The 230,686-nt window shown below is 44.2% G+C and carries 221 protein-coding genes, 2 pseudogenes and 1 riboswitch (2 of these 224 running past the window's edge); of the genes and pseudogenes, 111 read left to right on the forward strand and 112 right to left on the reverse strand.

All coding sequences use genetic code 11. The annotated features are described in order from the left end of the window. Window positions 1–596: the beginning of a peptidoglycan DD-metalloendopeptidase family protein gene (locus L1D31_RS05920; protein ID WP_239836122.1), read on the reverse strand. It extends 658 nt beyond the left edge of the window; the window shows 596 of its 1,254 coding nt (coding positions 1–596); it begins with the start codon at window positions 594–596; its stop codon lies off the left edge, out of view. Between the two features lie 85 nt (window positions 597–681). Continuing rightward, window positions 682–1,575: an AraC family transcriptional regulator gene (locus L1D31_RS05925; RefSeq protein WP_239836123.1), complete on the reverse strand. Its 894-nt coding sequence runs from the start codon at window positions 1,573–1,575 to the stop codon at window positions 682–684. 191 nt (window positions 1,576–1,766) lie between these two features. Between L1D31_RS05925 and L1D31_RS05930 the strand changes: the two genes are divergently transcribed. Beyond that, window positions 1,767–2,972 (forward strand): sugar efflux transporter, encoded by a 1,206-nt coding sequence (locus L1D31_RS05930; protein ID WP_239836124.1) that lies wholly within the window; start codon window positions 1,767–1,769, stop codon window positions 2,970–2,972. 33 nt (window positions 2,973–3,005) lie between these two features. Here the strand turns inward: L1D31_RS05930 and L1D31_RS05935 are convergent, their stop codons facing one another. From L1D31_RS05935 to L1D31_RS05960, 6 genes are read right to left on the reverse strand one after another with little or no spacing between them, the layout of a single operon-like run. Then, window positions 3,006–3,788, reverse strand: a complete 783-nt coding sequence (locus L1D31_RS05935; protein ID WP_239836125.1) for a heme ABC transporter ATP-binding protein — start codon at window positions 3,786–3,788, stop codon at window positions 3,006–3,008. After that, window positions 3,788–4,825 (reverse strand): iron ABC transporter permease, encoded by a 1,038-nt coding sequence (locus L1D31_RS05940; protein WP_239836126.1) that lies wholly within the window; start codon window positions 4,823–4,825, stop codon window positions 3,788–3,790. The genes L1D31_RS05935 and L1D31_RS05940 overlap by 1 nt, the downstream gene beginning before the upstream one ends. A gap of 9 nt (window positions 4,826–4,834) precedes the next feature. After that, on the reverse strand, window positions 4,835–5,689 hold the full coding sequence (locus L1D31_RS05945; protein ID WP_239836127.1) for a hemin ABC transporter substrate-binding protein: 855 nt from the start codon (window positions 5,687–5,689) through the stop codon (window positions 4,835–4,837). A gap of 8 nt (window positions 5,690–5,697) precedes the next feature. Further along, a complete protein-coding gene (locus L1D31_RS05950) occupies window positions 5,698–6,114 on the reverse strand; it encodes a biopolymer transporter ExbD (protein ID WP_239836128.1) in 417 nt (138 codons plus the stop codon). Next, the gene (locus L1D31_RS05955) at window positions 6,111–6,800 is read right to left on the reverse strand and encodes a MotA/TolQ/ExbB proton channel family protein (RefSeq protein WP_239836129.1); all 690 of its coding nucleotides are present in this window, start codon (window positions 6,798–6,800) and stop codon (window positions 6,111–6,113) included. The genes L1D31_RS05950 and L1D31_RS05955 overlap by 4 nt, the downstream gene beginning before the upstream one ends. 2 nt (window positions 6,801–6,802) lie before the next feature. After that, on the reverse strand, window positions 6,803–7,546 hold the full coding sequence (locus tag L1D31_RS05960; RefSeq protein ID WP_239836130.1) for an energy transducer TonB: 744 nt from the start codon (window positions 7,544–7,546) through the stop codon (window positions 6,803–6,805). A gap of 169 nt (window positions 7,547–7,715) precedes the next feature. Here L1D31_RS05960 and hutW point away from each other — a divergent pair, with 169 nt between their 5' ends. The 4 genes from hutW (at window position 7,716) to L1D31_RS05980 (ending at window position 10,826) form a co-directional block, all read left to right on the forward strand. Next, the gene (gene hutW, locus L1D31_RS05965) at window positions 7,716–9,089 is read left to right on the forward strand and encodes a heme anaerobic degradation radical SAM methyltransferase ChuW/HutW (RefSeq protein ID WP_239836131.1); all 1,374 of its coding nucleotides are present in this window, start codon (window positions 7,716–7,718) and stop codon (window positions 9,087–9,089) included. Between the two features lie 11 nt (window positions 9,090–9,100). Then, entirely contained in the window at window positions 9,101–9,604 is a 504-nt protein-coding gene (gene hutX, locus L1D31_RS05970) for a heme utilization cystosolic carrier protein HutX (protein WP_239836132.1), read from the forward strand. 80 nt (window positions 9,605–9,684) lie between these two features. Beyond that, complete coding sequence (hutZ, locus tag L1D31_RS05975; RefSeq protein ID WP_239836133.1) at window positions 9,685–10,215, forward strand: heme utilization protein HutZ; 531 nt, start codon at window positions 9,685–9,687, stop codon at window positions 10,213–10,215. A 77-nt stretch (window positions 10,216–10,292) separates the two neighbouring features. Beyond that, window positions 10,293–10,826 carry an ATP:cob(I)alamin adenosyltransferase gene (locus tag L1D31_RS05980; RefSeq protein ID WP_239836134.1) on the forward strand — a complete coding sequence of 178 codons (534 nt, stop codon included), beginning with the start codon at window positions 10,293–10,295 and terminating at the stop codon, window positions 10,824–10,826. Between the two features lie 63 nt (window positions 10,827–10,889). Here the strand turns inward: L1D31_RS05980 and malK are convergent, their stop codons facing one another. Then, on the reverse strand, window positions 10,890–12,011 hold the full coding sequence (gene malK, locus L1D31_RS05985; protein WP_239836135.1) for a maltose/maltodextrin ABC transporter ATP-binding protein MalK: 1,122 nt from the start codon (window positions 12,009–12,011) through the stop codon (window positions 10,890–10,892). Between the two features lie 679 nt (window positions 12,012–12,690). Between malK and malE the strand changes: the two genes are divergently transcribed. The 5 genes from malE to L1D31_RS06010 all read left to right on the forward strand — a co-directional run bounded on the left by malE (window position 12,691) and on the right by L1D31_RS06010 (window position 19,267). Further along, on the forward strand, window positions 12,691–13,872 hold the full coding sequence (malE, locus tag L1D31_RS05990) for a maltose/maltodextrin ABC transporter substrate-binding protein MalE (protein ID WP_239836136.1): 1,182 nt from the start codon (window positions 12,691–12,693) through the stop codon (window positions 13,870–13,872). Between the two features lie 72 nt (window positions 13,873–13,944). Next, a complete protein-coding gene (gene malF / locus L1D31_RS05995) occupies window positions 13,945–15,516 on the forward strand; it encodes a maltose ABC transporter permease MalF (protein ID WP_239836137.1) in 1,572 nt (523 codons plus the stop codon). Between the two features lie 11 nt (window positions 15,517–15,527). Beyond that, window positions 15,528–16,418 (forward strand): maltose ABC transporter permease MalG, encoded by an 891-nt coding sequence (gene malG, locus L1D31_RS06000; RefSeq protein WP_239836138.1) that lies wholly within the window; start codon window positions 15,528–15,530, stop codon window positions 16,416–16,418. Window positions 16,419–16,948: 530 nt separating this feature from the next. Further along, complete coding sequence (locus L1D31_RS06005) at window positions 16,949–17,539, forward strand: outer membrane beta-barrel protein (protein WP_239836139.1); 591 nt, start codon at window positions 16,949–16,951, stop codon at window positions 17,537–17,539. 75 nt (window positions 17,540–17,614) lie between these two features. After that, the gene (locus L1D31_RS06010) at window positions 17,615–19,267 is read left to right on the forward strand and encodes an ABC transporter substrate-binding protein (protein ID WP_239836140.1); all 1,653 of its coding nucleotides are present in this window, start codon (window positions 17,615–17,617) and stop codon (window positions 19,265–19,267) included. 15 nt (window positions 19,268–19,282) lie between these two features. On the opposite strand, the gene L1D31_RS06015 is transcribed toward L1D31_RS06010, so the two are convergent. The 7 genes from L1D31_RS06015 to L1D31_RS06045 form a co-directional block, all read right to left on the reverse strand. Then, window positions 19,283–19,528: a hypothetical protein gene (locus L1D31_RS06015; protein ID WP_239836141.1), complete on the reverse strand. Its 246-nt coding sequence runs from the start codon at window positions 19,526–19,528 to the stop codon at window positions 19,283–19,285. Window positions 19,529–19,671: 143 nt separating this feature from the next. Then, on the reverse strand, window positions 19,672–20,157 hold the full coding sequence (locus L1D31_RS06020; protein WP_239836142.1) for an acyl-CoA thioesterase: 486 nt from the start codon (window positions 20,155–20,157) through the stop codon (window positions 19,672–19,674). A gap of 146 nt (window positions 20,158–20,303) precedes the next feature. Continuing rightward, complete coding sequence (locus tag L1D31_RS06025) at window positions 20,304–21,521, reverse strand: alpha/beta fold hydrolase (protein ID WP_239836143.1); 1,218 nt, start codon at window positions 21,519–21,521, stop codon at window positions 20,304–20,306. Continuing rightward, window positions 21,496–21,708, reverse strand: a complete 213-nt coding sequence (locus L1D31_RS06030; protein ID WP_239836144.1) for a hypothetical protein — start codon at window positions 21,706–21,708, stop codon at window positions 21,496–21,498. Before L1D31_RS06030 ends, L1D31_RS06025 begins: the two co-directional genes overlap by 26 nt. 174 nt (window positions 21,709–21,882) lie before the next feature. Continuing rightward, window positions 21,883–23,319, reverse strand: coding sequence for a glyceraldehyde-3-phosphate dehydrogenase (locus L1D31_RS06035; protein WP_239836145.1), 1,437 nt, complete (start codon window positions 23,317–23,319; stop codon window positions 21,883–21,885). A 322-nt stretch (window positions 23,320–23,641) separates the two neighbouring features. Further along, window positions 23,642–24,691: a porin gene (locus L1D31_RS06040; protein WP_239836146.1), complete on the reverse strand. Its 1,050-nt coding sequence runs from the start codon at window positions 24,689–24,691 to the stop codon at window positions 23,642–23,644. A 4-nt stretch (window positions 24,692–24,695) separates the two neighbouring features. Continuing rightward, window positions 24,696–25,124, reverse strand: coding sequence for a hypothetical protein (locus L1D31_RS06045; protein ID WP_239836147.1), 429 nt, complete (start codon window positions 25,122–25,124; stop codon window positions 24,696–24,698). A gap of 121 nt (window positions 25,125–25,245) precedes the next feature. On the opposite strand from L1D31_RS06045, the gene L1D31_RS06050 reads away from it, so the two are divergent. Further along, window positions 25,246–27,894, forward strand: coding sequence for an ATP-binding protein (locus L1D31_RS06050; protein ID WP_239836148.1), 2,649 nt, complete (start codon window positions 25,246–25,248; stop codon window positions 27,892–27,894). On the opposite strand, the gene L1D31_RS06055 is transcribed toward L1D31_RS06050, so the two are convergent. After that, window positions 27,877–28,329 (reverse strand): cytidine/deoxycytidylate deaminase family protein, encoded by a 453-nt coding sequence (locus L1D31_RS06055; protein WP_239836149.1) that lies wholly within the window; start codon window positions 28,327–28,329, stop codon window positions 27,877–27,879. The genes L1D31_RS06050 and L1D31_RS06055 overlap by 18 nt on opposite strands. 945 nt (window positions 28,330–29,274) lie before the next feature. On the opposite strand from L1D31_RS06055, the gene L1D31_RS06060 reads away from it, so the two are divergent. After that, a complete protein-coding gene (locus tag L1D31_RS06060) occupies window positions 29,275–30,039 on the forward strand; it encodes a TerC family protein (RefSeq protein ID WP_239836150.1) in 765 nt (254 codons plus the stop codon). Window positions 30,040–30,082: 43 nt separating this feature from the next. Here the strand turns inward: L1D31_RS06060 and L1D31_RS06065 are convergent, their stop codons facing one another. The 4 genes from L1D31_RS06065 to L1D31_RS06080 form a co-directional block, all read right to left on the reverse strand. Next, entirely contained in the window at window positions 30,083–31,360 is a 1,278-nt protein-coding gene (locus L1D31_RS06065) for a cytosine deaminase (protein ID WP_239836151.1), read from the reverse strand. 9 nt (window positions 31,361–31,369) lie between these two features. Continuing rightward, the gene (codB, locus tag L1D31_RS06070; protein WP_239836152.1) at window positions 31,370–32,608 is read right to left on the reverse strand and encodes a cytosine permease; all 1,239 of its coding nucleotides are present in this window, start codon (window positions 32,606–32,608) and stop codon (window positions 31,370–31,372) included. A 1,123-nt stretch (window positions 32,609–33,731) separates the two neighbouring features. Further along, on the reverse strand, window positions 33,732–34,955 hold the full coding sequence (locus L1D31_RS06075) for a biotin/lipoyl-binding protein (protein WP_239836153.1): 1,224 nt from the start codon (window positions 34,953–34,955) through the stop codon (window positions 33,732–33,734). Continuing rightward, entirely contained in the window at window positions 34,955–35,278 is a 324-nt protein-coding gene (locus L1D31_RS06080) for an MFS transporter (protein ID WP_095571503.1), read from the reverse strand. Before L1D31_RS06080 ends, L1D31_RS06075 begins: the two co-directional genes overlap by 1 nt. 108 nt (window positions 35,279–35,386) lie before the next feature. Here L1D31_RS06080 and L1D31_RS06085 point away from each other — a divergent pair, with 108 nt between their 5' ends. Further along, on the forward strand, window positions 35,387–36,388 hold the full coding sequence (locus tag L1D31_RS06085) for an AraC family transcriptional regulator (protein ID WP_239836154.1): 1,002 nt from the start codon (window positions 35,387–35,389) through the stop codon (window positions 36,386–36,388). 59 nt (window positions 36,389–36,447) lie between these two features. Here the strand turns inward: L1D31_RS06085 and L1D31_RS06090 are convergent, their stop codons facing one another. Next, window positions 36,448–37,104: a pyridoxamine 5'-phosphate oxidase family protein gene (locus L1D31_RS06090; RefSeq protein ID WP_239836155.1), complete on the reverse strand. Its 657-nt coding sequence runs from the start codon at window positions 37,102–37,104 to the stop codon at window positions 36,448–36,450. A 96-nt stretch (window positions 37,105–37,200) separates the two neighbouring features. On the opposite strand from L1D31_RS06090, the gene L1D31_RS06095 reads away from it, so the two are divergent. Together L1D31_RS06095 and L1D31_RS06100 are read left to right on the forward strand one after the other, a co-directional pair. After that, a complete protein-coding gene (locus L1D31_RS06095) occupies window positions 37,201–38,622 on the forward strand; it encodes a PLP-dependent aminotransferase family protein (RefSeq protein WP_239836156.1) in 1,422 nt (473 codons plus the stop codon). 37 nt (window positions 38,623–38,659) lie between these two features. Continuing rightward, window positions 38,660–39,418, forward strand: a complete 759-nt coding sequence (locus L1D31_RS06100) for a class II glutamine amidotransferase (protein ID WP_239836157.1) — start codon at window positions 38,660–38,662, stop codon at window positions 39,416–39,418. Here L1D31_RS06100 and yjeH read toward each other — a convergent pair. Further along, on the reverse strand, window positions 39,411–40,670 hold the full coding sequence (yjeH, locus tag L1D31_RS06105; protein WP_239836158.1) for an L-methionine/branched-chain amino acid transporter: 1,260 nt from the start codon (window positions 40,668–40,670) through the stop codon (window positions 39,411–39,413). The genes L1D31_RS06100 and yjeH overlap by 8 nt on opposite strands. A 196-nt stretch (window positions 40,671–40,866) precedes the next feature. Here yjeH and L1D31_RS06110 point away from each other — a divergent pair, with 196 nt between their 5' ends. From L1D31_RS06110 to yddG, 7 genes are all read left to right on the forward strand, one after another. Further along, entirely contained in the window at window positions 40,867–41,313 is a 447-nt protein-coding gene (locus L1D31_RS06110; protein ID WP_239836159.1) for an Lrp/AsnC family transcriptional regulator, read from the forward strand. After that, window positions 41,303–42,226 carry a LysR family transcriptional regulator gene (locus L1D31_RS06115; RefSeq protein ID WP_239836160.1) on the forward strand — a complete coding sequence of 308 codons (924 nt, stop codon included), beginning with the start codon at window positions 41,303–41,305 and terminating at the stop codon, window positions 42,224–42,226. The genes L1D31_RS06110 and L1D31_RS06115 overlap by 11 nt, the downstream gene beginning before the upstream one ends. An 88-nt stretch (window positions 42,227–42,314) precedes the next feature. Beyond that, a complete protein-coding gene (locus tag L1D31_RS06120) occupies window positions 42,315–42,929 on the forward strand; it encodes a LysE family translocator (RefSeq protein ID WP_239836161.1) in 615 nt (204 codons plus the stop codon). Window positions 42,930–43,001: 72 nt separating this feature from the next. After that, window positions 43,002–43,979, forward strand: a complete 978-nt coding sequence (locus L1D31_RS06125) for a Gfo/Idh/MocA family oxidoreductase (protein WP_239836162.1) — start codon at window positions 43,002–43,004, stop codon at window positions 43,977–43,979. An 11-nt stretch (window positions 43,980–43,990) separates the two neighbouring features. Further along, the gene (locus L1D31_RS06130; RefSeq protein WP_239836163.1) at window positions 43,991–44,389 is read left to right on the forward strand and encodes an OsmC family protein; all 399 of its coding nucleotides are present in this window, start codon (window positions 43,991–43,993) and stop codon (window positions 44,387–44,389) included. A 144-nt stretch (window positions 44,390–44,533) separates the two neighbouring features. Then, complete coding sequence (locus L1D31_RS06135; RefSeq protein ID WP_239836164.1) at window positions 44,534–45,094, forward strand: sugar O-acetyltransferase; 561 nt, start codon at window positions 44,534–44,536, stop codon at window positions 45,092–45,094. 41 nt (window positions 45,095–45,135) lie between these two features. Beyond that, the gene (gene yddG, locus L1D31_RS06140; protein WP_345772825.1) at window positions 45,136–46,053 is read left to right on the forward strand and encodes an aromatic amino acid DMT transporter YddG; all 918 of its coding nucleotides are present in this window, start codon (window positions 45,136–45,138) and stop codon (window positions 46,051–46,053) included. A gap of 3 nt (window positions 46,054–46,056) precedes the next feature. Here yddG and L1D31_RS06145 read toward each other — a convergent pair whose 3' ends face one another. The 8 genes from L1D31_RS06145 to L1D31_RS06180 form a co-directional block, all read right to left on the reverse strand. Continuing rightward, entirely contained in the window at window positions 46,057–46,548 is a 492-nt protein-coding gene (locus L1D31_RS06145) for a L,D-transpeptidase family protein (RefSeq protein WP_239836165.1), read from the reverse strand. A gap of 67 nt (window positions 46,549–46,615) precedes the next feature. Further along, on the reverse strand, window positions 46,616–46,783 hold the full coding sequence (locus tag L1D31_RS06150) for a hypothetical protein (protein WP_239836166.1): 168 nt from the start codon (window positions 46,781–46,783) through the stop codon (window positions 46,616–46,618). A gap of 57 nt (window positions 46,784–46,840) precedes the next feature. Continuing rightward, window positions 46,841–48,478 (reverse strand): BatD family protein, encoded by a 1,638-nt coding sequence (locus tag L1D31_RS06155; protein ID WP_239836167.1) that lies wholly within the window; start codon window positions 48,476–48,478, stop codon window positions 46,841–46,843. A gap of 2 nt (window positions 48,479–48,480) precedes the next feature. Then, a complete protein-coding gene (locus tag L1D31_RS06160; protein WP_239836168.1) occupies window positions 48,481–50,358 on the reverse strand; it encodes a VWA domain-containing protein in 1,878 nt (625 codons plus the stop codon). Further along, window positions 50,351–51,319 carry a VWA domain-containing protein gene (locus L1D31_RS06165; protein ID WP_239836169.1) on the reverse strand — a complete coding sequence of 323 codons (969 nt, stop codon included), beginning with the start codon at window positions 51,317–51,319 and terminating at the stop codon, window positions 50,351–50,353. The genes L1D31_RS06160 and L1D31_RS06165 overlap by 8 nt, the downstream gene beginning before the upstream one ends. Beyond that, window positions 51,312–51,785: a DUF4381 domain-containing protein gene (locus tag L1D31_RS06170; RefSeq protein ID WP_239836170.1), complete on the reverse strand. Its 474-nt coding sequence runs from the start codon at window positions 51,783–51,785 to the stop codon at window positions 51,312–51,314. Before L1D31_RS06170 ends, L1D31_RS06165 begins: the two co-directional genes overlap by 8 nt. Further along, window positions 51,782–52,708 (reverse strand): DUF58 domain-containing protein, encoded by a 927-nt coding sequence (locus L1D31_RS06175; protein ID WP_239836171.1) that lies wholly within the window; start codon window positions 52,706–52,708, stop codon window positions 51,782–51,784. The genes L1D31_RS06170 and L1D31_RS06175 overlap by 4 nt, the downstream gene beginning before the upstream one ends. 9 nt (window positions 52,709–52,717) lie before the next feature. Beyond that, window positions 52,718–53,674, reverse strand: a complete 957-nt coding sequence (locus L1D31_RS06180) for a MoxR family ATPase (protein ID WP_239836172.1) — start codon at window positions 53,672–53,674, stop codon at window positions 52,718–52,720. Window positions 53,675–54,030: 356 nt separating this feature from the next. Here L1D31_RS06180 and L1D31_RS06185 point away from each other — a divergent pair, with 356 nt between their 5' ends. Continuing rightward, window positions 54,031–55,947 (forward strand): methyl-accepting chemotaxis protein, encoded by a 1,917-nt coding sequence (locus L1D31_RS06185; protein ID WP_239836173.1) that lies wholly within the window; start codon window positions 54,031–54,033, stop codon window positions 55,945–55,947. Window positions 55,948–56,028: 81 nt separating this feature from the next. Continuing rightward, window positions 56,029–56,229 (forward strand): chromosome segregation ATPase, encoded by a 201-nt coding sequence (locus L1D31_RS06190; RefSeq protein WP_006960686.1) that lies wholly within the window; start codon window positions 56,029–56,031, stop codon window positions 56,227–56,229. 63 nt (window positions 56,230–56,292) lie between these two features. Here the strand turns inward: L1D31_RS06190 and L1D31_RS06195 are convergent, their stop codons facing one another. Continuing rightward, a complete protein-coding gene (locus tag L1D31_RS06195) occupies window positions 56,293–57,258 on the reverse strand; it encodes a LysR family transcriptional regulator (protein WP_239836174.1) in 966 nt (321 codons plus the stop codon). 58 nt (window positions 57,259–57,316) lie between these two features. Here L1D31_RS06195 and L1D31_RS06200 point away from each other — a divergent pair, with 58 nt between their 5' ends. Then, entirely contained in the window at window positions 57,317–58,303 is a 987-nt protein-coding gene (locus tag L1D31_RS06200) for an aldo/keto reductase (RefSeq protein WP_239836175.1), read from the forward strand. A gap of 53 nt (window positions 58,304–58,356) precedes the next feature. On the opposite strand, the gene L1D31_RS06205 is transcribed toward L1D31_RS06200, so the two are convergent. From L1D31_RS06205 to L1D31_RS06215, 3 genes are all read right to left on the reverse strand, one after another. Next, a complete protein-coding gene (locus tag L1D31_RS06205) occupies window positions 58,357–59,637 on the reverse strand; it encodes a HAMP domain-containing sensor histidine kinase (RefSeq protein WP_239836176.1) in 1,281 nt (426 codons plus the stop codon). Next, on the reverse strand, window positions 59,634–60,317 hold the full coding sequence (locus L1D31_RS06210; protein ID WP_239836177.1) for a response regulator transcription factor: 684 nt from the start codon (window positions 60,315–60,317) through the stop codon (window positions 59,634–59,636). Before L1D31_RS06210 ends, L1D31_RS06205 begins: the two co-directional genes overlap by 4 nt. Before the next feature lie 83 nt (window positions 60,318–60,400). After that, the gene (locus L1D31_RS06215) at window positions 60,401–62,635 is read right to left on the reverse strand and encodes a cytochrome c peroxidase (protein ID WP_239836178.1); all 2,235 of its coding nucleotides are present in this window, start codon (window positions 62,633–62,635) and stop codon (window positions 60,401–60,403) included. A gap of 465 nt (window positions 62,636–63,100) precedes the next feature. Between L1D31_RS06215 and L1D31_RS06220 the strand changes: the two genes are divergently transcribed. From L1D31_RS06220 to creD, 3 genes are all read left to right on the forward strand, one after another. Next, on the forward strand, window positions 63,101–63,784 hold the full coding sequence (locus L1D31_RS06220; protein WP_239836179.1) for a response regulator: 684 nt from the start codon (window positions 63,101–63,103) through the stop codon (window positions 63,782–63,784). A 2-nt stretch (window positions 63,785–63,786) separates the two neighbouring features. Continuing rightward, entirely contained in the window at window positions 63,787–65,226 is a 1,440-nt protein-coding gene (gene creC, locus L1D31_RS06225) for a two-component system sensor histidine kinase CreC (RefSeq protein WP_239836180.1), read from the forward strand. Window positions 65,227–65,299: 73 nt separating this feature from the next. Beyond that, window positions 65,300–66,646, forward strand: a complete 1,347-nt coding sequence (gene creD / locus L1D31_RS06230; RefSeq protein WP_239836181.1) for a cell envelope integrity protein CreD — start codon at window positions 65,300–65,302, stop codon at window positions 66,644–66,646. A gap of 113 nt (window positions 66,647–66,759) precedes the next feature. On the opposite strand, the gene L1D31_RS06235 is transcribed toward creD, so the two are convergent. Both L1D31_RS06235 and L1D31_RS06240 read right to left on the reverse strand, forming a co-directional pair. Next, on the reverse strand, window positions 66,760–67,146 hold the full coding sequence (locus L1D31_RS06235; protein ID WP_239836182.1) for a VOC family protein: 387 nt from the start codon (window positions 67,144–67,146) through the stop codon (window positions 66,760–66,762). Window positions 67,147–67,157: 11 nt separating this feature from the next. Then, complete coding sequence (locus L1D31_RS06240; RefSeq protein WP_239836183.1) at window positions 67,158–68,084, reverse strand: LysR family transcriptional regulator; 927 nt, start codon at window positions 68,082–68,084, stop codon at window positions 67,158–67,160. Window positions 68,085–68,668: 584 nt separating this feature from the next. Between L1D31_RS06240 and L1D31_RS06245 the strand changes: the two genes are divergently transcribed. From L1D31_RS06245 to L1D31_RS06255, 3 genes are all read left to right on the forward strand, one after another. After that, window positions 68,669–69,865, forward strand: a complete 1,197-nt coding sequence (locus L1D31_RS06245; RefSeq protein ID WP_239836184.1) for a glycine C-acetyltransferase — start codon at window positions 68,669–68,671, stop codon at window positions 69,863–69,865. After that, window positions 69,865–70,896, forward strand: coding sequence for an L-threonine 3-dehydrogenase (gene tdh / locus L1D31_RS06250; protein WP_239836185.1), 1,032 nt, complete (start codon window positions 69,865–69,867; stop codon window positions 70,894–70,896). The genes L1D31_RS06245 and tdh overlap by 1 nt, the downstream gene beginning before the upstream one ends. 250 nt (window positions 70,897–71,146) lie before the next feature. After that, complete coding sequence (locus L1D31_RS06255; protein ID WP_239836186.1) at window positions 71,147–71,869, forward strand: carbonic anhydrase family protein; 723 nt, start codon at window positions 71,147–71,149, stop codon at window positions 71,867–71,869. Between the two features lie 155 nt (window positions 71,870–72,024). Here L1D31_RS06255 and L1D31_RS06260 read toward each other — a convergent pair whose 3' ends face one another. Then, on the reverse strand, window positions 72,025–72,471 hold the full coding sequence (locus L1D31_RS06260) for an exoribonuclease R (protein WP_239836187.1): 447 nt from the start codon (window positions 72,469–72,471) through the stop codon (window positions 72,025–72,027). Window positions 72,472–73,046: 575 nt separating this feature from the next. Between L1D31_RS06260 and L1D31_RS06265 the strand changes: the two genes are divergently transcribed. From L1D31_RS06265 to L1D31_RS06285, 5 genes are all read left to right on the forward strand, one after another. Further along, window positions 73,047–74,255, forward strand: coding sequence for a NupC/NupG family nucleoside CNT transporter (locus L1D31_RS06265; protein ID WP_239836188.1), 1,209 nt, complete (start codon window positions 73,047–73,049; stop codon window positions 74,253–74,255). Between the two features lie 173 nt (window positions 74,256–74,428). Then, window positions 74,429–75,658: a peptidase T gene (gene pepT / locus L1D31_RS06270; protein WP_239836189.1), complete on the forward strand. Its 1,230-nt coding sequence runs from the start codon at window positions 74,429–74,431 to the stop codon at window positions 75,656–75,658. A 79-nt stretch (window positions 75,659–75,737) separates the two neighbouring features. Beyond that, complete coding sequence (locus L1D31_RS06275; protein WP_239836190.1) at window positions 75,738–76,205, forward strand: DM13 domain-containing protein; 468 nt, start codon at window positions 75,738–75,740, stop codon at window positions 76,203–76,205. A gap of 141 nt (window positions 76,206–76,346) precedes the next feature. After that, the gene (locus tag L1D31_RS06280) at window positions 76,347–77,207 is read left to right on the forward strand and encodes a mechanosensitive ion channel family protein (protein ID WP_239836191.1); all 861 of its coding nucleotides are present in this window, start codon (window positions 76,347–76,349) and stop codon (window positions 77,205–77,207) included. Window positions 77,208–77,286: 79 nt separating this feature from the next. Then, window positions 77,287–77,472: a DUF1289 domain-containing protein gene (locus L1D31_RS06285; protein ID WP_239836192.1), complete on the forward strand. Its 186-nt coding sequence runs from the start codon at window positions 77,287–77,289 to the stop codon at window positions 77,470–77,472. A 65-nt stretch (window positions 77,473–77,537) separates the two neighbouring features. Here the strand turns inward: L1D31_RS06285 and L1D31_RS06290 are convergent, their stop codons facing one another. From L1D31_RS06290 to L1D31_RS06315, 6 genes are all read right to left on the reverse strand, one after another. After that, entirely contained in the window at window positions 77,538–77,879 is a 342-nt protein-coding gene (locus L1D31_RS06290; protein WP_239836193.1) for a winged helix-turn-helix domain-containing protein, read from the reverse strand. A gap of 122 nt (window positions 77,880–78,001) precedes the next feature. Further along, complete coding sequence (locus tag L1D31_RS06295; RefSeq protein WP_239836194.1) at window positions 78,002–78,703, reverse strand: response regulator; 702 nt, start codon at window positions 78,701–78,703, stop codon at window positions 78,002–78,004. 227 nt (window positions 78,704–78,930) lie between these two features. Beyond that, a complete protein-coding gene (locus L1D31_RS06300) occupies window positions 78,931–79,638 on the reverse strand; it encodes a response regulator (protein ID WP_239836195.1) in 708 nt (235 codons plus the stop codon). Continuing rightward, entirely contained in the window at window positions 79,631–82,942 is a 3,312-nt protein-coding gene (locus L1D31_RS06305) for an ATP-binding protein (RefSeq protein WP_239836196.1), read from the reverse strand. Before L1D31_RS06305 ends, L1D31_RS06300 begins: the two co-directional genes overlap by 8 nt. A gap of 168 nt (window positions 82,943–83,110) precedes the next feature. Further along, window positions 83,111–84,004 carry a cation diffusion facilitator family transporter gene (locus L1D31_RS06310; protein WP_239836197.1) on the reverse strand — a complete coding sequence of 298 codons (894 nt, stop codon included), beginning with the start codon at window positions 84,002–84,004 and terminating at the stop codon, window positions 83,111–83,113. A gap of 228 nt (window positions 84,005–84,232) precedes the next feature. Continuing rightward, window positions 84,233–85,111, reverse strand: a complete 879-nt coding sequence (locus L1D31_RS06315; protein ID WP_239836198.1) for a LysR family transcriptional regulator — start codon at window positions 85,109–85,111, stop codon at window positions 84,233–84,235. A gap of 150 nt (window positions 85,112–85,261) precedes the next feature. On the opposite strand from L1D31_RS06315, the gene L1D31_RS06320 reads away from it, so the two are divergent. Further along, a complete protein-coding gene (locus tag L1D31_RS06320; RefSeq protein ID WP_239836394.1) occupies window positions 85,262–85,840 on the forward strand; it encodes a methyltransferase domain-containing protein in 579 nt (192 codons plus the stop codon). Window positions 85,841–85,892: 52 nt separating this feature from the next. On the opposite strand, the gene L1D31_RS06325 is transcribed toward L1D31_RS06320, so the two are convergent. Continuing rightward, entirely contained in the window at window positions 85,893–87,893 is a 2,001-nt protein-coding gene (locus L1D31_RS06325) for an acetoacetate--CoA ligase (RefSeq protein ID WP_239836199.1), read from the reverse strand. A gap of 226 nt (window positions 87,894–88,119) precedes the next feature. Here L1D31_RS06325 and phhA point away from each other — a divergent pair, with 226 nt between their 5' ends. The 5 genes from phhA to L1D31_RS06350 all read left to right on the forward strand — a co-directional run bounded on the left by phhA (window position 88,120) and on the right by L1D31_RS06350 (window position 92,114). Then, entirely contained in the window at window positions 88,120–88,911 is a 792-nt protein-coding gene (gene phhA, locus L1D31_RS06330) for a phenylalanine 4-monooxygenase (RefSeq protein WP_239836200.1), read from the forward strand. Continuing rightward, window positions 88,904–89,236 (forward strand): 4a-hydroxytetrahydrobiopterin dehydratase, encoded by a 333-nt coding sequence (locus L1D31_RS06335; protein ID WP_239836201.1) that lies wholly within the window; start codon window positions 88,904–88,906, stop codon window positions 89,234–89,236. Before phhA ends, L1D31_RS06335 begins: the two co-directional genes overlap by 8 nt. Before the next feature lie 436 nt (window positions 89,237–89,672). After that, the gene (locus L1D31_RS06340) at window positions 89,673–90,131 is read left to right on the forward strand and encodes a cupin domain-containing protein (protein WP_239836202.1); all 459 of its coding nucleotides are present in this window, start codon (window positions 89,673–89,675) and stop codon (window positions 90,129–90,131) included. Window positions 90,132–90,257: 126 nt separating this feature from the next. Beyond that, a riboswitch (Fluoride riboswitch) is annotated at window positions 90,258–90,322 on the forward strand. A 112-nt stretch (window positions 90,323–90,434) separates the two neighbouring features. Further along, window positions 90,435–91,127 (forward strand): iron-sulfur cluster assembly scaffold protein, encoded by a 693-nt coding sequence (locus L1D31_RS06345; RefSeq protein ID WP_239836203.1) that lies wholly within the window; start codon window positions 90,435–90,437, stop codon window positions 91,125–91,127. A 12-nt stretch (window positions 91,128–91,139) separates the two neighbouring features. Next, entirely contained in the window at window positions 91,140–92,114 is a 975-nt protein-coding gene (locus L1D31_RS06350) for a GGGtGRT protein (protein ID WP_239836204.1), read from the forward strand. A 20-nt stretch (window positions 92,115–92,134) separates the two neighbouring features. Here the strand turns inward: L1D31_RS06350 and L1D31_RS06355 are convergent, their stop codons facing one another. After that, window positions 92,135–92,707, reverse strand: coding sequence for a hypothetical protein (locus tag L1D31_RS06355; RefSeq protein ID WP_239836205.1), 573 nt, complete (start codon window positions 92,705–92,707; stop codon window positions 92,135–92,137). 38 nt (window positions 92,708–92,745) lie between these two features. On the opposite strand from L1D31_RS06355, the gene L1D31_RS06360 reads away from it, so the two are divergent. The 4 genes from L1D31_RS06360 (at window position 92,746) to secF (ending at window position 96,967) form a co-directional block, all read left to right on the forward strand. After that, window positions 92,746–93,414 (forward strand): hypothetical protein, encoded by a 669-nt coding sequence (locus tag L1D31_RS06360; protein WP_239836206.1) that lies wholly within the window; start codon window positions 92,746–92,748, stop codon window positions 93,412–93,414. Between the two features lie 142 nt (window positions 93,415–93,556). Continuing rightward, window positions 93,557–94,033 carry a hypothetical protein gene (locus tag L1D31_RS06365; protein ID WP_239836207.1) on the forward strand — a complete coding sequence of 159 codons (477 nt, stop codon included), beginning with the start codon at window positions 93,557–93,559 and terminating at the stop codon, window positions 94,031–94,033. 190 nt (window positions 94,034–94,223) lie between these two features. Continuing rightward, entirely contained in the window at window positions 94,224–96,062 is a 1,839-nt protein-coding gene (secD, locus tag L1D31_RS06370; protein ID WP_239836208.1) for a protein translocase subunit SecD, read from the forward strand. Between the two features lie 2 nt (window positions 96,063–96,064). After that, window positions 96,065–96,967 (forward strand): protein translocase subunit SecF, encoded by a 903-nt coding sequence (gene secF, locus L1D31_RS06375; protein ID WP_239836209.1) that lies wholly within the window; start codon window positions 96,065–96,067, stop codon window positions 96,965–96,967. A gap of 96 nt (window positions 96,968–97,063) precedes the next feature. On the opposite strand, the pseudogene L1D31_RS22655 reads toward secF, so the two are convergent. The 6 genes and pseudogenes from L1D31_RS22655 to L1D31_RS06410 all read right to left on the reverse strand — a co-directional run. Further along, a pseudogene (locus L1D31_RS22655) lies at window positions 97,064–98,064 on the reverse strand (type I restriction endonuclease); the annotation flags it as partial. A gap of 5 nt (window positions 98,065–98,069) precedes the next feature. Then, on the reverse strand, window positions 98,070–98,327 hold the full coding sequence (locus L1D31_RS06390) for a hypothetical protein (RefSeq protein ID WP_239836402.1): 258 nt from the start codon (window positions 98,325–98,327) through the stop codon (window positions 98,070–98,072). A gap of 109 nt (window positions 98,328–98,436) precedes the next feature. Then, a complete protein-coding gene (gene yiaY / locus L1D31_RS06395; RefSeq protein WP_239836212.1) occupies window positions 98,437–99,585 on the reverse strand; it encodes an L-threonine dehydrogenase in 1,149 nt (382 codons plus the stop codon). A 313-nt stretch (window positions 99,586–99,898) separates the two neighbouring features. After that, entirely contained in the window at window positions 99,899–100,549 is a 651-nt protein-coding gene (gene elbB, locus L1D31_RS06400; protein WP_239836213.1) for an isoprenoid biosynthesis glyoxalase ElbB, read from the reverse strand. A gap of 53 nt (window positions 100,550–100,602) precedes the next feature. Further along, window positions 100,603–100,758, reverse strand: a complete 156-nt coding sequence (locus tag L1D31_RS06405; protein ID WP_239836214.1) for a hypothetical protein — start codon at window positions 100,756–100,758, stop codon at window positions 100,603–100,605. A 154-nt stretch (window positions 100,759–100,912) separates the two neighbouring features. Beyond that, window positions 100,913–101,821: a LysR family transcriptional regulator gene (locus L1D31_RS06410; protein WP_239836395.1), complete on the reverse strand. Its 909-nt coding sequence runs from the start codon at window positions 101,819–101,821 to the stop codon at window positions 100,913–100,915. Between the two features lie 95 nt (window positions 101,822–101,916). On the opposite strand from L1D31_RS06410, the gene yjjG reads away from it, so the two are divergent. Beyond that, window positions 101,917–102,591 (forward strand): pyrimidine 5'-nucleotidase, encoded by a 675-nt coding sequence (gene yjjG / locus L1D31_RS06415; protein WP_239836215.1) that lies wholly within the window; start codon window positions 101,917–101,919, stop codon window positions 102,589–102,591. A gap of 276 nt (window positions 102,592–102,867) precedes the next feature. Here the strand turns inward: yjjG and L1D31_RS06420 are convergent, their stop codons facing one another. Together L1D31_RS06420 and L1D31_RS06425 are read right to left on the reverse strand one after the other, a co-directional pair. Continuing rightward, complete coding sequence (locus tag L1D31_RS06420) at window positions 102,868–103,554, reverse strand: YafY family protein (RefSeq protein ID WP_239836216.1); 687 nt, start codon at window positions 103,552–103,554, stop codon at window positions 102,868–102,870. Window positions 103,555–103,619: 65 nt separating this feature from the next. Beyond that, window positions 103,620–103,940 (reverse strand): hypothetical protein, encoded by a 321-nt coding sequence (locus L1D31_RS06425; RefSeq protein ID WP_239836217.1) that lies wholly within the window; start codon window positions 103,938–103,940, stop codon window positions 103,620–103,622. Between the two features lie 233 nt (window positions 103,941–104,173). Between L1D31_RS06425 and L1D31_RS06430 the strand changes: the two genes are divergently transcribed. Further along, window positions 104,174–104,776 carry a DUF1294 domain-containing protein gene (locus L1D31_RS06430; RefSeq protein WP_239836218.1) on the forward strand — a complete coding sequence of 201 codons (603 nt, stop codon included), beginning with the start codon at window positions 104,174–104,176 and terminating at the stop codon, window positions 104,774–104,776. A 55-nt stretch (window positions 104,777–104,831) separates the two neighbouring features. On the opposite strand, the gene phnX is transcribed toward L1D31_RS06430, so the two are convergent. Genes phnX through phnW form a run of 3 tightly spaced genes read right to left on the reverse strand, consistent with a single transcriptional unit; the run spans window position 104,832 to window position 108,157 of the window. Further along, window positions 104,832–105,647, reverse strand: coding sequence for a phosphonoacetaldehyde hydrolase (phnX, locus tag L1D31_RS06435; protein ID WP_239836219.1), 816 nt, complete (start codon window positions 105,645–105,647; stop codon window positions 104,832–104,834). 16 nt (window positions 105,648–105,663) lie between these two features. Then, complete coding sequence (locus L1D31_RS06440) at window positions 105,664–107,037, reverse strand: aspartate aminotransferase family protein (protein ID WP_239836220.1); 1,374 nt, start codon at window positions 107,035–107,037, stop codon at window positions 105,664–105,666. A 4-nt stretch (window positions 107,038–107,041) separates the two neighbouring features. Then, window positions 107,042–108,157: a 2-aminoethylphosphonate--pyruvate transaminase gene (phnW, locus tag L1D31_RS06445; protein WP_239836221.1), complete on the reverse strand. Its 1,116-nt coding sequence runs from the start codon at window positions 108,155–108,157 to the stop codon at window positions 107,042–107,044. Window positions 108,158–108,448: 291 nt separating this feature from the next. Between phnW and L1D31_RS06450 the strand changes: the two genes are divergently transcribed. The 5 genes from L1D31_RS06450 (at window position 108,449) to L1D31_RS06470 (ending at window position 114,241) form a co-directional block, all read left to right on the forward strand. Continuing rightward, window positions 108,449–109,459: a putative 2-aminoethylphosphonate ABC transporter substrate-binding protein gene (locus tag L1D31_RS06450; protein ID WP_239836222.1), complete on the forward strand. Its 1,011-nt coding sequence runs from the start codon at window positions 108,449–108,451 to the stop codon at window positions 109,457–109,459. Between the two features lie 257 nt (window positions 109,460–109,716). Further along, window positions 109,717–110,829 (forward strand): putative 2-aminoethylphosphonate ABC transporter ATP-binding protein, encoded by a 1,113-nt coding sequence (locus L1D31_RS06455; protein WP_239836223.1) that lies wholly within the window; start codon window positions 109,717–109,719, stop codon window positions 110,827–110,829. A 10-nt stretch (window positions 110,830–110,839) separates the two neighbouring features. Further along, entirely contained in the window at window positions 110,840–112,567 is a 1,728-nt protein-coding gene (locus L1D31_RS06460; protein WP_239836224.1) for a putative 2-aminoethylphosphonate ABC transporter permease subunit, read from the forward strand. Window positions 112,568–112,576: 9 nt separating this feature from the next. Further along, window positions 112,577–113,281 (forward strand): phosphonate utilization transcriptional regulator PhnR, encoded by a 705-nt coding sequence (gene phnR / locus L1D31_RS06465; RefSeq protein ID WP_239836225.1) that lies wholly within the window; start codon window positions 112,577–112,579, stop codon window positions 113,279–113,281. A gap of 57 nt (window positions 113,282–113,338) precedes the next feature. Continuing rightward, on the forward strand, window positions 113,339–114,241 hold the full coding sequence (locus tag L1D31_RS06470) for an EamA family transporter (RefSeq protein WP_239836226.1): 903 nt from the start codon (window positions 113,339–113,341) through the stop codon (window positions 114,239–114,241). Window positions 114,242–114,372: 131 nt separating this feature from the next. On the opposite strand, the gene L1D31_RS06475 is transcribed toward L1D31_RS06470, so the two are convergent. Continuing rightward, the gene (locus L1D31_RS06475) at window positions 114,373–115,848 is read right to left on the reverse strand and encodes a peptide MFS transporter (RefSeq protein WP_239836227.1); all 1,476 of its coding nucleotides are present in this window, start codon (window positions 115,846–115,848) and stop codon (window positions 114,373–114,375) included. A gap of 279 nt (window positions 115,849–116,127) precedes the next feature. Here L1D31_RS06475 and L1D31_RS06480 point away from each other — a divergent pair, with 279 nt between their 5' ends. The 3 genes from L1D31_RS06480 to L1D31_RS06490 all read left to right on the forward strand — a co-directional run bounded on the left by L1D31_RS06480 (window position 116,128) and on the right by L1D31_RS06490 (window position 119,756). After that, entirely contained in the window at window positions 116,128–117,252 is a 1,125-nt protein-coding gene (locus L1D31_RS06480; protein ID WP_239836228.1) for a M14-type cytosolic carboxypeptidase, read from the forward strand. Between the two features lie 150 nt (window positions 117,253–117,402). Next, window positions 117,403–118,806, forward strand: coding sequence for an FAD-dependent oxidoreductase (locus tag L1D31_RS06485; RefSeq protein ID WP_239836229.1), 1,404 nt, complete (start codon window positions 117,403–117,405; stop codon window positions 118,804–118,806). A gap of 23 nt (window positions 118,807–118,829) precedes the next feature. Then, complete coding sequence (locus L1D31_RS06490; RefSeq protein WP_239836230.1) at window positions 118,830–119,756, forward strand: LysR substrate-binding domain-containing protein; 927 nt, start codon at window positions 118,830–118,832, stop codon at window positions 119,754–119,756. Here L1D31_RS06490 and L1D31_RS06495 read toward each other — a convergent pair. Further along, entirely contained in the window at window positions 119,732–121,102 is a 1,371-nt protein-coding gene (locus L1D31_RS06495; protein WP_239836231.1) for an L-serine ammonia-lyase, read from the reverse strand. The genes L1D31_RS06490 and L1D31_RS06495 overlap by 25 nt on opposite strands. Before the next feature lie 147 nt (window positions 121,103–121,249). Between L1D31_RS06495 and L1D31_RS06500 the strand changes: the two genes are divergently transcribed. Then, entirely contained in the window at window positions 121,250–122,086 is an 837-nt protein-coding gene (locus L1D31_RS06500; RefSeq protein ID WP_239836232.1) for a YdcF family protein, read from the forward strand. Window positions 122,087–122,090: 4 nt separating this feature from the next. Here the strand turns inward: L1D31_RS06500 and L1D31_RS06505 are convergent, their stop codons facing one another. Then, window positions 122,091–122,348 (reverse strand): DUF333 domain-containing protein, encoded by a 258-nt coding sequence (locus tag L1D31_RS06505; RefSeq protein ID WP_239836233.1) that lies wholly within the window; start codon window positions 122,346–122,348, stop codon window positions 122,091–122,093. A gap of 203 nt (window positions 122,349–122,551) precedes the next feature. Between L1D31_RS06505 and L1D31_RS06510 the strand changes: the two genes are divergently transcribed. Next, window positions 122,552–123,484, forward strand: coding sequence for an exopolyphosphatase (locus tag L1D31_RS06510; protein WP_239836396.1), 933 nt, complete (start codon window positions 122,552–122,554; stop codon window positions 123,482–123,484). Between the two features lie 64 nt (window positions 123,485–123,548). On the opposite strand, the gene L1D31_RS06515 is transcribed toward L1D31_RS06510, so the two are convergent. Beyond that, window positions 123,549–124,562: a GGDEF domain-containing protein gene (locus L1D31_RS06515; RefSeq protein ID WP_239836234.1), complete on the reverse strand. Its 1,014-nt coding sequence runs from the start codon at window positions 124,560–124,562 to the stop codon at window positions 123,549–123,551. A gap of 153 nt (window positions 124,563–124,715) precedes the next feature. Further along, window positions 124,716–125,651, reverse strand: a complete 936-nt coding sequence (locus tag L1D31_RS06520) for a chemotaxis protein (RefSeq protein WP_239836235.1) — start codon at window positions 125,649–125,651, stop codon at window positions 124,716–124,718. 192 nt (window positions 125,652–125,843) lie between these two features. Between L1D31_RS06520 and ppiC the strand changes: the two genes are divergently transcribed. Beyond that, on the forward strand, window positions 125,844–126,122 hold the full coding sequence (gene ppiC, locus L1D31_RS06525; RefSeq protein ID WP_239836236.1) for a peptidylprolyl isomerase PpiC: 279 nt from the start codon (window positions 125,844–125,846) through the stop codon (window positions 126,120–126,122). Between the two features lie 27 nt (window positions 126,123–126,149). Here the strand turns inward: ppiC and L1D31_RS06530 are convergent. From L1D31_RS06530 to L1D31_RS06540, 3 genes and pseudogenes are all read right to left on the reverse strand, one after another. Further along, window positions 126,150–126,703: pseudogene (locus L1D31_RS06530) on the reverse strand (hypothetical protein). A 110-nt stretch (window positions 126,704–126,813) separates the two neighbouring features. Continuing rightward, window positions 126,814–127,059: a YgjV family protein gene (locus tag L1D31_RS06535; RefSeq protein WP_239836237.1), complete on the reverse strand. Its 246-nt coding sequence runs from the start codon at window positions 127,057–127,059 to the stop codon at window positions 126,814–126,816. A gap of 295 nt (window positions 127,060–127,354) precedes the next feature. After that, window positions 127,355–127,690, reverse strand: coding sequence for a DUF496 family protein (locus L1D31_RS06540; protein WP_286037073.1), 336 nt, complete (start codon window positions 127,688–127,690; stop codon window positions 127,355–127,357). A 178-nt stretch (window positions 127,691–127,868) separates the two neighbouring features. Between L1D31_RS06540 and L1D31_RS06545 the strand changes: the two genes are divergently transcribed. From L1D31_RS06545 to luxQ, 6 genes are all read left to right on the forward strand, one after another. Further along, window positions 127,869–128,063, forward strand: a complete 195-nt coding sequence (locus L1D31_RS06545) for a hypothetical protein (RefSeq protein WP_239836238.1) — start codon at window positions 127,869–127,871, stop codon at window positions 128,061–128,063. 29 nt (window positions 128,064–128,092) lie between these two features. Beyond that, window positions 128,093–128,749, forward strand: coding sequence for a YceH family protein (locus tag L1D31_RS06550; protein ID WP_239836239.1), 657 nt, complete (start codon window positions 128,093–128,095; stop codon window positions 128,747–128,749). Then, a complete protein-coding gene (locus tag L1D31_RS06555; RefSeq protein ID WP_239836240.1) occupies window positions 128,749–129,066 on the forward strand; it encodes a GIY-YIG nuclease family protein in 318 nt (105 codons plus the stop codon). Before L1D31_RS06550 ends, L1D31_RS06555 begins: the two co-directional genes overlap by 1 nt. A gap of 66 nt (window positions 129,067–129,132) precedes the next feature. Next, the gene (locus tag L1D31_RS06560) at window positions 129,133–130,272 is read left to right on the forward strand and encodes a conjugal transfer protein TraF (protein WP_239836241.1); all 1,140 of its coding nucleotides are present in this window, start codon (window positions 129,133–129,135) and stop codon (window positions 130,270–130,272) included. A 149-nt stretch (window positions 130,273–130,421) separates the two neighbouring features. Next, window positions 130,422–131,519, forward strand: a complete 1,098-nt coding sequence (locus L1D31_RS06565) for an autoinducer 2-binding periplasmic protein LuxP (RefSeq protein WP_239836242.1) — start codon at window positions 130,422–130,424, stop codon at window positions 131,517–131,519. After that, window positions 131,519–134,089: a quorum-sensing autoinducer 2 sensor kinase/phosphatase LuxQ gene (gene luxQ, locus L1D31_RS06570; protein ID WP_239836243.1), complete on the forward strand. Its 2,571-nt coding sequence runs from the start codon at window positions 131,519–131,521 to the stop codon at window positions 134,087–134,089. Before L1D31_RS06565 ends, luxQ begins: the two co-directional genes overlap by 1 nt. Here luxQ and L1D31_RS06575 read toward each other — a convergent pair. From L1D31_RS06575 to yccS, 6 genes are all read right to left on the reverse strand, one after another. Then, complete coding sequence (locus L1D31_RS06575) at window positions 134,075–134,740, reverse strand: PilZ domain-containing protein (protein WP_239836244.1); 666 nt, start codon at window positions 134,738–134,740, stop codon at window positions 134,075–134,077. The two genes, luxQ and L1D31_RS06575, sit on opposite strands and share 15 nt — an antisense overlap. A 106-nt stretch (window positions 134,741–134,846) precedes the next feature. Beyond that, a complete protein-coding gene (gene glpD / locus L1D31_RS06580; protein ID WP_239836245.1) occupies window positions 134,847–136,379 on the reverse strand; it encodes a glycerol-3-phosphate dehydrogenase in 1,533 nt (510 codons plus the stop codon). 211 nt (window positions 136,380–136,590) lie between these two features. Further along, window positions 136,591–137,850: a hydroxymethylglutaryl-CoA reductase gene (locus L1D31_RS06585; protein WP_239836246.1), complete on the reverse strand. Its 1,260-nt coding sequence runs from the start codon at window positions 137,848–137,850 to the stop codon at window positions 136,591–136,593. Between the two features lie 78 nt (window positions 137,851–137,928). Continuing rightward, window positions 137,929–138,207, reverse strand: a complete 279-nt coding sequence (locus L1D31_RS06590; RefSeq protein WP_239836247.1) for a hypothetical protein — start codon at window positions 138,205–138,207, stop codon at window positions 137,929–137,931. A gap of 55 nt (window positions 138,208–138,262) precedes the next feature. Continuing rightward, window positions 138,263–138,424 (reverse strand): hypothetical protein, encoded by a 162-nt coding sequence (locus L1D31_RS06595; protein ID WP_239836248.1) that lies wholly within the window; start codon window positions 138,422–138,424, stop codon window positions 138,263–138,265. Between the two features lie 183 nt (window positions 138,425–138,607). After that, window positions 138,608–140,788: a YccS family putative transporter gene (gene yccS, locus L1D31_RS06600; protein ID WP_239836249.1), complete on the reverse strand. Its 2,181-nt coding sequence runs from the start codon at window positions 140,786–140,788 to the stop codon at window positions 138,608–138,610. A gap of 199 nt (window positions 140,789–140,987) precedes the next feature. On the opposite strand from yccS, the gene helD reads away from it, so the two are divergent. Together helD and cutA are read left to right on the forward strand one after the other, a co-directional pair. Continuing rightward, window positions 140,988–143,054 (forward strand): DNA helicase IV, encoded by a 2,067-nt coding sequence (gene helD, locus L1D31_RS06605; protein ID WP_239836250.1) that lies wholly within the window; start codon window positions 140,988–140,990, stop codon window positions 143,052–143,054. A 13-nt stretch (window positions 143,055–143,067) separates the two neighbouring features. After that, complete coding sequence (cutA, locus tag L1D31_RS06610) at window positions 143,068–143,388, forward strand: divalent-cation tolerance protein CutA (RefSeq protein WP_239836251.1); 321 nt, start codon at window positions 143,068–143,070, stop codon at window positions 143,386–143,388. Here cutA and L1D31_RS06615 read toward each other — a convergent pair. Further along, window positions 143,352–143,969, reverse strand: a complete 618-nt coding sequence (locus tag L1D31_RS06615) for a DUF2238 domain-containing protein (protein WP_239836252.1) — start codon at window positions 143,967–143,969, stop codon at window positions 143,352–143,354. The genes cutA and L1D31_RS06615 overlap by 37 nt on opposite strands. A gap of 232 nt (window positions 143,970–144,201) precedes the next feature. Here L1D31_RS06615 and L1D31_RS06620 point away from each other — a divergent pair, with 232 nt between their 5' ends. Then, window positions 144,202–145,041, forward strand: a complete 840-nt coding sequence (locus tag L1D31_RS06620) for a 2OG-Fe(II) oxygenase family protein (RefSeq protein WP_239836253.1) — start codon at window positions 144,202–144,204, stop codon at window positions 145,039–145,041. Between the two features lie 131 nt (window positions 145,042–145,172). Continuing rightward, window positions 145,173–145,787, forward strand: coding sequence for a DNA-J related domain-containing protein (locus tag L1D31_RS06625; protein WP_239836254.1), 615 nt, complete (start codon window positions 145,173–145,175; stop codon window positions 145,785–145,787). Between the two features lie 53 nt (window positions 145,788–145,840). Here L1D31_RS06625 and L1D31_RS06630 read toward each other — a convergent pair whose 3' ends face one another. The 4 genes from L1D31_RS06630 to tesA all read right to left on the reverse strand — a co-directional run bounded on the left by L1D31_RS06630 (window position 145,841) and on the right by tesA (window position 151,575). Then, window positions 145,841–147,496: an ABC-ATPase domain-containing protein gene (locus L1D31_RS06630; protein ID WP_239836255.1), complete on the reverse strand. Its 1,656-nt coding sequence runs from the start codon at window positions 147,494–147,496 to the stop codon at window positions 145,841–145,843. 72 nt (window positions 147,497–147,568) lie between these two features. Beyond that, window positions 147,569–149,482 carry an EAL domain-containing protein gene (locus L1D31_RS06635; RefSeq protein WP_239836256.1) on the reverse strand — a complete coding sequence of 638 codons (1,914 nt, stop codon included), beginning with the start codon at window positions 149,480–149,482 and terminating at the stop codon, window positions 147,569–147,571. A gap of 229 nt (window positions 149,483–149,711) precedes the next feature. Then, window positions 149,712–150,902, reverse strand: coding sequence for an enoyl-ACP reductase FabV (gene fabV / locus L1D31_RS06640; RefSeq protein ID WP_239836257.1), 1,191 nt, complete (start codon window positions 150,900–150,902; stop codon window positions 149,712–149,714). 73 nt (window positions 150,903–150,975) lie between these two features. Continuing rightward, a complete protein-coding gene (gene tesA, locus L1D31_RS06645; protein ID WP_239836258.1) occupies window positions 150,976–151,575 on the reverse strand; it encodes a multifunctional acyl-CoA thioesterase I/protease I/lysophospholipase L1 in 600 nt (199 codons plus the stop codon). Here tesA and L1D31_RS06650 point away from each other — a divergent pair. From L1D31_RS06650 to L1D31_RS06660, 3 genes are all read left to right on the forward strand, one after another. Then, a complete protein-coding gene (locus tag L1D31_RS06650; RefSeq protein WP_239836259.1) occupies window positions 151,574–152,248 on the forward strand; it encodes an ABC transporter ATP-binding protein in 675 nt (224 codons plus the stop codon). The two genes, tesA and L1D31_RS06650, sit on opposite strands and share 2 nt — an antisense overlap. Then, window positions 152,248–154,689, forward strand: coding sequence for an ABC transporter permease (locus L1D31_RS06655; RefSeq protein ID WP_239836260.1), 2,442 nt, complete (start codon window positions 152,248–152,250; stop codon window positions 154,687–154,689). Before L1D31_RS06650 ends, L1D31_RS06655 begins: the two co-directional genes overlap by 1 nt. A gap of 289 nt (window positions 154,690–154,978) precedes the next feature. Beyond that, complete coding sequence (locus L1D31_RS06660) at window positions 154,979–156,418, forward strand: FAD-dependent oxidoreductase (protein WP_239836261.1); 1,440 nt, start codon at window positions 154,979–154,981, stop codon at window positions 156,416–156,418. A 48-nt stretch (window positions 156,419–156,466) separates the two neighbouring features. Here L1D31_RS06660 and L1D31_RS06665 read toward each other — a convergent pair whose 3' ends face one another. Genes L1D31_RS06665 through L1D31_RS06675 form a run of 3 tightly spaced genes read right to left on the reverse strand, consistent with a single transcriptional unit; the run spans window position 156,467 to window position 158,855 of the window. Further along, window positions 156,467–157,399: a biotin-dependent carboxyltransferase family protein gene (locus tag L1D31_RS06665; RefSeq protein ID WP_239836262.1), complete on the reverse strand. Its 933-nt coding sequence runs from the start codon at window positions 157,397–157,399 to the stop codon at window positions 156,467–156,469. Next, complete coding sequence (locus tag L1D31_RS06670) at window positions 157,396–158,103, reverse strand: carboxyltransferase domain-containing protein (RefSeq protein ID WP_239836263.1); 708 nt, start codon at window positions 158,101–158,103, stop codon at window positions 157,396–157,398. Before L1D31_RS06670 ends, L1D31_RS06665 begins: the two co-directional genes overlap by 4 nt. A gap of 17 nt (window positions 158,104–158,120) precedes the next feature. Continuing rightward, window positions 158,121–158,855 (reverse strand): 5-oxoprolinase subunit PxpA, encoded by a 735-nt coding sequence (locus L1D31_RS06675; protein ID WP_239836398.1) that lies wholly within the window; start codon window positions 158,853–158,855, stop codon window positions 158,121–158,123. A gap of 241 nt (window positions 158,856–159,096) precedes the next feature. Between L1D31_RS06675 and galE the strand changes: the two genes are divergently transcribed. Beyond that, window positions 159,097–160,113: a UDP-glucose 4-epimerase GalE gene (gene galE / locus L1D31_RS06680; RefSeq protein WP_239836264.1), complete on the forward strand. Its 1,017-nt coding sequence runs from the start codon at window positions 159,097–159,099 to the stop codon at window positions 160,111–160,113. 90 nt (window positions 160,114–160,203) lie between these two features. On the opposite strand, the gene L1D31_RS06685 is transcribed toward galE, so the two are convergent. The 6 genes from L1D31_RS06685 to napF form a co-directional block, all read right to left on the reverse strand. Then, on the reverse strand, window positions 160,204–160,341 hold the full coding sequence (locus L1D31_RS06685; RefSeq protein WP_005473113.1) for a TIGR02808 family protein: 138 nt from the start codon (window positions 160,339–160,341) through the stop codon (window positions 160,204–160,206). 12 nt (window positions 160,342–160,353) lie between these two features. Beyond that, window positions 160,354–160,932: a NapC/NirT family cytochrome c gene (locus L1D31_RS06690; RefSeq protein WP_239836265.1), complete on the reverse strand. Its 579-nt coding sequence runs from the start codon at window positions 160,930–160,932 to the stop codon at window positions 160,354–160,356. A 29-nt stretch (window positions 160,933–160,961) separates the two neighbouring features. Further along, window positions 160,962–161,417, reverse strand: coding sequence for a nitrate reductase cytochrome c-type subunit (locus L1D31_RS06695; RefSeq protein ID WP_239836266.1), 456 nt, complete (start codon window positions 161,415–161,417; stop codon window positions 160,962–160,964). 69 nt (window positions 161,418–161,486) lie between these two features. Beyond that, window positions 161,487–163,976 (reverse strand): periplasmic nitrate reductase subunit alpha, encoded by a 2,490-nt coding sequence (gene napA, locus L1D31_RS06700; RefSeq protein ID WP_239836267.1) that lies wholly within the window; start codon window positions 163,974–163,976, stop codon window positions 161,487–161,489. Then, window positions 163,973–164,287 carry a chaperone NapD gene (locus L1D31_RS06705; RefSeq protein ID WP_239836268.1) on the reverse strand — a complete coding sequence of 105 codons (315 nt, stop codon included), beginning with the start codon at window positions 164,285–164,287 and terminating at the stop codon, window positions 163,973–163,975. The genes napA and L1D31_RS06705 overlap by 4 nt, the downstream gene beginning before the upstream one ends. Window positions 164,288–164,305: 18 nt before the next feature. Then, the gene (napF, locus tag L1D31_RS06710; protein ID WP_239836269.1) at window positions 164,306–164,785 is read right to left on the reverse strand and encodes a ferredoxin-type protein NapF; all 480 of its coding nucleotides are present in this window, start codon (window positions 164,783–164,785) and stop codon (window positions 164,306–164,308) included. Between the two features lie 246 nt (window positions 164,786–165,031). On the opposite strand from napF, the gene narQ reads away from it, so the two are divergent. Both narQ and L1D31_RS06720 read left to right on the forward strand, forming a co-directional pair. Next, window positions 165,032–166,765: a nitrate/nitrite two-component system sensor histidine kinase NarQ gene (narQ, locus tag L1D31_RS06715; protein WP_239836270.1), complete on the forward strand. Its 1,734-nt coding sequence runs from the start codon at window positions 165,032–165,034 to the stop codon at window positions 166,763–166,765. Next, on the forward strand, window positions 166,752–167,384 hold the full coding sequence (locus L1D31_RS06720) for a response regulator (RefSeq protein ID WP_239836271.1): 633 nt from the start codon (window positions 166,752–166,754) through the stop codon (window positions 167,382–167,384). Before narQ ends, L1D31_RS06720 begins: the two co-directional genes overlap by 14 nt. Window positions 167,385–167,442: 58 nt before the next feature. Here L1D31_RS06720 and dcuC read toward each other — a convergent pair whose 3' ends face one another. From dcuC to L1D31_RS06735, 3 genes are all read right to left on the reverse strand, one after another. Next, window positions 167,443–168,810 (reverse strand): anaerobic C4-dicarboxylate transporter DcuC, encoded by a 1,368-nt coding sequence (dcuC, locus tag L1D31_RS06725; protein WP_239836272.1) that lies wholly within the window; start codon window positions 168,808–168,810, stop codon window positions 167,443–167,445. A gap of 394 nt (window positions 168,811–169,204) precedes the next feature. Continuing rightward, window positions 169,205–169,993 carry a lipase gene (locus tag L1D31_RS06730; protein ID WP_239836273.1) on the reverse strand — a complete coding sequence of 263 codons (789 nt, stop codon included), beginning with the start codon at window positions 169,991–169,993 and terminating at the stop codon, window positions 169,205–169,207. Window positions 169,994–170,075: 82 nt separating this feature from the next. Further along, window positions 170,076–170,711 (reverse strand): hypothetical protein, encoded by a 636-nt coding sequence (locus L1D31_RS06735; RefSeq protein ID WP_239836274.1) that lies wholly within the window; start codon window positions 170,709–170,711, stop codon window positions 170,076–170,078. A 102-nt stretch (window positions 170,712–170,813) separates the two neighbouring features. Here L1D31_RS06735 and L1D31_RS06740 point away from each other — a divergent pair, with 102 nt between their 5' ends. From L1D31_RS06740 to L1D31_RS06750, 3 genes are all read left to right on the forward strand, one after another. Next, window positions 170,814–171,062, forward strand: coding sequence for a DUF2164 domain-containing protein (locus L1D31_RS06740; RefSeq protein WP_239836275.1), 249 nt, complete (start codon window positions 170,814–170,816; stop codon window positions 171,060–171,062). A gap of 160 nt (window positions 171,063–171,222) precedes the next feature. Next, window positions 171,223–171,762: a cytochrome b gene (locus L1D31_RS06745; protein ID WP_239836276.1), complete on the forward strand. Its 540-nt coding sequence runs from the start codon at window positions 171,223–171,225 to the stop codon at window positions 171,760–171,762. After that, on the forward strand, window positions 171,759–172,328 hold the full coding sequence (locus L1D31_RS06750) for a YceI family protein (protein WP_239836277.1): 570 nt from the start codon (window positions 171,759–171,761) through the stop codon (window positions 172,326–172,328). The genes L1D31_RS06745 and L1D31_RS06750 overlap by 4 nt, the downstream gene beginning before the upstream one ends. A 78-nt stretch (window positions 172,329–172,406) precedes the next feature. Here L1D31_RS06750 and focA read toward each other — a convergent pair whose 3' ends face one another. Further along, window positions 172,407–173,858 (reverse strand): formate transporter FocA, encoded by a 1,452-nt coding sequence (gene focA, locus L1D31_RS06755; RefSeq protein WP_239836278.1) that lies wholly within the window; start codon window positions 173,856–173,858, stop codon window positions 172,407–172,409. A 223-nt stretch (window positions 173,859–174,081) separates the two neighbouring features. Between focA and L1D31_RS06760 the strand changes: the two genes are divergently transcribed. After that, a complete protein-coding gene (locus L1D31_RS06760; protein WP_239836279.1) occupies window positions 174,082–174,987 on the forward strand; it encodes a LysR substrate-binding domain-containing protein in 906 nt (301 codons plus the stop codon). Between the two features lie 163 nt (window positions 174,988–175,150). Next, window positions 175,151–175,636, forward strand: a complete 486-nt coding sequence (locus L1D31_RS06765) for a DUF1097 domain-containing protein (protein WP_239836280.1) — start codon at window positions 175,151–175,153, stop codon at window positions 175,634–175,636. Window positions 175,637–175,714: 78 nt separating this feature from the next. On the opposite strand, the gene L1D31_RS06770 is transcribed toward L1D31_RS06765, so the two are convergent. Then, the gene (locus tag L1D31_RS06770; RefSeq protein WP_239836281.1) at window positions 175,715–177,346 is read right to left on the reverse strand and encodes an ATP-dependent endonuclease; all 1,632 of its coding nucleotides are present in this window, start codon (window positions 177,344–177,346) and stop codon (window positions 175,715–175,717) included. A 233-nt stretch (window positions 177,347–177,579) separates the two neighbouring features. On the opposite strand from L1D31_RS06770, the gene L1D31_RS06775 reads away from it, so the two are divergent. The 5 genes from L1D31_RS06775 (at window position 177,580) to L1D31_RS06795 (ending at window position 182,907) form a co-directional block, all read left to right on the forward strand. After that, window positions 177,580–179,325, forward strand: a complete 1,746-nt coding sequence (locus L1D31_RS06775; RefSeq protein ID WP_239836282.1) for a bifunctional UDP-sugar hydrolase/5'-nucleotidase — start codon at window positions 177,580–177,582, stop codon at window positions 179,323–179,325. Window positions 179,326–179,777: 452 nt separating this feature from the next. Next, window positions 179,778–180,728 carry a TerC/Alx family metal homeostasis membrane protein gene (locus L1D31_RS06780; RefSeq protein WP_239836283.1) on the forward strand — a complete coding sequence of 317 codons (951 nt, stop codon included), beginning with the start codon at window positions 179,778–179,780 and terminating at the stop codon, window positions 180,726–180,728. Between the two features lie 292 nt (window positions 180,729–181,020). After that, window positions 181,021–181,209: a hypothetical protein gene (locus L1D31_RS06785; protein WP_239836284.1), complete on the forward strand. Its 189-nt coding sequence runs from the start codon at window positions 181,021–181,023 to the stop codon at window positions 181,207–181,209. A gap of 123 nt (window positions 181,210–181,332) precedes the next feature. Next, on the forward strand, window positions 181,333–182,031 hold the full coding sequence (locus tag L1D31_RS06790) for a DUF1223 domain-containing protein (protein ID WP_239836285.1): 699 nt from the start codon (window positions 181,333–181,335) through the stop codon (window positions 182,029–182,031). Between the two features lie 90 nt (window positions 182,032–182,121). Further along, on the forward strand, window positions 182,122–182,907 hold the full coding sequence (locus L1D31_RS06795; protein ID WP_239836286.1) for a transporter substrate-binding domain-containing protein: 786 nt from the start codon (window positions 182,122–182,124) through the stop codon (window positions 182,905–182,907). A gap of 93 nt (window positions 182,908–183,000) precedes the next feature. Here the strand turns inward: L1D31_RS06795 and L1D31_RS06800 are convergent, their stop codons facing one another. Next, the gene (locus tag L1D31_RS06800) at window positions 183,001–183,558 is read right to left on the reverse strand and encodes a PhnA domain-containing protein (RefSeq protein ID WP_239836287.1); all 558 of its coding nucleotides are present in this window, start codon (window positions 183,556–183,558) and stop codon (window positions 183,001–183,003) included. A gap of 234 nt (window positions 183,559–183,792) precedes the next feature. Between L1D31_RS06800 and L1D31_RS06805 the strand changes: the two genes are divergently transcribed. Beyond that, on the forward strand, window positions 183,793–184,875 hold the full coding sequence (locus L1D31_RS06805) for a site-2 protease family protein (RefSeq protein WP_239836288.1): 1,083 nt from the start codon (window positions 183,793–183,795) through the stop codon (window positions 184,873–184,875). Between the two features lie 28 nt (window positions 184,876–184,903). Here the strand turns inward: L1D31_RS06805 and L1D31_RS06810 are convergent, their stop codons facing one another. Continuing rightward, entirely contained in the window at window positions 184,904–185,692 is a 789-nt protein-coding gene (locus L1D31_RS06810) for a M48 family metallopeptidase (protein WP_239836289.1), read from the reverse strand. Between the two features lie 84 nt (window positions 185,693–185,776). Between L1D31_RS06810 and L1D31_RS06815 the strand changes: the two genes are divergently transcribed. From L1D31_RS06815 to L1D31_RS06830, 4 genes are all read left to right on the forward strand, one after another. Next, window positions 185,777–186,229 carry a hotdog fold thioesterase gene (locus L1D31_RS06815; protein ID WP_239836290.1) on the forward strand — a complete coding sequence of 151 codons (453 nt, stop codon included), beginning with the start codon at window positions 185,777–185,779 and terminating at the stop codon, window positions 186,227–186,229. Then, a complete protein-coding gene (locus L1D31_RS06820; protein ID WP_239836291.1) occupies window positions 186,229–186,462 on the forward strand; it encodes a DUF3389 family protein in 234 nt (77 codons plus the stop codon). The genes L1D31_RS06815 and L1D31_RS06820 overlap by 1 nt, the downstream gene beginning before the upstream one ends. A 75-nt stretch (window positions 186,463–186,537) precedes the next feature. After that, the gene (locus L1D31_RS06825) at window positions 186,538–188,265 is read left to right on the forward strand and encodes an SgrR family transcriptional regulator (protein WP_239836292.1); all 1,728 of its coding nucleotides are present in this window, start codon (window positions 186,538–186,540) and stop codon (window positions 188,263–188,265) included. Then, entirely contained in the window at window positions 188,249–188,500 is a 252-nt protein-coding gene (locus tag L1D31_RS06830) for a hypothetical protein (protein WP_239836293.1), read from the forward strand. The genes L1D31_RS06825 and L1D31_RS06830 overlap by 17 nt, the downstream gene beginning before the upstream one ends. Before the next feature lie 452 nt (window positions 188,501–188,952). Here L1D31_RS06830 and L1D31_RS06835 read toward each other — a convergent pair whose 3' ends face one another. The 4 genes from L1D31_RS06835 to L1D31_RS06850 form a co-directional block, all read right to left on the reverse strand. Further along, entirely contained in the window at window positions 188,953–189,672 is a 720-nt protein-coding gene (locus L1D31_RS06835; RefSeq protein ID WP_239836399.1) for a 3'-5' exonuclease, read from the reverse strand. A 7-nt stretch (window positions 189,673–189,679) separates the two neighbouring features. Next, a complete protein-coding gene (locus L1D31_RS06840) occupies window positions 189,680–191,569 on the reverse strand; it encodes a DUF294 nucleotidyltransferase-like domain-containing protein (RefSeq protein WP_239836294.1) in 1,890 nt (629 codons plus the stop codon). A gap of 97 nt (window positions 191,570–191,666) precedes the next feature. Beyond that, on the reverse strand, window positions 191,667–192,053 hold the full coding sequence (cueR, locus tag L1D31_RS06845; protein ID WP_239836295.1) for a Cu(I)-responsive transcriptional regulator: 387 nt from the start codon (window positions 192,051–192,053) through the stop codon (window positions 191,667–191,669). Window positions 192,054–192,217: 164 nt separating this feature from the next. Beyond that, a complete protein-coding gene (locus L1D31_RS06850) occupies window positions 192,218–193,825 on the reverse strand; it encodes an EAL domain-containing protein (RefSeq protein WP_239836296.1) in 1,608 nt (535 codons plus the stop codon). 269 nt (window positions 193,826–194,094) lie between these two features. Between L1D31_RS06850 and L1D31_RS06855 the strand changes: the two genes are divergently transcribed. From L1D31_RS06855 to L1D31_RS06865, 3 genes are all read left to right on the forward strand, one after another. Next, the gene (locus tag L1D31_RS06855; RefSeq protein ID WP_239836297.1) at window positions 194,095–195,288 is read left to right on the forward strand and encodes an acetate/propionate family kinase; all 1,194 of its coding nucleotides are present in this window, start codon (window positions 194,095–194,097) and stop codon (window positions 195,286–195,288) included. 712 nt (window positions 195,289–196,000) lie between these two features. Beyond that, complete coding sequence (locus L1D31_RS06860; protein ID WP_239836298.1) at window positions 196,001–196,627, forward strand: hypothetical protein; 627 nt, start codon at window positions 196,001–196,003, stop codon at window positions 196,625–196,627. A 376-nt stretch (window positions 196,628–197,003) separates the two neighbouring features. After that, on the forward strand, window positions 197,004–197,765 hold the full coding sequence (locus tag L1D31_RS06865) for an EndoU domain-containing protein (RefSeq protein ID WP_239836299.1): 762 nt from the start codon (window positions 197,004–197,006) through the stop codon (window positions 197,763–197,765). Between the two features lie 162 nt (window positions 197,766–197,927). Here L1D31_RS06865 and L1D31_RS06870 read toward each other — a convergent pair whose 3' ends face one another. The 5 genes from L1D31_RS06870 to L1D31_RS06890 all read right to left on the reverse strand — a co-directional run bounded on the left by L1D31_RS06870 (window position 197,928) and on the right by L1D31_RS06890 (window position 201,903). Next, the gene (locus L1D31_RS06870) at window positions 197,928–198,266 is read right to left on the reverse strand and encodes a cytosolic protein (protein ID WP_239836300.1); all 339 of its coding nucleotides are present in this window, start codon (window positions 198,264–198,266) and stop codon (window positions 197,928–197,930) included. An 85-nt stretch (window positions 198,267–198,351) separates the two neighbouring features. Beyond that, window positions 198,352–198,573, reverse strand: a complete 222-nt coding sequence (locus L1D31_RS06875) for a hypothetical protein (protein WP_239836301.1) — start codon at window positions 198,571–198,573, stop codon at window positions 198,352–198,354. A 166-nt stretch (window positions 198,574–198,739) separates the two neighbouring features. After that, window positions 198,740–199,225 carry a hypothetical protein gene (locus L1D31_RS06880; protein ID WP_239836302.1) on the reverse strand — a complete coding sequence of 162 codons (486 nt, stop codon included), beginning with the start codon at window positions 199,223–199,225 and terminating at the stop codon, window positions 198,740–198,742. Further along, window positions 199,222–200,340: a cytochrome c peroxidase gene (locus tag L1D31_RS06885; protein ID WP_239836303.1), complete on the reverse strand. Its 1,119-nt coding sequence runs from the start codon at window positions 200,338–200,340 to the stop codon at window positions 199,222–199,224. Before L1D31_RS06885 ends, L1D31_RS06880 begins: the two co-directional genes overlap by 4 nt. 51 nt (window positions 200,341–200,391) lie before the next feature. Next, window positions 200,392–201,903, reverse strand: coding sequence for a lytic polysaccharide monooxygenase (locus tag L1D31_RS06890; protein ID WP_239836304.1), 1,512 nt, complete (start codon window positions 201,901–201,903; stop codon window positions 200,392–200,394). Window positions 201,904–202,664: 761 nt separating this feature from the next. Here L1D31_RS06890 and L1D31_RS06895 point away from each other — a divergent pair. Then, window positions 202,665–203,366: a transporter substrate-binding domain-containing protein gene (locus L1D31_RS06895; RefSeq protein WP_239836305.1), complete on the forward strand. Its 702-nt coding sequence runs from the start codon at window positions 202,665–202,667 to the stop codon at window positions 203,364–203,366. 86 nt (window positions 203,367–203,452) lie between these two features. On the opposite strand, the gene L1D31_RS06900 is transcribed toward L1D31_RS06895, so the two are convergent. Further along, complete coding sequence (locus tag L1D31_RS06900) at window positions 203,453–204,091, reverse strand: NAD(P)-dependent oxidoreductase (protein WP_239836306.1); 639 nt, start codon at window positions 204,089–204,091, stop codon at window positions 203,453–203,455. A 125-nt stretch (window positions 204,092–204,216) separates the two neighbouring features. Between L1D31_RS06900 and L1D31_RS06905 the strand changes: the two genes are divergently transcribed. Next, window positions 204,217–205,107 (forward strand): LysR family transcriptional regulator, encoded by an 891-nt coding sequence (locus tag L1D31_RS06905; protein WP_239836307.1) that lies wholly within the window; start codon window positions 204,217–204,219, stop codon window positions 205,105–205,107. A gap of 49 nt (window positions 205,108–205,156) precedes the next feature. Here L1D31_RS06905 and L1D31_RS06910 read toward each other — a convergent pair whose 3' ends face one another. After that, entirely contained in the window at window positions 205,157–206,707 is a 1,551-nt protein-coding gene (locus L1D31_RS06910; protein ID WP_239836308.1) for an alanine/glycine:cation symporter family protein, read from the reverse strand. A gap of 482 nt (window positions 206,708–207,189) precedes the next feature. Here L1D31_RS06910 and L1D31_RS06915 point away from each other — a divergent pair, with 482 nt between their 5' ends. Next, window positions 207,190–207,441, forward strand: coding sequence for a DUF6482 family protein (locus tag L1D31_RS06915; RefSeq protein ID WP_239836309.1), 252 nt, complete (start codon window positions 207,190–207,192; stop codon window positions 207,439–207,441). 165 nt (window positions 207,442–207,606) lie between these two features. Beyond that, entirely contained in the window at window positions 207,607–207,858 is a 252-nt protein-coding gene (locus L1D31_RS06920; RefSeq protein ID WP_006960822.1) for a hypothetical protein, read from the forward strand. A gap of 63 nt (window positions 207,859–207,921) precedes the next feature. Here the strand turns inward: L1D31_RS06920 and L1D31_RS06925 are convergent, their stop codons facing one another. Together L1D31_RS06925 and L1D31_RS06930 are read right to left on the reverse strand one after the other, a co-directional pair. Beyond that, the gene (locus tag L1D31_RS06925) at window positions 207,922–208,617 is read right to left on the reverse strand and encodes a pirin family protein (RefSeq protein ID WP_239836310.1); all 696 of its coding nucleotides are present in this window, start codon (window positions 208,615–208,617) and stop codon (window positions 207,922–207,924) included. 24 nt (window positions 208,618–208,641) lie between these two features. Continuing rightward, window positions 208,642–209,085 carry a DoxX family protein gene (locus tag L1D31_RS06930; protein ID WP_082314607.1) on the reverse strand — a complete coding sequence of 148 codons (444 nt, stop codon included), beginning with the start codon at window positions 209,083–209,085 and terminating at the stop codon, window positions 208,642–208,644. A 335-nt stretch (window positions 209,086–209,420) separates the two neighbouring features. Here L1D31_RS06930 and L1D31_RS06935 point away from each other — a divergent pair, with 335 nt between their 5' ends. The 4 genes from L1D31_RS06935 (at window position 209,421) to L1D31_RS06950 (ending at window position 212,613) form a co-directional block, all read left to right on the forward strand. Then, window positions 209,421–210,014: a LysE family translocator gene (locus L1D31_RS06935; RefSeq protein WP_239836311.1), complete on the forward strand. Its 594-nt coding sequence runs from the start codon at window positions 209,421–209,423 to the stop codon at window positions 210,012–210,014. A 16-nt stretch (window positions 210,015–210,030) separates the two neighbouring features. After that, window positions 210,031–210,843: an AraC family transcriptional regulator gene (locus L1D31_RS06940; RefSeq protein ID WP_239836312.1), complete on the forward strand. Its 813-nt coding sequence runs from the start codon at window positions 210,031–210,033 to the stop codon at window positions 210,841–210,843. Between the two features lie 10 nt (window positions 210,844–210,853). Next, window positions 210,854–211,564: an AraC family transcriptional regulator gene (locus tag L1D31_RS06945; RefSeq protein WP_239836313.1), complete on the forward strand. Its 711-nt coding sequence runs from the start codon at window positions 210,854–210,856 to the stop codon at window positions 211,562–211,564. A gap of 107 nt (window positions 211,565–211,671) precedes the next feature. Beyond that, complete coding sequence (locus L1D31_RS06950) at window positions 211,672–212,613, forward strand: EamA family transporter (protein ID WP_239836314.1); 942 nt, start codon at window positions 211,672–211,674, stop codon at window positions 212,611–212,613. Here L1D31_RS06950 and L1D31_RS06955 read toward each other — a convergent pair. The 5 genes from L1D31_RS06955 to L1D31_RS06975 form a co-directional block, all read right to left on the reverse strand. Beyond that, on the reverse strand, window positions 212,593–213,498 hold the full coding sequence (locus L1D31_RS06955) for a hydroxymethylglutaryl-CoA lyase (protein WP_239836315.1): 906 nt from the start codon (window positions 213,496–213,498) through the stop codon (window positions 212,593–212,595). The genes L1D31_RS06950 and L1D31_RS06955 overlap by 21 nt on opposite strands. Continuing rightward, the gene (locus tag L1D31_RS06960; protein ID WP_239836316.1) at window positions 213,495–214,307 is read right to left on the reverse strand and encodes an enoyl-CoA hydratase/isomerase family protein; all 813 of its coding nucleotides are present in this window, start codon (window positions 214,305–214,307) and stop codon (window positions 213,495–213,497) included. Before L1D31_RS06960 ends, L1D31_RS06955 begins: the two co-directional genes overlap by 4 nt. Window positions 214,308–214,316: 9 nt before the next feature. Further along, window positions 214,317–215,921 carry a carboxyl transferase domain-containing protein gene (locus L1D31_RS06965; protein ID WP_239836317.1) on the reverse strand — a complete coding sequence of 535 codons (1,605 nt, stop codon included), beginning with the start codon at window positions 215,919–215,921 and terminating at the stop codon, window positions 214,317–214,319. 10 nt (window positions 215,922–215,931) lie between these two features. After that, a complete protein-coding gene (locus tag L1D31_RS06970; protein ID WP_239836318.1) occupies window positions 215,932–217,101 on the reverse strand; it encodes an isovaleryl-CoA dehydrogenase in 1,170 nt (389 codons plus the stop codon). Window positions 217,102–217,170: 69 nt separating this feature from the next. Next, entirely contained in the window at window positions 217,171–217,548 is a 378-nt protein-coding gene (locus L1D31_RS06975; RefSeq protein WP_345772826.1) for a MerR family DNA-binding transcriptional regulator, read from the reverse strand. Between the two features lie 253 nt (window positions 217,549–217,801). Between L1D31_RS06975 and L1D31_RS06980 the strand changes: the two genes are divergently transcribed. From L1D31_RS06980 to L1D31_RS07010, 7 genes are read left to right on the forward strand one after another with little or no spacing between them, the layout of a single operon-like run. Continuing rightward, complete coding sequence (locus L1D31_RS06980; protein ID WP_239836319.1) at window positions 217,802–219,013, forward strand: acetyl-CoA C-acyltransferase; 1,212 nt, start codon at window positions 217,802–217,804, stop codon at window positions 219,011–219,013. 17 nt (window positions 219,014–219,030) lie between these two features. After that, entirely contained in the window at window positions 219,031–220,524 is a 1,494-nt protein-coding gene (locus L1D31_RS06985; RefSeq protein ID WP_239836320.1) for a CoA-acylating methylmalonate-semialdehyde dehydrogenase, read from the forward strand. A gap of 11 nt (window positions 220,525–220,535) precedes the next feature. Further along, complete coding sequence (locus tag L1D31_RS06990; protein ID WP_239836321.1) at window positions 220,536–221,690, forward strand: acyl-CoA dehydrogenase family protein; 1,155 nt, start codon at window positions 220,536–220,538, stop codon at window positions 221,688–221,690. A gap of 18 nt (window positions 221,691–221,708) precedes the next feature. Beyond that, entirely contained in the window at window positions 221,709–222,497 is a 789-nt protein-coding gene (locus L1D31_RS06995) for an enoyl-CoA hydratase (protein WP_021455857.1), read from the forward strand. An 8-nt stretch (window positions 222,498–222,505) separates the two neighbouring features. Further along, on the forward strand, window positions 222,506–223,636 hold the full coding sequence (locus L1D31_RS07000; protein WP_239836322.1) for an enoyl-CoA hydratase/isomerase family protein: 1,131 nt from the start codon (window positions 222,506–222,508) through the stop codon (window positions 223,634–223,636). A 32-nt stretch (window positions 223,637–223,668) separates the two neighbouring features. After that, window positions 223,669–224,571, forward strand: coding sequence for a 3-hydroxyisobutyrate dehydrogenase (gene mmsB, locus L1D31_RS07005; RefSeq protein WP_239836323.1), 903 nt, complete (start codon window positions 223,669–223,671; stop codon window positions 224,569–224,571). 12 nt (window positions 224,572–224,583) lie between these two features. Then, the gene (locus L1D31_RS07010; RefSeq protein ID WP_239836324.1) at window positions 224,584–225,342 is read left to right on the forward strand and encodes an SDR family oxidoreductase; all 759 of its coding nucleotides are present in this window, start codon (window positions 224,584–224,586) and stop codon (window positions 225,340–225,342) included. A gap of 64 nt (window positions 225,343–225,406) precedes the next feature. Here the strand turns inward: L1D31_RS07010 and azu are convergent, their stop codons facing one another. Both azu and L1D31_RS07020 read right to left on the reverse strand, forming a co-directional pair. Beyond that, entirely contained in the window at window positions 225,407–225,862 is a 456-nt protein-coding gene (gene azu / locus L1D31_RS07015) for an azurin (protein ID WP_239836325.1), read from the reverse strand. Between the two features lie 101 nt (window positions 225,863–225,963). Continuing rightward, window positions 225,964–227,631 (reverse strand): electron transfer flavoprotein-ubiquinone oxidoreductase, encoded by a 1,668-nt coding sequence (locus L1D31_RS07020; protein ID WP_239836326.1) that lies wholly within the window; start codon window positions 227,629–227,631, stop codon window positions 225,964–225,966. Between the two features lie 214 nt (window positions 227,632–227,845). On the opposite strand from L1D31_RS07020, the gene L1D31_RS07025 reads away from it, so the two are divergent. The 3 genes from L1D31_RS07025 to L1D31_RS07035 form a co-directional block, all read left to right on the forward strand. After that, a complete protein-coding gene (locus L1D31_RS07025) occupies window positions 227,846–228,595 on the forward strand; it encodes an electron transfer flavoprotein subunit beta/FixA family protein (RefSeq protein ID WP_239836327.1) in 750 nt (249 codons plus the stop codon). An 11-nt stretch (window positions 228,596–228,606) separates the two neighbouring features. After that, window positions 228,607–229,545 carry an FAD-binding protein gene (locus L1D31_RS07030; protein ID WP_239836328.1) on the forward strand — a complete coding sequence of 313 codons (939 nt, stop codon included), beginning with the start codon at window positions 228,607–228,609 and terminating at the stop codon, window positions 229,543–229,545. A gap of 94 nt (window positions 229,546–229,639) precedes the next feature. After that, on the forward strand, window positions 229,640–230,686 hold the 5' portion of the coding sequence (locus tag L1D31_RS07035; protein WP_239836329.1) for a GGDEF domain-containing protein. Its footprint extends 117 nt past the window's final position; 1,047 of the gene's 1,164 nt are visible here — the first part of the coding sequence; its start codon is at window positions 229,640–229,642; the stop codon falls past the right edge of the window.

Below are 230,686 nucleotides of genomic sequence, written 5' to 3' on the forward strand. Positions count from 1 at the left end.
AAACTATCGCCGGTACGTAAATCCCGGGTGAAGTTGACTTTATCTCTCAATATACGCGTGATATTTGCAATCTGTGTGGTTGTTAAACCGAGTTGATGCGCTGCGATAGAGAAGCTGCCGTTGATTTCGCCGGAATAAAGCGTTGATCGCCATTGGCTGGGTTGTTCATCGAAGCGATAGGTGAACTGGCCACTGCTGTCTTGTTCATAAATGGCTTGCTCTACTAGACTCTCGTGAAAAATCAGAGATAGCAATTTCCGCTTATCCCTATCAATCACGAATTCTAAGTGGTCACCTGGTTTTATCGTATCTAGCTTAAGTGAAGTTAAATCCGCTTCCAGTACCTCCTGTAATGTGTGATAAGGCAACTCCCATTCAGAGAAGATGGAGCTTAATGTATCCCCAACTTTTACGATGTAATGTTCTTTCATTGGCTGGATATCTGGAGTGATTGCACCTGGAAGTGACTGATACATGACTTTCGTTATTTGTTGAGTGGTGGAGGGCATTGTTTCGGTGTGTTCAATTTGGATGAGTGCGGCGGTGGTAAAGCAGGAGATAGCAATCAGGATCAGGGCTAGACGATTAACTGGCATGGCAAATTCAGCTGTGATTTAAATGGATATGTTATAACATAACATTTTTGTGTTTTGTAGTGTTCATCTTAAGGAGGAGGCGGGCTTAGACTGGCTTAAATTGCCTACGAAACGCAGAAGGCGTTGTGCTTTTCATTGCCTTAAATTGGCGGTTAAAGTTTGAAAGATTTTGAAAACCTGTTAGTTCGGCAACCAGTGAAACTGGTTTGGTCGAGCTTGCCAATAACTCGCATGCTTTGCCGATGCGATATTGCTTTAAGTGTTCTGAAAAGCTGACGCCATAGTGTTTTTCGTACATACGGTAAATAGAACTTTCGCTCATGTGAAGAAGCTGACACAAGTCAGACACTTTGATGGGCTGATGGTAATGGGTCTCGATGTACTTACGAGCTTCTTCTATTCTCAGGTAAGACTCTTTGTCATCTTTAAATTGGTGTAAATAATAAGGAGACGCCGACAACCTACGCTTGTTGTCATCTTCAAGTAACAGCATGATTATATCTATTACCTTTAATACTTGGCGCTGTGGAGGTAAATCATCAAAGTGATCCACAAGCACACTGACTTTCTCAGCCACTTCCTTACTGAATTCGATCCCGTAGGCTGAGTCGTTTAACAATCGCTTTAACTCACGAGCTTCTGGGATCAGCTCTTGTATCTTTTCAAGCCACTGATGCTTAAGCCATATTACTATGGTGTGGTGCGCGCTTTCCTCTACTCCTGATAAACGCCCAGCGAGCATGTGAGGTAGCCCGGGGCCATACAAAAACATTGATTGATGGTTGATTTTACCAATGCTGTCACCTGCGAAATAATTGCCCTCGAATACCCGTTGTGGATCAAGGTATAACACCAGTTCGTACTCTGCATGATAGTGCCAAGCACAGGCGTATTCGAGCTTAGGCACTGGGCTACGAAAGTGTTTTACCAGCCAATTGAAATTGGATGTATGACGAATATTTTCGATAAATGGCTTCAAGGGAAAAGTCCTTACTAAAGTAATCCTAAACTCAGAAAACTAGCTAAAAGCTGTCAGTGAAAATGTCATTATTGATGGAAAAGTATCAGAGTTAGGTCGAATACCATTAATTTAGCCGCAATTGATTGATTAGACTAGAGCGGATCTCACAGATGAGCACAATTCGTCCATTAGGTATAAAGAGTAGATAAATGTATAAAGATCAAACTGCGATATTATTTATTATTACTGCCTTTGTTTCAGGCTTATGCGGTGCCTTTTTTTATCCACTTTCAAGTTTGTTTATTGTTGAAGCATTAGGCGCCTCACCTATGATGTTATCAGCTTACATGGTGACAGCCGTGACAAGTTCAGTGATTGTGTCACAGATCATCGCTCGATATTCTGACCAAGGCTGGCAAAGAAAAAGAATTCTGGTGACCTCACTGAGCTGCTATTTCATTACGGTCGTCAGTTTTATTTTTATCAGAGAGTACTGGTTGGCCATCCTTGTTGTCACCTTGTTTGGTAGCGTGAGCGGTGCTGCATTTGGTCAACTGTTTGCCCTTGGAAGAGAATACGGTGATAGTAAACTCGAAGATAGCACTAGCTTTCTTTCTATCATGAGAGCCGGGATTGCTATCGCATGGGTATTCGGGCCTCCTATTGCTTTTGTTCTTAAAGCTCAGTTTGGATTTAGTGCTTCATTTGCTGTGTCCGCGCTCATAGTGAGCGTTGCGATTGTTGTCATTATACGCTACCTGCCTAGTGGTGTTACAAAGGCTTCTGGGAATGAAAGAAATAGCAGATTACTCGGCTCGTCAGTGAATGTTCTGACGGTGTTATACGCTTTTGTCGTGGTGTTTGCTTTTACAGCCAACAACCTATACATCGTTAGTATGCCTTTGTACTTATCTCAAGAGGTCAAGGTCGAAGCGAACTGGTTGGGCGTACTATTTGGAGTTGCTGCCTTATGCGAAATACCAGTCATGTTCTATGCCGGAAGGTTGGCCGCCAGATATAGCGCGGTACGTATCATGTGTGTAGGGCTTTTTAGTGGATGTGTGTTTTTTCTGACGATGTTGATGGCGGTGGATAAAACCACGTTGATCTTAGCTCAGATATTCAATGGTATCTTTATTGGTAGTTGCGCGACATTAGGTATGGTCGTCTTACAAGATATGATGCGCGATAGATTGGGGACGGCATCGACGCTTTTTTCCAATTTGCTCAATATGAGCATGTTAGTGGCTAGCTTAGCGGTTGGACTGGTTGGTGAAATGTATAGTTATTACAGTGCGTTCTATGTCTGTTTATCGGCTGTGGTGTCTGCTTTATTACTGCTTGTGTTGTTTTCGTATAGTACTAAAAGAATGCAAGATCGTCGGCTCGTTGCGGATAACACGTTGGGTGGGTAATGAGCAAGGAGCGCTGGTTGCGCTCCTTTTCGGCTATGCCGCTGGGTAAACCATGGGGAAATCCAGAGATGGATGTTTGTCTACCAAAGACTTATAGCCGTAGACGGATTCAATCATTTCAGATGTCAGAGCTTCCCAAGGTGTGGCGTCACACACCAGCCTTCCATCATGCAGTACAACAAGGCGATCGGAATATTGAGCAGCCAAATTGAGGTCATGCAAGACCACAACTACGGCGGTGTTTTGCTCGTCTGCAAGTTGGCGGGCAATCTTCAACGTATTGTGTTGATGCGCAAGATCGAGTGCGGATGTCGGCTCATCGAGCATCAAAATCTTATTATCACCTGAGTGAGACAATTGAACTAACACGCGCGCGAGGTGCAGTCGCTGTTTTTCACCACCGGATAGAGAAGGGTAGAGGCGCTCGGCAAGGTGTGTAACATCCGTCATCTCCATGTATTGTTTTGCTAACGTTTGAGTCTGTTTGTTGGGCAAGTTAAGTGGAATCGCACCAAGCTCAACAACTTCATGCGCCAAAAACGGGAAGTTCAAAGTGCTGTGTTGAGGCAGCATTCCAATATGCTTGGCCAGTGTGCCTGCTTGCCAATCTTTTCGATGCTTACCAAAGTACTGAATGTTATTGTTGGATGGGATTTCACCACATAGCAATTTAAGTAATGTGCTCTTGCCTGCGCCGTTAGGCCCAAGTAGGGCGGTCACTTCCCCTGACTTTATTTCGATGTCGATCTTGTCCAGAACCTTGCGCTCGCCAAAGTCCATTGAGATGTTCTTTCCGGATAGTACAACGTTACCCATTACAGAATCTTCCCTTTTTGTTTGAACAGCAAATAGATAAAGAATGGCGCGCCAATAATAGCAGTGACGATACCTACAGGGAGCTCTGCTGGAGCGAAAGCGACTCGAGAGAACATGTCAGCAATGGTGAGGAGCAGAGCACCCATCAATGCTGACATCGGCAGCAGGCTACGATGATCAGGTCCAGACAGCATTCTCCCCAAATGAGGAATAATCAAACCAATGAAGCCTATCATGCCTGATACACTAACAGTCACACCAACACCAACTGCGGTTAGGAGGATGAGCTGGCGCTTAAGTTTCTGAACGGGAATCCCAAGATGGTTTGCTTCGGCTTCTCCGAGTAACAATGCGTTGAGAGGCATAGCCTTACGCATAAAAATAATCATTAGAAGGAGTAAAGTCACAGCACATAGGGTAATACTGGTCCAGTTGGCACCAGCTAGGGAGCCCATTTGCCATAATGATAAATCACGAAGCATTTGGTCATTGGCGATGAAACTCATAAAACCGATGCCTGCGACAGATAAAGCACTGAACGCGACACCTGCCAGTAGCATGATGGTGACTGACGTGCCCATTTTACTAGTACCGAGTTTGTAGACCATCACGGTTGTCAATGCCCCGCCGAAAAAGGCGAATAAAGGCACGGCGGCGAAATTCATCAACTGTGGGTAGTCGATGCTGAATGTTGCAAACATCACCATCGCAAAAGCAGCACCCAAAGAGGCACCGGCAGAAACACCAATAATACCGGGTTCGGCCAGTGGGTTGCGAAACAAGCCTTGCATAACGGTGCCACACATCGCCAAGATGGCACCAACTAGCATAGATAAGACTGTGCGAGGAAAGCGGATCTCATGGATAACCATATTGATGTGAGGTGCCAGCTCATTTGAGCGGATAACGAGACTATAAAAGCTGTCCATAAAACTGATGTTCATTGGACCTACGGTCACTGATGCTAACGCAGTCAGCGCTAAAACGGAGCTAAACAGCATTAGAGCAGCAGATAAAGGGATACGACGTAACAACATGAGCGAAATTTATTCCATGGTAGTCAGTAGTAAGCTCAAACGTTCAGCTTCAGAGAGACTTTTTAGGCCCAAGCCGCCGACAAGAGCATGTCCATCCACTGTGATGATGTTTTTTGACTGACCTGCAGGCGTTGCGGCCAGCAGTGGCATTTTTGCTAAAATGGCATCGGCTCCTCCCATTTTTTCATAACTACGGCCGCTTACCAGAATGACATCAGGTTGCATCTCGAGCATAGCTTCGGTGGATAATGGCTTGTATGAATCCAGCTTACTTGCTGCGGGATTGATGCCTCCCGCTAACTCAATGATTGCGTTAGGTGTTGTGTTAGCGCCAGCAACGTTAGCAGGTCGTCCTTCATGAATCAGCAGAAACAGGACTTTTTGGGCTTCTTTGGTTTTCGCTTTGTTTTTCTCAAGGCTCGAAATCTGTTGGTTTACTTCCGCTTTGAGCACTTCAGCATTTTTCTGGCTATCGGTTAGCGCTGCGATTTCATCAATACGTTCCAGCAAGCCTTCAGGAGTAGGTAAGGTATTGACGATATTGACCTCAACACCAGCAGTTTTGAGTTGACTCAGGCTCGTTTCTGGCCCCATTTCATCGGAACCAATCAATCGTGTTGGGTTAAGTGCCATCAAGCCTTCAGAGGATAAATTACGATGGTAACCGATCTTCGGGAGGGTTAAGTTTTGCGGCAGTTCGCTGGTGACATCGACGGCAACTAGCTGATTTTGCTGCTCTAAGGCGAGGATAAGTTCGGTCACCGCGCTACCCGCACTGATGATACGTTCATTTGCTATCGCTGTTGCAGCAACCGCAGAAAGGGATAGGGCGGCAATTCCTTTGATCAATGTTTTCTTAAGCATAATAGACTCTATTGTTTTAATTCTTCCGTAAGCAGTTGTGTCGCCTGAATACCGTTTTCTTGTAAGAAGGCGAGTAGCTTGACGAGGTACTGCACGTCGGCGGTTTTTTCTGCACCAATCACTATCGGATGATGGTTTGATTTATGCTCTTCCAGAAGAGCAAGTTTGAAGTTTTCCCAATCAATATATTCTTTGCCATTGATTGCCCAATAAGGCTCATTTGTAAGAAGGTTGACGGTAATAGACTTAGCATCCACTTCCGCGACTGCTTGTGAGTCAGTCGTTGGGAGATCGACTTCCAGCGAATCGAGCTTGACGGCTGCGGTGAGCATCAGGAACACCATGACAATAAAAATAATATCCAGTAGAGGGGTAAGATCAGGCGTTAGACCGAAGTGACTCTTCTCTTGTGATACTTTAATCATGATGATGCCTCGGCCACTGGTATTGGGGCTTTCGTTGATACTTGAGGCGAAACGTGTTGGAGACTGATACCTTCCAACCATAAGTTAACGTAGTTGAGTGTGTGTTCTAGTTTTGCCATGACTTTATCGGCCCATAGGCCAAGCAATTGAGCACCAGCAATGGCAGGGAGTGCGATCAGCAGACCAGCAGCGGTTGTGCGCATCGCTAAACCAAGGCCATCTGCAAGATCGTTGGGTGTAATACTGCCCGTTGATGCGGCAACACCTTTGAACATTTCAATAAGGCCAAGTACGGTCCCCAAGAGACCGATAAGAGGGCTGATCACACCGATGAGAGTCAGCAAGCGAAGGCCAGAATTAAGTTGATGACGCTTTTCTTGAAGCCACATACCCGCAGCATCTTCACGCAAAACTTTGGAAAACGAATGGTGAGCTAGTAGCATAGCCACACCCTTATATAGCAGCGGGCGGCGCGGAGAGAGTTTCTCAGCCAGTGCTTCTAGTTGCTGTTTGTCTGAAGGGGAGATTTGGTTGAGCTCGTTACGGATAGCGCGCTTACCCACTCCCAGACTGATCATTACTTGAAATAAACGTTCGGTGATGATCATTACAGTTAATGCTGAACAAATGATCAATGGCCATGTCATCAGGCCAAGCTGTTCTTGTAATTGATGTAGTTGTTCCATTGTTAATCCAATTTAAAGCGAACGGGTAATCTGACGCGGTGGGCCATTTTTTGTCCGTTAACGATGTGCGGGGAAAATTTCCACTTTTTGATGGCTTTCAGAGCAGAGTTATCCAAGATGGTTGCTCCGGAAGAAGAAATTAAGATTTGTCTGACCTGATCACCGTTCTCATCCAGCCAGACTTCATACATAGCTACGCCTTCAAGTTTTCTTTTCTGTGCGAGTCTTGGATAGACAGGTCGAGTCGGTTTAGATAAGAAGCTCGGTCTGTTTACCAGTACCGGTTCTTGGCTAACGCCTTGGTTTACCTCAGCAGGTTGAGGTTTCGTTTGTTCGACAACCTCTTTTTTCTTTTCTGGCTTTTCTACAGGTTTTTTAGCAACAGGCTGTTCTTGTGGTTTCTTCTGCGTTGTTTTCTTAACGGGTTTGTCAGCCTTTTTCTGTTGTTTAGGTGCCTCTTTCTTTACTATCGGCTTCTCTTTCACCACCGGCTTTTTCACTGGCGGTTCGACTTTCGCCGGCTCAACTGGTTTAGGAGGCTCAGGTGCTTCTACGGGTTGTTCAGCAACAGGCTCCGGTTCCGCTGGTGGTTGTGGAGTGGCTACGGCTTTGAAATTGATAGAGACCGTGGAAGATTGCGCACCAGCAGGCATCGCATGAAGCTTTGGTTCATCAGCGACAAAGAGAATTGCGGTATGAAGAGCAAGGGAAACGCCTCCTGCTATCGCATATCTTTTTAGGTTCACTACCAGCCTCACGAATGAATCATTTTTTACAACATGGAATGAGATTATTACTTACAATCGAAATAAGATCAATTATCAATTGCATTATCATTTGCGCCATTTTATGATCGTTCGCAGTTTTGAAAGATTTAGCGCTAGCCCTTGTGGAATAAGCGTTAAGAGATGTTATGTGATGTTAGATATTGATAAATTTGATGAATCGATTTTGGGAGAGGATACGCCTGATCCGTTGCGATTTGCGTTCCCCAAAAAGCATTCTGCTCATGCGGGAAGTATGGCCTCTTCCATCATGCCTGAGCAAAAAGTGCCACTTCTCAACACCTTGTATGAACAACAAGGTCAACGTAACAAAAAGCGTTGCCTATACATTCATATTCCTTTCTGCCGGGTCCGATGTACTTTCTGCAATTTCTTCCAAAATGCTGCGAGCCGAAAACTGGTCGATGACTATTTCGAAGCACTGATTAATGAAATCAAACAGAAGAGCGTTTTACCTTGGACGCAGACGGGCGTTTTTCATGCGGTTTATATTGGTGGTGGGACGCCTACCGACCTCTCGGCGGAGCAGGTTGAGCGTTTGGGCAAAGCCATCCGTTATCATTTCCCGCTGTCTACAGATTGTGAGATCACCTTAGAAGGGCGAATTAATCGATTCAGCGACGAAATGTTTGAAAGGGCTATGGAAGGCGGCTTTAACCGTTTCTCCTTTGGTATTCAGAGTTTCGATACCAAAGTCCGCCGTAGTGCAAAACGTCTGGACGATCGTGAAGTTGTACTGGAGCGTGTCGCGAAGCTCGCTGCCACCGAAGAGGCGCCAATCATTCTTGACCTTCTATACGGTCTTCCGTATCAGACGCTAGATGTATTTGAGCAGGACTTGAATGATTTCATGTCGACAGGCGCTCACGGGTTAGATCTCTATCAGCTTGTGGTCGGTGGAACCGCGCCGATGCTGAATTTGGTTGAAAAAGGCAAGATACCACCCCCAGCAACGACACCAGATAAAGCATCAATGTATGAACTTGGCGTCGCGTTTATGGACAAACATCATATGCGTCAGCTAAGTGTTAATCACTGGGCAAGAGACAATCGAGAGCGCAGCCAGTACAACAGCCTAGCAAAAACATACGCTGAAGTATTACCTATTGGTTGTGGCGCGGGTGGCAACATCGGTGGTTATGGAATGATGAATCACCGCACATTAGAAACTTACATGAACGCGATGAAGTCTGGTGGTTCAGTCGTCGCGATGATGACCAAGCAACATGCGCTGGAGCCTTTGTTTGCTGCGATTAAGTCTGGCTTCGACAAAGGTGTCGTTAGCCGTCATCAACTACCTTTACTAGCAGGTGAAGATACGTTTGAGTTCTTTATGCCGCTGTTTGAAGTATGGCAGAACAAAGGCTTAGCCCGTATTGAAGGGGATTATCTAGTGCTGACTTTAGCTGGCAGCTTCTGGGCTGTCAGTCTGGCACAAGCCTGCATTCAAGTATTGCAAAAAACACATTGTGAAGTAACCGCGTCACACAAAGTGGCACTCTAAGTGGAATTATTATGGAAGCACTAAAACAACAAGTCGCTCAACTGATAGAGCAAGAACCGACACTTCTACCTGCTGCAATTGCAGAGCGTTTAGAGGTGTCTGAATTCGAAGCAGTAGCGGCTCTACCAGAAGAGATGATTGCTTTGGCTCCGGGAGAGCAGGCTCAGCCTGTCTTGGAAAACTTGGTCGGTTTTGGCCCAGTGACAACCATTGTTCATTCGTTCGGTTCAATCTTTGAAGTGAAGGCTCCATTCCCGAAAGGCAAAGTGGCTAGAGGCTACTACAACCTGATGGGTAAAGAAGGCGAGCTTCATGGTCACCTTAAGTTAGACAACGTGAAAAATATCGCGTTAGTTAGCAAACCGTTCATGGGACGTGAGAGTCACTACTTTGGCTTCTTCTGTGAACAAGGGAATAACATTTTTAAAATCTATCTAGGACGCAACGAAAAGCGTGAGCTGATCGCTGAACAGGTAGAAACATTCAAGCAGTGGCAGCAAGAGCTACGTAAATAAATAGCAGCTCCGGCATGACAGGTTATGCCGGAAGCCAGGATTATTAGAAATAAAAAGTATTGAAAAGTCAGGAGTTCAAAATGGATCCACAAGTAAAACAAGAGCGTCTTCAAGGTCGTCTTGGTCCGGAAATCAAAGAGTTTCGCCAAGAGCGTCGCACGCTTCAACTAGCCACCGTTGATGCTGATGGTCAACCGAATGTGAGCTATGCGCCATTTGTTCAAAACCAGGAAGGTTATTTCATCCTGATCTCAGAAATTGCGCGTCACGCTCGTAACCTTCAGGTTAACCCAAATGTTTCCATCATGATGATCGAAGACGAAGATACGTCAAAGCAGCTGTTTGCGCGTAAGCGTCTGACATTTGATGCAGTAGCAAGTGTCGTTGATCGTGAGTCTGACCAATGGCAACAAATTGTGGGTCAGATGAAAGAACGCTTCGGTGAAATCATTGATGGTCTGAGCCAACTGCAAGACTTTGTTCTATTCAACCTGAAAGCTGAGAAAGGTCTGTTCGTAAAAGGCTTTGGTCAGGCTTATCAGGTATCGGGTGATGATCTGGTTGATTTTGTCCACCTTGAAGAAGGGCATAAGCAGGTAGAAAGCGCTTAAGTTGCCCAATTAAGGTCGAAAACTGTCTGATAAGGGAGCTATACTGGCTCCCTTTGTTGTATCTGAAAGGGAAAAGCGTGAAACCTGTAAGCAAGGATCATGGGGAAATTTGTTATCCCTTTATTTATGAAGATAGTCCTGTGTGTGACTTTGAGATAGCAGCAGATGAGTTATGTACACGGATCGGTCTTGTTCTGACGATGGCTCTGGATGATTATAGTCGGGATGTTCTGCAACGAATCCAGCCTTATGTTTATCATTTGAATGGTTCGGTACGAGGGAAGCTGGCAATCTTTGAGGAAAACCTGCAAGAACTCTATAGCGATTATAATACGCTGCGTGAAAAGCTAGATGGAGGCTTTAAAGGCTTTGTACTGCCCGGAGGGCATCCTATTTCGGCTGAATTGCATCTGTGTCGCACGCAAGCAAAGAAAGTTGTACGTGCACTCGTGGCCGTTGAACATGCAGGTAAAAAATCACCGGATCCAATTTTGTTTCGATATGCTAATTTGTTAGCGAACGTCATGTATACACTGGCTTCTTATACTAACCAGATTCACAAGGTCGTTGAAACTGAGTTCGTCAGTAAAAGCTATCCAATGCCAAAATAGTATCAGTTAATGGCAATGAAAACGCCCGGCATTGAGCCGGGCGCTGTTTTAATCGATTGTCGATTACTCTTCGAAATCGACGCCTGCTTCTTTGTATAGGCGGCGACAAGCTTTACCGTCACTATGGAATAAGTGACAGCGGTGCGCTGGAATACCTACCATCAGTTTGTCGCCGGCTTCGACCGCTAGCGTGTCTGGCTGGCGGTAGATCATATCCGCGTCAGCCGCGTCAATGTGCATGTATACCTGCGTTTCGTTACCCAACTTCTCTACGATGTTGATTTCACCTTCAATAGCAGCGTCACCTTGATCGGCAGGAAGCAAGTGCTCTGGGCGCACACCCAGCGACATACGCTCGCCACGGGTTACAGTACGGCCATCAACCGGAATCCAGAAAGTTGTGCCATTTGCTAGCTGTACCATGACACGGTCGTCTTCTACAGCTTCAATGAAGACACTCATAAAGTTCATCTTAGGTGAGCCGATGAAACCAGCCACAAAGCGGTTTTGAGGGTAATGGTATAGCTCAAGTGGTTTACCTACCTGAGCAACATAGCCTGCGTCCAATACCACGATCTTATCAGCCATAGTCATAGCTTCTACCTGATCGTGAGTCACGTAAATCATGGTACAACCTAGTTTACGCTGAAGCTTAGTGATCTCAGAACGCATCTGAACACGTAACGCTGCGTCTAGGTTTGATAGAGGTTCATCAAGAAGGAAAACATTAGGTTGAGAAACCAGAGTACGACCAATCGCCACACGCTGACGTTGACCACCAGATAGGGCTTTGGGTTGGCGATCCAGCAAGTGACTAAGTTGGAGAATATCAGCTGCGTGCTCAACGCGTTTATCGATTTCACCTTTATCGGCTTTTGCTAACTTGAGACCAAATGACATGTTGTCATAGAGATTTAAGTGTGGGTATAGCGCGTAAGATTGGAAGACCATACCTACACCGCGCTGAGAAGGTTCCACTTCGTTCATGCGTTCTTCACCAATGTAAAGATCACCGGAAGTAATATCTTCTAAACCAGCAATACAACGTAGCAGAGTTGATTTACCACAGCCTGACGGACCAACGAAGACGACAAACTCGCCTTCTTGAATGTCCAGATCAACGTTCTTTGAAATTAAAACGTCGCCATAAGCTTTACATACATTTTTTAACGTGACACTCGCCATCTAGCTCGTCCTCGATCAATATTTTTGTTTTACTGCCCATCATTATATGAATTATCGCGCGAGCAGTAAGTGTAGGAATTCGGTAAGGTGAATCGAAGTGTAAGAAAATAAGGGTGATGGATTCAATCGCATCACCCGTCAAAGCCAAATGAAAGTTCGCTTCCCCCGTATGAAAGTAACTGTCTCCCCCGTTGAATCCAAACTGGTAATGACACCAGAATTACTACGAACATTTACTTCATTACAGCGAACCTTGCGGCATTGCAAACCAGCTTTTCGTTCGATTGCCAAGCAATTCAAAACGTACTGGAAAGGGTTCTTACCATCCACTCTTGGATGACTGTAGTTTGGCTTTATTGCACTGTTGCTACATCCTCCCGATGAACTTTTTTAAAGGGGTAGTAGGCAGGGAGTAGGGAGAGTAGGGCTGATTGCACGGAGTTAGATCGAGTTCAAAGAAATATGGGGTTTGATGGTGAACTTGGTCACGTTAAGGGTCAATTTTGTGATTATGGTCGCCTAGCCGACGGATGATGATCACGAAAATAGTCCATAATACCGAGGGCGTAGGGAGTAGGAGGATGAGCTAATTGACAGTTTAGCTAAAAATGTATGTCGAAATACGGTGAAACCTCTGAACGGTGGAGCCCTACAACACAAATATAAAAAGGATATGAACATGAAAAACGCCCTAAGCACAGTGGCACTAGGTACTCTAGTTGCTCTTGGCTCATTTGGTGCAAATGCTGCTATCGAAGAAGGTCAATTAACTATCTGGATCAACGGCGATAAAGGTTACAACGGACTTGCTGAAGTAGGTAAACAGTTTGAAGAAGATACGGGTATCAAAGTCACCGTTGCTCACCCTGATGCACTTCAAGATAAGTTCCCTCAAACTGCAGCGACCGGTGATGGTCCTGATATTGTGTTCTGGGCTCACGACCGTTTTGGTGGTTACGCTGAAGCAGGTCTTCTAAGTGAAATCAAACCGTCTAAAGAAATCAAAGAAGGTATCGTAGACTTTGCATGGGATGCGGTTAAATACAACGGCAAAATCATCGGTTACCCAGTCGCTGTTGAATCTCTGTCTCTTATCTACAACAAAGACCTAGTGCCAAACCCACCTAAGAGTTGGGAAGAAGTTGAAGCACTCGACACTAAGCTGAAGAAAGAAGGCAAGTCTGCCATCATGTGGAACCTGAAAGAACCGTACTTCACATGGCCTCTAATGGCGGCTGATGGTGGTTACGCGTTCAAATACGGCGCTGAAGGCTACGACATCAAAGACGCGGGTATCGCGAACGATGGCGTAAAAGATGCTATGAGTTTCGTAAAAGGTCTGGTAGACAAAGGTGTGATCTCTTCTGATATGGATTACTCTGTTTCTGAATCTTCGTTCAACCAAGGCAAAACAGCGATGACCATCAACGGCCCATGGGCTTGGGGCAACATCGAGAAATCTGGTATCAACTACGGTGTAACCACCCTGCCTAAATTTAATGGCCAATCTTCTAAACCATTCGTTGGTGTTTTGACTGCTGGTATCAGCACTGCGTCGCCAAACAAAGACCTAGCGGTTGAATTCATTGAAAACTACCTGCTGACAAACGATGGTCTGCGTAAAGTGAACAATGACAAGCCGCTTGGTGCTGTTGCTCTAAACTCTTTCCAGCGTGAGCTAGACGCAGACAAGCGTATTGCAGCGACAATGGACAACGCGATGAATGGCGAAATCATGCCAAATATCCCACAAATGAACGCGTTCTGGGGCAGTGCTAAGAACGCTATCATCAACATCGTTGATGGCCGTCAGTCTGTAGATGCAGCACTGGCTGACGCAGAAAAACAAATGACAAAATAATTGTCGACCTTTTTAAGGAGGGGGTAACCCCTCCTTCATTTCTTTGTTTTATTATCGCTAGCAGGTTCTTTTATGCAGTCAGTTCAAGGTACAGATGCTATGACATCACCAACAACGAGCTTGCCTTCAAGTAAAAATGTATTCATAAAGTGGGCGCTTCTTGGCTCAGTCGGTATTCTTAATGGCTACGCGACGATTCTAATGTATTCACGCGGTGAGATTGCGTTCGCACTTCTTACCCTTATCGTAACCGCACTCGCTCTTTATATTTTTGGTAGTAAAAAGACTTACGCGCATCGCTATATCTATCCAGGTATCGCAGGCATGATCTTATTCATTCTGTTCCCATTGGCGTATACGGTTGGTCTTGCTTTCACGAACTACAGTGCGAAAAATCAGCTTTCTTTTGAACGTGCTCAGTCTGTTTTGCTTGATCGTACTTATCAAAGTGGTGATAGCTACCCGTTTTCTCTGTTCAAGACAGAGAATGGCCACCGCATCTCTGTGAAGAAAGGCGACCAACTGCTGGCAACGGAAGAATTTAACCTCGCTACTTTATCGGGTGATATGTCGTTGTCTCCTGTTGAGCAGGTAGAGGGTGAAAAAGAGAAAATTAAAGCCATCATCAAGAACAAATCTGTTCTTGGCGCTGTAGACCTACACATGCCCTCAGGCGAAGACATCCGCATGAGCGGTCTGCGCAAGTTTGCGGCAGTTGTCCCGCTCTACACAATGCAGGAAGATGGAGAAACGCTCTACAACAATGAAACGCAAGAGAACCTGCGCCCTAACAATGAAGTCGGCTTTTACCAACCCGTTGATGAAAATGGTCAATTTGTAGGCTCAACTGTCTCACCAGGTTTTATTGTAACGATTGGTACTGATAACTTTGAGCGTGTCTGGAAAGACGATGGCATTAAAGAGCCTTTCATTAGCATCTTTATCTGGACGATTGTGTTTTCAGCGGTCAGTGTTGCTCTAACGGTTCTGATTGGTTTGGTTCTGGCAAGCGTAGTTCAATGGGAAGAGCTGAAAGGGCGTGCTATTTATCGTGTACTGTTGATTCTGCCTTACGCCGTTCCTGCCTTTATCTCTATTCTTATTTTCAAAGGTTTGTTTAACCAAAGCTTTGGTGAAGTGAACATGGTCTTGGAGGCGATGTTTGGCATCAGCCCAACGTGGTTCTCTGACCCGTTCTTGGCAAAACTGATGATTATCATCGTTAACACTTGGCTTGGCTTCCCTTACATGATGATTCTGTGCATGGGGCTACTTAAAGCGATTCCAGAAGATTTGTATGAAGCATCGGCGATTGACGGAGCGAACTTTATCGACAACTTCCGTCGTATCACGCTACCACTGATGATTAAACCATTGACGCCACTACTTATTGCTAGCTTTGCGTTTAACTTCAATAACTTTGTATTGATTCAGCTTCTGACTCAAGGCGGGCCGAACATGATTGGTACGTCGGAGCCTGCTGGCTATACCGATCTATTGGTTAACTACACTTACCGCATCGCATTTGAAGGCGCAGGCGGTCAGGACTTTGGCTTAGCGAGTGCAATCGCAACGCTTATCTTCTTGTTGGTTGGCGCACTAGCGCTATTGAACCTACGTGTAACAAAAGTGGCTCAGGATTAAGGAGAAATATAATGGCAATGGTACAAGGCAAGTCATTAAAATACCGTGTTTGGGCTACTCATATTGCAATGTGGGCGTTTCTAGCACTGATCATCTTCCCATTGTTGATGATCATCGCGATTTCCTTCCGTGAAGGTAACTTCGCAACCGGCAGTATTATTCCTGAGAATCCATCGCTGGAGCACTGGAAGTTAGCATTAGGTTTCTCTGTGACGAATGCGGATGGTTCGGTGACCCCGCCTCCATTCCCGGTTCTGACATGGTTATGGAACTCAGTTAAAGTGGCTGGCATCAGCTCGATTCTTATCGTGTCGCTTTCGACAACTTCTGCTTATGCGTTTGCACGTATGAAGTTCAAGGGTAAAAACACCATCCTTAAAGCGATGATGATTTTTCAGATGTTCCCAGCCGTACTAGCCCTAGTAGCGATTTATGCTCTATTCGACAAGCTAGGTCAGTATATTCCATTCTTAGGACTCAATACGCACGGCGGCTTAATTTTCTCTTACTTAGGTGGTATCGCACTGCACGTATGGACGATAAAAGGTTACTTCGAAACCATTGATAACTCTCTAGAAGAAGCGGCAGCATTGGATGGTGCAACCCCATGGCAAGCGTTCCGATTGGTACTATTACCCTTGTCGGTGCCGATTCTTGCAGTAGTGTTTATTTTGTCATTCATTATGGTAGTGGGTGAAGTTCCAGTGGCATCTTTGCTACTTTCTGATGTAGACTCATACACATTAGCGGTTGGTATGCAGCAGTATCTGTACCCTCAGAACTATTTGTGGGGAGATTTCGCAGCAGCAGCAGTATTATCTGCACTACCAATTACTGTCGTATTCTTACTTGCGCAGCGCTGGTTGGTCGGAGGATTAACCGCCGGTGGTGTGAAAGGCTAATAAGAACGATAAGGGCGACTGCGAGGTCGCCCATTTTGTTTCTCGACTTAACACTTTTGGTTTGGCCGCCGATCAGTTAAGAAGGGAGCAAAACTGGCGTTACGCATAGCTGGCTGTTAGCTTAGATTCCTTACTATTTCACTACTAACAGTTTTTGTAACCAAGACCCGAGTTTACTCGGGTTTTTTTATATCTTTTCACTACGTATTCATTCGGCAACAGTCTTACTTATCGTTTAATTTCAATGAAATGTAGTTACTTACAGAAATAGTATGTCAGTGGCGTGCCACTGGTTCTTAAAGGGAAAACGGAGCCTATTCTTTGCTGAATTACATACAGAAATGAAAGAAAAGTGACCTTTATTTTGAGTAGTGAATAAAAAAGTAGAAAATTTACGAAAATATTCTGCGTGTTTTATTGATAAGCAAAGCTCTATTATCAGTTCTGTTTCGAAACCCAATGGTAAGGAAAACATTGGCTACATAGGGAAGTGTCAATCTGAAAGTTCAATAAGATAGGCAGTAGATACAATGTTAAAAAAATCAATTTTCGTGATCGCACTTGCGGGAATATGTTCGGTTGCAAACGCAAACCCTTATCTTGGTGTGGCAGTAGGTCAAGCTAAGTTTAAAGACACTTACTCTTCTTACAACACCACTCTATTTGGAAACGGCTCATACAAGTTAGACTTGGAAGATGATGACAGCACGGCAGCGAAGCTATTTGTTGGTTATCAGTTCAATGATTATTTCGCGATAGAAGGCTCACTTGGTGGCTATGATGCTATCGATGGCTCTTATGTGTCTATTGGTGATATGGCGTTTTTGGCAACACAAGCTAAAGGTATTCTGCCAATTGGTGATCGATTCAATCTATTTGTGAAAGGGGGGCTCGCTTACTTTGGTGCTGAGTTCAAAACGAGCTATGCTACAGTTTCTGATGAGGCTATCACAGGAATGTATGGTGCAGGCGCTGAGTTTGCAATCTCTAAAAATATCAAGCTGAGTGCTGAGCTTGATTACATTAGGCCTGAGCTTGAGGTAGTTAAAATTGGTAACGAAACCTTGAGTGTAGAGTCAGATATTACCACTCTGTCACTAGGTTTAAGTTATCACTTCTAGCCATGAAACGAAGGAGCTCTATTTTTAGAGCTCCTTATGTCTTCTTAAACAGGGGTGATGAATTCTGGAGTATTCGTGAACGATGTGAATATAAGATACCTTGAGTTGCTACTTAAAAAGTACCAGCTTAATCAGGTTTACTCAGTTGGTCTTGGTGAACTTGAGACTGTGCTTTGCACCTCAAGACGCAATGTTTCAACCGTAATGGGTAAGTTAGCGAATATTGGCTGGGTGTATTGGCAGCCTGCAGTAGGGCGTGGCAAGAGCAGTAAACTTAAGGTAAAAAAATCTCTCCAACAAGTTCTCTCCATTGTTTTTCTTTATGAACTCGAACAAGCGCAGTCTAAAGTCATTACGAAATTGCTTGAAAGTTATGGATTAGTTGCGATTCGAGCACTCAGTGTCGCTGCTGAAGAGTTTAACGAGAGAAACGAGCAAGTTAACTCAGTATTTATTTCCTCCTATCCTTGGGTCAATACCATTGACCCTGCCCAAACTTATCGCGCCTCAGAGTTGCAAGTCATAAAAAGTGTTTACGATGTTTTGATAAGACAAGACCAAGACGGCAGCCTACTGCCTGGGTTAGCCCATCATTGGGAACAGAATGACAATGTGATCAGTTTGTGGCTTAGACCATTGATTTACCGACATGATGGTGAGTTGCTTGCAATAGAGGATGTGGTTTGGAGCTTGGAGCGTTTACGCGATTATTCTGGCCCGGTTCGAGATCTGGTGAGTGGTATTGAAACAATAGATATTACTGCCTCCGATAAAGTCGAGATTACACTGAACTTTCCCAATAAATTATTTATTTACGCTTTGGCAATGCCTTACGCGTCTATTATTTGTCGAGATCAGCTATGTTTTGGTAATGGTTATACCTGCCATGTCGGAACCGGTCCGTATAAGGTTGATAGATGGAATGAAGAAAGCCTTTCTCTCAAAGCTCACAATGATTATTACGCTGCACGGGCTTTGATAGAAAAGGTGACGCTGTCTCACAACACTGAGATCATTGAAAATGCGCTTAGCTTTAATCAGGAAGTGGGCGAAGTTGAAGTAGAATCAATCAATGCCTTCTCTTATCTCACCTATCATGAGCGTGCCGACAGTGAGCTAAGCCTAGCTACTTGGGATGCTTTAGCCAACTACATTGCCCAAAGTAAATACGATTATGATGAAGATAACGCTGTTGAGGGGGTAGATCTCCAACAATTATCGGAAAATATGTTGCCGGTTGAACCTCCAAAACTTAAAGGTCGAGTGGTGATTGCAGAGCCTATTTGGACCATTCCCAGTTTAATTCGTAATGCAAAATGGTTACATAGACTGATCCGTTCAACGGGGCTAGAACTTGACGTTCATATTGTCGAAGACATTAGTCACCCTGAGGCAGCCACTGCACATGCTGATCTGATGTTGATCGAAGAGATAGTCGAGGCGCCTCTTGAATACGGTCTGTTTGAATGGCTATCTATCTCGACGGGACTACGTTTTGCATTAAATGAACGGGACATGGAAGATCATCAACAGAGAATTCGTCAAGCAGTGAGTGCACACGTGCCTCTTGTCGAGTTACAGAAAATAGAGCAAGAGCTATATGAGAGTAAACGTTGTGTAGCGCTTTTTTGTGGGAAAGAGGAAGTAACGAAAGTGCAGCAAGTTCGTGGTGTGCAAATTAGGCCAACAGGGTATAGCGATTTTTACAAACTCTGGATTTCTAAATAGTCAGTGTCGTTTGGGTTAAAATTCGCGATTAGAAGGCGCGCAGCCTAAATACTGGAGTAGAACGTAAATACTTTCCTGAGAAAGAGCAACCCTACGAAATAGATCAGCGAAGGTATCGTCACCGCCAAAACAGGTTTGGATGTAATGATTAATCTCATCATCGGCATAGCCCTCCACATACATCGTACGAACCCATTGGTACTCTACGGCTTTGGGGTTGGCCAGTGTGGTTTCGCTGAGAGTGGTGTGGCTAAGGTTCAAACCGTGTCCTTCCTTCTAACTAATCGATTGCGGATTTAATCAAATTAAGATGAAGGAAAAATGACAGAGAGGTTGCGTTTGCTCAAAACTGACTAATAAAGTTGAAAAAAGAGGCTTTTCAGCCTCTTTGCAGGACAGAGTGACTATTTCAAATACTTTACATGTGCTTCCATTTCTTCGCCTATTTGTTTACGCATGTTCATCAAACGAATCGCAGAGTCTCTTAACTCAATATCTTCTTTGGTTTCTGGAATCCATTCAGGGACTGGAGAAGGCTTACCTTCTCCATCTACCGCAACCATAATGACAATACAATGCGTTGTTAGGCGGTTTTTTAGCTCTTTCGGGTCACTGGCTTGAACGTCAATGGCAATGTGCATGGACGTTTTTCCCGTGTATATCACTTTTGCACTTACCTCAACGAGGTTACCAACGTGTATCGGCGCTACAAATCGGATGCCACCAGCGTAAGCTGTGATACAGTATTGGCCACTCCATGCAGCAGCATTGGCATACGCTGCTAAGTCAATCCATTTCATGACAGCGCCACCATGGACTTTGCCACCAAAATTGACATCTCCGGGCTCAGCTAGAAAGCGTAGTGTTATATCGCGTTGGCCATTACTCATCTGTCAATCCTTCGTTTTTATGTGTTTGTTAAAACTATTAACAAACACTTCAATAAACTGCAATCAATAATTCCAGCTTAGTCGAAAAATGGCTTTAGCCCCAGAAACAGAAGCAGCCAGAACAGAGGCGGAAGAAGCAGATAGGATCAGGTACGTGGCGTCATGACCGAGTCCATGATTTTCATGCTTTGCTCAAAATAGGGGTTGTACGTTAAACGAGCGTGAATCTTACCGGGTTCGGTATAGCCCCATGCGGAGAACCATACTTCTTCACCCTCAGCGCATTTTGCTGCATCTGTTTCCTCTTGACCATTGGAGCAGATAAGATGAGCGCCATTGACTCCGTAGTTGGGATTATCCGGAGAGAAGAGTAATCCCATATGAGAGCCATTTGAAATTCGCTGTTCTGGCAATATCATACTAAAACGTGTCGATCGAGAGTCATTCAGATCGTGTTCCCCTTGCCAAACTAAACGATTGTTAGGGTTTGTCATTCGGTGCGAGAACATATCGATAGAATACTGGGTATTGATAACACTATCCCCCTCACTCATGAGCATGAATACGGGCTTGTCATAGTTTGCTGACGCGAGTTTTTCTCTGACATCGGAAGAAGTCTGATAGTAGATCGCTGCTGCGTTCATCGGCAAAGAATTGTAACGTAGGGGGTTATCTTCAGGATCCTGATCTGCCCAGGTAATGAAGTAGCTTGCTAATTCAGCAAATTTGACAGCGGAAGAGCCCGGTTCAAATGCTGGAGAGAAAAGAAGTACACCATTGATGCTTTTGTCGCTTAACGCTTCAGACGTGACTAAATTAGCACCGGTCGAGTAGCCCCCAACCCAAATAGAATCCGTGTATTTCTTAAGCAGTTCGATATGGTGTTTTACAACGCCTTGCCAATCAGCAAGAGTGGATAACTGCAGATCGCCCACTTTGCTGGCATGGCCAGGAAGTAGGACCGTTCTTACCAAATAGCCTTGTTCAGCGAGGTGGGTGGCGACATCAATGAAAGAGTAGGGAGAGTCACCCAAACCATGAACTAAGAGTACTCCCTGCCCGTTTGGCTGATTTGGAATATATTCATGCGGCAGGACTTGGTCCAACTCCTGTTGTAGGTCATCGGCCATGAACAAACGGTTGTCCGCTAACCAAGCTTTGGTCTCTTCTAGGTAGCTTTCAAAACTACTTTGTTGATAGTTTGGTAGTGTGTCAGCTTTGTCATAGGCGGGGTCTTTAGAAGGAGTACTGCAGCCAACTAGACCTGCCGTCACAGCGGCTGCAAAATAAAAGACCAAAGCTGTTTTTTTACGCATCATATATTCAAGTTTTTCTCTTTTACTTTGATTTTGACACGTCTTCATACTCTCCCTCCAACACAGAGCCTTTTGATGGTTGTTGATACGCATTAGCGTTTTTCTTTATCGCTTTCTCAATTTTTTTGCCGGTAATCAGAGCCACGATTGTTAGGGGAATCGCGAGGAGCAGGCCAAAAATAATGGTAAAGAATCCAATAAACAACGCAAGTACGCTCGAAATCATTCTATTCATAACTCATACCTCTCTTTTAATACGAATATTAAACGAAAGGAAATGAATCAAAGATGAATAAAACCTGTATCAATAAAAAAGCCGCTTTCGAATGAAAACGGCAAGTACGGGGGTGTATCTTTATAGTTGTGTTGTGGAGGTTTGCCCCTGAGCGTTTTCAGGGGCGATATTTGGTTACTTTGACGGGTAAGTTTTGTAACGAACACCCATCATTTGTTCCATACAGTGGACGACTTGGCAGCTGTAGCCGAATTCGTTGTCATACCAAATGTATAAAACACAGCGGTTATCTTGAGCGATGGTTGCGGCCCCATCGACTACACCAGCAAAACGTGAACCGACTAGGTCCGTAGAAACCACTTCTGTTGACTCTGTATAGTCAATTTGTGCCGATAGTTCAGACGCCAACGCCATTTCGCGTAAGTAAGCGTTTAGTTCATCTTTGTCTGTCCCTTTTTCTAGGTTGAGGTTAGCAATCGCCATTGAGACATTTGGAGTAGGAACTCGGATTGCGTTACCTGTAAGCTTACCAGCAAGTTCAGGAAGCGCTTTTGCAACCGCTTTCGCTGCACCCGTTTCAGTGAGAACCATGTTGAGGGAAGCGCTACGACCACGGCGTTCACCAGAGTGGAAGTTATCGATCAGATTTTGGTCATTAGTAAACGAATGCACGGTCTCAATATGGCCAGAAACAACGCCATACTTGTCGTTCATTGCTTTCAGAATTGGCGTTATGGCATTAGTTGTACAACTTGCCGCAGAAATAATGGTGTCTCCTGCATCAATCACATTGTCATTGACACCAAATACAACGTTCTTGATATCGCCTTTGCCCGGAGCGGTTAGGAGGACTTTTTCGGCACCGCTACATTCTAAGTGCTGGCTCAGCCCTTCAGCATCACGCCATACACCGGTATTATCGACAACAAGCGCGTTGTTAATACCGTAGCTAGTGTAATCCACTTCTTCAGGTTTATTAGCGTAGATAAACTGAATGTAATTACCGTTTGCAATGATAGCCTTACGTTCTTCATCGACGATGATGCTTCCATTGAACTGGCCGTGTACTGAGTCACGACGAAGTAAGCTAGCACGTTTTTCTAGGTCACCTTTTTTACCACCACGTACTACAACAGCCCGAAGGCGCAGTGGGTAGCCTGGGCCACTTTTCTCGACTAATAAGCGAGTGAGCAAGCGGCCAATTCGGCCAAAACCGTAAAGTACGACATCACGAGGTTCAGTGACCGTTTCACCATTCATTGCGCCCATGAGAGAAGAATGCAGGAAGTCTTTCACACCGTGATCGTCATCGCGACCTTTCCAGAATTGGTGCGCTAATTGGCCTACATCAATACGGCATGGCGATAGCTCCATTTCAGACAGCGCTTTGATGAGTGGTAATGTTTGTTCCGCTGAAAGAGGTGTTCCAGTGTAGCGGCGAGCAAGACGGTGAGTCTTTATGATATCAATGGTCGCTGCATTAACCAGAGTTTTACCGAACAGTAGAACCTCTACGCCTTTTTCGCGATAAAGTTGACCTAGTAGGGGAGAGATAGTTTCCGCAATCGTTTGGCTAGTTTGCCAGTCAAGAAGGTGTTTCTCTGGACTCATTGTTTGTTTGGACCTTTCACGTTTTGAGGACTGACTCTACTTCACTGTGTAGGGGGAGCGAGTAGAGATAATAAAGTGTTTTAATTATGTAATTTTTATGCGGCAGGATTGTAATGCTTAATATCTTATTCTGCTAGAAAAAATAATTGCAGAGTAACTCGCTGATATGGCCCACCAAAATGGGAAATATTCTGTCAATATGACCTATTGACATTTTTTATTTGCCTAACTTAATTTTCGACAAAAAATACTCACAACACAAAACCAGTGTAATTAATGTTGATGTTTTGCTTTGTAATGTAATTTTCATCACTATTACTACTTAAAAAGTAAACGATAAACCTATGGATATCAGGTCGACCTTAGAAGCAAACGTTTCACTCGAGTTTTGTAGTTGAGTGAATTGTCCACTGATCACGTTTTTTTGACCCTCTATCCTTTGCCATTCCAAAGATGTATTAATTTGGGTCGTGAAATAATATCTAACACCGAATAGATAGCTGTTGCTCATTTTGGATTTTCGGGACTGTCCGTATTGGACATAGGGTGTCCACTTTGAGAGGCGGTAATCGACTCCTGCATACCAGTTTGAATAGAGCTCATTAGACAGCAGGGTTTCAGCCTGAAAATGCCAAGCATTGATTGTATAGCTAACCCCTAAACTAAGGAGGTGTATGTTGAAGAAAATTTCATGTTGGTTAGTAAATGTTTGTTGTGCTTCGACATCGGTATAGGACAGATGAAGTTGGCTGTCTTCAAAGTAGAAGTCGGCACCAAGGCCATAAGCACTTTTAACATCCAAGGTGAAAGACTGCCCATATAGTTCATATTCCTCCTCGTTAGCTAATGCATAGAATGGTGTCAGGCTGAGATAAAATTGATTAAGAAACTCGTAATTTAGTTCAACAGACGTGCCTTCAAAATGGGTAATGCCAAGCTGCCCACCATACACATCTACGGGAAGACGTAACCAAGGGTAAGTGCTTGAAACATAGTAATACTCAGACATGATAAACATGGGGGAACGGAGTCGACCTACCTTGATTCGATGATCTGCCGCGGAGTACTCGAGAAAGGCCCTTTCGAGTGTTGGCGAAGAGAAAGCATCTTGGGGACGTTTGAGGCCTTGTAGTACGGATCGTAGGTTTGGAAGCAGTTGCCAATCTAACTGTAAACCTAGTGTGCTATCGCAGTCAAAACACCAGTCATGCGTAATATCTCGGCCATAAAACACGGGAGTATTGTTGTCACTCTTGGCTGCAGAAAAGGTACCAAAGCCGCTCAGGCTTAACTCATTAGTGAGTTGCACTTGGGCTATGGTAGGGGGGCTTATCAGTGCGATTATCAGTAAGGATCTTTGTTGAATCTCCATAATCCTAGCCTTTATTACAGAGTTTAAAGAGGACATGAGCTTGTTCTGGAATTAAGTTGATCGGAACATAAGCTATGCCATTTGGGTGATTATCTAGCCACCAAGTAATATCTTTTATTGATACTTGAGTAATTTCACTCGGTGCAGGCGCTTTTCCTGAGAAGGTTTGACGTGCCCAGATTGCGTTCATTTGAGTTGGGCTTTTGTTCAATAGGGAATGATAAAAGTCTTGGCGATATTCTGAGTGTTTTGGCAGGTCCATTAACCTGATTGGGTACCCTTCGATACTCGATATTCGGCCTCGATAGAGCATTTTTACTTGGTTTGATCGCAGTGCTTGAATATCTGTATTTAGGGTCACGATAGCAAAGTTGCATGCCAGCGACTGAAAACAGAAAAGTTGCAATGTTAAGGTTGTCAGATGCTTAAGCAAGAATACCCCTTGAAGCCCAAAAAATTACCTTAATTTTAGCCTTGTTAATAAGAAGCAAAGTTAATATGAACTAATATTATAGGTCTAGTGGTTAAAAAATGATTCGAAGGAACGAGTCTCAATGCTACTCACTAATATATCTATAAAAAGTCGGTTGCTGATTTTATGCCTTATACCTACATTAGTCATAATTCTGTTTAGCGCCAATGCGGTCACTCGCATTCAGGACAGACTTCACAGCTACGCTGTCATTAGCGAAAAAAACCAAACACTCAGGCATTTGTCTGCATTTTCTAAGTATGTATATCAAGCGCTTAACCATCGCATGGAAGGACAGAATGCGGCTTTGGTACTGGGTATGGCCCAGCAATCATTGAATTTAGCTGCCGAGGTAGCGCATACCGAAGAGCATGTACATCACGGCATTAGAGATTCTAATCATACATTAAGCTACATTGAGGAGCTTAATGAGCTTATCCCCGAGCTCGCTACAGTCAGTTCCGATGGAAGCTTAGAATTAGGTCGTCTTATCTACACAGTCTTGTACGATCTCTATAGTGACGTTCAATCGATAGAGAGTCATAGTGCAGAGCTAAAAGTACATAAACTGGATCTTGTATTAAGTGATTTGAGTTGGTTGTATTTTTGGATGGAACAAGAAGCTTGGATTGCGCAGGAAATCAAAGCTATGGGCCTCTCATATGCGGAATACGCCAGTGAGTACTTTAAGATCAGTGAAAGGCAGCAGTTCTACCTAGACCAATTTGTCAATTTAGGAGCGGATTCCGAGCAAGTCACTACGTTACTGAATGTTTTTGCTAGTCGAGATTTTCAACGCGGGAGCTACTACAAGCAACACATGCTGTTTAGTGACAGTCAGCGAGAGAAATTAGAAGGCTTTGCCTCTGCTATTGAGCAACGTAATGTTCTAGTAGAAAAACAGCTAGGTGTGTTTTCAGACAAACTTCATGAAGAACTTCAAATAAGTATTAAGAGAAGTGAACATACATTATTGGCGATAGCCATCGGGGGGTTCATGCTCTTTGCGGGAATGTTTTTTTGGGGGACCAGTACCTTATACAGAATCAATTCTAAATTGGCGCACATACTTTCTGTGATGGGGAGTATGCGAAATAGTGGCAGTGTAGAACTGATCCCCGTAGATGGTAAAGATGAATTTTCTAAGTTTGCTCACAGTGTGAATTACGTGATTAAGACGCAAAAACAGTATGAGCAAGAGCTCGTCATTGCTAAAGAAAATGCAGAAGCGGCGAATCAGGCAAAAAGCTTATTCTTAGCCAATATGTCTCATGAAATCCGCACGCCATTAAACGGTATCATAGGTATGACGGAGATCTTGTCCGACAGCCATCTAACTTCTTCGCAAAAAGATATTCTTAGCGATATCGATGTGTCTTCACATGCACTGCTTATTCTTATCAACGATATTCTCGATTTATCGAAGATTGAATCTGGAAATCTAACCCTATCGCCAAGTCATTCTGATATTCGTGAATCCGCTTTTGAAGCAATGAATATGGTCAGCACTAAAGCACTTAAACAGCAGGTAGAACTTATAGCAACGCTTTCTGACAATATTCCAGATAGTTTGTATATTGATGAGTTTCGATTTAAACAAATTTTGATGAATTTACTCAGCAATGCGGTGAAATTTACTCAAGATGGCACAGTCTCGGTCACGATCACCATGCTCAATGAAGGACAGCAAGCATATTTAGATTGCTGTGTCACGGATACCGGCGTGGGCATTAATGAAGAAAAACTGGAGGAGATTTTCCAGCCATTTACTCAGGAAGATGGCAGTATTACTCGAAGATATGGTGGGACTGGGTTAGGACTAGCAATTTGTCGTCAGATTACAGAATTGATGGGAGGGCGTATCACGGCCAACTCTACTCTGGGGTTAGGAAGTTGTTTTCGCGTTTCTATTCCTGCGAACTCTGTCGTTGAGTCAAGCAGGGACAAAGTAAAAGGCAAAGCGTTGCTTATCACCAATAACAGCCGATACACCTCGTTGATCGAGAGCGAATCACAACGCTTTGGTTTGATGGTAACGACTTTAGAAAATGCCAATGAAGGTATAAAACTAGATGAGCAATTCGATTTGATTTTTTATTGTTATCATGCGCATCACAGTTCGCGTAGAGATCTGGCCTCACTTAGAGCACGGTTTAATTTCTCGGAAATCATTGGTTTACAGCACCATCTGTTTATGCTGCCAGATTCTGAAGCACTGGTATCATCTAATTTGACGCTTCCCTTCCTCGGCAGCAGATTTGAAACTGCGGTTACGAAAGCTCTCAACTCTATTCAACTGAATAGCAATCATGCTGAACCAATACAAAATCAAGCGCTTCGCTCAAATGAAAGCCGTTGTGTGTTGATCGTAGAAGATAATTTGATGAACCAAAAAATTGCGAGTTTCTTCCTTAGTAAGATTGGAATGAACTACCAGATTGCCAGTAATGGTGCAGAGGCAGTCAATATGTTTCAGTCTGGGCAGCAGTACACCGCAATATTGATGGATTGCATGATGCCAGTTATGGATGGACTGACAGCAACACGGAATATTCGTGCGTGGGAGATAGAGCAGGGAAGAAGCAGAACACCGATCATTGCTTTAACGGCCAGTGTCCTACCTGAAGAAATAGATAGCTGCTTTGCCGCCGGGATGGATGCTTACTTACCTAAACCTTATAAGTCTCAGCAGCTATTCGATACGTTTGAACGGCTACAGGTTGTCCTTTAAGTCTTCCAGCGGTAACCAGTTTACTTTCACACCGGCTTGGAGAAACATTTCTTGGCTGATTTTGATCTTGTCACCCCAGCGAGATAGGAAGTCATCTGTTTGCTCTGGGCAATGAACCGCGGAGATGCCAGTCTGGATAATTTTGGCAGCGCAATTAGGGCAAGGGAAGTGTGTCACCCAAATTTCACAGCCGTCTAAGTCGCGTTTAGCGAATAGGATCGCATTTTCTTCTGCGTGTAGCGTTTTGAGGTATTTCATCTCTCTGTCATCGGTCATGGCACTATCAGAAATGCCATGTGGATAGCCATTAAATCCAACAGAAACGATACGATTTTGTTTTGTAATGACAGCACCGACCTGAGTGGAAGGATCTTTACTCCATGAGCCGACAAGAACAGCCATTTGGTAAAAGCGTTGTGCCCATTTAGAAATCATTCAGTCATTCCTCTAGGAAGCAAACCCTGTATAGGGGAAAAAAGTAGTGTGATAGAGATCAGGTAATAATATCCTAATTTCGGTATAGATAGTCCAGTAAAATTCTGAGCGTTAGCCTCGGTAGGTGTGTCCTTTGGCTTTTTATAGTGATTCGTATCACATATTATCAGTCGAATTAGGGGTGGATTTGGTACTAATGGCTCGGGGTTCTGTGCGAGATCTCTTACAAATGCGTAAGTTTAATGACTATAAGTGGTGCGATAATTGTAGGTTCTTTATTTTAAGTGACTGTATCTTAAATATTTTGTTGGATTTTGCCCGTCAGCTTCGCTTTCAATGTGAGAAATTCGTCATTGTTAAAATACCTGAGGGGCATAATCTTAAGTGGTCAGCAGGATGCGGACACGGAACAGGAAAGACCCATGGACAGGTCATCTTCAGGACGAAGATTCGATTGCTCAGGATGAACAGTCGGCAAGGAAAGCGAAGGACATTAGCTGGACGCTAGTAACTAGGATGGTTACATCAAGGAAGGTTAATGGACGCTTAAAGGACTAAGGCAATTTCTATCAGGATGATAGATTCAGGGACACCGCTTAAGGATAAAGTGATGAGAGTTAGCGAGGATAGCTAACGGGCTGGATTGCCGAGGACACCGCTAGGAAGGCGATGATAAGGACAGAGCTGAAGGAATCAGCGAACTATCATGGAATAGATGCAGGGAGCACCTATAGTAGCCGGATTGCTGCGAGTAAGAATAAACCCCACTAAGTGAGAGCTTGGTGGGGTTTTCTTTTACTAATTGTTACAAATAGAGCTTTGCGCATGATTTCATTGAATGATTAACTGGCCGCTTCTAAGTAACAGAGGTAAATAACTTAAAATGGACGACCCCTTTAGTCGACTGATTCATTCTCCGGCTTCTTCATCCGAGGAGGCTTTTTTATGTTAGAACTTTTCATGCAACCCGAAACCTGGGTTATCTTCGCAACGTTATTCGCACTAGAGGTGGTACTCGGCGTCGATAATGTTGTGTTTATTTCCGTTCTTTGTGAACGACTTCCTGCACATCAGAGAAAACTAGCCCGTAACTTGGGTATTTCGTTGGCTGTTATTGCCCGAATTGTCCTAGTCTTCTCGATTTCATGGGTAATGTCGCTCACACAACCTGTATTGGAAATCATGTCATCGAGCTTTACCGGACGTGACTTGATAATGATCGCAGGTGGCGCCTTTTTATTGCTGAAAAGTCTCAAGGAGCTTTGGGCCTGGCTAGCGCACCAAGAAGCGGGACATTCAACTCATGTTCGAACTGGATTGGCTGTGGTTTTGCTACAGATAGTGGCTGTGGACGCCGTTTTCTCGATGGATTCTGTGATTACTGCGGTTGGATTAACGAGTGAAGTGCCCATTATGGTTGCTGCCATTCTCTCTTCAGCGGTGGTTATGGTTCTAACCGCGGAAAAGATTAATAACCTAGTGAGCCGATACCCTGGGTTTAAAACATTGGCATTATTATTTTTAGTGCTGCTTGGCGGATTGTTGATGGCAGAAGGTTTTGCTATCCACGTGAATAAGGGTTACGTCTATTTTGCAATGGCGTTTGGCTTAGTATTAGAACTGTGTCATATCCGACTCAAGAAAAAGCAATCGGTTCGAATAAAACGGATCCGGCCATTTAAGCTCAAAGCAGGAACCGTTAGGTCATAAATAGAAAGGGAAGCAGTGCTTCCCTTTATTCATTCAGTTGATGCTAACGACGGAAAGTTATGCTTTCTTCACTCTCCAAATGGATCGACGTAACCGCAGGTTGAGTTTGTGCGATGACTTTTCCGTGACGTACTGAGTAACGGACTGGAACTTGACGGCGAACGGCATCAAAGCCGTTTTCAGCGGGTAGAATTAATAAGTTTCCTGGCTTACCTTCTTCGACACCGTATCTATCTTGGATATTCAAAGTACGAGCCGAGTTGGTACTGATCAAATCAAGGGAGTTGTTGATTTGATCATAGCCCATTACTTGGCATACGTGCAGTCCCATATGAAGCACTTGAAGCATATTTGCGGTGCCTAATGGATACCAAGGATCAAACACATCATCATGGCCGAAACACACGTTGATATTAGCGTTGAGCATTTCTTTAACTCGAGTGACTCCACGCCGTTTTGGATACTCATCGAAGCGTCCTTGTAAGTGGATATTGACGAGTGGGTTAGCGACGAAGTTAATGCCTGACATTCTTAGCAAGCGGAAAAGCCTCGACGCATAAGCGCCGTTGTAGGACCCCATCGCTGTTGTGTGACTAGCTGTTACTTTATCTCCCATTTCATATTTATGCGCGAGGGCGGCGAGGGTCTCGACAAAGCGAGATTGTTCGTCGTCAATTTCGTCACAGTGCACATCAATCAAGCGGTTATACTTTCTTGCCAGTTCGAAAACATAGTGTAGAGATTCAACACCATATTCTCGTGTAAATTCGAAATGTGGAATCGCACCAATAACATCAGCGCCAAGCCTTACCGCTTCTTCGAGTAATTCTTTACCATTAGGGTAGGAGAGAATACCTTCCTGTGGGAACGCGACGATCTGAATCTCGACCCATTCCTTCATCTCTTCACGCACTTCAACCATCGCCTTCAAAGCGACAAGCGTCGGGTCCGATACGTCAATGTGAGTACGAACGTGTTGAACACCGTTGGCTATTTGCCATTTTAGAGTCTGTTTTGCACGAGCTTTAACATCTTCTATAGAAAGTATTTCTTTACGTTCAGCCCAACGTTCTATTCCTTCGAACAGTGTCCCGGAAATATTCCAGCTCGGCTCTCCCGCTGTCTGAGTTGTGTCCAAGTGGATGTGAGGCTCGCAAAATGGCGCAACGGCGAGTCCGCCTTCTGCATCTAAAATGTCACCAGAGTGATTAACAGCAATGTCGTTATCTAGGATCTGTTGAAATTGACCATTTTCAATCAGGATCTGTTTCAATCCTTCTTGATCTTGTAGTTTTGCATTTTTGATCAATATCTTAGTCATTATGCGTCCTTACGCGGATTGCGTGTCGAGTGTTTTCTTGTTTAAAAGTGGGTTGAGCACGACGTAACACAATGCGCCTCCCAATACGGCATTGATTGGTACAACTCCAGGGATAAACTTACCTGCTGCAACACCTACTGCCACTGCTACAATACCAGCCCAATTCACGTCTTTGAATTCTGTCGTAGTGAAATTTTGGTAGCGTTTTCTATTCATCAAGAAATCCGCAATGATGACGCCACCAATCGGCGGAATGGCAGTTGATAGGAACGTTAGCCAGCCAACAAAGTTGTTATACAGCCACAATGCGAAGATGGTGCCCACGATACCGTTGATAATAGACATCATAGTACTTGAGCGTCCGGTTATGTTAGAAAAGCCTAACCCTGAAGCGTATAAAGCATTTTCATTGGTGGTCCAGATATTGAGCCCAAGTACGATGATGGCAGGTAGTAGTAGGCCTTGAGCAATCATGACGTCCGAAATATCTGCCATACCCGTCGCTGCTGCCCCTGAGGCGCCGAAGACAAACATTAGTGAGTTACCGATAAAGAAGGCGATCATAGTGACCAGCACGGCGCCAGCTGGTTTTTTACCAAAGCGAACAAAATCTGCGGTGAGTGTACCTGCGCTGACAAATGAGCCTACGACCATTGCTAGTGCGACAGAGAAATCCATAGGCGTTTCTGGCTGAATAAGCTTGAGTTGTTCAAATCCACCCACGCTATCGACGGCCATGGATACTGAATAGCTGCCTAGTATCGCAATAGCAGGAACAGCAATCGCTGAAAGCACCATCAGCGCTTTAATGCCAAAGTAAACCGTCGCTGTCATTAGAAGACCGGACACAATGATCAATGTATTGGTATCAATGCCTGTCGCTTTTTGAACGGGTATAGCGAACATCGCAACACCTACACCAAACCAACCGACCTGTGTGCCACCAAGTAAAGCTGAAGGAAGCCATGAGCCTTTAGTTCCAAATGAGAATCGAGCGAGAAGGTGAGTGGAGAGACCAGTAGAAGACCCGATGTAGCCGAGGAAAGAAGTGTAAATACCGAGGATAAGATTGCCAATTAGGACTGCGAGAATAAAGTCATTAAATGAAAGGCCGGTACCGAGTGAGCCTCCTGTCCACATGCTTGCGGAGAAAAAGGTTAAGCCTAACATCACCATCGTGAGTGAGATGACGCCTTTTCTGGCTGTTGTTGGAACGGGTCCCAGGCTGTAGTTGTTATCTTCGGACATCTATCACCTCCACAAATAGATAAACAAACTTAAGTGAGTAAATTCTAGATAAACGGCCGTTATTATGGTGATAAATATCACTTGGTCAATCTAAATCCATAAGGTTTAACGTTTGCTTGGTATTGGTTGTAATTAATTTTTTATAAAACAAAAAGATAGTTTTATTATGAATTTAATAAAAAAAATATTAAAGATGATGTTATCGGTTTCTAAATGATACTTTTAGAGGTAAGTCCAATAGATTTAAACAAGTTTGTTATGAATGCGTGTCTGTAAGAATGGCTTTATACGTTGGCTTCACCAAGTTTCTGTTTCAAACGTCTGTTGACGTGATTTTGAGTATTTTTGGTGTGGAAGCATCAACTAATGTCTGATTTTGAGGCGTTGGCAATGAAGAAAGTCTATAGTGGTTATTTATCACATTAAATCGTAAGAAATTTAATAGACAAGATAAAAGAGAAAGCGTGCAATTATTGAGCGTATAAGTGCCATGTGATGATCATTGAACTGACACACCATTGTAGCAATGACGAACCATGATAGATGTGTTGGCAGTAGACAGAAAAAAAGCCAACCTCAATAAGTAAGATTGGCTTAAATCAGTGTGAACAAATTTGGTTCACTAACAACGTCAGTTGGCTAGGTGACCCTCGGCTTAAGAAGGGTCACCTTAATAAATGCAGTATATGTGCCAACTTTTATAGAGCGTAATTGCCTAGCATTTGGGCGCAATATAGCATTTTTTCGACTTTCAATTGCAATGTGCATTTGCATTTTGCGAATTAAAACGTTATTGCTAATGGTATTTCACACACTTTAAGACTTTCATTACATCACTTTCCTATCATTCTTGTTTAGAAAACCTTGCCAAGCTCAGAGTACCACTGTGTTTGAGATTGAGTTTCTGTTTCATTCGTACTGGAGATAACAAAGAAATGAAAAGTGCTAGCACGATGAGAATGTTGGCTTTTTTATGTTTTACTATTTCAATATATTGGCTGAAATAGCTGTGCTGAGTGACATGTATGGTAAAGCTATAGAAATTGACAGCTAATGCGATCGTTTTATGGTTATGTTAGTGAAAAGCAAAAGCCCGGATTCACCGGGCTGTAGGTAGTATGGGCTAAATAGAATAGAAGTAGTAGAGCTGGGACTTCATACGAATGATGATGCCACGGATAACATCGAGGAAGGCCATAAAGCCGATTGGTTTGTCTCCGCTAACCCAAGCGAGCCCAACAGAACCGACGGGAATGTCATAGCCCTCGGCTTCTTCTATTTTCAAGCGCACGAAGTGATGCTTATTTTGTACATTTTTTCCTGTCGTCACTCTTACCGATTCGTCCAAGCCCAATAAGTTGCTTTGTGATTCTCCCGTGGCTTCAACTATCCCCTCAACTTGAGCAGAAAAGATCTTACCTGGGTAGACTGAAGAAGAAAATTCAGCACTGTGTCCTAGTTTAACATTGCGAATCGCCTGATGATTGACTCGCATTAGCACGTATTTCTCATCTGTGTACATTTGCAGCCTAGGTAACATTGAGACACGCTGCCCCTCGCGCAAGATGAAGTTGGTAACAAAGCCATCAGCAGGTGCATGAACTTTGGTGCTGTCCAGCTCCCACTTTGCTTTTGCGAGTTTCTCTTGTGACTTTTTCCAATCAGCATGTTTAGATTTTACCGCTAATTCCGATTTCGTGATCGCGAGTTTGGCTTTTTCAGTGTCCACCTGTTTTGTTTTTAGCTTTGATTCTATGGTTGAGACGTTGTGTCGTGCCTTAGTGACGGCTGTTTCCTGCTTATCAATATCGCTCGCAGTGATGGTGTTATTCACGACACGGTTTTGCTCTCTGTAACGCTTTAACATTTTGTTCTGCAAACTGTAATCGGCTTTGGCAGCAGCAAGTTGGCTTTCTGTAGTCTCCAAATCCTGAGCCATTGACTCGTACGTTGCTTGTGAAATTGAAACATCCTCAAATGCCACTTCAAGCTCCACCATCGCGGACTCTTCTTCTACTTTTGCTTGGTTATAGGCGATTTGGTATTGAGTCGGGTCGATCTCGTAAATCAGTTGGCCTTTCTTTACCTTTTGGTTGGGCTCAATGTAAATCTTGTCGACTTTACCTGTTACGTTAGGAGAATCGGGGCGTAACTGGATATGAGGGGATTGCACCACCGAACCGCCAGATAGATCCATTGGCGTATAATTGATTAATCCGACCCAAACAAACATCAGCCAAGAAACCCCACCTAAATAGGCGAATGACTTGGTCGTGGTATTCCAAGGCATACCCACCAGTCTTAGCAGATAAATAAAAAGCGCCCAGACAGCTAAACCTTCTAACATTAAGCCTCCTCCTGTTTATCTTTTGTGTTGGGTGCGTGACGCCAAGTGTCGCGTAGGTTGACAATGGCTTTGTCCATATCGATAAAAGCGACAATGACTGCGACAACCCAAACCCAGTGCCAGATGAAACCAATCCATGTCAGCGCCGTTATCAGCCCTATTTGATGATGATCTTTGCTATGGGCTTTGTTGATTGGTAGTTCGTGAAACTTCCAGAATCCAAACAGAGCTGCACCGACAGTCGCAATCAAGACAATAGTTGCGACGACATGTAATGCGGTGTCTGCACCGGTTCCAACGAACGGGACACTTAATAAACTCATTTAAGGCTCCATTATTAATAAGGATCTGTATTGTGTTTCGGATTTGAAAATTAGCTTTGTATGTGACAGATTGATTCATATTAAATGTATAATTGATGTGATCTGTATATGGATAAAGTGCGCTTCATGCGTGTGTTGGGAATTCGACATATTCATCAGGAAGCGAGTTCGCGTTACCAAATTGACGATGGCGAACTGGTGATTCCGGAATCTGCGTTTCGCAATCCTATGACGCTGGTCCCAATGGTTGAAGTGAATCGCTGGTTTGAAAAATTAGAGGGCGTTACAGGAAACCCCGATGTGATTCTCGATATCAACCGTGATGTTGATGTTGGACAGATAGGTGTCATTTCTCACTGGCTTCTTTCTGGTAGTGATCTCGCATCGACCATTCGACGTGTGAATTATGGATTTAGTAGTCTGCAAAGCGGAGCGTTTCTATCTGCATCCCTGAGTGGTTCACTGATCAAATGGGCGTATCGGAACCCGATGATCGAACCTGAATGTAAAGTACACGACAGTGTCCGTATGGCGATGGCACTCACCAAGATCTTACGTACTTATCTTGGTCAGGATTTTTCTCCACTCAGAGTACAACTGTCTGGTTCCCGCAAGAATACAGCTAAATATGAAGCATATTTTGGCTGTGAGGTGGAATGGAGTCACTCGTCCACGGAGATATGGTTTCATTCGGAGCTGCGTTTAGCTACCAAGCAGCAAGCGAGGCTGCAGAAAGGGCGACTGGCGATGAATTTTGCTGACTTGGACGAATTGCTTAATATGCCTGACCCAGAAGATGAAGTGAAAGTGATTTATGAAACTCTTAACTACAGCCGCCATTATGGGCTGCCAACGGTAGAAAATGTTTCTAGCTTACTCGGGCTCTCAGTGCAGCAATTTCAACGTCGGTTGCGTAATCTAGGAATGAACTTCACCACTGTGAGTGGTTATGTACTGAGTAACATTGCGGTAGAGATGATGCGTCATGGTATCGAGATTGACGATATTGCTCAGCGCCTTGGGTATCAGAATATCGCTAGCTTTAATCGCATGTTTAAAAAACATCGGGGTCTGACGCCAAACCAGTACGTTCAGCGTTACTACTCTTAAAGACAGCCATCGCATGACCACCAAATAAAGCGCCTATGGGCGCTTTGTTAGCTGAAGTTTTATCGGCTGTACCAACGCTCACCATAAGCACTGCTGTAATCGGGTTCTTCCAAATGTGTGGATGCTTCTACTGGCTCAAGTGGGCCAACTGTCGTCCGATAGGGTAAGACGCCAGCCCACACAGGAAGATCCAAATCGGATTCATCATCGTTGACACCAAAACGACTGATTTTGACTGACGCTTCGCTTAAAGGCATCTTCAGCACCATTGTCGCGGCGAGTTCTCTATCATTACTTAATCTGACCTGCTCCGTTCTTCCGGGGGCAATCTGCTCTATAAAATGATTGAGTAGACGATCTTTTTCCTGCTTCTCTTCAACTACTTCAAATTGGCCGAAAACGACAGCTGAGCGATAGTGAGCGCTGTGGTGAAAAGCCGATCTTGCTAAAACCCAGCCATCGAATAGTGTGAATGTCAGGCAGGTTTGGTGGCCTTGTTTTAATGAGCGCAGCAATCGGCTGTTGTTCGCACCATGTATATACACATGTTCACCAACACGCCATGCCAATATAGGGATCACAATAGGGCCGTTAGCATCATTAATCGAGATATGGGCGATTAATGACTCATCAATTATTTGTTCAAGATGTTTGTCCTCGAACACGGCTTTGTGTGCGCCTTTTTTTATTTGGGTCCTTTCTGTGTTTGATAGCATTGCGTTTCTCCATTGGCTTGCAACTTATGGTTCCAATCTAATGTTTAACTGGTATGTTATTGAGAGCCAGTTTTAACAAAGTTATAGGTCCAGTTAATGGCGTTGATTGATATTGGAGATCTGACCCTCTCAGGTGGGGCGAGCACCTTACAACAGCAGTTATTTCATGCTATTCGAGCCAAAATAGTGAAAAGCTTGTGGCCATTGCAGGGTAAGTTGCCTTCGACGCGCAAGCTCGCCAGTGAGCTTAATGTGAGTCGTAATACCGTGACGGCGGCTTATGAGCAGCTGTTGGCGGAAGGCTACATAGAAAGTAAGCAAGGTTCGGGGTTCTACGTTGCGGTGGAGCTACCGGACAAATATGTGCCAGCGACCGTGACTCAGGGTACGCCTTCGGTCGAGTTCAACTGCTTTGATATCAATTCGTCATTTTCACCTGGCGTTCCAGATCTTTCACAGTTTCCGCTTAGTAAATGGCAACGGTTGTTGCAACGGCATGTTCTTCGCCCAGTGTTGCTCGGGAATCAAAATATTCAGGGCAGTGAAGCGCTTAGAGCGGCGCTGTCTGATTACTTGTCTTCTAGCCGCTCTGTTCACTGCTCAGCACAAAGAATCATTGTGACTTCTGGCGCGCAGCAGGCTTTGACCATTGCGATGGCAGCGACTTTGGAGCAGGGTGAGAAAGTCCTGATGGAGCAGCCTGGGTATGCCCAAATGACCAAGGTGCTCGAACTCAACCACTATCAGTTGGAACCTTTGACGGTGCATCAAGAAACAGGCTTTGAGTTGAGTGATGTCCTGAAAAGTACAGCACGAGCGCTATACATCACCCCGAGTAACCAATATCCGATGGGAACGACCATCAACACTGAAAATCGTCTGAAGTTGATTGAATGGGCGGCGAGTAATCAAGGGTGGATCATTGAAGATGATTATGACAGTGAGTTTCAGTTTGCACATCGGCCCTATACCAGCCTACAGGGATTAGCAGGGCAAATGGGGCTGGATGAGCACGTGATCTATATTGGCTCACTGAGTAAAGTGATGTTTAACGGCTTAAGGTTAGGTTATATGGTGGTGCCGGATAATTTAATTCAGCGCTGTCTTGAAATCAAAGATGCCATGAGCGGTGACTCTCCATCGCATACTCAGGAAACGTTAGCTGACTTTATTGCTGAAGGCCATTTACTGCGTCATATACGAAAAATGCGCCGACTTTACAAACAAAAGCATGAAGTTGTCAGCCAAGCCATTGAACAAGCATTCGGTGGACGGGTTACGATCATCAGCCAAGCTGCTGGTTTGCATGTCACGCTAAAATGGAGCGGCAGAATAGACGAGCATGAGTGGGTGAAAAGGGCCGCGAAGCATGGGATAGTGCTTCGGCCACTGAGCTATTATGAACATAACAAGGAGAGTCATCGAGAGTGGAGAGCGGTCGTGCTCGGTTTTGGTAATACGCCATTGCAAGAGATCGAACCCGGGATACAAGCACTTGCCCGATTATTTGAATCGTGATTGTATTGAACAAAATGTCATCAATTGAGGGAAGAATATGTGCCGCTGGTTAGCCTATCAGGGAGAGTCAATTTACTTAGACGAATTGGTGTATGAACCTGAGCACTCTCTGGTGCATCAAAGCCTCGATGCAAGAAAAGCCGTAACAAGGGTCAACGCCGACGGCTTTGGATTGGGCTGGTACACTGAGCGAGACACTCCAGGACAGTTCCACGAAGTCTTACCGGCTTGGGGAGATGAAAACCTGCGCTCATTAACTCACCACATTCGTTCCCATCGATTTATGGCCCATGTTCGCTCTTCCACAGGGACTCAGGTTTCTCGTTCTAATTGTCATCCGTTTATCATCGATAATTGGATGTTTTTGCATAATGGTCAGATTGGGGGCTTTGAACAAATAAAATATGAGTTACATAAGAAGTTATCGGAGCCGTTGTTCCTCCAGCGCATGGGCACAACGGATAGCGAGCTTATCTTTCTTTTAATGTTACAAAATGGCCTACGTGAGCAGCCTGTTGAAGCGATTCGTACAACTCTCAAGGATATAGGTCAGCTGGCGACATCGAGAGGAATAGAAGAACCATTGAAAGCATCGATTTGTATTTCGGATGGTGAGCAATTTTGGGTCGTGCGTTATAGCTCAGCGAATGATGCGCCAACCGTCTTCATTCGACAAGATGGCGCAAACATTGCTCTGGCATCAGAGCCGTTGGAAAAAAGCGCTGATTGGAGAAAAGTCTCTGCGCAAAGTATTTTGTCTATAAAGGGTGACGCCGTAACCTATCATGCTATTTAGCCCGACTTTGATTGAGAGAGCGTCGCTTTCCCCAGGGGAGAGAAAGAACGGCGAAAATAGTGACGGCATATAGCATTGACCAACCTAAGCAGATAAATACGCCAGTACATATAAACAATGACACGCCAGCCATCCATTTACTGGTACCTGTCAGGAGCTTATAGGCTGAAAGCATGGCCAAAAGGTAAACCAGAACGAAAATGCCATTGGCCAGCTTTAGAAAAAACTCAAGATCTAGGCCTGAAATTTCCCCGACCAAACATGAAAGCACTAGCACCACGCCGACTACCAAAGTTGCGTTGGCCGGAACGCCGCGAATTGAGACTCTGGCTAAGGCGCTTTTAGGTTTGTATTCGCGTGCCTGAGCCCAGACCATTCTTGAGAGACTCTGTGTGTATAGATTGACGCTAGCAAAACAGGCAGCAAACCCAAGGGCGCTGATGAGCAGTTTAAACTGTTCACCAAACAGCATTTCTGATAACCAAGGTATGGAAGCGCTGTCGAATTCGCTGCTTCCATAGGCACCAAACTTTAAAATAACGACGGAGCAGGCCCAGTAAGCGGCTCCAGCGACAAAACAACCGATAATGATCGCAATGGGGAAATCTCTTTGCGGGTTTTTAAACTCTTCTCCCATGTGTGCGAAAGCCTCTATCCCGACAAAACACCAAAACATAACGGCTAGTGCAGCCCCAATACTCCAAGTTGATTCGGAGGAGAGCGCTGGCATCGTCAGATCTTGCGCACCAATATCACCTTTCCACCAGAATGCTGCGACCAGAATGAAGATACTGAGCGCAATAAGCGTCTGAAGGCGCCCCGATGACTTTGTGCCTGCCAGATTAACAGCGATCAACAGAAATACCGTTAGCAGTTGGGCGAAAGTAGAGGAGTTCAGCGCTTCGGGCAGTAATTGTTGTAAAAAGCCAGCGGCGAGTGCCACCGCGGCAGGTACACCGACGGGAATTACACTGACAAATAACCAAGCCACGCTTTTTTCAAGGCGCTTATCAAATGCTTGACGTACAAAATACGCGGTTCCACCTGCGTTCGGGTAACGCTTACCTAACTGAGCAAAGGTCAGCGCAATCGGACATATCGCAATAAATAGAATGAGCCACGCCCAAAGAGAAAGTGAACCAGCGATGCCAGCTGCAATCGCGGGGACCATAAAAAGGCCAGTACCCAGCAAGGTCGTTGAGAGTTGCCCAACGCCTGATAATAATGTGATTTCTTGTTTTAGCTGCCCCATGGTTCCTTTCCCGTAATTTTTTTTGATAGCTTACTCAAACATTAAGAGAAACACAGCAAACAATTTGTCGGATTTATATGTCACTTTGGCGGAACTGAGGGAGGTAAATAGGCAGATTGCACTCTTTCGCCCAACGGCTTTTTGTGTCACATTACCTGAAATCAACAGGATAAGTTGAGGTATGACAGGAAGTAATATGGATAAGTTTGATAACCAAATTCTTAATATCTTAAAACATAACGCCAGAGCATCGGTCAGTGATATTGCTCGTCAAGTGAATTTGTCACGTTCAGCTGTTACTGCAAGAATTCAAAAACTGGAACAAGAGAAAGTGATTCTTGGTTATCACGCCAATATTGCCCAAGACGAGCCGGAGTCGATACAAGCCTACATTGCCTTAAAATTCGATATGTCTGCGTCGTCACATTATTGTGAGTCGTACGCTGCGAAGATCTATAAGATCGAGGGAGTGAAGTGGTGTCACGCCATTACAGGGGAAACGGACATGATGTTGTTTGTTGAAGTGCCTACCATGGCTAGGCTTAATGCAGTTCGCGATGAATTACAAACGATTCCGGAGCTACGTCACCTAATGACCCACACTGTACTCACGGAGTTTTTTAATACCCGTCATGTCTCTTAATCATATCAATCTCAATTTATTGCGCTCGTTGCAGGTACTGCTAGAGGAATGTCATGTCAGTAAGGCTGCAGAACGACTTAACATCACCCAATCTGCAGTGAGTCGCCAGCTCGCCCAATTAAGAGACTTATGTGGTGACCCGTTATTGGTGCGTGACGGTAATGCTTTGGTTCCGACCCCAAGAGCGCTCGCAATGCAGGCAAAACTCAATTTGCTTTTGGGCGAGTTTGAACAGCTGCTGCATGACAAACCATTCGATCCTAAAACTTGGAAGCAGGAGTTCGTTTTGTCTTCCAGTGATTATGTTGCTCAGTACATAGTGCCAGATGTTGTTGCGGTAATGGTGGAGCAAGCCCCTAACGTCAACTTGGCTTATCGACTTTGGCAGCCTGATTATCTTCAGCAGTTTGGCGAAACGGGTATCCACTTAGCGTCAACCATGCAGCCAGAGAAACCTGCTAATGTAACCAGTGTGAAGCTTGGGGAAGACAAGTCGGTTTGCCTTATGCATCGCTCTCATCCATTATCGTCTAAACGCACACTGACTGTAGAAGATTTAATCGCTTATCCGCACTTGAAAGTGACCGGAGGGGGAGACAAAGATTCCAGCACTGACATGGTATTGAAAAATTTAGGTTATGAAAGGCGGGTAGCGCTGAAAGTGCCTTTCTTCTTTGCTGCCGTGAATGCGCTAGTTTCTAGTGATTATTTAATGGTAGTGCCTGAACACATTGCGTTGAACTTATCCGCCAATCACGATCTGGAATATCGCCCGCTACCGTTTGACACGGAAGCGCATCAGTATTGGCTTATGTGGCACCCTAAGTATGATCAAGATAAAGCCCATCAGTGGATGCGTGAGAGGGTGCTTCATGCGATCCGCACCTCAAGGTATTCTATTAGTATGATTTGAAGTCATAGCTAATATAATAAACTTTGATTTCAAATCATTATTTCGCTGCGATAATTTAATGGTATTACTCTAGTTTCAGGAAAAAATAATGACACTCACAATCTGGCTATCACTTTTCACGATCTGCATTTTAGGGGCGATGTCACCCGGACCAAGCCTAGCGATGGTGGCCAAGCATAGTTTGGCTGGTGGTCGTAGAAATGGTTTGGCAACGGCATGGGCGCATGCATTTGGAATCGGTATATATGCTTTTATTACCCTGATTGGTCTTGCCGTTGTCCTGCAACAGTCACCACTGCTATTCAAAGCAATCAGTTATTCGGGGGCGGCGTATTTGGCTTATCTTGGCTACAACGCTCTGCGCTCAAAAGGTGGCGTGGCAGCGAAGTTAGAATCAGGAGAGCACACAACGGCTTGGCAGTCGGCAAAAGAGGGCTTTCTTATCTCAATCTTGAGTCCGAAAATTGCCTTGTTTTTTATCGCGTTGTTCAGCCAATTTGTGGCCGTTGGAGATAGCTTTGCAGCCAAAGCACTGATTGTATTAACCCCTTTTGCTGTCGATGGTCTGTGGTACACCCTGATTACTTTTTTACTCTCTAGCCCCCGTTTGCTAGACAAAATTCGTTCCAGAGCACAATTGATTGATCGTTTGTCAGGTGCCGTGTTGATTTTTTTAGCGGTGCGAGTCGTCATGACAGTGTAAGATACTCAATACATATGAGAATAGATAACAAAGGAGCCCTTGGCTCCTTTTGTCATGATTGGAGAAGAAAGGATGATTAGACTTGCTGTTATCGGAACAAACTGGATCACAGACCAATTCATTGAGGCCGCATTAAAAACCGATCTGTATCTTTTAGCAGGCGTGTATTCCCGTTCTATTGAAAAAGCGAAAGCGTTTGCCGAGAAATATGATTCACCAGCTCTGTTCGATGATTTTGACGAATTGGCCACTTCAACAGAGATTGATGTGGTTTACATTGCCAGCCCGAATTCACTGCATGCCCCACAAGCGATAAGGCTACTAGAAGCAGGGAAACATGTGATTTGTGAAAAGCCTCTGGCCGCCAATGAGACGTTAGCGCAACAGATGTATCAGACGGCATTAGCAAATGATGTTGTGTTGTTTGAAGCATTTATGTCACCACATACTCCCAACTTTAAATTATTGAAAGAGCATAGCCGCTACATCGGTAAGATTCGTAAAGCATTGATTACTTACTGTCAGTATTCATCGCGTTATCCTAAGTATCTGGCGGGTGAAAACCCAAATACGTTTAATCCTGCTTTTGCAAACGGCTCAATTATGGATATTGGCTACTATTGTGTAGGCGCCGCGGTAGAGTTATTTGGTGAACCACTTAATGTGAAAGCTCACGCCCAGCTGCTAGACAGTGGTGTGGACGGAAGTGGAAGTGTGATTTTGGGTTATGATGGCTTTGAAGTCGTGCTTCAGCACTCTAAAACCAGTGACTCCTATTTACCAAGCGAAATTCAAGGCGAAGAGGGCGCGCTTTTGATGGAGATGATTTCTACGGGTAAAAAGCTGACCAAGATTACAAAAGGCAGTGTTGGAGTGGATTTGAGTGTGAAACAAGATCCGAACCCAATGTATTACGAAGCCTTGGTTTTTGCTAAGCAATTTGAAACGAACAAAATGAACGAAGACTGTATGAAGCGCTCACTGATTGTGGCTAAATTGCTGACAGAAATTCGTAAACAAACGGGCGTAATATTCCCGGCAGACGTATAAGAGAGAAAGATATGCAAGCTGAAGTTAAGTGGGTTGAAGAATTTAAGTTTCTTGGTCACTCTCAATCTGGTCACTCTGTGGTCATGGATGGTAATGGCGGTGCAACTGCACCAAGCCCAATGGAGATGGTTCTGATGGCGGCGGGTGGCTGCAGCTCAGTTGATGTTGTTGACGGGCTAAAAGAAGCGGCGCAAAAGGTAACAAGTTGCACGGCAAAAATGTCGACTGAGCGTCGTGAAACCGCGCCTAGAATTTTCACCAAAGTAAATATTCATTTTGAGGTGTCTGGTGAAAATTTGGATGCCGAGGTTGTCGCAAAAGTAACAGCAGACTCTCTAGAAAAGTATTGTTCCGTGTGCCTGATGCTAGGTGAAGGCGTAGAAATGACCCACAGTTGGGACATAGTATAGCTTACTATAAAACGTGGAAAGCCGGGTTTACAACTCGGCTTTTTTGTCAATTACGGAAATGATCCTCTGTCAGCTTTCCCTTTTTACAATCCTCTATTCGCGCTACTTTATCTTTTTTATTCAAGCCATTAATGGGAAGGCGTTATGACAGAGTTTGAAAAAATGATCGCTGGCCAGTTGTTTGATGGGTCAGATGGCAGCATCAATCGTATTCGTGAGCAAGCCACTCGTCTCTTGCAAGAATTGAATCACAATACCAGCGATGGGCAGCGTGTAGACATCTGCCGCCAATTGCTTAATCATGTTGGTGAGTCAAGCATGATTCGTTCACCATTTCTCTGTGAATTTGGTCAAACCATATCGATAGGGGATAACACATTCATTAACATGAACGTGACCATGTTGGATGGAGCTGAGATTAAGATAGGCAATCATGTGCTTATCGGCCCTAACACTCAATTCTACACTGCAGGCCATGCTTTGGATTACCGTTGTCGACGAGGTTGGGAAACGACTTGCTTGCCAATCACGGTTGAGGATGATGTTTGGATTGGTGGTAATGTGGTCATCAATCAAGGTGTGACCATAGGTGCACGCAGTGTGATTGCGGCTAACTCAGTGGTGACACGAGATGTACCGCCTGACAGCCTATATGGTGGCACCCCAGCGACTTTGATAAGACATTTGACAGAGAATAATAGTTAACGCTAGGTTAAGCTCTTTTATTGTCAATTTGAGAGAATAGCGTGAGCCAACATAAATTTACTTTGTGCGGTGTACTAGCCATCCTGCTTTGGAGCAGTGTGATGGGGTTAGCTCGTACGGTCACCGAATTTTTAGGCCCTATTGGCGGTGCAGCATCAATCTATAGCGTTGCTTCTCTGTTTTTAGTTATGGTCATGGGGCTGCCTAAGATTCGAAGTTATTCAATGGCTTATGTGCTGTTCGGGGGTGGGCTATTCGTCGCTTACGAAATCTGTTTGGCTCTGGCATTAGCGATGGCAAACTCTCGTCAGCAAGCTGTAGAAATGTTGGTGATTAACTATTTATGGCCCGCTCTGACCGTCTTGTTGGCTGTAATGTTCAGCCCGAAGAAAACCAATATCCTCGTTTACCCTGCTATAGCGATAGCCTTCTTTGGTGTCGCGTGGAGTATTACCGGAGAACAAGGACTTTCTTTCTCTCAGATTGCTGCGAATGTCGCAACGAACCCGCTGACGTACACTATGGCTTTTGTTGGCGCCTTCCTGTGGGCAATATATTGCAATCTGACTAAGCGAATATCTAAAGGGCAAAACCCGATCACGCTGTTTTTCATCATGACGGCGGTAACTCTATGGATGAAGTATGCCATCAGCAATGAAACAGGTTTGAGCTTAAATCTTGAATCTGGTGGATTGTTACTCATTACGGGTATTGCAATGGGCAGTGGTTATGCGCTTTGGAACTACGCGATCATAGGCGGGAATATGGTGCTTTTGGCTACTTTGTCTTACTTTACTCCCGTTCTTTCAACGATTATCTCTTCCGTGATCCTGGGCCTTGTGCTCACCGATACTTTTTTGCAAGGCGTTGCGCTAGTGACAGTCGGTTCATTACTGTGCTGGTGGGTAACAAGAGAGAAAAAGGCTGAGCCAGCTGAGCCTCAAGCATGTAATGATTAATTATTACCAACGTATATCAATGGGTGTACCAGATTTCACTAGAGTGAGCAGCTCATCCATTTCTTCATTAGTGATGGCAATGCATCCATTGGTCCAGTCAAAGCTCTGTACGAAATTTGCAGGGCGCTTTTCCCCATTCCTTAAGCCATGAATCTTAATATTTCCTCCAGGATTAACCCGAAGCTTTGCTGCGTATGCAATATCTTGAGGGTTTGGGTAGCTGATATGAATCGAACGGTAGAACTCTGAATCGTTGATGACAAAGTCTAGGAAGTAACGGCCTTCTGGTGTGCGGTTATCACCCTCTTGAGTTTTATGCCCTCGTGGGTGTTTGCCAAGTGCAATGCGAAATTCTCTAACCACTTCACCATCATCGATGAGGTACATACGACGTTTGGACTTGTCGACGGTGACTAAGTCGACGGATGCATTGGCACTACAGACGAAAATTATTGTGCTTAGTATGAGGGTTACTCGAATTGCAATCTCAATCATTGCTTTCAGCTCGCTTAAAAAACAGAAAGGTAGCTGCAAAGCTACCTTTCGAGTTTAGGCTGTTTCATCAGGGAGAAATAGAGAAAATATCACACTCCGCAAAACCCAGATCTTTAAACGCCTCTATCGCCTCATAACGACTTTTTGCATCGACTTCAAATGAAGCCATTTGAGAGCCGTCAAAATAGAGGATCACATAATGAGTACTGGGATCTGGCTTTTCTATTGCCGACATCATTCCTCCAGTTATTCATTGGTACACCAACGTGGACACGACCAATGCCTCTATGTATTAAAGCTTCGCTAAAGTTTCATTCGGCTTATCTTTTATTCGAGGCATCTTGTCCACCTTTTTAATCAGTTTAAGCAATTTTGATGCATTCCAGCTAGTTTCTTGCTGAGAAAAACGTGACTTTTGCATATCATCCAGTTCAGTTTGGATATCAAAGAGAAGAGATTTATCACTGATTTGTGCCTCCTGAAGCCATTCTGAAGCACAGTGCTGCGCTTTAAAATGATCGCCAGCCTTTAGCGCAGCGATCAAATTGTCACTTGATTTTATTGATGTTTTGGCATCATGGTGATTTGGCGCTTCAATCGGAGTGCGTTTCTTTAGCCACAAAATGGTTGTGGCGATCCAAAGACATGCAAAGAGTCCAGTTAAATAAGGCCAGAACCCTGGGTCGTTGACGGTGATCGTTTCGACTTCTGCGGGGGCTGTATATTGAGAGGCTGGAACCGGAATATTCAAGCTCTCACCGGGGCTAACATTCAGTGCTAAACCATCAAGATGAGCGGCTTTCTGCTGTTTATTCTGACTATCCCACCAATTTAGATTCACTTCTGATAGCTCAACATCACCGGTTTGTTGGGGAATGAGCACCTGTTTCAATGTCATACGGGTAAAGCCATTGTTCAGTTGCGTGAACTGAGGTTTTTCTGCATAGACACGAATGCCTCGAGGGTAGGTGATCTTGAGATTAGGGAAGCGATCGGAAGAAAGCCCCTCAATATCAAGAGTGACTTCTCGTGTAATTGAATCTCCGACTTTGGTGTCATGAACTGAAGAAGAGGTTATCTTCTCACCGTTGGCTGCTGTCCAAGTTTGAGTTAATTTAAGTTGGGAAGTTGGCAACCAGACGCCGGTGTAGCCTTCGGGCTTATCTTCTACTTTAATCTCAAAAGTTTTAGCTGGTGTGTCAACGGAAATGAGTTTAGTGGTGCCCGTACGATCATTGCCATAGACAACAGAACCTTTAAACGCAGCGCCAGTCAGTGTGTAGTCACCGGGCTGATTGGCGGTAACGCGATAGCTTTGATCAAGCACTGTTACTTCTACCCCATCAAGTACACTTTGGTACTGATTCGGTTCACCGATCTGAGCTAATGTTAGCCCTTCAACGCGAGGAGGAATAACGTTAGGGCTCTGCAGGCGCCTTGGATCCGCTTTAATGATCAGGCGAGTTCGTAGTGAGGCGCTTTCATTTGGGTAAAGCGTTGTTTTATCGAGTGAGCTTTGCAGCTCAACGAGATCAGAGATTTGAGGTTCATCATTATCAGTTGCGACTTGAATAGCAATGGGTTTTGAACTGGCGCCATTGATAGTAAATGCGGGGATCTTGGCAACCCCTAGGGTTTGAGCAGCGAGTGTTAAGTTCCACTCGCTGCGTGTGCTGCGATCACCATTGACGATGTTAATTGAAGAGCCAAAGCTAGGCCTTCCCGCATAGAAATCCTTTTCCAGTGCACTGAAATCTATAGCATCGGAAGAGACTTTTTCGTCAACCACAACGCGAAGCTGAAATACTTCATTTTTAACGACTTTATTTTTGCTAACGGTAGCCCAAACATTGGCTGCCAATGCCGCTGGGCTAACAAAAGTAAAAGCCAGCGCCAGTAAGCTAATCAGTTTTATTATTTGTCGGTTCATAGTTACCACTTCTTACCTGTATTCTGCGGTGGTTGTTTTTGCTGAGCTTGCAACATCATCTGAGCTTTGAGTAAACGGCTAGGATCGCGTGCACTCTCAACTTGTTCTAGCTTGCGAAGCGCAGGATCTATCTGTTCTAGGTTTTGCTCCTGTTGTGCTTCACCTTGTGGTTGTTCTGAAATTTGGTTCTCCTGCTGAGGCACTTGCTCTGCTTTTGAAGTGCTTTGCGATGACTCTTTTTGCTCAGCTTGGGAGTGGGAAGCTTGTTGATTTGGCTGCTTGCTTTCACTCTCATTTTGCTGAGACTGCTGAGACTGCTGAGACTGCTGAGACTGCTGAGACTGCTGAGACTGCTGAGACTGCTGAGACTCTGGTTGCTTGTCAGAGGGCTGTTTGTCTGAACCAGAGTTTTGTTCAGATTGAGAGGAGCGCTCTTGCTCTGATGACGAATCCTGTTCAGACTTTTGTTGCTGTTGCTGTTGCTGTTGCTGTTGCTGTTGCTGTTGCTGTTGCTGTTGCTGTTGCTGTTGCTGTTGCTGTTGCTGTTGCTGTTGCTGTTGCTGTCTGACTATCTCCAAGTTTTTTTTGGCATCTTCATTATTAGGATCTTGTTTAAGCACGTCCTCGTAAAGCTCAATAGCTTGCTCCAACTCTCGGTTTTGAGCGTAGGCGTTAGCAAGATTGTATTTTCCGTGGAGTGTTTGAGACTCTTTAAGGGCTTCAATGGCGGCAGGGAAATTGCCCGCTTGATAGTGCGCAATACCTTGCCATTCTCTATTCTCAAACAGCTCAACGGCGGCTTTATACTGCCCCGCGTCGTAGAGTTGTTTGGCTTGTTGCTCACTGTTTAGAAAAGCGGAGGCCAATGCGGGTTCGGGGGAGAGTAGCGGGTAGGTTAAGGCTACTAAAGCAAACAAAAAGCCGCGACGGAACATTAAAAGTGCTGGAATAATCAAAAGCGGTAATAACCAAATACCACTGTTGACACGATCACTGATTTGTTGTGATTGATTGAGTTTTCCTGTGTGCTCAATTTTGCTAGTGCGATTGGCAATCGCGTCGATATCGCTGTTATTAAGTTGAATAGGCGTGAAGAAGCCACCAACAGAGTTGGAAAGGCGATTCATATTTCTGAAGTTCGATTTCGCAACGACGGTTTGCCCTGCATCTTTGAGTAGGGTGCCGTCACTGAGCCGGATTGGTGCACCAGATCGAGTTCCGATCCCAAGAATGGATAGACGCCATTGTGTGTTAGCAATAACAGCCTGAATGCCTTGGCTTTCTTCATCATCTAAGTCATCGCTGAAAAGGACGATGTCACCGCGGGATAACCCGCTATTTTTCATCATCTCGATGGCCAACTTAACCGCTTTAACTGCATCGGCACCGGGGTAGGGCATCAACTCAGGTGAGAGATTTGGTATCAGGTTTTGAATAGTCCGCGTATCAGAAGTCATCGGGCTCACGGTATATGCATCGCCAGAGTATGCGAGCAGGGCGGTCGTCCCTTCACTCCATTTCTTGAGTAGATCAGTGGCTTTGTACTTAGCTTGAGTGAGCCGATTCGGTTTGATGTCGGTGGCGTACATTGACATCGACATATCCATGATAAGCACTCGCGCATTGTCATTGCTAAAGCTCGGTCGTTCAGAACTGGTGAAGCTCGGCCCGGAAAGGGCGATAATAGCAATAAAGCCACTGAAAGCGATGATACTGGTTATCGCGGTTCGTGCTGATTGATGCTTAATGCCCATTGCTTTTGCTAAATGAGGTGCGATCAATGTTTGGCTACGACTACGTTTCGAGAGCCAGAAAACCATCCCTAAGAGTGGAATAAGCACCCATAACCACTCTGGGTAGAGGAAGCGAAAATCAGACATGATTCCTCCTAATGATGATAAGGGCAAAGAAGCCTACTAGTGATATTGCCAGCGGAAACCCGAACCACTCTTGCTGTGGTCGCCAAGTTTGAGTCGCTTGACTCACAGGCTCTAGGCTATTTATGGTGTCATAGATGGTCGCCAGTTCTTTACTGTCACGGGCACGGAAGTATTGTCCTCCTGTCAGCTTGGCAATTTCCATCAGTGACTTCTCATCCAGATCCTGTGCCGTATTGACTTTGCGCGTCATGAAAAACTCTTTGACCATCATCTCACCCGCACCAACACCGACTGTGTATATGGTCGCATTGTACTTTTTAGCAATTTTGGCGGCTTCTATCGGGTCAAGTACACCAGCAGTATTGCTGCCGTCACTGAGTAAAATCATGACACGCTGTGGAGCATCACTATCGACAAAGGTCTTCGTCGCCAGTCCTATACCTTCACCTATGGCGGTTTTGGTACCAATCAATCTCAGCACTGTTTGATTGAGTTGCTCGGCAACAGTATTCCTATCAAGCGTTAATGGTGTTTGCAGATAAGCGTGATCGGCAAACAGCACTAGGCCGAGTCGGTCTCCCTGACGTTTGGCAATAAAGTCCGATAAGACCTGTTTTACTGCACTTAAACGGTCGATATAGTCACCGTTAAATTGCATGTCTTCTTTACTCATCGAGTAAGACAAGTCGACAACCAGCATCATGTCTCTGTGCTTCGGTTGTGTCGTGACCGGGTCGCCATACCAAACCGGTCTTGCGACTGCGGTAACCAGACAAACCCAAATCAGACCAGCCAGAATTTTAGCCAATAAATTCCTTGGTGCGCTACCTGCCGCAGAGTCAGGCAGGTAAGGCATATAAACAGGAGATGACTGCTTAACTGGCGGCAGTAAAAAATAAATCAGTATGGGTAGCGGCAGCAGCAAAAATGCCCACCACCATACAAATTCGATGTTAGCCAACTTTGGCTCTCCTTCTTTTTGGCGGAAGTGCTTCGTCTACCCATCGTGAGCAATGTGTCACCAATTCGGCTGCGTTTCCGATAGGCTCTTTCGAATACAAAGCTTCTTGCCAGAGTTCGTAATTGTCTAGAAATACAGGGGATTTAACCTGAGTATCAAGAAAGGCGTACCACTCTTTACCTGTAAGCTGTGCAACTTCTTCTCTTGGGTAGTAGCACAGGGCAGCTTGACGAAGTAATTCAATGGCTTCCGCAGGCTTTTCACCTGCTTGAATGAGTTTCAACGCGGTTTTCTTGGGGGCCAAGCGCTTTTTGTTCCAGCGATAGACGAACCAAATGACCAATGCGCCGAACACCATTGCTCCTGCGGTGGCCCACCAGCCCCATGCTAATGGAAACCACGAAGGTACTTCCGGTAAATGCATAGGGTTGAGTGGGAGTAATGAATCCTTATTATTGGTGCTCATTGAGTACGTCCAGATAATTGTTGTAGTAGTGACTCTTGGGTGGAGAGACGGGTAAAACTCAAGCCGTGTTTAATAGATAAGTCTTTCAGATCTTGCTGTTTTTGTTCAAAAACCGACTTGATCTGATCGCGCGCTTTTCGTGAAGAAAAGTCCATCCACAAAGTTTGACGTTTGTCGGAAACTTGCTCGACGCCACGATAATTGGTGATACCGGCTTCCAAAGGATCGGAAATATGCACCAGCCTAACTCGGTTGTGGGAACGCAACCTAGTGAGTAATGACTGGTTGGACTCTGAAAAGCGCAGGAAGTCACTGATAATAACAACTTCACTGCCTTTGGGACAAAGTCGATTAAGAGCTTGTAACCCGTTCATCATATCAGGTGATGCTGGCGTGGGTGCAGAACGCAGTTTGTCCTGATGAAGCTTCACCATATGCTGAATGAATGCTAACGGTCCTTGATTACGGCTAGTCGGCTTTAATTCGGTCAGCTGATCGCCAGTATCGATAATTGCACCGATGCGATCGCGCTGCGCGACAGATAGCCAAGCAATCAGGCTTGCTATGTGTGCGGCTAAGACCGATTTAAACATCAGCTGAGAACCAAACATCATGCTGGCACTGAAATCCACGTACACTATGATGGGCTTTTCTCGTTCTTCAGTGAAAAGTTTGGTATGAGGTTTGCCGGTTCGAGCGGTTACACGCCAATCGATGCTGCGAACATCATCTCCAGCTTGATATTGGCGGACTTCAGCAAAGTCCATACCACGCCCTAGTTGCTTACTCTGATGCTGTCCCAGCGTTTGAGACCACAAACTCTTAGCAGGAGGTAACCACTTTATCGCTTGTTGCTTATAGTAAAGCAGTTCATCAAGACACAGGTTTACACCGTCAGAGTATGGGGATAATTGTTTATCCATCTGTAACCCTTACGCGCTGCCCACCAGAGACAGAAGACGGTTTACTACCTGATTAGCACAGATGCCTTCGGCTTGCGCCTGATAACTAAGCAGAATGCGGTGTCTGAGAACGGGGAAGGCCATGGCTTGTACATCTTCTGGAGAAACATAATCGCGACCAGACAGCCAAGCGTGTGCTCGAGCACAGCGATCCAAAGCGATTGTGGCACGTGGACTTACTCCCATTTCTATCCAACTACTCAATGTATCATCGTATTGAGCGGGCTGACGCGTCGCCATGACAAGACGAATAATATAATTCTCAACCCCTTCGGCCATATGAATGTTCAACACTTCCTGACGAGCAGAAAATATATCTTGTTGAGAGAGAACTGGTGGTGTGACTTTTTCTACCCCTTTGGCTTCGCCGCGGTTAAGACGCAAAATTTCCAGTTCACTTTCCGCATTTGGGTAGTCAACACTGAGATGCAGTAGAAAGCGATCCAACTGAGCTTCAGGCAGTGGGTAGGTACCTTCCTGCTCAATGGGGTTCTGTGTTGCCATGACCAAAAACAAATCGGGTAATGGGTAGGTTTGTCGACCGGCGGTAATTTGCTTTTCTGCCATCGCTTCAAGCATTGCTGCTTGCACTTTAGCAGGAGCACGGTTGATTTCATCGGCCAGAATCAATGAGTTAAAAATTGGCCCTGGTTGGAAAGTGAATTCGCCTGTTTCTGGACGAAAAATATCGGTGCCAGTTAAGTCTGCAGGCAGCAGGTCAGGAGTGAACTGAATGCGGTGGAAATCGCCTTCAATACAGTCAGCCAATGATTTCACAGCTCGTGTTTTGGCCAACCCCGGAGGGCCTTCAACCAAAATATGTCCGTCGGCCAGTAAAGCAACTAAAAGCTGCTTGACGAGTTCTTGTTGGCCAATAACCTGACCTTCTAAATATTGCTGTAGGTGGTGCAATGACTGAGAGTTCATCAGTGTCTATCTCCTCACTTTTTCACTTAGTGGTTTGAGCTATGAAAAAGTTCATCCATTTTGACTTTATTGTCGTTCGGCTGCTTATTTACTACTCAACGCAGCAGTACAACATAAGTGCTATTATTTCAGTTGTTTACAATATGGGGATTTTCGTTCCTCATGCAAGTGTTCAATATCGAAAAATTGGTTTGCAAATCAGGGTTAAATTGATGACTTATTCAGTAAAGAAATGTAATTTACATCCGATATAAAAAGATGCGTCACAATTTAGCTTGGCTCGCCCCTTTCTGGAGCTAGTAAATCAGTGGTGATGATGAATTTTCATAATGACAAAGCGCTAAAAGGCAACTCGAATGATGAAACTAAACGCGATCAGTATTAAGCAAAAGGTTGTTGCGGGTATTACCTTTGCTGTTCTCGCTTCAACAATTATTGTTGGAGTCATGGCACAGCGTCAGGCACGCGAAGTTCTGGAGCATAGGCTGGTAGATATTGAACTGCCTTCCATGCTAGACCAGATCAAGGGACAAATTGACTACGATGTGACTCAGCTACTGCGAGCAGCAGAGCAGATAGCAAATAATGAATTTATTAAAGATGCGATTAGCACGACCAATATTGACCCTCAGGTTGAAGCTAAGCTGGTTAAAGAGCTTAACAACGTTCGTAACCAATACAGTTTGAATGATGCTTCTGTTGCGAACCGTGAAACGGCTTACTATTGGAACCAAAATGGCTTTTTGCGCCAGTTGAACCAACAACAAGATGGCTGGTTCTTTGGCTTTACCCAATCTGGTCAGCCGACCATGGTAAGCATGTTCCAAGAGTCGACGGGTGAAGTGAAAATGTTCGCCAACTTCCAGTTTGTTAATGGGCTAAGTATGTCTGGCCTGTCTAAATCAATGGATGATATGGTTAGGTTGTTGAATGGCTTTCAAATCGAAGACACCGGCTTTGTATTTCTGACCGATGCACAAGGTCAAGTTCAAATTCACCGTCAGAAAGACAAAGCACGTTCGACGTTATCACAGCTCTATGGTGGGGAAGCCTCTCAACTTCTGAATAAATCGGGTTTTAATTTGATAGAAGCGAACTATGAAGGTGAACAGGTGTTTGTTTCAAGCCTGTATATTCCTTCTATGGATTGGTTTGTTATTGGTGTAGCCCCGGTTGATGAAGTGTTTGCTGACCTTAACCATGTTGCCAAGCAAATGACCTTTACGACGATTGTGGTTGCTGCTCTGTTTATCTTCATGGGTCTATTCTTAGCTAATAGCATCACACGCCCTATTAAGTCGATTGCTGCTCGCTTTACCGACCTTGGCCGAGGCGATGGCGACCTTTCACAACGTATCGAAGTTCAGAGTAGCGATGAGATTGGCCAGCTTTCTGAAGGTTTTAACGGCTTTATTGAGAAAATACACGAGTCAATGAAAGAAGTAGCGTCAACCAGTGGTGCGTTGCAAACGGCCGCTGACAGTGTGTCTCACAAAGCTAACACGACTCATGACAATAGTCAGATTCAGCGTGACCAAACCATTCAAGTGGTGACCGCGATTAACGAGATGGGCGCGACGATCAGCGAAATTGCTTCGAATGCGGCCACCGCAGCGGAAACCGCGAACCAAGCTTCAGACAACACTCAGGTCGGCCAGAGCGTCGTCAACAAAGCTAAGGACGCGATCAGTCGTTTGGCGATGGACATAGAAAACACAGGTCAAGTGGTTGAGCAACTGGCATCTACAACGCAAGAAATTGGCTCTATTCTGGATGTTATCCGTGATATCTCCGAGCAAACCAACTTACTTGCATTGAACGCAGCAATTGAGGCTGCACGTGCGGGTGAACAGGGACGTGGTTTCGCTGTGGTCGCAGATGAAGTAAGAAACTTGGCCAGTCGAACGGCTGATTCGACGGAAGAGATCCAGAAAATGATCAACCAGCTTCAAAGTGATGCAAAAGATGCTGTAACGGCGATGGAAGCTGGTAAGTCTGTAACGCATGAAGGTGTGTCATCGTCAGATGAAGCGGTAGAAGTGTTGGTGAACATTTCCGAACGCATCCACGACATTTCTGACCGTAACACTCAGGTGGCAACGGCGACGGAAGAGCAATCAACGGTTGTGCATACTATCAACCAAAATATCGAAGAAATTAACGCCATTAATGAAGTGACAACCAGTACAGCCGAGGAACTGGCGGCCGCCAGCTCTGATCTAAAAGAGCTGTCGGAACGTCTAGATCGTATGGTAGGTAGCTTTAAGCTATAAAACTGTCCGTAAGCTAGAATAACTGGGGCTAAGTAGGTAAACTTAGCCCCAGTTTTTATATTGATTAGGTAAGTAAATAGCATGAGTGATTTTGAAAAAGAGCTAGAGCAAATGTCTCAGGAAATGAGTGATGAGCCTGAAGTAGCGCTTCCATCACTTGAAGAGCAAAAAGCTATCGCCGCAGAGCTAAAAAAACTCGAAGAAGCTGGTGAGCTAACACCTGAGATCCTAGAGCAGTACTTCGGTAAGTTTTATTCGAAAACCGATAAGCCAGTGCATTAGTATTAGAATTCGCTCTAACAAAAGCCGCTTTAAGCGGCTTTTGTTTTTATCTACAACCGATAATCATTTATTTTTCGGTCGCCTATTTTCATCCCCAAACTCTAATTGCTGACGATTCTCAGAAACTAACTCGCTCAAGAATTCAGCGACTACTCTTATTCGTCTTGAGTGCGCTAAATCTGAGTGTATAGCCAACCAGATAGGCTGATTGCAGTCTACTTCGTGTTGAATGCAGACGAGTCCTTGCTGCTGGGCCATGAAATGCGGGAGTACTGCGAGCCCAAGGCCTGCATGAGCGGCACTGAACTGTGCGGATAAATTGGTTGTGGAGATCTTGCAATTTCTTCCTCTGAGTGTTTTCTGTATCCACTGAGCTGCGGGGAGGTGGTGTTGAGTTTCTGCCCAGCCGATGAAGTCATCGTTGTCATAGGGATGGGTCTGCGCTGAATCTGTTCTGCGATTGATATAACTCTCAGAGCCGTAAAGGCCAAAGCCCAGCTTCCCTAAACGTCGGATAGTCACATTTCCTCTATCTGGTCTCACCATACGTATGGCTAGATCTGCATCCCTTCGGTGCAAATTAACGGTTGAAATACTGGTCACAACTTCTACGCTGAGCTCGGCATGCTTGCGTAGTAGATTTGGTAGGGCCGGAATGATCAAGTGGTCGGCAAGCCCTTGGGCTGTGGCTATACGAACGTGTCCTGAAACCCCATCATCATGGCCTTGTGCGGCAGAGCCAAACGCATATCCGGCTTGTTCTAGAGCTTCTGCTTGAGGAATAAGCGTTAACCCTTCGTCAGTGAGTTTATAACCCAGCTGATCTCTTACAAACAGCCTTAAATTGAGTGCACTTTCTAAGCGCTCAATACGACGGGTTGCCGTTGCTATGCCGACACCTAATGCTTTGGAGGCACCACTTAATGTCCCTGCTCTAGCTATGGCTAAGAAGACTCGTGCATCATCCCAGTGGATTTTGTTGAATTCCCCTTTTCCGATATCGGAAGATGGATTGCGATTTTTTGCCATATAACTTTCCCTTTTGGGAAATCATACTGTGAACAATACAACAAACCAAGGAAATTAGATGATGGAAAAACGTATCTTGGGAAATGGCTTAGAAGTATCAGCGATCGGGCTAGGGTGCATGGGAATGAGCGAATTTTATGGGCCAAGAAATGATCAAGAATCATTACAAGTACTTAATAAGGCAATCGATCTCGGGTGTACATTCTTGGACACAGCGGATACTTATGGGGACCATCACAACGAGGAATTGATTGGCCGATTCTTACGGACTAAAGACAAAAATATCAAAGTTGCCACCAAGTGCGGCATCGTAAGGGAGCCAGGAGAATACAAACGACGTATTGATAATAGCCCCGAGTATATTCGCCAAGCGTGTGAAGGGTCACTGCGTCGACTCGGTGTCGAGTGTATTGATCTCTATTACATTCACCGCTTGGATCCCAAGGCTTCTATTGAAACGACAATGGAGACGCTAAGTGAGTTGGTTTCAGCAGGAAAAATTGCACATATTGGGCTTTCCGAGGTAAGTGCAAATACCCTGAGAAGAGCTAATGCAATTCATCCAGTTACGGCAGTTCAGACGGAATATTCACTTTGGACTCGAGATGTTGAAGCTGAGGTACTACCTACTTGTCGTGAACTCGGTATTGGATTTGTACCATATTCGCCGTTAGGGCGTGGTTTTCTGACTGGATGTATCCAGTCAGAAAAGGATTTCTCCCACAACGATGCTCGTAAAGCGCTGCCACGCTTCACGTCTGAAAACTTAAAGGCTAATCAACCTTTATCCGATGCGGTGAAGTACTTAGCGATGGAGAAGGCGTGTTCGCCCGCACAGATCGCCTTGGCTTGGTTACTCGCGCAAGGGGACGATATTGTGCCTATTCCAGGGACTAAGCAACTGAAATACTTGGAAGATAATCTTGGTTCGGTGAATGTGAGGCTAACACCTCAGGACGAGTCTATCCTGGAAAAAGCCATCGATGGTTTTAAGCCAGTAGGTGAGCGTTACACCCCTGAAGGCATGAAGGGTGTGAACGCGTAAGGGGAATTTTATCAGTGTACCAGCCTTGTTTAGCCTTCAGGCGCTCTAATTGCTTATCTGTTAGCTAGTCTAAAGTTCGGTTTTTCGATAAACAAAGAGGCACAGCATTGATCGTGCCTCTTTTCAAAACTGAAACTCCACCCCAGTTGCTGACATAAACGCTTCACCAATATGAGACCTAGCCCAAAACCTGAGTGCTCCGCATAATATTCATGATCTTCTTGCCGTTCTCGGTTAATGATCTGAACGGTTCCCTGACGCTGATCAATAGTAATCATACCTTCATGTGTGTGTTGCACAGCATTACGCAATAGGTTAGCGATTATCATTTGTACAGCCGCGTAGGGTAGGTTGACCTCATAACTGTCAGTACGGATTTGCACTTCAATGCTTTTTCCTTGTGTCAGATAGCTCAGGTTCTCCATTTCTGAATGGAGTAGCGATGATAGATCCACGGGTTGAGTGGATAGCTGAGAATCTTCGGCTTTATTTAGCCATAACAACGTATTGCAGAGTTCAGCCATGCAATGGCTGGCATCCTTAATTCTCTGCATTGCGCGATGACTCTTTACCTCCCATTGCTGTTCGACTTTTTCCATTAGTTCCACACTACTACGAATAACGGCAATCGGTGTACGTAGCTCATGGCTAGCATACTGAACAAACTCCTGTTCTCGCTCAAGTGAGGCATTCGTTTTACGTACGCTATCGAGGATAATTTGAGCGAGTGTATTCAGCTCTTTGTATCGGAACCCTGGCGGTGCGGCACTTAAATTTTGGGCATCCAGCTCTCTAGCCCAGCCATACAGTTCTTTAATCGGTTTAGTGACTGAGTTCATAAACATTAGCAATACCATGAAAAAGAAACTCAATGCGCAAAGTCCAAGAAAAACTGCTTGAACTTCAGGTGATGTGAACCAGTGTGGGGCGGGGATGTTCGGAGGCTCTTTGAAATGATGGGCAGCATAATGGATTTCTCCATTGGGCCTTGCTAGGGAGATCAAAAACACGGACTCGGTTGGCCTAGAGAACAGGCTGTCTCGATCTGACTTTTGGTAGAGTCGATCTGGAATGAGTTGTTCACGAGTGAAATGACGGCGAATCTCGATAGGTAGGTCATGCCAATTGCTGGCTTTTAAGAATCGATGATTTGCCTCAAGATGGTCTGATTCGCTCCTATGGGCTACTTCGAGTAGAGCGCCCTTAATCATGTTGTCTTGACTGCTAAAAAAATGAAGCATCCATAGCGTGGACATCAGTGTTACCAATATAACAGCGGAGGTGAGAAGCACGATCAGAGTATAACGTTTTAAGCTTGGTATCTCGCTGATCATGGGGTCTCCAACTCTGTAATTTGTAACTTGAAGCCTTGTCGATTGATAGAAATGATGGAGGCCGAACTGTTATGACAAGCTAATGCCTTACGCAGGTGATGTATGTGGACTTTAAGGGAGTCACTGTTGGGCAATCGGTCATCCCAGATCGCCAAATTAAGAGATTGACGAGTGACTGAGTGCGGGTAAGCACGCATTAATTGCTCTAAGATAGTCAAGCTTGTCGGAGGGAGCTTGAGCGGTTGATTATCAACATACGCTTGTTTTTCTTGCGAGTTAAACATTATGTTTCCCGCCTTGAACTGAGTGAGTTGACCGCTTTTTCTATTCACCAGTGCTTTCGTTCTTGCCACTAATTCTGCCATTGCAAAGGGCTTTACGAGATAGTCATCAGTGCCAACCTTAAATCCTGTCAGCTTGTCTTCAAGTTGACTTCGGGCAGTTAACATAATAATTGGAACCCCGATTCCTTGAGAGCGAAGCTGTTCGCATACGCTAAAGCCATCAAGTCGTGGGAGATTTATATCCAGAATAATAACCTGATAATCATTATTTTCTATCAGGTTGAGGGCTGTAATACCATTACTGGCGAAATCACATGTAATGTTTTCCAGTTCAAGAAAATCTATGATATTGCCTGCTAGCCGAGTATCGTCTTCAACCAATATTGTGTGGATCATGGGCACCTTAGTGAAATCCAATAGAAGTAAAGCCAAGCCAGTGATGGCTTGGCAACAATGTTCCCTTTTCTTGAGAAAGCGAGTTATCTTTGTTTGGAGACATCAAGTTGTATCGATGTACCATGATTGATTCCATCGCCAGCCGCTAGGATGAAGTACCAACCGGGAGGTGGAGAGTCAATTCTGATGTACTCACTACTACCAAGGTTTTGAGAAGAAAACTCAAATTGGTTGATACTTGGCCAATAAGGACTGACATACAAATCCGTATTACCGCTACCGTGTTGTGTTCTAACTTCCAGAGTACTGTTGGGTTGGGTGACCTTGATGAAATAATAGTTGTCACCTTGTGCAGTACAGACGGGAGAACCACTCTGCAATTCGCTAAAGGAGATAGGAGCAGAAACAGCACACTGGTCTGAGATGACTTTAGGCTGCTCTCCGGGTTCTTTATTTGCTTGGTGTTCACCCAATGCGATAGATACCCCTTGGTACCCCTGTTGTGAGATGGCACTTAGGTAGTGGCGTCCCCGATTTAGGGTGATGATCAGGACTTGTTCTGTGCCTTCTCCCACTGATTCAGCTAACGCATTTTCCTCAGATGCCCAAGTTGTTGGGTGATAGTAGAGTTTAAGATCACCCTGACCATCGCGACTGCTCAGGTAGACAGTGGTGTTATCTCTCTGAACATCAAAATAAAAGTGTTCAGTTAAACCAGTGATACACTCGCCTTGATCTCTTGTTAGCTTTTCACCGGATTGTAGGGTTTCACCTTCCGAACACTTGGAAGGCAGGTAAAGAGGTACCCCCTGATAGTTGATTGCTTGCAGTTGAAGCCCATCAGGATCTGACTCCTCCGGCTGAGGAAGCCAAGCTTGCAGGCACTCTGCGCTTTTCACACAAGGGTCGGTGAGTGCTTTCATAAAGTTAACCAAATCGGTTTTCGATTGATCTGACAAGTTGAGTTTTTGTAGCACAGGGGCACCATCGGCAATTTCATCATCAATGATTTTGGCGGCTTTATCTGTATTCTCTCTTGTCTCTGGGAACAGACTATTGCAATGTTCAATGTCTTTAAACTGCGGTTGTTCACACCAGCCTAGCTCATCGATGTACTGATCGAGTATCTGATGATAATCATCATAATGATCAATTACTTGTTCGAGTGTATCGTAACTTCCAGCATGGCCGAATGGTCCGGTGACTTCGATGTTTAATAGCGTACCAGAGCGAAAACTATAAATGTCGTCTTCACTTTCATTACGATGGGCACGGCCTAAGTCATTGGTTTCCATTCCTGGTTCTCCAGTTCCGGGGCCAATTTGTGGGAAGGCAAGGCGATGATAGTTTGAATCTTTTGTTTGGCTAAAGGTGTCCGTGTTATGGCAACCAATACATTGGGTGGGTAAGAAGTCTGGCTCATTACCACCATCAGACGGAGGGGGCGGCATGTAGAGATATAGGTATGCACCGCGCTTTTGTGAAAGGGTGAGCGCAGATAAATCCCCTTTTACGTATCGGTTCCAAGCATTGTCGGTAAAATTCATTGATTGTTGGTACGCAGAGAGTGCTCGGGTAATGTTGGCAAACGTCACAAGCTCTTGAGGTGATTTGTCTTCCCCGTAAACGGATGAAAATTTTTCTACCCAGTGATTGCGAAACAATTCGCCTTTCGCGTCACCATAGTCGCCAACTCTTGACGCGAGATGTGCTCTTACAGCTTGATTAGAGGCATCCTGCATGAAATCAAAACCGCGCATTTCAGAGGCTGTGACCGGTGGAAAGCGAGCTTGAGCTGCTAACAAGGTATCACCTGCGTTTGGGTCAGCTTCACCAAACGCCACATCGGGGGTGCTGATCCCTTTTGAGGGATCAAGCCAATCAACAAACTCTACGCGTGCATCACGAAACAAACTGCGTTTGTATAAACCTGCATTGAAGATCGTTGGAGTGTTGCGTGCTACGTAGAATTGGCCAGTCGTCGTTTTTCGGCCTGGACCCAGTACATCTTCATTTTCAGCCAGTGTACCGACTGGAAGTGATAACCCGTCTCCACCACCAAGGTAGGGGTGATGACAGCTGGCACAAGCGACGTCTTTATTGCCACTCAGTGCTTTGGAGAAAAATAACAGTTTACCTAGTTTTACTTCTTCTGAATCCACACTGGGTATCTCAAAACCTTTGTTGGGCTCCCCAGTCAGGCTGTGTTGCTCAATCAGTTTACGTAGTTCTGTATCCAGATCATCGGGGATAGGGATCGCCATTGTTTGGGATGCTAGCCCCAACGTCAGGGCGAATAAACACGCTTGCTTTTTCATCGCTTTCTTCCTTGTGTGCAGTAATAGATGGGATACTAGGAAGGCGAGGGTTAAAAAACGGTTAAAACGGACGAAATCAAATTGTCTTGGATGGAGTAAAATTATTAATCTTGATGCATATCATGATTAGTGGTGAAATGTAATCTAACTCGAGTAGGAAAGGTTTTGAGCTTAATGCTCGAAATCTCAATAAGTAAAAGGTATAACGTAGCCTTGTTGCTAGTTGCTTTGTAAGCCGCATTGGCGGCTTTTTTCACGCTTGAGGAAGTGTTTATGTTCATCGTTTATCGTCTTTTGAAGTTGGCGGTTATCTGTGCTGTGTTTTTCACCATTTATGACTTGATTGAAATGGGCCAAGTGACTTGGCCTATGCGCTTCTTTGGCCTTTAAGCTATTCACATCAATGATTGTCTGTAATTATATATTCGTCATATAACAGAAATACGGTTGTACGGAGTTAGCACATTGAGCGATAAAACAACGATCGTCATTATTGAGGATGAACCAGCCATTGCCGAAAACTTAATTCATGTTATCGAAATGGATGGCTATCAGACTGCATGGTTTTCAACCGCGAGAGAAGGGTTGGCCTTCATCAAGCAGAGCGAGCCAGCGTTAGTAGTGCTTGATGTTGGCTTACCGGATGGGAATGGATTTGAACTTTGTAAATCCATTCGAGAGTTTTCTGATGTGCCGATTATTTTTCTGACTGCGAGACATGAGGAAATCGATCGTGTGGTGGGGTTAGAGATTGGTGCCGATGACTATGTCACTAAACCTTTTAGCCCAAGAGAAATGCTGGCACGAATCAAGCTGCGTATCAAATCACGCTTCACCTTAGACCAACCGCCGAAAGAACATGAGAGTGAGTTAAAAGCGGACAACTTTGATTACAGCGTTGGTGACCAATCATTAGGTTTGACTGCCGTTGAGTTTAAGATCTTAAGCAAACTTATTGCTGTATCCAGTCGTGTTTTAAGCCGTGAGCAATTGATGCAAGCGGCTGATATGACACCGCATACGTCTTATGAGCGTAATATCGATTCTCACATTAAAGCGATACGCAACAAGCTCAAGCCCTTTGCCATGAATGATCGTATTTGCACCAAGCGTGGTTTCGGTTACTACTACGAACAAACGGATGAGTAACGATGCAATGGCCTAAGATCCCACTCGGATTAAGACTGTTCTTTTTGTATTTTGTTCTTGTCGGTCTGACGGCCTATACCGTGAGCACTACGGTGATTCAGGAGCTTAAACCGACGGTTCGACAAACGACCGAAGAAACGCTGGTGGATATGGCCAACCTCTTGGCTGTGCTTGCGGAAGAAGACGTGGCGAATGGCCAAATTTCAGAGAGTCGATTCTCAACACTTCTTACTGCATATGGCTTAAGAGAGCCCAAAGCTCGTATCTGGGAAATCGGTAAGAAAGCGATCAATCATCGCATTTACATCACAGACAAAAATGGGGTTGTGATTGCGGACTCGTGGCAACAGGATGTCGGAGAAGATTATTCGAGATGGAACGATGTCTATCTCACGTTACGTGGCCAATACGGGGCGAGAAGTACTGCTGAAGATCCAGATGATCCTCTGTCAACAGTGATGCATGTCGCAGCCCCTATTTATCATAAGGGTGAAATTATTGGCAGCGTGACGGTGGCTAAATCCAATCGTTCGGTTCAGCCATTTATTGACCTGTCGAAGCGAAATGTCTTGTTTTGGATGGTGTGGATGAGCGGGTTAGTATTGCTTGCTGGGGCTTTGTTCGCATGGCGTATTCACTCGGCGCTGAATAAGTTGGAAAATTACGCGGTAAAAATGGGTCAAGGAGAGAAGGTCACTAAACCAAGCTTTCGCGTGTTTTATGAATATGAGACGTTGAGTAACGCATTAGAAAACATGCGTAATCAACTCGATGGTAAGCAGTATGTCGAAGAGTATGTGCAAACATTGACGCATGAACTCAAAAGCCCGCTTTCAGCGATTAAGGGAGCAAGCGAAATATTACAGATGCCGTTATCCGATGAAAAAGTGGCGCGTTTTGCGACAAACATCGAGCGCGAGAGCGATAGGATGCAGTCTTTGGTAGACAAACTATTGGAGTTGGCTCGACTAGAGAAGCAACCACATTTGGATAAGCAGGAACCGATCAACATCAACACTATACTTAATGAGATTTTAGCGGCCTCGGATGCTCGACTCAATGCTAAAGGAGTCACATGTGAAGTCGTTATAAAGTCTGATTTTGAGATCGTTGGTGATCGCTTTATGTTCCAGCAGGCCCTGTTCAACCTTATGGATAATGCACTGGATTTTGTGGATTGCAATGGCGCGATTCGTTGGTGTTACTCACAATCAGCTGCTCGAGTTGCTTTGTCGATATCTAATGACGGGCCACGTATTCCAGATTACGCGATGCCAAGGCTTACTGAGCGATTTTATTCTCTTGCTCGCCAAAATGGCGTGAAAAGTACTGGGCTTGGGCTGAATTTTGTTGAGCAAGTTGCCAAACTGCATAAGGGTTCATTGCTGATTGAGAATGTCGGCCAAGGTGTTAAAGTCACTTTGAGCTTTCCTTATCCATAAAAACTCCATAAACCCTCCATCTCTTCTCCAAGTGGTTGTTTTACATTAGCCACATCAGTTAAGGAGAAAACAGATGAAAAAAATCTTTAATAATCAGTTTGGCATGAAGTTTGGCTTTGTGCTGCTTTTGTTTGTCTTATTACAAATCCCGGTTTCTATGGTGAGTGGCCTTGTTTCCGAGCGCGCTTACCGTCAGCAAGAAGTTAGAGAGGAAATCGCACGCAGTAGCAGTGGTGAGCAACGTATTATCGGTCCATTCATCGCGGTAGACTTCACTGAAACGGTTAGCAGTGAAGAACGGACTTATACGGTTGAGCGTCAGGCTTACATTTTGCCAGATACTTTTGATATGACAGCTCATTTAGACAGCTTCGAGAAATATAGAGGCATCTACAAAGCTCGCTTATACAAAGCGCAAAGTGCGCTCAAAGGATCGTTCGATCTTTCGTTGCTAAATAAGCTTAAGCAATATCAGATCAAAAAAGTAACTATGGTGGTTGGTATTAAAGATAGCCGCGGCTTAGTTAAGTTAGATGCAATAAAGCTGGGCAGTAAGACATTTAATGTAGTGCCGGGTACAGGTATTAAACAACTGGCTCAAGGTTTTCATACTTCACTTGATTTGGTTCATTTAGATCCTAACCAATCTCTTGATTTTAATCTGAGTTTTTTATTACAGGGGATGGGGAAACTTCAAGTCACACCAATTGGGAATACCACCTCAGTAACGCTGTCATCAAAATGGCCACACCCGAGTTTTATCGGTGACTATCTGCCAGTAGCGTCGGATGTGTCTGAATCAGGCTTTAGTGCAAAATGGGCCAGCAGCAACTTTTCATCCAATATTACGCAACTGTTTAAGAACTGCATGGAAGAAGCCTCGTCTTGTGATGAGTTAGAGCAACGCCAAATGGGGGTTGACCTCATTGACCCGGTTGATCATTACCTTAAATCACACCGTACTATTAATTACTCTCTTCTTGTCATCACCTTAGTATTTGCCAGCTTCTTCTTGCTTGAATTGTTTCAGGCTCGCCCTGTTCACCCTGTTCAATATGGTTGTGTTGGCCTTGCTTTGGCGCTGTTCTATCTATTACTGATCTCACTCAGTGAACATACTGGTTTTAACTGGGCTTACGTCATTTCTGTTTTGGCTTCGACCAGCCTTTTGAGTGTCTACGTCAGCGGTATGCTAGACAACACCAGACAGGGGGCAGTATTTGGTGCGAGTTTATTGTGTCTATACGGATTACTCTTCGGGTTACTTGAGGCAGAAAGTTACGCACTCCTGATGGGGACAGCATTGTGCTTTGTGATCCTAGCTTTCGTTATGGTTATGACCAGAAAAGTCGATTGGTATCAACGCAGTAAAAAAGTTGTACAGCCACCACAAGCTAGAGGAGAAGCGCAGAATGAGTGATACTAAGCCGATTAAAAAGCGAGTACGACGCAGTTTGCTTGAGAAAGTGTTTATCTGGTCTCTTGAGCAAAGGTTCTGTGGATTCAGCATGACTAATCGGCGATAACAAAGATTTACTCAGTCTGATAAATTTCCAGTGGTAAACCATCTGGATCCTGAAAGAAGGTAAAGGCCCTGCCTGTGAACTCATCAATACGTACGGCTTCGACGGCAACCCCTCTACCTTCTAGGTATGTTTTGACTTCTTCAACGCTATCTACCGCAAAAGCTAAATGACGTAGGCCTTGTGCTTCTGGGAAACTTGGCCTTTTCGGTGCACTGGGAAAGCTGAACAACTCAATTTGCGAACCGTCTGGGAGTTCTAAATCGAGTTTGTAAGAATCTCTCTCCTCTCGATAATTTTCTGCCAAGACCTTCAGCCTCAACACCTCAGTATAAAACTGCTTAGACACTGGGTAATCAGAGCAAATAATCGCTACGTGATGAATTGTATTAAACATAGGAGTTCTCGTTAATGGCTGGCGAGTTTATCGCCTAACGCTTGGCTAATGTAGTCGATAAAAACACGCAGACGAGCGGGCATGTATTTGGTTTGCGGGTACTGCATGGCGATGGCACCATGGTAATTACTTTTGATGGTCCAATCAGGGAGTACAGGCACAACCTGTTGTTTTTCAATGGCTTCTGCAATAACAAAGTCGTGAAATATGCCGATCCCTAGTGCGTTTTTTACTCCAGTGAGTCTCATTTGAGAGTGGTTTACTGCATAGCGACCTGACACCGTCATTGAATGGAATTCGTCGTCTTTGAAGAAGTCCCAGATGTTATCTCGTTCTGTTTCAGCTAGATATAGGCAATCATGCTGTTGTAGGTCGGTAGGGTGTAAGGGCATCCCGCGCCGTTCGATGTATGCGGGACTTGCACAAAGCACCAGATTCGTTTTACCAATTTCTTTAAGCACCAAGTTTTCATCGGGTCTATCGGTGAGTTTGAAGGCGACATCGATCCCGTCTCTGAGTAGGTCGATCTCACCATCAGCCACCCGCAATTTGAGCTGAATGTCTGGGTACTGTTTTAAGAAAGGCACGACAAAAGGCTGCAAAACAGAGTTGAGAAAGGCCTCTGGCGCTGCAATGGTAAGAGAGCCTGTTGCTTGTTTGTGATCAGTGGTTGAAAGTTCCCAAGCTTGCTGGGCGGCGTTTACCATCACGATCGCTTGATCGTATACCTGCTGTCCTGTCGGCGTGATCACCAGTTTTCGGGTGGTACGCTCGAACAACTTTGCAGATAGTGCAAACTCAAGCCGAGTGATCAATTTACTCAGTGCTGAAGGGGTCACTTCGAGCTTTTTGGCTGCGGCTGTAAAGCTACCTTCATCAACGATCAAAATGAAGGATGCAAGATCTGGGAGCAAAGCGATAAGTTTTGAATTAACCAAGTTGAAACCGTGATATGTCTTTAAATTGAGAATTAAATCGGTTGTTAATAATTTGTTGTATCGATAGGGTGGTCAAATGTTAAACAGCAAGAGGTACTCAAAGTGCAAGAACCAGGTTTTCTTCTTGACTTGGGATCAATGATGCAAGATATCTTGCTGGCCGCATTCGCAGTCGCATTGCTCACCATAGTCACCTTAGTGTTAGAAAAGTAACACGTGTGTTCATTTATGTCACCAAAACAGGCGGGTAGGTCGAAGTAACCAACGCCTGTTTTTGTTTCTTACAGTCTTTAATGCATTCCCATAGCTACACAGCACACTATATTTATCCACCTATACATCCATAAGTGTCTAATCTTGATTACTGTTAGACAGCAATTTTATATCTAATCGGAAAGATGTACTGTGACTTTTATCATAAAAAATCCTTATTTGTGCCTGTGATTCATGAATGTTTTTCCACCTGATGGGATAATGAAAGTGACGTGCTTGAATTACACTTAGGGCAACTTTTTACGCCTTCGAAAAAACGAAGGTGATGAATAAGCAATGTGCTTAACATAATAACTAGGAAGGAATTTGAAATGTCTTCTGCATTCTACGAACAGATCAAACAACAGATTGAAGAAGTAAAGGCTGAAGGTCTTTACAAGTCAGAGCGCGTTATCACTTCTCAACAGCAAGCGGCTGTCAAAATCTCTACAGGCGAAGAAGTACTTAACTTCTGTGCTAACAATTACCTTGGCCTAGCTAACCACCCTGAGCTAATTGAAGCGGGTAAAGCGGGCATGGATAAGCACGGCTTTGGTATGGCGTCTGTTCGTTTCATTTGTGGTACTCAAGATATTCACAAAGAGCTGGAGCAAAAGCTTTCTACGTTCCTTGGTAAAGAAGACACAATTCTATACACCTCCTGTTTTGACGCTAACGCTGGTTTGTTCGAAACGATTCTGGGCAAAGAAGACGCGATCATCTCTGACGCGCTTAACCACGCTTCAATCATCGATGGTGTTCGCCTGTGTAAAGCAATGCGCTTCCGTTACTCAAACAACAACATGGAAGAGCTTGAGCAGCAGCTAATTGCGGCTAAAGAAGAGGGCGCTCGTAACATCCTTATCGTTACAGACGGCGTATTCTCAATGGACGGCGTAGTAGCTAACCTGCCAGCTATCTGTGACCTTGCTGACAAGTACGGCGCACTGACTATGGTCGATGACTCTCACGCGGTGGGTTTCATGGGTAAAACAGGCGCAGGTACTCACGAGTACCACGATGTGGTTGAGCGTATCGACATCATCACAGGCACGTTAGGTAAAGCCATGGGCGGCGCATCAGGGGGCTATACTTCAGGTAAAGCAGAAGTGATTGATTGGCTACGTCAGCGTTCTCGTCCATATCTGTTTTCAAACTCGGTAGCACCAGCGATCGTTAATGCTTCTATCCGAGTTCTTGATCTTCTTGAGCAAAGTGGTGACCTACGTGACCGTCTTTGGGAAAACGCAGCACATTTCCGCACTCGTATGGAAGCCGCTGGTTTCACTATGGGTGGCGCTGACCACGCGATCATTCCAATCATGCTTGGTGATGCGAAAGTTGCGGCTGAGTTTGCAGAGCGCTCCCTAGAAAAAGGCATTTATGTTATTGGCTTCTCTTTCCCAGTCGTACCAAAAGGCCAAGCACGTATTCGTACACAAATGTCGGCGGCACACTCGCGCGAGCAACTTGATCGCGCCATTGATGCCTTCATCGAAGTGGGTCGTGACATGGAGATCATTAAGTAATGAAAATTAAAGCGCTATCTAAGCTAAAGCCTGAAGAAGGCATCTGGATGACTGAGGTTGAAAAACCGAAAGTTGGCCATAACGACATTCTGATCAAAATTAAGAAAACCGCGATTTGTGGTACAGACGTTCATATCTACAACTGGGATGAGTGGTCTCAGAACACGATTCCTGTTCCTATGGTCGTTGGTCATGAATACGTGGGTGAAGTGGTTGCTATTGGTCAGGAAGTTCGCGGATTCGAAATCGGTGACCGTGTTTCTGGCGAAGGCCACATCACTTGTGGTCACTGTCGTAACTGTCGTGGCGGCCGCACTCACCTATGTCGTAATACTATTGGTGTGGGTGTAAACCGTGAAGGGGCATTCGCTGAATACCTAGTGATTCCAGCGTTTAACGCGTTCAAGATCCCTGAAGGTATCTCAGACGATCTAGCATCAATCTTTGACCCGTTCGGCAATGCTGTACACACGGCACTGTCTTTCGACCTTGTGGGTGAAGACGTACTGATCACAGGCGCTGGCCCAATCGGTATCATGGCGGCGGCAGTTGCTAAGCACGTAGGTGCTCGTCACGTTGTGATTACAGACGTGAACGAATACCGTCTTGAGCTCGCACGTAAAATGGGTGTGACGCGCGCAGTCAACGTTGCGGAAGAAAAGCTTGAAGACGTAATGGAAGAACTGGGCATGACGGAAGGTTTTGATGTGGGCCTTGAAATGTCAGGTGTTCAGGCGGCATTCAGCACCATGCTGAAGACAATGAACCACGGCGGCCGAATTGCACTGCTGGGCATTCCGCCATCAGACATGGGTATCGACTGGAACCAAGTGATCTTCAAAGGTCTGGTGATTAAAGGTATCTACGGCCGTGAGATGTTCGAAACTTGGTACAAGATGGCATCATTGATTCAATCGGGCTTAGACTTGACGCCAATCATCACTCACCATTACAAGATTGACGATTTCCAAAAAGGCTTTGACGCAATGCGTAGCGGTCAATCAGGTAAAGTGGTTCTCGACTGGGAATAATGGAATCTAGATTCTGAATAGTAAAAGGCGACAGGTTAAACTGTCGCCTTTTTTGTAGGGCAAGATCAAACTGGCAATGTTAGTCAAACATCGACAGCCTCCAGTGAAATTGACAAAAAAGAAACTTTCACTTTTTTGTATCCGGTTCCAAAATTCGCAGGTAATCAAAGTTTTCCTACTACTCATGAATTTGGTCATCGACTTATGATGGTGGCCGATCTTCCGTTGGTGACGATAATAAGGAAATAACATGAAAAACACATTGATTGCCGCAAGTTTGATGATTGCGATGGCGGGAACGGTTCAGGCCTCTGAATGGGGCTACAAAGGGGATAAAGGGCCTGAACATTGGGGAGATGTTGCCAAAGAGTGTGCCACTGGTAAAAACCAAAGCCCGATTGATATCAAGGATGTGGTTGACGCGGAGCTGATGCCACTCAACATTGAATATCAGGGTATGGTGACTGGGCTGACGAATAACGGACATACACTTCAAGCGGTTGTTGAGGGGAACAACGCCGTGACAGTAGATGGAGTTGAGTTTAATCTGGCGCAGTTCCACTTCCATACGCCTTCAGAAAACCATATTCGTGGTCAACACTTTCCCTTGGAAGCGCATTTTGTCAATGCGGATAAAGATGGCAACCTAGCGGTTGTTGCTGTGATGTATAACGCAGCACCAGGGGAAAACAACCAGATCACACAGTTGACGGCGACCATGCCTGAACCCGGTCAAACCGTGAGGCTACAAACGCCGTTTGCGGTAAAAGATATGTTGCCTGCAACGGGGGAGTATTACCGCTTTAATGGCTCTCTGACGACGCCACCTTGTTCTGAAGGCGTACGCTGGTTTGTGCTTAAATCTGCGCAAACCTTAACGACGGAACAGGCAAAGCAAATGCAGATGGTGATGGGTAACAACAACCGCCCAATTCAGAAACAGAATGCTCGTGTCGTTCTCACTAACGATTAAAATAGTCAGGCCGGGACATCCCGGCCTTTTCAGCGGCTGTGAACCAGCACTGACAGCCCTTAGTCTGGTTTTTGCTTCCCTTTCACACTCAGTATCCCAGTGGCGATTCTCACAATGATGTGAGGTTGGGTGATCGCAGTTCTACCGAGTTCGAATTAGCGACTTTGGCTAATGGCCGCGTATTGGCGCAGTAAGTCGGTTAACGTTGTGACCCACTCTAATGCGTTGGTTGGGGCTTGTTTAAGTAGCACTTCCACATGTTGACAATGGACTTCAAGAGGTATTGCCTGTTCAAGGTGAAACGAAACCGAATAGAAATGCCAAAGCAGTAAGCGTTGCATGCGTAGCGTATTTTGCTGTTGATTGTCTGATTCGCTGAAAAGGGCTGGCAGTTCACTCAAAGCGATCGCACTCATCCTCAACATGGCATCAAACTGCGCCTCTTGCAGTTTGTCTTCGGATTCCGTCTCATCGACATCGAACGTAAACAGCTCCGTCATCGATTCTTCTGCGATCAGGCGGTGGATCATTCGTAGACTCAGTTCTTCCAGCTCTTCTCTTGGGGTAGCTTGTAGGGATGAGAGGGTGTAATCGCGTTGCATGGTGATCTCTGGCATCTGTTAAAGGGGCGATTATTCTATACCGCTAGTGGCATAAATCTAGCTCTAATTGAGTTACTGCTTAACATGAAGCTCCCAATCAGCGCTCTAAATTGCTCCAAATAAAATAGCCCCACCAAACGGTGGGGCAATATGCAGTTGTGTTTGCGTTATTAGCTTGCTGACGTTGTTAGAGAATTCTTTTGCCACTAGTACGTTAGTTGATACTTTTATAAACCTAGATGGCAAATCGTGAATTGCCAAACTTTTTACGCAAATGAATTTGGTTACATATTAGTTATTGTGATCTTGGTTCATTATTTCATAGCAACAAAATGCACATTTTGTACATTTGCTGCTAGTTTCCCTAGTCAATCTTATCAGGGGTGAAAGTATTGCTTATAGATTGAGCACTTGAACGTTTGCGTGAAAATATGTGATGAATATCTCATTATGTTCGCTATACTTTCCGCCCGGTTAAGAGCAACAGCTCTACCAATACAAGCCGTCACATGGAATGGTGAATGACCCCACGGACCGGACCAGCTACTTTTCAATGCTTGTAGAGGTTATCTTTAATGAATGTCCTATTCGGATTAATCGGTGTTGCGACACTATTATTGTGTGCTGTGTTGTTGTCAGAGAGTCGCAAAGCAATCAACTGGAAAACAGTCTCTCGCGCTTTGTTACTTCAGGTCGGTTTTGCCGCTTTAGTCTTGTACTTCCCTTGGGGACAAACCGCACTCATCAGTTTAAGTAATGGTGTTTCTAGCCTATTAGGCTTTGCTGATGAAGGTATTGGGTTCTTATTTGGTGATTTAGCCAATACAGGATTTATCTTTGCGGTTCGTGTTCTTCCTATCATCATTTTCTTTAGTGCGTTAATTTCTGCACTTTATTATCTTGGTATTATGCAAAAGGTTATCGAGTTTATCGGTGGTGGTATCCAAAAGTTCCTAGGGACGAGTAAAGCTGAGTCTTTGGTTGCTACCGGTAACATTTTCCTATCTCAAGGTGAGTCTCCACTTCTTGTTCGACCTTTCCTTTCGCGTATGACTCGCTCTGAACTGTTCGCTGTGATGGCCGGTGGGATGGCCTCTGTGGCTGGTAGTGTGCTGGGTGGGTATGCCGGATTAGGCGTTGAGCTGAAGTACTTAATTGCCGCGAGCTTTATGGCCGCACCAGGCAGTCTGATGATGGCAAAGATCATTGTGCCTGAGCGTGAAACACCAATTGACCAATCTGATATTGAGATGGACAAAGCGCAAGACAGCAATGTGATTGATGCCCTAGCAAGTGGTGCAATGAATGGTATGAAGGTTGCCGTTGCTGTCGGTACCATGTTGATTGCGTTCGTGAGCGTGATTGCCATGGTCAACACGGGCCTAGAAAGTTTGGGCGACGTGGCGGGCTTTAGCGGACTGACGCTGCAAACGCTGTTCGGTTACCTGTTTTCTCCTCTGGCATGGGTAATTGGTGTTCCGGCAAATGAGATGTTGATGGCGGGCTCTTACATTGGCCAGAAAATTGTCATGAATGAGTTTGTGGCTTTCATCGACTTTGTCGAGCACAAAGCGCTGCTCTCTGAACACACTCAAGTGATCGTCACATTTGCACTGTGTGGCTTTGCCAACATAGGTTCGATTGCTATTCAGCTTGGCTCTATTGGTGTGATTGCGCCAGAGCGCCGCTCTGAAGTGGCTAATTTAGGCATAAAAGCAGTACTTGCTGGTACACTGGCGAACCTAATGAGTGCATGCCTAGCGGGGATTTTCATTCTACTTTAACCCATCGCTAGATTCTAAAATCTATAAAAGAAGTACAAAGCCCAGTTCATGAAGCTGGGCTTTACTTATCTATTTGAGCCAAAACTGATTTATAGCAACGTTTCGATTTGTTGTAGGCGTAGGATGGGAGCATCCCGTCTGGGATATTTCCAACAATAATAAGAGATACCGCTATGAATGAACTGATTCAACGTTTTTTGCGCTACGTAACTTTTAACACACAATCCAATCCTTCAAGTTCCAAATGTCCAAGTAGTGAAGGACAGAGAACGTTCGCCCAGTTTTTGCAACAAGAGTTAATAGAACTGGGGTTAAGTGATGTTTCGCTTGATGAAAATGGGTATTTGATGGCGAAACTGCCAAGTAATGTCGATTATGATGTCCCTGCGATAGGTTTTGTCGCTCATATGGATACCGCACCTGATGCGTCAGGAAAAAATGTCAAGCCTCAGATTGTTGAAGACTATCAGGGAGGGGACATTGCTCTTGGTAAGGGGGATGAAGTGCTTTCTCCTATTCAGTACCCCGAGCTGCACCGACTTCATGGGCACAACCTTATCACCACAGACGGTACAACACTTCTCGGTGCGGATAACAAAGCGGGCATCGCTGAAATTATTTCCGCTATCGCTGAATTGCAAGCGAACCCGAGTATTCCACATGGTGATATTTGTATTGGGTTTACACCAGATGAAGAAATTGGTCGTGGAGCGGACTTGTTTGATGTGAAGAAATTCGGCGCGCAATGGGCATATACGATTGATGGTGGTCCTGCTGGTGAACTGGAGTATGAGAACTTTAACGCAGCCAGTGCCGATGTCATTTGCCATGGTGTCAACGTACACCCAGGAACGGCAAAAAATAAAATGGTGAATGCCATGAACATTGCTGCTCAGTTCCTGTTGATGATGCCTACTGATGAAACGCCAGAGACAACGGAAGGATATCAAGGCTTCTACCATTTGAAATCTGCGGAAATGGCCGTTGCACGTTGCGAGTTAGGTTATATCATTCGGGATTTTGAACGTGATGGACTTGAGCAACGCAAGGCGTTTATGCAGAGCAAAGTGAACGAGCTCAATGAAACGCTAACCAAAGGTCGAGTAGAGCTTAAACTGACAGACAGCTACTTCAATATGAAGGAGATGGTTGAGCCACACCCTCATATCATAGAGCTAGCAAAACAAGCGATGATCGCCTGTGATATCGAACCAAACGTTAAGCCAATTCGCGGTGGTACCGACGGTGCAAGGTTGTCATTCATGGGGTTACCTTGTCCTAATCTCTTCACTGGTGGCTATAATTTTCATGGAATTCATGAGTTTATCAGTATTGAGGCTATGGAGCAGGCCGTTAAAGTCATTATGACCTTGTCAGAAAGAACCGCACTGAGTTACAGATAAAATCTTGATATATTCCTGTTATCTCATTGATTATCGTGTACATTTATTAGAGTATGCTCGATAAACAGAGGTTTCAGGGATGAAAAGGATTTTTTTACTGTTTACACATCTTATGTGTGGTGGTGTTGGTTTTGCAATTGGCATCTATGCCTTACCTATACTCATCCAGCCTGATTCACCTTCGATGAGCTCAGTAGAGAATGTCACTAACAATGCCGTTTATACGGCGACCTTCCAGCGTGATAGGAAAGACAGTGATTTTTTGCATTGGGGCGAAGGATCAGTGTCTATCAGTCAGGACAAAATCGCTTTTGTTGGTGAATTAGCTCCGGGGCCGGATTATAAGCTTTATTTATCGCCACAGTTTGTCGAAACCGAAGCTGACTTTAATCAACAAAAACAGACCATGGTGAAAGTCGGTGACGTGAAGACGTTTGACCGTTTTACTCTCGATTTACCGAGTGATGTGAGTTTAGCAGAATATAATACGGTGATAGTTTGGTGTGAAACCTTTGGTGAATTTATCACCTCTGCGCGTTTTAAATAGTGTCTCACAGCACATAGCCTGTATTTATAGCAATGTAAACTGGATCCTTCTCAACAAGTATGGGAAGTTATTATTGAGCATGTATAGATTTCTATGAGGGGCGTTTGCCCCTTTCTTATATAACAAAAACAGGAGCCGAGAATGGAGAAAGTGCAAGTTGTCATCGATTTTCTTCTGACTCATAAATTCATTTTCACAGCGCTGATTATGGTATGTGTAGTCGTAATCCGCCGCATCATTTTATCGAAGATACGTGGCGATGTTGCCTTTGTGTCTGAGAAACAACGTAACTGGATGTCACGCACCAAGAATGGTGCATTTGCCGTGACCGTTCTGCTACTTTTCATTCTGTGGAAGTCTGAGATCAATGAATTCGCTCTTTCGGTAACGGCGATTGCCGTGGCGATAGTTGTGGCATCCAAAGAAATTATTTTATGTTTTACCGGATCAATTCAAAGAGCCAGTTCTCGTTCATTTCGAGTTGGTGATTGGATTGAAGTTGGTAAGCTCTGTGGTGAAGTGATTGAGCACAACATGATGGCTACTGTCATTCAGGAAATCGATCTCCACCATGGCCAGTACCACTACACGGGGAAAACCGCGACCCTCCCCAATAGTATGTTTTTTACTTATCCGGTGAAAAACCTCAACTTCATGAAGCGCTATGTTTATCATAATTTTTCGATTGTTTTGGCTGAGTTTGTCAATTTGTATCCACTAGTGCCGATAATGATCGAGAAAATCGAAGAGCATTGCCATTATTTCAGCGATGTTGCAACACGTTATAACGCCATGATCGAGAAGCACGCTGGTGTTGATTTGCCGGGGGCAGAACCTCATATCCATATCAATAGCGGCGCGACAGGGGAGCAAGTGGTTCATTTCATGATTTTTTGCCCGACTGATAAGGCGACTCATCTAGAACAGGAAATCAGAAAAGACTTTATGGAACTCTATGAAGAGAGGTTCCTGCCAAAGAAAGACGAGGAGAAAGAGAGCTGAGGCTCTCTTTTTTGTGCCTAAAACGCTTCTATTCGACAGCTCTATCTTCAACCGCTAGTGTTAACATGAGAGGGTGAAGATGAAGACTGTCGTTGAAAAGGTGCCCATCCCTTGTGTGAGAAATTGCTGCCTTGATGGTGATGACATTTGCTTAGGGTGTTTTCGAACGCTCAATGAGATATTGGAGTGGCGCTCTTATACGGATGAGGAAAAACGCGCTGTGCTAGTAAGTTGTGCAGAACGCAGAAAGAAAAGAAGTCGGTAGCGCCCGATATTGATGAGATCAGTATGAAAAGTTTGCATGAGCTGAGCGCTTAATCGCTAAGGCATTCAATTAAAGAGATGATTAAATACATGCTCAAAATCTGCGATGGCATGGCGATTGATTCTATAACACACCTTAGGGGGATTCGGCTCTGCAATAATAAGCTCAGCTTGTTTTAGAATACGTAAATGCTCAGATACGGTTGATTGTGCCAGTTCTAACTGCGATACCAGATCACAGTTTAGGCAGCCTCCAAGGTTATCCAATGTTACTAGAATCTTAAGAATTCTAACGCGGGCAGGGTGAGAAAGTGCTTTTGCTTGGAGAGCAAATGCAGTTTCTAGTGCAATTTCAGCATCTGTTGTTGAGAATGCTCGCTGGTTTGCTAAGTTACATTGGTTAGTCATATGAGTGATACTAATCGATAATCGTCAAATCGCGATTGAATATACTGATGGTTTTTTTCTGGTGCAACAAAAAAAGCAGTCCTGTTAGTAGGGTTTTGCGAGTGGATAGATGTCTGCTAGATTCAGACACCTTCCGGTTGCATATCTTCCAATTGAACTCGAATTGGGTGCTTGTCAATGATTAAGCTGAGCTCTTTGAGCCGATTCACTAGGCGGCTATCGAGTAATGTTCCCGCTTTCAATAAACACCCGCCATTATTTGCAAATATATCGCCTGCTAACGTCATTCCTGCTTGTAGCTCAGCCAGGCTCGTGAGTGTAATAAATTGGTTGGAATTCGTTGTAGCATGAGGTGTTATCGCATTCGAGGATTCTCGATTAATGTCGGTTACGACATCATGGTATTGATGCTGTTGGTACAATTCTGAGTGTGCGGTGATCGCTTGCTCGATTTGCTCTCGGGTGTCTTTGACTTTAATCGGTTTTGACAGAAATGCGTCGATTTCGAAACGCATGCAGGTTGAGATTGTTTTGGTGTCTGAGAGCGCTGTAACAGCGATAATACTGGTTTCTGGCGGGGCTTTAGTATTCCCCATACGAATAGCTTTAATTAATTCTAATCCGTTAATATGAGGCATATTGATATCCGTGATGACCAAATCAATATGGCTTTGTGCTATTTTTTCTATTGCACTTTGGCCGTCTGCTGCGCTCAGAATGTTTTCGTAACCACTTTTAAACAGCATGCCAATGAGTGATTTGCGAGACAAGTTATTGTCTTCTACAACAAGAATGGTAAATATTCTAGGTTCGAATGTTGTCATAAACCTCTCCTTGTAACGATATGAGAGTAGCGTTGCTCGAATTATACGAGTTCTGCAAATATCGAACCAATTATTGATTGTTCAACTTCACCTGATTATTTCTTTTTTAAATCAATGATATATTTACTTGTTAAATAGGTTGGATGCTAGAATTTAACCCTAATTTGTCTCTCAATATTGGAAAGTTTGAGGTGTTCTCAGTTTGATTCTTAATCTGAGAAAGTGGTTTAGACGGCCATCTGTGTTTTGTCTTCTCTAACCACGATGCTATTTGTATCAACAATTTTACTGAGCTCAAATAAGCGTAAAATGAGCTTTTTGTTAAGCACAGTGCCAGCCCGAAGCAAGCAACCACCCGAGACGGCATTAATATCATAAACTAGGGTCATACCTTCTTTGAGTTCCGAAAGCTGTGACAGTTCGCGTACACGACTGTCTATAGACCGGATACGCTGTGTTGTTTCTTGCGGATTTTCTTGAGGAGTTAAGTCAATGTGGGTATCGACCTCTTGGTAAAAGTGTTGTTGATATAAACGCTTAGGCTCTGATATTGCACTTTGAATTTTTTCTTGTGCCGACTTTATATTGATGGGTTTGACTAGAAAAGCATCGACTTCCATCGCCATACAAGCTGAAATAGTGGAGGTATCAGACAGGGTTGTGACAGCGATAATTCGTGTGTCACAGGCAATTTTTGCTTGGTTGGTTCTTATGGTTTTAATCAACTCCAGTCCATTAATATTGGGCATGTTGATGTCTGTGATAATTAAATCAATTTTGTTCTCTGCGCATTTTTTCATGGCTTGCATGCCGTCTTTAGCGCAGAGTAAGTTTTCGTAACCACCTCTCACTAGCATCCCTACGAGCGCTTGGCGAGAGAACTTGTGATCTTCAACGATAAGAATCGTAAAATCGGCTGGGTCATAGTTACTCATAAATCACTTCCGTATCTTCGATGATTGAATGCTCAATTAGGTAGTTCTTTAAGCGTATCAGTTCTGCTTTGGCGTCGTTTAAAGTGTTCGATAGTTCTAACCAGTTTTTTTGATGTGCTGTTTTTTGTAAGATCTCAAATGTATTGGCGAGTTCATCAGCTCCCGCAGAGCGGGCGGCTCCCTTTGCAGCATGGGCAATTTGTTGAAGTTCTTTATCGCTTTGCTCAGTCACTGCAAGCTCTACTTTTTCTATATCTTCATTAACGGACTCCCAGTAGCCTTCTAGTAAAGGGCCAACAACCGATATCTCTTTAGTGCCTAAAAGCTGCTCCAAAGTAGACATACTGATAGGGGCTTGCTCTGATTTTTCTACGGGGATTTCGGTATTTTCTGGCGCAGTCTCAGGTTGATTGGCAGATTTATCCCCCAGTGGGATAGGGGAGAGCTTCATCCAGTTCTCTATTGCTTGATCGAGAGTTTTTAGCTCAACTGGTTTGGTCAAATAATCGTCCATCCCTGATGCGATACATTGCTCCGAAGCCTCAACCATCGCGTTGGCGGTAATGGCGACGATTGGCGTATGGCCTCGATTCTTGTCTTGACGTTCTATGTTCCTGATTTGATTCGCCAGTTCATAACCATCCATTACCGGCATGTGGCAATCCGTCAATATCAAATCAAATTGTCCATGCTTCCACTTGTGGAGGGCTTCTTGTCCATGCACGGCCATTTCACATTGGTAACCGAGGTGGCTGAGCTGTCTTTGAATAACATCTCGGTTGGTGGGTTGATCATCGACAACTAAAATGACGCCTGTTTTGCTTTTGGGAATGCCTTTATTGGTGTCATTCTCAAGTTGTTTGATGTTTTTTTCACAACTGATAAGGCCTCGCATGACACCGATAGCGGTAGTGAGCTCGCTTGGCTTAAAAGGCGTACATGGCATTACATAGCTGTTAGGTTTGGTTAAGCCAGATTCTGCGGTTGGATTACGAGTTAGAAAGATGAATTTTTGTGTATCCAGCAGAGGTGATCTGAACTCAGACAGTGGTTTTTCTTCATAATAATGATAGAGATCAGGGCCAATGATAATGAGATCGATGGTCGCACCGGCATTACTTGCGTAGTCGAGTACGGAAATCGCTCTTTGAATGGTGGCAACGCAATTGGTTTTACAACGAAAGTTTGCAAGATTGATATCACAGAAGGTAGAAATGTTTTGATCATTGGTGACGAAAAGGATTCTGGAGCCATTAACATAGTTTGGCGTTGGGTCTTGAGGGCCTTCTTCTACTTCTATGAAAGGAAGTTCCACAGAGAACCGGCTACCCACACCAAACCTGCTGTCTACCTTGATATCGCCTCCCATCATTTCTAATAGGGAGCGGGTGATAGAGAGGCCTAACCCCGTTCCACCATAGAGTCGAGTAGTACTGGTGTCTGCCTGACTAAAGGCTTTGAATAGTTTTTCAACCTGCTCCTCAGTCATACCAATTCCATTGTCTTCAATGATGATTTCGACGTAGGGCGCGATTTCATGCTGGTTAAGAGTTGCAGACACCCACACCTTACCTTTCATTTCGTCCGTGCTATCGGTGAATTTGACGGCATTACCAACTAGGTTGAGTAACACCTGACTGAGCCTAACACTGTCACTCATGATGACTTTCGGTAGGCTGGCATCATAGGTGAGATAAAGCTCAATTCCCTTGTTGTTTGCCTGTAAGCAGAGAACATCTAGTGTCCTTTCGATGAGTTTTTGCAGCTCAACAGGGACACTTTCCAAAGACATTTGACCAGCTTCTATCTTAGAAAAATCTAGGATGTCGTTAATAATATGAAGTAGGGTAAGAGCGGAGTCTTTGATGGTGGTGACCATACTCTTTTGCTCACCGTTAAGCTCTGACTCACTCAAAAGGCTCAACATTCCGACGACACCGTTCATCGGAGTTCGTATTTCATGACTCATGTTCGCTAGGAACATAGATTTTGCTTCACTGGCGGCTAATGCGATTTCACTTTCTTGCCTGAGATTAGCTTGTGCCTTTTTTTCTTTCGTGATGTCAATGTTAACACCACCCATACCAATAGGGGTGGTTCCATCCTGATCAAAGAGAACATCTGCAGCGGCTTTAACCCAGCGTATATTCCCGTCTGGTAATTGTATTCTGAATTCAGAGTTAAATTGAGTGAGGTTTTCTCGGGCTTTGTTAAGGGCTTCCTCGGCGCTGTATACATCTTCTTCTAATACTCGTTCTTGCCACATAGCGTAGTTGTTCTTACAGTTGTCAGGGTCTACGCCATATATCTCGTACATACGTTCATCCCATGAGAGCTCATTGCTTTTAAAGTCCCAGCTCCATATTCCTATCCCCCCAGCTTGAGTTGCTAAATTTAGGCTCCTTACTACCTCCTCAAGCTCACTTTGGCTTTTTCTGAGTTCATTCTGAGCTATCTGCTCTTTACTGATATCACGTAAAACCAAAACGATGTACTTTTGCGATTTCATTGTTATGTATCGAACAGAACCGAGCATGCTGAGAACGTCATTAGTTCGATTGACTTTTATGACGTCATCTAGTGGCACTTCTTGGTACATTTCCACACTGGAAAGCTTACTTTCGATGCTGTTTTCTGAAAACTCATAAAGGAGCGAGGTGAGGTTCAAGCCAAGCAGAGAGGTTTTGTCATGCTCAAAAAGAGAGAGTGCCGAGTCATTGACGTCGAGTATTCTCAATTCAGAGTTGAGCAGCAGCATATTATCGACGGCCTGTTCGAACATGACCCCCATTTGGACTTCTTGCTCATTGATGCGCTGATTTTGGTTAGAGACCAACTGTTGAAGCTTACGATTAGACTTTTTGAGCTCTTGACGAACTTGTTTCATTTGGCTGATGTCAGTTTGGCTTAGAATGAGGTAGTGGTTACCGCCTCCTTTTTTTCTCATTGCTTCCAAGTTGATACGTAGCCAACCTTGCTTTTTTTCTTGATTGATACAAATTTCACTGGTGTGGGATGTGGCTGCATGGACTGCGCTATGAAGACCAGCGATATGATCGTCACTGAGATAATGTGAGAAAAATTCAATGATATTACGGCCAATGACTTGGTTAGAAGGGAGTTGGTAGTATTTGAGAAAAGCAGGGTTGGCATAGAAAATGGCATTGGAGCCTACTTGGCCATCAAATATCACCATACCATCAGATAGCAGATCTAAAATGCTGGTCTTAATGCTGTCATCACGTTGTGGTAATGCTTTCTTTGGCTGTTTGTCTGCCAGTAATGACGTAAACGGGTTCTTCATAGGCGCCAACCTTGATGTGCTCGTGTTACTGCCTCTCCATTATGATATTGGAGATGTCTTTTATGAAATCATATACATAATAATAGAACGAGCTGGCGCATTTGGTAGGATTAATAACAAAATCTCCCTCTTCAGAGGGAGATTTCTAATGTTTTAACAATGGGTTAATTAACCCGCAATATGCAAATTAAGTCTGAGGTCGAGCGGTAGCTTAGAGAGTTTATCTTTCAAAATGCGACGTGTTTTCTCAATATCTGCGATAGCCACCTGTTTCTCTGCTGAATGGACATCAAGGTTCACTCTAAGCTCACGACCCACTTTAGTGACAGCCGTTAACTCAATTTGTTGTTTTACTTCTTTAACCAGTGCCGATACACCTTGATCAACTGCATCACAGATCTCATCACTAGGAGGCATCATCAGGAGTTCACGAACCGCTTCTTTAAGCATCTCATAGGGTACTTTGATGAAGTAAAAGGACATCAGAATCATCATCATAGGATCAGCGTAAACCGAATATTCAGCAAGTGGAGATAAGGCAACTACCCATGCAGCTATAAAGCCTAAAGTGACGGCAACACTTAATAATGTGTCCATTTGCCATTGTTTGACTTCCGCTTCGATTAAACCAGATGAAAAACGCTTGGACTTTTTAGCAATGTGCCACCACGCGTAACCACAGCCTAGAACATTGACTACACCAAACAAGGTAGCGATAGAGGCATCGACTTCACGTCCACCATTGAACACTGCGATAATGGCAGAATAAAGTGAGTACGCAACAATAAGAAGGATGACACTACCTTTAGTTGCGATAACAACTGGCTCTAAGACTGCTTTACCAAAGGGGAAGTGACTTCGGGATGGGCTTTGAATGTACTTAGATACTGCGAGCGACAATAAAGTTAGCAGCAGACTAACTGAAGAATAAACCCCATCAAAGACAATGACTAATGAACCAACAAGCAGACCGAGTACCAACCCGCCAACTGCAAAGCCTGAAGCTAAAAGGGCTGAGAAAGTCAGTATTCGTTTTTCATTTAAGCTTGTCCTGGCACACATAGAGTTTTCTCTTCGCTATACATACCTTTATTCTTCTCATACTGAGAGAATTTGACAAACTCGATCTGACTTTAAAATAGACAATGTTCTTTGCTTTAAATTAAAGTACTTTTAAATCAATGGATTAGTTGTTATTTTTGGTGTCAGTTAAATTGTCACTGACTGTCGTGTTGTAAACGGAATCTATCACTTTACAGCTTGGTTTTGGTTTTTTAATCGAGGCGGCAGTTAAAAATCAAACAGATATTCGTTAAGTTTGTCAGCTAACCAGGACATGCCGGGGTGTTCTGCCATGCCTGCGGCGGTAAACATACAGTAGTCCTCTTGAGTCAGGCCATAGGTATGTTTAATGACCGCCAGTTCTTGCTTGCGCAAGTGATGGCGTATGAGCGGTTCAGGGAGCACTCCCCAGGCGTCTTCTGTAAGAATGGTTTTGAGTATGTAATCAAAGCTGGAAAAGCCAATATGGCGCAGAGAAAAAGGTTGCAATTCCGGATTATCTTTTTCATTCAAATACACCATCACCGCTTGATTTGCGTTGCGAAGCTCTTCGTCTGAAACACGTCGAAGTTGGCTAAGACGATGATCGGCCTTACAGACAGACATCAGCCTTATTTTACCTAAAGGGTGATAGCTGATGTGTGGATCGTCAATGCGCTCGTAGTCGATACCAAAGGCAAAGTCGACTTGCTGTGTTGTGACTAAATTGGCTAAATCTCCACTGGATGCCAGCACAATGTTGAATGAGGTCGCTGGAAATTTATTGTTCAATCGGTGAGAAAGTTCTTGCCACATGTCGTCTGGTAGTGAGTCATCACGTGCTATCCAGACTTCGGCGTTGAATTCGCCTGAAACTTGCGCGCAGGTCTGACGAATACGGGAAACCGTTACCAGTAAATTCTGGCAATCTTTATAGATGGCTTTGCCAGCCTCAGATAGAGATACATGATTACCTGTACGTATAAATAGTTCAATATTAAGGTCTTTTTCAAGTGCTTTAATGGACATGCTCAGCTTAGTGCGATTGCATTCGAGTTGCCTGGCGGCCTCGGATACTGACCCAGTATCAACAACAGTACAAAAGGCTTCAATCTGCGATAGGTTCATCTGAGTAATTCACGTCATTGGTGTTTATATAAGCTAATGTTATAAGAATACATTACGCTTGTCTGTTTTCTGGTGGCAAAAGCTATGAATTTTATGCAGTTTTGATACTCTTACTGGACGCCAAATGAATGAGGTAACAGGGAGATCATGATGGCTACAAATTGGGATGATTACGCAGCAGAGTGGGAAAGCGAACCTTCAGCAGTCTTGTATGCACAGAAAGCATTCGACTCTCTGCAAGAAATTGTCGATGTCCAAGGGAAGCGTATTTTCGATTTTGGTTGTGGTACAGGATTACTAAGCCAGAAACTTTCTCCTCTCGCGAAAGATATTGTCGCGCTAGACAGTTCAGAAGCCATGATTGAGCAACTGGACATGAAAGAGCTGAATAATGTTGAACCTGTTGTTGACTACTTGTCTCGTGGTTTGGTCGCAATGCATCCAGCGTTTCGCAATCAGTTTGATCTCGTTGTCGCATCGTCTGTTTGCAGTTTTCTACCTAACTACTCTGATATTGTCGATATTGTCTATAGCTTGCTTAATAAAGGAAACCACTTTGTTCACTGGGACTGGTTATCTGAGAAAGACGAAGAAGGTGGAATGACCCCAACACATGTTTTGCAGGTATTGAGCAGTGTTGGGTTTGATGAGGTCGAAGTCACAACGCCGTTCAGTATAGACACGCCGCAAGGTAAGTTGACAGTACTGATGGCGATAGCAAAGAAATAACGCCAACTTCAAAATTTTGTAAGCCCGAACGATTGTTGTTCGGGCTTTTTGTTTAAGACACCGCTTGAGTCGCGTATTGAGCAATTTCATCCAATACGTGAGGGTTAGCTATTGCCCCTTTGTTCAGGACTTCTTTACCGTGTAAGGCCTGTTTGACGGCCAGCTCCACTAACTTACCAGATTTGGTTTTTGGTACTTCGCTAATGGGGTAGATTTCAGCGGGTACATGCCTAGGTGAGCATTGAGTTTTGAGCTGTAACTTGATGGTTGAAATGAGTTCATCGTTAAGTGTACGGTTGTCATTTAACTGAACGAACAGCACCACTCTCTCATCACCGTCTGTGACCCGACCAACAGCAATAGAATCCTTGACTTCTTCAAGCTGGTTAACCTGCTGGTAGATCTCCGCTGTGCCTATCCGAACGCCCCCAGGGTTGAGGGTGGCATCACTACGGCCATAGAAAACCATTCCCCCGTTGTCTGTTATTTCTACATCATCCCCATGGTGCCATGTGTTGTGGTACTTATCCCAATAAGCGTTGTGGTAGCGTTCACCATTGTCATGCCAAAAGCCGACGGGTTGATTCGGGAAGCTGTTAAGACAAACGAGTTCACCGCGCTGATTCTCGACGGGCTGTCCTTGCTCATTGAATACTCGGACATCTAACCCCAGTCCCGCCGCCTGACATTCACCGCGATACACCGGAGAAATTGGGTTACCGAGAACAAAACAGCCACAAATATCAGTGCCACCGGAGATAGAAGCCAAGTGAACATCTGCCTTGATGCAACTATAGACGTAGTCATACTGCTGTGGGTAGAGTACGGAACCAGTTGAACAAAGAGTTTTAAGGCTTTCTAGGCGGTAGTAATGAGTCGGGTTGAACTCTGCTTTTTGCAGTGCTTCGAGATACTTAGCTGATGTGCCAAATAAACTGACTTGTGCTTCTTCGGCCAATTCCCATAAAACACTTGGCATTGGATACATAGGGCTGCCGTCGAAAATGACGAGAGTCGCACCACTGGCGAGGGCGGAAACGTGCCAGTTCCACATCATCCAACCACAGGTAGTGTAATAAAACACGCGATCACTTGGCTGAATATCACAATGCAGTTGATGCTCTTTCAAATGGTTAAGTATCGTGCCACCGACGGAATGGACGATACATTTAGGCTTGCCGGTGGTGCCGGAGGAGTAGAGGACAAACAGTGGGTCATTGAATCCGACGCGTTGGTATCGCACTCCACGAGGGATGTAGCTGGCTAAAATCGACTCCCAGTCAGAAAACTTTTCATTGCTGTGGGGCCCTTCTTGCCCAATCTGCAAATAATCAATGTGGCAGGTGTTTTGAATGCTGGATATAGCCTTCACAATTTGGTTGTTTTTTTCATCCATGTTGAATGTTTTACCGTTGAAGCTATAACCGTTGCAGCAAAACAAAATCTTAGGTTGAACCTGTCCAAATCTTTCTTTGACACTCTCCACCCCAAAATCAGGGGAAGTGGATGTCCATATGGCGCCTAAACTGGTTGTCGCAAGCATAGCGACGACCGTTTCTGGCATATGGGGTAGGTATCCGGCGACCACGTCACCTTTTTCTACACCGTTTTGTTTTAACCATTGCTGAACAATAGACACCTGATCGCACAGTTGTTGCCAAGTTAGCTTACGGCTTTGGCCGCGCTCATTTTTAAACCAGATAGCCACGCCTTCAGGCTCTTGAAATGCATAGGAGAGCAGGTTTTCAGCGTAGTTTAGCTGAGACTGTGGGAACCAGATAGTGTCGCGATTGGATAAGAACTTTTCCCAACGCGCTATTCCTTCGCCATGAATGCAATCACCTTTGAATCCGATTACATCGCAAAAGTGCCAAATCTCCATCCAGAAATGCTTTTTATTTTCTACAGACCATTGGTGTAAATCACTATAATTTTCAATGACCTCTCCCTGCATGTTGATATGCTGGATAAATTGATACAGATTGGATGCGGCCATTCTTTCTTGGCTAGGCTCCCAAAGTGGGAGTGGCTCAACTGACTTTTGAGTGGACATGACTTCCTCGTCTTACACACTTTTCCATAACTATGGCTAAGTTTTGTTGCAAAAATAGCCAATGTCAAACAATCAGCCAATAAACATATCGCTGAAAAATAAGCAAAAAAAACGAAAATGTAAAATAAATGTTACACTGGTCGTGAGGGTGATGTAAGTGGACGAATTGTCACCGATTTCGTGAGGGGATAGGCTTAATGTAAAAGAGTTGTTAAAAGGAAATGTGATGACTCAGTACGTATCTAAACCTGTTAATAAACAAGGAATTGTCGACTGGAGCGGCGAAGAAGATCAGATCTGGCATGATCTTGTCTCACGTCAGTTGGATTTAGTTAATCAGCGTGCTTGTAAGGAATATCTTCGTGGCCTTGAGTTGCTCAATCTACCACTCGATAGAGTCCCTCAACTGCCTGAAATTAATCAAGTCTTACAAAGAGAAACCGGGTGGCAAGTCGAACCTGTTCCTGCATTGATAAACTTTGATCGTTTTTTCGCTCTACTGGCAAATAAGAAATTTCCGGTGGCCACCTTCTTACGCTCACGTGAAGAGTTTGACTACTTACAAGAACCCGATTTCTTTCACGAAATTTTTGGCCATTGTGCGATGCTCACCAATCCGGAATTTGCTGAGTTCACGCATATTTACGGTCAACTTGGCAAAGACGCGACAAGTAAAGAACGGGTGTATTTAGCTAGGCTTTACTGGTTTACTGTGGAGTTTGGTTTGGTGAAAGAAGGCCAAGAATGCAAAATTTATGGGGGAGGGATTTTATCTTCTCCTGGAGAAACACTGTATGCCTTAGATGACGAGCGCCCGTTGAGAGAAGGGTTTGATCTTCATACTGTACTGAGGACGCCATATCGCATTGATATTATGCAACCAATATATTTTCTGCTCGAAGATATTAGGCAGTTATACAAGCTAAGTAAAACGGATCTGATGTCTCATGTACATCAGGCAATGAACGCGGGATTGCTACCTCCGCTATTTGAACCAAAGGAAATCACCCATGCTTAATGAATTACGATGTGAAGCCTGCAGCAGTGATGCGATTGCACTGAACAAAGAAGAGCAAAGATTGCTGCTTACAGAGCTTAACGATTGGATGCTAATAGAGCGAGATGGTATTCCTCAGCTAGAGAAGGAATACAAATTTAAGAACTTTAAGTTAGCGTGGGCATTTGCTAATAAGATTGCCGAATTGGCTGAAGATGAGTTTCACCACCCTTCGATACTATTGGAATGGGGTAAAGTAACCATCACATGGTGGAGCCACTCAATCCAAGGCCTGCACCGTAACGATTTCATCTGTGCAGCGAAATGCGATAAATTGAAAGATTAACCATAAAGGCCTGAAGCTTTCCTCTGTTTTGCTTCAGGCCGTTTTATCTCACTGAACATATCCCCACCTTTATTGCCGCCCTTATCCTATATCGATTTACCATTATCATTTAATGGATTTTCCATCAGTAAGTGGTTAATTAATCCTAAATCATAATTTGATTTATTTAAGAGAGTGGTAATGCTGAATAATTTCTATTAGTGATATTACTATCTTTTAAAGGTTTTGTCCTTTATATGATTTTAAGTCTCCGTTACGATGAGTAAGTATTAATTATTTTTTTATTTTCACTGACAAGATAAGTTAATTTAAATTAAATATTAGTAAGACTTATCTTAGAGGTTTGACAGGTATAGTGGTTGGAAATATATTTTTTTAAAATTTAATACCACTTTAAATTCACAACCATTCAAATAACAGAACTACAGGATATATGATGAACAGACTATTTATAGCGGCATGCCTTACCGTTTCTTTATCAGGTCAGTCGTTTGCTAATGAAGAGCAAAGTTTAGGCGATAAAATGACACCTAAAGTGGAGCAGTTAGCGAAATCTTCTCGAAGCTGGGAAGGTTCTGAACTTCCAAGCTACGGCCAAGGCATACCGGAAATCACCGTCCTGAAAATTACTATTCCACCTAAGGCACAGCTTCCTTTGCATGAGCACCCTGCAATCAACGCTGGTGTTTTGACTAAAGGTCAGTTAACAGTCATTACTCAAGATGAGGTAAAGGGCAAAAAGGTGTTGGAAATGAAGGCGGGAGATTCACTAGTTGAAGTGGTTAACACTTGTCATTATGGTCGTAACGAAGGTAATGAGCCCGCTGAAATCATTGTATTTTACGCAGGGATTAAAGACGCGCCTGTGACGGTTTCAAGTAAGCGATGTGTATAATTCTAAAGGCTGCATTTAATGCAGTCTTTCTTTTTATGATGGTTTGAGTTGATCTAACGTAGTTTCTTTTAATACATAATCGTTCTAAAAGAGGTCTTGTGATTATGTGCGACTTGGATCTACTCTAATTACGCAGGTGATGGGGTTCCACCTATTTAACCGCCACTGTGGCTGATGACTCCTACAGAATACGAAAACAAGTGATTCGTCGAAAGGTAATCTGATCAAATCAGGTTGTTAGTTCTGTAGTAGTGAAAATCCACGACCCACTTCCACTTGTTTTCCGATTAAGAGGAAAACACCATGCAATACTCTTGTGAAATTGAATCCATGTGTCCGATTCAGCGCGGAGAATTACACCCTTCTTCACCTATCCCTGTTGAAGGCCAAATGATACGTCCAAAAGAAGTCATCGCTATTTCGGGCTTGAGCCACGGAGTTGGGGCTTGTGCTCCACAACAAGGTGCAGCAAAGCTTACGCTCAATGTGAAGCAAGGTGCTATCGAAGAAGCCTTGATTGAGACTATTGGATGCTCGGGCATGACTCACTCTGCCTCAATGGCGGCGGAAATCCTCACAGGTAAAACCATTTTGGAGGCACTGAATACTGATTTAGTCTGCGATGCCATTAATGTAGCGATGCGCGAAATCTTTCTACAGTTTGTTTACGGGCGGACACAGTCGGCTTTCTCTGAAGGAGGGTTAGAAATAGGTGCAGCACTCGAAGACTTAGGGAAGTCACAACGCAGCCAGGTAGGGACGAGTTATTCAACCATAGCAAAAGGCGTACGTTATATGGAGTTAACAGAAGGCTATGTGACCAAGCTTGCCTTAGATGAATACAGCGAAGTGATAGGGTATCAATACTTGAACTTGGGCAAGATGATGGCGGACCTTGATCAAGGTATGGATGCGAATGAAGCAATGGTGCGCGCAACGGGCTGTTATGGCCGATTTGACGAAGCCAGCACAGTCATCAACCCCCGTAATGCGTAGGAGGCTGCCGTTATGAATGAATCAATGACTCAATTACTCCAAGAGATGAACTTATCCACTATCGAGCAAGCTCATGAATACTGTATGAGTTTCGGTATTGATCCTAAAAAAGTAGTACTGGAGACTCAGCCCATAGCCTTTGACAATGCCTGTGATGCTTATACGTTGGGTTCTGCACTTGCCATAAATCGAAAAGCTCAGACTGCGGTAGATGCGGCGAATATCATCGGTGAAGGCTTGCAGGCATATTGTAAACCGGGCAGTGTGGCCGCGCAGCGAGAAGTCGGTTTAGGGCACGGGGCTCTTGCTGCTCGTTTACTTAGTGAAGAAACCCAATGCTTTGCATTTCTGGCCGGTCATGAGTCGTTCGCTGCTGCTGAAGGGGCGATTAAAATAGCGCTTAATGCCAACAAGTCTCGTCAAATACCTCTTAAGGTCATTTTAAATGGCCTGGGTAAAGATGCGGCATATCTTATTTCGTGCATTAATGGTTTTACCTATATTCGAACAGAATTTGATTACCAGACCAATCAACTGATCGAAGTCGAACGTAAGCGGTTCTCTGAAGGTGCGCGAGGCGATATCTTGTGTTACGGTGCCGATGAGGTACGTGAAGGCGTTGCTATCATGCATAAAGAATCAGTCGATGTCAGTATTACAGGGAATTCAACAAATCCAACGCGATTTCAGCATCCGGTCGCAGGCATCTACAAGTCAGAATGTAACGCATTAGGTAAACACTATTTTTCAGTGGCGTCAGGAGGTGGCACTGGGCGAACCTTGCATCCTGACAATGTTGCCGCCGGCCCTGCGTCCTATGGGATGACAGATACCATGGGAAGAATGCATGCAGATGCTCAGTTTGCAGGCAGCTCTTCTGTGCCAGCTCACGTTGCGATGATGGGTTTTATTGGAATGGGCAATAATCCGATGGTGGGAGCGACTGTCGCTTTAGCAGTTGCCGTCGAACAGCAACTACATCGCTAGCAAAGTGTGGAGATTGGGGTTTATGGTTTGTTCTTTTCCAGGGCCTCGATTTCTTGCTGGTAAATACGTCGGACCCGCTCTATTTTTCTAAGCAAGATTTGAGTGTCATTTCTTAACGTCTGATTAAGCTGTATGTATGTCAGGCTAGAAAAGCTATTAAGCTTGTACTGGGCGACTTTACAGTGGCGGTGAATACCTTCCCACATTGAGATTGCGTTATCAATGATGGCAGATTCACTAGTGAGTGCATCCATTTCTTGATTGAGTGATTGGACCACCGTGTTGGCAGCACGTATCTGCTGATTCATCTTGTAATGTAAAGCGTGCTTTTCCGGTCTCCAAAAACTGGTGATCTCTTGTTCAGAGAAGGCTTTGTGTAGGAATGTCTGTTGGCGGTGTAGCTTGAGTAACTGATTGAAACGTTCGGCTTTGGTATTATACCAGTCTTCAACTTTTTGCTGAGATTTGAGGGCTTTATTCCACGTATCTGCACGGCAATGCTCACCAAAACTTTTAATTGGTAAAGTGATCAATATAAATGCCGTTACAGTGACATATAGCCCGTGCCATTTCATATTAGCTATATTGTTCATGAAAGATGGCTTAAGTATAGAAAAGACGCTGACTCAATATGAAAAAGATAATCATGGTTGTTTTGCTGTTACTCGGTATAGCTTGTGCTGGTGGTGGCTACTACATCTTCTACTTAAAGCCGCAGCAAGATGCAGAAGCAGCAGCGGCGATGATGGAGGCGAATAAGAAGCCGCCGCCCCTGCCAGTGAAAGAAGAGAAAGCACCACCGCCTAAGCCAGAAGTGACAGATTTTTACGTTAGCCCCGCGAAACTCGGCGTTAGAGAATATCCCCAATATGAAGCGTTCGTGGAAAGCGTTGTTTACCGTGGTGACAAACTGCATATTCTGGAGAAGAAAAATGGGTGGGGGCGTATCTCTCCTTACTATGTTTACGAGGAGGGAGGGGAAGAAGTGGCCGAATGGGTGCCAATGGAAGCCTTACTAGAAGTAGCGCCAACCATAACTAAAGAAGAACGTGTAGAAACAGTCAGCAGTTACATAGAAGAATCTGATGACTTTAAACTTCACTTTGAGATGTTTGTACAGAAAACCGATCAACTACTCAAGGAGAAGACCTGTGTGCCTGAAGATTTTGAAGAAACCAGCGGTTGGATTCGGTCACTGACGTTTGAGCAAAGGGATGTGTACTTTGTCTATTGTGGAGGAATTAAGCAAGCCAACAAAGTTTACCTCGATGTGAAGACGGGAGAGATATTCTATCGATAGCCAGTGAAGACTCAGGTTTTTACTGGTTTTATCTGACATTGTTTACTGTTCAAATGTGGAATGTTAGCTTTTAGATAATTTTAGTTGTTTATAGATAGGCTTGGACTTAACATCCAGCTGTCTTTTTGTATTGGTGTTGTGAATGGCTCAACGTTTTATCCACTTTTTCTGGTTTTTATTGCTTGCGATGGTTCTTCCAACGCAGGCAATGGCGTATTTCACGCAAGCAGAAAATGATGCAAGCGCACGCTTAAGCCGCCATACGACCCAGATCTTACCTCAGTCCCAAGCGGGCTATCAGACTCTGTTTGAAGAGTCCCAGCAGGAAGATACGCCCCAACAACCCATATCTCAGTCTGAAGTTGGTGTTGATGTGGTGGCGATTGTCCCACTCAGTCGTTGGAGCTTATCTGATCGCCACACTGAGGAAGGAGAAGCGCCTGGGGCCAGCGATGGCCATTATTCCGGTCAAGCACAGCTTCCTCTTCATTCGCTTTATCTTTACCCCTTAGCCAGTCAAGGCTATTGGGTTACACATTCGTTTTCCTCAAACCACCGTATCTCGGGCTGGAAAGAGTCCAATGCACTGTACGTTGCACTCAATAGCCAGTTCGCTTGAACGCCTTCCTGTAATCTGTTGATGGCGCTTAATGTAGCGTAAATTCGCTGCATAAATGGACGATACGTCACTGTTGTCCCACTTCAGATTCTATCAACAAGTTTAAGACCGGCCTCTTTGAGGATCAGGCGACTTTCTATACCTATCAGGCTACAGCCGTGACTAGGTATTGCATGTAAAAGATAAATATATGAAGAAAAATACACCTAATAAAAAACATGCGAGAGTGATGAACCGTTACTCAGCATGGCAATATGTTGTGCTGCTTGTAACAGTGGTCGTTTTTGCACTCAGTGCCATCCCAACTTGGTATGGGGAGCTGCCCTCCATTCAAGTGACGACGTCACAAAAAAATGAAGTTCTTGATAATCCCTTGCAACTGAATCGCTACTTGGAACAACGAAATATCCACTCGAATGAGATTACTCAGGAAGATAACACCACCATTTTGGTGTTTGATAACGAAACCGCTCAAACCCAAGCGCGTGAAGTGCTGAATGATTTGTTAGGTAAACAAGACTCGATTACTTTTTCGTACGTGTCTGTTGCACCCAAGTGGTTGAGTGACATGGGCTTTAGCCCAATTAAACTTGGGCTGGATCTTCGAGGCGGTGTGCAATTCTTGCTTAATGTGGATGTAGACAAAGCATTTGAAGAACAAAGAAATACCATTGTGGATGAAATGCGAGATATGTTGCGTCGGGAGCATATTCGCGGGGTTAAATTTGCCCAAGTTGGCGTGGATGGTTTTGATCTGAAAAGTAACTCAGGAGAAGCGTTAACTCAGTCTGCGAACTATATCCGTCAAAATTATTCGGGTTGGGAGATTAAGCGTCATTCTGACTATTTAGCAGTGAAACCAACAGCGCAGAACAAATCAGATTTCCAAACCGTCACGATAAAGCAAAACCTTAAGATCATGCGCGATCGTATCGAAGAGCTTGGGATTACAGAGGCGCTGGTACAACGACAGGGAGAGCACAGCATTCGGATCGAGCTACCTGGGGTGCAAGATCCTTCACAAGCAAAGAATGTCATAGGTGCAACAGCCACACTTGCGTTTCATGAAGCAAAAGCGCCATCTGAAGGAGTTTCCTATGGTGACATTGTTCTGAAGGACAATGATGGCCGTGATGTAGTGCTGTCAAAACGTCCGGTCTTAACGGGTGAGCACATCGTTAATGCTCGCGCTGGTGTCGACAAAATGGGTTTTTCCGAGGTGAACATTTCACTGGATCACTCTGGTGGTAAAACAATGAGTGATTTTTCCGGCAAACACATTGGTAAGCCAATGGCGACGGTATACCGTGAGTACACGACCAATGCTAACGGCGAAACCGAGCGCAGTGAGAAGGTCATCAGTGTTGCCACTATTCAGTCGCAACTTGGTAGTCAGTTCCGCATTACTGGAGCAGGTACTTTGGATGAAGCTCAAAATTTAGCGTTACTGCTTCGTGCAGGTTCACTAACTGCGCCCGTCACTATCGTTGAAGAACGTACCATTGGTGCCTCACTCGGAGCCGAAAACATTGAAAATGGTTTTGCGGCACTAGCGCTTGGTATGGCGATGACGTTGATTTTTATGGCGCTTTGGTATCGACGCTTAGGATGGGTTGCCAATGTGGCACTTGTCGTCAACATGATTAGCTTGCTGGGCCTAATCGCGTTATTACCGGGGGCGGTTTTAACACTGCCGGGCATTGCAGGGCTTGTACTGACTGTCGGTATGGCGGTGGACACGAATGTTCTGATATTTGAAAGAATAAAAGATAAGTTGGCAGAGGGGCGAACTTTTGCTCAGTCAATTGATTTAGGCTTTGGCAGTGCATTGAGTACCATTCTGGATGCCAATATTACCACTATGATCACGGCGGTGGTCCTTTACTCGATCGGTAACGGTCCGATCCAAGGTTTTGCTCTGACGTTAGGCCTCGGGTTGTTAACTAGTATGTTCAGTGGCGTTTTCGCTTCACGCGCAATTATTAATTTAGTTTGGGGACGCGATAGCCGTCGTGATGTAAGGGTTTAATTATGGTTGAGTATCTAAAACAAAATATCCGTCGAATCCGATATATCACAAGTTTTGTTTCGGTTGGATTGATGGCCATCTCACTGATTGCCTTCGGTGTAAAAGGCTTAAATATGGGCCTAGACTTCACTGGTGGTATGGTGACAGAAGTTCAGGTAGATAAAACCCTGAACAACAGCGATTTGCTCGAAGCTCTACAGCCTTCGCTGGGAGAGTTCACGTCTGTGACGCATTCTGATCAAGAGGGACGTTGGATAATTCGTTACCCAATCCCAGATGAAGGGGAAAGCACACCTGATATTCCATCAGTATTGTCTGGGTTATCACATCAAGTGAATATAGTGAGTAACAGCATGGTAGGGTCTCAGGTCGGACAGGATTTGGTTGACCAAGGTGGATTGGCGTTGCTGATATCGATGATGTGCATTCTGGGCTATCTGTGCTTCCGTTTTGAGTGGCGATTGGCAAGTGGCTCATTGCTGGCCCTTATTCATGATGTCGTCTTGGTACTGGGTTTCTTTGCTGCTACTCAGATGGAGTTCAATTTAACTGTATTCGCCGCTATTCTGGCAATATTAGGTTACTCGTTAAATGATTCTATCATTATTGCAGACCGCATTCGTGAGCTGCTAGTGGCCAAACAGACTACACCTACTGATGAGATAAACGATCAAGCAGTTATTGCAACATTCTCCAGAACCATGGTTACGTCCGGCACCACGCTACTCACAGTATCAGCACTATGGATCATGGGGGGCAATGCGCTTGAAGGGTTTGCGATTGCAATGTTTATCGGCATTCTTTCTGGTACTTGGTCTTCGATATCGATAGGGACGGTATTGCCGGAGTGGCTAAAGCTGGAGCCTAAGCATTACTTACCTGTTGAAGTTGACTCTGCGCCATAAGTAGTGAGCAACGTAACTACATAGCTTACACTAAACCCAACGCGAAGCCGAACATGCTAAGCGTTGGGAATCACCCGTAAAAATTTTATGTGTATTTTAGTCGTATAAAGAGGGCGTACTTTGCAGTTGTTCAGTAAAATTAAAAATATCATCTATGGAGTCTATGGGATGACGAGTCTCATTTTTTTCTTCATTGAAAATACCAATGTACTTTTGCTTCGTATTAAACCAAAGGCGACATAGCGGCTTTCGATTGTTATCATCAAGCAATATACCAAAATAGCTCTGTGTATCACGTGCGCACACCCTTTGTACATCCACTTTTTGTCTTAGGATTGCTTTGACTACATTAAAACCTTCAATCTCTTCTTCAGTTGTCATTATCTTGTTTTTTTCCTGAATTTTACTTGCTAGTGGCTCTTCTGCTGACTCAGTTGCAACTTTGATAGATTCTTTATCATCTCCTCCAATCGCAGACTTCAATCTTGCATTAATACTGTCATTAAGGAACTGCTTTAATGCCTTAGTTGTTATGTCCATGAACTGGGCCTTAACTTTTACTGTCTGAACGCCATCATAGACTTTTGAGGTAAAAAACTTAACAAACTCTTCCTCTGGATTCTGAAACTGTTCGCTCAAAGCTTTTTTTATTTGATTTAGATATTTAAGCTCTCCAGCAGCATCTACTACTGATTCGACATCAAACGAAGATTTGGTTAGTTTTTTACCTCTGGGATAACATGCTCATCAAGATCTTCCAAATTTAATGTTAAAAAAGGTTTTTCGTCCATTTTATTTGGCGCATCAAGGTCAGTAAAAAACTGATATTGACTGCCATTAGTTAAGATAGCTATACGTGCATTTGTTACTGAAAAGTACCTAAATAACTGGTTTGCATGCTTAGTAGCCAATATTTCACCAAACTTTTTACATTCTATTAAAATTTGAACAGTTCCATCCTTTATAAGCGCATAGTCAACCTTTTCTCCTTTTTTAGTCGCTGTATCAGCGGTAAATTCAGGAATTACTTCATTGGGGCTAAAGACATCGTAACCAAGAACAGAGTGGAGAAATGGCATAACAAGAGCATTTTTTGTTCTCTTCACACCAAAACTTTGTTCAAAGCCGCACTAGTCACCGCTTGTTTGAGCTTAGTCGGTTGTAACCTTGGTTCATCAGATGATGCGTCACAAGGAAACCTTTCTTTAAATGTTGAAGAGGTATAGGATGCTGAGAAAAACATGACATACGATATTTCAGCCGTTAACACGGGCGAAGAAGGGTCAATCACTTGGTCGACAACCGTCAATTTAAAAGCAAGAGAATAATCTCGTTGGGTTCGTTTACTAGTTGATTTCATGACACTCTCCAATTTCATGTTGGAAAATGTGTCAACCTTATTTAGGAAGGTACACTGCTATGAAAAAAGCCTCCCGAAAGAGGCTTGAGTTAGGAAAAGAAAAACGAAATTACATAGCGGCTTCGAAGATGGAAGAAATTTCCTCGTGAGTCGCTTGTTTCGGGTTGGTAAAGCCACATGCATCTTTCAGTGCGTTATCTGCGAGTGTCGGAATGTCTTCTGATTTCGCACCTAGCTCTTTGATGCCCGCAGGAATGCCCACATCTTTCGCCAGTGTCACGATGGCATCGATTGCTGCTTCTGCGCCTTGCTCCGCTGTCATACCTTCAATATCTACTCCCATCGCTTTCGCAACATCACGTAAACGTTCAGGGCACACCTGCGCGTTGTATCGTTGTACATGTGGAAGCAGAATGGCGTTACACACCCCGTGTGGTAGGTCATAGAAGCCGCCCAGCTGATGAGCCATTGCGTGGACATAACCCAGAGAAGCGTTATTAAACGCCATACCGGCCATAAATTGCGCGTAAGCCATTTGTTCGCGAGCTTCGATATCTTCACCGTTTTCGACAGCGGTGCGCAGATGAGCCTGAATAAGCTCAATAGCTTTGATGGCGACGGCGTCGGTGATAGGAGTTGCAGCGATAGAAACATACGCTTCAATAGCGTGTGTAAGGGCATCCATACCTGTTGCCGCTGTCAATGATGCAGGTTTTGCTAGCATCAGTTCCGGATCATTCACTGAAATTAGCGGAGTGGTGTGTTTGTCAACAATAGCCATCTTAATGTGGCGTTCTTCATCAGTAATGATGCAGAATCGGGTCATTTCAGATGCCGTTCCAGCAGTGGTGTTGATTGCAATCAGAGGTAACATGGGTTTGGCTGATTGATCAACGCCTTCGTAATCGCCGATCTTGCCACCGTTTGAAGCGACAAGCGCAATTCCTTTTGCGCAATCATGTGGAGACCCACCGCCTAGAGAAATAACAAAATCACATTCGTTGTCGGCGAGTAGAGCCAGGCCGTCGTTTACGTTTCCTATTGTTGGATTAGGTTGAGTGCCGTCAAACACTACAGTTTGGACGTCGCGTTCTGTCAGCAGATCTTGAACCTGCTTTACTACACCGATTTGGTTAAGAATCTTGTCTGTAACGATAAGACCTTTTTTGAAGCCCTGAGACTGCACACTGTCTGCTGCATCCTTTAAACAGCCAGCACCCATTAAGTTTACAGTAGGGATAAAAAATGCACTTGTCATCGACTTGCTCCGAATATATTTAGAATAAAAACTACAAATAGATTGGCACATACAGAGGCCTTGTAATTTTGATCTCAAACAATTTGCTTACCCAAAAGTGGTATATATGCTCTAGATTTGTGAGCTTGGTCAGAGAGGCCGAGTTTTCCTGATAATAATGTTAAATATGAGTGGGTTACCGCAACCGTTTATTCAACAGGAACCGTGATTGTCGTAATATTGTTCAGGGATGGTTTTGTGTGAAAAATGAAAAATGAAAAATGAAAAAAAAGCCCTCTGATTGAGCAGAGAGCTGTGGTGTCGAATCGGGAAATTAAGCAATTTCTACTAGTTTTCTCACTAGTTTTTCGATGCCGCTGGCTGCCTGAGAAATATTGCCCGCTAACATATATGCAGGTGTTGAAAGCACTTTGTGCTCTTCATCGAAGACGATGTCGTCCACCTCACAATTGATATGTTCACCTCCCAATGCACTGAACGCAGAAGCAGTGGCTTCATCATTGCCGACTGTACCCTTGACGCCATTGCCGTAAATCATCGGAATGATGGCTGGTGCAATGCACAGATAGCCGGCTGGTTTTCTTGCTTGGGCGAAAGCTCGACACGCTGAAGCGACATGTGTATTGATACTGCATTCTGCGCCATTAATAGCAAAGTCCGTCAGGTTTTTTGCGGCACCAAAACCACCAGGTAGAACGAGTGCGTCAAATTCTTCAGCATTTAATTTCGCCACATCTTCAATATTACCGCGTGCGATACGAGCCGCTTCGATCAAGACATTTCGATTTTCCGGCATCTCTTCTCCGGTGATGTGATTAATCACATGGAGCTGATCAATATCTGGAGCGAAGCAGTGCCAACTGGCTCCTTGCTTTTCAATCGCGTGCAAGGCGAGAACTGATTCATGAATCTCTGCGCCATCAAATACACCTGAGCCACTGAGTATAACTGCGATTTTCTTCATTAATTATTTCCTTATCAAACTGACGTTGCATAGGTTAGATGAAAATAAATACTTTAGATCGGAAGTGAGTCGCATTCTTTCTCATCAGTTTGAGACAAGGTGTTCGAGTCATCATCAGTATCAATGTCACTATCATCTTGTTCTGGCTCAGAATAATATTTGACGACAAAAGGAGTGAGCATCACACTCGAGGGGAAAAATCGTTTCATAAAACCTCTAGATTCATCGCGTTGGGATTGGTCTAATTGTGGTCTTGATAAGTTGATTAACTTTTGTCTTACATCATGAAATTGACCTCGAAATTGGCCGATGGTTTGGTAGTGAGGACACAGTCACGTTTTTATGGTGATGACGGTCACTTGTTTAAATCGAGTCCCAGTAGGGGATATCGGAGCCAAATTTTTCGGCGATAAAGTCAACAAAAGCTCGAACTTTCAGTGGTAGGTGTTTTCTTTCTGGGAATATGGCATATACGGCATGAGTAGGTAGGTCATAGTTTGACAGTACAGGTTTGAGGTTACCTGCGGCAATATCTTTAGCGACAATGAAAGTCGGCAGTTGGCCGATGCCAAGCCCTTCAAGTAAGGCTCGTCGAATGGCTTCGCTGTTATTGACGACTAATTTTCCTTTTGGTACCACACTGAAAGATCCCGCAGCACTTTCAAATGTCCATTCACTTCCACCACGAAAATAGGCGTAGCGTAAACAATTATGATGACTAAGATCGCTGGGTTTTTCGGGCTCTCCAAATGCATCGAGATACTGTTGAGAGGCACATAAGATGCTTCGACATGTTGCGAGTCTTTTCGCAACTAAGTTGGAAAGAGGTAAGTGACCGATTCTGATTCCCAAGTCAAAACCACCTTGGACGAGATCAACCATCTGATCTTCAAGCTGCAAGTCAATTTCTAGATCAGGATATAGATTCAAAAACTCAGCCACCAGAGGGGCAATATGCAGAACACCAAAAGACATTGGAGCAGTGATCTTTAGCTTCCCAGTTGGCTTTCCTTGCAGTTCTGTTACAGCATCAATCCCTTGTTGGGCCAAGCTAAGTGATTGAGCTACGTAATCATAGTAGCGTTGTCCGGCTTCCGTGAGGCTGAGCTTTCGAGTCGTGCGGTTCAACAATCGAATCCCCAGTTCATCTTCTAGCTGGTTAATTCGCTTGCTGACGGCTGATTTTGTTATATGGAGCTTCTCTGCCGCTGTTGAGAAGCTTCCGCTCTCTACGACGGCAACAAAAATAGGTATGGACGAGTATGCTTGCATTGGTTGAGTAATAGTAAACAATAAGTTTCTTGATTGGTAGATTATCATCTTAAGGAAAACAATCTACACTGGCAGCGAATTTTGAGGAGAGAAAAATGAAGTACGATTGGATCTTATTTGATGCTGACGAAACCCTGTTCCACTTCGATGCCTTTCAAGGGATGCAGTTGATGTTCTCTCGTCAAGGGGTTGAGTTTACACAGGATGACTACAACCACTACCAAAAAGTGAACAAGCCACTGTGGGTTGATTATCAGAACGGTGCCATCTCCGCCCATGAATTGAAGCACACTCGTTTTGAAGAGTGGGCAGCAAAGCTTGAAACGACGACCTCAGAGCTAAACAGCGCATTTCTTGATGCAATGGCAGATATTTGTACCTTGCTACCGGGGGCAAAAGAGCTAATGGACGCGTTACAGGGAAAAGCGAAGCTGGGGATTATCACTAATGGTTTTACTGAGCTACAGGCGATCCGCTTAGAGCGTACCGGAATGACCAATTATTTTGAGCATGTGATCATTTCAGAAGAAGTTGGCATTGCTAAACCAGATGTGGGTATTTTCACTCATGCGTTGGAGAAAATGGGCAGCCCATGTAAAAGTAAAATCCTGATGGTGGGCGATAATCCACATTCCGATATTTTAGGCGGTATCAACTTTGGTATTGAAACCTGTTGGTTGAATCGTGCCAAGCTGGATGATGTGGAAGGCATTGTCCCGAATCACACCGTCAGTTCTTTATTTGAATTGAAAGAAATATTATTGGCTTGAAGGTGATCTTATTGCGCTACCTGTCAGTACAATCTTCAAGATCATGAATGAGGGTTAGCGCATGTTAGGAGTCATCGTAAAGTGGAATGCAAAACATGGCTATGGTTTGATATCGTCACAAAATTCACCCACTCAGCACATTTTCTTTCATATTAGAGATATGAGCCGTGATGAAGGACCTCCTTTTGTAACTGAACATGTGGAGTTTGATGTGCTGTGTGACATGAGTGGATGCAAGATGGCAACCAACATCTGTCCGACATTTTTAACTGTCGATTAGTCCTTAGGAGCATATATTGTGATGTAATGCTCTAGGCATTTATCTGCTGTAGTTTCAAACTGTTGATCCAATATGCTCAGTGTTTCTATTCTATCTAACCGGAAATGTCGATAGGCATTTCTGAGTTCACACCAAGCGACCAGCGTCCACACTTTTCCCCAGAACATTTGTCCAAGTGGTTGCAGCCTTCGTTGCGTTCTAGCGCCACTTTCTGCGGTGTAATCAATATCTATTTTCAGTTTTGCATCAATCGCATGGCGCAGCATTTGTCCATGTTGGGCAGACTCTGTTTGCGTGTAAAAATCGGGGACTAGAATGGGGAAACTTTCAACTTGTTGCTTTCGTTTGTCTGGTAATACGGAAAGAATTTTTGTAGACGCAGTTGTGGAAGCATCAGCGAGTTCGCTATCGGACCAAGCGCGTACCATCCTCATACCTAGCACGAGAGCCATCATTTCCCGTTCAGAAAACATTAAGGGAGGTAAATGCGAACCAGCTTGTAGGACATAGCCCACACCAGCTTCCCCCTGAATCGGGACACCGGAGTTCATCAGCGACTGAATGTCACGATAAATGGTTCGTTCACTGACTTCCATTGACTGAGCTAACTCTGCTGCTGTCACCGCATAGCGCTTTGAACGCAGCAAGGTTAGTAGCTCAAACAATCTTTCCGATTTACTCATTTCTTTCCTTGTTGATTAAAAGGAGAACATCGAAATGTTCTCCTTGGCGAGGCGTTAAATCAATATTACTGGTACTTAGCTGCTAGATCGCTCATTCGGAGAATCTGATGTTGCATGTTCACCGATTCGGAGTCAATCAGTGCCATTAGAGGTTGACAGTCAGCACAGTTAACAAACTGCTCACCAGCGGCTTTAGCATCTTCCATTGAGTCCCAATACACGACATCTGTCCATGTGTTGTTCTCCTCGTTATGGCTCAAGGAACGATATTGAAAGCCTTTTAAATTGGCGACGAGCTTCTGGCTTTGATTGGCCGCTTCTACCAATTCCTCCGGTGTTGTACCTGATAATAGTTTAAAGCTAACCATTTCAATAACGTTTTCCATTGTGTTACTCCTTTCGACTGTGTTTTAAGTTCGAAGTGAGTGTATGGCAGTGGAGTGTCAGAAACTGTCAGTAATGATGTTGAGTCCAAACTGGGGTTACTTGAAGCATTATTATAATGTTATTAAGCAACTTGTTGTTTATGAGCTAAACTACTCGTAGCAGTGCAAATAAACAATAGATTGGTTGGGCTAGGTATCCTTGAGTAGGACGCTCAAGGGAGAGAGGGATCATTATGGCTATTCAAGGCACCATTAGTGAGTGGCATGATAGTAAAGGCTACGGATATATTTCGGTTGATGATCAGGAAGCACAGATTAAGTTCCATCTATGTGATTTGGAAGCGTATGGTCATCCTCCTCGTATTAGTGAACGAGTGCAATTTCGCTTAGCTAAGGATGCGCATGGAGGTATATGTGCTGTTAATATAGAGCGTCAGGTAGTCTTCAATTTTACGCTTACAATAGCCATTTGGTTTTTCAGCACTCTTGTGGCGAGTGTTTTTCTCCTTGATTATCCACCGCTTTCTTTTGTGCTCTACATTACGCTAAGTACCATTGCATATATGGTGTACGCACTAGATAAACACGCGCTTCATACTGGTGGTTGGCGAGTACCATCGGTCACTTTTCATATCATCAATGTTTTTGGCGGCTGGCCCGGAGCGTTGTTGGCTCAGTCTGTTCTGCATCATAAATACAGTGATATAGGCTTTAAAAGTCTATTTTGGGTGACACTACTAGCAAACTTTACTCTGTTTTGCTGGACGCTAACAGAAGAGGGAATGATGACAACCTTAGAGTTTTTGTCTCAGTTGCAAGTGATGCTTTTGTTTTAAAAAGTAGCCAGCTACTTTGTGGTAGCTGGCTGATACTCACTATAGCTGTCACCGTTTATGGGCGCTCTCCAGCTGCTAATCGGCGCTCGACATCTTTAATCACGTCTGGTAGCTCAGAAATCGTATCGATGAGGTAATGAGGGGCGCTTTTGATGAGTTTTGCTTTGGCCTTCTCACGTGCTTTATTCAACGTGTCTTCATCTGCAGATTGATATTCTTCGAAAGTTAACCCGGCTTCATTACCGGATAGTAGCAATCCAACAGTCCACATACCCGCATTGTGCCCTTCGTCAATTCCTGGGGCAGCGTCATCAACTTTGATGCATGCCTTAACATCCGTCACACTGAGTTCGATAACATTTTTTAGTGCCATGTAGGGGGCAGGGCGACCACCTTGAGGAAGGTCATCCGTTGCTACTACATAGTCTGGTTTGTAGCCATAGTCGGCTGCGACAGGAATAAGCACATCCATGACTTCACGAGGGTAACCTGAACAGGATCCAATTTTGATACCTTGAGCTTTTAGATTATCGACGACTTCAATGGCATTGAGAATTGGTTCTGCGTGAACGGCCACTTTGGCTTTTTGCAGCGGCATAAAGGCTGCGTAAATACGATCAATATCGTCACTGTTCATTGAACGACCAAATTGTTCGTTCCAGCGTTTATCGACAGATGGTAGCTGGCCTACCGCTTGGATGTGATCCCATTTACCCAGTCCCATCGGCTCTCGGGCTTCTGCAAGGTTTATGTCGAAATCGAAACCTTGTTTGAAGGCTTCAACGAAAATACTGGTTGGAGCAAATGAACCAAAATCTACTATAGTCCCAGCCCAGTCAAAGATAACGGCTTGGATTGGTGAATTAGTCATAATTGATACCTTGTTATCAATAGTTGTATTCATTACACACATTAGCGATTGCTTCTTCAAAGATCGCTAGTGCTTCGGTCAGTTGTTGGCGTGAAATGATCAGTGGAGGACTCAACTGAATCACATTACCTTGGGAGACTTTAAAGCTCAGCCCATTGTTGAGGCATTGGTAAAGTACTGACTCTGCTTCATCGTATGCTCGCTGTTTCGTTTGTTTGTTGGTAACGAGCTCTATTCCCCAGAGCAGGCCAATGCCACGAATGTCTCCAATTACTGGATATTTCTCTTTCATTTCCAGCAATTTTTTACGTACAAATTTGCTATCGTCTTTTACTTTTTCCAGCAAACCTTCTTGCTCAATAGCTTCCATGGTCGCGAGAGCGGCGGCGCAACCTATTGGACTCTTCTCATGGGTGTAATGACCCATAGAGATCTGCTCAGCGGTGTTGTATTTGTCTTTGGTGACCATAGCTGCAATTGGAACCAGGCCTCCGCCAAAGCCTTTACCAATACATAAAATGTCCGGTTCAATATCGTAAGCTTGATAAGTAAACCATTCACCGCTACGCCCCATACCGTTAGGAATATCGTCGATGATCAACATGACATTGTGTTTATCACAAATCTCACGTACACGTTTCCAATAGGCTTGGCTCGGAACTTGAACATCGGTGTTTCGTACTGCCTCGGCAATAAATGCACCAATACCGCCTTCTTTCTCGATGACATACTCTAAATAATCGGCGTAGTGAACATCATCAGAGGCATTGGGAAATGCCCCCCGATAAGAAACAGCAGGTGGAATGCGTTCTACACCAGCCATTAAAGGCCCCATACCTTCTCGGAAGCAAGCTTCGCCTCCAACGGAAATGGCATCAAGCGAGGCTCCATGAAACGAGTCCCAAAGTGATACCACCTTGAAGTTTCCCGTGACATGGCGAGCTAATTTGAGTGCCATTCCTATGGCCGAAGTGCCACCGGGGGCAAAGAGCACTCGATTTAGCTCTCCGCCACAGATTTGAGTGAGCTTTTCTGCACATTTGATGGCCGTTTCATTGGTGAATCGACGAGGAGAAAATGGCAAGCTTGCTATTTGCTCCGTGACTTTTTTAATGATATGAGGGTGGCCGTAACCTAACTGGTGGACATTGTTACCATGGAAATCCATGTATTTCTTGCCCGTTGCGTCTTGCAGATAAATGCCTTCAGCACTTTCAAGCGCGTCTAAACAAGGGGTCGACATTGCCTGATGCACGAACACATCACTATCGCGTTGAAGTAAGCTTTGCGTTTGCTCATCTTTCAAAGAAGCGCTCCAAGCTTGTCGTGCAGAGGTGGTGTTCACGTCCCCTTCGCTACGAAAGTGAGTGGGTTTGACTGATTGACTCATGGCATTAAGCTACCGTTGCTGTTTCTTGCCAGTACATAGCGTTTTTTATCGCCCCAATCAGGCGTTCAATGTCTTGTGGGTAGACTTCGCCGATGTTGCCAATTCGGAAACAATCTGCATCCGATACTTTACCTGGATAGATCACAAACCCTTGTTCTTTAAGGTGTTCATAAAAGGTCTTAAACTGATAATCTTCGTGGGTGGGTGAATAGAAGGAAGTAATGATTGGAGAGTGAAGCTCGTCGTTGAGCAAAGGCTCAAAACCAAGAGAACGCATACCAGCGACCAGCGTGGTCTGATTGGTGTGGTAGCGCTGGTGCCTCGCTTCGATACCACCTTCTTGTTCCAGCTCTAGCAGAGCTTGGTAGAAAGCACGCACAGTATGAGTTGGTGACGTGAAACGCCATTTACCGTGATTCTTTTCCATGCAGTGCCACTGGTCATAGAGGTCTAAGCTAAGAGAACGTGCAAGACCCTGACATTTTTCCAACTCTTCCTTCTTAGCGATGACAAAGCCAAAACCAGGTACGCCTTGAATGCATTTATTGGCTGAGCTGATCATGAAGTCGATACCCATGTCACCAATATCCATTGGGATACCCCCAAAACTCGACATTGCATCTAGGATGACGACTTTGCCATATTGTTTCGCGAGTTTAGTCAGGGGTTGAATTGGGTTAAGCATGCCGGTTGTCGTTTCACAATGAACGACAGCAACGTGTGTGATATCGGGATCCGTTGCCAATGCCGTTTCCACCTCGTTCAAGTTTGGCTGTGATGTTTCGCCAGGGGAAACGACATGGCAATGGATGTCCAAATATTGTGCGATTTGTGCGATTCGAGCACCATATGCGCCATTATCGATGACCAGCAACTTGCCTTTTTTGCTAATAACGCTGCCTATTGTTGCTTCGACAGACGCCGTGCCACTGCCTTGCATCAATACGCTTGTATAGCCGCTGTGATGAGTGGCTAACTTCACCAGTTGCGCTCGAATCACTTCGACGATATCTCTGTTGTAATCATCATCCCAAGTACACCAGTCTTTGAGCATGGCTTGGCGAACAGTAGCAGAAGTTGATAGAGGTCCAGGAGTAAGCAGTAGGTATTCGTTATTCATCCTAATATCCATTTTGTTTTTGGTATACACCAGAATTTAAGCTTACTCTAGCAAGCGAGGAAACGATGAGTAAATAGACAAAAACTGAAATTCATAAAACTTTCATATCGAAAATATTAGGTCCGTGATGAAGGAGGATTTTTTGAACAGGTTTATAAAAAGTGCCATTTTTTATTCATAGAATCGTCACAAAGCCAATTTAGGGTGTATGTCATTAACTGGTACAGACCAATGTATTTTGCCCAAAGGGAAGTGAATTGGTCTCAAACGATAGAGTCTTAACTGGAGAAAATGATGAAGAACCGTTTGATGAAAGGATCGCTGGCTGCGCTTGTCTCTGTTCTAGCGACCAATGTGATGGCCGCTGAGGAAGTGACGGTTTATACCGCTTTTGAAACTGACATTCTTGCAAAATATAAATCGGCATTTGAAAAAGAAAACCCAGACATCACAATTAAGTGGGTCCGTGACTCTACGGGTATAATGACAGCAAAACTCCTTGCTGAAAAAAACAACCCGCGTGCGGAAGTCGTATGGGGCCTTGCGGGCTCTTCAATGGCATTGCTGAAAGAGCAAGGCTTGCTTAAGCCATATACACCAAAAGGTGCTGAGTCTCTACATGCCAACCTCAACGACCCGCAGTCGAATCAAGCTTGGTTCGGTAATGACGCATATTTCAATGCGGTTTGTTTCAATGAAGCTGTGGCAAAACAGTTGAACCTACCTAAACCATCGTCATGGGAAGATCTGACGGATCCGGTTTACAAAGGCCATATTGCAATGCCAAACCCAGCGTCATCTGGTACTGGATATATGCAGGTGTCAGCGTGGCTTCAAAGCATGGGTGAGGACCAGGGCTGGAATTACATGAAAGCACTGGATAAAAATATTGCTCATTACACGCATTCAGGCTCTAAACCTTGTGTTCAAGCAGGTATGGGAGAAGTGGCGATTGGTATCTCAATGGCAAGTCGCGGCGCTAAGCTGAAAACTCAAGGTGCGCCACTTGCGGTGATTACGCCTAAAGGTATTGGTTGGGAATCAGAAGCGGTTGGTTTGGTAAAAGAGTCTGACGCAGCGAAACGTGTGGTTGACTGGTCCATTTCTAAGAGTGCTAATGAACTGTACGTAGAAATGTACCCAGTGGTTGGTCATAAAGAAGTGAAAGCAACAGTGTCCAACTTCCCGAATGTACAAGAAAATATGGCGGAGATGGATTTTGCGCAAATGGGTAGCAAGCGAGCTGATATCTTGGCTACTTGGTCTGCGAAATTTGACGCAAAGTCTGAGCCAAAATCGTAATCAGTGATACACAATTTGGTTAATCCATAGGGAGAACTTAGGTTCTCCCTTTTGTTTTCTAATGAGCTAAAGGTATTTTTATCAATATTGGTGTGAGCAGATAAAGAGTTACACAAGAGGCTGGTATCCAATAGCACTAGTGGTGTTGGATATATGAATCTCTTATTCATTTTTTTGTCATCTTTGCTCTATAAATTTGTAATGTGCCTGAAATAAACCAGATTTACAGTTGGTATATACCATTTGGAGTGTGTGTTATGCCAACTAACCAACCTTATCTACAGATTGAAAATGTTGTGAAGCAATTCGGACAGTTCACAGCACTAAAACAAATTTCGCTATCCATTGAAAAAGGTGAGTTTGTTTGTTTCCTTGGGCCATCCGGTTGTGGAAAAACGACCTTACTAAGAGCCATTGCTGGTCTCGATTTACCGACTTCTGGCTCCATATCTCAACATGGTGAGGAGACGACTTTTCTCCCCCCAGAGAAGCGCGACTTTGGTATCGTTTTCCAATCCTATGCCTTATTCCCCAATTTAACCGTCCAAGAAAATATTGCCATAGGTTTGAAGAACCAGGGGATGACGAATCAGGAAGCCTTAGAAAAAGTGGATTGCTGGCTTGATATGATAGGGTTAGCAACATCAGGACAAAAGTACCCAAACCAACTTTCTGGAGGGCAGCAGCAGCGTGTTGCGCTTGCTCGTGCATTGGCTTTATCTCCAGGATTGCTGCTTCTTGATGAACCTTTATCAGCTTTGGATGCTAAGGTTCGAGTGCACCTTCGCGATGAGATTTGCAAGCTCCAACGGAAGCTGGGAATTACCACGATTATGGTGACCCATGATCAGGATGAGGCGTTAACCATGGCTGATCGTATTGTTGTTATGAATCATGGTGTTATTGAACAAGTTGGAACGCCACAAGAGATCTATCAACAGCCAGCCACCAGATTTGTCGCGGAGTTTGTTGGTAGCATGAACTTTATCAACGCCTCCGTTGCAACTGACAGCCAGCTTAGAATTGCAGAGTCATTGATTGAAGCGCCGATATTGGAAAATCGTGATTTGGTTCGTGGTGATCACTTTGATTTAGCTATCCGTCCAGAGAATATTCGCTTCTCTGATGAGGTTAAAAATGCGTTGCCGGTGCGTATTCGTACCTATGAATTTCTAGGAGCTTTCTGGCGATATGAGTGTGAGTTGCAGCATGACAAACATGCACAGCCCATCTTTATTGATGTGTCTGGGGAGCAAGCGCAAAACATGAAACTTCGAATTGGTGATATTCGCTACATTCAATTTGCTGAGCATGGGGCAAGAGCCTACCCAGTGATGAGCCCTACGGGTGATAAAGCGATTGCGGCTTAGGGATAGATTAATGGAAAGTAACACAATGAATAGCCCGACGATGAATGCCCTTAAAGCTCGGCCCGCTGGCCTGTTAAAACGAGTAAGCCGCGACAATATCGTCTTATTTGGTTTACTTGCTTTTCTTTTCACACTATTGGTGCTCTTTATCGTCATGCCCTTGTGGGCAATGCTGGAAAAAAGCGTTCAAGGTGCGGAAGGGGAGTTTGTTGGTTTAGCCAATTTTGCTAATTATTTTTCCCAAGCAAGTTTGTGGCAGTCTTTGGGTAATACGTTCACAGTCGGCATTCTGGTGACTGGCGTTGTCGGGGTATTGGCATTTGGCTATGCCTATGCGTTGACACGCTCCTGTATGCCATTTAAAGCCATGTTTCATGTGTTGGGGGCGGCGCCGATTCTTGCTCCGTCGTTATTACCTGCAATTAGTTTGATCTTCTTGTTTGGTAATCAAGGTATTGCCAAAGAAATCCTCGGTGGGCACTCGGTTTATGGTTTGATTGGTATCTCTCTAGGCTTGATCTTCTGGACGTTTCCTCATGCGCTGATGATATTAACCACCTCACTCAGAACGTCTGACGCGCGTCTTTATGAAGCCGCGCGGGCGCTTAAAACATCGCCACTCAAAACTTTTTTTGTGGTGACATTACCTGCTGCCAAATATGGTTTGATAAGCACGCTTATCGTTGTATTTACTTTGGTGGTTTGCGATTTCGGTGTGCCGAAAGTCATTGGAGGGAGTTACAACGTCCTTGCGACTGATATTTTTAAGCAAGTGGTAGGACAGCAGAACTTTTCGATGGGGGCGGTGACCAGCATCTTGTTGTTAATCCCTGCTTTATTAGCGTTTGTTGCTGACCGTTGGGTACAGAAGAAGCAAAAGAGTTTGTTTGATACTCGCTCCGTGCCTTATCAGCCGGAGCCAAACACTCTGCGCGATGGCGCTTGTTTTGTTTATTGCTCAGTCATTTCATTAGCTGTGCTTGCCGTGCTTGGTATGGCGGTGTATGGATCATTGGTTACCTTCTGGCCATGGAATAAAGCATTGACGTTAAATAACTATAATTTTGCCGAGATGAGTACTTACGGCTGGCAACCTTATTTTAATTCATTGTCTTTGGCTACATGGGCTGCGATTATTGGTACTGCACTGATTTTTGTCGGAGCTTACTGCATCGAAAAAGGGCGAGCGTTTGCACCTATTCGGCAGGCAATGCAAATGTTAAGTGTGGTGCCTATGGCGGTTCCTGGTATGGTGCTCGGCTTGGGTTACATATTCTATTTTAATGACGCCAACAATCCTTTGAGTTTCCTTTACGGTACGATGGCATTTTTGGTGATTAATACGGTTGTGCATTACTACACGGTTGGGCATATGACTGCCTTGACGGCACTAAAGCAAATCCCTGCAGAGATTGAAGCCACGGCGGCCTCGGTGAAGCTGCCTCAGTACAAATTGTTCTTCAAAGTGACTTTGCCAGTGTGTGTTCCTGCAACGTTAGATATCGCTACCTATCTGTTTATTAATGCATTAACGACCACTTCTGCGGTAGTATTCATTTATTCAACTGAAACCATTCCTGCTTCAGTATCTGTACTAAATATGGATGATGCTGGGCAAACAGGCGCAGCTGCTGCGATGGCAGTCATGATTATGATTTCTGCTGCTGTGGCAAAATTGGTGCACATGACGTTAGGGAAATGGTTGGAAAATAGAACGCAAGCGTGGCGCAGAAGGTAAGGACAACGAGTGCAGTACGTAAAAATTAAAGATTCCATTGTTGAACAAATAGAATCAGGTCTTTTGTCACCTAGACAAAAATTACCTGCAGAGCGCAAGTTAGCAGAATCCTTTGATACAACCCGTGTGACTTTACGCGAGGCGCTGTCACTACTGGAATCAGAAGGTCGTATTTACCGAGAAGATCGTCGAGGTTGGTTTATATCTCCAGAGCCACTTAGATACGATCCGACGCAAACACTGAACTTTACTAATATGGCCTTATCACAGAAGCGAACACCTCTGACGGAGCTGGTTGCCGCCAAAGGCATATTGGCTAATAAGCAGGCAGCGAGTTTACTTGGGCTTCAGCCTTTTTCCGATGTATACAAGGTAGATAGAGTGCGTTACTTAGAAGGTCGCCCAGTCGTGTTTGTGACTAACTACATTCGCCCTGAATGGTTTCCGAACCTACTCGATTTTGACTTGTCTCAGTCACTCACGGATATTTATCGTGATCACTTTGGCATGGTGTATCAAAAGATCAGATACCGAATCAGTACCAGCAGTTTGCTTGGCGATACCGCACAAGCATTGAGAGCGACCTCAGGTACGCCTGCAATGGTGGTTGAGCGTATTAACTACAACCAGCATGGAGAGCTTATTGATTGTGACATTGAATACTGGCGTCATGATGCTATCAGTATTGAATCCCTTGCTGAACTAAACCGTTAACCTGCTCTTTACTATGGATGGGCTTCCGACAGGAAGCTTTTTTCACAAGGATTTTCTATGTCACTTTGGGCCATCACACTGGTCGTGATCTCCGCTTTCCTTCACGCTGGTTGGAATCTGCTTAGTAAAAGCAACAAGGCTTCAGGGCCCGCATTTTTTCTCGCCAGTAGTTCAGCCGCCGCAATACTACTGACTCCTTATGTGATTTGGTATCTTAACCAAGTTGATATGACTTTCTTTCCGACGACGTTTTGGCTAATCCTGATTGTCAGCGGTATTGCGCAGATGATTTATCTGCTGGGACTTGGTTTTGCTTACAAGCAGGCGGATATCGGCGTGATTTATCCTATCGCACGAGCACTGCCTGTTTTGATGGTTGGAGTAGTAACCGTTGTATTGGGCTATGAGCTGAGCATCAACAGCTGGATTGGCTTTACGTTGATCACTCTTGGCTGTTTATTTGTGCCTTTAGAGTCATTTAGTCAGTTCAATATTAGAGATTATCTCAACGTGGGGGTTCTATGGGCATTGATTGCCGCTTTTGGAACTACAGGTTATTCCATTCTTGATAAAGAAGCCTTGCTGCTTTTAGCCAGTACATTTCAAAACGTGGTTAGTGACAGAAGTTCTGCTATTTTCTATCTTGGTATACAGTTTTGGTCTATTGCTCTTTGCATCACCCTCTATTTGCTTATTGCACGAAGAGGTGACGATTTTAAACAGGCTTGGGCGATTAAAAAGCCTTCAGCATTAGCTGGCACAATGATGTCAACAACTTATGGGTTAGTGCTATATGCCATGACAATGACAGAAAACGTCAGTTATGTTGTTGCCTTGCGTCAACTGAGTATTGTGTTCGGTATGGTTTTTGGGATCATTTGGCTATCAGAAAAATTCTTAATGACCCGACTGATAGGAACAACATTGATTTTAGTTGGATTGGTTTTGACGGTAGCCTAATTGCGCTAACCAACATGCTTTGTATTATTCTCTTTACGACGAAAATCGATGAGAGTTAAACCTCTAGCCTGCAGCGAGTAAAAGCCCCAATGATTTCCTCGCTGGGGCTTTTTATATGTATTTCTGGGTTATTAGCTTTCCACTTCCACCATTGTGGGTTGCTCGTCAGCATGCGCCGCATCGAGCATCTTGCGAATAATGAATGAAGAGACTAGTGCGATGACGACCATTAAGACAGCTAATACAGTCAGCAGTTGGAAGTAATCACCGTAAACCGTTTGAACAATCTCTTGGGTCAGTTCTTGGCCTTTTTCGAGCGCTATAGAAGTAGAGAAAACCGCACCAACAATTCCACTCAGTGCCATTGCGACGGAAAACAAAGACACCGAGAAGCCTTCAATATGCTTAGGAGCCACCGATAGAATAAAGGCAACGACTAAGCTACCGACGATAACTTCTGCAAACGCTTGGAAGAAGTGAATTGCCAGGAAGATTTCAGGGCGGATTACTACGTCTTCACCGACATTCATTACCGCCATCGTTAAGATACCAAAGGCAATAGCAGTGAAGATAAAGGCAAAACCAATCTTTGTCGCGGTAGAGAAGTTAACCCCTTTTTTCTCGAGTGAAGAGAATGTCATGGCAATCACCGGGCCTGCGACGATACACCAAAGCGGGTTCATTGCCATTGAGGCTTCAGGGGCAATAGGGATGATATTGAACAAATCACCACGCATCGTATTGATGGTGACCATCGTCATCGATGTCATCATCTGGCCATAGTAAACAAAGAAGCAGGTTGTCAGCACTGTCATGATCAGAATCGTGCCCATTTTCAGTGCGTCCGACTTGCCAGACTTAATCATGAGAGTAATGAAGTACAGAATCGCGGCTGCGCCAATGGCGTAAACGATGTTTTTACCGACAGCCATGTTCGAGAACATGAAAAACACCAAGCCAACCATCGCGGCAGATAACGCAAAGAAAGAGAGCCAATTTTTTATGCTGACAGGGGTCTGGTCAATATCGGCACCCACGCCAACTAATTGTTTGTTGAAGATAACTAAAATGATAAAAGCAAAGCCAGCCATTACTGCTGAGAGCATAAAGCTACCGTGGAAACCTATCGCTAACACAAACATAGGGAATAGATATTGACCGAGCAGAGCGCCTACATTGTTAACAGAATAGTTGACTGGGTAGCCGTTTTCGAAGTCTTCTTCTGTTGAAAAAGTGCGCTTGTAAAGACTGGGATAAGAAGGAGACATCAACCCACGGGCATAGCTAGCCAAGGCAATACCGATTAAGCTCATCGGAACATTCGTGGTGGAAGCACCTAAAACGAGTAAGGTGTATCCTATTGCGAATGTACCGTAAGCAATGGTCAACGAACGATAGGCGCCGAGGAATTTATCCGCTATGAACCCACCCGCAATGGCGAAAAGTGGGCCAATAGAAGAGAAAGCCCCGACAACCATCATGGTGTCGGCTTCACTGTACCCTAGATCTTCTAAGAAGAATCGGGTCAGGATAACCATCACACCGTAGAATGATAAGCCAAACATTGCTTGGCAGAACATCATTGATTTATTGAGTTTATTCCACATAATAGTCTCGCATAATTGTGTGATATAGAATTAATGTCTGATAATTATATCATTTGTGGTTTGTTATAAATTGAAACAATTATCGCAGAAAACATAATTCATGCACGATTTTTTCTAAATTTCGCATAACTTTTTATAATGAAATTGATCTAAAACGTTTGCGCTGGATAAGCACGATTTGCAAGCCTTTTGTCAGGAGTCTGCAATTTCATTTTTGCGTACTAACCTTTGTGTTAGCCTGTTTATAAAGTTGTTTTTATTGATAAGGAAAGTAACTCAATGAAGATCTTCAGCAATTTCGAAAGTGGTAGTATTGAAGTCGTCAACGCGGATAATAAAGACGTAATTCAGCTTAAGATTCCTAATGATAATCAGTCTGAGTTTTATCAGTGGTTCCATTTTCGTTTGGAAACCGAAGCAGAGCAGTCACACTCGATTCAGATTGTTGACCTGAAAAACTCCGCTTATCCAGAAGGTTGGAAAGACTATGATGTTGTTGCGTCGTATGACCGAGAAGAGTGGTTTCGTATTCCAGCAGAATTTGATGGTGATACGCTGAGCTTTACGCTGATTCCGGAGCACGGATCTGTCTATTTTGCCTACTTTGCACCTTATAGCTACGATCGCCATCAAGATTTACTGCATGCTGCCCAAAGTACCCATCACTGCAAATTAGAAACATTAGGTCATACTCTTGATGGTAATGATATGAGTTTGCTGACTTTTGGTGAGCCTAGTGATGGTAAGAAAAAGATATGGGTGATTGCGAGGCAGCACCCAGGTGAAACCATGGCTGAATGGTTTATGGAGGGTATGATCCAACGCCTTATTGATGAAGAAGATACGGCAGCGCGTGCTTTGCTGGAAAAAGCGGTTCTGTACGTTGTGCCAAATATGAACCCTGATGGTAGTATTCGCGGGCATTTACGCTGCAATGCGGTGGGTGTAAACCTGAATCGTGAATGGCAATCTCCAAGTATGGAGAAGAGCCCTGAAGTCTTTCTTGTAAGAGATAAGATGCTTGAAATTGGCGTGGATATGTTCCTTGATATACACGGTGATGAAGCTATTCCTTACAACTTTGTTGCTGGTTCAGAGGGCATCCCTTCTTATGACGAGCGACTGGCTTCACTGGAAGTTGCATTTAAACAGGCGCTACACACAGTGACACCTGAGTTCCAAGATGAGTTTGGTTATGACAAAGATGAACCAGGCAAGGCTAATCTAACAGTCGGCTCTAACTGGGTAGCGGATCAATTTAAGTGCTTGTCTTACACTGTTGAAATGCCGTTTAAGGACAATAATGATTATCCAGATCCGCTTTATGGCTGGTCGCCGGAAAGAAGTGTGAAATTCGGTGAGGACACCTTGTCTGCAATTCTGGCGGTGTCAGATAAAATATAACCAGAGTGAGCCCAAGTACAAGAAGCGCAGCATAGTCTGCGCTTTTTTCATTGCGTTAGTTATGTTGACGCTAAGCGTCAGATATCCTCGCTATGTACATCAAACGGATCCGATTACATTTTGAATATCGAAAACAACAGGTATTCAATCATGTCACAACATCCCTCATTTTGGTTTAAGCAAGCTTTGGAGCGAGAACAGCCGCTGAATACCACTACCTTAATGGATGATATTCAAGTGGATGTTGCTATTGTTGGTGGTGGTTATACAGGCCTTTGGACGGCCATCATGCTTAAAGAGCAGCAGCCTAAATTATCTATTGCAGTGATTGACAAAGGTCTATGCGGTAGTGGAGCTTCAGGCGCGAATGGCGGCTGTATGTTGACTTGGTCAACGAAATTCCCAACGATGAAGCGGTTGTTTGGGGAGGATGAAGCTAAAAGGTTGGTCAAAGAATCCGAAGCAGCGATATATGAGATTGAAGCGTTTTGCCATCAACATCATATTGATGCCGAGCTTCGTCGTCATGGTGCTTACTACACGGCAACCAATACTGCTCAAAAAAACTCGATGAGTCCCATAGTGGAAGAGTTGAGCCGATTAAATATCAATAGCTGGCAGTCATGTTGTCCTGAAGATATTGCGCGATTAGCGGGCTCACATCGACACTTGGAAGGCTTCTATTCACCTGCTGCTGGCAGTGTGCAACCAGCTTTGTTGGTAAGGGGACTAAGGCGAGTCGCGATAGAAAAGGGGGTCCAAGTCTTTGAAAATACACCCATGAAAGTACTTAATTTTGGTCATCCAGCCCTGATAGAGACGCCTAATGGGACTATCACAGCAGATAAAGTGGTATTAGGGCTTAATGCTTGGATGGTTAAGCACTTTAAACAGTTGAAACGCAGTATTGTCGTGGTTTCCTCTGACATGGTCATTACGGGCCCTATCGAATCGCAACTTAATGAATGTGGAATTGACAGAGGGGCTGCGGTGGTCGATTCACGTATTTTCGTCCATTACTATCGTGATGCCCAAGAAGGGAGGTTGATGCTAGGCAAGGGGGGGAATCGTTTTTCTTATGCCAATCAAGTGGATAAGATGTTCAATCAACCAACTCGATATTTGCCTTTATTGACACGATCATTCGCTCGGTTATTTCCCCAGTTCAAAGGGGTTAAGTTCGCGTATAACTGGACGGGGGGATCTGATCGGTCTGTGACAGGTTTACCTTTCTTTGGTCGATTAGAAGGTCAAGCAAACATCTTCTACGGTTTTGGCTATTCCGGTAACGGTGTTGCTCAAACTCGGATAGGAGGCAAAATTTTATCTTCGCTTGTACTTGGAGAAAACAATGATTGGACACGAAGTGGTTTAGCGCAAGGGCCACTTGGTCTGTTCCCTTCGGAACCTATTCGTTGGATAGGTGCAATGTTAGTCAGAAATGCAGTGAGACGAAAAGAAGAAGCGGAAGATAACGAGCAATCACCAATGTTCTGGGATAAATGGCTATCAAAGCTTGCTGGTGCCGCCGGTAAAGCAGACAAGGTGAAGTAATATCTCTGTCACACAGAATTGCCATGCTTGTCGCTTTGACATTAACTTGCCAATCTATGCGTTTTATACCTCCTCTTAATGCTTTAAAAGCTTTTGAATCCGCTGCCCGATTACAAAGTTTGACCAAGGCGGCGGATGAGCTCAATGTCACTCGTGCCGCAGTGAGTCAACACGTTAAACAGCTTGAAAGCTATCTAGAGGCTACTTTATTTGAACGTAGAGGGTCGAAGCTCCAACTAACTGAAGACGCGCAGTATTACTTACCTTTGCTGACTCAAATGTTTGAGTCACTCTCTGTTGGAACAGAGCAGCTGTTTCAACGGAAAAAGCGTTATAGGTTGAACTTGAGTATTGCGCAAAGTTTTTGCTTTCAGTGGTTAATCCCCCGCCTTGAAGACTTTCGCCGTGACCACCCGAATATCGAGCTAAAGATATCTACTTCGTCAAATGCTTATCCCAATGGCAGTAAAGTTGCGGATATTGAAATCATTAATGGCCCGAAGCCCATGGGTGAGGGAGATGTCATTGCTTTAACAAAAGAAAACTGGGTACTGGTTGCAGCACCAAGATTGGTGGTATCCAACTCCATACAGACACTAGATGAGCTAGCGAATAGTGAGAAAATAGCCACTACGGGTTATCAGGAAAACTGGCAGTACTGGTTTGATTATCATCATTTCACAGGTCGTATTGTGGAGCCTGCAATACAATTTGATCATTCGCTTCTCTCAATTGAAGCGGCAGTATCAGGGCTAGGTATTTTGCTGGTCAAAGAGCTACTAGTAGAGGAGCATCTTATTCAGGGCAGTTTAGTGAGAATCAGTGATAAAATAGTGCCCAGTCGAGATGGGCACTATTTACTTCAACACGACCCGAGTAATCCGCTTGCTACCCAATTTTCCAATTGGATAACAAGCAGCTTGGATTATTCACAGGGTGGAGCCATGTGAATGACCGCCAGCCCGCCAAGAGATGTTTCACGGTATTTTTTATTCATGTCTTTACCTGTTTGATACATAGTTGCGATAACTTTATCTAAAGAAATAAGACATTTGCTAGTTCTTTTTAGTGCCATTCGTGAGGCATTGATGGCCTTCATCGCCCCCATTGCATTACGTTCGATACATGGCACTTGAACAAGCCCACCAATGGGATCACAAGTCATGCCTAACGAATGCTCCATTGCAATCTCAGCAGCGATACAGATCTGTTCGTTACTGCCACCTCTGAGTGCGGTTAAGCCAGCTGCGGCCATTGATGACGAAACACCGACTTCGCCCTGACAGCCTACTTCAGCGCCAGATATCGACGCATTTGTTTTGTACAAAATACCAATTGCGCCAGCAACAGCTAAAAAGTCTTTGATTTGTTTAAGGTCGAGTTCTTTAATAAAGCGATGGTAATACATGAGTACAGCGGGAATAACCCCTGCCGCGCCATTCGTTGGAGAGGTAACTACTTGGCCACCTGCCGCGTTCTCTTCACTGACAGCGAAGGCGAAGAGGTTAATCCAGTCCATGATTTCCATAGGATCATTTTCAATCGCTTCGTTAGCTTCAAGCTTTTTCAATAAGTTAGGTGCACGTCGTGTGACATTAAGTCCTCCTTCCAAAATGCCTTCTGTGTCAAAGCCACGTTGCATGCAAAGGGTCATTACTTTCCAGATCTGTTCTGCTTTACGATCGATTTCATCACTGTCAAAGAAGCAGACCTCGTTTTGTAAAATCATGCCGCCAAGGCTGAAGCCGTTCTCTTCTGCCATGTTTAGCATTTCGTCTGCAGAAGTAAATGGATAGGGCACATCGACGGGCTGCTCACTGCTACCATTTTCCAACTCGGCGGCTGTGGCAATAAACCCACCTCCGATAGAATAGTAAGTTTCAAATGCGAGCTGTGCCCCAAAGCTATCATAGGCGGTAATTGTCATGCCATTTTCATGTAACGGTAGATTGTCGCTGTGAAATATAATGTCACTCTCATAGCAGAATGCTAAGGTATGAGCGCCTGCCAGCAGCAACGACTCATTATCCAGTGTCTGTTGTAAAGCTTGCTTGGCACTGGTAATTTTTATTGTGTCAGGCCTATTACCCATAAGTCCTAAGATCACTGCACGATCCGTATGGTGACCTATGCCGGTTAAGGATAGCGAGCCATACAAATCAACCTGTATCCGATCCACTTTGGATAAGGAATCACTGAGCAAGCGCGTGAAATGATAACCGGCCAGCATTGGCCCGTTGGTGTGGGAACTGGATGGCCCAACTCCGACTTTGAAAATATCGAAAATCGACAGCATAAACTAACTTCCTGTGATATGGCCTGTTGGTCAGACTCTACTTAAATATAGTTAACAAAACATTAACCTTGCTAACGCTATCTATAAAGAAGATGTTTGTACAGGACTTCGGCAAGTTAGTATTAATAATTGAGAAGTGAGTAAATAATGAACATTCGTAATGTGGTTATTGTTCTTGGTAAGCGGCTGGTGGACGACACACTAACAAAAGAAGGCCGCTCTCGTGTTGAAGCATTGCCCGCATTACTCAGTTCTCTTAACGCTGACGAAACTGCCTTAGTATTTTGTGGTGGTGTAACCCCAGGGCAAACCGTTTCTGAAGCTGTGGCAATGAGGGAGTATTTTAACCAAAGCGCATCTCAGGTTCGTCTGAAAGAAAGCCATATTATTTTGGAAAGTGAATCGCAAAACACAGTACAAAATATTCACAATGTCGCGCTGAAACTACAGCAAATGGGGCTGAATCGTCAGCCAATCAACATTACCTTGGTATCTAACGATTATCATTTGAAGCGTATCTTCGAAGTTCAGCAATTGATGGATGAGCAAGGGCTACTTCGCGCACTTAAACTGCGCTGCAATAGTGCGGGATTGGACATAAAGATAGATATGGATATTCGTCACCATTGCAGTGTCGAGTACCCGCACCGAGAAGGTAATGCTGAAGCATTTCTACTGGTCGATGAACTGACGACCTATCGAGTGTATTTAGAGGGGGCGACCGACAATGCTTTTCAAAGACCTCTAGAAGGAGTTCGGTGTGTACCGGCGGAGTTAGCGCTTCGCTCACTTTCGCAGTTAGATGCACTTAAACTTTCAGGCGAGGTGCAGGAAAAGTTAACTATCTTGAAAGAGATTGTACTCAGTACAACCTCCGACGTGGATGGAGCAACATTACGTTCATCATTGGCTCGTTTTCATCATAACCTTACTTGGTTAAATAGGCATTTGGACCCAGAAATGGCCGCCATGAAGTCAACTTAGAGAATCAAGATGCAGGTGAATGATGGTTCTGGCGATAGTATTCCCATTCCTCGACTCGCTTCTCTGAGCTAAGGACACAATACGTGATACGTTGTTCATTTTCGCTCACTGTTTCCAGCTTTCCACCTTGCTGAACGCAGTAGACTGACGCAGGGTTAGCGATAGAGGTGTAACCTTTTACCTCATATTTGTCCGGTTCAGCAGCACAACCTGCAAGTGTGATGATAGCGGTTAATATCAGACCCCAAGTGACTTCCTTCATTTTATTTTCCCATCATAATCAATTAGTGGCGCATTTAGTTTAGAAGAGTAGATAAAAAACATTGCCTTAAGTTTGTTAAAAGATCGAAGGTGTCTAAAATTAAAAATGTACTCATAGCGCCTATCTATGAAACGACTGTTGAAGTAACAGTACCAGTTATTCAGATGAAGTACTTTGTGCTGTTAAAAGATAAGGATATTAAGATGTCGAAACAGAAACATCGTTTAGTGACACGAAGTGATTTTGATGGACTAGTGTGTGCCGTACTTCTTAAGCAACTTGACCTTATTGATGATATTAAGTTTGTTCATCCAAAAGACATGCAAGATGGCATTATAGATATTACCCCTAAAGATATTGTCACGAATCTCCCCTATGTTGAGCAGGCTCATCTTGTGTTTGACCATCACCTGTCGGAAATGATTCGCAATCAAGGAGAGCGAACAAATCATATTATTGACCCAGATGCCCCCTCAGCGGCTCGTGTTGTATGGGAGTACTATGGTGGAGAAGAGACTTTTCCCTCTGACTGGCTAGCAATGATGGAGGCGGTTGATAAAGGCGATTCGGCGCAGTTTAGCCGAGATGAAGTTCTCGACTCAACAGGTTGGAATCTACTTAATTTTTTGATGGATGCTAGAACAGGTTTAGGGCGCTTTAGAAATTTCAGAATTTCAAACTACAACCTGATGATGGATTTGATTGAGTATTGTACTTCTCACTCGATAGAAGAAATCCTTGCGCATCCTGATGTCAAAGAACGTATTGATCTTTATAAAGAGCACGAGAACTTATTCAAAGAGCAGATCCAGCGTTGTGCCACAGTGTATGACAATTTAGTGTTTCTCGATCTTACTGGAGAAGAAACAATCTTCGCTGGTAATCGATTCATGATATATGCCTTATACCCTCAGTGTAATATCTCAATTCATAAAATGTGGGGATTTCAAAAACAGAATATTGTATTTGCTACGGGTAAATCGATATTTGACCGAAGCTCAAAAACGAATGTGGGTGAGCTAATGCTTAAGTATGGCGGGGGTGGACATAAGGCCGCTGGAACTTGCCAGATTGATAATGACAAAGCGGATACTGTGCAAAAAGAGTTGATTCAAGCGATCACTTCCGATGGATAAATTCATCCCAACCCAAAAGGAGCCCTTGATTTAATGGGGCTCCTTTTTTACGTGGTTCAGAAAGTTAAATTGGCATTACTCGGTTGCGGCCGAGCTGCTTCGCTTCATAAAGAAGTTTGTCCGCTCGCTCGATGATTGAGTGTGGCATTTCACCGGGCTGTAATTCAGCAACACCAAAGGATGCGGTGATATTTCCTACCTGCTTGCCAGAACGACGGTCTTTCACTGATAATTTTTCGATTGAGCGCCGTAAACTCTCTGCAAATTGGCGAGCAATTCTTAGTTGTTTATTTGGCATAATCAAAGCAAATTCTTCGCCGCCAAATCGGTAAGCATGAATACCATCCCGACTGCTGATCTGAAGGCGTTTGGCGATGCCTTTGATAACCGCATCGCCAAAAAGATGGCCGTAAGTATCGTTGTAATTTTTGAAGTGGTCGATATCAGTCAGAATTAAACAAATTTTTTGCTCTGAGCGACAGAGAGTATCTAAATCATTATCGAAGGCACGACGATTGTACAAACTGGTTAATCCATCAAACAGAGCATCCTGTTGGACTTCGGCTAGCTGAGTTTTTAGGTTCTTTATTTCTTTGGTTGCTGTTTCAAGTTGGTTGTTAAGAAAGTTTGTCGAATGGCGAATATCTTTAGATTCCGCAACCAGTTGACGAATTACTTTCATCACTTCATCAATGGACATCGCTTCGTCATCGACTTTTTCTAGGTTCTCAAAGCTTTTATCGATTACCTGAGAAAAGTGAGAGGTATCCGCGAGAGTATCCGTCATGGAGGATGCGACTTGACTCACCAGCACTTCAATGTTCGCACGCAAGTCGTTTATGTCTGTTTCCGCTCTACTCGCAACATAATTGTTGTAGAGCATTTCACCAGCTGCGGGGGGGCATACACCGTAATTCTCGATGATGGTTTCAAGCTCACGGTTCATCTGAGGAATGGCATTTTCGACGTAGGTGTACCATAGCGCGTAGTTAGCAGGTGTTGCGGCTACGTGATTTTGCATCATGAGTGGGACAGCTTTTTTTAAATTAGCGGTTGATTTTTTAAAATCGTCGGTCATCTGTTTATTAGCATTCTGCGTTAACTACCAATTAACTTAAGATTAGCGGATTTGTTTCTGAGATGCTTGAGTTAATGGCAATAAAATTCGAATATTTAATAGGTTTGATAAGTCGAATTCAGTGAAACTCATCAAACCTAAACTTCCAGTAGGTTAAACTTCTACTTCAATTCGCTCTGTTGGGTTTCCGGACTCAAGCTTGGCAGCACCTCTCAGCATAGCTTTGATTAAATCCCCAGCATTAAACTTTTCAAGGGCTTCATGTGCGCCGACTTGGCGTGCTCTGTCCACACAGATCTCGCTCGATAGTGAGGTGTGAAGAATGATGTAAGTGTTACTCAGTTGCTGCTCACTTTGGGTTTCAAAGGCCAACTCGTAACCGTCTAGTCCCGGCATTTCAATATCGCTCACTAATAGCTGAATAGGCTGCCCACGTTCTGCTTCCTCTTTCATCAGTTCAAGTGCTTCAATGCCATTGTTTCGTATTTGATAGGAAATATTAATGCTATCAAGAGCATCAGCGAGTTGTTTTCTTGCAATAGAGGAGTCATCGACAAGCAAAATATTTAATGCTTTGAGTCGTTCACGTTCAATATCCGTCAACATTGGAATCTTTGTGGATTCGTACTGTGGGTAGATTTTCGATAGAAGCAGTTCGACATCGAGCATCTGAACGATCTGATCTTCAAAACGAGTGATACCTGTTACAAAGACGTTTCGGCCTGCAGATTGGGGTGATGGTTCGATGGAGCGCCAATCACATTCAATGATTTTTTCAATTGAACGCACCATAAAGGCAACGATAGTCCTTAGGCAATCTGTCACAATCAAATAACAAGAGTCATACTCTTCCGGTTGTATAGGTCTGAAGCCAATAGCCGCAGGCATGTTAATCACTGGAATGGTTTTATCTCGAATCGTGACAGTACCAATCACATGGTGGTGCGAGTAGGGAATTTGAGTTGTCGGTTGATACGGGACAATCTCACGAACCTTTAGTGTGCCAATCGCAAAAAGTTGTTCACTTTTAGTCAGAGTGAACATCAACATGCCTTGAGACTGATTTGCTTTACTGATTGTTTTTGCCATAACGGACGTTTCTCAAATATGATACTTTATAAATGTGATGTTAACTGATCTGTGGAGCTATTCAATTAAGATAGGTCAATTAACCCAGACTCTTTGATAATTTTTATGGATATTTTCCTGAGAGATGGTGATCTTGCCGTAAATCGTTAAAATATGCCCTTATAGTTAAGCCCAATAGGTTAAGAGTTTTACATGGCAAATACAGCAGCTGCTTTACACATTTTGGTCAAGCATAAAGAACAGGCTGAAGACATTATCAAACAGCTGAAGAAAGGCGCTAAGTTTCAGACATTGGCGAAGAAGTATTCCACTTGTCCATCAGGCAAAAAAGGTGGGGATTTGGGAGAGTTTCGCCGAGGGCAAATGGTTCCGCAATTCGATAAAGTGTGTTTTCAAGGTGAAACGCTCGTTCCTCATTTAGTAAAAACCAAATTCGGATGGCACGTAGTTAAGGTGCTTTATCGAACATAAAAACACCCCGCACTTGCGGGGTGTAGTTCACTTAAACGGTGCTGCGTTGCGATTAACCGGATAGCGGGTCTTTGATATTTTTACCGCCCTAGGCCGATTAGGCTTAGGGCGTTTGTCTATAAAGAGGATAGATAAATCTCCTCCAGAAAAACCTTTATCCAGTAACGTCACTGAGTTGTCTGGCAGAGCGTTGATGAAAGGCATCGCTAGAGGAATTTCACCTCGGCGATACCGGCTTATCGCAGCATCAACGATGACATGAGAGCGGACGTTCATCATGGTCACAACTCATAATACTGGCGCTCAAGCCCCTAAGTTTTCCCACATTGCTTAAATAGCCATTCGGGTGCTGCTTTGCCTAAGCATTGTTTTGCTTGGGTTAAGGCGTTCTTTGCCACTAACTCTTCATCAGCCAAGCCATTTCACTCGGTAATCGACGTCGACGGATTGTCGCTTTATCGGACAGTGAGGTCGCTTTAGCTACCCACGCATCGGGGGATGTGTTCAGAAAAGGTGGTGAGTTGGGCGACATCAACAGGGTTTTCTTCAAGGAAGTCGGCAAAGAAGTGTTGAATCGACATAAAAAATCGGAAACCTATAAACAGATTTCCGATTGTCTCTCATCAGAAGGATCGGTCAAGCGATCCTTATCTGCTCTATATTGCGAACATGTTTAGCGGATAATGACTTACTATGCTGCGCTTTCGGCTTCAGTGCTCTTTTTTTCGCTTTGCATTTTCGCAAGGAAGTACACATTAACGCATGCAATAAAGCCATTCGTCACTACGACTGGCCACGCATCAATCATAAGACCGTAAGCGGTGAAAAGTGCACAACCAATGAAGTTCAGTACACGTAGCTTAACAATGTCTTTCATGGTTAAGGAAATCGCTACCATGATCGATGCTGCGTAACCTAAAATTTCAACCATATCCATAATTTGACCCTCTAAAAGTTTGCCGAACAATGTCGGTACCAATTCTTCTCATCTTGAGATAATTGAGGAAGCTCCATGCCTCGAATGGTCTAAATGATTATCTGTGAGGAAATATAACAGGGCTAAATGTGTGATGAAAGCCCCAGTTTTGGGTTTGTAGAAGGTTAGCGATTACGCAAACGTTTAACGCAATTTACTAAATTATAATAACCAAAAATGTTGGCATTACCTTCCGCTGGAATTAAAAAAGCTCGCATATTTTAATGCGAGCTTGACGTGTTACTAGAGTAAACCACTATTTCTTTTTGCCTTGAACGACTTGCTTATCTTCTTCTGTCAGTTCACGAATACGACGGCTGATATCACGACGCTCTTTTGAGATTTCTGCGCTCTTAATGATATGGTCGTCTACACGATCTTCGTAATCCGCTTTCATATTTTTAATGATGCCTACGATTTCATCTGGAGTCATATCAGGTTTGATGTAGTCCATCAGGTTATCTAATAGGTCGACACGTTTGCGGTTATCACGAACCTTCTTTTCATTGTCAAGCAGCTCGCGTTTTAGTTTATTCTTACGACGAGCCTGAGCTACAATTTCAAATACACCACTCATAGGTTCCTTTCCCATATTTACTTACCTTTAACTGTCAATGATTAAAACATAACATTCCTGCCGATAACAGTCTTAAGATCAATCATGACAAGGCGTTGACGGTTTTATCACCAATCTCATTATTAGGTGATTGAGCAGCAGCTATAGTTCAGGATATGATTTCATTCTCAATAGCAACGTATACCTCAATATTATGCGAACTTCTGACATTATCATCCCAAGAATTGAACCTAATGATGCTCCTCAACGCTCAAGTAAAATTGTAGAAGCTTATCGAAAAGAGCGTACACGCCAAGAAGCGACAGAAGTTGAATTAAACCGTAGTAAAATCATGATGATCGATGAAGACGGTAATATGAGAAAAGTTCCCATTCTTTCTGAACACTGATTTGGGAAGATGCCAATAAGGAAATAAAAATGAGTATAGAACTAAACCCTATTGAAGCCCGTGTCATTGGCTGCTTGATTGAAAAAGAAGTGACCACACCCGATTATTACCCGCTGACTTTAAACAGCCTAACCAGCGCATGTAATCAGAAAAGCAATCGTGAGCCTGTAATGACGTTAAGTGAAGTAGAAGTTCAACAAGCTGTTGATGGCCTGATTGCACGTCGATTAGTGAGCGATGAGAGTGCCTTTAACAGCCGAGCTAGCAAGTTCCAACACAGATTTTGCAATACGGAATTTGGTGACTTGAAGCTGACTGCACAAGAAAAAGCGATTGTTTGCTGCATGTTGTTACGAGGTGCACAAACGCCCGGTGAGTTACGCACTCGAACTAATCGACTGGCAGAGTTTTCTGATGTTAAAGAAGTTGAGGTCGTGCTCGAAGGTATGGCAGCTAGAGAAGAGGGCACTTTAGTCGTTAAGCTACCACGTGAGGCAGGTAAACGAGAGTCTCGTTATATGCACCTTTTTAGTGGTGAAGTGGATTTGGAAGCACTTGCTTCAGCGACAGAGGGAGTATCTCAGGCAGCAGACAACAGCCGAATGGAGTCTCTAGAGCAAGAGGTGAATGCACTGAAAGCTGAAGTGGCAGAACTACGACAAATGATTGAGGAATTAACGGCTTAATGTCGAACCCTAAGTCAAAAATGGTGTGTGCGGATTGGTATGTGTATCTGATCCGGACACGTTTAAATACGTTGTATTGCGGAATAACAGTCGATGTAAAGCGGCGTTATACCCAGCACCAACAGGGTGTAGGTGCAAAAGCGTTAAAAGGAAAGGGGCCTTTAACCTTAGAATGGTCTGCTAAAGTAGGCCAAAGCCGTTCGGATGCCTCCAAGATTGAATACAGAATTAAGAAACTCACTAAACCTCAAAAAGAGCAGTTGATTTCCGGTCGCTCCAACTTAAACGACTATATCGATATGACGCTATCCGATTAATATCACATCATTTCCTGAAATTTGTATTAACCTTGACTATGGGACTTCATAAAGGTTGATATGGATATGAAACTATTAATAAAAAAGTCAGTAGTGGTGGTGTCAGGTTTAGTTTCGTTAGCTGCTAATGCGGCAACGGTTGTTCCCGATGGTCGGGGAAATGGGATGGGCAATACAGGGGTGACTACAGCGGATTATGTCTTAGCCCCTTTTTATAATCCTGCTCTAGTCGCTGTCTATAGAGATTCCGATACTGTAGGAATTCTTTTTCCGGGTATCGGGGCCAGAATTCGAGATACTGATAAGACGCTTGAAACGGTTGATGACCTTCAAGATGCTATTAAACAGTTTGAAGCAAACCCTTCAACACCAGGTATTGAAGCCGCAATTAACAGCTATTTGGATCAGCTTTCAGATGATAAACCCCTTGGCGTTAATGGTGGAGTGGTTGCTTCTATTGCGTTACCTTTGAACTCACTCTCGACCAATCTGTTTTTACGTGGTTACGCAGATGTCATTGCTAACACGGATATCTCTAGTGATTCTGACACTCAAACCAGATACGAAAACTCCAGTGTTGATACGATTGCTTTTGGCTACAGTGAGTTCGGTGTTGCTATAGCAAAACGTTTGACGATCGCTGGCCAAGACGTCTCTCTGGGGATATCGCCTAAGTTTCAAACTATGCGAACCTATAAACAGGTTCTGACCGTCGAAAACTTTGATCTGGATGATTATGATCAAAGTGAAACCAAGGATGATGCATTTAACCTCGATCTGGGTGCAGTGTGGTTTTATCAGCAATTCCGCGCTGGGTTTGCCGTTAAGGACTTGTTTTCTCAAAAGATTGATACATTAAACATTGGCGGTGTTAGTACCTACAAATTAGATACTCAGGTGACGGTTTCAGGGGCATACGCGTTAGATTACTTTGTTGCAACGGTTGATTGGGATCTCACTAAACAGGAACGTTTTACTGATCGTAATGATGACACTCAATTTTTGCGTTTTGGTATTGAAGGAAATGCGATGGGTTGGGCGCAGCTCAGAGTAGGTTATGAAGTGGATTTGGAAGACACATTAGATAATTCTATTACCGCTGGTATTGGCATAAGTCCGGGCGATATAGTCAGCCTAGATCTAGCGGGAAGCTATGCCGGAGATAACCAATATGGCCTTTCAGGCAATTTATCTTTTACGTTCTAAGTGCATTTGTGCATAATGCCATAACTTATGTAAGTTAATGTTTTTAATGGATTAATCTGTAGTATACAGCCTGTTTATGGCTGTCTTCTACGAATTGTCTGAGAAAACAAAAATGGAAGTCTGTTAGGCATCCAGTAAGAGGATAAAAGATGTTAAAAACAACGTTCTTGTCACTAGCCATCATTGCGTCAGCGGCAAGCCATGCGCATACCACTCAAGTCCTCAATGGTTATTGGCAGTATGATGAATACCTCGAGTCTAATCCAGTACAAAAGCAGTTAACGGATGCGCTTTCAGAAACGGTGAGAAACTATCCGATTCCCATTTCTTTAAAACAGGATAAACCCGTATCGATTGCGGTTGTGTATCCTGGGCAGCAAATTTCAGATTATTGGGTAAGAAATATTAGGGCCTTCGAAACCCGCCTTGAAAAACTGGGGATCAGCTATAAGATTAATCAGGTTTTCACACGCCCTAACCTAGATGTCAGACAACAAAGTTTATCTTTATTAGAAGCGGTACAGAATAAAGCGGACTACCTGATTTTTACTCTTGATACAACCCGGCACCGCAAGTTTATCGAGCATGTGCTTAGCTCGACAAACACTAAGCTTATTCTACAAAACATCACAACTCCGGTAAGAGCTTGGGATGATCAACAACCCTTCATGTACGTTGGATTCGATCATATCAAAGGTGCTCGAATCATTGAGAAGTACTACAAAGAGACGGTCCCTAAGCAAAGCCGTTACTCAGTACTCTATTTCTCCGAAGGCTATGTGAGTGATGCGCGCGGTGATACGTTTATCGAAGAAATGAGTCACCACGACTCTTATCAACTTTCTTCATCCTATTATACAACAGCTACTCGAGAGTCCGGTTTTAAGGCCGCGGTTAAAGCGATTGAGAAAGATCCGAACCTTTCATTTATCTATGCGTGTTCAACCGATGTTGCTTTGGGTGCAGCGGATGCTCTTAAGTCGATGAAAAGAGAAGATATTCTCATCAATGGTTGGGGAGGGGGAAGTGCAGAATTGGAAGCGATTGCTAACGGGCAGTTAGATGTCACTGCGATGCGAATGAATGATGATACGGGGATCGCAATGGCTGAAGCAATCAAGTGGGATCTAGAAGGGAAAGCTGTCCCTCATGTTTATTCTGGTGATTTTGAGGTTGTGGCTAAGACAGACAGCCCGGCTAAAGTTGAGAAACTTAAGCAAAGAGCATTTAGGTACTCGGATCAATAATGGACTTACTAGCGCGGCGAGGCAGGAAAAGTCGTCTCGCCACATTACTTACTCGTTCTATATTCCTCACCATAGGCGTGTTGTCTTTGGTGATGGTACTTCAGAACTATCAAGTAAACCGCCAAGTCGTTTCCCAAGAGGTTGCACGCTCTAAACTGCAAACTCAGAGTTTAGTACAGCAAATTTTCAACTTTAGACTGAAAGCTTTAGAGATCCAGCAGGACAGCTACAGTCGAAATGAATCCCTTATCGATGCATTTGTCACATCAAATGTTGCCGGTTTAGACCGTTTCTTTAATGGAATTGATCAAACTGCGCCTGAACTTGCTCCTGATTTTAGATTCATTACCGCAGAAACTGAGGTGGTATGGGATGATTCTAACTATCAATTTTATGGGATTTCTCCTGAACAACTCGCGTACCTGAATGATGAAATGACGACGGGTGGTAGTTGGCATTTGTCACAAACACCATCGCTACTTGGCACTCGTTACCTAATGATTCGAAGAGTCCCGATTATTTACATGATTTCCGGTGAAGTTCTTGGGTACCTACACGTTGGTGTTGTGCTTAATAATAACTTCGCACTGATCAATGCATTAGTTAGGGGGAGTAATGCCGATGAAGTGCTGTTGTCTGTCGGTTCGGAAGTTATTGCATCAAGCACTAAGGACAAAGGGTTTAGGCATATTGAGTGGCTGGAAGAAGCTGCTCTGGACTATACCGCCAGTCAGTATATGGTTTCTAAAACGGACTTAACCATCAGCGATGTTGCAACATTTTTATCGATTTATACTATACAGAACAACCAGCCGATTATTACGCTGGTGCGCAGTCACTATATGTGGGTAGCGATCACCGCGTTGCTATTGGTTGTGATTGCGGTATACAGCCGTCAGTGGTTGGGTAAACGGGTATCCAAAGAGCTTGCTAAGCTGATGCGCTATACAGAAAGCACTGTTGAAGCTAAGGATGCCAGTAAATTTCCAGGCTCTACGATTGAAGAGTTTGATCAAATTGGCCATTCCTTTGAGTTGTCTTTTCTACGATTAAGTGAGCAGGAAAAGCAATTTGCTGACTTATTTAACTTTTCTCTTTCTCCAATCACACTCTGGAATGTAGAAGGCAAGTTGTTGAGAAGCAATCCTGCTGCAGAACGAAGCTTTAGAAAAAACACAGGCTTAGAATATGATGATGACCTGCTCTTAGTTGAAAAGCTCGGACCACATATTCGTATGTGCGCTAAAGGGGCAACGTTAACCGGAATTAACATTGCCATTAGAGATAAGACGTATAGATGGAATTTATCTCCTATTTTCATCGATAAAGGCATAAGCAACATTATGGCTCAAGGTCAGGATGTAACGAGTTTTGTTGAGGCTGAGCTTCAAAGCCAGGCGGCTCGAAAAGAAGCGGAAGAATCGGCGCGAGTACGAGCAGACTTTTTGGCAAAAATGAGCCATGAACTCAGAACACCACTCAATGGTATTTTGGGGGTATCCCAACTGCTAAAAAGTAAATTGTCAGATACGGAAGACATCGAACATTTGGATGTGCTCTGTAACAGTGGAGAGCACCTCCTTGCTGTACTTAACGATATTCTTGACTTCTCAAAAATAGAACAGGGTAAATTCCATATTCAGGCAGCTGACTTCCGCTTAATTGAGCTGATTAGTGCAGTTGAGAAAATTTACACGCCACTATGTGATGAGAAAGGAATTGGTTTTGAAGTCAAGACCAATGTAAGCCATGCCACCTTTGCCCATAGCGATCAAGTGCGGCTTAACCAAATTCTGTTTAACCTTGTGAGTAATGCGATCAAGTTTACTCACGAAGGTAAAGTGACTGTATCGTTAATGTGTGGCAATGATGGTCAAAACTCTTGTTTAAATATTAGCGTTAGTGATACAGGTATAGGCATTGACCGTGAACGTATTTCGCATATTTTTGAACCGTTTGTTCAAGCGGAGGCAACCACCACTCGTGAATATGGTGGTAGTGGCTTGGGGTTAGCCATTGTTCACAGTTTAGTTGAAATGCTCAATGGTCATATCGAGATTGAAAGTTCAATAGGGCAAGGTACTACATTTAGTTTGTCAGTACCCATAGAGTTGACGGAGTCCGTAGAACAGGTAGAAGCCAATACACTCTTAGCTGACCCAGAGACTTTGTTTGATCGTCCGCTCAACGTTTTACTTGTCGAAGATAATCACACGAATGCATTTATCGCAAAAGCCTTTTGTGAAAAGTACGGTATGGAAGTGATCTGGGTGCAAGATGGACATAATGCGATAGACCAACTCCAAAAGTCAGCTAAATTTGACCTAATTCTCATGGATAACCAATTGCCTAACTTAGGCGGTATTGAAACCACCAAAATAATTCGTGAAGATTTGAAGCTCGATATCCCAATATTTGCTTGTACTGCAGACGGTATGCAAGACACCAAGCGAGCATTTCTAAGCGTTGGTGCAGATTACGTAATTGTGAAACCAATCAAAGAGTTGGCACTGAATCAGGCGTTTATACACTTTAAAGAGCAGTACCTTACCAAGCTAGAAGAGTGTTGAAAGTGCTGATTGTTCTAGTAGTGCTTGCTTTAATTCGTCGGAGAGTACGATTTCCTCATTGAACTTGATACCAAACCGATGCCCTTTGTTTTCTTTTTGAATCCCGACAATTGAGTATTTAATCTCGTCCGGTAGCCATTCACTGAGTGGGGTGTCGAGTTCGATGATGCTTGCTTTCGACAATTCACTCTCACCAGGTATAAAAAACGCACAGCCAGATACAGAGAAATCAACCATGACCGCGTTATAGCTGACGGTATTAGATTTCACTTCAATAGGAACATTCAATGCGTAACGTTCATGCTCACGAATGGCTTTGGATGCAAAGTGCTGTGGTATGCGAAGGAATATTAGCGCACCTGGAGAACTGACTTGAGATATGATCGAAGTTTTAAACGCAACAATGTGGCCGAGTTTGGTGTTGGTTATCCCGCGAATAATGATGGCGGCATTGGTTAGCTTGCGCATAACCAGAGACTCTCTGGCTTTCTGTGGTAAATCGATGATCAAAAATTGATTGGTCTTACAGCCAATGTAACTAGTACTGAAAGGCTGAAGGTCTTCAGGGCCAAATTCGATGGTTGCAGATAAGCGCATTCCAGGAGCGAGAAGTTTTATAAGTTCAGAAGCAGTGTCATTCACAGAGTGCATGGGCAATACCAAATCATATTATAATTTTAGCGTGTTTTTTAAATATACTCCCTTCTTAATCAAGTGTAAGTTTCGTGATTAAAAATGGGGGCTAAGCCCCCATTTCTCATGCACATTGTGCGTGAATGCTATATTCCGTTTTTTCAAGGTAGCGTTCAATGGCGCGATAGCATTCGGGGTCACACAATAAGTGCAACTTACTACGTCGTTTAAGAACATCTTCTACGTTAGTGCCGAGTTCTTGCTTCACTAGATAATCTATTTCCTTTTGATAAATGCCTTCAGAAAACTTGATACCGAGATCTTGTTCAGTTACGACATCATTAAGCAGTTGTTCGACACGACTACCGTATGCACGTAGCCAACGCAGGCGAGTATCACTATCAACAAACGGAACCTGCTTGGATAAATGAGATTCCATTTCGTCCCATATGAAGTTCTCACCGCCAGGCAGTGGGGCCTCTTTCGTCCAAGACTCCTTTAAATTGAAGTATGGAGAAAGATGCTGCATAGCAGATTCCGAAAGCTTTCTGTAAGTTGTTAGTTTCCCGCCAAAAATGGAGAGTAAGGGCGCTTCACCTTCTTGGTGATCTAATGACAGTGTGTAATCGCGGGTGATCGCTTGCGGTGAATCGGACTCATCATCACACAGCGGTCTAACACCACTGAAATCAGCAACCACATCGTCCAGTGAAATCTGCTTACGGAAGTGCTGGTTTGTGACATCAATGAGGTACTGCTTTTCTTCTTGGCTAATCGAAACTTGTCGAGGATCCCCTTTGTACTCGACATCGGTTGTACCGATCATCGAGAATTTACCAAGATAAGGAATCACAAACACGATGCGGTTGTCTTCGTTTTGCATGATATATGCTTGCTCTTCATCGTGTATTTTAGGCACGATGATATGAGAGCCTTTAATTAATCGAATACCGTAAGGAGAAGGTAGTTTAGTGTTTTCGGTTAAGAACTCTTTAACCCACGGCCCCGTTGCATTGACTAACGCTTTAGCCTTTCTGAAAAACGTTTTGCACGTGCGCTGATCATAAAGCTCAACGTGCCAGATACCATTGACACGTTGTGCTTTTGTTACCTGACAATAGTTGCTGACCTCTGCCCCAAGTTCTTGAGCTTGGATTACATTAAGAATCACTAAGCGCGCATCATCAACCCAACAATCAGAATATTCAAAGCCAACATTTAACTCGGGTAAGGTCACATTCTGGTTGTCCAGTTTGATTTTTTTACTACTAGGTAGAGAAGTCCTCTTACCTAAATGATCGTAAAGGAACAAGCCTGCGCGGATCATCCATGCAGGTCTTAGGAAAGGGCGGTGAGGCAGTCTAAAACGCATCGGAAAAGCGATGTGTGGAGCTTTGGCGAGCAATACTTCTCGCTCAGCGAGTGCTTCACCCACCAAACGAAATTCATAATGTTCAAGGTACCTTAATCCACCATGTATCAACTTTGAGCTAGCTGATGAAGTAGCTCCGGCAAAATCCTGTGATTCATAGAGACCGACTTTCAAGCCTCGGCCAGCAGCGTCTACTGCGATACCAGCACCATTGATGCCACCTCCGACGACTATTAAGTCTAGCAATTCTTGTTCTTTTTGTTCTTTTAAGTAACTAACGGTCATCTTTTTGTTCCCTAATGTTCGAACGAGCATTTAATTTCTGCAATATAACCATATTGTAGTCGGTGATGTTAGTCTTTACGTAAATAAATATGATCTGGATCATTCAAAGGAGCGATTTTCGAAAGTGAAACGAACGTTTTTTGGTGGAAAGAAAATGTAGGAACAAAAAAGCCCTCGACAAAGCGAGGGCTACGTAATAAAGAGGTTAAAGTTATCGTGCGAGTTTTTGATGTGCTCTCGAAAAATGACCAGCACAGAATGCTCCGACAATTGAAAGTTCACCAGCAAGACAAAGTGCAGCGGCGACTTCAGCCAGTGCTTTCGCTTTACCAGTGCCATGTAACCCGAGAAGTTCTAAACAGGCCTTTTGGCTAGGAAGGCTGGTACCTCCGCCAATCGTACCCACCATAATGTTGGGTAAAGTCACACACGCATAGAGATCTCCTTGTTTATTGATCTCCATACGTGTGATGCCTATTGCTGATTCAGAAACACACGCTGCATCCTGGCCGCAGGCGATGTATAAAGCGGCAAGAGCGTTCGCGTAATGCGCATTCACGCCGATTGACCCGCTCAAAGCTGCGCCGATAGACGTCATCTGACCAAATTTAACCATTTTTTCGGGTGTGGTATGAAGAAACTTTTCAACCAACCCTTTGGGGATCTGGATTTCAGCAGTGACCTTTTTTCCTCGAACATGCCGTAAAGTGTGTGTGTTGGGCTTCTTATCTCCTGACAGGTTGCCATCAAGAAAAGATTCCTGAGGCGCTATGGGGGAGTGCTCCAATATGTAGTTGTACACTTCGTTGGTTGCGATAGTGACCATGTTCTGTCCGGATGCATCGCCAGTGTGGAATTCAAAAATCAGATAAACGTGATTGCCTTCGATATTGACGTTGATATCGTGTAGTTTGCCATGCGATGTGGTTGATTCTGCCACTTGCTTAAAGTGGTCGTATTGAGTTACTACCCAAGCGACAAACTGACCAGCATCGGCAAGATGTTGAAATTCGAACACAGGCGTTCTGGTCACGCCTTCGTTGAGTAACATCGCACTCGCGCCACCTGCTGCTGTAATCAATTGAGCACCGCGGTTATATGAAGCGACAAGAGCAGCTTCGGTTGTAGCGAGGGGGACATGATAATCTTGGTTGGCATAAAGGCCGTTGACACGTAAGGGACCAGCGACTCCCACAGGGAGTTTTACTGTTCCAATGAAATGCTCAATGTTCTTGTTGTAAACGTCAGCATGTTGAGCCGTTACCGGATCGAGTAATACTTCCTTCGCTGTTAACGTACTGAGTTTCTCCCAACGTTTCGCTATATTTCTCTCCGAGATATATGGGCTTGGTGTTAAACGCATGGCTGGGCGTTCGAAATGCGGGCTAAGTTGTTGCTCGAGTTGATCGGATTGTGGCCCTTGTTTGAAAACAGGATTATTGTCATGACGAGACAAATTGATTTTGGGCATGGCGAAAACAAAATATAAAATTATCAGTGGATTCTAACGTCTCTGAGCGGGAAGACAATAACTGTTTGCTTTTTATACCTACACATGAATATCGAGTAGTGTACCTATCATCTCCTGATCTCTTTGCAGCATATTTGTGCCTATGCGGCTGTACTGTTCTGCTTGGGTCAGTTTCAGCATTGGCTCGATTTGGGAAGGCTCTGGTTGTTTAAATTCAACTTTATTGAATTCGTAAGATTCGTCTTTTTGGATAGGGTTGGTAAGCGGAACTTGGTTGATTTCGTGCGCAGCCTCCTCAGCCATTTTCGATGACTGCTCAATCAGTTGATAACTGGGCTGGACTAATGAGACGGACATAAACACCCCCTACATATTTAAGCTTAAGGTGCATTTGCGTTTTCAGCAAGTTGTGCTAGGAAAACAGACTTGCGATCAGTTTTTGCTCTTCATCTGTAACCAGAACAAGGCTGGACTCTTCCAACGTTTGTGTAATTTCACCTCTCAATGCACGTAGTTGATGAGGGGTTAGTGTTTTTATCTGTTCTTTGAACAGTTCAAATTGTTTTGTATTCATATTATGTTGCGTTCGAATCAATCTAGATGGTCGGTTCGAAAGACAAGAGCTGCTTCTTTCCATCTTCTTACTCCCGTAAGAATTATCTGAATACAGTTTATGAAAAAGAGGTCAAATTATGTCCGAATAATGTCAGGGAGTGTTAGAGAAACGTGAGGGTGTACCCATTGCGGCCCCTTATGATTACTGGCTTTTATCGATAGTATCCAACTGATTGACACGGACAGAAAACTTACTTGCTAAGGAGTGTAATTCGGGAAGCATTCGATAGATTAAATATAACTGCTGCAATACCATTTTGGCTGAGTTGTCATCCTCTTCACGCCATTCTGCCAACCTCGCTTCAAGTGCAGGATCATCGATATCACTGGTATCACAGCTATTGCAGTGATCGTTCAATTGAGTGAATAACACCTCTAGATGCTGATGAATGACACGGTGTGCATCCAGCACCAGTTTGTGTGTCTCCTCGTCACTGATTCTTGTTCTGTGCGCTCCTAACGCGGAAATATAACTCAGTAGAGCATGACTTAATGTAAGAAAACGGAAGCTTTCATCAACAGCAGAGCGATAACGTCCAGGCTCTGCCAGCATTGAACTGATAGCGTTAGTCAGGTTCGCATCATGATTGTGGGCACTGCGTCTAGCGATTCGATAGGTTAGGTTATCCTTTTTACCAATCCGATATTGACCAATGATCTGCGCAAGATAGTGGCGGTTAGCCTGAATCGTGTCCGCCATAACTTTATGTAAGCGTTTAGATTGCCAGTCAGGCAGAATAAAGGCGACAGCGAGCACCGCTACTGCGCAGCCAATGATCGTATCGGCTAAGCGAGGGAGGACAACCGCATACCCCTCACCAAGTTGATGGAAGCAGAACAGGACTAGTACGGTAATAAACCCTGTAGCATAACCATAGTTTGCTAGCCTGAATGCAAAGAAGGCAACACCAGAGATAACAATGAATACCAGCTGGCTTTCCTGTGAAGGGAAAAAAGTCAGCAGCGGGACCCCAATCAGTAAGCCTGCAAGGGTGCCGAGTACTCTGGCGATAAGCTTTTGCCGTGTGGCGCTGTAGTTAGGCTGACAAACGAATAGTGTCGTCAGTAATATCCAGTAGCCCCGTTCAATATCAAAAGCTTGAATAATGCCGTAACCCAGGGTTAGGGCAATAGACATTCTCACTGCATGGCGAAATAACATTGAATCTTTGTTGAAGTGGGAAGTGATACGCATCCACATAGCACTGAGAGTATGTGCCTCAGTATCATCGAGTACATCTTCTTCAAGTGCTTCAGCATCTGGATTACTGATGTTACTCAGCTGCTTTTCTACTGTCGCAAGGTTATTGAATAGATAATTAAGTTGATTAAGAAGAGATTTCCATTTGGGGTTGTTTTGCTCTTGTAAATGACTCAATGAACTCATCAGTTCATCCAGTGCGACGACGGACTCTCCACTGTGTTGGTATTCCTTGCCTAATCGAATAGCTTGAGCTATCTCTCGACATGCTTTGGCTTGTGTTTCTAACAAGTATTTAAAGCGGAATAAAACATCTGAACGTTCAAAGTGTTCGGCAAGCTCTTGATAACGATAATGACTGGAGCTGACTCGTTCATGAATATCTTGAGCGAGGAAATAGATGTTGAGGAAACGGTCGCTAGCCCCATCAACATGTCCGCGATTAGAACGACTCAATAATGTCGCTTTACATAGGTTTAAGGCGGTTACGGTTGCGGCATTGAGTGTGGCTTCTTTTAGACGATAAGGCTGAGGATCCAAGTTGGTCACTGGGTGAAATAACTGACTGCGAGAGTCTAAGTAATTGGCTAACTGTAAAAATACAGTCGCTAAACTTTGTTGGACAGGCTGCATTGGCCAAAGTGAGGACCAGAGTATCGACATGAAAAAATACCAAGATGCCCCAGCGAGTAACATCAAAGGCTGAAGCCAAACACTTGTACTTTCATGAGCTCCAAGCATGGTGTAGACAGCGATGAGCAAAGAGCCAAATGCGATACTGGCATATCGGGGGCCGATAGCGCCCAGCATAATAAAACCAAAGCTGGATACAAACAGGCCAACCGCAAACAGAGTCGGTGTATCAAATAGCAGCTCAATCGATAACGACGCTATAGCGAAACATGCCAATGTTAAGGTGATAGAGATGAGTCGGCCGGTAAATTTATCATCACTTTCTGCAAGTGCTGCCGCAATTACGCCCAGAATGAGAGGAATAATGTAAGCGTCCATCGGGTAATACCAACTTGGGATGACAACACCCAATAAGGTCACCAAAATAAGCAGGCTGTAGTTTATGGTCTTATTAACCCAGTAAAGGCGGAGTTGACTGATAAATTGCACGTTATCGATTCTTTGTGTGGCTTTGTATTGACTATTGTAACTAATAGTCAATGGTAAACTTCTGATACAGGTAAAGAAACGGGTCTGTTTGATTACCTTTTCTACATCGTGAGCATAACAATAGATATTGACAGGATCTTTTCATTCTTCAATCCGGTTGAGTTATGATGTCGGCAATTGAATTTAAGGACAAGCAAGAATGCAGCTAATTGCCAACAAGACTGCACAATATTTAATTCAAAATGAATATCATCAGGTTTCCCTCGAGTCTGATTTCCTCGTACTCAGTTCCAAAGCTTGCGAAGAGAGAATTCCGTTTAATGTTTGGAATGGTAAGGTGAAGCTTAAGCGAGGATTATTTTGGGGGGGCTTACAGTTTTTCGCTCATTCTGAAGGTGGGGTTCAGCGTTCTTGGCTAATCCAAGGGCTTCCCTGGGAGCGCTGTCGAGATTTCGCTAGATTCGCTGTCGCGGCGTATCAAAAGTGGCACCAGCATCAATGTGTTCAGCTCAATAAATTCTTACCCGAGTGGGAAATGGAGATTCGAGGTTTTGAACGTCAGCCCGCATTTCTGACACATTCAACCGTGAATAGTTGGCTTGATAAGCTGAATCAAGACTTCTCTTCTATGGAAATGACCCTAGAAGATGCCGTTCTCAGGATGCCAGAAAGGATGTCCAGTATTATTCCGTGGATAGAGCAAACCGATGAGGTAATGGCCGAACGTAATCAAAACTGGATGGTGACTGAGTTAGACAATTGGAAAGTACTGTTTTCACAGATAGAGTCTTCTCCACTGAATCTTTCCCAGCAACGAGCGGTTTTGCTTAATGACGACAACAACCTTGTTCTTGCAGGTGCGGGCTCAGGTAAAACCAGTGTTTTAACTGCACGGGTTGCTTACCTACTACAAAGCCACCTTGCGCAGGCTGAAGACATACTGATGTTGGCGTTTGGCCGCGATGCCGCTGAGGAGATGAAACAGCGTCTTGAGACCAAGATAGGGCTCAGTGCTGAAAACGTCACGGTAAATACGTTCCACCAACTGGGCTTAAAAATTCTAAATCAAGTAGAGAATGAACCTGTCATCATTTCTCCTATTGCTTTAGACGACAATCTTAAAAACGCTTGGTGCATCGACTGGCTCAAGAAACATTGGATGACACCAACGGCATTTAAACGCTGGCAAAAGCATCTTCAAAAATGGCCTATTGCTTATTTAGCAGGTGATGATGAGCTCGGCAGTCATGTAGAGAACCCGAAACTGATTGCTTGGTTAAATAAGCAGCTGAATCAGTTGTCATCAATGGGATGCACTAAGAAAGAGATACAACAGAAATTAGTGGATCACAACGATTACACCAGATTGAACAGCGAACTCTCGCTTGTCTGGCCTTGTTATCAGGCGTGGTTGGAGATGTTGAAGGCCGAAGGACATATCGACTTTAATATCATGATCACCAAAGCGACCCAATATGTTATGAAAGGTAAGTTCAAAGCGCCTTGGAAGTACATCATGATTGATGAGTATCAGGACATATCACCACAACGCTTAGCCTTGGTAGAAGCATTATGTCAGCACGTGAACGATCAACACTGTGTGTTGTTTGCCGTTGGCGATGATTGGCAGTCGATTTATGAATTTGCTGGGGCCGATGTTGACCTGACGACGGGTTTTTCTGAGCGCTTCCCGCACTCAACCGTTCATTATCTTGATACGACCTATCGGTTTAATAATCAGATAGGGCAAGTTGCGAATCAATTTATACAGCAAAACCCTGCTCAGTTGGAAAAAGAGCTGAAAAGTCACAAAGGGCAGAAATCAAAAGCGGTGACACTAGCGCCAAGTAACTCTGTTGAAAAAATCTTAGATGAGCTTAATCGGAAAGCGAAAAGTACTCAGACCGTATTGATGCTTGGCAGAAATCATTATCATAAACCTGAACTTCTTTCTGAGTGGCAAAAACAATTCGCCTTGCTGTCTATTGAGTTTATGACTTGCCATGCTAGTAAAGGTAAAGAGGCAGACTTTGTTATTGTTCTCTCTGTAGATGAAGGGCAGTTTCCAGCTCGTGTTAAAGCCTTGCACATTGACGGTGCTTTAACCCAAACTGGTGAGACCTTCCCCTATGCCGAGGAGAGGCGTCTGTTTTATGTAGCTTTGACGCGTGCCAAGAAAAAAGTATGGGTGACTTACACTGGATCTGGCTCAAGCTTTGTCAAAGAGCTGGTGGAGAATGACTATCCAGTCATTGTTAAGAAATAAGGATATACGAATTATGAGTGGGCAATTCTGTATTACTCTGACTACATCAAATAGTGACAGCATTACTCAGCAAATTATTGAGTCTGCGCTTAAGAAAGGCTTAGCAGCTTGCATTCAGACAATGCCGATTCGAAGTCATTACATTTGGGAAGGAAAAATCTGCAGCGATAAAGAAACGCTACTTATCATGAAAACCAAGAAAGCGTGCTATGCGGAACTTGAACACGTGATTGTTTCTAATCACAATTATGAGGTGCCTCAGGTTGTTCAAGTCCCGTTTACAGAAGGGTTTAACCCTTACCTCACTTGGATAGAAGAGAGCACCCGCTGTTGAGACGCAAGCAAGGTTAATGAAAGTAATGCACCAAGCGTATCCATTAACATATCTTTTTGTGCATCCCATATGTCGCCTTGAGAGCCTAAAAAGGCAATGCCCTCATCCCCGCCTACGAGGGCAGCATACCACCATTCGATAATTTCATACCCTGCAGCAAGAGACATTATTGCGAAAAGAGCGAAAGCCATGGCTAGTTTTATGCTCATCAGCTGTTTTTTGATTAGGTATTCAGCAATTGGGTAGGCGTATAAGCCGATAGAGAAGTGTGCGACACGATCGAAATGGTTTCTTTCGGAACCGATTAAGTTGTTAAACCAGTCGAATGGTACCTCAGCAAAGGTGTACTTCGCCCCAATGGTATGCAGGGTTAGCCAGATAAACATTAGACAATAGGCAGTGTTGGAAAACTGAAAGCGTCTAGAGACCCACCAAATAACGGCAAGGATTCCTAATGCAGGAATGATCTCTGCTATCCATACTGGGTACGAAGAAGGGGATATAGCAGAAAATAAGAAAACTAAAGCGTAGACTGCTGTTAACCAATGTAATATTGAAAGTGAAGCTTTATTCGGATTCATTAGACGTTCCCTAATTCAGTTCGTAACGTAATCATGCCACTCAATAAAACATTGTTCAATTGTGGGTTGAGATGTTTCCGGTAATAAGTGTTTAACGATTTATGTTGAAAGACATAAATATCGCACAGTTAGAGCTCAAACAAACGTTTTCATTTCATCAAAGTTTGATTTACCTATATGTCACACTTAGAATCGCAAACTCACTTATTACATAAACAATAAAAGTAAAGCCATGAAACTGGAAACTGTCGATTATTTAGCTGAAGATGCTGCTCAGCAATTTGTCACCTCACTTCGTGAGACTGGATTCGGTGTACTAAAAAACCACCCGATTCCAAAAGAGCTTGTGGAATCTATCTATGAGAACTGGTATCAGTTCTTCATGACGGAGCGTAAGAACGAGTTTACCTACAATGTTGAAACTCAAGATGGTTACTTTCCACCTTCCGTTTCAGAAGTTGCAAAAGGCCACACAGTTAAAGATATCAAGGAGTATTTCCATATCTACCCTTGGGGGCAGATGCCAGAAGAGCTTAAAGAGCAGATCATGGATTACTATGATCGTGCGAATCAATTTGCTCAAGAATTACTAGGCTGGGTTGAAGCATATGCACCGAAAGAGGTACAAGAAAAATTTTCTGTAGCGCTTTCTGAAATGATCAAGGATAGTGATAAGACGCTGCTTCGTGTCCTTCATTACCCACCAATGACAGGTGATGAAGAGCCTGGGGCAATCCGCGCTGCAGCTCATGAAGATATTAACCTGTTAACCGTTCTTCCAGCGGCAAATGAACCAGGCCTGCAAGTGAAAGGTAAAGATGGCGCTTGGATTGATGTGCCGTGTGATTTTGGTAATTTAATCATCAATATTGGCGACATGCTCCAAGAAGCTTCTGGTGGTTACTTTCCATCAACGACACATAGAGTGATTAACCCTACTGGTGAACGTCAGGAAACATCGCGCATTTCATTGCCTTTGTTTTTGCATCCTAAACCTGAAGTGGTATTGTCTGAACGTCATACAGCCGACAGTTACTTGATGGAACGACTACGTGAGTTAGGTGTTATCTAACAGCCAGTTTATTAGAAAGAGCCAGCAACCGCTGGCTCTTTTTTTGGGTCACGATCCTTAAATCTAAGATATTCGCTCGACAAACGGCCCATTTTGGATTTTTATTAAAAATAAACCCCTAGTGAGTGGATATGAACGAGCATCAGGAAGTCGCGGCCCAGTTCCAGCAGTATATGGAGAATCCTCTGCTGTGGCCTATCATGGAAATCCTCAGAAAGCAGCCTTCAGGATGGAAAGTTCATACATTATCTTCCCACCTCAGTGAGCTCGAACTGTTACCTGTGCTTGATGGTTCACCGGAAAAAGATCTCTTCAAGCGCAATTTCTTAATCATGAATGCTCTGTATCAGCTTCAGGAAACCTTATATCCAGATAATTGGTTACAGGTGCAGGCGATGGACATTGTCTTAATGCCTCAGTCACGAGTGTTTGGTCATGAAGTGGATCATGAGGATCCGCTGCGGGATTATTATCTAGATTGGCACAACTATGAAGCAGAAGAGGGTGAGGTTAAACGCCTACTGAATGAATTCTGGACTCGATACCGAGAGTTTGTAGGCAGTACAAATGATGATATGGACCGTGCTAAAGCACTGTCCTTATTCAAGTTACCGCGCGACGCTAGCCAAACGGAAATACGTAAAACATGGCGTAAACTCGCGCTTAAGTGGCATCCAGACAGAGAAAACGGCAATAGTGAGCGTTTTCGAGTGCTTTGTGAAGCATGGCATGTACTCAGACACTAACAAAAAGCGCCAATCAAGGCGCTTTTTACGTGGAGTCTTTCCAGACTATCTCATTACGATGTCGCTTTAAAATGCGACTTTCTCATCCGGTTTAGCGCGGCCATGACATCAAGAGTTCTTGGCTTAGCAAGGTCGCCTTGATTAGGCATGTTTTGACACCAGTCGCCCTGTAAAATCTGTTGGACTTCTTTTGCAGGGTTTTCAGACCAACCAGGCAATTGTGCTAATTGGAACCACAGCCAACCGATGGCGTTGATCTCCGAGCTGGACTCAATCTGCTCCAACGCACTGAGGTCAGTAAATTCTTTACCAAAACGCAGAGAGTCTATGCCCTTTGCTGACACACGGAATTTCCCATCAGCCAGTATTTTTTGCAATGCTGCTCTGTTGAGCGCTCTTGGTCGGAATGTCCTTAGAGCATTTTCTGACTCATTATGTCGCTCTGTTGGATGTTGCTCTACCACTTGCCGGGCTTTCCCGGTGACATCTACGGCTTGGTAATCGTGCATTTGAATCACGGTATCAGCGACATCCAAGTAATCACCAGATCCCCCCATGACGATAACAGTCGATATATCTAGCTCATCGCGAAGCTGCCCAATACGATCAACTAAAGGGGTGATTGGTTCATCCCCTTTGCTAACCAGAGCCTGCATACGTTCATCGCGAATCATAAAGTTGGTTGCAGACGTATCTTCATCAATTAGAATACCTTGCACACCTGCTTCAATAGATTCTTGCAGCCAGGCCGCTTGAGAGGTTGAACCTGATGCATCCTGAGTGGAGAAGTCTTTGGTATCACGGCCCATCGGAAGGTGATTAATATAGTTGGAAAGATTGAGATTGTGCACGCAGCGACCGTCTTCCGCACGTATCTTCATGGCGTTCAGGTTTGTTACTACAAGTTCACGTCCATCATCAGGGATGTGGTTGTAAATTGAGCGTTCAATGGCGTTAAGAAGAGTGGATTTACCATGGAATCCGCCACCGACGATCAAGGTAATGCCTTTTTTAATAGCCAAGCCTTGGACAATGCCTTGGTTTGGAGTTGTAAAGCTGACTTGCAAAGATTCAGGAGCTTTAAGGGTAACGGCGTCTTTCATCGGCAAATCACAGTTGCCAGCGACACGAGGTAATACAGAGCCGTTACCCACAAAAGCAAGTAGGTTAAGCTCATCAAGCTTGCTACGAATAAATTCCTGATCTTCAACGATTTCGCAATGATGGATTAGGGCTTCTTTATCTAACTCACGTTCTAGGGTTGCACGTCGAATAAACTTTGGAAGATGGAATGTCAGAATATTGTTGGCTTTTTTGCCCAGCACTGAACGGCCTTCTGCCGGAAGATTAACGCGGAATCTGAGCTCGATGCCAGCTTCAGTAAACAACACAGCGGTGCTATCCAAAACGGTTTGTCCGGTTAAAGCGATACTGATGCTGTTTTCATGCTTAGCAAACTCGGCAAAGCTTCGTGCAATAAAGTCGCGAGCAGCCATTTGATACGTTTGAGACTTATCACGTAACCACTGTAATCCAGTAACTGACCAAGGGCGGATAGCACGTACGCGAGAAGCTGATGCATAAGGGTCAGCCTGAACATAGTCGATATAGAATGTGTAATCGCTAAAGTCGTACTGACCTTTGATTTGCTGGTAAGCGCGATAATTCTGTTTTTCGATTTTTTTTAGCGTAGCAGTTAGCTGGTCCATAAGACGTTCTCAAGCGAGATAAAATGAAGGCGAGGATTATAAGAATCGCTCGCCACAGAGTAAAGGGTTAAGCTACTGATAAGTCATGTTGGTATGACTGGGGTAATTTTGGCTGAGCAAGCTGGTTTCAAACTCATCGCATGGCATAGGTTTGCCATAGAAGTAACCTTGCCCATATTCACAGCCTTCTTTAATGATAAAGCTCTCTTGACTTTCGCTCTCTATACCTTCAACAGTGACGGTTAAGTTGAGCTTTTTGGCAACATGAATGATTGACCTGACAATTTCTTTATCTTCCTCACTGTCGTCCAATTGCTGAACAAAGCTTCTATCAACTTTAATCGCGTCAAATGGAAACTTTTTCAAATAATTAAAGGAAGAATAACCAGTTCCAAAATCATCGAGCGATAGCGTTACACCTAGATTATTCAGAGCAAGTAAAGTATTTCGCGCAGTGACTTCATCATCAATTAAACCACTCTCAGTGATCTCAAGTTCTAGAAACTTAGCTGGAAGCTGGTAGGCGTTGAGCAGATCTTCAACTTGCTCGATAAAATGCGGGTTTTTAAGCTGTATCGCTGAAATATTAACGGCGATTTTAAAATCGTCCACATGTTCCATCCAATCAGCGGCTTTTTGAATAGCGGCTCGAAGTACGAAACTGCCAACTTCGAAGATCAGCCCGTTTTGCTCGGCCATATGGATAAGAGTTTCATTGGAAATATCACCCAGAATAGGATGACGCCACCTCAGTAGAGCTTCAGCGCCAGTCCATTTATGTGTCGTCGGTGACACTTTCGGTTGGAAGTAGAGCAATAAATCATCATTACGTACTGCTTGCAATAAATAGCTTTCCATCTGATTTATGTGCTTCTGAATATCAGCGATCGCTTGTGAGTAGTAACTGAATTTATGCCCTGAATCTTTACACGATTGCATCGCTTCAGAAGCGTACTTTAGTAAGTTTTTTGGGCAAAGTGTGTCGTTGGTGGTGCTGATTCCAATATACGCATTAAGGTGAAGAATATCGCCATCAATATCAAATTCAGATTGACTAACTTCGACCAGTAGATGGCTGAGAATGTTTAAGTCAACGTCGAGTTTAGATGATTCAATCAGTAATACTAAATTGGTGGAAGTAGGGCGAGCGATTAGAATCTGATACTGGCTTAAATCACCCAGCCTTTCTCGGTATTGAATTAATACATCTTCCCATGAACTGTAGCCATATTTTGACTGGATTCTGCGACCATTGGTAAAACCAATATGGATAGCTGCCGCCTGTAATGAAGGGCTGATTCCCACATCTTTAATAAAGTGTTCCGCTTCATGCTCAAGTGCGGAACGGTTTAAAAAACCAGTACCCAAGTCATGTCTTTGTTGGTAGCGAATTTTTTGTTCAGCGGCGCGCCGTTTATCTATCTCTTGATTCAGAGAGTAGTTGAGATCTACAAGATCCTGAGTGCGAGTATGTACTCTTGATTTGAGCTCTAAGTTGAGGTGTTTTAGCTTTTCATGCTGATAGAGTGTTTTTAGTTGTGATTCGATAGAGTCACGAAAACTTTCTATCAATTGCTGATAGGTCTCAGAAAAGTGGTTTTCTTTATTGTCGAGTACACAGATGGTGCCAAAAGTATCGCCATTCGGCCAGTTAATAGGAACACCACAGTAAGCCAGCATGCCAAACTTGATGTCTGGATTGTCTTGCCATGCAGGGTCTATCTCAGCGTTTGGTACAATAAGCTGACTTTGTTCATTGACAACGGTTTCACAGTACAGGCCTTGCCCCAGCGTTTCTGAATCACCCACACGATAGGGGTGGTTTCCATTGTTATTCGACGAAAAAACTTCAATATGTTGTGGGTAAATACGCATGATCAATGCGGTGGGTACTGACACAATCTCTGCGAGCAAGTCGACAATATTTTGCCAACCACTGGTCATTTCGTCAGGAATGACCAAGTTTGTAGTATTGATTTTTGACATACATTTTTTATCCCTGGCAGCTTAGCCTTCTAACCGGGCAATCCTAGCCCTTATGTTAATAATAGTCGCTATTTAGTAGGAAGCAGGAGAAGAGGCGTGCTTGGGAGACAACCTTCGTTCTTATTATTAAGAAAGGCAGATGCTACGTTTAAATAAACGCCCTGTCAGTAAGGCAGGGCGCTTGTTGTATGTGTGTTTCAAAAATAAGACAGACTTGGTAGGCGAATAATCAGCGCGTAAAATCACTTAAGTCAACGGGTTTGGTATAGTCTATTTCGCTGAATCCGAATCCGTTAATGTTCAAAAATTCTTGCTTAAAGCCCGCATAGTCACCAAGCTCTTTGAAGTTCTGACTGTTCATTTTTTCAAGCAACACACTCACTTGGCTCTGAATAGCTGGGCTCAGCTCCCAGTCATCCATTCTGATCAATCGCTCACTATCCAAAGGAATAAGGGAGCCTGAGTAGAGTTTCTCTCTGAAAAGGCGCTGCATTTGTTCAATACAGCCTTCATGAGTCCCTTCCTGTTTCATTACCCGATAAAGGGCGAGAATATACGGAGTGAGGCCGGGAATAAACACACTTGCTTTGGTTACCAGTGCTTTACACACCGTGGCATAGGCACCGCCACTGAAGTTTGCCATTTTAAGATTCAAAGCGTGACTGGTTTGGTGCAAATCGATTTTTGCTCGCCCGAGCGTTCCATCGAGATAGATTGCATGTGTCGACTCTGGGCCAATGTAAGAAAATGCAATAGTTTTACAGCCTTCAGCGATGGACTCTGCATTGATCAAGGCATCAATCCAGTTTTCCCAATCTTCTCCCCCCATCACTTTTAGCGTGGCTTCCGTTTCTTCTTCACTGGCTGAGTGAAGTGATGTTTCTACCCATTGATCGGTCTCCAAAGATACAGACGACCCTGAAACATCCTGCCCAATCGGTTTTATGGTCGAACGCCACATATCGTCACTATTGGGCTTTGGTCGAACACCACTTGCCAAACTATAAATAATTAAATCCACTTCACCTTCAAAATAGGTCTCAATGGCTTCAATCACTTCAGCTTTAGTTTGAGGTAAAAAAGCGTCACCTTGGATATTGATCGCAACACGGCCAGACTTTTGTGCGTGTTTTTGGAAGAAGATGTCATTGAAATAACCAGCAGAGCCTACTGATCTACTGGAGGGCCCTCGTTCGTATGAAACGGAAATGGTGTCTGCGTTTGCGCCACCGAAGGTGAGTGCTATGCGCGCTGCTAGACCAAGGCCAGAAGAACCACCAATGATAAGAACGCGTTTTGGCCCGCATTTTATTGGAGTGGCTTGTTGTGAATATTCGATTTGTTTTATTACTGAATGCTCGCATCCGGTTGGATGAGCGGTACGAGCAACAACGCCTTCAATCATGGGTTCTATGATCATGGAAACTTCCTTTTCAACACGGAGTTTCGTCACATTAACGTAAAGCTAGGTAAAGTTTATTGAGCTAGACCAATTAGAGGTGATTTAGTAATTCATTGGCGACAAATTCCGCAATCCATGGTTGAGCGATGTCCTTAGGGTGTAGGCCATCGTCCATCATCCATTCCGGTTTTGTAATTACTCCTTCCAAAAAGAAAGGAAGTAAGGGAACGTCAAGTCGCTCAGCCGTTGCAGGGTAAAGCGCTGAGAACGCCTGCGTATAGCGCTTACCATAATTAGGGAGTACGTGAATTTGCATCAATAGAGGTTCAGAACCTGCATCACGTACCATATTGATGAGTTGAGTTAAATTATTTTGAATCAGGCTTGGTGGGAAGCCTCGTAAACCATCGTTAGCACCAAGCTCGATCAAAACAGAGTCTGGCTGGTGTTCTTTGAGTAGTTTGGGCAGTCGAGCTAAGCCGTTACCTGTAGTGTCACCGGAAATACTGCCGTTAATAACGGTCAGATTTTTCCCTTTTTTAGACATGATGTCGGGTAACAATGTAGGCCATGCTTTTTCGATTGGCATCTGATAGCCTGCACTAAGACTGTCACCTAAAATCAAGAGTTTAGTCGCACTTGCTGGGTTAACGAAGAAAAGCACAAATACAAAGGAAAGTAGTCGAAACATGCATGCATCCGTAATTAAAGCTGAATCACTGTCCAAAGTAGTCTCTACTAATCAAGAGCAATTAACAATCCTAGAAAATGTAAATATTGACATTAAGGAAGCTGAAAGCGTCGCTATTGTTGGCACATCCGGCGCAGGTAAGTCTACGTTGATGACTCTGTTGGCTGGTCTAGATACACCAACGTCAGGTGATGTGCATTTACTAGGACGAACCCTCAATACTCTCAATGATGAGGAGAGAGCTGCGATTCGCAGTGAGTCGGTCGGTTTTGTTTTCCAAAGCTTTTTGCTTATTCCGAGCTTGAGTGCCTTGGAGAATGTCACTCTACCTTGTTTGCTGAAGGGAGAGAATGAAGATGTAGACAGAGCCAAAGCTTTGTTGACCTCTGTAGGCTTGGAGCACCGTATTCATCATTCTCCGTCTCAGCTATCTGGCGGTGAGCAACAGCGTGTGGCGTTGGCTCGAGCATTTATGGTGCAGCCAAAAGTGTTGTTTGCAGACGAGCCAACAGGAAACTTGGACCAGCAAACGGCTACTAAAGTCATTGAGCTACTGTTTGAGCTGAATAAACAGCACGGTACGACTCTAGTTTTGGTTACCCATGATATGAAGTTAGCTGAGCAGTGTGATCGCCGCATCCATATTCAAGCAGGGCATGTGGAGGAATCATAATGAGCTCGAGTTATTCTCCAACCTTAAATCGCAGGCTGTTTTCATGGAGTTTGAGTGAGATACGCCATGGGCAGCTATGGCCAGTTTCGATTGCTTTAACACTAATTATCGCCTGTATTTTTGCTTTGACAGCGCTTGCTGAACGAATGGAGCAGGTTGTGGTGAAACAAGGTAAAGAGGCGTTGACAGCAGATACTGTGTTCGCAACCGCAAATCCAATCCCGGATGTGCTCTATCAAGCAACCAATGAGGCAGGGTTGACCACTTCCACTCAAACTCGCTTTGCCACTATGGCATTTAGTGATCAAAGCATGAAGTTGATTACCGTGAAATCGGTAGACAGCGCATATCCTCTCAGAGGGGAAATGGTGCTATCGGATGACAATCAAAAGTACAAGGCGGTTAGCCCCGGTGAGTTGTGGTTAGATGAGCGGCTGTTTTCTCAACTTGAGGTTAATATTGGTGACAGTGTCACTGTTGGTGATGCTGATTTCACGGTTACGGGGCGTATTGTTGAAGAACCGGGACTTAGCTTTAATCCATTCCAGCAGATGCCGTCGGCATTCATTCACAATACAGATTTAGAAAAAACTGGGGCTGTTCAGCTAGGTAGCCGTGTCCGATACAGCTTGTATATCAATGGGGATGAGTCTGACATAGAGCAGGTAAAGCAAGCTATCGACTTAACTCCAAGTGATCGTTGGCGCGACCAAAATAGTGCTAGCCGAACCAATGAAGTATTCCAGCGTACTGAGCAGTACCTGTCACTCACGGTGGCGATTGTTGTTATCATGGCTGCGACAACGCTAGTGTTGACCTGCCAGCATTATGTTGCCACTCGCCGTAAAACAATATCGATGCTTAAAAGTCTCGGGGCAAGTAAACGTTGGATAGGGCGTTGGTTAGGTATTCAGGGCACTATCTTACTTAGCAGCGCTTCTGTGATTGGAGTGATAATTGGTATTGCACTTGAGTACTTACTGCGTATTCCACTTGTGGATTTATTACCAAACCCCTTGCCGAGTTATGGTCTTCAACCAGCGTTTCTTTCCATCATCACCAGTATTCTGATCGCAGTACCAGCACTCGGTATTCCTTTACTCAGTTTGCTGAATGTTAGTGCAATGGATGTCATGCAATCACAAGTAACGGCACAAAGAAGCCGCAAAACGGGTTGGCTGATCTTGGTTCCCATTGTGCCAATGTTATTCGTTTACAGAGAGAATACTTTGGTATGGATTGTACTGGGAGGGATGCTCGCTTTGTTTGTGACACTAGCAGCGGTGAGCTTGGTAGTGACCAGAATGCTTGGACGACTTCCGTTATCAACATCTTTCAAATTGGCGCTTAGCCGTATTAATCGATCTTCATTAGCTACAGGCATTCAGTTTGGTGCGTTAGCTCTTTCTCTGATGTTATTGGCGGTGATGTGGTTGGTTCGTACGGACTTGTTGTCAGATTGGCAAAAAACGATTCCTGAGAATGCGCCGAATGCTTTTGCGTTAAATATTGTTCCATATGAGAAAGAAGCCTACATAAGCGCGCTAGACGATCATCAAATTGAGCGTTCAGAAGCTTATCCGATCATAAGAGGCCGTTTAACGGAAATAAATGGTGAAGATGCTAAAGATAAGGCGCAAGGCGAAGAAGGCAGTGATGTACTACGCCGAGAAATTAATTTTACCTTCGGTAAAGAAAACCCTGAGCATAACATCATCTTGCAAGGGGAATGGACTGACCGCAATGGCGTTTCAGTAGAATCGGATGTCGCAGAAGACTTTGGACTTCAAATTGGTGATCAACTTACGTTTGTGATCAATAGTCAAGTCGTGAAGGCGAACGTCAACAGTATTCGTCATGTTGAATGGCGAGATATGAAGCCTAACTTCTATTTTATATTCACTCCAGACGTTTTAATGAATATTCCTGCAACGTATTTGGTGAGTTTCAGAGTGGAGGAGCAGCACAATGGTGTCCTTAATGAGCTATCAAGAAGTCACCCAACAGTGAGTCTAATGGATATTCGCAGTATGGGTGCGAAAATTCAGGAGCTACTTACACAAATCGTTTGGTCAATTACTGTGTTAGCCGCGTTAGGTGTTATTGCTGGTGTGCTGTTAATCTTCACTTTGCTACGTCTCAGTTTGGGTCAGAGACAATCGGAAATACAGTTGTATCGAACGTTAGGAGCAAGTAAAAAGCGGGTTACTCGAACCATTTGGGCTGAATATGGATTAATGGCTCTTGTGGCAGGTTTGATCGCAACAATCGGTGCGGAGGCAGTGGTAGGGGGGATTATGTCATTTGGTTTTGATCTTTCTCCCAACTTGCATTTTTCACTCTGGTTTGCACTTCCTTTGGTGACTTTTTGCACACTTGCATTGGTTGTGAACAGCCTAATAAAACGGCTGCTAGTCCCTATAAATAAAGAGTTTAGCTAACTCATCAGTGGCTAAGTTATCCAGTTATCCACAAAAACAGTGGATAAAGTTTGGGATAACTTAGCCTGTAGATAACTCCCCATTTCCTCCAAAGCCAATAAGCATAATGTTTAGAGGATTCTTGTTATTCACAGTGACAATTTTTCTTCTTTCCACAAGATATGAGTCAAGCGTTTTTTTTCATTTTTTTTACTTGAAATTGTCATATTTATCCCCTTCAAAAAATGTGATTTTATTGGGCGCGCAAACTCAGTAAAATGTGCTGAGAATGAATAAATTAGCAACATAAATGCAGTCTGAAAAAACGAAAGTGGATACGCCTTCTGTCGCTGTGATCGGTGGGGGCATCGCGGGTTCGACCGCTGCCTTGCATCTGGCAGAAATCGGTATAAATGTTGTGTTGCTGGAAAAAGGCAAAACTTTAATCAGTGGGCCACCCATTTGTCATTTGCATGCTGGTGGAAATTTGTACAGAGAAATTTCCACCTCACAATGCATTGAGCTGTTGGAACAGTCCATCGAATCCGTACGTCTTTATCCACATACTATCAATCGTCGCCCAACCGTCATTGCTGTGCCATACAGTGATGGTGGTAGCCCAGATGAATTGTATGAGAGGTTAATCACGATACAGCGATGCTATCAGGAGTTGGTCGATTTAGATCCGGCGAATGAAGTGCTCGGTGCCCCATCAGACTATTACAAGTTTTATGGTCGAGAAGAACTGGAAGTGTTAGCGACACTTAATCAACCGAGCCAGCCAAGCAATGTGGATGATTGGATGATACCGTTTGCTAAATCTGCTGATTTAGACTCGCTCAAGTTTCCAGTCGTTGCAGTGCAGGAGCATGGTTGGAGTGTATTTCGAATCGCTGCATCTGCAACATTAGCATTGGAGTCGATCCCCAACTGCCAGTTGCTGACAGAGTCACAAGTTATAGGCCTCGAAAACACAAACCGTGGCTGGAAACTGGAATACATCAGCGCTAATGGTGTAACCAGCGTTTTGGAAGTGGACTATTTAGTCAACGCATGCGGTTATGAGACGGGAAGCATCGATGATCTTGCTCAAACTCCGCGCAATCGACTCGTTGAATTCAAAGCTGCTTATGTAACGCGCTGGGATGATTGCTGTGAGCTGTGGCCTGAGGTGATTTTCCACGGTCCAAGGGGAACTCCAAATGGAATGGCTCAACTGACTCCTTACCCTAACGGCATTTTCCAACTCCACGGAATGACGAAAGATATTACCTTGTTTGATGATGGCTTGGTGGCCTCAGGAGAAGAGTCGTCGCAGCCTACATTACCACTCAGGCTCCGGCGTAAGATTCAACAGGGCTGGGATGAAGAGGTGGTTCTATCAAGAACACGCCGAGCCATTGAACACATGGCGAAATTTGTGCCTAGCTATGGGAAGGCTCATGAGTTTGGTACGCCTCTTTTTGGGGCCCAACAAATCCCAGGTTCTGATGAAACACTGCGCGCTGCTGACGTGACTTTTGAAGGGCGGAACTACGCGAGGATCGAAGTTGTTAAAGGTTCTTCTGCACTTGAAGCGGCTAATAAACTGGTTGAAGAGTGGAAGTTGTTTGACTATCAAGGAATGGCGATCGAAGCGTTGCACCCTGTCAGTATGGCGCTCAAACCTGAGGATATCGAATCAAAAGCGGAACAGTTAGCGACCTTGCGGAATTACCCAAAGGAATTGGCTAACGTGTACGGTCAATAGTCAGAAAGCTCCCGAGATTGGGAGCTTTGACGTTGTCTTGAAGATAGACTAGTAGCCAAAGAACTTTGCCCATTGGCACCATACGTCCTGTAAGCCTAATAGGTCACCCCTGACGAATCTAACCTTCTGCCCAGGCTTCGCTTGTGCAAGGCGAGGTAGATCAATCCGAGCGACACAGCCAATTTTCGGGTATCCGCCGATAGTCTGTCTGTCATTGAGAAGCACGATGGGCTCACCATTCGGTGGGATTTGGATTGCTCCTAAAGCAATGCCTTCACTAAGATATTCTTTGTCTGGTGGAATGACTTTGCTATCGCATAGTCGATAACCCATGCGATCTACCAATTGGCTGACTGTGAATTCTTGATTGTACAGTGAGCTAACGGCATCCTTGGAAAAGTCATTGATTTGATATCCTTCTATGACTCTTAGTTCAAGGGGAAGGTTATAGTCAGGTTTGTACCGAAACGTCATTTGTAGAGGCTTCGCTCTCACATCATGGGGCTTAAAGCCAATGACTTCTCCTGCTTGTACGGGGTTTCCTGACTGACTGCCACCTAGCTGATCTCGAGTGACGGTAGCGCAGCTTCCAAGCTGAGGTGTGACAGTAAAGCCTCCTTTGATTGCGAGGTAAGCCCTTAGCCCGTTTTTTGGTAAGGAAAAGGTCAGAGTTTGCCCTTGGCGAGCAACGAATGTTGACCAATTTTCGAGAGGCTTACCATCAAGTCGAGCATTAAGGTCTCCGCCTGCTATGGACATTTCGCATTTAGAGTGAATAAGAAACTCCGCCTGACCTAGTGTGATTTCAAGAGAAGCGCAATTAGTGGTGTTACCAAGCAGATGATTAGCCCAACTATATGCGTAGTCATCTACTGGGCCACCTTGAGTAATCCCCAAATGTGCCAGACCAAATCTACCGAAATCCTGAATGAGCGTTTGTTGCCCTGGCTTTACGACGGTAATTGCGTGGTTGATCATCATTGCCACCCCTTAGTGATCTCTCCACCTAGGCGGAGAAACTCTTTTTCCGAAATCGGTCTAAAACGTACTTTAGTGCCTATTGAAAAGGGCAAAATGGGTGAGTTTTTGGGAGTATAAAGATCAAGTGGACAATTACCTATGATGTTCCATCCCCCCGGAGATTCAGCAGGATAAACAGCGGTATTAGAATTGGCAATCCCTACGCTGCCTTTTGGTAACTTCACCCTTGGAGAAGGCTTCCTCGGTAAACGAAGGGAGTCTGCGACGGAAGTTAAAAAGGCGAAGCCGGGGGCAAAACCAATCGCACCCACTGTATATTCATGGGTCGTGTGCAGATCTATGATTTCTTCTAAGCTTAAGCCTTTTGCATAGTAATCCTGTAAGTCAGGACCCACATCATCATGGTAGTAGATCGGGAGCTCAATATGCTGTGACTCAACATCATCAGGAAGGGCTTTGATTGCCTCAGTGACCAGTTTTTCTAGGTAAGGGACAAATTCGAAAATTGAGACCCTATGCGGTAAGTAATCAATTAAGATTGAATCAAAGGAAGGGGTGACATTCATAATCATCGCTCCCAATTGATTGGTGAGATAGTGACTTATTTCACCAATGAGGAGTGACAGTTTATGGCTAGGTTCTGCTTCAAAGTGGATGAGTATCGAGCACTCAGCAACAGGGTCGACAGATGTCTCTATATTCACTCGACAGTCTCCTTGCGTTAAAGGATGTTTCGTATTTTTTGAATCATAGTGATGGCTTGTTGATTATCGCCATGGACACAAATCGTGTCGGCTTCAATGGGGATGAGAAAGCCGTCAATTGTGCGTACTTTTCCGTAGTGGACGATTTGGCGGACCTGGTCGAGTATATCTTCCTCTCTATGTAACACTGAACCGGTCATCGAGCGTGGAGAAAGTGAACCATTTGATAAGTAAGATCTATCCGCAAAAGCTTCAAACAGGACAGGAAGTTCATACTTATCAGCGATCTCCAAATGTCTTTCGTTATCATTGAATGCAAGCATCATTAAAGGTACGTCAAAGCAAGAGACAGCGTCAGCGATAGCATCAAAAATCGACATATCGCGCATCATGTCATTGTAGAGCGCACCATGAGGTTTGACGTAGTTCAGTTGGACATTTTGGCTTTCCGCTAAGGATTTCAGCGCCCCCACTTGATAGATTAGCATGTTGGTGATTTCGTCCGTTGCCATCGGTATTGAACGTCGACCAAAACCTTGCAAATCAGGATAACTTGGGTGGGCGCCGATCTGAACATCATGTTCAATAGCCAACTTAATGGTTTGTGACATGATCTGTGGGTCGGAGGCATGAAAGCCGCAGGCGATATTTGCCATGTCGATCCAGGGCATCACAGCTTTATCGTTCCCCATTTTCCATGAGCCAAAGCTTTCACCCATATCGCAATTAAGAGTCATCGAGCGTTTTGTCATTGCTTCCATTCCGCTATTTCTTATCCTTTCAACATCTTATAAAAATAACAAACAATCAATGATCCATTTCATTATTTCAGGAACAAAAAACAGTTTAGCGTGTTTAATACAGAACATTTGATGTTCATGTATCGCTTAGTGGGAGGGAAGACAGTTAGACAAGCTTGATTCTCATTAATAAGCTATATTTTAATTCTCATATTCGTTAATATTTGGCCAAATTAATCAGAAGGTTAGTAATATGAATGTCTTGGTTACAGGTGGCATGGGGTATATAGGCAGCCACACATGTATTCAAATGATTGAAGCAGGAATGACACCTGTTCTTTTTGATAATCTGTACAACAGTAAAAGATCTGTTTTGGGCAGAATCAAGCAGGTGACAGGGACAGTACCGTCTTTTATCGAAGGTGACATTCGGGATAAAAAAAAGTTGGTGTCGGTTTTAAAAGAACACCAAATTAGAGCCGTCATCCACTTTGCAGGTTTGAAGGCGGTGGGGGAATCCGTAGAAAAACCGCTCGAATATTACGATAACAATGTAAACGGTACATTAGTACTGGTTGACGCTATGCGCGAAGCCGGCGTGAAATCAATCGTCTTCTCTTCTTCTGCTACTGTCTATGGTGATCCTGCTAGTGTGCCTATTACAGAAGATTTTCCTACCAGTGCGACCAATCCTTACGGCCGTAGCAAACTAATGGTTGAACAGTGCCTGACTGATTTTCAAAAAGCGAATCCAGATTGGAGTATTACATTACTTCGCTATTTTAATCCGGTAGGCTCACATCCCTCTGGAAACTTAGGCGAGGATCCGCAAGGTATTCCCAACAATCTGATGCCATTTGTTTCACAGGTCGCGGTTGGAAGACGTGAATGTTTGTCTGTCTTCGGTGGTGACTATCCGACTAAAGATGGTACTGGCGTTCGTGATTATATTCATGTCATGGATCTCGCTGATGGTCATGTTGCTGCGCTTAGGAAAGTTGGTCAAAAGGATGGTTTGCATATCTATAACCTAGGAACGGGTAATGGTTACAGCGTGCTAGAAATGGTCAAAGCGTTCGAAATCGCATCAGGTAAGCAAGTGCCTTACCAAATCGTTGCACGCCGTCCCGGGGATATTGCAGAGTGCTGGGCTGATCCTGCAAAAGCAATGAAAGAGTTGGATTGGAAAGCAGAGAGAACATTGGAAGAAATGACAACGGATACTTGGCGTTGGCAGTCCAATAACCCACAGGGCTACCCAGACTTTTAGTCTTACCGCTCGCTAAAAAACAAAGCCACCGTTTCCGGTGGCTTTTTTACGCATTATACAAATTAGGCAAAATTTAAAATGCGAGTGAAGTTAATCGACCTCTTTGTCTTTACCAAGCGATAGTAGCCAAATCGAGATGGCAGCGACGACAGCAAATCCAGACAAAATAATGAATGGCATGGCGCCATAGCCAAGAATATGCCAGATAACGGATTCTAAAGTACTCATATCTCAGTGCTCCTATTGCCAGCCTTCAACGCCGTGCATGTCAGGAAGTTTATGTGCGATACCTTTGTGGCAATCGACACATGTTTTCTCTCCTGATGCTAGCGCGGTTGAGTGTTGCTTCGCACTACGTTCGCCTTGTTCTGAAAAATCCATGAACTCAAATTCGTGACAGTTTCGACACTCCAAGGAGTCATTTTTCTTAAATCTAGCCCACTCACGTTCGGCTAGGTGAGCGCGCCGCTCTTGGAATTTTTCAGGTGTATCGATAGTCTTTGTCACAAAGTGAGCGAATAGCTCTTTTGAAGCTTGAACTTTTCGTACGATTTTATCCGTCCATTCGTGTGGCACGTGACAGTCTGAACAGATAGCCCTTACTCCAGAACGGTTGGAGTAGTGAATAGTCTCTTGAATTTCAGCGACGATAGGCGCGTGACAACCGGAACAGAATTCTTCTGTATTGGTTGCTTCCATGCCTGTGTTAAATGCGCCCCAAAATAGAAGACCACCAGCAAAGCCCATGAATAAAACTACACCGACGGCAGTTTTACTAGGGGATGCTAATCTCTTCCAAAACGCTTTCAATAATTTCATAGATAGCCTCTTACTTACTCGCGTATCACTTATTTAAGTGAATCGACACTCTTGAACTCATTTTCAACAAGCGGCTGAGCGTTTGCTTGCGGAACGTGACACTGAAGACAGAAATAACGGCGAGGAGACATATCTGCTAACACAGCGTCTTCGCGGTTTATGTAGTGCGTGACACTGATCTTAGTTGCGCCCATCTCTTTTGCATTTTTCCAACTGTGGCAAGAAAGACATTTGTTTGCATTCAAAGAGACTTCGTAACCACGGATGTTATGTGGGATCAGCGGTGGCTGATAAACGTAGCTGCTATCTAGTGCCTGTTCACGAGGGTATTTTTTGAAATCGTCAGCAGGGCGAGTTGTTTCTAGCTCACTGGCACCACGTAGTGATTCCAAGCCGCCAATACCACCCGGGTTTTCTAACTCGGCAACGGCAGCTCCACTGATTAAAGCACCAACAGATAACAGTGCAATAAGTAATTTTTTCATCTTACATTCTCCGCCTTATGGCTTAATTCTTATCTGTGGTCGCCCTATGGGCGACCAACACATTCTGGTTTATGCAACTTTAGTGATCTTGACTGGACACTTCTTAAAGTCTGTCTGCTTGGACAGAGGGTCAGTCGCGTCAAGGATCAGTTTGTTGATCAGGATGCGTGCATCAAAGAATGGTACGAATACCAAGCCTTTAGGTGGGCGGTTACGGCCACGTGTTTCAACACGAACACGCACTTCACCACGTTTGTTGGCAATCAGTACTTCTTCTCCACGGCGAACACCACGAGCTTTAGCATCTTCTGGATGCATGTAACACACGGCATCAGGTACTGCTTTGTAAAGTTCAGGTACACGGCGCGTCATTGTGCCAGTATGCCAGTGCTCTAATACTCGACCTGTACATAGCCAGAGATCAAACTCTGAATCAGGCACTTCCGGTGGCGCTTCATATGGCGCAGAGATAATCAGTGCTTTGCCATCTGGTTTGCCATAAAAGTCCCAACCACTACCTGCTTTTGCATAAGGATCAGAACCTTCTTTGTAACGCCATAGGGTTTCTTTACCATCCACAACAGGCCAGCGTAGACCGCGAACTTGGTGGTAAACATCGTAAGGTGCCAAATCATGACCATGCCCACGACCAAAGGCTGCATACTCTTCGAATAAGCCTTTTTGTACGTAGTAACCAAAGTGATGAGCGTCATCATTAAGTTCACGTGCTTCTTCGATAGGGAATTTGTTTACGACACCATTTGCAAATAGCATGTCGTACATGGTTTTACCACGGTACTGAGGTGCTTTAGCCAGTTGTTCTTCTGTCCACACTTCTTCCATCTTGAAGCGTTTAGAGAACTCCATCACTTGCCATAAGTCAGATTTTGCTTCGCCAACGGTATCTACCTGCTGGTACCAAGCCTGAGTACGACGCTCAGCGTTACCATAGGCGCCTTCTTTTTCAATCCACATTGCAGTTGGAAGGACTAAGTCAGCAGCTTGGGCTGTTGCAGTTGGGTAAGGATCAGAACATACGATGAAGTTTTCTGGGTTACGATAACCTGGCAAACGCTCGCCGTTAATGTTTGGACCGGCTTGCATATTGTTGTTACACATTACCCAATATGCATTCAACTTACCGTCGCGAAGCATGCGATCTTGAAGCACAGCGTGGAAGCCAGGTTTTGGAGGGATGACGCCATCAGGAATATTCCAGATGCCTTCTGCAATCTTACGGTGTTTAGGGTTAGCAACGACCATGTCCGCAGGTAGGCGGTGTGCAAAGGTACCAACCTCACGCGCTGTACCACATGCAGATGGCTGACCAGTTAGTGAGAATGGGCTGTTACCCGGAGTTGCAATCTTACCTGTAAGAAGGTGGATGTTGTAAATCAAGCTATTCATCCACACACCACGAGTATGTTGGTTCATACCCATAGTCCAAAGAGACATTACCTTCGTATCTGGATCTGCGTATTGCTTGGCTAGCTCAACGAGTTTCTCTTCAGAAACACCAGAAAGTTCGGCTGTCTTCTCTAGCGTGTATGGCGCAACCGATTTTTTGTATTCCTCAAAAGAGATAGAAGACATAGCGCCAGAGTTAGGATTCGCCGCTGCCATTTGGATTGGGTCGTCGTCGCGAAGACCGTAACCGATATCTGTGGTTGCTTGCTTGAAGTTAGTGTGCTTGTTAACGAAATCCCAATTCACTGCATCATTTTCAATGATGTAGTTGGCAATGAAGTTAGCGATAGCTAAGTCTGACTGAGGTTCGAAAATATAACCTTTGTCTGCAAGCTCAAAAGAACGGTGGTAGTACGTAGACAGTACATTCACCTTAACGTGTGGGTGGCTTAGACGGCGGTCAGTAATACGAGTCCACAAAACAGGGTGCATTTCGGCCATGTTTGAGCCCCAAAGCACGAAAGAGTCAGCGTTTTCGAAGTCATCGTAACAGCCCATAGGCTCATCAATACCGAAAGTACGCATGAAAGCGCCAACAGCAGAAGCCATACAGTGACGTGCATTTGGATCAATGTTGTTCGAACGGAAGCCGGCTTTCATCATTTTTGCTGCCGCATATCCTTCCATGACAGTCCACTGGCCAGAACCGAACATACCTACGCTAGTAGGACCTTTGTCTTTAAGGGCTTGTTTCCATTTCTCTGCCATGGTGTCAAATGCGACGTCCCAAGAAACAGGAGTGAAGTCACCATCTTTATGATACTTACCATCTTTCATACGCAGTAGTGGCTGCGTTAGACGGTCTTGTCCATACATGATCTTAGAGAGGAAGTAGCCCTTGATACAGTTCAGGCCTTTGTTTACTGGTGCTTCTGGGTCACCTTGCGTAGCTACCACTTTGCCGTTTTGTGTACCTACAAGAACGGAACAGCCAGTACCACAGAAACGACAAGGTGCTTTGTCCCATGTGATTTTTGTTTGGTCTGAGCTAGCAATCAGGTTGGTAGCAGAAGCTGGTAGAGTGATACCTGCGACCGCTGCTGCTGATGCTGCTGCGTTTGCTTTCACAAACGCACGTCTTGTCATCTTCATACTTCACCCTCGGTTTGGGAATATTGAGTTCCAGTGTTTTTATTTTTTGATTCGTCTTCTTCTAGCTCAGTTTCAATTTGGTGGTAGACCAGTACTGTGCTCAAAACGTTCGGTAAGTTGTTAATAGCTTCGATAGTGTCAGTAATGAATCCCTGGTTTTCGGTTTCCAAAACAACAACAATTTTGCCTTCTGGACTGTCACCATAGATCTCTGCATTGTCGTATGCTTCGATCTGAGACTTAATCTCGGTCAGGTGTTCAGGAGAAACATGAACCACTAAGCTAGAAATATGCACTTCGTTAAGTGACATAGATATCTTCCGTTCTTATTAAAAATTGCTCACATTGATGGATGAAATAGGGCACACAGAAACACATGCGCCACAGCCGTTACACTCATCAAGGTTTAAAATGGGTTGTGCTACTTTGCCAACTTCTAATTTGAATGTGATTGCCATGGGCTCGCACATATCGCCACAAGTACGACAATCAACGTTTTGTTTTGCTAAACAGCCCTCGTTAATAGTAGCTTTCGCTCCCCAAGGTTGCTCAGTTTTTGGGTTAAACAAGGGTTCAGGACAGGCGTCTGCACATTGATAACAAAAGGTGCATTCATCGACAGAAAAATCGACTTGAGGAAAACCGCCATCCCCTTTAACTATGATTTGAGTTTCGCAAGCGTCTACGCACTTGCCACATCGTGTGCACTGGTCAGTGAAAAAAGCAGGCTGTGATAGCCAAGGCAGATACAGTTCGTTATCTTCCAGCTTCTTTCTTGAGAAAAAACGTCTTTTTGAAAGGTCGACCACTTCGCTACCTAAAGTTGATGAAACCTAAACTAACCATAGCTCACATTTCTTATTAATAATTTGTCATTTAACCTCACACAAATTGTAGTTTTTGACATATTTGTATAAATACCCCTTAGGGGTTAAATAGAGGTGCTTCTTGTTTTAGATCAATAAATTCCGGAACATTTGATCAGATATTGTCTTCGTCAATATATAAAACTATAAATAGTGATATGGCGCCAAAAGGCGTGTGCAGGAGAGTGAGTGTTTAAAAGTGTGAAGAAATCGGTGACGAGTACGATTGCGAAAGCGATGGTGCTCATTTTGTCGTTATCGATAGCAACAACTAGCTTTGCGATCATTACCTTAGCGTCGAGTTTAAATGACGCGGAAGCGGTGAACGTTGCAGGTTCGATGCGTATGCAAAGCTACCGGCTAGCGCACGACATTCAGATCATGTCAGTCGACTATGCGGCGCATATAGAGATGTTTGAGCGCTCGATCTACTCACCTTCCATGAAAGCGCTTCAAAGCTGGACAGTTCCTGAAGACATAACGCACGACTATTACCGTTTGATTATCCGATGGCATGAACTCAAGGAAGTACTCGGTAGTCATGACAGAGAACGCTATCTCATTCTTGTAGCAGGTTTTGTTAATCAAATAGATGCCTTTGTGTATAAACTGCAAAGCTTCTCTGAACAAAAGTTGATCAAGCTGGCTTGGGCTGGCGGTATGGGCCTAGGTGGGATACTGATTGTCAGCATCTTTGTCGTTCATTACATCCGCAAGCAAATCGTTAAGCCTCTTAATGCCCTGGTGACGGCAAGCGAGCAGATACAGTCTCGCTCATTTGATGTATCTCTGAATGTTTCGAGTGATAATGAAATGGGTATCCTCACCCGAACCTTTAATAACATGGCGGCCGATCTGGGTAAGTTATATCGGGGCTTGGAGCATGCTGTTAATGAAAAGACTCAAAAGCTTCAGCATGCTAATGACTCACTTGAAGTACTTTATAGCTCATCACAGGAGCTGACGGCTTCACGAATTACTCAAGAGAACTTTGAAGCTATATTGAAGCACCTAGCAAGCCTTGAAGGTATTCGAGCTGTGCGCTTAGAAATCCGAGAAGCGGGTGAGAAAGCGCTGATTTTGAATGAAGGTGAAGAGTGCTCTGGGTGTGACTCGGAATGCCAGCAAAAGACGCTGTCTCTTGATGGGCAAGAACTAGGGACCCTGTATTGGAAAGTGGCACTACCTTGCCCAGACCCAGCTTTGATTGACAACTTTGTCCAGATCATTTCCCGAGCGATTTACTATAACCAAGCTCAGCGTCAGGCCGAGCAACTTCTATTAATGGAAGAGCGGGCAACAATTGCACGTGAGCTTCATGATTCACTGGCTCAAGCGCTTTCGTATCTGAAGATTCAGGTCTCATTGCTCAAGCGAAGTATGGGTAAATTGCCAGAATCACCACAGCTGGAAAAAACACAGCCAATTTTACTGGAACTCGATACAGGGCTTTCTTCGGCTTATACTCAGTTGAGAGAACTCTTAACAACTTTCAGGCTGACGATTAAAGAGGGTAGCTTTGGTGTAGCTTTGCAAGAAATGACCGAGCAACTTGGTGAACAGACAGAATCGGCTATTGTGTTGAGTAACGAGCTGTCTTCGATTGAGATGGATGCCAACCAACAAGTGCATTTATTGCAGTTGATACGTGAAGCAACCATCAATGCAATTAAGCATGCTCAAGCTTCAACGATAGAAATTAGATGCTGTGAGAGCGACACCGCCGTTACCGTGTCAGTGAAAGATAATGGTGTGGGTTTCGACAAGGGTGTTGAAAAAGTAAACCACTACGGTTTGAACATTATGCAGGAGCGAGCTTCGCGTCTGAATGGCCAGTTACAAGTGATAACTGCTTTACATTCTGGCTGTGAAATTTTATTAGAATATCCAAAGACTAAGGAACAAAACATTGACAGAGTGTAGAGTATTGCTGGTGGATGACCATCCACTAATGAGACGAGGTATTCATCAGCTATTAAGCTTTGAAGATGAGTTCACTGTTGTTGCTGAAGCAAGTAACGGTACCGACGCAGTTGCGCAAAACCATGAGCACAAGCCGGACCTAATCCTATTGGATCTCAACATGAAAGGTATGTCTGGACTTGATACTCTTAATGCTCTGCGTGCGGATGACTGTGATGCCACAGTCGTGATTCTTACGGTCTCGGATAGTCCTGCAGATATTGAAGCGATTGTAAAGGCAGGGGCTGATGGCTATTTATTGAAAGATACAGAGCCGGATGAATTGGTGGAGTTACTTAAATATTCATTACAGGGTAACAAGGCCTACAGTAAAGAAGTAGCGAAGTACCTTGTTGATAGAGAAAACATGACGAATGTTTTTGATGAATTGACCGATCGAGAAATGCAAATCTTAAGAGAAGTAGCTAAGGGATATAGGAATAAACAAATCGCTGACAACCTATTTATCTCTGAGTCGACTGTAAAGGTACATATGAAGAGTTTACTCAAAAAGTTAAAAGTACCGTCCCGTACAGCGGCAACAGTATTGTATCTAGAACGTTATGGCGAGATTAAATAGTTAGTTCGAATTCAAATAAAAAGGGCGCTCATCGAGCGCCCTTACTTTTGGGTATATATTATGCGTTCATCGGAACCAATACAAGGGTACCGAGGATCACCGTAATAAGCCCACACAGAACGGGTACGGATGTACGCTTCACTACTTCAAACGGGCTTATTTTACCCATACCAGACGTTGCGACAACTACACCGGATACAGGTGAAACCGTGCGACCTAAGTTAGATGCTTGTAACATCGGGATGATTAAGAATGCTGGGTTTAATCCCATTTTTGCCGCTAATGCAGGCGCTAATTCAACAAAAGCATAGAAAGGAGCATTTCCTGAACCCGTTGCAATCGCGGCAGCAACCGTAAGACCAGTAAGAATCAACATCAATGCGATACCACCTGCACCTGCGGTTTCTGCAAGATGCAGTAGATTATCAATCGCGCCAATTGACATCAGACCTTGAGCAAAAACACCGGCCGCGACCAATAGCATTACTACGCCTTTAAACGCATCGGCCATGCCCTCATAACAGGATTCTAAGTCTTCCAGTGTTTCTTTACCTTTGAACCTCTTAGTCACAAAGTCGATAAGAGCACCAATGAAAATTGATAAAACCACAATGGTGTAGATATCCAGTTTTAAACCCGGAAGCGTTCGTCCATTGAAAAGAAACACACCAATGATAGGTAGAAACGGAAGCACTGCATAATATGCTGGAGCTTTCACCTCTATTTCAGATACGTCGACGCGTTCCATTGGTGAGTTATCTTTCTTATCTAAATATTTGTTCCAGAAAAACGCAGCCGCAGCCATAACAATAATGGCGCAAATAGAGACAGGTAAAACTGTTTGGACGGCGAAAACATCTAAATCTAGCCCAGATTTTTCAGCCGCGATAACAACGTCACCTGATGTTGGAGAGAGAATGATTGCTGCTGGTGAGGCACACACGGCTACCGCTGCGGGTCTGGAGATCCCCATTGCAGTCATCATAGGGAAAAGCGTTGCCATTAGTAGTACGCCTAAACCGGTTGCAGAGCTAACGGCAAGTGACATCAAACATGCAACGATGTAGGCAGCCACGAGTAAAACATAAGGTGACTTTATAACGGAAAGGGGTTTGGAAAACTGCTTAACGACGACATTGTTTGCACCGATATGGGTCATGTAGGAAGCAAAGCCACAGAGCAGCATGATTTGCATGCCTAAACCACCACCACGGTATTGGAGCATGTATTTTACGTACTCAAGAGAGTCGGTAAACATATTACCCGTAGAGGCAATTTTTGATGGCAGTACCGTGTGGCCAATGAGGCCAGTTAGAATGAGTAACAAAATACCTGCAGTTAAAAGAACGCCTGCAGGCTTATATCCTTTAACAATGAAGTAGCCGACAGCAACAGTGACGACTAACCCTATTAAGAGTTCCAGCATAGATATCACCTTAAGATATGAAAATTATATAAAAACTGTTTCAAACTATGACAAAGAATGTACATAAAATGAGGTTGTAGCACGAGTGCTAGTTAAGCATCTGATGATCTAGAGCAATAAATTGATTAACTTATTAAAAGTGGCAAATGATGTTGTAATGTCAGAGTGTTGTAGATGTTATGAATAGTTTGGGATACAGATGAAGATGTTTGTAAATGATAAAAATGTTACATATGGCGTTTGACTTAGTTGGCACATCGGTTTAACGAACACCTCAGGCTTGAGCCTTTATAAGCGGTGACTTTAAACATGTTTACCATGATGTTTGGCAGTTATTTAGAAACTTAAGTTCTGTCTTGAAAGTTTATCGGTGTGATTTCAAGATCTACTCGGTCTAACGTTCATCAAAGAAGTCTTTGTTACGAATATATTTGGTCATTAGATGATAGGAAAAAGGCCGAATTAGCCAAGATCCTATGGATCGACCTAAGCGCATTAAAGTTGGGGTATTTTCGTATATTCTCCCATTATACAACCACAGCATTTTACCCACATGCCAGTAAAAAAGTGGTAAAGGGGGAAGGAAAGTCACTATGTCGAGATCGCAGCAAATACGATAGGTTTTATGTCCGAGTGTATAACGATTCTTAAACCCATACCCTCCGATTGAAGGTTGCCCAAATGTGACAACACGCTTGATTGATTTAGGAAATTGCTTTTCGAGTGCATCCGCGAGTACACAGCCAATAGCACCACCTGAAGAGTGTCCTGTAAAAGTGATTTTTTTTCCTTGCTCTATTAAGGGGACGATGATTGAAGTTAGCTGTTCATAGACAGAGGCGCCGAGTCTGTCATTTTTATGCAAAGGGAGGCTTTCTTGAAAAATCAGGTAGTAGTAGCCCGCGTGAATAGCGTAGTTAAGGCCAAGCGCTTTACAGTGTCGTTTCCACAGAGCCAGATTGAGTAGCCAGTCCCAAGGGTTATGGGATCCCTTGATAACGACAATCACTTCTTCATTGTCATTGGCCCAGAGCACACGAATCATGGGCTTTCCAAACCTATTCGCTATCACTCTTTGGCCATTAGGCGCGAATCCATATCGAGTTTGTTTGAGGACTCTGGAATACGCTAAGTTACATAGGACAGCATAACGCTCATATTGGTAACGTTTTAGTTTTTTCACGCTGAACTCATCAAAGGGTTAACTTTTTGAGTATGGCTGAATAACGTGAAAGTGCGATGACAAGGATAAAGTGAGTGTCTCACTAACTAAGTTGAACGACGGAGTAAAGCTGAATGTATTTGCGAACTAATTGCTTATCCGTCGAGCGTCTGAGTGGATGAGTGCATTTAACAAAGTAGGGGCTCAGGCCGAAGTGTTGCTCCAGCGAATTGGCTAATTGAGAGTCACTTTCAAACAGACTAATACCTTGTAGCTTGTATTGGTCGATTTCATCTGGCAGTTGGCCTGTCCACCAATGGAGTAACTCCCTGCTTTGTTTATTTCGAGAAATCCAGTGATCGCTGAGTAGAAGTAATAAATCGTTGGGTTGAATCGCAAAGGCGTATTCTTCTTGCCATTGAGTAATCGCTTTAAACAACTTTTGCCGACAGTTGCTTCCTGCGCTGAATAAATGCGATGAGAGAATCCAAACAGTCCCCACATCCGAAGTGACTCGATAGTGATGCGGTTGTTCATTATTTGCATACGATTCTAAAGCGACATATTCACAGTGATGGCCGAACTCAATTAATGTCCTTGATAAACGGCGAGAAAAGGCCAAGCTCAAGTGGTGCTCACTCATTCCCTTATTATGGATCGTCGGATAATGTTTTTCACACAGCTTCATACAATCTGCCTGAAATTCATTGACACTTTGAATTAGCACATCAAGTAACAAGACTTCTCTCCATGAGTCGATATTTACCCAAACAAGATTAGCATGTGATGGTTTTATTTAGTTACACTTACCAAGAAAAATATTGAGCAGAGTTAAGGGTTTATGTCTAAGATTGAATTCACGTCACAACAAAAACAAGCAATGTCATCTGCTTTATTGCGATATCTGGAAGATGAGCTAGATATAGAGATTGGTCAGTTTGATGCTGACTTTTTTATCGACTTTATAACAGAGACGTTTGGGCCCGCTTTTTATAATAAAGGTTTAGCCGATGCACAGGCGGTCATGCAGAAGAAAATGCTGGACATTGCCGATGAACTTTATGAAATAGAGCAGGTTAGCGATTTTTGATTAACCTATGAAGTAAAAAGTTCCTTCAAATTTTTTGAATGACTTAATCAAATTCACTCCGTTTCCCGAATGTAAATAATAGTAAATAATCTGTTATAGAAACAAAGGAGGCGATAGTCTCAATGAAAAAGAGAACTATTCAATATTTGGATTGAGTGCAATGAAGTCACAAGTTAAGAACTATAACCCAATCGCTCGGGGTATTCACTGGGTATCAGCGATAGTCATCATTGGTATGTTTGCTGTAGGCCTATGGATGGTTGACCTAACGTATTACAGCGAATGGTATAAAACGGCACCTCACTGGCATAAATCGATAGGTATTTTGCTTGCAGGTCTGACACTATTTCGTTTTGTTTGGAAACACGTAACACCTTCTCCTGAATTGGAAGGCAAAGCCTATGAAAGATTGGGCGCTAAATTGATTCATGCTGCAATGTACCTTGTGCTGCTTGTGCTTTTTGCTTCCGGATACTTTATTTCAACAGAAGATGGCAGAGGTATTGACGTCTTCAACTGGTTTACAGTCCCTGGGTTAGGCGCACTGTTTGAAAATCAAGCCGATCTTTCTGGAGAGATTCACTTTTACGCCGCCTGGGCACTCATTCTAATGGCAGCGGCTCACGCACTCGCTGCTATAAAACACCACGTGATTAACAAAGACAACACGCTACGCAAGATGATAGGAGCTTCGAAATGAAAAAGATGTTATTTGCAACCGGATTGGCTATGACCATGGCATTGCCATTTGGTGCAAGCGCAGCGGACTACGTAATTGACAATAAAGGTGCTCACGCATCGGTTAACTTTAAAGTCAGCCACTTAGGCTACAGCTTTATCAAGGGGCGTTTTAACACATTTGAAGGTGACTTTTCTTACGACCCTGCAAATATTGATGCCTCAAAAGTATCGGTCATCGTTGATACAACAAGTTTAGACTCGAACCATGCAGAACGTGACAAGCACATTCGCAGCTCAGACTTCATTGATGCCTCTAAGTACTCCACCGCAACATTTGAAAGTACGAGTGTAAAGGACAAAGGTAACGGCAAACTTGAAGTGACGGGCAACCTTAACCTTCATGGCGTCACCAAAGAGATTACCATCGATGCTGAATTTGTTGGTGCGGGTAAAGATCCGTGGGGTGGTGAACGTGCGGGCTTTTATGGTACTACTCGTCTTGAACTAGCGGACTTCGACATTTCTGTGATGGGAGCTTCAAGCTACGTCGACATGGAGTTGCATGTCGAAGGTATCAAGAAGTAAATACAGTCAAAGTAAAGCGTCCCCAACTAATGTTGGGGACTTTTTTGATCAAGCGACTTATTTCCTGACCAAAATTGGTTATGCAGTCTCTCGTTGATTTGCTTCTGTGACTAATGTGACGGTATCACTATAAATTGAACGCATAGCCCGCAGTACATCTTCTCTGGTTACCACGCCCACAAACTCACCTTTTTCCAGAACAGGCAATACGTGTGGTTTATGTACCTTGATACTCTTCGCTCGTTCTTCAAGAGAAAGAGAACTAAGCTGTGTTGCTATCCCCATACTGGTTGTCGGATAAAGCTGTTCTTTATCGATGCAGAGAAACTCAGCAACATCAACTAACGTATCTTGAGAGCTGATGGCAATGATATCCCTAGACATCAAATCCACCACTTTTTGTCCTTCAACTGGGATGTAATCCTGACACCACAAATCCACCATCACATCATGCACAGAGTAGAAACCAATTAATCGACCTTGAGAGTCAACAACAGGAGAGCTGACCAAATGGTGCTTTAGTAACGTATCTATTGCGCTAGCAGTAGGCATTTCAGGGCTCAGAGTAATGGGATTTGGGTTCATAAAGTCTTTTACGATGAGTGTGTTGTTCATGGTGTTTTCCTTGACTGACGTAATGTTAGTGGTTGTTGTAATACTTGAAATAGATGCGGCTTTTAGTTGAGGTCTGCGATATATACTCCAATTGGCAAGACCCACTAACACCGCTCCGCCAAGAATATTCCCTAAAGTGACAGGGATGAGGTTAGCGGTAATAAATTGATAAATATTAAGGTCGCTGTATTGAGCAGGGCTTGCACTCACTTGGGTCCAAAAGGTTTCTGGTGCAAAACTTTGGATTACGATGCCAAGCGGCACCATAAACATATTGGCAACGCAGTGCTCGAAGCCACTTGAAACAAACATGGCTACAGGCATTATGGTCATCACTGCTTTTGTCATGGCATTTGCACTGCTAAATGTTAGCCAAATAGCAAGACACACCAATAGGTTACACAGTACCCCTAATGCGAATGCTTCTATTGTAGAGTGATGGAGTTTATGCTGTGCAATATTGAGTGCATTGAGGCCCCATTGACCGTTATCCATTTGATAGAGGCCAGCAGCAGTAACAATAATTAGCAGCAACATGGCTCCTAAAAAGTTACCCACATAAACTTTTCCCCATATAGACAACATTTTTCCAAGGCTAATTTGTTTATTGGCCCACGAAATGCTGGATAAGACGGAGCTGGTAAATAGCTCTCCGCCGCAAATAACAATCAGAATCAGCCCCATGCTGAACGCTAGACCTCCAGCTAGTCGGCTGATCCCCCAACCTGATTCTGTATTGCCAGTAGTGACGGTTATGTAGAACAGAAAAGCGAGCCCAATAAAAGCTCCTGCCATTACAGCGAGCCCTAACGTTATACTGCTGGTTTTTTTGGCCTTACTAAGGGCAAACTTTTCCGCCTCAGCCATCATCTCACTAGGAGAAAAGTAGAGATTATTCGCTTGAGCTTGTGTCATATCGGCTCCCGAATTGATTAGTCATGATTACCTCCTGTTAATGCAGTAAAAGCATCTCACTGCCAATTCAGGTTATGGTGTTCGGCAATACACGTAAAATTGATAATATTTAAAAACCTTATCAAAAATGTTGATATAGAAAGTGAGAAGAATAGAATGAAACAACTTGCTTATTTATAAGCAGTTGTGTACTCACACTCTCTAAGCAAAGGATCAAAGCTTAATGAGATACTCTCTTAAACAACTCGCCGTATTTGACGCAGTCGCAGATATGGGGAGTGTCAGCATGGCGGCTGATAAGCTAGCGTTAACTCAGTCTGCAACCAGCATGTCGCTCGCTCAACTCGAAAAAATGCTTGGCCGACCATTGTTTGAACGACAAGGTAAACAAATGGCACTGACCCATTGGGGGATGTGGCTCAGACCGAAAGCGAAGCGCTTATTACAAGATGCGCAGCAGATTGAAATGGGCTTTTACGAGCAACATTTGCTCAGTGGTCACATCAAATTAGGTGCGAGTCAAACACCTGCGGAACACTTGGTTCCGGACCTTATCAGTATTATTGATAACTCATTCCCAGAGATGCGAATCTCACTGAAAGTAAAAAGTACGGATAGCGTCATGCAGGGCGTTTTAGACTATAAGTACGATCTGGGTATCATTGAAGGGCGTTGTGATGATAACCGTCTCCACCAAGAGGTATGGTGTCGTGACCATTTGACCGTGGTCGCAGCTGCTCATCACCCTTTTGCGAAACATAACACGGTTAGCTTGGCGCAGTTAGAGCAAGCTAGGTGGGTATTGAGGGAGCATGGTAGTGGTACTCGCAAAATATTTGATAGCTCCATTCATCATTTAATTGAAGATTTAGACGTTTGGCGTGAGTATGAGCATGTACCTGTCCTACGTAGCATGGTTGAAAATGGACAATACCTCACTTGCTTACCTTATTTGGATGTTGAGCGCTTTATTGAAAATGGTCAACTAGTGGCGTTGAATGTGCCGGAACTGAATATGGAGAGGACATTGTCTTTTATATGGCGTGCAGATATGTTGGAAAACCCACTTGTCGAGTGTATTAAGCGAGAAGGCTTACGGATGATGAAAGGTAAACCGTCAGTCCTTTGATATTTTCACTATCTGTTGAAATAGCGTTTGCGTCACAAAATATTTTTAATATTTCATTTTATTGCCTTTTTATTGTGATTCAGATCGTTTTTTTTCGCTTATTTAACCCTTAACATGCCGTCTTGTACTTTTGATGTGTGGAAAGCACACTTAGCGAGGCGGTATGAGCACACTTGTCGCGATTTCATTAACTACAGGTATTCTTTCTGGGCTTTGGGGGTGGATTGCTATCTCACTTGGCCTATTGTCATGGGCTGGTTTCTTAGGTTGTACCAGTTACTTTGCTTCTCCAACCAGTGGGCTTAAGGGCCTGGCTGAGAGCTTGGTGACCAACATGGCAGGTGTATTTTGGGCAATGGTGATTATCCATGCTTCCCAGTATGCTTCGCTAGAAATTCTTGGTTATGTGATCACTGCTATCGTGGCATTCATGATGTGTATTCAAGCAAAGCAAAATTGGCTTGGGTATATACCAGGTACTTTTATCGGTTCTTGCGCAACTTTCGCAGCAGATGGTAACTGGCAGCTTGTTATTCCTTCGTTGATCTTAGGTGGAGTGTTTGGTTACTTAATGAAAGCAAGTGGCTTATGGCTGCATCAGAAGTCTTCTCAAACACAATCTGCCAGCGAGTTGCCAACTCGCTCATGATTGTGAACCCCCGATTGATTCGTATCGCTGATGTTTGATACGCGGCCTTGGTTGCTGAAAGCAATCAGGGCCGCTTTTTTATGTGTTGCCGTTTGCCATGGTAACAACGCGTTTTAACGTCCACCTAAGCAGCAGTGGGATGCATTCCATGCCTTGACTCTCACAGTGAGAAACAATCGCAAGAGCAAGGTCAGGCTTCGCAAATTTCTTGAGTACTCTAGTGACTACTTTCTTGGCCGGAATTGGATGATCAAGGGGAATTCGGACCATACCTTTAAAGAAGGGTTCGAAGCCATTGTTATAGAGATAGTGCTCAATATCTCTATCTGGTAACTCTGTCAGACGATGACGTTCTTGATCGTTGCCTAATTGAGCCCGCACTGCGGCAGCATACTTTTTACCAGCTGCATCGCCGTCGGTGACAACATGCCAATCAATACCGAAAGCTTTGGCGATCTTGACTAAGGATTTTAGCCCTGATTGAGCGAATTCTATGATTTGCACACCTTCAGCCGCCAAATTATAACCGCATTGGTTGGCTAATTCATTGAACAACCAGACTTCAGTTTCCCCTTCAACCAAAAGCCAACACCTCGCAAACAATGCGCCTGAGCGATGAAAACGAATATGGAAGCCGATGCGTCTGAGCTCATCTTTGCTAAAGCCTTGAGATGGTAGATAGGTGGTAATAGTGCGGTCTGACTGTCGAACCAAACGCCGGATACTGTAAAGTGGAACTTGCCCTAACAGATCCCCACTGTTGGTAGTGAGAATTTTTTGCATGGGAAGAAGTTGTAACAGACTCCAGGCTCTGGCTAGGTGGGTAGGGTGCAACCGACCTTCAGGATCTTCAAGAATTAACAATGGCCTTGCACAGCGCCGAAGCTTGTTCGGCCCTTTGGCTTGTAGGTAGGCATTGAGTAAGCCCATAAATAGAAGTCTGGTCTGTTTACTTTTTGTTTCTTCAACAACTTGCGAAATACTTTTATTGTTGGATGAACCACTAAAGAAAATACCGTCTCTTTGCTTACGTAGGTTCTTACGTGTACTTGATTTAAAGGAAAAGTAATGATCAACGAGAAGGCTCATTGAGCTTAGGCTGCTTTTCATTTCTCCTTTATTTACATGCCCGGGTATTGCCATAAGACGGCGGCATGTGTTGTTAATGCGTTTTTCTATTCGATCATTGGTATCACCCAAGTTGCCTATTGGGCGTTCAAAGCGTCGGGAGTCTTTTAAACGAATGACGGGATGTAGTGTCATTAACTCCTGAGCTAGCTTTTCAGAGTGGTGAAGTGGGAGAGGGTTCCCCTCACGATCAAGAAAGGCATAGCGAGTAGTAACATCATACCCATCACGGCTAGCGCTTAACCGATAGATGATTTTATTCGCGCCTTGTGCATCTTGAATCCAAACGGGCTTGATTTTTCGATAACGGCCTGAGTTGATTTCATTTTTATCGTTGGATATTAGGCTAATAACAATTTGTAGATGTTGAGTTTGTGGGTGAGCAATCGAATAGTCGACGTGAAAATCCGTCATTTCGAATTGGTATGGCACGCCTTCAGGTGGCAACGCGACAGACAGGGCATCAAGTAATGAAGACTTACCCCAAGTATTTTCGCCAATAAGGGTCGTGAGTTCATCAAACGCAATAGATAGTCGTTTGATCCCACGAAAGCCAGAAATTTCAATCCGCTCTAGCAGCATGTACTGACTCCGTTTGAGCTACTGTTACTTAAAGCATAATAGAAAAACCTCGTATAAGCAGAAGCTTAACTCACAAAGTTTGTGCTTTCTTGGTGTAAAAGATGAATAGAGTTAGGCGATTAAACTCACTTTTATTTATGTATAGAGAATCAGGCATACAAGAAAAATGTGAAAGTTAATGAATTTGTCATAGAGAATGGGATACGATGTAGTGGATTATGAGAGAAGAAAATATGAAATATAAAAACAATAAAGCAACCAAGATAAGGCTTGCGCACATCAATGATACCCACTCGTACTTTGAACCAACGTCGTTGCAGTTAACGATCAATGTTGAAGGGGAAATCCTGACACCTTACGTTAGCGCAGGGGGCTTTGCTCGTATTGCAACACGTAAGAAGCAACTTGAAGAGTCTTTGTCAGATCAGCGTAAAATGCTATTTCTACACGCTGGAGACTGCTTTCAAGGGACATTATATTTCTCGCTATTTAAAGGGGAAGCGAATGCGACCATGCTCAATGCTCTAAATATTGATGCAATGGCGTTAGGTAATCATGAGTTGGATATGGGGAATTTACCAGTTGCCAAATTTGCTGAGCAAATTGAGTTTCCCCTACTTGCTGGCAATTGGGATTTGTCGAATGAACACTCACATAAAGAGTCGACGCTGAGAGACAAAGCATGGGTATATTCGTTCTTACCGGAAAGCCAATCAGCTCAATGGATTGTGAAAGAGGTACGTGGAGAGCCTATTGCTATTTTCTCCCTAGCTCTCGAAAAAATGGCAGACATTTCTAACCCTGATCCAGATACCCCATTTGTGAGCTCGATTGAAACCGCAAAGCGCACCGTTGAGGACATTCGAAATCATGGCATTAATAAGATCATCCTCTTAAGCCATATGGGTTATGAAGCTGATCAAGATATGGCAGAACAGGTGGAAGGAATTAGCATTATTGTGGGGGGGCATAGTCATCGATTACAAGGTGATTTCAGCTCACTCGGCCTGCAAAAAGATGATGAATACGGCATTAAAATTAACGGTACTCATGTTGTTCAAGCTGGCTACCACGCCCTCAGCATGGGGCACTGTGATATTGATTTTAATGAACACGGCGAGATCATCAGGTTTAAAGGGCAAAATGAGCTGTTACTAGGGCGTCGATTATTCCTTGATGCCAGTATGAATGAGAGCACCGAAGAATTGCCTTATAACCTTGCACGACGATTTATTGATGAGCACCCCAATGTATTGGTGTGCAAAAAAGATCAACAATTGCAGGGGTTGTTGAATGAAAAGTATGTGACTCGGGTTAGAGCGCTACAGCGCAATGTTATTGCTCATGCAGATAAACCACTACGTCATATCAGAATTCCTGATGAAGTGGGTGCGAGCGAGCTGGCACCTTTGGTCGCTGAGTCTTTTGTTCATTCTATGAACAAACTTGGACATAATGCAGAATTTGCTATTCACAATGCAGGTGGTGTTCGTAATTCGTTGAATGTTGGCAATGTGTCAGTCGCCGATATTGCTGGCAAGTTACTACCGTTTGCCGTACCAATTGGTGTCTATCGACTTAAAGGGAAGGACATTGCCGCAGCACTTGAAGGGGCAATCAATAATGCCACAAATAATGGTGTAGAAGGTACTGGTAACGGATCCTATCCATATACCTACAACCTGAACTTTCAATACCTTCCGGAAGCGGAAAAAGGAAACCGGATCGTTGGTCTAGAAATCTATAGTGATCAGCTAGGCTGGCAAAAGATTGAAGAAGAGCGGTACTACACCGGAACCTCTTCAGCCTATACGATGAAAGGTAAAGAAGGCTATGAAGCTTTGTTAAATATGCTTGATGACGGTGTGGTGACGACAAGCTCGATGGCGGACTGTTTTATTGAGTTGTTAACAGACTTTCCTGAAACACTGAATAGACAGCAAGAGAAAGTGCAAATATGGTGGCATAAAGGTTGCTAATTAATCCTTTGAGTTAATTGAGTAAGTAAATGTTACTCGGAGGAATCTATGTGGAGTAGAGACTGGATCGACGTAGCTGTCGTGGTTAGCTGGATAGGCGTTTGGTCTGCATTGGTATACTTTCTCCCTATTGGGGGAGTATAACTTAGCAAGAGTTATTGCGTAATGTAAAAAAGGAGTCAAATCGGCTCCTTTTTCGTTTCTAGCTATAGACGGAGCCTAAACGTCAGAATACAATCCGCACTGTTTGGGGAGTAGTCGCCTCTGGTTTACTTATCGTCATCTCGTTAGACGTCGTTCTATCCGGTAAGTATAAATGCCGCTCTATTCATTTAGTGCGCTTTTCGACGAGACCAACGCAATCAAGTATCCAATGTAGCCATACATTGGATTTGTTTTGTTTGCGGTGGGAGAGTCATGCACAATTCTGATCCCTCCGCTTTGGAGGTATAATGACCCTATCAATTTATCTTGGTTTTGGTTTGCTGACACTGTCGATGGTGGCATTGGATATTTGGCAGACTCGTGGCGGTAATATCAGTATTAAAAAAGCGGCAGTATGGAGCGTATTTTGGTTTCTGCTTGCGTTTGCCTTTGCCGTTAGTATTTATTTCTTCTGGGAGGTATACGCCCCGGGAAGCCAATATAGCGCAGAGAAAGCCACCATATCATTTATCACTGGTTATTTATTAGAGAAGTCTCTGAGTGTTGATAACCTGTTCGTTTTTGCCATTATTTTTCATCAGTACATGGTTCCGGAACATTTACGTCCAAGAGCACTGCTATGGGGAGTGATCGGGGCGCTTGTATTACGTGCCATTATGATTGCAGTTGGTGCACAATTGCTCGCACAGTACCATTGGGTCTTGTACATATTTGCGTTATTTCTGATTTGGACAGGTATTCAGCTTGCGAGGGATAAAGCTGAAGAGGGCATTAGTCCCCTGCCTGAAAAGCTAATTAGAAAGTGGGCAAGTGTGACGCCGGACTTTCGTGGTAATGCATTGAGTGTTGTGGAGCAGGGAAAACGTGTATTGACGCCAATGGCGATTGTTATCGGCGTGATTGCGTTTATGGATGTGATGTTTGCACTTGATTCGATACCAGCCATTTTTGCAGTTACTAAGGAGCCTTTCTTAGTGCTAGCGGCCAATGTGTTTGCTTTGCTGGGGCTGCGTTCGCTGTATTTTGTACTGCAAGGGATGATGGATAAGTTTATCTACCTAAAACCTGCTCTGTCATTCATCATGATCTTCATCGGGATCAAGATGATGTTGGTGGGTTCTCCGTGGGAAATTCCGACACCATTATCCTTAGCTGTATTATTGATTACCATGCTGGTGGCGATAGTTGCTTCTGTACATAAACAAAGGAAAACGGCCACCCCTCGAAGTAAGTATTGATAAATAAACTAATTCAACGGAGACGAATTGCTCCTTTTTATACGTATTTTTTGTAAATTATTTGTGATTTAAAGCATGTTTATGATTGCTTTAAAAATTAAAAACGCAGATTTAACGGATACAAATGCATTATTTAGATATTGTTTTGCATTTTATTTGAATTTACATGTTAATAGGTTGTTTTATTAGAAAAACTAATCTCAAATAATAAAATTTGTCATTTTTTGAACAATAAATAATTGCTTAATATTCCCCCATCGAAACGAATTACACGATTTATAGAGAGGCAATCATGGCACAGGCAATGCACATCGGAACTATCGAAGCTCCAATCTCTATGGACAAAAAAACCTACTCGGTTACTTTCAAAGGATTGATTGCACACCTATTAGATATTCTTTTCACAGACGATACGCCACGCGCTTACTACGCGAGCGATATGTCTGGCCACATGCAAAAGGATATTGGTCTAACTCGTTAATTGACCAAGTCGTAAAAGAGATTAAGCGCTAGCAAAAATGCTAGCGCTTTTTTTTGTTTTCCCTCATGAAATAGAGTGTGCGAAACATCGGTCATAGTCAGTAGAACAATAAAGGATCTGTCTATGAACCCATTACTAGCAATATCTTTTGTATCGAGTCTATCTAGTGGACAAATCTGGTCACACGAAGGTCAACCAGCGCAGGTAATAGAGTTATTTACATCTGAGGGCTGCTCCAGCTGCCCACCTGCGGACAAATATTTGTCGGAATTTGAAGAAGACGACCGTCTGTGGAAAGACATTATTCCCGTTGCTTATCACGTTGATTATTGGGATTACTTAGGTTGGCAAGATGATTTTGCTAAGCCTGAATATTCGCAATTGCAAAGGTTGTATCGAGCGTACGATGTGGTTGGCAGTGTTTACACGCCAGGCTTCATCGTTGATGGTAAAGAATGGCGTGGTTTTTTCAACTGGTTGAATCGAGAATTACCAGCACTAGAGCCAAGAAATGCTGAAAGGCTAACACTTAGCCGAAAGGGCAGTCAGTTTACTCTAAGCTTCGATAAGTCCGGTTACCTTGATGCGACCATCATCTTTTTAGCGAATAACAGAACAACGCTTGTGAAAGCCGGTGAGAATAAGGGTAAATCACTCGAGCATGACTTCATCGCTAAAGAGCGTCAGCAGAGTCGTTCAAATACAGGAATATGGCGCTTTGAGTTGACTAATGAATTGCGTGATATTGACGCTGTGGTTGCATGGGTCACAAAACCAGGCAGCTTCGAGAGAATCCAGACTGTTGGGGGAGAAATAGAGTAGCGCGTATTTATATGTTACAGTGTCATGATTGAGGTATTGCTACTTTTGTACTAGAAGTATAAAGGTTGAGCTTATTAGTAGGACATTAATATGGGCGATTTTAGCCGTTTAGCAAAACTGCCACTTTTATTGTTACTGCTGGTCTCTTCTCTCCAAGAAGTTTACGCAAAAACAGTTACATTTGTTACTGATATTTGGCCCCCTTATGTACTTGACGCATCAAAGAACCAGGGAAAAGGTTTTTTTGTCGATCTAGTGATCGAGATGTGTGAAAGTGAAGGAACGAAAATAAGCATAACTTATGTCCCTTGGCTAAGGGCTGAGACCATGGTCAAACATGGGTCAGCCTTTGCGGCATTCCCTTATGCAGTCACTCAAGCGAGAAAACAATTTGCAGATTTTTCGATTGCTTTAACTCAATCTGCAAACCCACCACGAATATTTTATTACCGGCCTTCTGTACCTCAGACTGAACCTATTAGCCTTGAGAAGTTAATGACCTATCGCATAGGTACTTATCTTGGTTATTACATAAAAGAACAGTTTGATGAACAGGGGCAGAAATACGTTTTAGCTCAAACGGAAGAGAGGGCGTTTAGATTGCTTAAAAAAGGTCGCATAGACTATTTGCCTGCTGATCCTGAATCTGGATGGAAGTGGATCGCTAAACTTTTCCCTGATTCGCAGCACCTCTTCGATGTCCTACCGGAACCTTTCCCTGGAACTTCACTCCATTTGATGGTTTCCCGCTCTTTTCCTAATGCCAAAGAAATCCTTGCCCAATGTGAATCAGGGTTCCAGCAAATGATAGATTCCGGAAAGTATCACGAGATGTTAAAGCGTGAAGGCAAGTTAAACTATGCGATACCAAACTAAGCGGTGTCCTTAGTGATGCAGAGAGAGCATCTCAAACTGAGATGGACTAAAAAGGGCGCTGAATAGCGCCCCCGAGTAATCATGAAGTAACAATTACTTTTTACGGCAGTATTCAGCGATAACGTACATGGATTGGCCGCCGTTTGCCTTACCAGAAACTAGCTTAGGATCGTCGCCGATACTGATACCTCGAATAACGGTACCTTGCTTGATGACTTGATTGGTGCCTTTAACAGGTAGGTCTTTGATAACCGTTACGTCGTCACCTTTTTTAAGCTCAACGCCGTTACAGTCAAGAGGCTTGTCATCGGCAGACATACCAATCATGGCCCAGTTCATTTGTTCTTCTTCCATGTACATCATGTCTAGCGCATCTTGTGCCCAGCTTTCACTGTTCAAGCGCGTCAACTGACGCCATGCAGTGACTTGTACACCTGGAACTTGACTCCACATACTGTCATTCAAACAGCGCCAGTGGTTGATGTCTTTCGGGTCATCGATTTCGCCAAGACATTTCTCGCAAACCATAATGGCGTGATCCACAGTAACATGGCTATGTGGTGGTACAGCGTAGGCTGTCAGTGGAGAATCACCGCTGCACAATTCACATTTGGATTGACAACGCTCTAGCATGGTCGCTTCAGAAGACATATTGAACTCACATATTAATAGGGACTTAATTAAGGTCGCTATTATCCACTTTATCCATCGAAAATAAAGGGATATTGAACAGAGGAGTATAGAGAAGGTGTCATTGAGTTACTTTTTAATCTTAACTGAATGGCAGGTGTGACGGTGTCACTATTATCTGTGAGTTTTCTTTGCCATTTGTCTAACAATTGGCATAATTGGCGCCGCTTATATAACAAATTACTAGGACAAACATTGGAACTGCTTTCTATTGATTTTTTGGGAAAGCCTTTGCGCTTAGAAGGTTCCCTCGCTGGCTGGCAACAACTTTTTTGGGACAATCAATTGGTCTCTCAACTGGACGCAGATTCAGAGCGTGGTAAAAAGTCTGCACACGAGTTTAAATTGCTTAATGGTGAAGAAGAACTGATTTGTCGACTTGAAACCTCTTTGGAATGGCAACCGTTCCTGATCGAATATAAAGCGATATTGAATGACCAGCTTGTCGTTCAAGGAAGCCGAGATACGAAGGATATTGAAAAGCAGACACCATTCACTCCGCTACAACCAGAGAAAAAATGGAGCCTGTTGGGTCTATTGTCACTTGGTGTAAAAGCTTTTAAGAGCGCAAAACTCATTAAGGTAGCGCTTGCATCAGCCAGTCTCGCGGCATACTCATGGCTGTTTTCTTTCCAGTTTGCACTGGCGTTAATTGCTTGCTTGATTTTCCATGAATATGGGCATGTTAAAGCGATGAAATACTTTGGAATGAGGACTAAAGGTATCTATTTAGTTCCTTTTCTAGGAGGTTTGGCGCTCAGTGATGAGAAGATCAACACACGTTGGCAAGATGTAGTCATTTCAATAATGGGGCCTATGTTTGGCTTTGTTCTCTCGTTGATCCTGGTAGTACTATATTGGGTGACGGGAGAGATGTTCTTTGCCGGTTTAGCTGTATTTAACGCATTTCTAAACCTGTTTAACCTATTGCCAATATTACCTCTTGATGGTGGGCATATTTTAAAAAGCATTAGCTTTTCTATGAATAGCTTAATGGGGATTCTCCTCTGTACCGCTGCAGCACTGGGTGGGGTTGCACTGAGTTATTCACTAGGGCTGACATTGTTAGGCTTATTGCTTGCCTTAGGGACTTTTGAAATCGTGATTGAGTGGCGTAGTCGGCATCACAGTCACTTGCTGCCGCTCGATCGTTACGGTCAAGTCGTCGCTGCGGTATGGTACTTGGCGTTAGTGACTGGATTGATTGGGATTATTTGGTATTTCGCGAGTACTGGTGACCAATTACTGCGTTTACCACTGATGATTCTTGGAACATAAGAATGGGGGGCACGAGCTCCCCATTACTTTAAGAACAATTCGGTTTTTTCATGCTGTAGTTTGGTAGTGTTTTTATTTTTTCTGACAAGTCGTGGATCCGAGTTCCATGTGAAGGGTGAGTAGACAGTAACTCAGGTGGCTGACTGCCACCGGAAGCTTTCGCCATGTTCTGCCACAAACTGATGCTTTGGTTAGGCTCAAAACCTGCTTTAGCCATGATTTCCAACCCTACCAAGTCTGCTTCTGATTCTTGCGTTCGACCGTAAGGGAGTAACACTCCGTATTGCAGACCGAGCCCTAACGCTGCCATTGTTGCACTTTGGTATTGGGCATATTCGGATGACCCCAAAGCTATACTGGTGATTTGTAATCCTGCATTTGCTAACTGAGATTGGGACAAACGCTCATTACTATGATCCGCGAGAACATGAGCGATTTCGTGACCAATCACAGTGGCAAGTTGATCTTCATTTTTTGCCACTTTGAGTAAGCCAGTATAGACGCCAATTTTGCCACCAGGAAGAGCGAAAGCATTGACTTGGTCACTGTCAAATACGACCACTTCCCACTCCTTAAACTCAGGTTGTTGCGGTACTTGCTTCGTGACGGCTTTAGCCACACATTGCACGTAGGCATTTATTTTTGAGTCTTGACTTATCTTCTGTTGCTGCTTCATTTGCTCGAAAGACTGGGTGCCCAACGTACTCATGTCATTATCAGAGAAGAGCAGTAACTGATTGCGCCCTGTGGGTGAAGAGGTACAAGCGGCCAATCCTATGATGGCGGCTAGGGTTGTGTGTTTCAACCATGTTTTCATGGATTACTCCGTTTCACTCTTATTATTTTGCTAATCATACCATTAGGTTACAATGCGTTGTAACGAATCATTACGAGAATCTATATGACTATCTGGAAACGACCCATTGATCTTGAGCGTCTCAATGCGACGTCTGAAAACACTTTGATAGATCACCTCAAGATTATTTATAGCAGCGTTGGAGAAGATTTCATTGAAGCGACAATGCCGGTCTGTCACTTCACTCACCAACCTTTAGGTATGCTTCACGGTGGGGCTTCAGTGGTCTTGGCGGAAACTCTGGGTTCTGTTGCTGCCAATTTCTGTGTTGATGAGGATGCATATTGTGTTGGTTTGGATATTAATGCCAACCATATTCGATCGATGCGTGAAGGCTATGTGATTGGCCGGGCAGAGCCGATTCACCTCGGTGTATCGACGCAAGTTTGGCAAATTAACATTACTGATGAACGTCAAAGGCTTGTATGTACTAGCCGATTGACTATTGCGGTTAAGAAAAAACGCAACGTTAAGCAATCTCTTAAGGTAAACCAGTAATGGTCATTGAGTTTAAAAGCGGAAAAATCATCGTGACGGTGCATGAAATTGTTGTGAAAGTCGCTTCGGAACATATGATCACTCTTTCTGCCCAAATCGACGCGATTCAACTCATAGGCCGAGGTGCCAATGTTATTGCTGCAAATGGCTCGGAGACAAAGTGGTCGATTAAATTAGATAACGCACAACAACTGTCCGAAATCTCGAGTGAAATCGGGATCGACATTCAATAACACTAAAACTCACTTGCTTCTTTAAATTAAATAAGGAAACTTAATCTAGTTATAAATCTATGAGATTTCCTCTTTATGAGTAGCCCTAGACTGCGTGTTCAGTTCGAGACCTTGTTTGAGCATTACAATGGCAAAGATTGTGGTGTTCAACTTGAAGAAATTACCGACATCCTTTTTTGTACCCGCCGTAACGCACGTATCGTGCTAAATAAAATGGAAGAAGAGGGCTGGATAGAATGGCACCCCTCACCAGGTCGCGGAAAGCTTTCTCAGCTCAACTTCAAGCGAAGCCGAAGCGATGTCAGTGAAAATCTTGCTCGTCGATATTTAGAGGAAGGTAAGATCGGTCAGGCGCTGAAAGTGCTTGACCAAGACTCAGCTAAACTTGCGCAGGTAGTTGAGAGCTATTTAGGTGTCCAGCAACTGGAAGGGCAGCAAGTTCTGCGTTTACCGTATTATCGTCCACTGTCAATGCTCAATCCTACCAAACCTGTCCGTCGTTCAGAACAGCACATTGCACGTCAGATATTTAGTGGCCTGACACGCTTAGATGAAAGCGAAAAACTTTGTCCAGACCTTGCCCACACATGGGAAATGCTGTCACCAAGGCATTGGCGCTTTTATCTGAGGCCGAATGTCCGTTTTCACAATGGCGATTTGCTTACCACCAATATTGTGGTGGACTCATTGTTGGAGCTTAAAGAGAAAAATCTGTATTCACATATCCATGATGTGGTAAGCCCAGGCCGTTTTGTGATTGACGTGTTATTAAGTAAAGATAACTATCATTTACCGCTATTATTGTCCGAATCGGATGCAAAAGTCTTGTTACCTAAAAAGTCTAGGGCTGAAGATTATGATTTAAACCCAATTGGGACAGGCCCTTATAAGGTAATTCAAAATGATGATAAACGCCTTGTTTTACAGGCTTTTGATGGTTATTTTGGCTTCAGACCTTTAATGGATCGTGTAGAAGTTTGGGTTATTGATGATATTCACTCGTCAATGGTGTTCCCAAGTATGACTAATCCGATTAAGCCAGAAACAGGGACCTACAGTGATGAGGTTGAATTGGACCCGGGGTGCACCTATTTGCTGTTGAATAGGCGCAGTGGCCTTGCGAAATCTGACGATTGGGCCAATTACTTTAGTCATAGGCTTGGTTCGCTAAATCTCTATCAGGAGCTTCCTCAAGAAAAGATTGTGGAGCTTGGTGTATTGCCTGCACATGGCCTAAAGCCAGGCTGGTATCACCACACTAGGCAAGGGCATTACACGTCACCACCTTCTTATCGAAAGGTGACCATTGCTTACCATGGTCAGCACCCTATGTTTCCAACCTTAGTGAAATGCATCGAATCATTGTTGAAGCAAGACAACCTTGAAGTTGAGCTAATTAAGTATGACATTTCTTTACCGGATGCTGATGATGTTGATATCTGGGTTAAGCCTATGGGGATCGCCAACAACCGAGAAGATGGACTAGCGGGGTGGTTGCTTAACTACAGCGATATTGAACAATTAAGCAAACCCGAAGATTTCAAATATTGGTCTGGCTTGGTTGAGGTGTGGCAGGCAGAAGAAAATAGTGCATTCCCAGCAAAAGACTTAGGTAAATCTCTAGTTGAACGAATGCAGATTATCCCTATGTTTCATTGTTGGTTGGGTATTAGCAAAGACCAATGTGGCTCATTACAGAATGCTAAATGTAACGCGTTGGGTTGGTTTGATTTCAGTCAGGTCTGGTTAAAACCAGAGAAGCTTATTCAAAGTTCAGAGATGTTAAATGGCCAAACCGAATAAGAAGCAACCGAACAAAACGGTCGATATTTATTGCTCTAAGTGTCAATCCAAACTGTTCAAGTATCGTAAAGGTGGTAAAGGGGCTTTAGTGAAGTGCTTTAAAGAACGGATCGTTGAGGACTATACAAAAAAGACATGCTATTGCCCTGAGTGCGATAGAGAGTTTGCGAGAGAAACTTTAATAAGAGGAACGCCAGCTTATAAAATTATTGGCGGAAAAGTTACCATGAAGTAGGATGTATTTAGCATAATCTTTTAACAAAAATAACAGTAATTTTGATGAACAAATTTGTTGAAAATGAGGCTAGGCGCACCGATTTTTATCTGAGTCGACAAAAATCGTAAAAATCTCGTTAATAACTATCATTGATCTTTAAAAGTGTTAGAATGGCGCTGTTTAAAAATTAGTCCAGTCTATCAACTTTGCAAACAATAGGGGTTATCAATGGAGCTAGGTCTCATCATCGCTTTCATCGTCACGTCAGCTGTAATGGTTAAGAAAGAGATGACAAGCTCAAAATAATTGCTGTTTCATTCATAACATTTTTGTTTTCCTTTTTGAATGAACGATGGAAGCTCCCAGATTCGGGGGCTTTTTTGTTTTTTAAACCCATTCATCGTTTGTAAAGTTTGTTGGTAGAACCACCTTCTTATAAGGTGGTTTCTGCACCGGCTCTATATTATTATTTAAATCCACACTTGATTCAGTTTTGTCGTCCGTTCGTAATGATGAGCGATTTGTGCCTGCAGTAATTCGGCAGTAGCGACTGCATCAGTTAAAGCGTGGTGTGGTGTGTAAGGTGGAAGGCCGTAACGTTCACGGCTTGCGCCTAATCTGACCGAGGCAGGTTTCTTGCCCAGAACTTTATTGAGAATCCCACCACGTAGGCGCTGTTGATGGAGTGTTTCAAGGTGCATCGTATCGACAACAGGAAACTCGATACCTTCATTGATGCGGTCTTTCAGTGCTCGATCAAGAAACTCTCGCTCTATTCTTTGATAATGCACCACCATGATTCTACCTGACATCTGTTGCAACACCTGATCGTAAATATTTGATAAATCAGGGGCGTCAAGAATATCACTGTGTGTGATGCCGTGAATGATGACAGATTCCTCAGCCAATTGCTGGCGCGGTCGTACTGTCCAGTGATGGGCTTGGTTAATGAAGATCCTATTGAGATTAAACGGCACCGTACCAATCGTAATGATGTCGTCTTTGTCGGAATCCAAACCTGTTGTTTCAAAATCCATCGCCAAAAAGGTTACATCTTCGAGGTTGGTTTCAGCACTAGGGATGCCAGCATTGTAATAGTCCTTGAGTGAAGCATCTCGACTTGTTTGTTGCTTTGCTGCAAACTTGTTTTCCCAGTCAATGGCAGGTGTGTGCATCATTTTTCTGATCATCATTTACCTACTTAAAGTTATTGCTGGCTTGGTAGCGGAACTTAAGAAAATTTTGCGCATTACTGAGAATTTGAAACGCATCTTTTAAGTTGCGACGCTCAAAGTCGGACAAGTTCTCTGGTTCAATATTGTTATCTGGCTCGATTTGATTTTCGACATCAAAAGCTTGGTGGCGAATACGCACCATGGAGATGAACTCTAAGGCATCTCGTAAATCCCGTGCTTTCCCTTTGGGTAGAATGCCGGCTTCGTGAATGTCATCAAGACGCTCAAATGAGTTGGTTGAACGCGAGCCTACCGCCAAAGCATGTACACGGATCAGATCTGCAAGCGGGGCAGTGCCACGACGTTTGAGGTTGATGGAATTCTTATGCTGGCCGTCTTTCTCCATGACAAAATCTTTAAAGAATCCGAGTGGTGGGGTGCGATTCATCGCGTTTCGAGCTAAACAGGCTAAGAAACGGTTGTTTCTACGTGCGCGCCTGACGATGAAACCATTGAGCTGCTCAGCCCACTTCAGACGACCGTAAACACCGACCAAGTCAAAGAAGATAGAGGCATTTAAAAGTGCTTTTGGATTTGGATCATCAATCCAGTCAGCAAAACATTCTTCCCACTCTGTCCGTGTCATGCGCCAGTCAGGGTTGGTTGCCATAATATCGCCAGTGCAGTAGGTGTAGCCGCATTCGTTTAATCCATCACAGATTTTCTTCGCCAGCGCATCGAAGTATTCATTGTGCTCTTCTTCAACGTATGAATTATCAAGAATAATGGCGTTATCTTGGTCGGTTACTAGGATCTGTTCATCTCGCCCCATTGAACCTAAAGCGAGAAAACAATAGGGAATAGGAGGCTCGCCCAGCTCTTCTTCTGCCAGTTCAATAATGCGTTGTTTAAAGCTTCTGCCTATCACTGACATCGCACTCCCGACCATGTGCGAATTGGCATCTTCGTTCACCAAACGCACGAAACTATCCTTGACTTGCTCGGATAGGGAAGCGAGTTCTTCAATGGATTGCTGTTGGAAGATGCTACTCACTAGCAGTAGAGAGTTTTGGGATTCATAACGAACAATGTCAGTGGCTTCAATAATACCAATGGGCTTTTTGTCTTTCAAAACTGGAAGGTGGTGTACGTTGTAGCGTAGCATCGTGAGCATAGCTTCATAGACGTAGGCATTGTGGTCTAACGAAATAACCTCAGTGGTCATCACACTGGATACTTCATCACTGGCATCGAGTCCCTCGGCGAGTACTCGGGTACATAGATCTCGGTCTGTAATGATTCCGACAAGCGGTGAGTTATCTTCTTCGTTATCTTCGAGAATATCTGGATCAATGATTAACAGTGATGAAACGTTTTCTTCAGCCATTTTTATCGCGGCATTCTGAATAGTTTCTGTTTTCTCTAGGAAGGGGGCTTCGCCTGTCAGCAAAGTGCGCACTTTGGACGTCGTTAGATCGTTTTGTTCATTGGTGCTTGAAACGGCTTGGCGTAAGCGGGCGGTATCTTCGACCTCTACAAAGTCAGCGAAAGCTTCGTGGTTGTCGTAGAGCTCCTGAAATACGGGCTCAGGGATGCAGTATACCAAGGTGTCTTTTATAGCTTTGACCGGAAAGCGAACTTTATTGTTGGTCAACAGGCCCATTTGACCAAATAGGGCTCCTTCATCGAGGCGATTATAGAGCTCACCTTTACGTCGATAGACTTCAACGACGCCACTCCGAACCATGTATAAATCGTGGATTTCATCACCAAAATGGATGACGGGCGTATCCTCGCGAAAATAAGAAATTTCGACATGTTTGGTGATGAAGTTAAGGACTTCCTCTTCTAGTTCATCAAAGGGAGGGTGCTGAGAGAGGAAATTTTTTATTTCCAGTAATTCTGCTTCCATGAAGACATCCGATCTATCAGTGTGGTCTTTCAATGTTACATGATCTGCGGATGTACTTCATGGTGAAGGGTTGAAAAGATTAGGAAAATAACCAAGTCTACTTGGTCAGATCTTCAATAATAGGACATTCACTGCTTTCATTACCAGGACAGGCATTCACCCAGCCTTTCAATTGCTTTTCAATTTCTTTCAATTCCCGAATTTTGATTTCCACCTCTTTTAGCTTTTCCTGAGCTTTCGCTTTTACTTCACTGCTTTTCCGTTTTGGGTTGTGGGCGAGTTCGACAAATTCTTTACACTCCGCCAGTGAAAAGCCGGCATTTTTGGCTCTTGAAACCAAGTTAAGCTCTTGAACATGCTGTTCATTATATTCTCGATAACCTGCTTCACTGCGGCTAGGGGAAGAAATGACGCCTTTTTCCTCGTACAGGCGAATGGACTTACTGGATAATCCGGTAAGTTTCGCTACTGAGCCTATATTCATGGGGAACCTCTGCCAATGGGTAAGTTGTTCGCATCGAAATTTCATGATCAGTTTTACTACTTTCAGACTTTTAGGCCAATCGTTTTATGGCAGTCAAAAGGAAAAGCTTACCGTGGAAAATGAAAGGTAGGTAGAAATGGTGGGTAAAATTTCTGGGCTCTCCCTTACGTTTCCTCCGCTAATTCAATGATATGAGGGGGATTATGATTGTGAGTCCAACGGATGACCTCATCGATTTTTAACGCTGGGCTATACAGAAAGCCCTGAATATAGTCGCAGCCGTAATGCCTTAATAGTTCGAGAACGCTGTTATCTTCAACCCCTTCAGCGACGACGGTATAGCCGAGGCCATGAGCCAATGCGATGGCATTTGAGACAATCGAGCTGTTACGCTGATTGGTTTCTAGTTGATACAAAAAAGATCGATCAATTTTTATCTGATCAACGGGTAAGTCTCTGAGCAGCGAGAGGGAAGAATAGCCCGTTCCGAAATCGTCTAAGCTGATCTTGAAGCCGAGAATTTTGAGGCTTTCTAGTAATTCTTCAGGGCTTCTTAAACGATTAATTGCTGTGCTTTCTGTTATTTCCAGAATGAGGTTTTCTGTGATATCGGGGTATATCTGAATCAACTTTTCAAGATGCCTTTTGAGGTTATTTCCCATGAGATCTTTCGCAGATAAGTTGATATGTACAGGGCATCGAATATTCTCAGACTTTAGCTTTTCGATATCGGTAGACACCTGATTAAGGACCCAGCTAGTAATGGAGGTGATTTTGTTACTTTGTTCTGCAATAGGAATGAATTCGACCGGACTCATCACGGTACCATCTTCTTTTTGCCAGCGGATTAGTGCTTCGTAGCCAGAAACAATCGCGCTTTTCCCGCACAGGATTGGCTGGTAATAGATACAAAACTCGTCATTAAGAAGTGCAGCATCAATTTCGCGAGTGATGCGCAGTTTTTTCTTGGCTCCTTGGCTCATTTTATCGTCATAGCACGCAAACAAGCGACCAGACTTTTTGGCCCAATACATAGCAACATCAGCGGTATTAATGATTTGTTCTGCGTCTTCTCCGTGTCTTGGAAATTCGCTTAAGCCAATAATTGCACCGGTGCTCAACTCAAAACCGTCTATACAAAAGGGTTTGCGCAGTTCTGTATCAATACGCTTAGCCAATACTTTTGATGCGGATTCACTGCTATTTGGACAAATAAGAACAAATTCATCACCACCAATTCTGGCAATGAAATCTTCTTTACGCAGCAGAGATGAAATTCGTTGGCCGATTTGAATCAATAACTGATCACCACAGAAGTGACCCATTCCATCATTAACTTGCTTGAAATTCACGATATCAAGCAGCATCAAATCAAAGGGGGTATCGGACTCAATTAAGAACTCAATTGTTTCTATACAGTGTTTTCGGTTGGGGAGTGTGGTGAGTGAGTCGTGAAGCGCATTGTGCTTTTCTTCGTCGGCTAGAACATGGAGTTGGTTGATGCTTTGTAAACTGTAGGTGGTCACCATATACACGAAAATGCTACCACAAAAAAGAATGATGCAGAGGCCAAATAATACAGGAGTAACAATAGGATCATAAAAAATAGCTACTAAAACAAAGGTATAGCCGGCGACGAAACCAAGAATTAAGTAGCTTAAAACCTGCCAGCCTAAGTGCTTTGTCTTCCGACAAACTTTATTAGCGGGAACGTACCCCGCTAATAGAATGATGATGCCTGAAATGACCAGAACAATAGATAAAGTCGTCACTAGTTAGACCATAAGGAACAGGTTTGGGTAAACTCGCAAAAGTGTCACTCTGTTAATAGAGTTTAGGCTTGGATTTCATATTTATAAAACTAACATTAAATTTATGGCTAGAAATAAAGCGTAAGTTGCGTTAGATCAACAAAAAATCGTTTCCTACAGGTCCTTTTTTAAAATAAAGTTGAATCATTAAAAAAATATTGAATAATGTAAGGCACACAAAAAGAAGCACTTTGCTTCCAAAATTCAGTCTGAAACAGGATACATACTCCATGTCTAACTCGTTTGTGCTGGTTATTAACTCTGGTAGCTCTTCTCTTAAATTTGCGGTGATCGACTCCATTACAGGTGACGCTGTTATCACAGGCTTAGGAGAGTGTTTTGGGCTCTCTGAAGCAGTCATTGGCTGGAAGTATAAAGGTGAGAAGACAGAAGAGGCCATCACTGCTCCAGACAATCATCATCAACACGCAATTAACCGAATTGTTAGCCTGATGGAGTCATTAGGTTTGACAAACGATCTAGTTGCTGTGGGACACCGTATTGTGCATGGTGGCGAGAAATTCACCTCCACAGTTCGTATTAATGACGAAGTTCTAGCAGAAATTGAAAGCTTGTCTGATCTGGCACCGCTCCACAACCCAGCAGGCGCAAAAGGGATTCAAGCAGCCATGCAAGCATTCCCAAGCCTTCCTCAATTTGCTGTTTTTGACACGGCATTCCACCAAACTATGCCTCAGAAGGCATTTACTGGTGCGATTTCTAACGAACTGTATAAAGAATATGGCATCCGCCGATACGGTTTCCACGGCACTAGTCACTATTTTGTAAGCCGTGAAGCAGCCAAAATGCTAAATAAACGTGTGGAAGAGTCGAGTTTTATCTCTGTTCACTTGGGTAACGGAGCCTCGGTCTGCGCGATCAGCAACGGTCAGTCTGTTGATACATCAATGGGCTTTACACCATTAGCCGGTTTGATGATGGGAACTCGCTCTGGGGACCTTGACCCAGGAATAATTGAGTTTCTAATGAAAAAAGGCTGGAGCCAAGAGAAGGTGTTTGAGACTTTGAATAAGAAGTCTGGTTTCTTGGGGGTTTCTGGTTTGACGTCTGATGCGCGCGGTATTTTAGAAGCAATGGAAAAGGGACACGAGGGGGCTAAACTTGCTTTTGAAGTCTTCACTTATCGTGTTGCCAAGTACATTGGCTCATATTTGATTCCGCTGAATGCGTTAGATGCGATTATTTTCACCGGCGGTATTGGTGAAAACTCACTACCTATTCGCCGTGAAATACTGAACAACCTCAAGTTACTTGGCTTTATTGAAGACGATCAGGGCAACGAAGATGCCCGTTTTGGACGCGCAGGTATCATTGCAAAATCAGACATGCTTAATGCGGTTGCTATGGTTATTCCAACCAATGAAGAATTTGTGATTGCCCAACAATCGGTAGAATTGCTGTAATATATAACAAAACAGATAGTTAAAAAGCGAGCCTCGTGCTCGCTTTTTTGATCTTATATGGTTAGATATAAGCTAAGCAGCGCTTGACGCCACACTAGTTACTGCTCTATTGATTTCTGAAATTCACTTTGTGCCCTTAGGTCAGCAAGGTTCATATTGACTTGTTTTTGCCCCTAAATGAGTTGCAATAAGCATCAGAGCGAATGGAGGACAAAAGACCAAACCTGACTCTTGCCATTTTTTTTGCTTTCAAAGCTATTTAGCAATTGCTTATGATGTGTACCAATGGCTGAGGCATCCGAGATGTGATATTGATGAGCGTATTTAATGATATAAATCGTGATTTAAATCATTAATATATCGAGTTTATAAAAATTAACTAATTCTACTGTACATATAACAGGTACCCTTAACGTTTGTAGCTTCAATTTTGAAGCAATCTTTCATATAGATTGGTCAGGTGAAGTATTTGGACAAAATTGATAAAGAATGGGGATGTGCTTATTCTCGTTACCACGACGGCAGCAACGTCAAAACATGTATTGTGGCAGTTTCCGGTTTAGAAAAGATCTCTGAAAAACTAACTTCGGCAGTGCTTGACTTGTCAAAGTGACTTTTTTGTTAGTGAAATCGTCAGATTGTCTTACTGGGAATTATAAGCTACTGAAAATATGGTTATCATCCTTGTTATTTATCATTAAAGCCTACTCCTATGAGATATAAATCGAAACGTTTAGAACCAGAAGTAAGACAAAAAACCGCAAGAGAACGTGCCGCACACCAACGCCTAGAACGCAGGGCTGAATTAACGTCTGATGAAACTGATGAGAAACGATGGGCTGATAATAGAAGGCGGGCTATCGCTAAGTGTGAGAAAGCAGCACAGCAAAAAGAAAGTCGTAAATCTTGCCTTGATGAAGTACTTAATCTGCTGGGAAAAACACGCAACGATTTCAAGTCTTCTATCCCTAAGGGGCCTAATAGTAAATATTATCGAGGTGATGTGTTTGCCTTGAGTTTACCAGACTCTTACCCAAATCTTGATGAGCGTATGAGTTCGATCATTAAGCACACTTCAAGAACTAGCGGGAGTGCTGGAGAAGTTCAATCCTTTACTTCTAATGTGTATGTCGCTCATAGGTTTGCACAAAGTAGAGGGGGAACTGTTCATACGGTTGACGCTTCAGATGGTATTTTTATGTCAGCTGCGGATATTATTTATGCTCATGGTGACCGGTTAGTTGAATTAGGCCATATTCAAGCGGGGACTTTGAGGGCGGCTGTTGAACATTTCTATCAGGATGGTGAGTCTGAGTATTTTTGGATGGGACGTCGTTAAAGTAAACACTCCATGAAGCAACGAGGCTACAATGCACTTGACCGTGTAGTCATAGGGAATTTCATTGACTGTAAAGCATTGCGCTCTCATTAGCGGTTTAATGGCGCGTTCAGCTCGATTGTTGTCGAGAGATAAGTGACCATCGTCTAGCGGACTAAGCCGGAACCCCGAAAATGCCGAATTCCTAAGATTAAGAATTTCACACAAGCAATCGTGCACGAATAAAGCTCCTTTGGGGCCTTTCTTTTGAGTGGCGAACCAGAGCCTTATGAATATCTATGTGATAATCTGCTCCAAATCAAGTATGGGTAGGAGATATGTAGTGGCCCAAAAATACAGTATGACCTCTAATAGATAATCAAAAAGGGAAATAAACATGAAATTAGCAATATCATCATTGGCTCTTCTTTTCACAGCCATCAATGTTCACGCCCAGCAAGTCCCATTTTTTGATGATGACCCTAATACGGCTTTCGCTCCTGAATATACATTTAAAAACAAACCCATTGATAAAGACGTACTTAGAATATGTGGAGAATGGGGAAGTGGTGTATCTGAACAGGACCTACAATCTTTATTTGAAAATTATCCAGATATCACAAAGAAACTGCTATCTATTGATAAATCTTTAAACATAGAGAAGCTCGTAACATTGTGGACCAAGAATGATGGGTTTGACCATATATTCTGTGGAGAGAGAGAAAGTGACGGTAGTCTTGGCGGGTTACATTATGCCCCAAGATATAAAGAACTATACGAAATGGGCGTCATTTCTATGTGTCCACCAAACAATGATAAATGTTTTGGTTCGGGCAATGAGGTTGTGCCGGAAAAAGGTATCTACTCAATTCCTACGAGCTATCTCAACAATGAAAGCAAATGGAAGTTGAAGCCTGTCAACGGTTACAACATGGAAATGAATGCAGATGAAATTCTTTATCAAGCCACCAAAGGTTACTTTGACCTAGCGGATAGAAGGAGTTGTTTCCATAAAATCCCACAAACCAATGACCATCCTGAACACTACGCAGTGATTGTTAGTGTAAAGGGCGATGAGATCACTACTTTTTACTCAGTAGGTCCAAATGGTCGAAAGGCAAATTCTCAACGTTACGGTACTAGTTACTGTGAAAAATAAGACCGTATAGAATCACTCTTAATGTGGGCCAGTAAGGATTCAATCTGTCAGTCCAAAATGACGATGTAATCAAATCTGACAGATTGTTCTAATCCCTCTTATATACCATACTAGGGGAACAGATCCTCACTTAACCGCAGCTTTCAACTTTCCGAATGGTTGTTAGTCAAGTCGGGTAATAAAGGTTTGTTCGTCATCCACAAAAGCGACAAAGCCGCCGTGATAGATAAACACTCGTCCACGCCCTTCAACTAGGCAGGCAAGTTGTGGGTTCAAATCTTCTTCGTTATCTTGGCTTTGAAACGTACCGGTATCTGTGACTACGCCGCTGAGTTTGGGCAAATATCCATAAATACGCTTGGCTTGGTCAATCAGGTTCAATTCACTCGCAGTAGAGAAGTAAGAGGGGATTGCCCCGGCTTCTTCGATGAATATGGTTTTCAGTTCTTCAAAAGCGGTAATCACCAGCCAGTCAATGTCGTTAATGCGATGGATAAACATAGAATTTCTCGATAGTACTAATATGGAGATTTTATCATTATCAGGGGAGGGCATAGTAGAGATTTAACTGATAAAGGCGGAAACCTTATGGCTGTTCATCAGTATGAGATTCATTCGAAGCATTATCTGTTTCTTTACTTAGCATGAGAGAAGGCAGAATCATGGCGATCTCACGAGGAAGTGGAACCTTAATGTTTAGGCGTGAGAACAATCGAACTTTACTAGCCGCTGTTTTGTTCTTTGAGGGGACTTCCTCCTTGTTAACGTTAGCATTCGATTTTCTGTCTTTCTTGTCATTAGTCGCCATTGATGTTCCCTGCCATTATGAAATTAGTCTCTCTTCAGTAAAGTACAAATTCTGATTCTTTTCTATCTTCAGCAACTATTTAAAATGATTAGATTTTGTTATCACCCAGCTATCAGTTTTAGTGGTTGTCATATTCGCAATAATGCGCTCAAAGCGTACTGTGTTATCAGCGATCTTGTTCTTGGTAAATCTTTAATGTGATCGTTTCATTAGGTGTGCCTACAACTTTGACTGGGTAGCTACCCCATTCATGAGTGTTTATGTGAGTGATGGTCATATCTGGTTGTTCGCATTGCTGGTTAGTAATGTTTTGCCCCGTTGTATCCGCGTCTTTCATTTCTATATTTATTCCCGTGCTGTGGAAGACAACGAGCTTTTCATCCCAATTCTCAACAGATAGATTTAGGTAAGCTTGTCCATCATTATTGAGTTTAAGTGTGATCGATAAGGGAGTGGAAACGCTCAAGCTTTGTTGAGCGGCTTCATCGGGCGACTGTGCCGTTTCAAATGTGTTGGTTGGTAGCTCACATAGGGCACGATATTCTTTAGCAAAATATTGGTTGCGTGCTGAATTCATATCGGCAAGGGCTTGAGGGCTAATAAGCGCGATAGCGGTTGTCAGGCTGATGAATATTGGGCGTGTTAGTATCATCTTAATATTGTTTCCGATTGTTGTTGGTGTAGGCATGATGGTGTTGAATTTTGCTCATTCTTAGTACTAACAGAGGAGCCGAATGGTGAATTAAATGGATAGCGTGTCCAGTCTTGGTCGATAGATAACGAGCGAAGAAAAGCAATGAGCGCTTTTTTCTCATTGGTCGTTATATTAAATCCATTAATTAGAGTACTTTTGGCCGGGTGATGGTAACCATCGCCCTTATTCGGCCCATAGCTAAGTTTTCTTCCACCTCTGGCATAACTCTCTATGACGGACTCCAATGATTGGAAGCTACCGTCATGTCCCCAAGGCCCAGTGTTTGATACATTGATTAAAGAAGGAATGCGAAACTTCCCATCGTCCTCCCATCGTTTTGTATATTGCCTTACCCCAGGCTCACCAATAGGGTAGGAGAGCATCCCATTTTTGTTAGGTACCCCGTAGAGACCCGTATTTTGATAATGGCTTAGGGTATTTACAGGTTGATTCAGCAAGGGGCCGCCATGACAGGCTGAGCAGTTGAGTTTGTCACTATAGAAGAGCTGCAGGCCATGTTGCTCCTGTTGTGTTAGGGCTGTGATATCTCCATCTCTATACCGTAGGTAGCGTGACTCTTGGCTAGTGATCAGCGTTAAGTACTGCTTTAGAGCCCGTACTATGCGCTCTACGCTGATGTTTTCATCACCAAATGAACGCTCAAACATCGATGGATAACAGCTGTCTTGAGCTATCCGTGAGATCAACTTTTTCGGTGTTATACCCATTTCGATGGGGTGAGTCGAAAACATTGGGTTGGTGATCGCAGTATCGATCATCTTGCGAGTGGGATCGGCCTGAGAAAAGTGAGTAAAGAGAGATACATTGAGCAGTGAAGGAGTATTTAGCGTGCTGTGGTTGCCATTAATGTCGATGGTTTTCGTAAATGTGTTACTCCAGCCATGTGTGGGTGAGTGACAAAGTGCGCAGCTTCTGTTCTCTTTGACGGATAACCGAGTATCAAAAAATAGATGACGGCCTAGCTCTTGTATTGCACTAATCGGCTCCTCTGCGAAGGTGACACTAGGTAAAAGCAAAAGTAGAGCCAATAAGACGTTGAAGTAATACGACATAGAAAACTTACAAAACTAGGCCACCTAAATATAGATGGCCTTTGATTGACTTTAATCTAGCTTACGCCACTGTTGATCGACCCAGTTAGGGTCACTGGCAACACCAGGTAAGAACGCTTCGTCGTTACAGTGTGCAGCCCAGTCGCCGAAACATTCGTAGATACCTTCGCCTTCAAACTTCACCACGTCACCGGCCACGTAGCTGCCAAAGCCTTCTGGGTATAGGTAGTCATACTCAATCTCGCCTTGTTCTTCAACAACGGAGAATTCGTATGCGGCTTGTTCAGTAGAACCATCAACCTGACTAAGAATTCGAACGCTATAGTTTCCTAATGCATTGACTTCAAAAGATGCAGGCTGCTCTGTTGTTCCTTTGATGATTTGTTCTGGTTTCTCACCGCCAACGGTTCTCAATGTCGCTGTGTATGAGTAAACATCTTGTTTGCCATTGATAACAGTGACCTCAACAGGAATAGAAAGAGTTTCGCTAGGTGCTAACTCATACTCTGCTTCTTTGTTTGACCACTCTATAGAGGTGTCATTGGCATCCTGATCGACTTTTTCAATCAAGTGTGACCAATTCTCGTTGGTGTAGTAGATATTATTCTCTGATGGGTTGTCACTGATGATCACTTCATCTTCATCGTTTAATACACCGACTTGCACATATTGTGAAATAGTCTGATTACTGTTGATGGACTCTGCTAAGTCAATCTTCCAAAGATCGTTTTTTTCGTTCTCAGGCGTAATATCCTGTAAGACTTCGAAATCTTCATAACCTTCATACATCAAACGAGCCTTGACTTGGTCTCCAGAAGCGACGTCGATTGTTTCCGTTGCAAACTCTTCACTTTTCACCCATGGTGACTCGTCTGGCCCCGGTTCGTGGTCACCGACTATAACGTTGGCACAGCTATAAAAGGCTTCTGGGCTGTCCCATACATCTTGAGGCGGCTCTCCTAAAACTTCATGAGCTTTATGATTTGGGTTAGGGCGTTGCCAAACTTGGTAGATAATGTGTTTGCCCGTTTTGCCTTCTGGCCATTTTACCTTGTATTTAATGACCTGATCAGGTAAACCTCCTTTACCGTCAATAACGGTAAGCCTTTCCAAGTCTGCCCAAGTCAACCTATCCGTATCGGGATTAAAGCCGTCACGAGTGACGAAAAGATCCCAATACCATGTTTTGTGTACTGCTGTGTGCATATAGGTGATTTCAAATTCGCCATTTTCGTCCAGCTCAATTTCAGTGGCGTATCGGTTAGCACTTGGGATATCAAGTACTGAGTAATCGCCACCTTTAGAAGCTGAACATAGCTCTTCGTCTTTGATGACTGCTTGGTGATCGCCAGCAGCACTGCCGCTATTAATCTCATTTTTTTGATTTTCGACAGTGCTATTACACAAGCTTGGATCTGTGGTTGTGTTTTCGTAACAGCTATTCGCATAATCTTGTGGTGAGACCATATAGCCATGAGCTGACACAGGGGTGACATAAACACTGCTCAGTGCCGCAGTGAGTAAACTCAGCTGCAATACTGTATTTTTCTTATTGATTTTCATTAGGTGTATCCTCTTGTTGTCATAACCTAGAACTGAAAATAGTACGGGTTTAATAAGTTACTTATCTAATTGCTCGATAGTTAAATTTATAAAACTAAACGATGTGAATTACTTTTATTAACGGTATAAATATATCGATGATATTTTAAAATGTAATTGTGATTTATTTAAATTTTCAATAATTAATATTTCAAGTGTTCATTATTGAATTGGTATTTGCGTGATTAATGCATTGTCAGAACTATATTCAGCTTGTTTTGTATACCCATACTCTTGGTGAACATTGTTTTTATGGCATAGGTCTCAGTCTAAGGCGTTAAGCTCAACTAAACAGACTTGTTCTTGTTATATATTTTGACGTTATTAACGTAGGTTGCTTTTGTATCCAAAAAATTAAACTCTCGAATACTTTTGGCAGTTATTTTTTATTTTATATAAATTTACATATTCCTATTCAAGTTTTATTTCTGATTTTCCATCTCAGAGAAGAAAGTGGTTTTTTATAAAAACAAAATTTGAATGGATGTCACGTAAATAATTTAATCTTGCATTCGTTTAATATGTATTGGAGTAAAACTGAGCGCAGTTTTTCACCCGTTCATTGCCATCTCGATAGACTATAGTGTGGAATTTAAGCTGATACTCAACAAGTCCAATATTGGTTTAACTTTGCATGGTGTGTCAGTATGTAACCTATATAAATARCAAAAAGACATTTGCTATCTATACTTATATTAATTATTAAGAGATAACTGTTTGATATGATGACAAAACCCTTACTGATCACAGCATTAGTGTTCATTTTTATGAGTATGAAGACGCATGCTGCATACGATATGCATTTTTTCCTGCCAGATTTTCCGCCTTACACTATGGTTAATGATCAAGGACAGCCAGATGGAATTGGTCTTGAAAAGGTCTTACCGATCTTGTCGTCTATAGGAGTAAATTATACGGTAACAGTGTCATCAAACCACGGTAGAGCATTGTCTGAATTAAGAAAAGAGCGCTCTGATGGCTTCTTCATGGCCTCGAAAAACGAAGAACGGGATAAGTATGCGGTTTTTTCAGAACCCGTGATGATCAATCGTTGGGTTTGGGTGGTTAGAACCGAAGATATGAACGGATTTGATCCCCATAGTGATACCTTCAAAGCAAACGCCAAGGTAGCGAGTTTACTCAATACGAACACTTCTTATTGGCTCAAAAACCAAGGGTATCAAATCAGTCCGCCAGCGACCAATCCCTCAGGGTTAGTTGAAAAGCTGGATAACAAGGAGATTGATGCTTTTCTTGTTGCTGAGGTGGTATTTCTCCATGATGTGATCGATTTAGAAGGGTATGGTGTGGTTTTAGAAGAAGAAAAGGCTTTTGGCCTCTATGTCTCAAAACGTTTTCTAGAACAACACCCTGAGTTCATGGAAAAGCTTAATACAGCCATCCGGCGTTTTCGTTGGTTGTGAAAACTTTGTGATGAGTCAGTATTGGGGCTGTCGATATATCATCACTTTTATAAATGAAACAGGAGCCATGTAAGGCTCCTTTTTACTTAGTACGCAACACCAATACGTTGGTTTAGGTGCTTGGCTGACTCAAGTTCGTCGATCATAGCAACAGCATAATCAGCGACTGAGATTCGACTGTTGCCATCACTGTCTGTCAGCAGTGTGTCACCACCAATTCGGTAGGGGGACTGCTTCTCCCCAGGGAAAATATCTGCTGCAGGGCTAACGAAGGTCCAATTAATGGCACTTTCTAGAGAGCGAAATACCTCTAATGCTTCACCCATAGCGACCGCTTCAGGCTTATACTCGTCAGGAAATTCTGGAATAGTCACAAGCTTAACTCCCGGTGCAACTTCCAGAGAACCAGCGCCACCGACCCAAAGTAGTCGAGAAGCAGTAGATTGTGGCAATTGCGTCAGCAGAGTTTCTGCGGTTTTCGCGACGATGTCGTGATTACCCGCCGCTCGGCCGCCAATGGATGAAATCACCACTTCGGCACCATCAACTGCGGCGATGATATCAGAATTTTGGTCCAGTAAATCAAACTGTCGTGTTTCAACATTCTCTATTTCGAAGCCCGCTGGGTTTCTTACTAAAGCGATAACCTCATGCCCGCGCGCCTTTGCTTCATTTACGATGTGGCTACCGATCCAACCTGATGCACCTAAAACTGCAATTTTCATCTTCATATCTCCTGTCAGTAATTCAGTATTTCGTAACAACAAATGCAGTCTAATGGATACCTATCTAGCGATAAATGAGCGTATGTGATACACATTGCTTCAGTTTAAGTTACTAATGGTGATGTATGGATCGTTTAGTCGCAATAAGAAGTTTTGTTGAAGTCGTGAATGCTAAGAGCTTTACCAAGGCAGCAGAGTCACTAGATATCAGCCGGTTGCAGGTGTCTCGACATGTACAGGAGGTTGAAAGCTGGCTACAGCAGCGTTTATTGCATCGTACGACGAGAAAAGTCAGTTTAACTCACGCTGGTGAGCAGGCGTTTGTTCGATGTCAGCGCATTTTGGATGAAGCCGCTGCGTTGGAGTTAGACTCAATGAGTGGTAGAGAGGCTCTAGCAGGAACCATTAGGGTGGCTTCGCCGATTGGGTTTGCACAGAACCTGCTGATCGATAGAGTCCAAAATTTTGTGTCACGCCATCCACAAGTTGTTATCGATATATTGGCTTCGGATCAAAACTCAGAGCTGGTGGATGAGAGAGTGGATGTTGCATTGCGCTTCACTGATAAACCAGCGGACAACCTAATTGCTCGAAGGTTAATGGCAATTGATACGGCCATATGCGCATCGCAGGAGTATCTAAATGAATTTGGAGAACCTAAACACGCCGAGGAGTTAGCACGCCACAACTGTTTAACGCATTTAAATGCCAAAAACTGGTTGTTCGTTAAAGACAATAAAACGGTGGACGTTGCGGTATCGGGCAATGTTAGAGCGAACGATCTGAGTACTTTAGTGAGAGTTGCGGTTAATGGAAAGGGAGTGATTCGGTTACCGTGCGACTTAGCCAACCCATTAATAGAGAAAGGGGAGTTGATCTCCATTCTAAATGACTATCACTATCCAAGTTATGCGCTATGGGCGGTGTATTTGTCGCGAAGCTATCAGCAGCCCCTTGTACGACAGTTTATCGACTATCTGGTTGAATGTTGGCAAGAAGACATAAAACGAAAATAAAAAGCCCGGCGAAAGTGCCGGGCTTGAATTTCTTAGAGGCTGAGGTTACTTACTGCTCAACCGCTTCAGTCTGAGATTGCTTCTGCTGAACTTTGTACACTTTACCCGCATTGAATCGCTCTAGGTAATCAGCTAGATCGCGTTTCACTTCTGGAACCAGAATGTACAGACCAATAATGTTCACTAGTGCCATCGCGAAGATCATCGCATCAGAGAAGTCGATAACAGGGCCAAGGTTCATTGCTGCACCAATTACTACAAAGATACAGAATTTAACTTTGAAGATAAGCTCCGCTGTTTTGCTCTCACCGAATAGGTAAGTCCAAGCTTTAAGACCGTAGTAAGACCAAGAGATCATGGTAGAGAAAGCAAACAGAACAACGGCAATAGCAAGAATGTATGGGAACCAGCTGATCGCGCTGCCAAATGCTGCTGAAGTCAGTTCAACACCTGCTAGGCCTGTGTCTTTATCTAGGTAACCTGTGATGATGATAACTAGTGCAGTCATGGTACAAATTACAACGGTATCGATGAACGGTTCTAGCAGAGACACGAAACCTTCTGACATCGGTTCTTTTGTTTTAACTGCTGAGTGAGCAATAGCCGCAGAACCCACACCCGCTTCGTTCGAGAATGCAGCACGTTTGAAACCTTGGATAAGCACACCAATTACGCCACCAGCGATACCTTCACCAGTGAATGCTCCGTTAAAGATAGCGCCAAATGCGTCATCAATGCGGTCGAAGTTCATTAGGATGATGATAAGTGCCGCACCGACATAAATGGTCGCCATGAAAGGAACCACTTTCTCTGTCACTTTGGCGATAGACTTGATACCACCGATGATAACAATACCAACGATGACAGCTAGGATAAGACCAAACAACCAGCCTTTATCAGCAAAGAACGAAGCGTCGCCACCTGTTACACCTACTACCTGCTTGAACGCTTGGTTAGCTTGGAACATGTTACCGCCACCAAGAGAACCACCGATCGCAAACACAGAGAACAGAACTGCTAGGGTACGGCCAAATGCAGCGTTACCGCGTTTAGCTAGACCTTTGCTTAGGTAGTACATAGGACCACCAGAAACAGAACCGTCTGGGTTGGTGTTACGATATTTCACACCAAGAGCACATTCCACAAACTTACTAGACATACCAAGTAGGCCAGCAAGGATCATCCAGAATGTTGCACCCGCGCCACCGATAGAAACTGCGACCGCAACGCCAGCGATGTTACCTAGACCAACAGTACCAGACAACGCCGTAGTCAGTGCTTGGAAGTGAGATACCTCGCCATCTTCTTTGGCTTTTGGATCTGAGAATTTACCGGAGACTAATTGAACTGCGTGTTTGAACCCACGGAAGTTGATGAAGCCAAGGTAAAAAGTAAAGAAGCTTGCTGCAACAACCAACCAAAGAACGATCCAAGGCACCTGTACGTCTGTAAAAGGGAAAGGAATGGTCGAGAAGATCATACCTACAAATGGGTTGACGATAGGTGCAACGACTTCGTTGATTTTGTCATCCAAGTTGGATGCCGCAGCGCTACCCGCAAAAAGACTTGCCAAAACGGCAAGCGATATACGCTTTGTCATGCTTTTCCTGCCTATGCATTATGGTTTATATGAATATTATTTATATAGATGTTGTGTTTGTTACATGCGTGTAACAAATGGGTATTATTCATTTTATAAATAGGTCCGCAACATCTTTGGCGGAAAACTTGATCCAGCAAACAATTCTGATATTCGCTAACTCTAGACGGGTAAATTGAACTTCTTCACTGCTTTTTTTCTGAAAAGTGGAATTATTGATGATAATTCTGTTTTTAATGTGGTTGTTCATACTGTATTGAAGGCCAAAATATAAAACTGTGTGATTAAAGTTTGAACAGCAGACAAATTTGCGTTAAGGCCCATTGTAAGTGATTTGTGATGATTTATATTCTTTAGGTGAATATTGATTCAAAGTGTTTAACTAGCCACTTGTGAGTATTCACGAGGCCAATTCACTATGTGGTAATCAAAATTACTTTATCTCTCGTATAGGTTCCTAGGACACGAGAGGAGAATAAGGTATGGAACTTCAAACTGAATCATTGGAAGGCGGCATTTACTTGGCTTATTCGATCGATGTAGGCGATAGATTGCTTTTGCGCGATACCAATCAAAATCCGCTGAAATTTCGCAGTTTATCTCAAGCAAAAGAACACTTTAAAGACCAGCATTACCACAGTGCGTCATTGGTTCATCAGAGTGCTTACGATGAAATGTGCGGAGAGGATATAGGTTCCAGTCACTTTCTTAAAACCGGCCTAATGTGGTTCTAGAGAGGCCTTGCGAGCGGCGGGAACCGTGTAAAATGTGCCCGCTCTAGAGCTTATAGAACGCTGTCACTTTCTTGTCATACTCCGAGAGTATTTTTCCGACGGAATATCACCCTTAGCATGTTTTTTAGAATGATGTACGAGTGTTGTAGCCAGAAGTAGAAGAAAATGACAAGAAAGTTGAGTGAACTAGATGATGTGATCATCAAGAATCTTCAGGATAATGGATTTATCAAAAGCGAAGCTGAAGCGTATTTAAAGCGCAATGTGTATAAGCTGGAAAAGCACGAAGTGGATACGATTAAGAATTATGCGGAACATTTTGGTCTCAATGCAAAAGAGCGAATCATTGAAGATATTCTTGAGCTTCGCAGAGAGGCACTTATGCTAAAGCTCATATCGCAACCAGCTGCAATATAAGCCTAGATATCCAAAGCTTTTAAGCCTCAGAGATCTTACTCGCTCCGAGGCTTGATTACACAGCTAGGGGAGATCAAAGATTAGAGCAGTAACTGGTGCATCTCCCGAGTTTTTGAAAGAAACCGATGTGGTTGCCTCAACTTTTGCTCCGTCACCTGAGTGCAATACGGTACTATCGACGGTCAATTGTCCTTCTACTTGGTGGATGTAGACACTTCTGCCTTGTGTAATCTCATAGTCAATGTGTTGGCCAGCAGCCAAAATCAATTGTTGAAGAGAGGCATTCTGCTTTATATGCAAAGTGCCATTGCGACCATCGGGTGTTGCTATAGGCGTTAGCCCTTCCACTTTACCAAAGTCTTTCTGTTGATAGCCAGGTTCATTACCAAACGTGTTTGGTTGAATCCAAATCTGTAGAAATCGCAGCGTATCAGAGTCGGACGCATTGTATTCGCTATGATAAATTCCACGGCCAGCGGACATTAGCTGGAACTCTCCAGCAGGCAAGGTTTGAATATTGCCTTCGCTGTCTTTGTGCTCGATGGCGCCTTCTAAGACATAGCTGATGATTTCCATATCTCTGTGACCGTGTGTTGCAAAACCAGCACTTGGCTGAACGATATCGTCATTAATCACTCGTAAAGCAGAAAATCCCATGTGTTTTGGATCATAGTAATCACCAAAGGAAAACGTATGTTTACTATCCAGCCAGCCAAAACTTGCGCCGCCACGATCATCTGAGTGTCTAACTGTAATCATAATATTGCCCTCCAGTGTTCGATATTAAGCGAATTTCTTTGCGATAAATTGATCAACTGCTGCTTTGCCTGAACCTGATAATGCCAGTGATACACTCGCAGCCATAAGGGCTAGGCCAAACTCATAGCCGTTGTTAGACATGAAAAGTCCGTTCTCAAAGTGAACTGAGAAAATGGCGATAAGCATAGTAAATGCAAGAGCAATGGAAGCTGGACGTGTAAGAAGGCCAAGCAAAATGAAAAGACCACCAAAGAACTCAGCACTACCTGCTAAGAATGCCATTAGAATACCAGGCCCTAGACCGATAGATGCCATCCACTGACCAGTCCCTTCCAGCCCGTAACCACCAAACCAGCCAAACAGTTTTTGTGCTCCATGCGCCATAAAAATGATCCCAACTGGAATACGTAGCGCCAGAGCGCTGTAACCTGCTTTTGATTCTGTCAGTGTTTTCAGTAGAGCTTTCATAGTGTCATCCTCAAATTTTTCAAATTCATTGGTAGAGGGTTTATATCTTTCCCTCATTGGTTAAAACTGAGTTTAGGCGTTGATGAGGTGAGAAAAAATCGGAGAAAATTAACATACTCGTTCGAAATATTTGAATAACCGCGTTTTGGGAAAGGAGAGGCCAAGTTCTTAGGGGCTTTGGCAAGATTGGGTTGGCTACCGCAATGGTAAAGGTAATAGATGTTCTGGCTGCCTTGTTGCTATTTAGCCTGTTTCCAATGAGTGATGCTCTGCAATATCGTTCAATACTGTCTCTCTCCTAGTCGTTATCTTGGTGAAAAAGAGGAGATAACGAGATGGAAAATTTGATATTGGCGATGGTGGTGTTTGCATTTGTTGGAGCCGTGACACCTGGCCCGGTGAATCTGTTAGCGACAACCACTGCGGTAAATGATGGGCTAAGGGCGGCGTCCAAGCACGTTCTGGGCGCATCGATAGCGTATGCTGCTGTCGTGTTTGGTACCGGGCAGATGATGCAAACACTGGCTTCGACGTTACCGAAGCTTGAGTTTTGGATGCAGTTAGTTGGAAGTAGCTTCTTGTTTTACCTTGCTTACCAAATCTTTGCAGCGCCGGTACAAGGTGTCACTGTTCAACAAGGGAAGAGTTCCGGCTGGGTGACCGGAAGTTTGACTCAAATACTCAACCCTAAGGCATGGTTGGTAGCGATGTCCGGCGTAAGTCTTTATGTAATAGGGCAGGAAAATGAACATTATTCCTTGTGGCTCTTTACTCTGGTTTCATTATTAGTCTGTGTGATCGGGGTTGGCATATGGGCGATGATTGGCCGTGTTTTAGCGAATCGACTTGCAAATCCAAGAGCTCACCGCCAATTTAATAGATTCATGGCAATGATGTTATGCGCGTCTGTCGTGATGATTTGGCTCTGAATGCGATGGTGAGAGAATGAAGAAAGATAAAAGTGCGAGCTTCAAACAGAGTACGGTTCTTCCATGGATCGAGCTACGTGTCGCGAATCAGTCGACGGCATGTTATGACGCTCACTCCCATGATGAATTTTCATTTGGCATTATCAATCAGGGCCGTGCAGATTACCGAAATCGACGCAATACACATCAAATTGGGCAGGGGGATATCGTTACTATTAACCCTGCAGATATTCATTCGTGTAATCCACACCAAGGTACATGGTCCTATAGTATGTTGTTTGTTGATGCGCTGGAAATGGGTGAAATTCAGCGAGAAATGAGTTCGAATCAACGATATGACTACCTAGCTTTTGAAAACGATTTAGAGCGTCATCCGGAATTTCAGCAACGATATTTGACTCTTTTTTCCGCGCTTCAGAGCGAAGAAAATGTGTTGTTAGCTCAATCTTGTTTGTATGATTTTATTGAGCTTAGTTCTCGACAGAGAGTTGAACCGATGGCAAAGACCGGCTTGTCGAGTCTTGCGGTGGTGCGCGAGAAGTTAATGGATGAACTGAGTAACTCTCATTCCCTAGAAGCGTTAGCAGAGGAAGTGGGAATGAGCCGATATCAGCTTCTACGTGCTTTCAAGGACCAGTATGGGTTACCACCATACGCTTATCTTATGGATGAAAAGATCAAGCGTGCGAAAGTGATGCTCAAGTCTGGAGAAGATATTGTTGATGTTGCCAACAATCTAGGCTTCTCAGATCAAGCGCATTTTCAGCGACATTTTAAAAAGAAACTTGCTGTGACACCTAAGTTTTATCAGTCTCACTTTGTGGAGTGAACCCAGTCCGATGTTGGAAAACAATCTCACCATTCGAGCCTATACCCGTCAACGTAGAGGCCATGCTCATGAACATCATCAACTTGTGCTTCCTATTTTAGGTACCATCATTATTGAGCTGAAAGGCTATCAAGGAAAAGTGTCGGTCGGTGAGTGCGTGGTGATACAGGCCAACACTTTTCACCATTTTCGCGCTAAAGAGGCTGCGCGTTTCATTGTCGCTGATTTAAACACCATGCCAGAGAATTTGTTGAATATGGACACTCTGGTTTTTCCGATTTCTTCACCACTTCAGTCCTACCTAACATTTGTTGAATCTCAGCTTCAGCATCGGGTAACCCCTACCATCGAAGAGCCAATGGTCGACATGTTTATGAAGCTATTGGCGGAACAACAGGCCGGGCAGCAACTTGATCATAGGGTTAGAGCCGTGCTGCATCATATTGAGGAAGATCTAGCCAGAGAGATCACGGTTGATAACTTAGCTAAGGTCGCCTGTTTGAGTCCGACGCAGTTTAAAAAGATCTTCAAACAATCCACTGGATTAAGTGTCCTCCAATACGTGACCAAACAAAGAATGGAAAAAGCCAAGGCACTCCTCACGCATACGGATATCCCAGTTCAGCTTATTGCAGAGAGAGTAGGGTACGCTGACCTGTCGGCTTTTAGCCGTCGTTTTTCATCATCATTTGGGCTTTCTCCCCGAGAGCTACGCGGTTGATGAAATTGAGTCTATAAAATCAAGTAAAGTGTCTTTTCTGCAAAGTTAAATGCTATTCGCTTGTTTAAGCTGTGCTTATCATAATGATAAATACAAAGAGTACAGCTATGAGTCAGAGGCTAAAAACACACAATGAACAGCTTGGAGTTCTGGTCATCCTGTTTGCTTCTTTATTGTGGGGGACGACTGGTACCGCAGCCACGTATGCGCCTGATATAAGCCCGTTGGCTATTGGTGCTTTTTCTATGGGTGTGGGTGGACTTCTCCTGGCTCTGTTTGCTTGCAACACGATCAGAAAAGATCGGCGCATATTGAAATCCAATAAAGCTATTTTGTTGACCGGAGCATTTGCTTTGGCCGTTTACCCTCTCGCGTTTTATAGCTCTATGAGAATGGCCGGTGTGGCGATTGGGACGGTAGTCTCTATCGCGAGTGCGCCATTCTTCGTAGCATTTCTGGAGTGCCTGTTTGGCAAAGAGAAAACAATTGATACCCGCTGGGTGATAAGCCTCATCGTGGGCTCAACTGGTATCCTTTTACTGACTCTATCAGAGACATCAACTACCACACAAACTGATATTCAACACATGAAATACATAGGAATAGCGCTCGGATTGCTTGCAGGTTTCACCTATGCCACTTACGCGTGGGCGGCCAAAATGCTCATCACTGAAGGTGTACATTCCAAATCTGCGATGGGAAGTATTTTCGGGCTGGGCTCACTATTGCTGTTACCTTCACTGTTTTTTACTGGTGGTAATCTGTTTGCGACACCAATAAATACATCTGTCGCCTTGTACATGGCGTTTGTTCCAATGTTTCTTGGTTATGTCTGCTTTGGTTATGGGTTAAAAACAGTGTCTGCCAGCAAAGCGAGTTTGTTGACGTTGTTTGAGCCTGCTGTAGCTGCAGTATTTGCGGTAGTTGTGGTGGGAGAGCATATTGGCATGTCAGGATGGGGAGGAATTGGGCTGATAATGGTTTGCTTGTTACTTCAATCCTATCAGCCCAAAAATAGCGAGAGTTTGTTAGCTACGCAAAGCCAGTGAAACTTTGGAAGTCGGCTGGCGCCCTAAGGCGTCGCTGATTTCCCACCCTGCCTGAGCGAGGCGATATAGATCCACGCCCGTTTCAATCCCTAAACCTTGGCAAAGATAAACCACATCTTCGGTCGCTACGTTACCAGTTGCGCCTGCAGCATAAGGGCATCCCCCTAACCCTGCTACGCTACTATCGACAACACGAACGCCCATTTGAAGGGCTTGGTATATATTGGCAAGCGCTTGTCCCCAAGTGTCATGGAAATGAACAGCGACCTGCTGTGAAGGTACTCGCTCAAAAACCGCGTTGAGCATGTTCACAATTCGTACTGGCGTACCCGTACCAATCGTGTCTCCAAGAGACACTTCATAGCAACCAAGATCAAGCAGTGCTTGAGCAACCTTGGCGACCTGACTGGGCTCGGTTGGGCCGTCATAAGGGCAATCGACGATACAGGATAAGTAACCTCTAACCGGAATGCCTTTGTCTTTTGCTTGAGCCACCACTGGGCGAAATCTTTCCAGGCTTTCTTCAATAGAACAGTTGATGTTCTTCTGACAGAAACCTTCTGAAGCCGATGTGAATACCGCAACTTCATCGGCACTGGTGTTTAGGGCTTGTTCGAAGCCTCTCAGATTGGGAGTCAGCACCGAGTAAGTCACTCCTGTTATACGAGTGATTTGAGACATCACCTCCATCGAATCCGACATTTGTGGTACCCATTTTGGCGAAACAAAGGAACCCGCCTCAATGTGTGTTAAACCGCAGCAGGACAGTTGATTAATAAGTGAAACTTTCACTTTTGTAGAAACCAATTCCTCATTTTGCAAACCGTCACGAGGACCTACTTCAACTATCTTGACTGACTCTGGTAGTAACGAGGTCGTCGTCATTCACGGCCTCCCATTGCCCAATTTGGTGGTCGCTTATCAAAGAAAGCTCTAAGACCTTCTTGCCCTTGCTCAGATACCCTGACTTTTGCGATTAATTGACTGGTGTATTCAATTAAAGCATCGTCAAGCGCCTGAGAGTCACACTCTCGAATCAGAGCTTTGGTTTGCGTAAGCGCAGCAGGGCTATTAAGCTGCAACTGATTTACCATTTCAGTGACGGCTTTCTCCAGTTCGCTGGCTTCAACAGCTTCATGAATCAAACCAATCTCAACCGCTTTGTTGGCGCCAAAGCGCTCTGCAGTCAGCATGTAGCGCCTTGACTGGCGAGCACCAATCGCGCGGTTTACATAGGGCCCGATGGTCGCTGGAACAAGTCCTAGCTTTACTTCGCTGAGACAGAACAAGGCGCTTTGATCAGCAATCGCGACATCACAGCAACAGATGAGCCCCAGAGCTCCACCAAACGCACAGCCATGAACAACAGCGAGAGTAGGGTGAGGGAAGTTATCCAAGCAGCGCATCAACTGAGCAAGTCTTGACGCATCTTGCTGATTTTCCAGTTCACTTTTACCTACCATTGACTGCATCCAGCCAAGATCAGCGCCTGCAGAAAAGTGCTTCCCGTTACCACGTAACACCAAGCATCTGACTTCTGGGAGTTGTGCCAGTGAGTTAATCGATTCTATTAACTGTTCGATAACCTGCGCGTTGAACGCATTGTGCTTGTCTGGCCGGTTAAGTGACAGACTGGCAACGCCGAATGTATCGACGCTGCAAGTGAGATAGTCGGTATCTTTTAGAGTGGTCATGTCAGGCTCCTACATTCTAAAGATACCGAAATGGCTATCAGGCATCGGAGCATGCTCTGTCGCGCTGAGCGCTTGGGCGAGAACATGTCGAGTTTCTTTAGGATCTATGATGCCATCATCCCAGAGGCGTGCACTTGCGTAGTATGGGTGGCCTTGTTCTTCATACTGATCAACGATGGTTTGCCTGAACTGACCTTCTTCCATTTCTGACCAAGGTTCGCCTTGGCGTTTCAGGACCTCACGTTTCACTTGGGTGAGCACGCCAGCGGCTTGTTCACCGCCCATTACTGAGATGCGAGCGTTAGGCCACATCCACATCATCGTTGGCTCGTAAGCTCGACCGCACATACCGTAGTTGCCCGCTCCGTATGAGCCGCCAATGATGATGGTGAATTTAGGCACATCAGCACAAGCCACTGCCATGACGAGTTTGGCGCCATGTTTGGCGATGCCACCTTCCTCAACTTTTTTGCCAACCATGAATCCCGTAATGTTCTGTAGGAACAGCAATGGAATTTTTCGTTTGGCACACAACTCGATAAAGTGGGCGCCTTTCTGCGCTGATTCCGCGAACAAGATGCCGTTGTTCGCGACGATGCCAATGAGTTTGCCCTCGATACGAGCAAAGCCACACACCAAAGTCGTGCCGAATAGGGCTTTAAATTCATCGAAATCGGAATCATCAACAATACGTGCAATCACTTCTCTCACATCGAAAGACAAGCGAAGATCGGCATTGACGATGCCGTAGATATCTTCAGCGGGTAGACGTGGTGGCAACACCTTTTCCGTCTGGGGTATCACAGGTTCTTGATTGCTGCTTGCAAGTGCTTCTCGCGCCATATGGAAAGCTTGTTGCTCATTTTCTGCGTAGTAGTCTGCAACCCCTGATTTACGGCAATGAACATCTGCGCCGCCGAGTTCTTCGTCCGTCACGATTTCACCTGTGGCCGCTTTAACTAAAGGAGGCCCGGCAAGGAAAATGGTGCCTTGTTTTTTAACTATCACAGAGACATCTGCCATCGCCGGAATATAAGCGCCACCTGCGGTACAAGGCCCAAGAACAACCGCTATTTGTGGTATACCCTTGGCAGACATTCGTGCTTGATTAAAGAAAATACGCCCAAAATGGTCTTTGTCTGGGAACACCTCAGCTTGGTGAGGTAAGTTCGCGCCACCCGAGTCGACCAGATAAACACAGGGCAAGTGGCAGCGTTCAGCGATTTCTTGTGCTCTGAGGTGTTTTTTCACTGTCAGTGGGTAGTAGGTACCGCCTTTGACTGATGGGTCGTTGGCCAGCACCATACAGGTAACCCCTTTTATTTTGCCGATACCTGCAACGACACCCGCACAAGGGATTGATTCTTCATAAACATTCCACGCTGCGAACTGACCGACTTCTAAAAAGTCTGATCCTTGATCGAGCAGAAGATCAATACGTTCGCGTACCGGAAGTTTTCCTTTCTTTCGCTGTCTTTCGACAGCCCTAGCGCCACCACCTTGTTTGATGGATTCAACATCTGCGTTCAATTTTTCGACCAGTCCACTCATCGCTTGCTGATTTTTGGTGAACAGGGGAGAGTCGGTTTTGATTTTAGTTTTTATGATTGCCATAACATCCTCGTTAGCGTGACTCTTCAAACAGTTCACGCCCGATAAGCATCCTGCGAATTTCAGAAGTACCTGCGCCAATTTCATAGAGTTTGGCGTCTCTTAATAATCGGCCAGCAGGGAATTCATTGATATATCCATTACCGCCTAGCAGCTGGATGGCATCGAGTGCAAGCTGTGTTGCTAATTCGGCGCTGTAAAGAATCGCGCCAGCGGCATCTTTTCTTGTCGTTTCACCGCGGTCACAGGCAGCGGCAACGGTATAGACATAAGCGCGTGCCGCGTTGGCACGGGTGTACATATCTGCCACCTTGGCTTGAACTAACTGGAACTCACCGATGGACTGACCAAATTGCTTACGGTCATGAACGTAAGGCACGACAAGATCCAAGCAAGCCTGCATGATGCCTAGTGGGCCAGCGGCAAGTACCACACGCTCGTAATCTAAGCCACTCATTAAGACTTTGACGCCTTGGTCTACTTCACCAAGTACGTTTTCAACGGGTACTTTGCAGTTTTTGAAAACCAGCTCGCAGGTGTTTGAGCCTCGCATGCCGAGTTTGTCGAGCTTTTGAGCGTGACTGAACCCTTCAAAATCACGTTCGATGATGAAAGCGGTGATACCCCGTGAAGCCGCGCTAGGGTCGGTTTTGGCATAAACGACGAGTACGTCTGCATCTGGGCCGTTGGTGATCCACATTTTGGTGCCATTTAGCACATAATGATCGCCGTTTAATTCGGCTTTGAGCTGCATACTGACAACGTCTGAGCCTGCATTGGGTTCGCTCATTGCCAGCGCACCAATGTAGGAGCCATCGATTAATTTAGGTAGGTATTTTTCTCTTTGAACAGCATTTCCGTTGCGGAAAATCTGATTCACACATAGGTTAGAATGAGCACCGTAACTAAGTGCAACAGAAGCAGACGCACGGCTTATCTCTTCCATGGCTACCACGTGTGCTAAATAGCCCATTGCGGCGCCACCATATTGTTCGTCTATGGTCACGCCAAGCAAGCCCATTTCACCCATTAGCGACCATAAGTGGTTCGGGAATTGGTTTTCCTCGTCCACTTTGGCCGCGATAGGTGCAATGTGCTCGCGGGCAAAAGCATTCACGTGTTCCCGCAACATATTCACAGACTCATCAAGCCCAAAGTTGAGGGGGGTGTACTGAGATATCATATCGCCTCCGATTCAGCGGTTTTTGCTGGTTACGATCCCTGGCGGATTAATGATGTCTCGAGAAGCGCTTTAGCTGGCTTTTGAACGCTGCAACGCTTCTTCACATCGTTGGCGAGCGGTATTCAAATCGTCAAGGACGATGGTGATGTCCTCAAGTTGACGTTTGAGTACATCTTCCTTCTCATCAATGATTTTGAGCATCTTAATCAACTGGGTATCTATTTGATTAGTATCGTAAAGCTCTAACAAGTCGCGTATCTCGGCCAATGAAAAACCAAGTCGCTTCCCTCGTAAAATCAACTTAAGACGAACCCTGTCTCTGCGCTGATAAACTCGCATACTGCCTTTGCGCTCAGGTTGAATTAGGCCCATATCTTCGTAAAAGCGGATACTTCTTGTTGTGATATCAAACTCTTTAGCGAGCTCGCTGATTTTGTATGTTTCCACCAGATGAAACTCCCCAACTGCCAGGTGATAGACAATCACACTTTCCACTACGACGGTAAAAAAGATTTTACAGGTTGTGAATGTGTTTCTTTACGTTAACGTAAATGTTAGTGCTATGCTTACGTAAACGTCAAGAAATAACCATGCAAAAAACAAATGGCTTTGAAAAGTGAAAGCGGCGTCGTGAATTTAGCTGCTTTGTGGTCGCAGAGGTAGTAAAGCCGTTACTCAACAATCTTGTGAGGAGCAGGCAATGCAAGAGAAAGAGATTTGGATAGTTGCAGCGAAGAGAACGCCAATGGGGCGTTTTCAGGGCATGCTTTCTGAATATTCTTCACCCAAGCTAGGGGCGGTCGCGATAAAGGCGGCAATGGAAGAGCAATCTTTATCGCCAGAGTTAGTCGATGAAGTGTATATGGGCTGTGTGTTGCCCGCAGGCTGTGGGCAAGCGCCCGCTAGGCAAGCTGCTTTGGGAGCTGATCTACCGAAAGCGGTGGGTTGTACGACCATCAATAAAGTTTGTGGCTCCGGTATGAAAGCAGTAATGCTAGCAAACGATCTTATTCGAGCGGGCAGTGCCAATTGCATTGTTGCAGGAGGTATGGAGAGCATGACTAATGCGCCGTATTTGCTTAAAGAGTCACGCTCTGGGATGCGCATGGGTCACAAATCGACCTACGATCATATGTTTTTAGATGGTCTGCAGGATGCGTATGAAGGTGAACTGATGGGCGTCTTCGGTCAGCAAATTGCCGATAAGCTTGAATTTACCCGAGAGCAAATGGATGAGTGGGCAACCTTGTCGGTTAACCGAGCGATTGAAGCGCAGCAGCAGGCGTTGTTTGCCGATGAGATCGTCCCTGTTGCTCTCAAGAAAGATCCTCCGCTTGATTATGATGAACAACCACGCTCAATCAAACCTGAAAAAATTCCTCAGTTAAGGCCTGCATTCGCCAAAGATGGTTCGATTACCGCAGCCAACTCCAGCGCAATATCCGACGGGGCTGCCGCTCTTGTGGTGATGGACGCGCAGACTGCCAAGCAGCAGGGTTTGGAACCACTGGCCATTATCAAAGGTCATTCAACGCATGCCCGTATTCCTGCTGAATTTACATTGGCACCTGTTTACGCGATCGAGCAGCTTCTATCTCAGCTAGATTGGGCGGTGGACGAAGTGGATTTATGGGAAATCAACGAAGCTTTTGCAGTGGTGACGCAGATCGCTGTCAAACAGCTCAGCCTCGATAGCGAGAAAGTTAACGTGAAAGGAGGTGCGTGCGCATTAGGCCATCCCATTGGTGCCAGTGGTGCAAGAATTCTTGTCACGCTGATTCATAGCCTTCGTCAGTTGCAGGCTCTGGGCACAGATGGAAACAAGAACAACAAACGCGTGGTGCGAGGTGTTGCATCACTCTGTATTGGTGGCGGTGAAGCAACCGCAATGGGTATTGAGATCCCACTATAAAAGAAAAGGACATCATTATGACTCAGTCAGTTCCCTTATTTATTGGCGGTGAGTTCTGCCAGTCACAGACCAATGAATGGGTTGAGGTGACCAACCCGGCAACCAGTGAAGTCATTGCCAAACTTCCTTGTGCGACTGAACAGGAAATGGAGCAAGCGATTCAAAATGCCGCTGAAGTATTTAAATCTTGGAAGGAAGTTGCGGTATCGGAGCGAGCTCGCTTGATGTTGCGTTATCAGCACTTACTTAAAGAGCACCATGACGAGCTAGCGGAGCTTCTTTCAAAAGAGACCGGAAAAATCACCATCGATGCGAAAGGAGATGTTTGGCGCGGAATCGAGGTCGTTGAACAAGCTGCGAATATCGCCAGTAACATGATGGGCGAAACCGTAGAAAACGTTGCGACAGAAATTGATACTTACTCGATGATTCAACCGCTAGGGGTATGCTGTGGTATCACACCGTTTAACTTCCCAGCCATGATTCCATTGTGGATGTTCCCACTGGCAATCGCCGCAGGTAACACCTTCGTTCTTAAACCTTCTGAGCAAGTGCCGCTTACTGCGATGCGTTTGGCTGAATTATTTGAACAGGCTGGTGCACCAAAAGGTGTTCTGCAGGTTGTTCATGGCCGCAAGAATCAGGTAGACAAACTGCTCGTTCATCCTTTGATTCGTGCTGTGTCATTTGTTGGCTCCGTGCCTGTTGCTCAATACATCTATCAGACGGGCACCAACTTCAATAAACGTGTTCAGGCGTTTGCCGGTGCGAAAAACCATATGGTTGTGATGCCAGACGCCAATAAAGCGCAGGTGATAAATAACTTGGTTGGAAGCTCAGTTGGCGCGGCTGGGCAACGATGTATGGCTATTTCAGTTGCGGTGTTCGTTGGAAGTTCGAAAGAGTGGGTCAATGATCTAAAAACTGAAATGGCGAAGATGACTCCGGGGGCATGGGATGATGGCAACGCAGCGTACGGGCCATTGATCAGCAAAGAAGCTAAGAATCGTGTAGTGAGTTTGATTGAAGAAGGCAAAGCGCAAGGGGCTGTGTGTGCACTAGACGGTACTCAGTGCCATGTTGAAGGTATGCCGGAAGGTAACTGGCTGGGCCCGACCTTGTTCACAGGTGTAACGACTGATATGTCGGTCTATGAGCAGGAAATCTTTGGTCCTGTTTTAGTTTGCCTGGAAGTCGAGACGCTAGAAGAGGCGATCGAACTGATCAATAACAACCCATACGGCAACGGAACATCGATCTTCACTGCAAACGGTGCGGCTGCACGTAAATACCAACACGAAATTCAGGTTGGTCAGGTGGGTATCAATGTCCCGATTCCAGTGCCTTTGCCGTTTTTCTCATTCACTGGATGGCGTGGCAGCTTCTATGGCGACCTGCATGCTTACGGTAAGCAAGCAGTTCGATTCTATACTGAAACCAAAACTGTTACATCGCGCTGGTTTGATGATGATATCCCAACAGGGCCAAACTTAACCATTCAACTGCGATAACGGGAGGACAAATGGATTTTGAACTTAATGAAGACCAACGTGCATTTGCTGAAACCGCTCTGCAGTTTGCGATGGATGAGTTAGCGCCGATGGCTGCTGAGTGGGATGAAAAGCAGCTGTTTCCGAAAGACGTACTCAAAGCTGCAGGTGAATTAGGTTTTCTAAGCCTGTATACGCCGGAAGATCAGGGGGGCTTGCAACTCAGCCGTCTTGATTCCTCGATCATCTTTGAGCAACTGGCGATGGGGTGCACCTCCACCACGGCATTCATGACCATTCACAACATGGTGACCTGGATGATCGCCAGTTTTGCCACTGAGGAAGCTAAAGAAGAGTTTTGTCCAAAACTGATCACTGGCGATTGGCTTGGTTCATATTGTTTAACTGAGCCGAACGCGGGATCCGATGCCGCTTCATTGACAACCTCTGCGAAAAAGCAGGGCGATGAGTACATCATCAATGGCGGTAAAACCTTTATCTCCGGTGCTGGTGACACAGAAGTGTTAGTCGTGATGGCGCGTACAGGCGATAGCTCAGCAAAAGGTGTTTCTGCTTTTGTCATTCCTGCGGGTGCGGAAGGTATCAGCTATGGGCGAAAAGAGCCCAAAATGGGATGGAACAGTCAACCAACACGTGCCATCACGTTTGACAATGTTGTAGTACCTGAAAAGTACTTGTTAGGGAAAGAAGGGGAAGGCTTTACGTTCGCTATGAAAGGGCTGGATGGAGGACGCATCAATATCGCGACTTGTTCCATAGGTACTGCGCAGCAGGCATTGAATGAGGCGATGCAATACGTCAAAGAGCGCAAACAGTTTGGTAAAGAACTGGCTCATTTTCAGGGGCTGCAGTTCAGGTTAGCTGACATGGTGACTGAGCTGGTCGCTGCCAGACAAATGGTGCGCCTCGCGGCAAGCAAATTGGACAATCAGGACCCAGAAGCCACGGCATATTGTGCGATGGCAAAACGATTTGCAACCGATGTCGGTTTTAAGATTTGTGACCAGGCACTTCAGTTATACGGTGGTTACGGCTATATCAAAGAGTACCCGATGGAGCGTCATTTCCGCGATGTGCGTGTTCACCAGATCCTTGAAGGTACTAATGAAATCATGCGATTGATCATCGCGCGTCGAATGCTGGCTGAAGGCTCTCAACTACTCTAATCGAAAGGATGCTCAACGATGAATCATTCAGAAGGAAGTACCATTCAACATACGATTCGCAACCATGTCGCAGTCGTTACCATGAACAACCCTCCGGCGAATACGTGGACAGCGCAAAGTCTGGCTCAATTGAAACAACTCGTCTTAGACCTTAATGAGAACAAAGACGTTTACGCCTTAGTTATTACCGGGCAGGGTGAGAAGTTCTTCTCTGCCGGTGCTGACCTTAAATTGTTTGCTGATGGTGACAAATCTGTCGCAGTAGATATGTCGCGCTTGTTTGGTGAGGCATTTGAAACCTTATCTGCATTCCGTGGTGTTTCCATTGCCGCCATTAATGGCTATGCGATGGGGGGCGGTCTGGAAGTGGCACTAGCTTGTGACATTCGAATCGCAGAAGAGCAGGCGGTTATGGCGCTTCCAGAAGCCAAAGTTGGCCTATTGCCTTGTGCTGGTGGTACGCAAAACCTGACAGCGCTTGTCGGTGAAGGCTGGGCGAAACGCGTCATCTTGTGCGGTGAACAGATTGATGCGGCAAAAGCACTCAACATCAAGTTGGTTGAAGAGGTTGTCAGCAAAGGGAATGCCCTTGATGCAGCAATTAGCCTTGCAGAAATGGTGGCAAATCAATCTCCGTCTTCGGTCACTGCTTGTAAATCATTGATACAAAACACAAGGACGAGCCCACTAGCACACGGTTTGATGAAGGAGCGTGAACTGTTTATTCAGTTGTTTGACACTCAAGATCAAACAGAAGGTGTCAACGCGTTCCTAGAAAAACGTCAACCTCAATGGAAAAATGGCTAGGAGGCAACATGACAGCAACCGTTCATTTTAAAGAGCTGCCATGCCAGGATGGGAATACCAAGATTGGTGTGGCGACTCTTGATAATGCGCCCTCACTGAATGCCTTGACCTATGACATGTTAGTTTTGCTCACAGAGAAACTCGAAAGCTGGCAAGAAGACGACACTATTGCTTGTGTCTTGTTGGAAGGGCAAGGTGAGAAAGCGTTCTGTGCTGGTGGTGACGTACGCACCATGCATGACGTCATGCGAGATAAATCCAGTCAGGAAATCGAAGCGTTCTGTACCACTTTTTTCAAACTTGAGTACGAATGTGACTATCTGATCCACACCTACTGTAAGCCAATTATCGCGTGGGGTGAAGGCATCATCATGGGCGGCGGAATGGGCCTTTATATGGGCTCTAGCCACAAAGTGGTGACGCCATCAACACGCTTGGCCATGCCCGAAGTGAGTATTGGTCTGTATCCCGATGTCGGGGCCACGTGGTTCCTTAATAGGCTTGAACCTGGGGTGGGGCTATTCCTCGGTTTAACGGGAGTGATGATCAACGGTAGCGATGCGCTTGATGTAAATTTAGCTGACCACATGGTGCTTTCAGAAGAGAAAGAGTCGCTGGTTGAGCGCTTGTTATCTTTACTCTGGGACGAGCAGGAAGACGCTTATGAAGCGGTGACAGACTTGCTCATTGAATTCGGTGACAAAGTTAACGGCCACAAGCCAGACCCGCAAATGCAACCCTTTATGCAGGATATCCAACGCGCGTGCAGCGCTAGTGATGTTGTAGAAGTAAGTAAAAACATTCTGGATCTGGAAGGCCAAAGTAAGTGGCTCGACGTTGCGAAGAGAAATCATGCCTCAGGCAGCCCGATCACATCCCATATTTGTTTCAGGCAGTTGAATCGATACAAAGATCTGTCATTAGCCGATTGTTTTCGTCTTGAATTGAATCTCTCGGTACGTTCTGGGCTGTTAGGGGAATTCCGAGAGGGCGTCAGAGCCAGACTGATTGATAAAGATGGTGAGCCTAAATGGCAGTTCAGCCGTGTCGATAATGTCAATGAAGCCGTGATTGATACCTTGTTTACATCTCTTTGGGATGAAAAGTCGCACCCGTTGGCACAACTGGGCCATTACTAAGCTCTACGAGCAGGGAAAGAAGGAAATAATTCATGAGTACCATAGCGTTTATAGGTTTAGGTAATATGGGCGGCCCGATGGCCGAAAACTTACTTGCTGCTGGTTTGAAAGTGCAAGTGTTCGACTTAATGCCTGAAGCAGTAAAAAAACTGGAGTCCGCCGGTGCCGTTGCTGCGCCCACAGTGGAAGGTGCCGTCAAAGGCGCGGATACGGTAGTAACAATGTTACCAGCGGGCGAGCATGTACGAGCTGTATATCTTGGCGACCATAGCGGTGGTGTTGGCTTACTAAATATGGTTGAAGATGGTACTTTTCTGATTGACTCTTCGACTATTGACCCTCAGTCAGCTCGCATTGTTGCTCAGTGTGCGGCAGAGAAGGGGCTTGATTTTGTTGATGCCCCTGTCTCTGGCGGTGTGGCAGGGGCAAAAGCGGGGACGCTGACCTTCATTGTAGGAGGTTCAGACAGTGCCTTTGAAAAAGCAGAGTCTGTGCTTAAACATATGGGCAAAAACATCTTCCATGCTGGTAAAGCTGGTGATGGACAGATGGGTAAAATCTGCAACAACCTGATGTTGGGTATTCTTATGTCAGGGACTTGTGAAGCACTAAACCTAGGCATTGATAATGGATTGGACCCGAAAGTCCTTTCTAACATCATGCTGCAGAGCTCTGGCCGAAACTGGGCACTGGAACTGTATAACCCTTGCCCAGGTGTGATGGAAACAGCACCTGCTAGCAACGAATTTAAGCCAGGTTTTATGAGTAAACTGATGCTTAAAGACTTGGGGTTAGGGTTGGATGCTGCTTCGCAGAGTCAATCTTCCGTGCCGATGGGGTCATTAGCCCGAAATCTGTATGCTTTTCACAACGCTAATGGCAATGAAGAGCTAGACTTTTCAAGTTTGTTCGAGTTTTATCAATCTAAAAAGTAACGGAGTTCGCCGATGGATCTAAAACAGAGCGTAATAGCGATTACTGGTGCAGGGCAAGGCTTAGGCCAGATGATGGCTATCACACTCGCGCAAGCTGGCGCGGAACTGGCCCTACTGGATGTTAACGAAGATGCCCTGATGGACACCAAAGAACAGTGCAATATGCTCGGGGTTAAAGCACTGACTTACAAAGCTAATGTGACGGATGAGCATGAAGTGGAGCAGGTATTTAGTGACATTGTCACTGATTTCGGGCAGCTAGACGGTCTGATCAACAATGCTGGGATTCTTCGCGATGGTTTACTGGTGAAAGTCAAAGATGGTGAGATGACTAAAATGTCGCTTGAGCAATTCAACTCCGTGATTGACGTGAACCTTACTGGAACGTTTTTGTGTGGACGAGAAGCAGCGGTTCAGATGATCAATTCCAACCGGAAAGGGGTCATCATCAACATTTCTAGCGTTGCTCGTGCTGGAAACATCGGTCAGACAAACTATGCGGCGTCTAAAGCAGCTGTAGCGACTCTGGCGGCGACTTGGGGTAAAGAGCTGGCAAGGTACGGTATTCGAGCGGCCGCTATTGCACCTGGTGTGATTGAGACATCGATGACGGGAGCGATGAAACCAGAAGCGCGTGAGCGTCTGGAAAGAATGGTACCTGTGGGTCGGATGGGCGATCCCAAAGAAATTGCTAATACGGCTAAGTTTATCTTTGAGAATGACTATGTGAATGCGCGTGTATTTGAAGTCGACGGCGGTATATTTATGTAAAGCTTAAGCTTTCAAGCGTTAAAAGGCACGTGAGTTACGTGCCTTTTTTTGTTTTAGAAATGAGTTACTTTAACTCGAACTTCCCTTTCATAATTGCCCAGTGGCCAGGGAAAGAACAGAAGAAGGTGTAGTCACCACCTGGACTCATTTTTTCTGTACTGAATGTCACTGAAGTGCTTTCACCACCACCAATGATTTTGGTGAACGCGTAAACACGTGCATCATCTGGTTTGACGTAGTTGTTCGCCGCTCCCGCAGACATACCTTCTGTACCCACAGCCTGAACATTTGCTGTATCGGTGATAACCACGTTGTGTCCCATAGAGGTTGCAGCTAGCTTACCTGTATGGTTCAACGTTAGTGTAACTTCTTGACAGCTAGACGGGACGCTAATGCTGTTAGTTGAGAACTGCATCATGTCGTTCGCATCAACAGAAACAGAACATTCTGCGCTTGCTTGAGCTCCGAAGCTGACCGAACCAATGACAACAGCAAGAATTCCAACACTACGTTTAATCATATTTATTCCTCACGGTTTGTAGTTGAGACCTATTCTCATATACGTAAGAAATTGAAACTTTGATCACTTTCACTAAGTGCTGGATTTCTCGTTAAATACAGTTACATATTCTGATAATTGGGACCACCGCCACCTTCTGGCGGTATCCAAGTGATATTTTGCGAAGGATCTTTTATATCACAGGTTTTGCAGTGCAAGCAGTTGGCGGCATTGATCTGTAGCTTTGGCTTGTTATCTACCGTGACAATTTCATACACGCCAGCAGGGCAGTAGCGTTGGCTGGGCTCATCAAAAAGAGGCAGGTGATTTTCAATAGAGATACTTTCACTGGCAATAATCAGATGACAGGGTTGGTCTTCTTCATGCTGTGTGCCTGAAAGGTAAACAGAAGAGGGCTTATCAAAACTTAGTTTTCCATCGGGTTTAGGATAGTGAATCGCGTCGCACCGGGAAATTTCTTTCATCGAAAGGTAATCTGCTTGCGGATCTGAAATCGTCCACGGTGCTGCTTTGTTAAATAGAGACTGCCAGATGTTTTGTTCGAAGGTTGCTAATGCGCCTCCCATAATCGCACCGTATTTGTGGATTGAAGAGGCGAAGTTTCGGCTCTGCTTTAGCTCGTCAAACAGCCACGATGACTCAAACAGGTTTTGATAATCAGCTACTTTCTGGCTATCGTCTGCTTGGAGTGCGTCAAACACCGCTTCGGCAGCGAGCATGCCGGATTTCATAGCAGTATGACTGCCTTTGATTTTTCCTGAATTCAACGTCCCTGCGTCGCAACCAATCAGTAGCCCACCCGGAAACTGCTGTTTGGGTAATGAGTCAAAACCGCCTTTAGCGATCGCTCTTGCGCCATACGAAATCCGTTCACCGCCTTCGAGGTATTGTCGAATCACAGGGTGGTGCTTAAAACGTTGAAATTCATCGAATGGGCTGAGGTATGGGTTCGAGTAGTTTAAATCAATGATCAACCCGACGACGACCTGATTACCTTCTAGATGATAAAGAAAACTACCACCGCTAGAGTCTGTTTCGTTCAGAGGCCAACCTGCGCAATGAAGCACACTACCTGCCTTATGGATCTCGCTGTCCGGAGGGAGTTGCCAGATTTCTTTTAATCCAAGAGCATAGTGTTGCGGTTGTCGACCCTCACTGAGGTTGAATTTATTGATTAACTGTTTGCCCAAGTGACCGCGTGCACCTTCAGCAAACACAGTATATTTGGCTTTCAGTTCTATCCCAGCTTCAAACGTTGGTTTTTGTTCTCCTGATTTGTTCAGACCCATATCGGATGTGTTAATCCCAGTAACTACACCTGACTCATCATAATTCACACTAGCGGCGGCAAAACCCGGATAGACTTCAATCTCCAACTCTTCGGCTTTCTGACCAAGCCAGCGGCACAAGTTGGCTAGGCTAATTACGTGGTTGTTGGAACTGTTGTGCATTAGCTTGGGAGTCAAAAATGCAGGCATCTTGATATGGTTGCTTGCTGTCGTCATGTACATGAACTCATCACGGGTGACGGGATTATTGATTGGCGCACCAAGTTCTTTCCAGTCAGGGAAAAGTTCATCCAATGCTTTGGTTTCAAAAATCGCACCTGAAAGTATATGTGCACCGACTTCAGCCCCTTTTTCAACAACACAGATTGATAGAGGTACTTCGTTGATTTTACTGAGTTGGGCGAGTTTGATTGCGGTCGACAACCCCGCAGGTCCGGCTCCGACGACGACGACATCAAACTCCATACATTCTCTTTCCATGGTGTAAACCTACCTTGCCAATTAATTCTTATAGATAAATATAGTGCAGTTGACGTAAACGTAAACTTTACTAAGCTGAGTATAGGTTAAAAAACCGACACGAGTTGTGTTTAATGTGATGTTAAGCCGCAAAATTGCGACATAAAACAACGATAAACACATCATCTATCTACTTGTTATCGTTCTGGAAATGCTTTAGCACCAAGGAGGAGATGTGAAAATACTAGTCGCCATAAAGCGAGTGATTGACCCTTATGTCAAAGTTAGGGTGAAGAGTGATGGCAGTGGTGTTGAAACCAACAACGTCAAAATGTCGATGAACCCATTTTGCGAAATTGCTGTGGAAGAAGCGGTTCGCCTGAAAGAATCCGGTGTTGCAGAAGAGGTGATTGTCGTCTCTATTGGTGATACTGCGTGTCAAGAGAACCTTAGGGGGGCATTGGCGCTAGGTGCTGATAGAGCTATTCACATAGAGGCAAATGAGTCACCAGAGCCGCTAGTCGTGGCAAAGTTACTGAAAGGCTTAATCGAGCAAGAGCAACCTGGCATCGTCCTTCTGGGTAAACAATCCATTGACACTGACAACAATCAGGTCGCGCAAATGCTCGCCGCGTTGACTCATAGACCTCAAGGCACATTTGCTTCCAAAGTCCAAGTCGACGGAGAGTGGGTAAGTGTAACACGCGAAGTGGATGGCGGTTTAGAAACGGTGAAATTGGCCTTACCTGCGATCATTAGTACCGATTTACGTCTTAACGAACCTCGTTATGCTTCATTACCGAATATCATGAAAGCCAAGAAAAAACCTTTAGATGTTATTTCAGCAGCGGATCTCGGTGTCGATTTGGTACGCAGCCATGAAATCATCGAAGTAATGACTCCAGCTGAGCGTTCTTCTGGAGTGATGGTCTCCAGTGTGGGGGAACTGGTTGATAAACTTAAGAATGAAGCCAAGGTGTTGTGAGGGGAATAAGTATGAATGCGAAAACCTTAGTCATCGTCGAGCACGATAACCAGACCTTGATAGCGGATACATTGAAAACCTTGTCAGCGGCGTCATCACTCAGCACTGAAATCAGCGCACTGGTCGTAGGCAGAGCTTGTCAGCGAGTCGTAGAGCAAGTCGCTAAAGTCGATATAGTCAAAGAAGTGTTGGTCGCAGATTCAGACGCTTATCAAGATCAGCTAGCAGAGAACTGTGCTTCATTAGTACAACAGGTTGCGGCGGACTTTACACATGTGCTTGCTCCTGCGACGACGTTTGGTAAGAACCTAATGCCAAGAGTGGCGGCTTTACTGGATGTCGGACAATTATCAGATGTTATTAAGATTGAGTCTGAGGATACTGTTATCAGACCTATCTATGCCGGTAATGCGCTAGCAAAAGTAAAATCATCAGACCGGATTAAAATGATGACCATTCGAAGCTCTGCATTCGATATGGTACCGATAGACGACGATTCTTCCGCAGAGATCAAGCCTGTGGATATTAACGTCGTAAACGATTTATCCCAATTGGTGGAGCGTCAGAGAACAGAAAGTGCACGTCCAGATTTACCTGCTGCGAGAGTGGTTGTGTCTGGCGGCCGAGGTCTTGCTAGTAAAGAGAACTTTGTGATGGTCGAGCAGCTCGCTGATAAGTTAGGTGGTGCTATTGGCGCGTCACGTGCTGCTGTAGATGCAGGCTTTGTCTCTAATGACCTGCAAGTGGGGCAAACGGGCAAGATTGTTGCGCCAGATCTATATATTGCAGTCGGGATTTCAGGGGCGATTCAGCACTTAGCTGGAATGAAAGATTCTAAGGTGATTGTCGCTATCAATAGTGATCCTGAGGCTCCCATATTCCAGATTGCCGATTATGGCTTGGTTGGCGACCTGTTTGAAATATTACCAGAATTAACTAACTCAATTTAAAAGTAAAACCCCGCTAAAAATTAGCGGGGTTTTATGTGTAAGCGAGCAATAATTCTCCTAAACTCAATCTATTGGTGTTTAGTGAGGGGATTCGATGAGCATACACTTAGATATAGCCACATTGTCTATTATCTGTGTTTTGTTGGCTTTATGTTATTGCATTGGATTGTTATTGATTCAGCAACTTCAACCTACCGTTAGAGGTATTAGCACAATAGCTTTTGCGCTGCTTTTACTCTCCGTGAGTTTCCTTCTCCTTAGCTTTGGTAATCAAATCACTCATTGGATCTCTAAGATACTCGCCAACTCTTTAATGGCGTTTAGTTACATCATTTTACTTTGGGGAGTTTGTCAATTCAGAGGCTTCCCGAGAAAAACTGCCAACATAGGTTTTTATACTTTTCCAGTATTGATAGTCGGGTTAACCTATTTTACGTTCTTTATGCCTTCGACCAATGCACGTGTCATTCTTATGAGCACGTATGTATCAAGTTTATGCTTCATTACTATTATTGCTAATCAAAAAGGCAAAAATGCCGACATGACACCCTCTAAGTATCTGCTTTCAATAGGATTATCAACACAGGGCATCTATAATTTATTCCGTTTTATCTGGACGCTGTTTGAGCAAAGAATTGATGACTTCATGATTTCTGGAACCGCTCATCAACTGGCGTTTGTTAGTACATTACTCATGATCATATTCATCGGTTTTTCAGTGACATGGATGCTAACAGGGCGACTTGTTGCGACTATCTATGATACTTCCATCAAAGATGAATTGACCCAGCTTTATAACCGTCGTGCTTTGGAAGAGCTACTTCCTAGGGAAGTAGCTCGTTCGAGCCGACACAGGCAACCTCTATCGTTGTTACTTCTTGATATCGATCACTTTAAAAAAATCAACGACACATATGGGCATCAAGCTGGGGATCGAGTGCTAAGGACTATGGGTAAGCTTCTGATACTGCAAACCCGTAAAGACGATTTAAGCTTTCGCTATGGTGGGGAAGAATTTTTAGTCTTATTACCAAATACTGATACTGAAAATGCGGTCATTGTAGCCGAAAAGCTGAGAGAGGCGATTAAGAAAGCAAAAATGTTACCGAGTAATGTCGATTTTTGTACCGCAAGCTTTGGC

Source organism: Vibrio sp. Isolate23, assembly GCF_022398095.1.
Lineage (GTDB): Bacteria > Pseudomonadota > Gammaproteobacteria > Enterobacterales > Vibrionaceae > Vibrio > Vibrio coralliilyticus_A.

Excerpts from the sequence above, each read along its gene's own strand:
- L1D31_RS05930 (WP_239836124.1), top strand. The coding sequence starts at position 1,767 with ATGTATAAAGATCAAACTGCGATATTATTTATTATTACTGCCTTTGTT.
- L1D31_RS05935 (WP_239836125.1), bottom strand. The coding sequence starts at position 3,788 with ATGGGTAACGTTGTACTATCCGGAAAGAACATCTCAATGGACTTTGGC.
- L1D31_RS05940 (WP_239836126.1), bottom strand. The coding sequence starts at position 4,825 with ATGTTGTTACGTCGTATCCCTTTATCTGCTGCTCTAATGCTGTTTAGC.
- L1D31_RS05945 (WP_239836127.1), bottom strand. The coding sequence starts at position 5,689 with ATGCTTAAGAAAACATTGATCAAAGGAATTGCCGCCCTATCCCTTTCT.
- L1D31_RS05950 (WP_239836128.1), bottom strand. The coding sequence starts at position 6,114 with ATGATTAAAGTATCACAAGAGAAGAGTCACTTCGGTCTAACGCCTGAT.
- L1D31_RS05955 (WP_239836129.1), bottom strand. The coding sequence starts at position 6,800 with ATGGAACAACTACATCAATTACAAGAACAGCTTGGCCTGATGACATGG.
- hutX (WP_239836132.1), top strand. The coding sequence starts at position 9,101 with ATGGAAGCACTAAAACAACAAGTCGCTCAACTGATAGAGCAAGAACCG.
- hutZ (WP_239836133.1), top strand. The coding sequence starts at position 9,685 with ATGGATCCACAAGTAAAACAAGAGCGTCTTCAAGGTCGTCTTGGTCCG.
- malK (WP_239836135.1), bottom strand. The coding sequence starts at position 12,011 with ATGGCGAGTGTCACGTTAAAAAATGTATGTAAAGCTTATGGCGACGTT.
- malE (WP_239836136.1), top strand. The coding sequence starts at position 12,691 with ATGAAAAACGCCCTAAGCACAGTGGCACTAGGTACTCTAGTTGCTCTT.
- malF (WP_239836137.1), top strand. The coding sequence starts at position 13,945 with ATGCAGTCAGTTCAAGGTACAGATGCTATGACATCACCAACAACGAGC.
- malG (WP_239836138.1), top strand. The coding sequence starts at position 15,528 with ATGGCAATGGTACAAGGCAAGTCATTAAAATACCGTGTTTGGGCTACT.
- L1D31_RS06005 (WP_239836139.1), top strand. The coding sequence starts at position 16,949 with ATGTTAAAAAAATCAATTTTCGTGATCGCACTTGCGGGAATATGTTCG.
- L1D31_RS06020 (WP_239836142.1), bottom strand. The coding sequence starts at position 20,157 with ATGAGTAATGGCCAACGCGATATAACACTACGCTTTCTAGCTGAGCCC.
- L1D31_RS06025 (WP_239836143.1), bottom strand. The coding sequence starts at position 21,521 with ATGAAGACGTGTCAAAATCAAAGTAAAAGAGAAAAACTTGAATATATG.
- L1D31_RS06030 (WP_239836144.1), bottom strand. The coding sequence starts at position 21,708 with ATGAATAGAATGATTTCGAGCGTACTTGCGTTGTTTATTGGATTCTTT.
- L1D31_RS06035 (WP_239836145.1), bottom strand. The coding sequence starts at position 23,319 with ATGAGTCCAGAGAAACACCTTCTTGACTGGCAAACTAGCCAAACGATT.
- L1D31_RS06040 (WP_239836146.1), bottom strand. The coding sequence starts at position 24,691 with ATGGAGATTCAACAAAGATCCTTACTGATAATCGCACTGATAAGCCCC.
- L1D31_RS06050 (WP_239836148.1), top strand. The coding sequence starts at position 25,246 with ATGCTACTCACTAATATATCTATAAAAAGTCGGTTGCTGATTTTATGC.
- L1D31_RS06055 (WP_239836149.1), bottom strand. The coding sequence starts at position 28,329 with ATGATTTCTAAATGGGCACAACGCTTTTACCAAATGGCTGTTCTTGTC.
- L1D31_RS06060 (WP_239836150.1), top strand. The coding sequence starts at position 29,275 with ATGTTAGAACTTTTCATGCAACCCGAAACCTGGGTTATCTTCGCAACG.
- L1D31_RS06065 (WP_239836151.1), bottom strand. The coding sequence starts at position 31,360 with ATGACTAAGATATTGATCAAAAATGCAAAACTACAAGATCAAGAAGGA.
- codB (WP_239836152.1), bottom strand. The coding sequence starts at position 32,608 with ATGTCCGAAGATAACAACTACAGCCTGGGACCCGTTCCAACAACAGCC.
- L1D31_RS06075 (WP_239836153.1), bottom strand. The coding sequence starts at position 34,955 with ATGTTAGAAGGTTTAGCTGTCTGGGCGCTTTTTATTTATCTGCTAAGA.
- L1D31_RS06080 (WP_095571503.1), bottom strand. The coding sequence starts at position 35,278 with ATGAGTTTATTAAGTGTCCCGTTCGTTGGAACCGGTGCAGACACCGCA.
- L1D31_RS06085 (WP_239836154.1), top strand. The coding sequence starts at position 35,387 with ATGGATAAAGTGCGCTTCATGCGTGTGTTGGGAATTCGACATATTCAT.
- L1D31_RS06090 (WP_239836155.1), bottom strand. The coding sequence starts at position 37,104 with ATGCTATCAAACACAGAAAGGACCCAAATAAAAAAAGGCGCACACAAA.
- L1D31_RS06095 (WP_239836156.1), top strand. The coding sequence starts at position 37,201 with ATGGCGTTGATTGATATTGGAGATCTGACCCTCTCAGGTGGGGCGAGC.
- L1D31_RS06100 (WP_239836157.1), top strand. The coding sequence starts at position 38,660 with ATGTGCCGCTGGTTAGCCTATCAGGGAGAGTCAATTTACTTAGACGAA.
- yjeH (WP_239836158.1), bottom strand. The coding sequence starts at position 40,670 with ATGGGGCAGCTAAAACAAGAAATCACATTATTATCAGGCGTTGGGCAA.
- L1D31_RS06110 (WP_239836159.1), top strand. The coding sequence starts at position 40,867 with ATGGATAAGTTTGATAACCAAATTCTTAATATCTTAAAACATAACGCC.
- L1D31_RS06115 (WP_239836160.1), top strand. The coding sequence starts at position 41,303 with ATGTCTCTTAATCATATCAATCTCAATTTATTGCGCTCGTTGCAGGTA.
- L1D31_RS06120 (WP_239836161.1), top strand. The coding sequence starts at position 42,315 with ATGACACTCACAATCTGGCTATCACTTTTCACGATCTGCATTTTAGGG.
- L1D31_RS06125 (WP_239836162.1), top strand. The coding sequence starts at position 43,002 with ATGATTAGACTTGCTGTTATCGGAACAAACTGGATCACAGACCAATTC.
- L1D31_RS06130 (WP_239836163.1), top strand. The coding sequence starts at position 43,991 with ATGCAAGCTGAAGTTAAGTGGGTTGAAGAATTTAAGTTTCTTGGTCAC.
- L1D31_RS06135 (WP_239836164.1), top strand. The coding sequence starts at position 44,534 with ATGACAGAGTTTGAAAAAATGATCGCTGGCCAGTTGTTTGATGGGTCA.
- L1D31_RS06145 (WP_239836165.1), bottom strand. The coding sequence starts at position 46,548 with ATGATTGAGATTGCAATTCGAGTAACCCTCATACTAAGCACAATAATT.
- L1D31_RS06150 (WP_239836166.1), bottom strand. The coding sequence starts at position 46,783 with ATGTCGGCAATAGAAAAGCCAGATCCCAGTACTCATTATGTGATCCTC.
- L1D31_RS06155 (WP_239836167.1), bottom strand. The coding sequence starts at position 48,478 with ATGAACCGACAAATAATAAAACTGATTAGCTTACTGGCGCTGGCTTTT.
- L1D31_RS06160 (WP_239836168.1), bottom strand. The coding sequence starts at position 50,358 with ATGTCTGATTTTCGCTTCCTCTACCCAGAGTGGTTATGGGTGCTTATT.
- L1D31_RS06170 (WP_239836170.1), bottom strand. The coding sequence starts at position 51,785 with ATGAGCACCAATAATAAGGATTCATTACTCCCACTCAACCCTATGCAT.
- L1D31_RS06175 (WP_239836171.1), bottom strand. The coding sequence starts at position 52,708 with ATGGATAAACAATTATCCCCATACTCTGACGGTGTAAACCTGTGTCTT.
- L1D31_RS06180 (WP_239836172.1), bottom strand. The coding sequence starts at position 53,674 with ATGAACTCTCAGTCATTGCACCACCTACAGCAATATTTAGAAGGTCAG.
- L1D31_RS06185 (WP_239836173.1), top strand. The coding sequence starts at position 54,031 with ATGATGAAACTAAACGCGATCAGTATTAAGCAAAAGGTTGTTGCGGGT.
- L1D31_RS06190 (WP_006960686.1), top strand. The coding sequence starts at position 56,029 with ATGAGTGATTTTGAAAAAGAGCTAGAGCAAATGTCTCAGGAAATGAGT.
- L1D31_RS06195 (WP_239836174.1), bottom strand. The coding sequence starts at position 57,258 with ATGGCAAAAAATCGCAATCCATCTTCCGATATCGGAAAAGGGGAATTC.
- L1D31_RS06200 (WP_239836175.1), top strand. The coding sequence starts at position 57,317 with ATGATGGAAAAACGTATCTTGGGAAATGGCTTAGAAGTATCAGCGATC.
- L1D31_RS06205 (WP_239836176.1), bottom strand. The coding sequence starts at position 59,637 with ATGATCAGCGAGATACCAAGCTTAAAACGTTATACTCTGATCGTGCTT.
- L1D31_RS06210 (WP_239836177.1), bottom strand. The coding sequence starts at position 60,317 with ATGATCCACACAATATTGGTTGAAGACGATACTCGGCTAGCAGGCAAT.
- L1D31_RS06215 (WP_239836178.1), bottom strand. The coding sequence starts at position 62,635 with ATGAAAAAGCAAGCGTGTTTATTCGCCCTGACGTTGGGGCTAGCATCC.
- creC (WP_239836180.1), top strand. The coding sequence starts at position 63,787 with ATGCAATGGCCTAAGATCCCACTCGGATTAAGACTGTTCTTTTTGTAT.
- creD (WP_239836181.1), top strand. The coding sequence starts at position 65,300 with ATGAAAAAAATCTTTAATAATCAGTTTGGCATGAAGTTTGGCTTTGTG.
- L1D31_RS06235 (WP_239836182.1), bottom strand. The coding sequence starts at position 67,146 with ATGTTTAATACAATTCATCACGTAGCGATTATTTGCTCTGATTACCCA.
- L1D31_RS06245 (WP_239836184.1), top strand. The coding sequence starts at position 68,669 with ATGTCTTCTGCATTCTACGAACAGATCAAACAACAGATTGAAGAAGTA.
- tdh (WP_239836185.1), top strand. The coding sequence starts at position 69,865 with ATGAAAATTAAAGCGCTATCTAAGCTAAAGCCTGAAGAAGGCATCTGG.
- L1D31_RS06255 (WP_239836186.1), top strand. The coding sequence starts at position 71,147 with ATGAAAAACACATTGATTGCCGCAAGTTTGATGATTGCGATGGCGGGA.
- L1D31_RS06260 (WP_239836187.1), bottom strand. The coding sequence starts at position 72,471 with ATGCAACGCGATTACACCCTCTCATCCCTACAAGCTACCCCAAGAGAA.
- L1D31_RS06265 (WP_239836188.1), top strand. The coding sequence starts at position 73,047 with ATGAATGTCCTATTCGGATTAATCGGTGTTGCGACACTATTATTGTGT.
- pepT (WP_239836189.1), top strand. The coding sequence starts at position 74,429 with ATGAATGAACTGATTCAACGTTTTTTGCGCTACGTAACTTTTAACACA.
- L1D31_RS06275 (WP_239836190.1), top strand. The coding sequence starts at position 75,738 with ATGAAAAGGATTTTTTTACTGTTTACACATCTTATGTGTGGTGGTGTT.
- L1D31_RS06280 (WP_239836191.1), top strand. The coding sequence starts at position 76,347 with ATGGAGAAAGTGCAAGTTGTCATCGATTTTCTTCTGACTCATAAATTC.
- L1D31_RS06285 (WP_239836192.1), top strand. The coding sequence starts at position 77,287 with ATGAAGACTGTCGTTGAAAAGGTGCCCATCCCTTGTGTGAGAAATTGC.
- L1D31_RS06290 (WP_239836193.1), bottom strand. The coding sequence starts at position 77,879 with ATGACTAACCAATGTAACTTAGCAAACCAGCGAGCATTCTCAACAACA.
- L1D31_RS06295 (WP_239836194.1), bottom strand. The coding sequence starts at position 78,703 with ATGACAACATTCGAACCTAGAATATTTACCATTCTTGTTGTAGAAGAC.
- L1D31_RS06300 (WP_239836195.1), bottom strand. The coding sequence starts at position 79,638 with ATGAGTAACTATGACCCAGCCGATTTTACGATTCTTATCGTTGAAGAT.
- L1D31_RS06305 (WP_239836196.1), bottom strand. The coding sequence starts at position 82,942 with ATGAAGAACCCGTTTACGTCATTACTGGCAGACAAACAGCCAAAGAAA.
- L1D31_RS06310 (WP_239836197.1), bottom strand. The coding sequence starts at position 84,004 with ATGTGTGCCAGGACAAGCTTAAATGAAAAACGAATACTGACTTTCTCA.
- L1D31_RS06315 (WP_239836198.1), bottom strand. The coding sequence starts at position 85,111 with ATGAACCTATCGCAGATTGAAGCCTTTTGTACTGTTGTTGATACTGGG.
- L1D31_RS06320 (WP_239836394.1), top strand. The coding sequence starts at position 85,262 with ATGGCTACAAATTGGGATGATTACGCAGCAGAGTGGGAAAGCGAACCT.
- L1D31_RS06325 (WP_239836199.1), bottom strand. The coding sequence starts at position 87,893 with ATGTCCACTCAAAAGTCAGTTGAGCCACTCCCACTTTGGGAGCCTAGC.
- phhA (WP_239836200.1), top strand. The coding sequence starts at position 88,120 with ATGACTCAGTACGTATCTAAACCTGTTAATAAACAAGGAATTGTCGAC.
- L1D31_RS06335 (WP_239836201.1), top strand. The coding sequence starts at position 88,904 with ATGCTTAATGAATTACGATGTGAAGCCTGCAGCAGTGATGCGATTGCA.
- L1D31_RS06340 (WP_239836202.1), top strand. The coding sequence starts at position 89,673 with ATGAACAGACTATTTATAGCGGCATGCCTTACCGTTTCTTTATCAGGT.
- L1D31_RS06345 (WP_239836203.1), top strand. The coding sequence starts at position 90,435 with ATGCAATACTCTTGTGAAATTGAATCCATGTGTCCGATTCAGCGCGGA.
- L1D31_RS06350 (WP_239836204.1), top strand. The coding sequence starts at position 91,140 with ATGAATGAATCAATGACTCAATTACTCCAAGAGATGAACTTATCCACT.
- L1D31_RS06355 (WP_239836205.1), bottom strand. The coding sequence starts at position 92,707 with ATGAACAATATAGCTAATATGAAATGGCACGGGCTATATGTCACTGTA.
- L1D31_RS06360 (WP_239836206.1), top strand. The coding sequence starts at position 92,746 with ATGAAAAAGATAATCATGGTTGTTTTGCTGTTACTCGGTATAGCTTGT.
- L1D31_RS06365 (WP_239836207.1), top strand. The coding sequence starts at position 93,557 with ATGGCTCAACGTTTTATCCACTTTTTCTGGTTTTTATTGCTTGCGATG.
- secD (WP_239836208.1), top strand. The coding sequence starts at position 94,224 with ATGAAGAAAAATACACCTAATAAAAAACATGCGAGAGTGATGAACCGT.
- secF (WP_239836209.1), top strand. The coding sequence starts at position 96,065 with ATGGTTGAGTATCTAAAACAAAATATCCGTCGAATCCGATATATCACA.
- L1D31_RS06390 (WP_239836402.1), bottom strand. The coding sequence starts at position 98,327 with ATGAAATCAACTAGTAAACGAACCCAACGAGATTATTCTCTTGCTTTT.
- yiaY (WP_239836212.1), bottom strand. The coding sequence starts at position 99,585 with ATGACAAGTGCATTTTTTATCCCTACTGTAAACTTAATGGGTGCTGGC.
- elbB (WP_239836213.1), bottom strand. The coding sequence starts at position 100,549 with ATGAAGAAAATCGCAGTTATACTCAGTGGCTCAGGTGTATTTGATGGC.
- L1D31_RS06405 (WP_239836214.1), bottom strand. The coding sequence starts at position 100,758 with ATGAAACGATTTTTCCCCTCGAGTGTGATGCTCACTCCTTTTGTCGTC.
- L1D31_RS06410 (WP_239836395.1), bottom strand. The coding sequence starts at position 101,821 with ATGCAAGCATACTCGTCCATACCTATTTTTGTTGCCGTCGTAGAGAGC.
- yjjG (WP_239836215.1), top strand. The coding sequence starts at position 101,917 with ATGAAGTACGATTGGATCTTATTTGATGCTGACGAAACCCTGTTCCAC.
- L1D31_RS06420 (WP_239836216.1), bottom strand. The coding sequence starts at position 103,554 with ATGAGTAAATCGGAAAGATTGTTTGAGCTACTAACCTTGCTGCGTTCA.
- L1D31_RS06425 (WP_239836217.1), bottom strand. The coding sequence starts at position 103,940 with ATGGAAAACGTTATTGAAATGGTTAGCTTTAAACTATTATCAGGTACA.
- L1D31_RS06430 (WP_239836218.1), top strand. The coding sequence starts at position 104,174 with ATGGCTATTCAAGGCACCATTAGTGAGTGGCATGATAGTAAAGGCTAC.
- phnX (WP_239836219.1), bottom strand. The coding sequence starts at position 105,647 with ATGACTAATTCACCAATCCAAGCCGTTATCTTTGACTGGGCTGGGACT.
- L1D31_RS06440 (WP_239836220.1), bottom strand. The coding sequence starts at position 107,037 with ATGAGTCAATCAGTCAAACCCACTCACTTTCGTAGCGAAGGGGACGTG.
- phnW (WP_239836221.1), bottom strand. The coding sequence starts at position 108,157 with ATGAATAACGAATACCTACTGCTTACTCCTGGACCTCTATCAACTTCT.
- L1D31_RS06450 (WP_239836222.1), top strand. The coding sequence starts at position 108,449 with ATGATGAAGAACCGTTTGATGAAAGGATCGCTGGCTGCGCTTGTCTCT.
- L1D31_RS06455 (WP_239836223.1), top strand. The coding sequence starts at position 109,717 with ATGCCAACTAACCAACCTTATCTACAGATTGAAAATGTTGTGAAGCAA.
- L1D31_RS06460 (WP_239836224.1), top strand. The coding sequence starts at position 110,840 with ATGGAAAGTAACACAATGAATAGCCCGACGATGAATGCCCTTAAAGCT.
- L1D31_RS06470 (WP_239836226.1), top strand. The coding sequence starts at position 113,339 with ATGTCACTTTGGGCCATCACACTGGTCGTGATCTCCGCTTTCCTTCAC.
- L1D31_RS06475 (WP_239836227.1), bottom strand. The coding sequence starts at position 115,848 with ATGTGGAATAAACTCAATAAATCAATGATGTTCTGCCAAGCAATGTTT.
- L1D31_RS06480 (WP_239836228.1), top strand. The coding sequence starts at position 116,128 with ATGAAGATCTTCAGCAATTTCGAAAGTGGTAGTATTGAAGTCGTCAAC.
- L1D31_RS06485 (WP_239836229.1), top strand. The coding sequence starts at position 117,403 with ATGTCACAACATCCCTCATTTTGGTTTAAGCAAGCTTTGGAGCGAGAA.
- L1D31_RS06490 (WP_239836230.1), top strand. The coding sequence starts at position 118,830 with ATGCTTGTCGCTTTGACATTAACTTGCCAATCTATGCGTTTTATACCT.
- L1D31_RS06495 (WP_239836231.1), bottom strand. The coding sequence starts at position 121,102 with ATGCTGTCGATTTTCGATATTTTCAAAGTCGGAGTTGGGCCATCCAGT.
- L1D31_RS06500 (WP_239836232.1), top strand. The coding sequence starts at position 121,250 with ATGAACATTCGTAATGTGGTTATTGTTCTTGGTAAGCGGCTGGTGGAC.
- L1D31_RS06505 (WP_239836233.1), bottom strand. The coding sequence starts at position 122,348 with ATGAAGGAAGTCACTTGGGGTCTGATATTAACCGCTATCATCACACTT.
- L1D31_RS06510 (WP_239836396.1), top strand. The coding sequence starts at position 122,552 with ATGTCGAAACAGAAACATCGTTTAGTGACACGAAGTGATTTTGATGGA.
- L1D31_RS06515 (WP_239836234.1), bottom strand. The coding sequence starts at position 124,562 with ATGACCGACGATTTTAAAAAATCAACCGCTAATTTAAAAAAAGCTGTC.
- L1D31_RS06520 (WP_239836235.1), bottom strand. The coding sequence starts at position 125,651 with ATGGCAAAAACAATCAGTAAAGCAAATCAGTCTCAAGGCATGTTGATG.
- ppiC (WP_239836236.1), top strand. The coding sequence starts at position 125,844 with ATGGCAAATACAGCAGCTGCTTTACACATTTTGGTCAAGCATAAAGAA.
- L1D31_RS06535 (WP_239836237.1), bottom strand. The coding sequence starts at position 127,059 with ATGGATATGGTTGAAATTTTAGGTTACGCAGCATCGATCATGGTAGCG.
- L1D31_RS06540 (WP_286037073.1), bottom strand. The coding sequence starts at position 127,690 with ATGGGAAAGGAACCTATGAGTGGTGTATTTGAAATTGTAGCTCAGGCT.
- L1D31_RS06545 (WP_239836238.1), top strand. The coding sequence starts at position 127,869 with ATGCGAACTTCTGACATTATCATCCCAAGAATTGAACCTAATGATGCT.
- L1D31_RS06550 (WP_239836239.1), top strand. The coding sequence starts at position 128,093 with ATGAGTATAGAACTAAACCCTATTGAAGCCCGTGTCATTGGCTGCTTG.
- L1D31_RS06555 (WP_239836240.1), top strand. The coding sequence starts at position 128,749 with ATGTCGAACCCTAAGTCAAAAATGGTGTGTGCGGATTGGTATGTGTAT.
- L1D31_RS06560 (WP_239836241.1), top strand. The coding sequence starts at position 129,133 with ATGAAACTATTAATAAAAAAGTCAGTAGTGGTGGTGTCAGGTTTAGTT.
- L1D31_RS06565 (WP_239836242.1), top strand. The coding sequence starts at position 130,422 with ATGTTAAAAACAACGTTCTTGTCACTAGCCATCATTGCGTCAGCGGCA.
- luxQ (WP_239836243.1), top strand. The coding sequence starts at position 131,519 with ATGGACTTACTAGCGCGGCGAGGCAGGAAAAGTCGTCTCGCCACATTA.
- L1D31_RS06575 (WP_239836244.1), bottom strand. The coding sequence starts at position 134,740 with ATGCACTCTGTGAATGACACTGCTTCTGAACTTATAAAACTTCTCGCT.
- glpD (WP_239836245.1), bottom strand. The coding sequence starts at position 136,379 with ATGACCGTTAGTTACTTAAAAGAACAAAAAGAACAAGAATTGCTAGAC.
- L1D31_RS06585 (WP_239836246.1), bottom strand. The coding sequence starts at position 137,850 with ATGCCCAAAATCAATTTGTCTCGTCATGACAATAATCCTGTTTTCAAA.
- L1D31_RS06590 (WP_239836247.1), bottom strand. The coding sequence starts at position 138,207 with ATGTCCGTCTCATTAGTCCAGCCCAGTTATCAACTGATTGAGCAGTCA.
- L1D31_RS06595 (WP_239836248.1), bottom strand. The coding sequence starts at position 138,424 with ATGAATACAAAACAATTTGAACTGTTCAAAGAACAGATAAAAACACTA.
- helD (WP_239836250.1), top strand. The coding sequence starts at position 140,988 with ATGCAGCTAATTGCCAACAAGACTGCACAATATTTAATTCAAAATGAA.
- cutA (WP_239836251.1), top strand. The coding sequence starts at position 143,068 with ATGAGTGGGCAATTCTGTATTACTCTGACTACATCAAATAGTGACAGC.
- L1D31_RS06615 (WP_239836252.1), bottom strand. The coding sequence starts at position 143,969 with ATGAATCCGAATAAAGCTTCACTTTCAATATTACATTGGTTAACAGCA.
- L1D31_RS06620 (WP_239836253.1), top strand. The coding sequence starts at position 144,202 with ATGAAACTGGAAACTGTCGATTATTTAGCTGAAGATGCTGCTCAGCAA.
- L1D31_RS06625 (WP_239836254.1), top strand. The coding sequence starts at position 145,173 with ATGAACGAGCATCAGGAAGTCGCGGCCCAGTTCCAGCAGTATATGGAG.
- L1D31_RS06630 (WP_239836255.1), bottom strand. The coding sequence starts at position 147,496 with ATGGACCAGCTAACTGCTACGCTAAAAAAAATCGAAAAACAGAATTAT.
- L1D31_RS06635 (WP_239836256.1), bottom strand. The coding sequence starts at position 149,482 with ATGTCAAAAATCAATACTACAAACTTGGTCATTCCTGACGAAATGACC.
- fabV (WP_239836257.1), bottom strand. The coding sequence starts at position 150,902 with ATGATCATAGAACCCATGATTGAAGGCGTTGTTGCTCGTACCGCTCAT.
- L1D31_RS06650 (WP_239836259.1), top strand. The coding sequence starts at position 151,574 with ATGCATGCATCCGTAATTAAAGCTGAATCACTGTCCAAAGTAGTCTCT.
- tesA (WP_239836258.1), bottom strand. The coding sequence starts at position 151,575 with ATGTTTCGACTACTTTCCTTTGTATTTGTGCTTTTCTTCGTTAACCCA.
- L1D31_RS06655 (WP_239836260.1), top strand. The coding sequence starts at position 152,248 with ATGAGCTCGAGTTATTCTCCAACCTTAAATCGCAGGCTGTTTTCATGG.
- L1D31_RS06660 (WP_239836261.1), top strand. The coding sequence starts at position 154,979 with ATGCAGTCTGAAAAAACGAAAGTGGATACGCCTTCTGTCGCTGTGATC.
- L1D31_RS06665 (WP_239836262.1), bottom strand. The coding sequence starts at position 157,399 with ATGATGATCAACCACGCAATTACCGTCGTAAAGCCAGGGCAACAAACG.
- L1D31_RS06675 (WP_239836398.1), bottom strand. The coding sequence starts at position 158,855 with ATGACAAAACGCTCGATGACTCTTAATTGCGATATGGGTGAAAGCTTT.
- galE (WP_239836264.1), top strand. The coding sequence starts at position 159,097 with ATGAATGTCTTGGTTACAGGTGGCATGGGGTATATAGGCAGCCACACA.
- L1D31_RS06685 (WP_005473113.1), bottom strand. The coding sequence starts at position 160,341 with ATGAGTACTTTAGAATCCGTTATCTGGCATATTCTTGGCTATGGCGCC.
- L1D31_RS06690 (WP_239836265.1), bottom strand. The coding sequence starts at position 160,932 with ATGAAATTATTGAAAGCGTTTTGGAAGAGATTAGCATCCCCTAGTAAA.
- L1D31_RS06695 (WP_239836266.1), bottom strand. The coding sequence starts at position 161,417 with ATGAAAAAATTACTTATTGCACTGTTATCTGTTGGTGCTTTAATCAGT.
- napA (WP_239836267.1), bottom strand. The coding sequence starts at position 163,976 with ATGAAGATGACAAGACGTGCGTTTGTGAAAGCAAACGCAGCAGCATCA.
- L1D31_RS06705 (WP_239836268.1), bottom strand. The coding sequence starts at position 164,287 with ATGTCACTTAACGAAGTGCATATTTCTAGCTTAGTGGTTCATGTTTCT.
- dcuC (WP_239836272.1), bottom strand. The coding sequence starts at position 168,810 with ATGCTGGAACTCTTAATAGGGTTAGTCGTCACTGTTGCTGTCGGCTAC.
- L1D31_RS06740 (WP_239836275.1), top strand. The coding sequence starts at position 170,814 with ATGTCTAAGATTGAATTCACGTCACAACAAAAACAAGCAATGTCATCT.
- L1D31_RS06745 (WP_239836276.1), top strand. The coding sequence starts at position 171,223 with ATGAAGTCACAAGTTAAGAACTATAACCCAATCGCTCGGGGTATTCAC.
- L1D31_RS06750 (WP_239836277.1), top strand. The coding sequence starts at position 171,759 with ATGAAAAAGATGTTATTTGCAACCGGATTGGCTATGACCATGGCATTG.
- focA (WP_239836278.1), bottom strand. The coding sequence starts at position 173,858 with ATGACACAAGCTCAAGCGAATAATCTCTACTTTTCTCCTAGTGAGATG.
- L1D31_RS06760 (WP_239836279.1), top strand. The coding sequence starts at position 174,082 with ATGAGATACTCTCTTAAACAACTCGCCGTATTTGACGCAGTCGCAGAT.
- L1D31_RS06765 (WP_239836280.1), top strand. The coding sequence starts at position 175,151 with ATGAGCACACTTGTCGCGATTTCATTAACTACAGGTATTCTTTCTGGG.
- L1D31_RS06770 (WP_239836281.1), bottom strand. The coding sequence starts at position 177,346 with ATGCTGCTAGAGCGGATTGAAATTTCTGGCTTTCGTGGGATCAAACGA.
- L1D31_RS06775 (WP_239836282.1), top strand. The coding sequence starts at position 177,580 with ATGAAATATAAAAACAATAAAGCAACCAAGATAAGGCTTGCGCACATC.
- L1D31_RS06780 (WP_239836283.1), top strand. The coding sequence starts at position 179,778 with ATGACCCTATCAATTTATCTTGGTTTTGGTTTGCTGACACTGTCGATG.
- L1D31_RS06785 (WP_239836284.1), top strand. The coding sequence starts at position 181,021 with ATGGCACAGGCAATGCACATCGGAACTATCGAAGCTCCAATCTCTATG.
- L1D31_RS06790 (WP_239836285.1), top strand. The coding sequence starts at position 181,333 with ATGAACCCATTACTAGCAATATCTTTTGTATCGAGTCTATCTAGTGGA.
- L1D31_RS06795 (WP_239836286.1), top strand. The coding sequence starts at position 182,122 with ATGGGCGATTTTAGCCGTTTAGCAAAACTGCCACTTTTATTGTTACTG.
- L1D31_RS06800 (WP_239836287.1), bottom strand. The coding sequence starts at position 183,558 with ATGTCTTCTGAAGCGACCATGCTAGAGCGTTGTCAATCCAAATGTGAA.
- L1D31_RS06810 (WP_239836289.1), bottom strand. The coding sequence starts at position 185,692 with ATGAAAACATGGTTGAAACACACAACCCTAGCCGCCATCATAGGATTG.
- L1D31_RS06815 (WP_239836290.1), top strand. The coding sequence starts at position 185,777 with ATGACTATCTGGAAACGACCCATTGATCTTGAGCGTCTCAATGCGACG.
- L1D31_RS06820 (WP_239836291.1), top strand. The coding sequence starts at position 186,229 with ATGGTCATTGAGTTTAAAAGCGGAAAAATCATCGTGACGGTGCATGAA.
- L1D31_RS06825 (WP_239836292.1), top strand. The coding sequence starts at position 186,538 with ATGAGTAGCCCTAGACTGCGTGTTCAGTTCGAGACCTTGTTTGAGCAT.
- L1D31_RS06830 (WP_239836293.1), top strand. The coding sequence starts at position 188,249 with ATGGCCAAACCGAATAAGAAGCAACCGAACAAAACGGTCGATATTTAT.
- L1D31_RS06835 (WP_239836399.1), bottom strand. The coding sequence starts at position 189,672 with ATGATCAGAAAAATGATGCACACACCTGCCATTGACTGGGAAAACAAG.
- L1D31_RS06840 (WP_239836294.1), bottom strand. The coding sequence starts at position 191,569 with ATGGAAGCAGAATTACTGGAAATAAAAAATTTCCTCTCTCAGCACCCT.
- cueR (WP_239836295.1), bottom strand. The coding sequence starts at position 192,053 with ATGAATATAGGCTCAGTAGCGAAACTTACCGGATTATCCAGTAAGTCC.
- L1D31_RS06855 (WP_239836297.1), top strand. The coding sequence starts at position 194,095 with ATGTCTAACTCGTTTGTGCTGGTTATTAACTCTGGTAGCTCTTCTCTT.
- L1D31_RS06860 (WP_239836298.1), top strand. The coding sequence starts at position 196,001 with ATGAGATATAAATCGAAACGTTTAGAACCAGAAGTAAGACAAAAAACC.
- L1D31_RS06865 (WP_239836299.1), top strand. The coding sequence starts at position 197,004 with ATGAAATTAGCAATATCATCATTGGCTCTTCTTTTCACAGCCATCAAT.
- L1D31_RS06870 (WP_239836300.1), bottom strand. The coding sequence starts at position 198,266 with ATGTTTATCCATCGCATTAACGACATTGACTGGCTGGTGATTACCGCT.
- L1D31_RS06875 (WP_239836301.1), bottom strand. The coding sequence starts at position 198,573 with ATGGCGACTAATGACAAGAAAGACAGAAAATCGAATGCTAACGTTAAC.
- L1D31_RS06880 (WP_239836302.1), bottom strand. The coding sequence starts at position 199,225 with ATGATACTAACACGCCCAATATTCATCAGCCTGACAACCGCTATCGCG.
- L1D31_RS06885 (WP_239836303.1), bottom strand. The coding sequence starts at position 200,340 with ATGTCGTATTACTTCAACGTCTTATTGGCTCTACTTTTGCTTTTACCT.
- L1D31_RS06890 (WP_239836304.1), bottom strand. The coding sequence starts at position 201,903 with ATGAAAATCAATAAGAAAAATACAGTATTGCAGCTGAGTTTACTCACT.
- L1D31_RS06895 (WP_239836305.1), top strand. The coding sequence starts at position 202,665 with ATGATGACAAAACCCTTACTGATCACAGCATTAGTGTTCATTTTTATG.
- L1D31_RS06900 (WP_239836306.1), bottom strand. The coding sequence starts at position 204,091 with ATGAAAATTGCAGTTTTAGGTGCATCAGGTTGGATCGGTAGCCACATC.
- L1D31_RS06905 (WP_239836307.1), top strand. The coding sequence starts at position 204,217 with ATGGATCGTTTAGTCGCAATAAGAAGTTTTGTTGAAGTCGTGAATGCT.
- L1D31_RS06910 (WP_239836308.1), bottom strand. The coding sequence starts at position 206,707 with ATGACAAAGCGTATATCGCTTGCCGTTTTGGCAAGTCTTTTTGCGGGT.
- L1D31_RS06915 (WP_239836309.1), top strand. The coding sequence starts at position 207,190 with ATGGAACTTCAAACTGAATCATTGGAAGGCGGCATTTACTTGGCTTAT.
- L1D31_RS06920 (WP_006960822.1), top strand. The coding sequence starts at position 207,607 with ATGACAAGAAAGTTGAGTGAACTAGATGATGTGATCATCAAGAATCTT.
- L1D31_RS06925 (WP_239836310.1), bottom strand. The coding sequence starts at position 208,617 with ATGATTACAGTTAGACACTCAGATGATCGTGGCGGCGCAAGTTTTGGC.
- L1D31_RS06930 (WP_082314607.1), bottom strand. The coding sequence starts at position 209,085 with ATGAAAGCTCTACTGAAAACACTGACAGAATCAAAAGCAGGTTACAGC.
- L1D31_RS06935 (WP_239836311.1), top strand. The coding sequence starts at position 209,421 with ATGGAAAATTTGATATTGGCGATGGTGGTGTTTGCATTTGTTGGAGCC.
- L1D31_RS06940 (WP_239836312.1), top strand. The coding sequence starts at position 210,031 with ATGAAGAAAGATAAAAGTGCGAGCTTCAAACAGAGTACGGTTCTTCCA.
- L1D31_RS06945 (WP_239836313.1), top strand. The coding sequence starts at position 210,854 with ATGTTGGAAAACAATCTCACCATTCGAGCCTATACCCGTCAACGTAGA.
- L1D31_RS06950 (WP_239836314.1), top strand. The coding sequence starts at position 211,672 with ATGAGTCAGAGGCTAAAAACACACAATGAACAGCTTGGAGTTCTGGTC.
- L1D31_RS06955 (WP_239836315.1), bottom strand. The coding sequence starts at position 213,498 with ATGACGACGACCTCGTTACTACCAGAGTCAGTCAAGATAGTTGAAGTA.
- L1D31_RS06960 (WP_239836316.1), bottom strand. The coding sequence starts at position 214,307 with ATGACCACTCTAAAAGATACCGACTATCTCACTTGCAGCGTCGATACA.
- L1D31_RS06965 (WP_239836317.1), bottom strand. The coding sequence starts at position 215,921 with ATGGCAATCATAAAAACTAAAATCAAAACCGACTCTCCCCTGTTCACC.
- L1D31_RS06970 (WP_239836318.1), bottom strand. The coding sequence starts at position 217,101 with ATGATATCTCAGTACACCCCCCTCAACTTTGGGCTTGATGAGTCTGTG.
- L1D31_RS06980 (WP_239836319.1), top strand. The coding sequence starts at position 217,802 with ATGCAAGAGAAAGAGATTTGGATAGTTGCAGCGAAGAGAACGCCAATG.
- L1D31_RS06985 (WP_239836320.1), top strand. The coding sequence starts at position 219,031 with ATGACTCAGTCAGTTCCCTTATTTATTGGCGGTGAGTTCTGCCAGTCA.
- L1D31_RS06990 (WP_239836321.1), top strand. The coding sequence starts at position 220,536 with ATGGATTTTGAACTTAATGAAGACCAACGTGCATTTGCTGAAACCGCT.
- L1D31_RS06995 (WP_021455857.1), top strand. The coding sequence starts at position 221,709 with ATGAATCATTCAGAAGGAAGTACCATTCAACATACGATTCGCAACCAT.
- L1D31_RS07000 (WP_239836322.1), top strand. The coding sequence starts at position 222,506 with ATGACAGCAACCGTTCATTTTAAAGAGCTGCCATGCCAGGATGGGAAT.
- mmsB (WP_239836323.1), top strand. The coding sequence starts at position 223,669 with ATGAGTACCATAGCGTTTATAGGTTTAGGTAATATGGGCGGCCCGATG.
- L1D31_RS07010 (WP_239836324.1), top strand. The coding sequence starts at position 224,584 with ATGGATCTAAAACAGAGCGTAATAGCGATTACTGGTGCAGGGCAAGGC.
- azu (WP_239836325.1), bottom strand. The coding sequence starts at position 225,862 with ATGATTAAACGTAGTGTTGGAATTCTTGCTGTTGTCATTGGTTCGGTC.
- L1D31_RS07020 (WP_239836326.1), bottom strand. The coding sequence starts at position 227,631 with ATGGAAAGAGAATGTATGGAGTTTGATGTCGTCGTCGTCGGAGCCGGA.
- L1D31_RS07030 (WP_239836328.1), top strand. The coding sequence starts at position 228,607 with ATGAATGCGAAAACCTTAGTCATCGTCGAGCACGATAACCAGACCTTG.